Here is a 226,161-nt window from a genome sequence, read left to right on the forward strand (position 1 = left end):
CTCAAGGCGTTTCTGGCGACCGACCAGGGCAAGGAATGCTGTGAATACAAGGGCGACGTTGCCGAAGACGTCGCCGTGATCGGCCCGGGTGTCGGCGTCGGCCTGCGCAAGGGCGAAACCGAGCTCAAGGACAAGATCAACGCCGCCATCAAGGCGATCCGCGACAACGGCACCTACGATACGTTCTCGAAGAAGTACTTCGACTTCGACATCTACGGCGGATAAGGCGCGATCGGCCGGCGATCGAACCGTCGCAGCGCTTGTCGCGTCTGACAAAGACCGCAGCGCTGCAGCGATCGCCGGCCGGCGCCATCGGAGCTCGACGACGCATGGCTGCGGATTCCCTCATCAATTGGGGCCTGCTCTCGCTTTCAGCACCCGGCTGGGGCGGCGTATTGCTGCAAGGCTTTTTCAATTCCATCCAGATCGCCGTCGGCGGCTTCACGCTCGGCCTGGCGCTCGGCATCGGCGGTGCATTCGGCAAGCTCTATGGCGGCCCGGTCCTGCGCGATCTGCTCGAATGCTACACCACGGTCGTGCGTGCAGTGCCCGAGTTGGTGCTGATCCTCTTGCTCTATTATGCCGGCACCGACCTGCTCAATCAGGTTCTGGCGTTGTTCTCGGTTGGCCCGGTCGACATCAGCGGCCTGATGGCCGGCATCTTCGTCATCGGCGTCGTCCAGGGTGCCTATTCGACCGAAGTGTTGCGCGGCGCGATCAAGGCGGTGCCCGCCGGGCAGATCGAGGCGGCGCGCGCCTATGGCATGTCGCCGGCCATGGTTCTGCGCCGCATCACCCTGCCGGCGATGTTGCCCTATGCCATTCCCGGCCTCTCCAATCTCTGGCTGATCGCCACCAAGGACACGGCCCTTCTCGCGGTCGTCGGCTTCAGCGAGTTGACGCTGGTCACCCGCCAGGCGGCCGGCACGACCAAGGCCTATCTCCTGTTCTTCCTGGCGGCTGGCGCGCTCTACCTGGCGCTGACGCTCATCTCCAACGTCTTCATCGGCATGCTCGAACGCCATGCCCGACGCGGTTTTGCGGAGAGCCGATGACCGACGAAACCACCCACGCCGTTGCGTTTACGCCCGAAGACCTGCCGACGGCGAAGAGCTTCTTCCTGCCGCACCGCATCCTCATGATGCTGGTCTTTGCCGCCTTCGTCGTCGCCGTCGCCGTCTTCATGCGCTGGGACTGGCTGCCGCGCTACCTGCCACGGCTTGGCTGGGGCATCCTCGTCAGCCTGATGATGCTGTTCAGCACCGCCATCCTCGGCTTCCTGCTGGCGGTGCCGATCGGCCTCGTGCAGGTCACCGGCCCCTGGTTCCTGAAACTGCCGGCCAAGGTGTTTTGTACCGTGATCCGCGGCACGCCGCTGCTGTTGCAGCTCTGGCTGCTCTATTACGGTCTCGGCTCGCTGTTCCCGCAGTTTCCGGCGATCCGCCAGTCCTTCCTCTGGCCTTACCTGCGCGAAGCGTGGCCCTATGGCGTGGCGGCGTTGACCATTTCGTTTGCGGCCTATGAGGGCGAAGTCATGCGCGGCGCTTTTGCCGGCGTTCCGAACGGCGAGCTTGAGGCGGCGAAGGCCTATGGCATGGGCCGCTGGACGATGTTCCGCCGCATCTGGCTGCCGCGCGCCATCCATCGGGCTCTGCCGACGCTCAATGGCGAAACGGTGCTGCAGCTGAAATCGACGCCACTTGTCGCGACCGTGACTGTCGTCGACGTCTATGCGGTCATCTCCAAGGTGCGGCAGGAAACCTTCCTCACCTACGAGCCGCTGCTTTTGCTCGCGCTCATCTACATGTGCCTCACCGGTATTCTGGTGGTGGCTTTCCGCACCTTCGAAAATCGCATACCAACCCGCGGTGCCTGACATGAAGCTTTCCCCCTCGATCACCAACGCCATGCCGGAACTCGTCGCCATTCGCCACGACCTGCATGCGCATCCGGAACTCGGACTGGAGGAGACGCGTACTTCCGCCTTCATTGCGAAACACCTGGAGAGTCTCGGCTACGAGGTGACGACGGGGCTTGCGAAAACCGGTGTCGTCGGCACGCTCAGGAACGGCAACGGCAAGCGCTCGATCGGCATCCGCGCCGACATCGATGCGCTGCCGATCCTGGAAGAAACCGGGCTGGACTATGCCAGCAAGACCTCGGGCCTCATGCATGCCTGCGGCCACGATGGCCACACGACGATGCTGCTGGGTGCTGCCCGCGCGCTTGCCGAGCGGCGCAATTTCGACGGCACGATCCACCTGATCTTCCAGCCGGCCGAGGAGAATTTCGGCGGCGCCAAGATCATGATGGACGAGGGCCTGTTCGATCAGTTTCCCTGCGACGCCGTCTTCGCGCTTCACAACGAGCCGGGTCTGCCTTTCGGCCAGTTCGCCCTTAGAGAAGGCCCGATCATGGCCGCCGTCGACGAGGCGCGCATCACCGTGCATGGACGCGGCGGGCATGGCGCGGAGCCGCAGGAAACAGCAGATCCCATCGTCTGCGGCGCCTCGATCGTCATGGCGCTGCAATCGATCGTCTCGCGCAACATCCATCCGATGGATCCGACTGTGGTCACCGTCGGCGCCTTCCATGCGGGCTCGGCCAGCAACATCATTCCCGAACGCGCCGAGATCGTCGTCGGTATCCGCTCATTCGAGCCCGATGTGCGCGACGAACTCGAACGCCGCATCCGCATGATCGCCGAGGCGCAGGCGACGAGCTTCGGCATGCGCGCGACCGTCGACTACCAGCGCAGCTACGATGCGACGATCAACCACAAGGCCGAGACGGACTTCGCCCGCGATCTCGCGGTCCGCTTCGCCGGCGCCGACAAGGTGGTCGATCTCGCCCGCCCCTTCATGGGCAGCGAGGATTTCGCCTATATGCTGAAGGAGCGGCCGGGGACCTACTTCTTCCTCGGCTCGAAGGTCAGCGACGACGACAGGCCGCTGCATCACCCCGGCTACAACTTCAACGACGACCTGCTGCCGATCGGCGCGGCTTTCTGGACGGAGTTGGCCGAGGCCTATCTCGCGCGCCGCTGATATCCCGCTCACCTTTCGCCAATATGCCGCAGCGCAACATTGCCGCAGTGTGACAACGTGGCGGACGCGCTGTCATTGACGTTTGGCAAATTTGGCGCAGATTCAAGTGCATGCTGAAAAGCCGGTGCAACCCCAGGATTTGCCTCGGCCAGAGGCCAAGACAGGTTCCCTGATCGACGATCGGTCACCGGACAAATGATGCAGCAGCCAGAGCATTGCGGCCTACGCTTCCGTGAGGCGTCGCATCCGCGTGTCTGAAAGGATTGCGCCCGTGTTTGAGAGTTTCGATGCGACCCTGCTCGCTCGCTTCCAGTTCGCCTTCACCGTTTCCTTCCACATCATCTTCCCCGCCTTTTCCATCGGGCTTGCGAGTTACCTCGCGGTGCTCGAAGGGTTGTGGCTGTGGAAGAAGGACGAGGTCTATCTCGAACTCTTCAATTTCTGGAAGACGATCTTTGCCGTCGCCTTCGGCATGGGCGTCGTTTCCGGCATCGTCATGTCCTATCAGTTCGGCACCAACTGGAGCGTCTTTTCCGACAAGGCCGGGCCGATCATCGGGCCGCTGATGGGCTACGAGGTGCTGACCGCCTTCTTCCTCGAAGCGGGCTTCCTCGGTGTCATGCTGTTCGGCCTCAACCGCGTCGGGCCGAAGCTGCATTTCTTGGCAACCGTCATGGTCGCCGTCGGCACGCTGATCTCGGCCACTTGGATCCTTTCGGCGAACTCGTGGATGCAGACGCCGGCCGGTTTCGCAATGAACGAGGCGGGCCAGTTCGTCCCGGTCGACTGGTGGGCGATCGTCTTCAACCCCTCCTTCCCCTATCGCCTCACCCACATGGTGCTGGCGGCCTATCTCACGACCGCCTTCGTCGTCGGCGCCTGCGGCGCCTGGCACCTCATCCGCAAGACGGCGCCGCGGCGGGCGCGAAAGATGTTTTCGATGGCAATGTGGATGGCGGCGATTGTCGCGCCGATCCAGATCTTCGCCGGCGACATGCATGGTCTCAACACGCTGGAGCACCAGCCGGCCAAGGTGATGGCGATGGAGGGGCACTACCAGAGCCATCCGGACGGCGCTCCGCTCATCCTCTTCGGCATTCCGAACTCGCCTGAAAAGCGCGTCGATTACGCGATCGAGATCCCGAAGCTTTCGAGCCTCATCCTGAAGCATGATCTGAACGCGCCGCTTGCCGGTCTCGATACGATCCCGGAAGAACTTCACCCGCCTGTCGGTATCGTGTTCTGGTCATTCCGGGTGATGGTCGGCCTCGGCTTCGCCATGCTCGGCATCGGGCTCTGGTCGCTCTGGTGTCGCTATCGCGGCACGCTCGACAGCAATGTCTGGCTGCACCGTGCCGCGATCGCCATGGGGCCCGCCGGCTTCGTCGCCGTGCTCGCGGGCTGGGTCACGACCGAAGTCGGCCGTCAGCCCTATACCGTCTACGGCCATCTGCTGACGGCAAACTCAGTGGCACCGATCGCGGCACCCGCGGTCGCCGCCTCGCTGATCGCCTTCATCATCGTCTATTTCTTCGTCTTCGGCGCCGGCACCTTCTACATCCTCCGGCTGATGGCGCGATTGCCGCGCGATCCGATGCCGGAGCTCGGCGAAGGACCATTGCGCAGTTCCGGCATCATGCCGGGCCCCGCCATCCACAGCAGCCATGCGAACACCAAGGGAGGCCATCATGGAGTTTGATCTGCCGTTCATCTGGGCCGGCATCATCGCCTTTGCGGTGCTCGCCTATGTCATTCTCGACGGCTTCGACCTCGGTGTCGGCATCCTCTTCCCGTTCTTCCCCGAAAAGCACGACCGTGACGTGATGATGAATTCCGTCGCCCCGGTCTGGGACGGCAACGAGACCTGGCTGGTTCTTGGCGGCGGCGGCCTGATGGCGGTGTTTCCGCTGGCCTACGCGACCATCCTGCCCGCACTTTACGCGCCCATCATCGCCATGGTGATCGGCCTCATCTTCCGCGGCGTCGCCTTCGAATATCGCTGGCGCACGCGGCGGGCCGAATATCTCTGGAACTGGGCCTTCTCCGGCGGCTCGATGCTGGCCGCCTTCGCGCAAGGGATCACGCTCGGCGCGCTCGTCCAGGGCATCCCGGTCGAAAACCGTGCCTATGTCGGCGGCTGGTGGGATTGGCTGACGCCGTTCTCGATCATGACCGGCATCGCCGTCGTCGTCGGCTATGCTCTGCTCGGCGCCACCTGGCTTGTGATGAAGACCCACGGCGACCTTGCCGACCGGGCCCGCGACCTCGCGCTCAAATGCTCCTTCGCCACCGTCGCCGCCATGGGCATCGTCAGCCTGTGGACGCCGTTCCTGGAGCCGCAGTATCTTGACCGCTGGTTCGGCTATCCGACGGCGATCTTCAGCGTCGTCGTGCCGGCGCTCGTTCTCGGCTGCCTTTATGCGCTGATCACGGGTATCCGCAAGCGCCACGACAGCCGGCCGTTCATCGCCGCACTGGGCCTCTTCGTGCTCGGCTATGCCGGCATCGGCATCAGTTTCTACCCCTATATGGTGCCGCCTTCGCTGACGATCTGGGACGCGGCCGCGCCTGAGGAAAGCCTCTCCTTCCTGCTTGCCGGCGCTTTGGTGCTGGTGCCGATCATTCTCGCCTACACCGCCTATTCCTACTGGGTGTTCCGCGGCAAGGTCGATCCGGAGGAGGGCTACCATTGACCAGCGAAACAGGAACCGGCCGCAAGCTTCTCTGGTTCGTCGGCCTCTGGTGCGCGGGGGTGGCGGCCGTCACCCTCGTCGGCCTTGCGATCAAGCTGATGATCGGAACGTAGTCGATCCATTGGAGCGGGATGCGGGCGGAAAACCGCAGACACTTTTCCTCATCCCGTTCTAAAAAGCCTCGCTCAAGCTTGGCCAGCTAACTTCCCTTAACACGTCAGCAGGCGATCGCCGCAGACGGAGACAGGACCGCACCCTCCTCCCCTGCAAAGCGATCGCCTGCTGAGGTGACCACCTCAAGGGTCGCCGGCTGCGACCCTGTTGCCCCTTCCAAGATAGCTCGCCGTTTGTTAGCAGTGCGCCGCAGAAGCGCCCCGCTTGCTGAGAGCCGAGGGACGCTCGAACATCCTGGGCCCGCGCTTGGCCGCATCCAGGCAATTGGACGAGACAGATGCAGAAAACCCCCGCGCAATGCGAAACCATGGCCGACGTGCGTGCCGAGATCGACCGTCTCGACCAGGCGCTGATGGCGCTGTTTGCCGAGCGCTGGGGCTATATTGACCGCGCGGCCGAGATCAAGGCGCCGCTGAAACTGAAGGCCGACATTCCGGCGCGGGTGATGGAAGTGCGCGAGAATGCCCGCAAGAACGCTGCGCGCGTCAACCTCGATCCTGATTTTTACGAAGACATCTGGGCGCGGCTGATCGGCCACGCGATCGCTCATGAGCAGAAGCTGCTTGGCGAAACCGGCGACGAATAACGTCGCCGCCTCGCTCTTTCAATCTACGGCCGTCAGCGCCCGAGAATGTAACCCTGGAGACGGTCCGCCGCTTCCCTCACATGGTCCGGATCGCGCAGGAAGCAGGCGCGCATGAACAGCGAGCCGCCGTCGCCGAACGCCGTTCCCGGCGCCAGGCCAACGCCGGTCTTGTCGACGATGTCGATCGCCGCCGCGCGCGAATCGGTGACGCCGTCGATCTTCAGGAACGCATAGAGCGCGCCGTCGGGTTTGAGCGTTTCCACCCGGTTGGTGGCGATCAACGCGTCGCAGAAGACGTCCCGGTTCTTCGCCGCCTTGGCGACATTGGCATCGACGAAGGCGTCGCCCTCGTCGAGCGCCACGACGGCACCGCGCTGCATGAACTGGGCGACACCCGAGGTCGAATACTGCACCAGATTTTCGAGAACCTGGCCGATCGCGGGTGGAGCCACGATCCAGCCGACACGCCACCCGGTCATCGACCAGTTCTTCGAGAAGGAATTGACGAAAAGGATGCGGTCGCCTTCCTCCATCACGTCGAGGAAGGACGGCGCGCGGGCGCCGCCATAATAATAGAGCGCGTAGATCTCATCGGCGATGATCCAGAGCCCGTGCCTGCGCGCCAGCGTTAGGATCGCGGCCAGTTCGTCGCGGGTCGCGGTCCAGCCGGTCGGGTTCGACGGCGTGTTGATGAACAGCGCCTTGGTCTTCGGACCGATCGCCGCCTGCAGCCGATCGAGATCGAGTTGCCATTTGCCGTGTTCGAAACGAAGCTCCACCGAGACCGGGCGAACGCCGGAGAGATCGGCGGCGGCGGCAAAGTTCGGCCACGCCGGCGTCAGAAGCACCATCTCGTCGCCGGGCGAGGCGATCGCCTCGATCGAGAGCTTGATCGCCTGCATGCCGGAGCCGACGACGTAGAAATTCTCGGGCGAAAGCGACTTCTGAAAGCGCCTTTGATAGTAGCGCGACAGCGCCTCGCGCAGCGGCGGGATACCGCGCTGCCAGGTGTAGAAGGTCTCGCCGCCGGCAAGCGCATCGCGCGCAACGTCGCTGATGAAGGCAGGCGTCGGCAGGTCGCCTTCTCCGACCCACAGCGGGATCAGGCCATCGCGCCCGCGGGCATAGTTCACCACCTCGACGATGCCGCTTTCGGGTGCCGAAAGCGCACGGGGACTGATGGTGCTGAGGATGGTCATCGGCGGGCTCCGGATGCACGACGTTAAAGGCCGCGGCCTTTAGATCATCGTGAAAGATTCCAATGGACTAGAGCGCGTATCGACCGCTCCAGTTTGCCCGTTGCTTCTAGCCGCTTTCGCCAAGGCGATCACGCGACTTTATCTGACCGGTTTATCGATTTTTGTGATGTTTCGCGGCCCCGGCGAAGCCAGGGCCGCGAGGAAAGTCACGCGCGCTGCTTCAGCAGGTCGCGGATTTCACCGAGAAGCAGAATGTCTTCCGGCGGGGGCGCGGCCGGTGCTTCGTCCTTCTTCTTCTCCATCGAAGCGCGCATGCGATTCACCGCCTTGATCATCAGGAAGATGATCCAGGCAAGGATCAGGAAGTTGATGAGCACGGTGATGAAGTTGCCATAGGCAAAGACGGCACCCTGTTGACGGGCGGCAGCGAGAGACGTCGCCGTCACGTTCGCCGAGAGCGGCAGGAAATAATTGGAGAAATCGAAACCGCCGCCGGTCAGCGCACCGACGATTGGCATCACCAGGTCCTCGACGACCGACGTTACGATCTTGTTGAAGGCGGCGCCGATGATGACACCGACCGCGAGATCCATCACGTTCCCGCGGGCAATAAACTCCTTGAACTCATTCAGCATAAATCTCTCCGTATTATCCCCGTTTGAAAACGGCCGGCGGCGCTGTCCCGCGCTGCAAGCGTTTACGGAAACTAAACCAAAGCGGGCAGCGAGAAAACCTTTCTTTGCCTTTGGTCAATTGGCAGCGGATGGAGCAGGAACGGGAAGGCAGCCTGTGCTGTACACCGATTTCTCGTGTCGAGCCTTGAACTTAAGACTCATGCGGCAGGCAATTCTCAACCCGGCGGACTTGTCCTATGCTCCGCCCTGGAGGAATGAGGCATGCTTTCGGGTTCGGTCATCTTTGCCTCGGCCTTCGCCTATCTGCTGCTGCTGTTTGCAGTGGCTAGCTATGGCGACCGGCGGGCCAGGAGGAACAGCGCTGCGCTGAAGGGCAGACCGCTCGTCTATGCGCTGAGCCTTGCCATCTATTGCACCTCCTGGACCTATTTCGGCGGCATCGGCCTTGCTGCCGAACGCGGACTCGAGTTCACCGGCATCTATATCGGCCCGATCCTGATGTTCACGCTCGGCATGCCGCTGATCCGCAAGATCATCCGGCTGGCCAAAACCGAGAAGCTGACCTCCGTCGCCGACTTCATCGCCGCCCGCTACGGCAAGAACCCGGCGGTGGCAGCCATCGTCGCGCTGATCTCGCTCGTCGGCGCCATTCCCTATATCGCGCTGCAGCTGAAGGCGATTTCGAGCTCGGTCGCAGCGATGATCAACACCAGCGACTACGGCATCGGCGCAGGGCAGAGCTACGTCGATCTTCCCCTGCTCGTCACATTGTTTCTCGCCTGCTTCGCCATCGTCTTCGGCACGCGCCATACGGACGCAACGGAGCACCAGGACGGCCTGATCCTTGCGATCGCGATGGAATCGCTGGTCAAGTTGGTGGCGCTCGTCACCGCCGGCTTCTACATCGTCTTCGTCATCTTCAACGGACCGGCTCACCTGTGGTCGCTGGCTGCAGAGAGCCCCGCCGTGCAGTCGGCGCTCTCCTACGAGACCCCTATCGCCCGTTGGGTGCTGTTGATCGTCACGTCGGCTTTCGCGATCATCATGCTGCCCAGGCAGTTCCACGTGACGGTCGTCGAAAACCGCACCGAAGGCGAGCTTCGCACCGCCGGCATCCTCTTTCCGCTCTACCTGATCGGCATCAATCTCTTCGTGCTGCCGATCGCGATAGCCGGCATCCTCACCTTTTCTGGTTCCGGCGACGCGGATCTCTACCTGCTGACCTTGCCGCTCGCCAACGGCCTGCCGGTGCTGACGCTGATCACCTTCATCGGCGGTTTTTCGGCAGCGACCGCGATGGTGATCGTCGCATCCGTGGCGCTGTCGATCATGATCTCCAACGATATCGTCATGCCGGTGTTCCTGCGCCGCAACCTCAGCCAGCGCGGCGGCTTGCAGGAAAACCTCGCGGGAACGCTGCTCAACATTCGCCGTTCGGCGATCTTCGTGGTGTTGTTGCTCGGCTATGGCTACTACCGCTCCGCCGATATCAGCGCCGGCCTCGCCTCGCTCGGCCTTCTGTCTTTCGTCGCCATCTCGCAGATGGCGCCGGCGCTGCTCGGCGGCCTCATCTGGCGACAGGCCAATGCCCGCGGCGCGATCACCGGCATGGTCTCGGGCTTCCTCGTCTGGGCCTATCTGCTCTTCCTGCCGAGCCTTGGCGGACCCGACAATTCCCATGTGGCGACGACGATCTTAAGCTTCCTGTTGCCGTTCACCGACCTCTTCTCCGGCCCCAACGCCGATCCGCTGGTCAACGCGACGGCGCTCAGCCTGCTCGTCAACTGCGCCACCTATGTTCTCGGATCGCTGACCCGCACACCGAAGCCGATCGAACGCTTCCAGGCCGGCGTGTTCATCACCCGGCGGTCGCGAACCGAAGGCGCCTTTCGCGGCCGCAAGACCAAGGTCACGGTGCGCGACCTCAAGGCGACGATCGCCCGTTACATGGGTGCTGAGCGCATGCAGCGCTCGTTCCATACGTACGAGCGCCAGACCGGCCGCTGGCTGGACGACAATGCGCCAGCCGACATGGCCGTGGTGCATTTCTCCGAGCAACTGCTCGGAAGTGCCATCGGCTCCTCCTCGGCGCGGCTGGTGCTGTCGCTGGCGCTGCAGCGCGGCGACGACACATCGTCCGAGACGGCCTGGCTGCTCGACCAGGCGAGTGAGGCGCTGCAATACAATCAGGATATGCTGCAGACTGCGCTCTCGCAGATGGACCAGGGCATCGCCGTCTTCGACAACGCCAACAACCTGATCATCTGGAACCGGCGCTTCCGCCAGCTTCTCGACCTGCCGGAGGCAGCCGGCCAGGTCGGCTTCCCGCTTGCCGATATCGTCTCGATCCTCACCAAGCGCGGCGATATTCGCAAGGATCAGGAAAAGGGGCTGGTCGCCAACTTCCTGACGCTCGACAAACCCTTCCTGCTCGAACTGGGCAACGGCGAGCGCATCATCGAAGTGCGCACCAACGCCATGCCCGACAAAGGCATCGTCACTACCTATACCGACATCACCCAGCGCGTCGCCGCCGACATGGCGCTGAAGCAGGCGAACGAGACACTGGAACTGCGCGTGGCCGAGCGCACCGGCGAATTGACCCGGGTGAACCGGGAGCTCGCCGAGGCGCGCGCGGCCGCGGAAGAGGCCAATATCGGCAAGACCCGGTTCTTCGCCGCCGCCGGCCACGATATCCTGCAGCCGCTGAACGCCGCCCGCCTCTATTCCTCGTCGCTCGTCGAGCGGCTCGGCGAGTCCGACAACAGCACGCTGGTCGAAAACATCGATTCCTCGCTGGAATCGGTCGAGGCCATCCTCGGTGCCGTGCTCGACATATCGCGCCTCGACACCGGCGCCATGAAGGCGCGGATACAGTCCGTTCCGCTCAACGAGCTGCTCAGAAGGATCGAGACCGATTTCGCCCCGATGGCGCGGGCCAAGGATCTCGAACTCATTATCATGCCGACATCGCTCGTCGTGCGCAGCGATCCGAACCTGCTGCGCCGCGTCGTCCAGAACCTGGTCTCCAACGCGATCAAATACACCCTGGCCGGCAAGGTGCTCGTCGGGGTGCGCAGACATGGCGCCATGGCGACGATCGAAGTGCTCGATTCCGGCATCGGCATTCCCCAGTCGAAGTTCCGCACCGTCTTCAAGGAATTCGCCCGGCTCGACGAAGGCGCCCGCACGGCGTCCGGTCTTGGGCTCGGCCTTTCGATCGTCGACCGCATCTCGCGCGTGCTCAACCATCCCGTCAGCCTGCAATCGACTCCCGGCAAGGGCACGGGCTTCAAGGTGACCCTGCCGCTTGATGCCAGCGCCGGCGAACGGGTCGCTGTCCGTCCGGTGCCGCAGAGCAAGGCAAGCGAGGCGCTGAACGGCCTGCGGGTGCTCTGCATCGACAACGAACCGCGGATCCTCGAGGGTATGCGGGTGCTGCTGTCAGGTTGGGGCTGTATCGTCAGTACGGCGGAATCGCTTTCTGCCTGTTCCGAATTCGGCGTGGAGCCCGGCGAGAAGCCACACGCCGTCATCGCCGATTATCACCTCGACGACGGGACCGGCATCGAGGCGGTCGCCCGCATTCGGGCATCGACCGGCGAAGCGACGCCGGCGCTGCTCGTGACGGCTGACCGCTCGCCGGAAGTGCGCGCCGCGGCCGAACGCGACGGCATCGCGATCCAGAACAAGCCGGTGCGCCCGGCGGCGATGCGCGCCTGGCTGACGCAACTTTCGACGGCGGCACGAACGGCTGCGGAATGAACGGCTCCCACGTCGTGGGGCCGCCTGGGACGAGCAAAAATCACAAAGCCAAGGCTGGCCGCATCAGGCGGCGGCGACGGTGCCGATCTTCGAAAGCTGGATGACCGCCTGGGTGCGGCTGTCGACATTGAGCTTTAGCAGGATCGCCGAGACATGCGCCTTGATCGTCGCCTCGGAGACGCCGAGTTCGTAGGCGATCTGCTTGTTGAGCAGGCCCTCGCCGAGCATGCTGAGGACGCGGGACTGTTGCGGCGTCAAGGTCTGCAGGCGCTGGAGCAGATCGGCGACCTCGGGTTCGTATTCCTGGGCCTGGTCGTAGCCCGCGGGAACGAAGACCTCGCCGGCCATCACCTTCTCGATCCCCTCGCGGATTTCCTCGATGCCGGCCGATTTCGAAAGAAAGCCGGACGCGCCGAGATCGAGCGCGCGATGGATCGTCGCCGGGTCGTCATGGGCGGAAACCACCATGACCGGCAGGCTCGGAAATTCGGCGCGAAGTGCGATCAGACCGGAAAGCCCGCTGACGCCGGGCATGGTCAGGTCGAGCAGCATGAGATCGGCGTCAGGGTTGTCGGCCGCCGCCTTGCGCGCGGCTGCGAAATCGCCGGCTTCGACGATGGCGGGCGCGCCGTCCACGCCGCTCAGTGCCTGGCGCATTGCGCCCCGAAACAGCGGATGGTCGTCCGCGATGATGATGGTCATGTCCGGTGTCATGCTGCTCCCTCCCAAGAGCCCGGGCTGAAATCTGCACGCCCCCACGCGCCGATCCGCATCCCGCATGGCCGATCCGGAAACTCAGGTCTTCTGCGGCTCCTGAGCGGGGTCGCTGCCTTCGAGATCCTTCACGATATCCATGAACCTACGCATCATTCTTTCCATGATGCCCATTGCCCGGTCAATCTCTTCCTCAGCCGGAAGGTCCTGTTTTGCGACACTTTCACCGGCTTTGGCCGCCTTTTCCAAAGCATCGACCCGCTTCGTCAGGAGGTCCAACTCCTGTTCAAAAGCGGCCCGCTCGTCGGCGGCCATGCGGCACACCAACTGGCCGTCCTTCTCCTGGCAGAGCGATACCTCGCCGGTCTGGGTATCGAGCCGGGCGATACCGGTGTCGGACTTCTGCATGCTGTAGCGTCCGGGGGACGGATCCTGCGCGCTGGCGCCGCCGGCCAGAGCTAATCCGGTACCGAACAGAAGTATGGCAGCAGCGTTTTTCATGACATCTTCTCCGTTACGATCCTTGTCGGAACATCACATGTGCGCGAACGAGAAGAGCGTAATCGGTCTTCACCGCCGATTATGCGCGAATCGTCGTCCTTCTGCGATGGACAATCGCCGATATTTACGGCAAGGCCACGACAGAAGATTACGGGGACAGACGGGCACCATGAGTTCCATCATCTACAAAATCGTTCCGGCATTGCTGTGGCAGGAAGCCAAGCGCAGCGGGCGCTTCGACGGCGCGCCGGTCGATCTCGCCGACGGTTACGTCCATTTTTCGACCGGTGAACAGGTGGTCGAGACGGCAGCGCGCTACTTCGAGGGACAGGAAGGCCTGCTTCTGGTCGCCGTCGACGGCGACGCACTTGGCGAAGAGCTGGTCTATGAACCCTCGCGCGGCGGCGCCCTCTTCCCACATCTCTATGCCCCCCTCTTCCTGTCGGCCGTTCTCTGGGAAAAGCCCCTGCCGCTCGGCGCTGACGGCGCGCATATCTTCCCGGAACTTGATGCATGAATCCGCTGACCAGCCTTGCCCGCCGCGGCCTTTTCCTCTTCGATCCGGAGGCCGCGCACGGCCTTTCGATCAAGGCGCTGAAGACCGGGCTCGTGCCGAACTGTCCCGCCAAGGCCGACAAGCGGCTTGCGCAGACAGTCGCTGGCATCGTTTTTCCGAACCCGATCGGCATGGCGGCCGGCTACGACAAGAATGCAGAGGTGCCGGAAGCACTTCTGAAGATCGGCTTCGGTTTCACCGAGATCGGCACCGTCACGCCGAAGCCGCAGGCAGGCAACGACAAGCCGCGCATTTTCCGCCTGGTCGAGGACGAAGCGGTGATCAATCGCCTCGGCTTCAACAATGAAGGCCATGGCGCAGCGCTGGCGCGGCTGAAGGCCTGTTCGCGCGATGCGCTGATCGGCGTCAATATCGGCGCCAACAAGGACAGCGCCGACCGCATCGCCGACTATGTCAGCGGCATCCATACGTTCTACTCGGTCGCCCGCTATTTCACCGCCAACATCTCCTCGCCGAACACGCCGGGTCTGCGCGACCTGCAGGCGCGCGAAAGCCTCGCCGCCCTGTTGTCGGCGGTGCTTGCCGCGCGCGACGAAGAGGCGCTGCGCAGCAATCGCCGTGTTCCCGTCTTCCTGAAGATTGCGCCCGATCTCACCGAAGAAGGCATGGACGATATCGCTGCCGAAGTGCTGGCACACAATCTCGACGGCCTGATCGTCTCCAACACGACGCTTTCGCGCGACGGCCTCAAGGATCAGGCCCAAGCGAAGGAGTCCGGTGGCCTCTCGGGCAAGCCACTGTTTGAAAAGTCCACGGCGGTGCTTGCCCGCATGCGCAAGCGTGTCGGCCCGAAGCTGCCGATCATCGGCGTTGGCGGCGTCAGCTCGGCCGAAACCGCGGCCGAAAAGATCCGCGCCGGCGCCGATCTGGTTCAGCTCTATTCCTGCATGGTCTATGAGGGCCCTGCCCTGCCGGGCCGCATCGTACGTGGCCTCTCGGATCTCTGTGAGCGCGAGCGTCTCACCTCGATCCGCGATATCCGCGACAGCCGTCTCGACTACTGGGCCGGCAGGAACGTCTGACGCGCCTTCATCGGGATCCGCGACAAGAGGAACAGCCCGCGCATCAACAGGAACAGGTTGAGCCCCGCCCACAGGCCATGATTGCCGAAGGCGGGGACCAGCACGGCGAGCGCTGCGGCATAACCGACAAAGGCCGCCAGCATCATGTTGCGCATCTCGCGCGACCAGGTGGCGCCGATGAAGACGCCGTCCATCAGGAAGGCGAGCGCGCCGGTCATCGCCGTCACTGCCGCCCAGGGCAGATATTCGTAAGCCGCCGCGCGAACATCCGGGGCCGTCGTCAGAAGATCGATGAGCCTGCCGCCGAACAGCAGGAAGGCAACGGTCGTCACCAGTGCAAGCCCCAGCGACCAGGCCGCCGTCAGCCGCAGCGCACGGTCGAAGGCCGGGCGGTAACGGGCGCCGATCGAGCGGCCGATGAGCTGTTCCGCCGCATTGGCAAGGCCGTCGAGATAGTAGCCGGCAACGAGGAAGATCGTCATCAGCACCGCATTGGCGGCAAGCGTCACAGGCCCGAAGGCGGCGCCGATGCGGGTCATCAGCGTGAAGGCGGCCAGAAGCAGGAACGAGCGGATCATGATGTCGCGGTTGAGGCCGAAAAGCGGCTTCAGCCGCTCGCGATCGAAGATCTCGGCCCAGCTTGGCGCATCCTTTCTGTCGAAACGGCCATAGACGATGGCAAATCCGGCGAGAGACCCGATCACCTCGCCGGTAACGGTCGCCAGCGCCACCCCCATAACACCCCAGCCGAACACCAGGCCGAGCAGGATCGACAGCACGATGTTGATGCCGTTGATCAGCGTCTGCAGCATCAACCCGATGGTGCCTTCGCCGCGGCCGAGCACGAAGCCAAGGATGGCGTAGTTGGCAAGCGCCGCCGGTGCCGAAAGGATGCGACAGAGAAAGTAGGTGCTGGTGACATCAGCCACTTCAGGCTCCGGTCCCATCAGCCAGAGGCCGCCGGACAAAAGCACCGGCGAAACGAGCAGGCTGATCGTGCCGCAAACGAGCGCGATGATCAGCGATCGCCAGAACACCGCCTGCTGCTCGCGCCGGTCGCCGCGGCCATAGGCCTGAGCAACCAGGCCCGTGGTCGCTGCCCGCAGGAAGTTGAAGCTGGTGAAGATCAGGTCGAACAGGATGGCGCCGACGGCAAGGCCCGCCAGCAAGGTTGCCTGCCCCATGCGGCCGACAACGGCGGTATCGACGAGGCCTAGCAAGGGCGTGGTCAGGAAGCCGAGCGTCATCGGCAACGCGATCGCCAGGATCAGCCGATGGGTGACATGGAACGGGCCGGCAGCGTCGCTCGGCGAGGCGGAAGAGGCGGTCATCGAACGGTCCGGGCGTGGTAGGTGAGAGATGACCGTTTTAGGGAATGAGCATGGGGGGATGCAAGCGCGTCGTGCAGCTCGGCGAAAACGTCCCAATGCGGCAAGAGCCCCTCACCCTAGCCCTCTCCCCCGCAAGCGGGGAGAGAGGACGTGGCGAACGCAACGTCACCCCCGGCATCGATCGAAGGAAAGTCCGGATATCAGTCACAGTGAATTGGAAGGGCGCGGCAAGCCTCCTTCTCCCCGCCTGCGGGGAGATTGTCCGGGCAGGGGATGAGGGGCGCAGTTCCATACGAATGCGGACGCTATCAGCCCGAAAGTACCATCGCCCAGAACGGACGGTTGCCGGAGGCTGCGTTCTGCGCGACGGCAACGCCCAGGCCACGGTAATTGCCGAGCATGTTTTCGAGATGCTTGGGCGACCTGTACCAAGCGTCATAGGCGCGTGCGGCATCGTCCTGGCCCACGGCGATGTTTTCGGCGGCCGGAAGCGTCACGCCCTGGCCCTTCATGCGGTCGTAGAAACTGTCGTTCCAGCCGATCAGGTGCTGCATCTTGCCGGCCTTGGCCATGCGCGCCGCCTGGTTCATCGCAGCGACGGACGCCGCATGGTCGGCGACGAGCTCGGTCAGGCCCTTGCCCTTGCGCAGCTTGTTGACATAACCGAGGCTCGCTGCGGTCTGGTCGCTGCCGGTGCCGCTTTCGGGCATCAGCACCTTGGACGTCGTGCAGCCGGCAAGTGCGCCGAGCGAGAGGATGGCGGTCGCACGCAGCAGGCCGCGGCGTTCGATCAGAAGAAGGCGGTCCTGCATCGTCAACGCCGAAAGTTCAGGACGCGCAGGATGACGAAGGCCGGCACGACGATCACGGCGCCGAGCAGCAGATAGTCGCCCACCCGACCAAGCGCTGCAAAGCCGGTGTACCAGAGGTCGAGCAGGAAGTTGCGGACGGCGAAGTAGATATCGGTCGGATACCAGCCGAACATCCTCATCACGAAGCCGACGAGGATCGACACCACGATGAGCTTGACCAGCACACGCAGCGGCGAGTCACCCAAGAATCTGTTCATTCCGTCCGACATCAGCGAACTTCTCCTGTTTGTCTTCACATAAGCCGCGATCGGCAGCGTCGCAAGTCACCGGCCCCGGTGGGCACGGCCCGCGCTTCCGATCGCGCCAGATTCCGCTTGTATTTTGCGGCATCCGGCGTCAGAAGCGCTAATCGCAACCAACATCTCACATTGATGACGCTCAACCAGCTCTCCTCCGGCGACCTGATCGCCGACCGCCGCGCCGACTACGCAAAAATGCTTGCCGAGGGCGGCGAGCCCGCAAGTGCGGCCGAACTCATGGCGCAAGCGCTGGAACAGGCACCCAACTGGGCAGCCGGCTGGTTTCGGCTCGCGGACTATGAAGAAAAATCTGGCCGGAAAGAGGCGGCGATCGAAGCGCTGAGGAAAACGCTGGCGCTCAGCCCCCAGGATATCTTCGGCGCCGGCCTCAAACTGGCTCTGCTTGGCGCTGCGGCCATGCCCGAACAGCCCCCGAGCCTCTATGTCGAGCGCCTCTTCGACGACTATGCCGATCGCTTCGACAAGGCCCTGGTGGAAAAGCTCGGCTACACCGTGCCGCAGAAACTCGCAGCCCTCATTCAAAGTCATATCGGGCAAAGCCACACGGGAGGCCTCATCTTCGAGCATGTGACGGATCTCGGCTGCGGCACCGGCCTCTTCGGCGAGCGCATCCGGGATCAGGCACAGTTCCTCGAAGGTTTCGACATCTCCATCAATATGCTCGCCAAGGCCGAGGCGAAATCCACCTACGATCGGCTGGCCCGCGCCGATCTCTCTCTTTCGCCGGAGGTTTCCGGCATCTTCGGCAACTTCGCCACCGCCCGAGCCGATCTCGTCAGCGCCGCCGACGTGCTCATGTATCTCGGCAATCTCGACAGTGTCTTCGACATCACCACGCGCCTGCTCACCCCTCAGGGCCATTTTGCGTTCTCGGTAGAGGACGCCGGCGAGGGGGAGGAATTCCTGCTGCGGCCGTCGCTGCGCTACGCTCACAGCGAGACCTATGTCCGCGGCCTCTGCGCAACGCATGGACTGGAGCTTGTGGCCATGGAGCACACGGTCATCCGCATGGATGCGGGAGAGCCAGTCTTCGGCATCCTGTTCCTGGCGCGCAAGCCTGCATAAAACGCAAGGCAGAGTCGCAAAAATAGGTCAGCATAACTGACATATTTTTCTTGATTGTTGTTGTGCATTGCAGCATTGCTCAAGCCATCGCAATCGAGGATTTGCCATGGCCCAGATCAGCAGCGTTTTCGGTCTCTGGAACACCAGCCCGACGCGGCACTCCGCCGTCGAGGACCTGCAGGGCATCTTTACCGGCAGCCTGATTGCGGCGCTCGGCCTCTATTTCCTCGCAAGCGCCGGCCTTTTGACCGGCAGCACGGCGGGCGTCGCCTTCCTCTTGCACTATGCTTTCGGCATCAATTTCGGCCTCGCCTTCTTCCTGCTCAACCTGCCGTTCTTCTATCTTTCGCTGAAGCGGCTGGGCCCGGCCTTCACGGTCAAAACCTTCATCGCCATCGGCGTGACCTCGTTCCTGACAGACATCCAGTCGCGCCTCTTCCAGATCGGCACGATCCAGCCAGCCTGGGCGGCCCTGCTCGGCGGACTTCTGCTCGGCTACGGCCTGCTTGCGCTCTACCGCCACCGCGCCAGCCTCGGCGGCGTCGGTATTCTCGGCATCTATCTGCAGGAGCGCTTCGGCATTCGCGCCGGCCTCGTACAGCTTGCGATCGACATGGTCGTGCTCGTCTTCGCCTTCGGCGTGACCTCGCCCACAGTCGTTGCCTGGTCGGTACTCGGTGCCGTCGTCTTGAACCTGTTCGTGGCCATCAACCACCGCGCCGATCGTTACATCGCGCTCTAGAACGCCGTGCGTTCATCTGAACGCGGATGCTCTAGGATGCAGAGCAGCTAGCCCCGAAGCGGACCTCGGGGCTAGCTGGAAGTTCCTCACGCGAAATCAGGCGGCCTTGACCGGCTGATCGACCGGATGCTGCGAGCGCAGGCCGACAGCGACACGGTTCCAGACATTGATGACGCCGATCGCCATGGTGATCTTGGTGATTTCAGCCTCGCTGAAGTGCGCGCGCAGCGGCTCGAAATCCGCCTCGGGTGCGCCGGTCTGGGCAAGGTTGGTCAGCGATTCCGTCCACGCGAGCACGGCGCGCTCACGCGCGTCATAGATCGGCGATTCCCGCCAGGCGCAGATCAGGTGAATCCACTGCTCGCTCATACCGGTGTGGCGCGCCTCTTTCACATGCATGTCGATGCAATAGGCGCAGCCGTTGATCTGCGAGGCGCGCAGCTTGATCAGGTGGATCAGGCGCGGCTCCAGGCCGGATTCCTTGACGATGTAGCTGTCGAAGGCGGCCGCGGCCTTGTAGGCATCGGGAGCGGCTTGAACGAAGTTGAAACGCGGCTGCATGGACTCTCCTTGGGCTTAACGGGTTGATGGGGGTCAGGCGCTGGCGGACGATTTGCGCTCGTTGATCGCCAGAAAGGCTTCGGTTCGCGCCCATACGCTGCCGTCATCCTTGGCGTTGAGGTCATCCAGGATGCTGGCGATGGTCACGCGCCTGAGTTCGGTGCGGTAGGCCTGCTCGGCTCTCAGCATCGCAACATTGATGGTGCAGGGCGCGGTCGGCTTGCAGGCATAGGGATTGGGACCGCGCAGCCGGATCTCGTTGCACCGGAACGCCGGCTCCGGGCCTTCGACCGCAAGCACGATATCGAGCAAGGTAATCTTCTCCGGCGTCTTCGCGAGCCGGTAACCGCCCTTAGGACCCGGAACCGCCTCCAGCAGTCCGGCACCGGACATCGCCTGCAGGTGCTTCAAGAGATAGCTCGTAGAGACGCCATGGAACTCGGCAAGAGCGGCCGCCGACAGGGTGCTGCCGGGCTGAAGACAGCTCAGCATCGTCACGCTGTGAATGGCCTGCTCGACCCCGTCACCGAGTTTCATGGGCACCTCCTTAATCGTGGATAATTTTTATCTATGATTAAGCCGAGAGTCAATGCCTGTGATTGCACCCATCGGACAGGCTTCTCTTTTGGCGGATTTGATCTACCTTTGTTCTCCGTGAACAGGATCGATTCCAGAGAGCCGCAGGGCGATGCCCTGACCCTGCCCGCTCCCTTTCTGCGCTGGTTCGGCGAGAAGGGCTGGCGGCCGCGTGCGCACCAGCTGGAGCTGCTCGCCCGCGCCGAGGCCGGGGAAAGCACGCTGCTGATCGCTCCGACCGGCGCCGGCAAGACGCTCGCCGGCTTCCTGCCTTCGCTGGTCGATCTCACCCGGCGCGGCAAGATCCCGCCGGGCGCAGCCTTCGTCGGCATCCACACGCTCTACATCTCGCCTCTGAAGGCGCTCGCCGTCGATATCGAGCGCAACCTGATGAAACCGGTCGGCGAAATGGGACTGCCTGTGCGCGTCGAAAACCGTACCGGCGATACGCCGACCGCCAAGCGTCAGCGACAAAAACTCAATCCGCCCGACATCCTGCTGACGACGCCGGAGCAACTCGCGCTGCTGCTCGCCAACAGCGAGGCGCAACGCTTCTTCAAGGACCTGCGCTACGTCGTCTTTGACGAGCTGCATTCGCTCGTCACCTCCAAACGCGGCCATCTTCTCTCCCTCGGTCTGGCGCGGCTGCGCCGGCTGGCGCCCGGCCTGCAGACGATCGGCCTTTCGGCAACGGTCGCTGACCCGATGGATCTGCAGCGTTGGCTGGCGCCGCAAGAGCCGGACGCGCACAACCATGCCGGTCTCGTCCAGGTCCAGGGCGGGGCCAAGCCGCAGATCTCCATTCTGAAGACCGAGGAGCATGTGCCCTGGGCCGGGCACTCGGCACGCTACGCCATCGCCGATGTCTACGAAGCGATCAAGGAGCACGGCACCACCCTGCTCTTCGTCAACACCCGCAGCCAGGCGGAGCTGCTCTTCCAGGAGCTCTGGACGATCAACGACGACAACCTGCCGATCGCGCTGCATCACGGTTCGCTCGACGTCGCCCAGCGCCGCAAAGTCGAGGCGGCGATGGCGGAGAACCGCCTTCGGGCGGTCGTTGCGACCTCGACGCTCGACCTCGGCATCGACTGGGGCGATGTCGATCTCGTCGTGCATGTGGGCGCACCGAAGGGCACGAGTCGCCTTGCCCAGCGCATCGGCCGCGCCAACCACCGCATGGACGAACCGTCGAAGGCGATCCTGGTGCCGGCCAACCGCTTCGAGGTGATGGAATGCCAAGCCGCACTCGACGCCAACTATATCGGCGCGCAGGACACGCCACCCGTCGGCAAGGGCGCTCTCGACGTGCTCGCCCAGCACGTGCTCGGCATGGCTTGCGCCGCGCCTTTCGATCCGCTCGCATTGTTCGATGAAATCACCACCGCCTCGCCTTATGCGACGCTCGCCTGGGAGACCTTCGAGCGCGTCATCGATTTCGTTGCGACCGGCGGCTATGCGCTGAAGACCTACGAGCGCTATGCCCGCATCCGCAAGACCAAGGACGGGCTCTATCGCGTCTCCAATCCGCTGGTGGCGCAACAGTACCGGCTGAACGTCGGCACCATCGTCGAATCGCCGATGCTCAACGTGCGTTTGGTCAAGCGCAACGCGCGCGGCTCGCTTGGCCGCGGCGGCATGCCGCTCGGCAAGGTCGAGGAATATTTTCTCGAAATGCTCTCCCAGGGCGACACCTTCATGTTCTCCGGCAAGGTGCTGCGTTTCGAGGGCATCCGCGAAAACGAGTGCCTGGTCAGCCAGGCCTTTACCTTCGATCCCAAGGTGCCGAGCTATGCCGGCGGCAAGTTCCCACTCTCGACTTACCTCGCCGAGCAGGTCCGCAGGATGCTTGCCGATCCGGCGCGCCGGGCAGCGCTGCCGGAACAGGTGCGCGACTGGCTGTCCTTGCAGAAGGACGTCTCGATGCTGCCGCGCGAGGACGAGCTTCTGATCGAGACCTTTCCGCGCGGCAGCCGCCATTACATGGTCATCTATGCCTTCGAAGGGCGGTTGGCGCACCAGACGCTCGGCATGCTGCTTACCCGCCGGCTCGATCGCGCCGGGCTGAAACCGCTCGGTTTCGTCGCCACCGATTACTCGCTAGCGGTCTGGGCGCTCGACGACCTCGGGGCCACCTTCGAGCTCAGGCGCGGCGCGCTTGCCGATCTCTTCGACGAGGACATGCTCGGCGACGACCTCGAAGCCTGGCTCAACGAATCCTTCCTGCTCAAACGGACCTTCCGCAACTGCGCCGTCATCGCCGGCCTCATCGACCAGCGCCATCCCGGCAAGGAAAAGACCGGCCGGCAGGTGACGGTCTCGGCCGACCTCATTTACGACGTATTGCACGCGCACGAGCCGGATCACCTCCTGCTCGAAGCGACCCGCAACGATGCGGCGACGGGGCTTTTGGACATCGCCCGCCTCGGGGATATGCTGAAGCGAATCAAGGGCCACATCACGCATCGACGGCTCGACCGGATCTCGCCGCTGGCGGTGCCCGTCATGTTGGAGATCGGCAAGGAAATGGTCCAGGGCGAAGCGCAGGACTTCCTGCTTTCGGAAGCCGCCGACGACCTGATCCACGAGGCGATGGGCGGTCTGGATGTGGATTGATAGGAAAATGGTTTCGAGAATGAGCAGTCTGTCGATGTCGGCGGGTTCCCCCCCTCTGGCCCGCCGGCCAGAGGGGGGTATTATCCTCGCAACACAATGTGCGAGACCGTGACCATGCACCGCCTCGCCCACGCCCTCTCGGCTCAGACGACTGCCCCCCTCCTCCATGCCCAGACAATCGTCAACGGCGTCATCGCGATCTGCGATCCGCTCGGTAGCCTCTACTTGCCGGAGACGGGCACGCTGGTCGTCTCCGACCTGCATCTGGAGAAAGGCTCCGCCTTTGCCCGCCGCGGCATGCTTTTGCCGCCTTACGATACGCTGGCGACGCTGCGTGTGCTTGAAGCGGCGATCGCGCGGCACGACCCGAAGTTCGTCATCAGCCTCGGCGACAACTTCCATGACCGCGTCGGTTCGGCGGCAATGCCCGATGATTTCCGGCACATGATTGCCGCCATGGCGCACGGGCGCGAATGGGTCTGGATCAACGGCAACCACGACCCGGACGGCGCTTTCGGGCTGCCGGGCGCCTCGATGGACGAACTTGGCCATGCGGGCCTGACCTTCCGGCACGAGCCGAAGCGCGGCGATGCCGTCGGCGAGATCGCCGGGCACCTGCATCCGGCTGCAACGGTGGTAAGACGGGAAAGAGCGGTGCGCCGCGCTTGCTTTGCGACCGATGGCACGCGCATGCTGATGCCGGCTTTCGGGGTCACCACTGGCGGGCTCGATCTCAGGCACCGGGCGATGACCGGCCTCTTCGACCGCAGCAAGCTTGTCGCCCATATGCTCGGGCGCGACCGGATCTATTCGGTTCGCTTCGCCAATCTCATCGCCTGAAGAGGGCGGGGAAAACGGCGCGGCTCTCCCGCGCCGGGGATCCGCCGGTAATCAGAAGGCGTTGAAGGTCAGCGTCGTCAGCGAGCGCGAGATGCCCGGCACCGTGGCAATGTTGTCGTTGATGAACTTGCCGATGTCCTGGCCTTCTTCGATATAGACCTTGATGATCAGGTCGTAATCGCCGCTCGTCGAATACATCTCCGAAACGATCTCCTTGCGGTAGATCTCGTCGGCAACCTCGTAGGTCTTGCCGGGAGCGCACTGCAACTGGACAAAAATCGGTTTCATCGAGCTTCCTCTGTTTTTTATTTGCCACGGCATGCGCTGATGAAACGCATGCGGCATGCCTTTCCATAGCGCTCCGGCGCGCAAAAGGAAACGTCGGCGAAGATCGCCCGTCACTATTCCTTGCGGAAGATCACGCTGGCGCCCCAGCCGGTGATGACGGCGAGCAGCACAGCCATCAGACCATAGAGCAGCGGCTGCTGGTGTGCCGCCTGGGTGATGAACTGTTCCAGGCCGGTCTTGACGACACGCAGCGGCAGCGCCTTGGCGGCGACGAAGACGCCGTCACGGAAGAGATAGGCGCGAACCACATGCACGCCGTTCGGCACGTTGGCCGGCAAGCGCACCGAGGCCTTGAAGAGGCTGGAGCTGATGAACTGCACGCCGCCGGGATCGCGCTCGTAGACGCCGCTGGTCTCGCGGATGCGGCGGAAGGCGTTGCGGAATTCGCCGAGATTGCTGCCGTCACCCACGAAGCCGAGCGGCACCAGCCGCATGTGGTCGACGCCGATGCCCATGTTGCCCATCTCGCCGGGCGGCGCGATCGTCTCGATATCGCGCGTCGACGACAGCGAATAGGATTCAGGCACCAGCTCGAAGGTCATGGAGCTGGTGTTCACCCAGATGCCGAAGACGCGCTCCTTCTTACGCACCGTCGCGTTGTCCTTGGGCCCTTCGAGGCTGACGACGATGTTGTAGCGCCCCTGGGCCAGCAGGCCCTGATCGAAGCCGTCGACGGCGCCGAAGATCGTCAGGTCGGCGCCGCGGAAATCGGAAGTGATGGCGATCTCGTCGGTGGAGATGCCGATCTCCAGCTTCTCGGTGAAGTCGGCATTCTCGTCCTGGATGGCTGCCTGCGCCGGGGCGGCGAAAGCCAGAACAAGGAGAGCGAGAGCTGTGCGGGCGAGGCGGATCATCAGAAACCGAACCCCGCGGATACGACCGAATAGACGTCCTTCGGCGGAATGATGAGCTCGATTGCCAGACGGATGCCGACGGCAAGAACAAGCAAGGCCAGCAATGCGCGCAGCTGTTCGCCGCGCAGCTTCTGGCCGACGCGTACGCCGTATTGGGCACCGATGACACCGGCGATCATCAGTACGAAGGCGAGCACGATATCGACGGTGTAGTTGGTCGAAGCCTGGACGATGACCGTGTAGGCCGAAACGAAGATGATCTGGAACAGCGACGTGCCGACGACGACGTTGGTCGGGATGCGCAGGAGATAGATCATCGCCGGCACCATGATGAAGCCGCCGCCGACACCCATGACCGAGGTCAGGATGCCGATGCAGAAGCCGAGGGCGACAACCGGGATGACGCTCAGGTAGATCTTCGATTTCTTGAAGCGCATCTTCAAGGGCAGGCCATGCACCCAGTTGTGCTGGCCAGGGCGACGCAAGGTCGTCTGCTGGTTCTTGGCCGCCTTGCGCATGGCGACGACGCTCTCCCAAAGCATCAGGCCGCCAACGGTGCCGAGCAGCACGACGTAAAGCAGCGAGATCACCAGGTCGAGCTGGCCGAGGCGACGCAGCAGCGAGAACAGCCAGACGCCGACGGTAGCGCCGGCAAGACCACCGCATAAGAGCACCGTGCCGAGCTTGATGTCGATCGTGCCACGCCGGAAATGCGTGATCGCCCCCGAAATCGACGAGGCCACCACCTGGTTGGCACCGGTCGCTACCGCTACGACGGGAGGAATATTGTAGAAGATCAGGAGCGGGGTGATCAGGAACCCGCCACCGACGCCGAACATGCCGGATAGAAAGCCGACTGCGGCGCCCATACCGAGAATGATGAGTATGTTCACCGACAACTCTGCGATGGGCAGATAAATCGACACGCCGGGACCTCGATATGCCAACGGCCCGCGATGCGGGCGAACCAGTCAGTGTGGCAATCAAATCACCACGATTGAGGGAATATTCGAAGGGCCGGCACCTCTCCCGAGGGCGAGGCGGCCTCCGTCATGCACTCCTGCAGCGTTGCGCTTCCGCCAGGACGTGCCAAGGCCACGAATCGGACCTTGATTGCTGCATCGGCTCTTCCTTAGCCCGATTCCGATTAAGGAATTATGCAGCAGCCCGAGATTTCAACCTTTTCAGCCACATGGCGGATGGCTGCGCCACCCGCAACTCGTGTCGCCCGGCTCTGCGGCTTTATTACGGCGCAAGGCCCAGGGGTCAGGAATTGCGTTTCAGCAATTCCTTGACCAGCTGCTCGGTGATTTCGCCCGTCGGCTCCTGGCCGACCGACTTCTGGAAGGCCTTGATGGCGGCGACGGTCTTCTTGCCCATCTGGCCATCCGGCTTGCCAGCGTCAAAGCCGTTGTTGTTGAGGATCGCCTGGATGTTGCGGACCGCCTTGCTCATGTCGACGCTGGCGGTCTTGTTGGCCGGGCCAACCCAGGCATCCGGAACGTCGACGCTGTTTGCCTTGGCGTCGACCGGTTCAGCCTTCCAGGCTTCCGCCTTGGCCTTGGCGCTTTCGAGCTGCTCCGGCTTCATCGCCTTGGCAACTTCGTCGCGCTTGGCGCCGGCATCGAGATCGCCTTCGCGGGCAGCCGCCGAGAACCACTTGTAGGATTCCGTCAGGTCCTGCGGCACGCCGTTGCCACGGGCATAGAGAACCGCAAGGTTGAACTGGCTGTCGCGGATGCCGAGCTCGGCCGCCTTCGCAAACCACTTCGTTGCCTCGTTGAAGTCAGGCGCGCCATCGCGGCCGCTTGCCAGCATCACCGCGAGGTTGTGCATGGCGCTGGCGTTGCCCTGGCCAGCGGAAGCGATATAGAGCGCCTTCGCCTTCGCCGCGTCGCGCGTCACGCCGGTGCCCTTCTCGTAAAGGGTCGCGAGGCGGTACTGTGCCGGCACGACACCGGCATCGGCGGCGCGCTGATACCATTTGGCGGCTTCAGCCATGTTTTCCTGAACACCACGGCCCTCGGTGAAGCGCACGGCGATTTCGTAGAAGGCGAGCGGGTCGCCGCCCTTGGCCGCGGTCACCAGCGCGACCGGACCGAAACCTTCCGGCAACACGACGTCGGTGGGCACAGCGGCAGCAGCTGTCGTCGCCGGCGTCATCGCGGCGCCATCGGCCGGCGCGCTGGCAAGCGAAGCGTTCGCCACCGGCGTCGCTGCGGCCGGAGCCGGCTGGAACTCGGTGACCGGCGTCTTCGTTTCGGCGACCGGCGCAAGCATCGGCGCCTTGTCTTCGGGCGTTGCAAAGGTGGTCGTCGGCACGGTCGTTGCCGTCACCGCGATCGAGGCCTCGGCAGGCTTCACGGGCGTTTCGACGGAATCGAGCGGCGTCGCAACGGCCGTCTCAGACGCGGTAACCGGTGCTTCCTGCGCCGCGACGGTCGTGCCCTGCACCAGATGGTCGTCGGCGGCCTTGAACTCGGCTACCTGCGGAGTGACCGTCTGCTCGATGACCGCGACCGGTTCGACGGGCATCTCGTCCTTGTTCAGCATCGAGCTGACCAGCGGGTAGGACATGATCGCCAAAAGGACGGCGCCGACGGCCATGAGGATCGGCCGGCGATGGCGGGCGAAGGCGCCGCCGATGCCGGACGTCGCGGCCCTGTCGCCGGTCTTGTTGAGGGTGTCGGCCTCTTCGACGGCAAGCTGGGCGGCGCGGCGGGCGGCAGCGATGAAATCCGACTTGTCGCCATCGGCCGGCTGGATGCCCGCCTTGTTCATCTGCCCGGCGCGCACGCGTTCCAGGATCTTCTTCACGTCAGGAACGCCGGAGCCCGGCTCGAGCAGCTGGTTTGCTTCTTCCGGAGCGAGCATTTCGGAGGGATCGATCGACGGGGTCGGCTCGACGAGCTTGCGTGCCTGTTCCGGTGCCGGTTCCGAGCGCTTGCCGGAAAAGCGCCGGGTGAGGCCGGCGAGCAGGCCGGTGCGGGCGGCGGCAGCCGGCTCGCGCTCTTCTTCGAGTTCGACGGTCGAAATCTGCGCATCGTCGGCAAGGGCTGTTGCCGGTTCGGCGGGTTGAACCGCGACGGCCTGGTCCTCTGCCTGGAGGGCACGGACATTGCGCTGCAGGTCGTCGTAGCGATCATCAAGATCGCCGCCACCGAAGGGGTCGTGGAACTCCGGCTGTGCGGCGCGCGGCATCTGAGCCGCTTCGCGCACCACCGCCATGGCAGGCTGCGCCGCCATTGCCGGCTCGCGGTTTTCGATGCGCTCCAGCTTGTCGGCAATGTGGACGAGCGTTTCGTGCAGCGCCTCGAAGGTGCGCGCGGTCCGCTCCTCGCTGGAACGGCTCAAGTCCTCAAGCGTCCTTAAGTCTTCGGCGAGTGCCGAGATCGCTGCCAGATCGCCACCGGCGGAGGCCTGCGAAGGGCCGTTCTTGGAATAGGCTTCCATCACAGCTTCGGCGGCCTGGCGCGCGGCTTCCACGATGTACTCGTCGCTGGTCGAGAAATAGTCCTCGAGCGCGGTCATGCGGCTTTCGTAGTCGACGGGCATGGCGCTTTGGGCGACGTCCGCCCGCGGCTGGCTGACCAGCGTCGACAGGTTGGCAATCTGGGCTTCAAGGTTCTGAAGTGCTGCGCGGTCGTCGAACGGCGCGGCGTAGGTCTCTTCCAGACGCTGCGCGATACCGACCAGGCGATCTTCCAGCCGGTCGAAACGCGGATCGGACGCGGGCTGGGCGCCATGGGCGTCAAGCTCGTCGATCCGGCGGGCGAGATAGTCCAACCGTTCGGCGAGCGCGTCGTTGACGCTGCCCTGGTCGAGAGCTTCGATCTTGCGGGAAATGTCCGACAGGTAATCGTTGAGGTCTGACTGCGCGGTCCTGCTGCTGCGCTCCATCATCAGCGACAGCTGGTCCAGCCGCTCTTCCAAGCGGGCAGCCGCCTTTTCACCGGCGAGATCCTCGACCCGGACGGTCAAGGCTTCGAGGCGCGCACCGAGCCCACCGTCGTTCGGGCGCGACAGGCTGTCGATCTGGCGGGAGAGATCGCCAAGCCGGCTTTCCAGGCGATTGACAAAGCCGGAATCCAGCCCGGACGTCGTGCGAGTGTTGGCCGCGATGGCGCGGCTGATTTCGTCGAGACGGCTGTCGAGATCGGCAAACTGCGAGACGAGGCGGCGATCGTCCGGCTGGATCTGGCGACCGAGCATTTCGATCGCCTGGGCGACGGCGATCAGCTTGTCTTCCAGCGCGTCGACGGCGGAGCTTCCCTGGAGCGAGCCGATCTGCGACTTGATTTCGTCCAGGCGATAGGCGAGCGCGACCAGTTCGTCGTCGCGGTTCTGATCAAAGGCGATCAACCGGTCTTCGACACCGCTCCAGCGGTTTTCCATCCGGCGCATGCTGTCTTCGCGCGCGAGACCGTCGATCATCGCGCGCAGGTCGTCAAAATCGCCGCGCAGCGCATCGGCCTGGGCGGGCGATGCCTGGCGGCCGAGATGCTGGATGCTTTCGGCAAGGCGCTGCATGTCGCCGCGCACGTCTTCGGCAAAGCTGTGATCCTGCGCCTGCGCCTTGATGCCGCGAATTTCGGAGCGCAGCGAATTCATCTCGCGCGTCAGGCCGTCAGTGATGTCGCGCTTCAGGTCCTGGCGCAAACCGACAAGCGCTTCGGCGATATCGTTGACCGCGGAGGCGGGCCGCGGAGGTTGGCTGTGAAGCGGTTGCTGGCGCGGCTCTTCGACGAAGCGCTCGGAGACGGGGCGTTCGGGGGCATAACGTTCCGGCTCGCGCTGCGGCATCCGGTCGCGAAGCGTCGGGCGCTCGCGCGAGGTGCTGAGGCTGCGCTGGCGCTGCATGATTTCGGCGACGGCATCGCGGGGCGAGGCCGTTTCCCGCACGGGTTCGCGGGCGGGCTGGCGCTCGGGCGGCCTTGGCGCCGGGTCGCGGGCCGTGCCGCTCATCAGGCCTTCGATCCGCGCCTCCAGTCCTTCGATGGTGCGGTTCAAGGCGTCGAGCGACGGCCGCTCGCTATAGGACTGGCTGCCTGCGCGCTGAGGATTTGATCGCAATCCGCTCATGTTGTTCTTCGCCCCTGTCGTCGGCCATCTCGAAAGTCGTCACGGAAGAAAACTGCTTTCTTCACCCCTGTGGCGCTTCCGACGCGGGCAAAACTACAACGATGCGACGCCAGGACAGGTTGCAGCTTTGACCATCTCAACACGCACCTTTCACGAAACGTGGTAAACAAGCGGTTAACCTGCGGATGATTTTTTAACGATTTGGCAGGATCGTGCGAAGTTGAGGCGCCGCGGTGCCGCCGACCTCCCCCACACGCCACCAAACTGCACGACACGCAATTTTTGACGTTTACGCAAACGTCAAAATTTTGTAGCATCCGGCCAACGATGCGAGACCGCCCCGGAGCATCCCGCTGTCCCGTGGAAGCACGGGAGGGAGACGATGCCCTGGAATCAATGAGGATGGCGGCGCATCCGGCATCCTGCAACCGGGCGTCGACGACGAGAGACGGCAGCCCGAAGCACCAAAGGCGAGGAAAGAATGCCCATCTACAAGGCTCCGGTCGACGATACCCTCTTCATCCTGAACGACGTGCTCGGCATCGAGCGCTACAACAACCTGCCCGGATTTGCCGATGCGACGCCCGACATGATCGAAGCGATCGTCGGCGAAGCTGCCAAGCTTGCCGAAGAAGCTCTGTTTCCGGTCAACCTTTCCGGCGACCAGGAAGGCTGCAAGCGTCGCGACGACGGTTCGGTCAGCGTGCCGAAGGGCTTCAAGGAAGCCTTCGACCTCTACCGCGAAGGCGGCTGGCTTGGCCTTGCCGTGCCCGAAGAATTCGGTGGCCAGGGCCTGCCCTATACGCTGCACACCGCCGTCGGCGAATACATGTCGTCGGCCAACATGGCACTGACCATGTATCCGGGCCTCACCCAGGGCGCGATCGCCGCGATCCTCGTGCATGGCACGGACGAGCAGAAGCAGGCCTACCTGCCGAAGATGGTTGCCGGCACCTGGACCGGAACGATGAATCTCACCGAGCCGCATTGCGGGACGGACCTCGGCCTCCTGCGCACGAAGGCAGTGCCCACCGGCAACGGCGCTTACAAGATCTCCGGCCAGAAGATCTTCATCTCTGCCGGCGAACACGACATGTCGGACAACATCATCCATCTGGTGCTCGCCCGCATTGAGGGCGCGCCCGAGGGTGTGAAGGGCATTTCACTGTTCATCGTACCGAAGTTCAAGCTTGATGCCGCCGGCGAGCCGGGCGAACGCAACGGCGTTTCTTGCGGCGCGATCGAACACAAGATGGGCATCCACGGCAACTCGACCTGCGTCATGAACTATGACGAGGCCGAAGGCTATCTCATCGGCACGGAGAACAAGGGCCTCAACGCCATGTTCGTGATGATGAACGAGGCGCGCCTCGGCGTCGGCCTGCAGGGCCTTTCGATTGCCGAAATCGCCTACCAGAATGCCGCCAACTATGCGCGCGACCGCATCCAGGGCCGTTCGCTCTCCGGCCCGAAGGCGCCGGACAAGAAGGCCGACCCGATCATCGTGCATCCGGACGTGCGCCGCACCCTGATGACGATCAAGGCCTTCAACGAAGCCGGCCGCGCCTTCACGCTCTGGACCGCGCTCAAGTCCGACATCGCCCACCGCTCCGACAATGATGCCGACCGCCAGACGGCCGACGACGTCCTCGGCCTGATGACGCCGATCCTGAAGGGCGTACTTACCGACAAGGGCTTCGACCATGCCGTCATGGCGCAGCAGATGTTCGGCGGTCACGGCTACATCGAAGAACACGGCATGAGCCAGTATGTCCGCGATGCCCGCATAGCGATGATCTATGAAGGCGCCAACGGCATCCAGGCGCTCGACCTCGTTGGCCGCAAGCTAGGCCTCAACGGCGGCCGCGCCGTCATGGCGCTGTTCAAGGAGATCGGCGATTTCTGCGAGGAAAACCGCAGCAACGAAAAGCTCGCCGCCTATACCAAGGCGCTGAAGAAGGGCCTCAACGACCTGCAGGCGGCCACCATGTGGTTCATGCAGAACGCGATGGCCAAGCCCGACAATGCCGGCGCCGGCTCGACCGACTACATGCACCTCTTCGGTCTCGTCGTCCTTGGTTACATGTGGGCGAAGATCGCCAAGACCGCCGAGGAAAAGCTTGCCTCTGGCGAAACGGCGCGCGCAGACTATCTGAAGAACAAGCTGATCACCGCGACCTTCTTCATGGAAAGGATCCTGCCGGAAACGGCCCTGCGCAAGGCCCGCATCGAAACCGGCGCCGACACGCTGATGGCGCTTGATGCGGCCGCTTTCTAATCCCGCCGCGGGTTCGATCTAAAATGTTTTGACGGGCAGCACCTGACGGTGCTGCCGAAAGGGAGATGAGACATGACGAAAGTCTTCGTTTACGACCACGTGCGCACACCGCGCGGCCGTGGCAAGAAGGACGGATCGCTGCACGAAGTGCCGTCCGTTCGCCTGGCAGCCAAGATGCTGGAAGCGGTGCGTGACCGCAACGACCTCGACACCTCGACCGTGGACGACATCATCATGGGTTGCGTCGATCCTGTGATGGACGCAGGCGCGGTGATCCCGAAGGCTGCCGCCTTCGAAGCCGGTTATTCGACCCGTGCGCCTGGCATGCAGATTTCACGCTTCTGCGCCTCCGGCCTCGACGCCGTCAACTTTGGCGCAGCCAAGATCGCCCAAGGCGCCGACGACATCGTGATTGCCGGCGGCGTTGAATCGATGTCGCGCGTCGGCCTCGGCATGTCGGGCGGCGCCTGGTTCATGGACCCCTCGGTCAACCTGCCGGCCTTCTTCATGCCGCAGGGCGTTTCGGCCGACCTGATCGCCACCAAGTACGGTTTTAGCCGCGACGACGTCGACGCCTATGCGGTCGAAAGCCAGAAGCGTGCGGCGCACGCCTGGGAACAGGGCTACTTCAAGAAGTCCGTCGTGCCCTTCAAGGACCAGAACGGCCTGACCATCCTCGACCGCGACGAGCACATGCGTCCGGGCACCGACATGCAGGCGCTCGCCTCGCTCAACCCGTCGTTCCAGATGCCGGGCGAAATGGGCGGCTTCGAAGCCGTCGGCATCCAGGCGCATCCTGAAATTGAAAAGATCAACTACGTGCACCACGCCGGCAACTCCTCGGGCATCGTCGATGGCGCTGCTGCCGTGTTGCTCGGCTCCAAGGCCGGCGGCGAAAGCATGGGCCTGAAGCCGCGCGCCCGCATCCGCGCCTTCGCCAACATCGGCTCCGATCCGGCGCTGATGCTGACCGGCCCGGTCGACGTCACCGAGAAGCTTCTGAAGCGCGCCGACATGAAGCTGTCGGACATCGACCTCTTCGAGCTCAACGAAGCCTTCGCGGCCGTCGTGCTGCGCTACATGCAGGCCTTCGACATCCCGCACGACAAGATCAACGTCAACGGCGGCGCGATCGCCATGGGCCATCCGCTCGGCGCAACCGGCGCGATGATCCTCGGCACCGTGCTCGACGAACTGGAGCGCCGCGATCTCAACACCGCGCTCGTCACGCTCTGCATCGGCGCCGGCATGGGCACGGCCACGATCATCGAAAGGGTCTGACGATGGACGTGATGCGCCGCACCCTTCTCGGAGTGATGGGCCTGGGGCTGCTTGCAGCCGCGGGCTGCGTCTCCGACGAGGAGGAAGGCGGCGACAGCTTCACGCTCACCGGTGCGATCTCCAATGTCGCGAGCGGCCCGGTTCCGGCCGGCACCGTCACGATCCGGCTCGAAGAGCAGGGCGTGATGGACGTCGCCGCCAAGCTGATCGCCGAGACTTCGGTTGTCAGCGACGGCAAGGCCACCCGCGTGCCCTTCGTGCTGCAGGTGCCGAAGCCCGAACTCGACAAGGCTGTCGACGCGGGCTTCACCATCCGCGTCGAGCGCGACGGCCGGCTGATCGCCACCAACACCAGCAAGCAACGTTACAGCGGCGGATCGAACGTCTCGCTGCAGATCGAACCCATTCTCTACTGAGGGGGAGAACCATGACGAATTACACCAATTTCAAGATCGAGACCGACGCTGACGGCATCGCGCTCGTCACCTGGGACATGCCTGAGAAGTCGATGAACGTCTTCACTCAGGAGGTGATGGAAGAGCTCAACGCCATCGTCGACCAGACCACGGCCGACGCAGCGGTCAAGGGCGTCGTCTTTACGTCCGGCAAGTCGAGCTTCTCCGGCGGCGCCGACCTTTCGATGATCAAGTCGATGTTCACCTTCCAGCAGGAAGAAAAGAAGAAGGATCCGGATAACGCCGCCCAGAAGCTCTTCGACCTCGTTGGCCGCATGACCGGGCTCTTCCGCAAGCTCGAAACCTCGGGCAAGCCATGGGTATCGGCGATCAACGGCACCTGCATGGGCGGCGCCTTCGAGCTTTCGCTCGCCTGCCACGGCCGTGTCGCGTCGAATTCCAAGTCGGTCAAGATCGCGCTGCCGGAAGTCAAGGTCGGCATTTTCCCGGGCGCCGGCGGCACCCAGCGCGTGCCGCGCCTGACCAATGCGCAGGACGCGCTGCAGATGATGACGACAGGCTCGTCGCTGACGGCAGCCCGCGCCAAGGCGCTTGGCCTGGTGCATGAAGTCGTCGATGCCGACAAGCTGGTCGACGCGGCCAAGGCGATGATCAAGAACGGCCTGAAGCCGGTCCAGCCGTGGGACGAAAAGGGCTACAAGGTTCCGGGCGGCGGCATCTGGACGCCGGCTTCGGCCCAGCTCTGGCCGGCCGCTTCCGGCATCCTGCGCCGCGAGACCTACGGCAACTATCCGGGCGCCGTCGCGATCCTGAAGTGCGTCTATGAAGGCCTGCAGGTACCGTTCGACACGGCGCTCAAGATCGAGCAGCGCTACTTCACCGAGATCCTTCAAACGACCGAAGCCTTCTCGATGATCCGCTCGCTGTTCGTCTCGATGCAGGAACTCGGCAAGGGCGCCCGTCGTCCGGCCGGCGTGCCGAAGTCCGAATTCAAGCATGTCGGCGTCGTCGGCGCCGGCTTCATGGGCGCCTCGATCGCCTATGTGACGGCTGCTGCCGGCATTGCGGTGACGCTGATCGACCGCGACATGGAAGCGGCCGAAAAGGGCAAGGCGCATTCGGAAGGCCTGGTCAAGGATTCGATCGGCAAGGGCCGCCTGACCAAGGAAGAGGGCGAGGCGCTGCTTGCCCGTATCACCCCTTCGGCCGACTACAATGACCTGAAGACCGCCGGCCTCGTCGTCGAAGCGGTGTTCGAGGATCGCCAGGTCAAGAAGGACGTGATCGAGAAGGTGGAAGCGGTGATTGCCGAAGACGCGATCTTTGCCTCCAACACCTCGACGCTGCCGATCACCGGTCTTGCCAAGAACTCCAAGCGCCCGGGCCAGTTCATCGGCGTCCACTTCTTCTCACCGGTCGAGAAGATGATGCTGACGGAAGTGATCCTCGGCAAGGAGAGCGGCGACAGGGCGCTCGCCGTGGCACTCGACTATGTCGCGGCGATCAAGAAGACGCCGATCGTCGTCAACGACACCCGCGGCTTCTACGTCAACCGTTGCGTCTTCCGCTACATCCACGAAGCCTATGACATGCTGATCGAAGGCGTGCCGCCGGCGATGATCGAAAATGCCGCCAAGATGGCCGGCATGCCGGTCGGCCCGCTGTCGCTCAACGACGAAGTGGCGATCGACCTCAGCCAGAAGATCCTCAAGGCCACCGTCGCCGACCTCGGCGAAAAGGCTGTCGATCCCAAGCACCTGGCGCTGATCAACAAGATGGTCGACGATCTCGACCGTCGCGGTCGCAAGAACGGCAAGGGCTTCTACGAGTATCCGGCCAAGCCCGCCAAGAAGTATCTGTGGCCGGAGCTGAAAACCCTCTATCCGCAGAAGAACGCAGACAAGATCGATGTCGAGGTGCTGAAGCAGCGGCTTCTCGCGACGATCGCGCTCGAAGCGGCCCGCACCATGGAAGAAGGCATCGTCACCGATCCGCGCGAAGCAGACGTCGGCTCGATCCTCGGTTTCGGCTTTGCTCCCTACACCGGCGGCACGCTCTCCTACATCGACGGCATGGGCGTGAAGGCCTTCGTCGAGATGTGCGAGACGCTCGCCAAGGATTATGGCAACCACTTCAAGCCGACGGCACTCCTCAAGGAAATGGCCGAACGCGGCGAGACCTTCTACGGCCGCTTCGACCCCTATGGCGAGAAGAAGCAGGCGGCGTAAGGTTCGCTGAATAGCATTGGAAGCAGGCCCCTTGAGGGCCTGTTTTCGTTTGAGCACGGCCTGCTCGAGGCCCTTGCCGGCTTAGCGCCCACCCGGCCGCCATCACTCTGTTACGGTTGTGGTGCTAGGCCTGCGCGGATTGAACCACACTCCATGACGAAGCCATGACCAAAGCCGCCCTCCGCCCCGCCGTCCCCGGCGACGAACCCTATCTGCACTGGCTGGAAGAAGCCTGCATGCGCAACTATGCGATCGCGCTTTGGGGCAGCTGGCAGCCTCGGCTGGCGGATGCACTCATCCTCGGCGAGCATCGCATCATCGCCGTGGGGCACGAGGATGTCGGCTGCGTATCGGTCACGCGGCGCGAGGACCATTTCTGGGTGAACAAGCTTTACGTCGCGCCCGGTCACCAGAAGTGCGGCTACGGTGCGATCGCGCTTCGCCAAGTGTTCGTTGAAGCAAGGGCGATCGGCCTGCCCGTGCAGCTCAGCGTGCTGACGACCAATCCGGCGGTGGCGTTCTACCGCCGCGAAGGTCTTGTGATCTATGAAGAAACCGCCGAGCGGCGCTTCATGACGTCCGGCGTGCGTTAAGCTTATCAGCATCTTCTGATTGACGCTCTTCGCGCGCAGGCGCATCCTCCGCGAGGTCAGAGGGGGACACGCCATGAGCGAGCCTGATCTCTATCTTCTTGGGCGCGCCGGGCCCGAAGAAGAACGCCTGAAACGACAGATTGCCAATCTCGCCCCTGATTCCGACCAGCAGCTCGAACGGGTCGGAATCCGGCCGGGCGAACGCGTCGTCGATCTTGGCTGCGGCCCCGGTGGGGTTCTGCACCTACTTGGCAAACGCGTCGGGCCAAACGGATCGGTGCTCGGCATCGAACGCGATCCGAATTTTGTCGAACTCGCCCGCCGTTTCGTTGCCGGCCATGCGCTCCCCCAGGTGGATGTGCGCGAGGGCGATGCCTATGCGACAGGCCTGCCGCGCCGTTCCTTCGACGGCGCTCATATGCGGCTGGTGCTCGTCAACGTGCCGCGGCCAGAGCTGATCGTGCTCGAAATGGTGTCATTGGTACGGCCGGGTGGCTGGATTGCGAGCTTCGAGGCCGATTTCCTCGGACATATCTGCGATCCGCCGCTTGCCGCCTGGGACCGGCTGCTTGCCGCCTATGTCGCCTATTCCGCCGCCAGAGGCATCGACCTCAATATCGGTCGCCGGCTGCATCGTCTGTTCCGGAACGCCGGTATCGAGGCGATATCCGTCGACGCTGTCGAGCATGTCTATCCGCCGGGTCACGACCGCCGGCCGATCCTTCGGGATTTCATCGACAATGTCCGCGGCGGGCTTGTCGCCGAAGGCTTCATCGGCCAGGCCGAGCTCGATGCCGATCTGGAAGCACTCGACCAGCATCTTGCCGACCCAAACGTGCTCGTGACCTCACACATGTTCTTCAGGCTGACCGGCCGTGTTCCCGAGGCGCTCGTCATCAAAGCATGACGACGATTTCCGTCCGTCCCGTATCTCTAAGCGGCGGCACCGGCGCTCCGATGCGCCAGTCGTTCGCCGACGATGATCAGCAGGCCGGCCGCAAAGATCAGCCCGGCGCCGGCAAAGACGTTCATGGCCGGAACGTCGCCCCAGATCAGGAAGCCGAGTCCGAAGGCCCAGACGAGCGAGGTATATTCGAACGGCGCGATCACTGAGATCGGTGCCCGGCGCATACCCTCGAACAACGCGTACTGGGCGATGCCGGCGATGACGCCGGTTCCGGCCATCAGCGCGACGTCGAAGAGCGCAGGCGGCGTCCAGAAAAAGCCGACGGCAAGCCCGGTCATGCCGATGAAAAAGACGTTGGAGATCGTCATCTGCACCAGGGTCGTTTCCTGAAGTGCCGTCTTGCGCAGCATGACAGTGCCGATCGCCCAGAAGACGGCGGCGATAAGCGCCAGGAAAACCGGCAGCGACAGTTTCATGCCGGTGCCGAGCGGATCGCAGGCGATGAGCACGCCAACGAAGCCGATGAACACAGCGAACCAGCGGATCGGCGGCACGTCCTCCTTCAGGATCGGTACAGCAAGCAGCGTCACGATGATTGGCGCGGCGTAGTAAAGGGTGGTCATCTCCGCCAGGCCGAGGTCGCGCGCCGCGTTGAAATAGGAAAGCCAGGCAGCGAGCAGCAAAAGATTGCGCACGAAGAGCGGTTTGATCACCGGCGACGAGATGGCGCTGCGCACCAGCTTGCCGCGACCGATCACAAGGCAGAGCAAGAGAATGGTGATGCTGCGGGTAAACAGGATCTGCCAGACCGAGTAGCCGACGACCAGCCATTTGACCGACGCATCCTGCAGCGAAAACAGGAAATAGGAAAACGTCGTCATGACGATGCCTGACAGGACGGTCTTGTTCATGGGAGCCTCGATCACGCCGGCGGGAGGAGAAGCGGCGGAGCCCGTCTGATAGCGCGGCCGCGACGGGCGCGGAAGGGGCATGTCGGGGCGGCGCTGTGGCGATTTCTTGGGGTGGCTTGCACCACAGATCGGACAGCAAGCTTGATGGAGATCAAGAACCGGCGCTTGCGCCGCTGCTAGAAGGCAGCGATAACGACCATGAAACTCGGGTCCCAACGACATGCAGCCGCTCGCCTTTGCCCTTGCCGCCCTCGTCCTGCTCGCGACGCCCGGTCCGACGAATACGCTGCTTTGGCTCTCCGGCGCATCGGCCGGGTTTCGCCGGTCGCTGCCGCTTTTGACCGGCGAGCTCGGCGGCTATCTCGCGGTGATCATTCCCGCCGTCGCGTTGCTCGCACCGTTCCTTGCCGCCCATCCGAACCTCGGCCTGGCGCTGAGGCTCATTGCCGCCTGCTGGGTTCTCTATCTCGCCTATGCGCTCTGGACGACCGATGCCGAGCGCAGCGAAGGTGTCGTCATCTCCATCCGACAAGTCTTCGTCACGACGCTGCTCAATCCGAAAGCCCTGATCGTCGCCCTGGTGCTGTTGCCGCAGACAGGACTGGCAGCCGTCTGGCCCTGGATCGCCGGCTTCTCCCTGCTGGTCATCGCCGCCGGGTCGACCTGGATCGGGGCCGGCGCCCTGCTGGTGCAGATGTCCAAGGGTCTTTCGGCTTCGCACCTGCCGCGCCGGATCGCCGCCGTCTGCCTCTCGCTCTTCTCCGTCGGCATCGCCGGCAGCGCGATCGCCGCCATGCACTAGAAAAAATCCCGGAGGACCAGCACGTGTCCTCCGGGAAATCGATCGCTATGCGCGGCCAAACGTTGTGCCTCAGGCAGCAACCGCCTCGCCGAGCTCCTTGGCCAATGCCCCCATCAACTCTTCCCAGCCTCCGCGACGGTACTCGAGCTTGTCGAGCCCGTCGAGGAAGGCCACCTGTTCGGTAAAGACGAGGCGCGTGCCGGTGCCCGCAGGCTGGATATCGACCGTGGCGACGGAGGCCGAAATCCGCCTGTCGTTCTGCGTCATCGTATAGGCAAAGATGATCCGGCGGTTCTCGACGATATCGAGATAGACGGTATCGTCGTAATAGGTCGTCCCGTCGTCCACGCTGAAGCGACCGCTTTCGCGGCCGCCGACGCGGAAGTCGTGGGTGATCTGCGCCCCGGCTTCGACGTTGACGAACCAGCGCTCCTTTGCGGCTGGCTCCGAGAACGCCCTGAACACCTCAACCGGTGTCGCCTTGAAGCTGCGTTCAATGGTGAAGCTCGAATGTTCCACGGATCTGTCGATCATGTCCTGCCTCCTCTGGGTCGGAAACCGATGGTTTATACGAAACTGGTTTCGATTGTGAACTGCTATAATTTTGAAATCAGTTGAACGTTAACGTCAGTGATGCGATAATGCAAGCGGTTTTAAAGAGGTGCCAATGAAGGACGACATGCGCTCGGGTTGCCCGATCAATCTTTCGCTCGAAGTGTTCGGCGACAAATGGAGCCTGCTGATCATTCGCGATATGATCTTCGGCGGCAAACGGCACTTCCGGGAGCTGCTGCGATCGCAGGAGGGCATCTCCTCGAACATCCTGGCGGACCGGCTGAAGATGCTGGTCGAACAGGGAATGCTGACGAAGCGTGACGACCCCACGCACAAGCAGAAGGCGATCTACAGCCTGACGGAAATGACGATTGCGCTCGTGCCGATCATGGCCCAGCTCGGTGCCTGGGGACGGCGCTACCTGCCGGTCAGCGAAGAGCTCAGCATTCGCGCCGAACTCATGGAGAACGGCGGCCCGGCGCTCTGGGATCGCTTCATGGACGAACTGCGGCACGACCATCTGGGGATGCCGCTCGATGGCCCGCCGCGGGTGCGCGCCACGCTCCAGGCCGCCTATGAAGAGGTGGTCGCCAGGAAGGCGCAGGAAAAGGCGACGGCCTGACCTTCGCCCGGCGGCCCGTTCAGAGCCCGATCGCCGAGAGCATGACGAAGGTGGCAAACAGCACGAAATGCGTCATGCCCTCGATGGCGTTGGTCTGGCCGTCATTGAGGTTGATCGCGGCAACGATCAGCGTGATCGTCACCATCACCGTCTGCACCGGCGACATCGCCATCAGGAACGGCTGGCCGGTATAGAGCGCGATCGCCTCCATCACCGGCACCGTCAGGATGACGGTCGAAAGCGAAGCGCCGAGCGCGATATTGACGACCGCCTGCATGCGATTTGCGAGAGCGGCGCGCATGGCGGTCATGATCTCCGGAGAGGCGGAAATCGCCGCGACGACGATGGCCGTGACAGCGGGCGGTGCACCGCTCCCTTTCAAGCCCGATGTCAGCAGCGACGACATCACTTCCGCCAGCACACCGATCAGCACGATGCCGAGGATCAGGATCACGATCGACGGCAACACCGGCTGGTCGGGGCCGCCCTCTCTCGCGCTCCCCTCGCCCTTCGCCTTCGGATAGCTGTAGCTGAAGAAGTAGCTGTGCACGCCCACCTGCATGCGCAGGAACAGGGCGTAGAGCGTGATCATCGCGCCGATGGTGAAGGCCGAGTAGAGATGCCATTTCGCCGCCGGCACGAATTCCGGCACGATCATAGAAATCCCCATCGCCGTCAGGATCATCACGCTGTAGGTGCGGGCGGAATCGTCATTATAGGGCTGTTCGCCGTGCTTCAGACCTCCGAGAAGGGCTGCGAGGCCCAGGATGCCGTTGATGTCGAGCATGACGGCCGCATAGATCGTGTCGCGCACCAGCGTCGGCGAGGTCTCGCTGGTCATCATGATCGCCAGCACGACGACTTCGACGAGCACCGCCGAGAGCGTGAGGATCATCGTGCCATAGGGATCGCCGACCTTGGATGCCAGAACCTCGGCGTGATGCGACACCCGCAGCGATGCAAGCACGATCGCAACCACCAGACCGGCGGCACCGAGAAGCGTTGCGAGGCGCCCCATCTCAAGCAGGCGATCTTCGAGCGCAAGCCCGGCGACCGCGGCAAGCATGGCGACGATCAGCAGGCGTTCCGCTTTCATGCGCATCAACAAAACGCCCTCCACCGAAAGCCTGTCCTGCCCATCACCGGAACTATAGGGGCCGCGTCCCGCAAATCAAATGACGGAAAGAGGACTATTTTCCTCCCGATTCTTTACCGCCCTGCAGCGTTTCGGTAGTGTGGCCGGGAACCAAAGCAGCAAGTGGCCGCCTGCCCGGCCTGGATCTCTCGTCATGTTGTCTCACGGCACGATCTGGCACGCTATCGACACCCTGGCCGAGCGCCACCAGCTCTCGCCGTCCGGCCTCGCGCGCCGTGCCGGCCTCGACCCGACCTCCTTCAACAAATCCAAACGTCGCTCCGCCGACGGGCGCGAGCGCTGGCCCTCGACAGAATCGATCGCCAAGGTGCTGGGGGCGACGGGCGCCACCATGGACCAGTTCACCAGCCTACTGCAGCCGGAGGGGGTCCCAGCGCCTTCCGAGCCGGTGGCCGCTGCCACGATCCCGCTGATCGGTTTTGCCCAGGCGGGTGCCGGCGGCTACTTCGACGATGGCGGCTTTCCCGCCGGTCAGGGCTGGGACGTCATCGACTTTCCGACGGATGCGGAAAAGCGCAGCGGCACCTATGCGCTCGGGGTCCAGGGAGACAGCATGCTGCCGCTCTACCGCGACGGCGACATCCTGATCGTCGACCCCGGCGCGCCGATCAGGCGTGGCGATCGGGTTGTGGTGAAGACGCAGGAGGGCGAGGTCATGGCAAAGGTGCTCACGCGCCAGACGCCGCGTGTGATCGAACTTCTATCGCTCAATCCCGAGCATCCGAACCGGAGCTTCGAGACCAGCCAGATCGAATGGATCGCCCGAATTATCTGGGCCAGCCAATAGGACGTCCTTCCTGATGCGGCAGCATTTCTACACCCTTGCCGGCGGCATCGCCGCAATCGCCCTTTTCACCGGCATCCTCTATGCGGGCGCTATTGCCATCCGCGACCGTGAGACCGCCGCCACACCGGAACTCGTTCTCGAAACGCCCGACATGACAGATTTCGAGGCGACGCCGGATCAGGCCGACGACGAGGTCCCGCTCGATCCCGGCGGCGCGGCGACGACCAGCGAACAATCGCCCACGACGGAAAATGCGGCACGCGCCATCGAGCCACAGCAGTTCGGCCTGCCCGATACGGTCACCAGTGCGCCGCTCGAACGGGTGGAACCGCGTGCGCCGTTGTCGGAACCGAAGAAGGAAGCGAAGGCCGCCGGGCCGACCGTACTCTATCGCCCGGTCGCGGTCGCCGCCGGTGTGATCCAGTTCGACAAGCTGACGCTGCAGATCGACGGCATCGAGCCGGAACAAGCGGAGCGGACCTGCGAAAGCGCCGGCAAGAGCTGGCCCTGCGGCATCGTCGCGCGAACCGCCTTCAGAAACTTCCTGCGCGCACGTGCGGTCAGCTGCGATCTGCCCGAAGGAGATTCCGGCCCTTCGGCCACCGCCTCCTGCACGCTTGGCGGACAGGATCTTGCCACCTGGCTCGTCGACAATGGCTGGGCAACGCCGGTTCCCGGCTCGACCCTCGAAAAACGCGCCGACGCAGCACGCGAGGCGAAGCTCGGTTTTTACGGTGACGATCCGCGCGACCTCAGCCACACGCCGATGACATTCGACGATCCGACCCTCGGCATCGGAGTGGACGCTTCGCAGCCGGACTTGTAAATAGCCGCGACAATTCCCAGCTCTCGACCGGCTGCCGAAAGCGGCAGACGGCTCAACTCTTTGAAACGACGCAATTCCGGATCAGGAACCGTCCCATCCCTGGAATCGCTCTACCGCCGGAAAGCCCATGCAACCAAGCCTCAGCCACCACGAAGCTCTCATCTATGTCATGGTGATGATGTCGGCGGTCGACCGCGAGATGAGCGACGACGAGTTTGCCCGCATCGGCCGGCTGGTTCAGTTCCTGCCCGTGTTCGACGGCTTCGACGAGGACAGCCTCGTCCATATCGGCCATGAATGCTCGGCGCAGCTGGCGGCGCCCGAGGGGCTCGACATCATGCTCGAGATCGTGCGCGAAGCGCTGCCGGAGAAGTTCCACGAGACGGCCTATGCGCTCGCCGTCGAGATCGCGGCCGCCGACCAGCGCATCCGCAACGAAGAAATCCGCCTGCTGCAGTTGCTGCGCGACCGGCTTGGCCTCGACAAGCTGACCTGCGCCGCTATCGAGCGCGGCGCGCTCGCCCGCTTCCGCCGATAGGCCGGCCGGTGATCACGCCTAAAAGTTCTGGCGCCTAATAGATTCCGTTCGGGAAGTAGCGCAGGTAGATTTCCTCCAAGCGGCCGCTGCGCGACAGCGCCAGCAGCGCGTGATCGATCGCCTGGGTCAGGGCAGGCTCGGACTTGCGGTTCATGATCGTCAGGCCTTCACCGAGGAAGCGCTGCGAGAAGTAGGCGCCATCGACAAGCGTGCAGCAGCCGCCAGCAGCGCTACCCGAGATCCAGAAGGACAGCTGCATGCCGTCGGAAAACACCGCCGGCACATCGCCCTTCTGCAGAGCCGTCAGCATGGCCTCGCGGTCGGGATAGACCTTGGCCTCGATCTTTGGGAAAAACGCCTTGAACATCGCCTCATGCGTGGTTCCGGCGACGACACCGACCGGCTTCCCCTTGAGATCGCTCGGTGCCGAGACTGCGCCGGCCGCCTTGGTATTGACGGCGAAGCGCGCTGGAAGCCGCATGAAGGCGCGGGAAAAGCCGAAGCGTTGGCGCAGTTCCGGACCGACGGCGATACCGGCGGCCACCGCCTCGCCCTGCCCCTCTTCCAGTGCCGGCAGCAGCTCCGCATAGGTCACGGCCTGGATCTGGCATTTGGCCTCGATGTCAAGCTCGCGGCAGATCTCGCGCACGAGATCGACATGAAATCCCGAAAGCTTGCCGGACTGGTCGATGAAGTTGAACGGCGGAAAATCCACCGTCGTCAAGAAACGCAGGCGCGCCAGGCCCGTGAGATCGGGCTTGGCGATGCGTTCGCGCGCGTCGAACAGCAGCGGCAGATCCTTGGCCTCGGCCGCAAGCGGCGTCGCGATCAAGGATGCGCAAAGGGCGAAAAGGGGAAGAACTTTCATGGGCAGCGGCCGGCACGTCTCATGTGGCAGGGGCGGCCCTTGGAACCGCAGTGATTCATCGAGCGGTAAAGTAACCGGCCGCAGCGCAGCTGACCATAGGCCGCCACGAGAACGCGGTTACACAAGGAACGGGACGAGAAAGAATGGAGCGGGTGATCGGGATCGAACCGACGACATCCAGCTTGGGAAGCTGGCGTTCTACCGCTGAACTACACCCGCGGCGCCTGCGAAACTTCCCGAACCGGGGCGATCTGTCAAGCACCCTTGCGCGGGATCGCGTAAGGGGCGCTTCGAAATCCCCTACTCGGCGCGGAAATGCTTCGAGAGCTTCAGGCCCTGCGCCTGGTAGTTGGAGCCGACGCCGAGGCCATAGAGACCATCCGGCCGTTCCAGCATGTGTTCGTAGATCAGGCGGCCGACGATCTGGCCGTGTTCGAGGATGAACGGCACCTCGTGGCTGCGCACTTCCAGCACGGCACGGCTGCCCGTGCCGCCGGCCGAGGCATGGCCGAAGCCCGGATCGAAGAAGCCGGCATAATGCACGCGAAACTCGCCGACCAGCGGATCAAACGGCGTCATCTCGGCCGCATAAAGCGGCGGAACATGCACCGCCTCGCGCGAGACGAGAATGTAGAACTCATCCGGATCGAGGATCAGTTCATCGCGGCCGCGGCTGTAAAGTGGCTCCCAGAAATCGAAGATCGCATGCTGCGCTTTCTTGTCGACGTCGATGACGGCGGTGTGATGCTTGCCGCGATAGCCGATCAGGCCTTCGGGCCCGGTGCCCTTCAGATCGATCGACAGCGCGATGCCGCCGCCGCTGACGTTCGGCTTGTCGCTCGCCACCAGCACGTCGCTCTCGTGCAGCGCCTGCAGTTCCTGCTCCGACAGGATAGACTGGCCCATGCGGAAGCGGATCTGCGACAGGCGCGAGCCTCGGCGCACGACGATCGGGAAGGTGCGCGGGCTGATTTCGAGATAGAGCGGACCGCTGTAGCCGGCCGGGATCTTGTCGAATTCCTGGGCGCGATCGGTGATGACGCGGGTGAAGATGTCGAGGCGACCGGTCGAGCTTTTCGGGTTGGCCGAGGCCGACATGCCCTCAGGCAGTTCCAGGCTTTCCATCAGCGGCACGATGTAGACGCAGCCCGTTTCCAGCACCGCGCCATCGGTCAGATCGACGACGTGCAGCTTCAGCCGGTCGAGCTTGTCGGCAACGAGGTGAGACGGACCCGGCATGAAGCTTGCGCGGACGCGGAAAGCCTTCGAGCCTAGGCGCAGGTCGAGGCTTGCCGGCTGGATCTGATCGTCATCCAGCGGCTTCTCGCTTTTGAGGCGTCCCGATTCTAACAGCGCGGCGATCGCGCGATCGGCCAAAATCCCAGTGTCGCGGCCCATTGCAGTCCTCTTTTCAGTTGCGAGACAAAACCAAACTCCGGGAATTGACGCAAGCGTACCCTGGCAGTATTGAAGCTTTATCCCGTGGTGATTTGGCCGGTCGGCTTGCAGCCACGTTAAACAAGTAGCTAAAAAGGCCGGGTGTCAAACCGGCCCTTCACGCGGCCGGTTTTTTTGTTTTTGAAAGTGACCGTCACATGAGCAAAAACTGGCGCCCCGCAACGCAACTGGTCCATGGCGGGACCACCCGTTCCCAGCACGGAGAGACCTCCGAGGCGATCTTCCTTACCCAGGGCTTTGTCTACGAGACGTCGGAAGCTGCGGAAGCTCGTTTCAAGGGCGAGACCGAAGGCTTCATCTACGCCCGCTACGGTAGCCCGACCAACGACATGTTTGAAAAGCGCATGTGCATGCTGGAAGGCGCCGAGGATGCGCGCGCCACGGCATCGGGCATGGCTGCCGTCACCGCCGCCATTCTCTGCCAGCTGAAGGCCGGCGACCACATCGTCGCCGCCCGCGCCCTCTTCGGCTCCTGCCGCTGGGTGGTCGAGACGCTGGCGCCGAAATACGGCATCGAGTGCACGCTGGTCGACGGACGCGACCTCGCCAACTGGGAAAAGGCGATCCAGAAGAACACCAAGGTCTTCTTCCTCGAAAGCCCGACCAACCCGACGCTCGAAGTCATCGACATTGCCGGCGTTGCCAAGCTCGCCAACCAGATCGGCGCCAAGGTCGTCGTCGATAACGTCTTTGCGACGCCGCTCTTCCAGAAGCCGCTGGAACTCGGCGCCCATATCGTCGTCTATTCCGCCACCAAGCATATCGACGGCCAGGGCCGTTGCCTCGGCGGTGTCGTGCTTTCCGACAAGGAATGGATCAACGAGCACCTGCACGACTACTTCCGCCACACCGGCCCGGCGATGTCGCCGTTCAACGCCTGGACGCTGCTGAAAGGTATCGAGACGCTGCCGTTGCGCGTGCGTCAGCAGACGGAAACGGCCCGCCGCGTGGCCGACTTCCTGGCAGAACAGCCGCAGGTCGCCAAGGTCATCTATCCGGGCCGCAAGGATCATCCGCAGGCCGACATCATCGCCAAGCAGATGACCGGCGGATCGACGCTCGTCGCCTTCGAACTGAAGGGCGGCAAGGACGCTGCCTTCGCGCTGCAGAACGCGCTGGAGATCGTGCGCATCTCCAACAACCTCGGCGACAGCAAGAGCCTGATCACCCATCCGGGAACGACCACGCACAAGAACCTGACCGACGAGGCCCGCGAAGAACTCGGCATTTCTGCTGGAACCGTGCGCTTCTCGGCCGGTATCGAGGACAGCGACGATGTGGTGGAAGATTTCGCCCGCGCGCTGAAGGCCGTGAAGGCCTGATTTTACGAAGACACGGCCGCCGTGATCAACGGCGGCCGAACGCCGCTTGCCGGCCATCACGAGATGGTTTCCGGCGGCGGGGCGCCAATGCGCCAGGCACGTTTCACCCGCTCGATCGCGTCAGCACGGCCATCCGTCCCATCATGGGATCGCACAATCTTGCCGTTATTCTTGACGAAACCATCTTGCTGTAGAATACCCTGAAAGACCTGAAGCAAGGTGATGCCCATGTATCGCGCTTTGACCCGCGACATAGAAGTTACGGTGGAGCCGTACTATCTCGAAGAGCAGTCGGATCCCGATGACGGCCGCTATGTCTGGGGCTATCGCATCGTCATCTCAAACCACTCGGACGCGTCCGTGCGGTTGATGACGCGCTACTGGCACATTACCGATGAGAACGGGCAAGTCGACGAGGTCAGCGGTCCGGGCGTCATCGGCGAGCAGCCGCTGCTCAATCCCGGCGATACCTATGAGTATTCGTCCGGATGCCCTCTGGATACGCCCTCAGGCGTCATGTTCGGCCACTACAGCATGGAATCGGAAGGCGGAGAGACCTTCAACGTTGCCATCCCCGCCTTCTCGCTCGATTCACCCGGGCTCGTGCGCACCCTGAACTGAAGCCAATCCGGAACAGCGCGTCCTTCGGACTAGCGTCGCTCTAAATCGCGGCCAGTCGGCCGGAGGCGCCCGCTACTGCGGGCGCACCTCGCTTGCTTCGAAGCGATAGGTCGTCGAGCAAAACTCGCAGGTCACCTTGACTTCGCCATCGTCGATGGTGCTTTCGAGGTCGTCCGTGCTCAGGTTGGACAACACCGACTGAAGCTTCTCGCGCGAGCAGCTGCAACGGTCGTAGACCGCCTGCGGTTCGTAGACGCGGACGCCGCGCTCGTGGAACAGGCGATAGAGCAGCCGCTCGGTTCCGACCATCGGATCGGTCAACTCGTCCATGTCGATCGTTTCGACCATCACCTTGGCTTCGGCCCAGAGATCGTCGTCCCCGAACGCGCTTTCACCATCATCGCCATCACCGCCGGAAAGGTCGGGCTGGCGCATGCGCTCCGGCGCTTCCGGCAGGAACTGGGCGACCATGCCGCCGGCGCGCCAGCGATGGCGCGGCTTGCCGTTTTCGTCGCGATCGAGAAGCTCGGCCACGCCAAGGCGCACCTTGGTCGGGATCTGCTCCGACTGCCGGAAATAGACGCCGGCGATTTCTTCCAGCGTCGCTCCGTCGAGCGCAACGATCCCCTGGTAACGCTGGGTATGGGCGCCCTGGTCGATGGTGAAGGCGAGCACGCCCTTTCCGAGCAGCTCGTGCGAAAGGGTCCGGCCGTCCTTTTCGGCAGCGGCAAGCGCTTCCTGATCGTAGCGGGCATAGGCGCGCACGCGATCCGGCGTCGAGAAATCAGCGACCACCAGATCGACAGGGCCATCGCCCTGAGTCTGGACGATCAGCTTGCCTTCAAACTTCAGCGAGGTCCCGAGCAACACGGTGAGTACAACGGTTTCAGCAACCAGACGCGCGACCGGAAGCGGATAGTTGTGGCGCTCGAGGATTGCGTCCAGCATGGGGCCGAGCTGCACGGCGCGGCCGCGCACGTCGAGGCCTTCCACCTGGAAAGGCACGACGTGATCGTCACCGGCAAAGTCGAACTCACCAAGCCCCGGCGTCATGTCAGTCATGTCTTGCTCCTTGCCTTCAGCCACCAAGCTGCACCAGAGATATTGCTATCCCCGCGCAACGTGCTCGCTGTCTCAGTTGATCCCGCGATAAACGGATTGTCCACCAGGTATGTGCCGCCGCCATAGCAACGCACCACCTCGACGGTTGCGCGCTCACTACTTTCAGGAGCGCCCGTATGCCGCCTAAATCGTGTCGCACGTGGACAATGTCAAGTGCGGTGAACACGCCCCTATATGGCGCACGCTCGGCGGAGCGCACCGAAGCCTCTTCGCCGCCGTCGCGCGCGACCGGGCAGCCGGCTCAGACGAGCCCCATGCACCAGGCAATGACCGACTTCTGTGCGTGCAGCCGGTTCTCCGCCTCGTCGAAGACCACCGACTGCGGGCCGTCGATGACCTCGTCGGTGACCTCTTCGCCGCGGTGCGCCGGCAGGCAGTGCATGAACAGCGCATCGGAGGCCGCACGCTTCATCAGCGCTTCATTGACCTGGTAGGGCTGGAAGACGTTGTGCCCGCGGGCGCGATGTTCCTGGTTCATCGAGATCCAGGTGTCGGTCACGACGCAATTGGCGTCGGCGACGGCCTGTTCGGCGTCATGACACAAAAGGACCTCGCCGCCATTGTTGCGCGCCCAGTTCAGGAACTTGTCCTGCGGCTCGGAACCGAGCGGCACGGCCATGTTCATGCGGTATCCGAAGCGGGCAGAACCTTCGATCAGCGAATGCAGCACGTTGTTGCCGTCGCCGGTCCAGGCAATCGTCTTGCCCTTTACCGGACCGCGATGCTCCTCGAAGGTCAGGATATCGGCCATGATCTGGCAGGGGTGCGTATCGTCGGTCAGGCCGTTGATGACCGGGACCGTCGCATGCTCGGCCAGCTCCAGAAGGCGGCGATGGTCGGTGGTGCGGATCATGATGGCGTCGACGTAACGCGAGAGCACCTTGGCCGTGTCGCCGATCGTCTCGGCGCGGCCGAGCTGCATTTCGGTGCCCGACAGAAACAGGGTTTCGCCGCCGAGCTGGCGCATGCCGACATCGAAGGAAACGCGGGTGCGGGTGGAGGGCTTTTCGAAGATCATCGCCAGCATCTTGCCGGCGAGCGGCTTCTCGGCAGTTCCGGCCTTGGTCGCCGCCTTTCGGACGCGCGCATCGTCGATGATCGTCCGAAGGTCGGCGGCCGTCATGGCCGAAAGATCGAGAAAATGTCTGGTGCCTGCCATCGTACTCGGTTCCTGTCTGAAAAATCGGTCCCTGGTGCGGCACGCTATCGACGTGCCCGCACGAAGGTCATTCTAACGCCTTAGTCGTCCCTGGGTCGCTACCTTCAGGCCGCGGCGTTGCCGCTTGCCTTGCGAACCGCCTCGGCGGCGCGTTCGATACGTGCGAGCCCCTCGCGCGCCTCTTCCGCCGTCACGGTCAGCGGCGGCAGCAGACGCAGCACATTTTCGCCCGCCGGCACGGCCAGGAGCTTTTCGGCGCGGATTTCCTTCAGCAGATCGGCCGAAGGGCCCTTCACCTTGATGCCCAGCATCAAACCGTCGCCGCGGATGTCCTCGATGACATCAGGGAAGCAGTCCTTGAGCGACGCAAGGCCCTGGCGGAAGACCAGCGCGACATCGCGCACATGCGTCAGGAATCCGTCGGCCAGAACGACGTCGAGCACGGCGTTGCCGACGGCCATGGCCAGCGGGTTGCCGCCATATGTGGAGCCATGCGTGCCCGCCACCATACCAGATGCGGCTTCCTCAGTCGCGAGGCAGGCGCCGAACGGGAAGCCACCGCCGATACCCTTGGCGACCGCCATGATATCCGGACGGATATCCGCCCATTCATAGGCAAACAGCTTGCCGGTACGGCCGACGCCGGTCTGGACCTCGTCGAGGATCAAGAGCAGGCCGAACTCGTCGCAGAGCGCGCGCAGTTCCTGCATGAACTCCTTGGTCGCCGGACGGATGCCGCCCTCGCCCTGGATCGGCTCGATCAGGATCGCTGCGGTTTCCTCGGTAATCGCATTCTTGACCGCGGCGATGTCGCCGAACGGAACCTGGTAGAAGCCCGGCGCCTTCGGCCCGAAACCTTCGATGTATTTCTGCTGACCACCGGCGGCGATCGTCGCGATCGTGCGGCCGTGGAAGGCGCCTTCGAAGGTGATGACGTGGAACTTCTCCGGGTGGCCCTTGGAGAAGTGGTAACGCCGTGCCGTCTTGATGGCGCATTCCAGCGCTTCCGCGCCCGAATTGGTGAAGAAGACCTTGTCGGCAAAGGTCACCGCCGTCAGCCGGCGGCCGAGGCTTTCCTGGCCCGCAATTTCATAAAGGTTGGACAGGTGCCAGACCTTGTCGGCCTGCGCCTTCAGCGCTTCGACCAGGTGCGGGTGCGCGTGGCCGAGCGAGTTCACGGCAACGCCGGCACCGAAATCGAGATAACGCGTGCCGTCTTCAGCGATCAGCCAGGCGCCCTCTCCTCGCTCGAAACGCAACGGCGCACGCATGTAGGTATCGTAAAGCGGCGTGGTTGCAGTCATGCGAGGCTCTCCTTCACTCCAGATCGACATCGATCCCGCGCCTCACGCGGGCCGATAAAAATCAAAAATGCCGCCTTTCGGCGGCGCAGGCACTATTCCCATTTCGCGCTGCAATGTCAACAAAACCAAGCCTTGCAGCGCAACATGAAGGGTCGATTCCTGGCAGCAGAAAAATCGTCCGGGAGGGCTTGCAAAAATGCAACGCTGGCCGAGCAAGTTGGGGAAAACTACGAAATCGATTCGGCCTGATTCCCGGGACTCTTGCCACAGAGTCCAGCGGTCAGTACGTTAACATTCAATTACTAGACGCATGCGGCGGACCTAGTCACCAAAAGAGTTATCGCGTTTGCAACCCCGGGGTTTAACCGGGGTGCGGTGAGGGATTCTGCCATCCCCAACGCTGAGAACGGAGAGTGCAGAAATGAACTGGACTGACGAGCGGGTGGAGAAACTGAAGAAGCTTTGGTCCGAGGGCCTGAGCGCAAGCCAGATCGCGGCGCAGCTCGGCGGCGTCAGCCGTAACGCTGTCATCGGCAAGGTTCACCGCCTGAGCCTGCCAGGTCGCGCCAAGGCCGGCGGCAGCACCACGACGGCAGCCCGTCCGAAGCGCCCGACTTCGGCACCGCGCGCACCGAACTACGCTTCGCGCGTTTCGACCCGCCCGGTTGCACGCGCGGCCGGCGCTGTCGTTCTCAAGGAAGAAATCGAAGTCGATCTCGTTGCCGAGCAGGATTTCAGCACCCGGACCGACGTAGTCGTGCCGATGTCGCGCCGCCTCGAGCTGACCCAGCTCACCGAGCGCACCTGCAAGTGGCCGATCGGCGACCCGCTGAAGGAAGAGTTTCACTTCTGCGGCAACGATTCCCCGGAAGCCTCGCCTTACTGCACCTTCCATGCGCGGCTGGCCTACCAGCCGTCGGGCGAGCGCCGCAGGGCCCGCTGAGAAGCCGGACCGCATCAATAAAAAGGGGCCGATCGGCCCCTTTTTTTGTTGGCGACTTTCAGACCGCTCAGCTTTCGAGCGAATAGCCGGCGCCGCGAACGGTGCGGATGACGTCGGGCATGTTCGAGAAGTTCAGAGCCTTGCGCAGACGACCGACATGCACGTCGACGGTGCGCTCGTCGACATAGATGTCATGCCCCCAGACGCCATCCAGAAGCTGCGAGCGAGAGAAGACGCGGCCCGGCGAGGACATGAGGAACTCCAGAAGACGGAACTCGGTCGGGCCGAGGCGCACTTCGCGGCTGCGGCGATGAACGCGGTGGGTCTCGCGGTCGAGTTCGATGTCGCCGCAGCGAAGCAGCGTCGAGAGCACCTCGGGCTTTGCCCGGCGCAGCATCGCCTTGACGCGCGCCATCAGCTCCGGCGTCGAGAAGGGCTTGACCACGTAGTCGTCGGCACCCGTCGCCAGACCCCGGACGCGCTCGCTTTCCTCGCCGCGCGCCGTCAGCATGATGATCGGCAGACGTTCGGTCTCCGGACGCTGGCGCAGCCGACGGCAAAGTTCAATGCCGGAAACACCGGGCAGCATCCAGTCGAGGATAAGCAGGTCGGGCAGCCGCTCCTGAAGCCGGATCTCCGCCTCGTCGCCCCGCAGGATCGTATCGACGTCGAAGCCCTCGGCTTCCAGATTGTAACGCAGCAGAACGCTCAGCGCCTCTTCGTCTTCGACTACGGCGATTTTTGGCAACATCAGGTAACGTCTCCTTACCGCGGGCGGCCTTTGGGCTCATCGGCCCGGCCGGCGCTCAGACACTCTAAATCTGGAGCACATCCGCCGTTTTCAAAGGCGGGGCGAAAACCGCATGCTTCAGATACAGGAATTCGGGGCCGCGACCGAAGCCGCGACCGGATCAGATTTCAAGGGGCATGCATGCTTACGGCGCGCTTGGCGCTCAGTCGTTGACCGAGCCCAGCGTCGACGTGGTGTCATCCTTCGGACGCTCGCCTTCCGGCTGAGCACCCGTCGCCATGTAATAGATCGTCTCAGCGATATTGGTCGCGTGGTCGCCGATGCGCTCGATGTTCTTGGCGCAGAACAGAAGATGCGTGCAGGGCGTGATGTTGCGCGGATCTTCCATCATGTAGGTCAAGAGCTCGCGGAACAGCGAGGTGTAGATCGCGTCGATCTCCTCGTCACGCTCGCGGATGCTGTTGGCCTTTTCCGGCGAGCGCGAGGCGTAGACGTCGAGCACTTCCTTGAGCTGGACGAGAGCGAGCTCTGCCAGATGCTCGAGGCCACGGGCGAGCTTGCGCGGAATGCCGGAGCCGGCGACCGCGATCACGCGCTTGGCGGTGTTCTTGCCGAGGTCGCCGACGCGCTCCAGATCGGAGGCGATGCGGATCGACCCCATGATCTCACGCAGGTCGGCGGCGACCGGCTGACGCTTGGCGATCGTGACGATCGCCTTCTCACCGATCTGGCGCTCGGCGTCGTCGAGGACGGTGTCGTCCGAGATCACCTTCTGTGCGAGAGCCAGGTCGGAGTTGACCAGCGCGCGAACGGACTCGGCGACCATCTGTTCGGCGAGGCCGCCCATCTCCGAGATGCGGCGCGTCAGGTACTTCAGTTCTTCGTCATAGGCGGACATGATATGCATGGACATGATCGTCGATCCTTACGGGCGCTTTGCAGTTACTGTTGCAGCCTTATGCGGCCTCAGCCGAAGCGGCCCATGATGTAATCCTGGGTGCGCTGGTCATCCGGATTGGTGAACATCTTGTCGGTGTCGTTCTCCTCGACGAGATTGCCGAGGTGGAACATGGCGGTGCGCTGCGAAACGCGGGCGGCCTGCTGCATCGAGTGGGTCACGATGACGATCGTGAAGTTCGTGCGCAGCTCGTGGATGAGCTCTTCGACCTTGGCGGTCGCGATCGGATCGAGAGCCGAGCACGGCTCGTCCATGAGGATGACTTCCGGGCTGACGGCGACGGCACGCGCGATGCAGAGACGCTGCTGCTGACCACCGGAAAGGCCGGTGCCGGGCTCCTGCAGACGATCCTTTACCTCGTTCCACAGACCGGCCTTCTGCAGGCTGGTCTCGACCACCTCGTCAAAGTCGGCCTTGGTGCGGGCAAGTCCGTGAATCCGCGGGCCGTAGGCGACGTTGTCGTAGATCGACTTCGGGAACGGGTTCGGCTTCTGGAAGACCATGCCGACGCGGGCGCGAAGCTCGACGACGTCGATCGTCGGGTCGTAGATGTCGTCCTCGTCGAGCGTGATCTTGCCGGTGACGCGGCAGTTCTCGATCGTGTCGTTCATGCGGTTCAGCGTGCGCAGGAAGGTCGACTTGCCGCAACCCGAAGGTCCGATCAGCGCCGTGACCGTGTTCTCGCGGATGTTGAGGTTGACGTCGAAAAGCGCACGCTTCTCGCCGTAATAGACCGACACATCCTTGCCGATCATCTTGTAGGGCACGGTGTTCATTTTCTGATCCAGAGCCTTCTCGACTGCTGCTTCTGACATGATGTTCATAGTAATTACCTCACTACCAGCGGCGCTCAAAGCGACGTCGCAACAGAATGGCTCCAAGGTTCATGACGACCAGGAAGATGAGAAGAATGATGATTGCGCCGGAGGTGCGCTCGACGAAGGCGCGTTCCGCCTCGTTGGCCCACATGTAGATCTGCACCGGCAGTGCCGTCGACGGTTCCATCGGCGAACCGGGAAAATCGACGACGAAGGCGACCATGCCGATCAGGAGCAGCGGCGCGGTTTCACCAAGCGCGTGGGCAAGACCGATGATGGTGCCGGTCAGGATGCCCGGCATTGCCAGCGGCAGCACGTGGTGGAAGATGGTCTGCATCTTCGACGCACCGAGACCGAGGGCCGCCGAGCGGATCGACGGCGGGACCGCCTTCAACGCCGCACGGGTGGCGATGATGATCGTCGGCAGGGTCATCAACGTCAGCACGAAGCCGCCGACGACGGCTGCCGAGCGCGGCATGCCGGCGAAGTTGATGAAGACGGCGAGACCCAGGAGGCCGTAGACGATCGACGGAACGGCCGCGAGGTTGTTGATGTTGACCTCGATCAGGTCGGTCAGCCGGTTCTTCGGCGCAAACTCCTCGAGGTAGATCGAGGCGGCGACGCCGATCGGAAGCGACAGCACCAGCACGATCAGCATCATGTAGAGCGAGCCGAGGGCAGCGACGCCGACGCCTGCCGCTTCGGGACGGCTGGAGGCGCCGAAGGTGAAGATGCCGGTGTTGAAGCTCTTCTTCAGGATGCCGGCGCTCGCCAGCTCGTTCATCCAGGTGACCTGCTGGTCCTTGACCTTGCGCTTGCCCTCATCGACCGAGAGATCGATCTGGCCCTTGAAGGCGGAGTCGATGTTGGCCTCGGCCAGCAGCGTGACAGGAACCGTCTTGCCGATGATCGACGGGTCGGCGGCGACCATGTCGCGCAATAGCGTGCGGGAGCTCGCGGAAACCATGTCGGTCGCCTGCTTGACCTGCGGCCGCTTGGTGGCGTCGATGCCGAGCTGCTTGACGAGCGCGTCGCGCACCAACAGCGGATAGTTGGCGGTCATCAGCACCTTGCCGTCGGTCGCGCGTTCGCCTTTGGGGTCGATGACCTTTTCGGTGAATTCGATCGGCAGCGTAATCGTCGTCTGCTGGAATGCGGTGTAGCCGTTGGAAAAGACGGTCCACAGCAGCAATGCCAGGAAGAAGAGACCGGTGCTGATCGCGGCCATGCCGTAGAAGCGGAACCGGCGTTCGGCAGCATAGCGACGCTTGATGCCGATATCGCGCTTGGCGGATGCGGGACGGGCGGAGATCCGGACGGTCGGGGAAGCGATGTCGGTCATTCGTACTGTTCCCGGTATTTGCGCACGATGTAGAGCGCGTAAATGTTGAGGCCGAGCGTGATGACGAAGAGCGTGATGCCCAGTGCGAAGGCCACCAACGTCTGCGGCGAGGTGAACTCGAGGTCACCTGTCAGCTGGTTGACGATCTTAACGGTCACCGTCGTCATCGGCTCGAAGGGATTGATCTGCATGCGGGCCGCCACACCAGCTGCCAGCACCACGATCATGGTCTCGCCGACGGCGCGCGAGGCGGTGAGCAGCAGCGCGCCGACGATGCCCGGGAGGGCTGCCGGAAGGATGACCTTCTTGACCGTCTCCGAGCGGGTGGCGCCAAGGCCGAGCGAGCCGTCACGAAGTGCCCGCGGCACCTGGGTGATGATGTCGTCCGACAGCGACGACACGAATGGGATCAGCATGATGCCCATGACGATGCCCGCCGTCAGAACGCTCTGTGCCTGGATGAAGTTCTGGTAGTTGCCGGTCATGAGACCGTTCATCTGGGCGGAGATGTCACGCAGGAACGGGCCAACGGTCACCAGCGCAAAGAAACCGTAGACGATGGTCGGGATGCCGGCGAGCACTTCGAGCAGCGGCTTTGCGGTCGAACGCAGGCGCGGGCTTGCATATTCCGCCATGTAGATCGCCGCGAAGAGGCCGATCGGCACCGCAAACAGCATGGCGACGAAGGCGATGTAGAGCGTGCCGGCAAGAAGCGGGATGAGGCCGAACTGGCCCGAAGCGCCGCCGCTGCCAGCAGCGGCAAACCGCGGATCCCAGACCGTGCCGAAGAAGAACTCGAACGGCGAGACCATGGTGAAGAAGCGTCCGGCTTCCGACAGCATCGAGGCGACGATGCCGACCGTCGTCAGGATGGCGATGGAGGACGCGACGATCAGTGAGCCGAGAATGACCCGCTCGACCTGGTTGCGGGCGCGGAAGCGGGTCGCGACGTTGCGGATGGCGTAGAGGCCGCCGGCAATCGCGATCAGCAGAACGGCGACCGTCATCAGCCAGCGGTTGGTCGCGGTCATCGCGTTGAAGTGCTTGGCGACGGTGACCATGTAGGGATCGCCTTCGCCAGCAAGGGCAACGCCCTTGGACGCGAGCGTCGCGCGAAGATTGGCGGAGCCGCTCTCAAGGGCTGCGAGTTCCTCGCCGCTCAGGCGCAGAAGGCCACCGGCAACGGATTTGACCTGACCGAGCGCGAGCTGCACGGCGGCAGGGCCCTGGCTCTGGACGGTATCCGGCAAGGCCGCGCGCGTGCTTCCGTCGATATACACGGGAGCGGCGAACAGCCAGGTGCCGAGAACGAGTGCGGCCGGAAGCATCGCCCAGATGGCGACGTAGCTACCGTGATAGCCCGGCAGTGAATGCAGGTTGGAGAGCTTGCCGCCGGACTGCGCCAGCGAACGGGCGCGGCCTGCAAAATAAGCAATGAAACCAATAACAATAATGAGCAAAAGAAGGAGCGAAGTACTCATCCGCACGTCTCCCCGGCATCGCCCGTCATGGGTGCCGGCAAATCGAATGAAGGCATGCCCCGGCGCGAAGACATCGCGCCGGGGCTTGTCATTATCAGAGCATGTTGCCGGCAGAGAAAGCCTTGCGGATTTCTTCGCGCTCAGCGTCCGGAGCGGCAACGAGGCCGTATTCGGCGAGCGGGCTTTCCGGGCCGATCATCTGGTCGTCGAGGAAGAACTCAACATATTCCTTGAGGCCCGGGATAACGCCGAGATGTGCCTTCTTGACGTAGAAGTACAGCGGGCGAGAAACCGGGTACTCGCCGGAAGCGATCGTTTCGGTCGACGGTACGATGCCGTTGACGGTCGCGACCTTCAGCTTGTCGGCGTTGTTTTCGTAGAAGGACAGGCCGAACACGCCGATGCCGTTCTTGTTGGCAGCGATACGGGCGAGCGTTTCGGTGTAGTCGCCGTCGATGTCGACAGCCAGGCCGTCCTTGCGGACTGCGACGCACTTGCTGTGCTGCTGCTTTTCATCGGCAACGGCAGCCTTGATCACGTCAACGGCGCCAGCGTTCTTGCAGCCTGCAGCGAGGATCTTCTCTTCGAAGACTTCGCGGGTGCCGTGCTTTTCGCCCGGGATGTAAGCGGCGATTTCGACGGCCGGCAGGGCGGCGTTGACTTCGGACCACTTCTTGTAGGGGTTGGCGACGATCTTGCCGTCGACGACGACTTCAGCAGCGAGCGCCTTGTAGAGGTCTTCCGGCTTCAGGGCGAGGTCGGCATTGCCGGCGTCGGTCGCAAAGACGATGCCGTCATAACCGATCTTCACTTCCTGGATTTCGGTGACGCCAGCGGCCTTGCAGGCCTCGACTTCGCTGTCCTTGATCTTGCGCGAGGAGTTGGCGATGTCGATGGTATCAGGGCCGACGCCCTTGCAGAATTCCTTCAGGCCAGCGGAGGAGCCGCCGGATTCGACCACCGGGGTCTTGAAGTCGGGGAACGTCTCGCCGAACGTCTCGGCGACGATTTTGGCGTAGGGAAGAACGGTCGAGGAGCCAGCGACCTGAACCTGATCGCGAGCGGCGGCTGCGCCGGCAAATGCGGCCGAAGCGACCAGCGCCGCGACAGTGAGTTTAAGAGCTTTCATAAAAGTTCTCCCGGAATGGGCTTGTGTTGGTGTGCGCCAAGCGTTGCAGCGCTCTTCGCCGTCTTATCGGCTGCCCCTAACTAGCTGCCGATGGCCACACCTTTTATGTCAGTTCGACGAAACATTTATGACAGCTCATGTTATTGAAAATGCTAATGAAAAATGAACACCCCCGGGTTTTCCCGCGCCAATATGTCAGAAGCGGACCGTAAAGGTCGTGCCTTTGCCGACCTCTGAATGGATGAGGAGCCGGGCACGATGCCGCGTGAGAATGTGCTTGGCGATGGCAAGGCCCAGGCCGGTGCCCTTCTTCGAGCGGCTGGCCTCGACATTGACCCGGTAAAACCGCTCGGTGATGCGCGGCACATGCTCGGCCGGAATGCCCGGGCCATAGTCCTTCACGACGACTTCGGCCTCGCCTCCCTCGCCGCCATGCAGGATTACGTCCACCTTCTTGCCTTCCTGGCCGTACTTGCACGCATTCTCGATCAGGTTCTCGAAGACCTCGATGAGTTCGTCGCGTTCGCCGCGGACGACCACGGGCTTGTCCGGCACCACGAGCGAGACGGTGACATCCAGATCCTTCGCCAGCGGCAGCAGGCTGTCGCGGACATGCCCGAGCAGCGGCGCCAGATCGACGGGGTCATCGGGGGCGATATGCGAGCGCAACTCCAGCCGCGACAGCGACAGCAGATCGTCGACAAGCCGGCTCATGCGCGTCGCCTGCTCGTGCATGATGCCGAAGAACTTTTCCTGCGCCTTCAGATCGTTGCGCGCCGGACCCTGGAGCGTCTCGATGAAGCCGCGCAAGGAGGCTAGCGGCGTGCGCAGCTCGTGGCTGGCATTGGCGACGAAGTCCGAGCGCATGCGGTCGATGCGGCGCGCCTGAGAGATGTCGCGATAGGTCAACAGGAAGATCCGCTTGACCGGCCCGTCGCCCGGAATTTCAGCCGGAGCGACCCGCACCACATAAACGGCGTCGGACGGCAACTGCTCGTTATGCTCGATCTGGTTCGCCTTGCCGGTCGCCATCGTCTCGCGGACCATGTCGAGGATGCCGGGCGAACGCACCCTTGCTGCAAGATAGGTGTTTGGCGGGATGGTGCCAAAGGCCTTCTCGGCAGCGATGTTCTGGAACACCACCGTCTCGTCGGCGGCAATCACCAGAACCGGCATGTCGAGCGCGTTCAGCGCGGGCACCAGCGGGTCGCTCGCCGGGCCGGCAGCGACCACCGCCTTGGCCGGGCTCAGAATAACCGAGGTTGGCGCGCTACGGTTGAGCAACGCGGCGACGAGAACGATCCAGAAGGGCAGGACAATGAGGAAATGAATACCCGCGACGGTCGCAAGGATCGCCAGGAGCACGGTGAGCCCCAGCAGCCAGCGCTCTGCTTTCAGCCGCGGAACCAGGTTCCGCCAGAACGCCTTCGAACCGTCCACCTCGACATCCTCATGAATCACTTTCTTTTCCTCCCGGACCAAAATGGTCGAGGAATAGCGATCCTTCATGACATGATTTTCACGACCGGCTTGAATCCGCAACGCAATTATGGCCTCCTCCAACGAAATCGGGTCGCGAGCGCCTTGTATATCCGATGACAGGCGCAGGCCCGAAAGTTTGAAAACGCGCATGATCCTTCCGATGATCGAAGCCGGTTTTCGGGCCCGTGCGCCAAGCCGAAAGGGCGAACCGATGGCAGCGACGGATACGGCGGACAAGGCGGAGAACCGCGCGGTGGAACTCGAAATCGGCGGCAAGAGTCGCGTTTTCGACATCGACAATCCCGAGTTGCCGAAGTGGATCGACGACGCGGCATTTTCCTCCGACGACTACCCCTACAAGAAGAAGCTCGACGACGACGAATATCTCGAAACGCTGGAAAAGCTGCAGGTCGAACTGGTCAAGGTTCAGCTCTGGCAGCAGAAGACCGGCAAGCGCATGATGGCGTTGTTCGAGGGCCGGGACGCCGCCGGCAAGGGCGGTGCGATCCATGCGACTATGGACAACCTCAACCCTCGCTGGGCGCGTGTCGTCGCTCTGACCAAACCGACCGAAACCGAACGCGGGCAATGGTATTTCCAACGTTATGTCGCGACCATGCCGACGGCCGGCGAATTCGTGCTGTTCGACCGCTCCTGGTACAACCGCGCCGGCGTCGAACCGGTCATGGGCTTCTGCACGCCCGAAGAGCACAAGCAGTTCCTGAAGCAGGCTCCCCGCTTCGAGAAGATGATCGTGCATGAGGGCATCCAGTTCTTCAAATTCTGGATCAACATCGGCCGCGAGATGCAGCTGAAACGCTTCCACGATCGCCGCCACGACCCACTGAAGATCTGGAAGCTGTCGCCGATGGACATCGCGGCGCTCAACAAATGGGACGATTATACCGCCAAGCGCGACGAGATGCTGAAGGAGACCCACACGGATCATGCACCCTGGACGGTGGTACGCGGCAACGACAAGCGGCGAGCCCGCCTCAACCTGATCCGCCACATCCTTTCCTCGCTCGATTACGAGGGCAAGGATAAGGGCGCGATCGGCGAGGTCGATGACAAGATCATCGGATCCGGCCCCGGTTTCCTGAAATAGACGCCGGCCCTGTCAAAACCGATGACGCCGATGGGGGCGGCAGGTTTTCCCGCCGCCCCACCTCGGAAAGCCTTGGCGACCGGGCTTATTGCCCCGGCAGGACGCGGATGGCGTAGAGGCTGAGGCTCTTGCCCTCACCGCTGATATCGCTGTTGATCACGATCTGGCCCGGCGAGCTCGGCGCCAGGCTACGGTCGAAGGTGATCTTGAAAAGCATGTCGAGCCGCTCGTCATGCACGGTAAAGCGATGGCGCCCACATTCGCCGAGCGAGGAGAAATTGCACTCGACCGCGAACTCCGTGGTCTTGCCGGGCTCGGCCTGCACGGTCAACGCCAGCGTCGACGTCTTGCCGGAGAGTTCCGCCAGGACCGAGGCCGGGATTTCGATGGTGATATCCCCTTCCGCGTCGGCGACCGCCGATGTCAGCTGCACGCGTCGCCCGCCTTCGTCGTCCACCGGCTCGACCTTTGCCTGCGCTCCGGGCGCGATCGCGCCGGTTTCCTTGGGCGTGAAGACCTCGACCCAATCGCCGGTAAAGCCCTGCTGCGCGCCGAGCGTCCGCAATCCCGCCGCGCCATCGAAGTCTTCCGACGCAACCGATGCCGGGGGATTGGCAACATTCGTGTCGCGCTCGGCGGCAGATTTCAGCAGGTCATTGGTCTGCACCCACCAGGCCGCGGCCCCTGCTGCGGCGGCAAGCGTGACGACGACCATGGTGAAGGACAGAAAGCGGCTGCGCTTGCGCCGGCGTTTGCGCGTATCTCCGCGGACCGTGGGCGCGATGCTCGCAGTTTCGCCAGCATCTCCCGCGCTCTCGGCGGCTGCACGCGTCGATACCACCGGACCGTCGCGATCGGCACGCAGACCACCGAGACCGCCATCGCTCGCCGCCTGGCGCGGCGCGTCGCCGGCAAAACCGGGTTCCCGACGACCGGCCGCCGGGGCCTGTGGCTGGCTCTGGGGCGGAGTCTGGGCTTGAGGTTGGGGTTGGGCCTGCGTCGGTGACCGGACTTGCGGCTCGACCCGTGGCTGTGCCGGCCCGCGCGCCCGCGCGGCATCGTCGAGGCTGACCACCGGAGGTGCCGGTTGTCGCGTCCTCAGTGCCGCTCTCTCTTCCGTTTCGATCGCATGGATGACGGCTTCGAGCCGATGGCGCTGCTGGGCGATGACGTTGCCGTCCTCGATCCCCTGTTTCTGCAACCCGGTTTCGAGCGCCTGACGGGCAGATTGATAAATGCGCGCCCGCGTTTCCGCATTGGCGCGATCGGAGCGCTCAAGGGCATTTCTGATTGCAGTCTCAAGTCCGCTCACATCAAGTCCTTCTGTGTAGGCAGGGCTTTGGACCTGCCGGCGCGCCGCGGTTGACCACCGCTCTCGATCCAACCGCAAGGGCATAAGGGTTAAATCTGGAGGCACGCCGTTGGTTTTGTTAACAATTGCGTAACCGCTGCTGCCAGAATCCGCAAGTCCGGCGACGGGCGCGACCGGCCAAGGCCGGGGAAAACGCTTTCCTTCACGGCGCCTGTGCGAAAAAAGAGGCGGCGACATCGCGGCCAAACCGCCCTTTGCAAGCGGCAAACTTGCTGCTATCTATTTTGACGTTTACGCAAACGTCAAAAATTTGGCGCGCCTTACCGAGGGATGGAGAAACCGATGCCGCTTCCGCCAATTCTTTCCGGAACGACGAGACTGCCGGTTGTCGGCGCCCCCCTGTTCATCATCTCCAACCCGAAGCTGACGATCGCGCAGTGCAAGGCTGGCGTGATCGGCGCCTTCCCGGCGCTGAACGCTCGCCCGCAATCGCAGCTCGACGAATGGCTGGCCGAGATCACCGAGACGCTTGCCGACCACGACGCCAAGAATCCCGGCCGGCGGGCCGCCCCCTTTGCCGTCAACCAGATCGTGCACAAATCCAATGCGCGGCTTGAGCAGGACCTGATGCTCTGCATCAAATATAAGGTGCCGGTCGTCATCTCCTCGCTCGGCGCCGTGCCCGAGGTTAATGCCGCCATCCATTCCTATGGCGGCATCGTGCTTCACGACGTCATCAACAACCGTCACGCCAATTCGGCGATCCGCAAGGGCGCCGACGGCCTGATCGCGGTGGCCGCCGGCGCCGGCGGCCATGCTGGCACGCTTTCCCCGTTTGCGCTTGTCCAGGAAATCCGCTCCTGGTTCGACGGGCCGCTGCTTCTCTCGGGCGCGATCGCCACCGGCGGGGCCATTCTGGCGGCCCAGGCGATGGGCGCCGACATGGCCTATATCGGCTCGCCCTTCATCGCGACGGAAGAGGCGCGCGCCAGCGACGCCTACAAGCAGATGATCGTCGACAGCAACGCCGCAGACATCGTCTACTCCAATTATTTCACCGGCATCCACGGCAACTACCTGAAGCCCTCGATCTCGGCCGCCGGCATGGATCCGGACAATCTGCCCGAAGCCGACCCGTCGAAAATGGATTTCGGCGCTGCGACCGACGGCGCCAAGGCCTGGAAGGACATCTGGGGATGCGGCCAAGGCATCGGCGCGGTCAAGGAAGTGACATCCGTCGCCCGCATGGTCGACCGGCTCGAGCGCGAATACGATGCAGCGCGCACCCGCCTCGGCCTGCACTCCGCAGCCGCAGCGACAGCCAACAAGGAATTTTCAAGTTCTCGCAACTGATGGCTTGAAATCTCGGCGCTTTGCGTTTATCAGCGCCTCACATTCGTTCCGCGGGCTTCCGCGGAACTGCCTCCGGGCCGCTTTAGCTCAGTCGGTAGAGCACATCATTCGTAATGATGGGGTCACGTGTTCGAGTCACGTAAGCGGCACCATTCCTCCTTGAAAAGAAAAGCACGATCGCCAACGGCGAAAGTACCACTCTGTCGTCGGACAAACGATCGCCGAGATTGCCCTATCTCGCTCGGACTTTCCAGCCGTGCTTGGCATCAGACACGGTTCCAGGTGACTTCACGTCGGTCACCCAAATCTCCAGTCCATTGGCACCCGGTCGTTGACGCTTTTGCGGAAACCACGGCCGGTTCGGGTCGACGGCAATTAGCATGCCTTCATCATTGCCGATCGCGGCAAAGCTGGACGAGGCTGGCCCGACCGTTCCGACACCGAACGTCCAGGCCGCCTCGGCCACCATGCCCTCGACATCATCGGAGGGAACGCCGACCTCGCTCAGGCAGGACAGGTCAGCGCCGCTGAACGGTCGCTTGTCCGCGGGATGGATCAGCCTGCGGCGGCCGATCAATTCGAGCACGGCATTGTCGGGGCCGTCGAAGTAGATCGACCTTGATTGCCAATCTCCTTCAAGGGCAAAGCACGCTTCTCCACCCGGCTCCTTTTGGAGCAATGTCCGCCCCTCCAACCAAGCGACGGCCATGTCAAAACGCGCAAAGGGGATGTTGAAGGCCAGGTGCACGCCGTGCGGCGCTCCCTCAGCCGCCGGGATCAGCTGAATTTCGCTCCGCCCCACCTGGATGGAGTTCCCGGCCGTCGGCAGTTCGAGGACGTCGCGAAAGAAGGCAGCACTTTTGGCGACGTCCGATGCCGGCAGAATTAGTCTGGAGATGTGCATGAAGTCCGATCCGTCACATGGCAATTGGCTCTATCGGACAAGTTCATAAGACCTCAACTTAAGTTGAGGTCAAGACGCTGTTTCGAACCTCACCACAACGAGCCCAAACAGACAGGCCGAGCCTGATCAGGGCACGGCCTCCCCGACGAAGCGACGCGCGTCACAGCAGCAACAGCTTCTTCAGCACCGAAAACACTTCCTTGTAAGGCAGCCTTGTCGCGCCGGCGACGGCGAAGGGAATAAGAGCGGCGGCAGCGACCGGCACGACGGCGTCGCGGCTGATGAGCATGGTCGAAAGCTTCTTGGTCGCGTCGAACAGTTTGCCGGGGTCGGCCACGTCGTCGTCGGGTTCCTCGGTCGCGTCGGCTGCCACGTTGCGGCCGAGCACCTTGCGCTCTGCTGCGCGCTGGAAGCGGGTCGCCTGCACGCCGAACATCAGCAGCCCGGTTTCCTTCAGCCGTGCCAGCGGCTTGGAAAAGGCCGACAACGGATAGGCGAAGAAGGCGATCACGATCGCCAGCCACCCGCTCATGATCATGCTGAACGTCGTCATCGACAGCGTCTCCTGCAGCAGGTGCTTCATGACCGCTGCCGCGATCGCCGCGCTCATGCCGAAGACGAAGAACATGTAGGCGTTCGGATATTGCGACAGAAAGCCGAGGCCACCCTTGCCATCGGGATGGGCGGCGACGAGACGAAGCTCCAGTTGAGCGATCTTGCGCAAAAGTCGCGCCCAGACGAGGTGCCGCCATACGCCGCGCAGGAACAGGAAGACGAAGAGCGGTAGGCTGACGCAGATCGACCACCATCCGGCAGCGGTAATCCTGTTGCCCTCGGCCGAGTGCTCGACGGCCCAGAACGAGACGTCTGTCGTATGGAAGTTCAGGAAGGAAAGCAGCGCCGCGACCGCGGCGAGTGCCAGGCAGACGGTTTCCGCCAGCCCGGAATCGCGTTGTTTCAGCGCGTTGGAAATCGCGCGCGCGGCTGATGGCATCGAGGTCGGAGCGATGAGCGGCGCGCGCGAAAACTGTCCGAGCTTGATGCGAAGGCCCCGCTCGACCTGCTGTTCGGCCAGCACAAAAGCGGCAATCGCGACGAAGAACTTTGCCCACACGCCCGGATCGGTCAGATAGGCGCCCTGGCTATGGTCGAGCGACAGGCTGCCGGGCAGGCCGAGCAGAAAGGGAACGCCCCAGGCAAGCGCGACGAAAAGCAAAGCCCGCTTTCCCGACTGCAGCGCGTTCGCACGCAACAGCTTCAGCCTTGCCTGCAGCTCGAAGAACGGGCCGCCATGGGACGCGAGGTACTCGGCGATCCTTCCCTGCCGAGCTGCCGGCGCGGCATCCGCCGCGTCGTCGCCGGATGCCTTGGCGCCTGGGTCCGCTCCGCTCATGGCGCTCAATCCTCCACGACCTGCCAGTTGTCGTTGGGATTGAACTGCCGGATCCCTTCAGCAACGCTCTCGGTCTTGTCGCCCAGATCGGCCTGGTAGACGGTGCCGTTGCGGTTGACGACGAAGGTGTGGACGCCCGTTGCGCCATATTTCACCGGCCAGGCGACCAGAGCGAAGCCCGCAATCATGTTGCCGTTGATGATGTAGTCGAACTTGCCGCCGGCGATGTTGTCGCCCTGGCTCGTCAGCACGCGGTAGCGATAGCCGAAATAGCCCTTGCCGGCCTGGGCCCTGGCAAGCACTGCGCCATCGGCGAGCGCTTCACCCGCAGGGCTCTGTGGCTGGCCCTCGCCCGCGGGCCAGTAGAGCCCGTCGGTCTTGCCCTCGCTGCTGATCAGCTTCTGCGCGTATTCGAGCACGCCGTCGCCGTCATGATCTTCCTGCGCATATTCCTCCTGCGCCTCGACATAGGCGCGGACCGTCGCGATCGTGTCGAGTTCGTTGCGGCCGACCAGGCGATTGGCGATCTCCTCGAGACCGGTATAGGTGTCGAAGGCCCATTTTCCGTCGTCGCCCTTGGCAATCGGGAACGGGAAGGGCCAGAGCACCTCGCCGATCTCCAGTACCTTTCGGTTTTCGATGTCCTGTACGGCCACCTTCTTCTTTACGCCCGCCTGGATATCGGCGTAGGCGTCCATCACCCCGTCGCTGGTCTTGGCCTTGGCGGCATCCAGCCCCACCAGGTTCGCGAGCTTGTCGAAATCGCCCGAACCAACGGCGGCCTTGAACGCATCGACTGCCTGTTCCGGTGTGTCGAACGTCGGCGGGTCGCTTGCGGCCGCATAGTCGGAGAGCGGCGTGTGCGCCGCGGGATCCTGCGCAGAAGCGACTGTCGCCGAGCCGCTGGCGAGCACGGCGGCTGCAAAGGAAGACAGGAGCAGATTATGTACGCGCTTGGTCATTTTCGTTCTCCTCCCTTGAGTTACCGGTGCCGTCCGCCGCCGCCACCACCACGCCTGATCTCACGGTGCGGCTGGCCACCGCCGCGCTGGCCGCCACCAAGCGCCTGGCGGCCGCGGTCCGACTGCATCTTGGTCACCCGTCCGCTCTGGACCTGACCAAGGGCGGATGGTTTTCCGCCACCGCCACGATCGATCTTGCCGCCCGGCTTCGGCTTGGCGACCTGGCGATCGGCCCGGGCCGCCGGCTTGGCATTGCCGATCTTGTCGCCCTGAGGCCTCTGCTTGACCTGGTTGCCCGGTTTGCGGTCGCCAGGAGCTGCGTTGGTTCGCCCGAGATTTTCCCGCTGGCGCGCCTCGACCTTGCTCTTGCGGACATCGTCGACCGAGATCCGGCTACCGGATCTATTTGCCGCCGCGCCGATCTCGTTGGTGCGGGCCACCTTCGCCCGGTTGGCGATGTTGTTGCCTTTCGCGGACTTGAAGTCCCGCTCCATGGAGGTGCGATCGATCTTGGCGAACTGGTTCTTGTCGAAGCTGATCTTGCTGCGGTCGACATTTTTCCAGTCGACGTCGTTGAATTTCACCTTGCCGTTGATGTTGTTGAAGCAATTGTTGCAGTCGATATCGACATCGCCGCCGTTCCAGCGCCCGCCCCAGACGCCCCAGTCGTCCCAGTCGACGACCGCGGCAAAGGCAGCACCCGTGACCACGCCGGCAAAGAAGGTCGCCGTCGGATAGTAATAGTTCGGATAGGGCTCGGGATAATAGGCGATCGGGGCCGGCTGATAGCCCGGATCATAGAGCATCTGCGGCTCGTATTGGGGGACGTAGATTTTCTCCGGATTGGCGGCCTGGATCACGACGTTGTCGTTTTCCTGCTTCACCACCACCTTGTCGTCCGACTTGATGACGCCGTCGGCGACGGCCTTGTCGCGCAATTGCTGGATGGCGACGAGCACGTCCTTCTGCTGATAGGCGAGCGCGTCGCTGAGCGACTGGGTCCAGTCGAGGTCGTCGCTCATCATCTTTACGATCTGAGGATAGTTCAGAAGCGAGACGATGCTGCCGTCCCAGCTGTCCTTCGGCTTCATGTCCTTCTTGGTCTGCGAAACCTCGAGGAAGCGCTCGGCCTCGACGATCTGCAGCGGGTAGAGCGAGGCAGAGGTCACGAGTGCGACGAGTTCGTCGGGGTAGAGCGCAATGCGCGCGACGAGGACCTCGAGCTCGTCTTCGCTGAGCGGTTGCGGCGCCTCTTCGGTCGCCGCCTGGGCGGCGGCCTGCTCCTGCGCCAGCGCAGTGCCCACCGCAAACGAACCCGTCAGCAAGGCAAGCAACGCCACCGTTGGCGCACGCAAAGAACGAGGTCGGTCGAACATGGTCTCTCCTATCCAGGCACAACGATCAACAAACGAGCCCGGGAGATCCCCCGGCTTGGACGTCACGGCGCCGGCCATACGCGGCCGGCGGGGCAATCGCGAGAATTTCCATTCGCTGTCATCGACGTCCCCTTCCGCACGCTTGCGTGGAGAACCTGGTCGCTTGTCAGAAAGCCGAATGGGACAATCAGGAAGAGCGGCATGAGCACCGGCAGCCAGCTGGCCAGCTGCCGGTGAATTTTAGACATGAGAAACAGAACGCCCGGCAATTGCAACCGGAAAATGAGGACGTGCGTGCGCGCACGCCGTCTTTGCTTGCGCGAGAGCCGGGCCGAAGCCCGTGCCCGCCAGCCGCGAACGACCGGGATCAAGGGCGGTCGGCATCGGCTCCGAGCATCATTTCAGGCTGCCGTCGCCGCTTCGATCCGCGGTCTTGAAATCCGCCATCACCCGATCAAGAAACTCGTTCCGGCTGATCTTACCGTCACTGTTGGTATCCGTGGCGGCAAACTGCTGAGCGTTCAGCGCCTGCTTCGTCTCGTCGGACGTAAGATTTCCGTCCTTGTTCTTGTCGAGATTGTCGAAGGCGCTCGCCATGAAGGCCTCGTACTCGGACCGCTCGACCGCGCCGTCCTTGTCGCTGTCGAGCGCGCTCATCTGTCCCTGGTTCATCGTCGCAGCTTGCTGCGCGATCGCCGGTGTGATCTGGCCGAGCGCAAGCACGCTCATGAGAACGATTTTCTTCATTCTGCTCTGTTCCTCGATCAATAATAGCGGCATGTCAGCGCGTTGCCGGCAGCAGCGCCGAGTGTCGCTCCACCACCAACGGCCCATAGCTGACCGGTGCCTGAACCAATGGTCGAGCCGATCAGGCCGCCGACAATGGCCCCACCAACGGTTCCGGCAATGCAGCCGAATTCGTTGCCGGTCGAACCGCTCTTGGACATATAGGCCGATTGGCACCCCGATAAGGCTAGGGCGCCGGCAAGAACGATAGTTATGGTCTGCTTGCTCATCTTATCCTCCAATATGGCCGTCTGATTGCAATAGAGATCGGCGGAGGCGCCATTGAGTGGCGTCGGATGTAAATAAGCTTCCGAATATTCTCCCGGAATCGGGGGAGACTCTTCTGTTGGATCAGAAGCAGCTCGCGGATTAGACATATTAGACATGCAGTCTGGCAACAACAGGGCTTTGAACTGCCGGCGAATACTACGCCCGAGAACCCCCGATGACAACGGACAGCGTGATTTTGTAGAGCGCACGGCGCCGGCGCCCCTCCCCGCCGCCCTTTCGGCCTCTGGAATCGTCTCCCGCGCGGCGACATCTCACCTTAGATTTTCTAGGGTCTCCCTCGAAATATCGTCATTTGTGCCGTCGGGCCGGGCGGTCTAGCTCTTTGCCGTCCCGTTGGGCACTTCTTGCAGGGTCTCCATGGCCTGGCGGGACATGGGCCGGCAAAGCGCCAGCTCGGACCCGACACAGCATCTCCGACCGTGGCCGGCGACCCTCCCACACCGCGCCACCGACAGCATACCTATCGAGAGAGAACACATCGAATGGATAGAATGGCGACAATTAAATTAGGTCTTTCTACTGCAATCCTTGCGACCCTGGCGTCCAGCGCCTTCGCCGAAGGCGGCGAGCGGGCGCAGATTGCCGCTGCCGTGGACAAGGCGATCCGCCCTATCATGCGCGAACACAAGGTGCCGGGCATGGCCGTCGCCGTCACCGTTGAAGGCCGGCACTACTTCCTGAACTACGGCGTCGCTTCCAAGGAAACGAACGCACCGGTTACCGAGAATACGCTGTTTGAACTGGGCTCGATCAGCAAGGCCTTCGCCGCGACACTGGCGTCCTATGCGCAGGTCACCGGCAAGCTCTCCTTCGACGATCATCCCGGCAAGTACATCCCGGCCTTTGCGGGCACGCCGATCGACAAGGCGACCCTCCTGCATCTTGCCACCTATACGGCTGGCGGGCTGCCGTTGCAGTTTCCCGATGCGGTCAAGAGCGACGCCGACATGGTCGGCTATTTCAGCACATGGAAACCGGAGGCCAAGCCCGGCAAGACGCGTCGCTATTCCAACCCGAGCATCGGCCTCTTCGGCCACACCGCGGCATTGGCGATGGGCGGCAGCTTCAGCGCGGTTCTCGAAAGCGAGATCTTTCCCAAGCTCGGCCTGAAGCACAGCTATGTCCGCGTTCCCGATAGCCAGATGGGCAGCTACGCCTGGGGCTACGGCAAGGCCGACAAGCCAATTCGCGTCACCGCCGGTACGTTCGACGCGGAGGCCTATGGCGTAAAGTCATCGGCGATAGACATGATCCGCTTCGTCGAAACCAACATCCAGCCTGAACTTCTCGACGGCGCGATCCGCAAGGCGGTCGAAGGCACCCATGTCGGATATTTCGACAGCGGCAAGATGGTGCAGGGGCTGGGCTGGGAACAATACCCCTACCCCGTTTCGCTGGAGCGGCTGCTCGACGGCAATTCGCGCGACATGGCCCTGAAAAGCAACCCGGTCAAGGCATTGGATCCCCCGAAGCGCCCCGATGGCTCGACGCTCTACAACAAGACCGGCTCCACCAACGGCTTCGGCGGCTATGTCGCCTTCGTACCGGAGAAGAAGATCGGAATCGTGCTGCTTGCCAACCGCAACTACCCGAACCCCGAGAGGATCAAGGCTGCCCACGCGATCCTGAAGTCGCTGGAAGCGGCGGCGAAGTAAAGGCAGATCGCCCGCGTCGGTTTCGTGTCGCGGCAAGCCCGCGACACGGGAAACGACATCCATCAACAACTCTGTAGCGAATCTTCAATCAGCGCCTGCTTGCATATTGACGCCGAGTATTGTCATCTGCATTTCGCGAAAGCGCGATCAGATGCAGTCGAGTTCAGGCGTATGTGGGGATGCCGATGTTCGAATGGGTGGGAGTTCAGGGTTCGTTACATCGGGGAGGCGCAGGCAGGGGGCGGACAATGTTCGTGCTTGCGGCGCTGACGCTGCTTGCCGGCTGCGGCGGCCATGCCAAGGGTGTGATGGCGCCCGTCGCACTCACCACTCCGGTCCCGGGCGCATCCACCGTCGACATGCTTGTCGCAACCACGCGCGAACCCTCCGGCGATCCGGCAACGCTCTTTTCCGGCGAGCGCGACGCCAATACTTTCCTTACCGACGTCGCGGTTTCGATCCCGCCGGAAACGGCACGCAAGTCAGGCACGGTGCAATGGCCGCGCAAGCTGCCGCCGGATCCGGCCAAGGAATTCGCCGTCACGCGGGTGAACGAGCTCAAGTCGCTCGATGAAGCCAAGTCCTGGTTCCTGCAGCACGATGTCGGCGGCAATGCCTTCGTCTTCGTGCACGGCTTCAACAATCGCTACGAGGATTCGGTCTACCGGCTGGCGCAGATCGTGCATGACTCGGAGGTCCAGGCAACGCCGGTTCTCTTCACCTGGCCTTCGCGCGCCAACGTGTTCGACTACAACTACGACAAGGAAAGCACGAACTATTCGCGCACGGCGCTCGAAGACATTCTGAAAAAGCTATCCGACGCGCCGAAGGTCAAAAGCATAACCATCCTCGCCCATTCCATGGGTACCTGGCTGACGATGGAATCGCTCCGGCAGATGGGCATCCGCGACGGCAACGTGCCGTCCAAGATCGAGAACGTCATCCTCGCCTCGCCCGATATCGATCTCGATGTCTTCGCCAAGCAGTTTGTCGAGATGGGCAAGAAACGGCCGAAGTTCACCATCTTCGTTTCGCAGGACGACCGCGCCTTGGCGCTTTCGAGCTTCATCTCGGGCGACGTTTCACGCCTTGGCGCAATCGACCCGTCGGCAGAGCCTTATCGCACTCAGCTTGAAAGGGCCGGCATCACTGCCATCGATCTGACAAAGGTTAAGTCTGAGGACGGCCTGCACCACGGAAAGTTTGCGGAAAGCCCCGAGATCGTCCAGCTCATCGGCACGCGGCTCGCCACGGGGCAGACGCTCACAGATTCCGATATCTCGGTTGGAACCGGCATTGCCGCGGTCGTCGCCGGCACGGCGAGAAACGTCGGCAACGTCGCGGCCGTGACGGTCTCGGCGCCTGTGTCGATCCTCGAAAACCCGCAGCCGGCGAAGAAGAAGAAGGTGGTCGTCGGAGACACGCTCGCAACCGACATGCCGACGCCGGTGAAGATAAAGTAAGGGCTTGGCGGCAGCCCGCCGTCAGCCCTCGTCGCCGACGAAGCGATAGCCGACGCCCGGCTCCGTACGGATGATCTTCGGATCGGCCGGATCGCGCTCGATCTTGCCGCGCAGTTGGCCGATGAAGACGCGCAGATAATGCAGGTCTTCGCCGTGCGCGACGCCCCAGACCGAGGTAAGCAGCGTCTTGTGGGTGACGACACGGCCGGCGTGATGCGCCAGCATCACCAGGAGGTCGTATTCCTTTGGCGTCAGCCGGACGGGCTCGCCGTCCTTCGTCACCACCCGCTTGATCGTGTCGATCGCCACGCCATCAGCGGAAAGCTGCGTGTGGCCACCTTCCATCTGCACGCGGTGGCGAAGGGCCGCACGGATGCGGGCCGTCAGTTCGCCGATACCGAAGGGCTTTTCGATGTAGTCGTCGGCGCCGAGATCGAGTGCTGCGATCTTTTCGCTTTCCCGGTCGCGGGCCGACAGGATGATGATCGGCACCTGCGACCAGCCGCGCAGGTTGGCGATGACCTCCTTGCCATCCATATCGGGCAGGCCGAGATCGAGGATGACGACATCCGGCGCCATCGTCGCCGCCGCCTTCAGCGCCTCGGCGCCGGTCATCGCCTCACGAACGTCATAGCCGGCAGCACTCAGCGCGGGTTTCAGGAAACGCTGGATCTGGGGTTCGTCGTCGACGACGAGGATACGCTCCACGCTCATGCACGGTCCTTTTCGGAGATTTCAGCCTTGGCGGCGGGAAAGCGCATGGAAATGCGCGTGCCGCGGCGGCGAAGCGCCGGGCTCTCCGCCTTGATCTGCCCGCCCATCGCCTCGACGAAGCCCTTGGCGATCGACAGTCCCAGCCCCGTTCCCGGAGTGCGGCCATCCGCCTTGCCGCGGCGGAAGAATTTCTCGAAGACCTGCTCGAGGTCCCGCGGCGGAATACCCTTGCCGAGGTCAGTCACCGACAGCACGATCTCGTTGCCGTCGGTACGGGCATAGATGCTGATCGGCTCTTCGCCGCCATATTTGTTGGCATTGTCCAGCAGGTTGAAGAGCACCTGGCCAAGCAGCACGCTGTCGCCCCGCATCAGGGGCAAGTCAGGGGCGATGCTGGTTTCGATCTCGCGCTCGGGAAAATATTTGCGAGCGCGATCGACCGCCGCCCGCACCACGTCGGCGACATCGACCCAATCGCGCTTGGCATTGACGGTACCGGCCTCGATGCGCGTCATGTCGAGCAGGTTGGCGACAAAGCGCGTCAGCCGACCGCCCTCCTCCTCGATCGACTGCAACAGGTCGTCGCGGCTTTCCGGCGGCATGCGATCACCGAGCTGGCGCAAGCTGGTGACGGCGCCGGTGATGGTCGCAAGTGGTGTTCTTAGATCGTGCGAAATGGATGAAAGAAGGGCAGCGCGGAAGCGCTCGCCTTCGAGCTTTGCGGCCTGGTCGAGGCTTTCGCGTGACAGGCGGGCGCGGTCGACGGCGATCGCCGTCTGGTCGAGGATCGCGGCGAGCGCCCGCTCCTCGTTGATCTCCAGTGGCTTGTCGGCCTGGACGAAGCCGCAGACGCCAACGACGCCGTGCGGGCTCGTCAGCGGCCGGAAATGGAAAGGGCTGTTCGGCAGGGTTCCCGTGCCGTTGCCGGCTGGCTCGCGTTTGTCCATCGCCCAACGCGCCGCCATGATGTCGGTGACGTCGAGCTCGGTGTCCGGCGGCCAGGCGGCTTTCAGCTGCAGGTCTCCGTCCTCAGGCAGAAGCAGCGCTGAACTGCGTTTCAGCGTCGACTGCATCTGCGTCACCGCCGCCCAGAGCACGTCGTCGGCCTTGGCGGTGCCTGAAAGCTTGCGCGAAAAATCATAGAGCGCCTGAGTCGCGGCGGCGCGCTGGCGGGCGGTCTTTGCCTGCTCCCGTACCCGCGATGCCAGGCTGCCGGCAAGGGCTGCGGCAGCGAGGAAGACGACGAGCGCAAAAACCTCGTGCGGCTCGGCGATGGTGAAGGTGCCGGTCGGTTTGATGAAAAAGAAGTTATAGGCGAGCACCGAAAAAAGTGCTGCCGCGATTGCCGCGATGTGACCGGCATAGGTCGCCGAGGCCAGCACTGCGAGCAGATAAAGCAACGAGATGTTGGGCAGGACGACGAAACGGCCAAGCAGCAGGCCGACGGCGGTCGAGACGACCACCGATCCGGCGGCGATGCCGATTGCGCGCCCACTTCCCGGCGGCAGCGTCCGTTTCATCTTCGTTCGCCGTTTGACGGGCACCGTCTCGCGATCGGTCACAAGGTGAATGCCGATGCCGGACACGCGCTCGGCCAAGGCGTCGGGAAGCGACTGGCGAAACAGCCGCATCGGGAACGGCTGGCGGCGCGCGCCGATGACGATCTGCGTCGCGTGTTCCCGGCGCGCGAGCTTCAGGATTTCCTCGACGAAGTCGTTGCCGATAATACGGCGCGTCTCGGCGCCGAGCTGTTCGGCAAGACGGAAGGTTTCGTCGAGCCGGCGCACGTCTTCGCCGTCGCCGCTCTCGCGGTCGGCGCGCTCGATGAAGACGACGATCCAGGGGGCATTCAATCCTTCGGCGAGCCGGCTTGCCGTGCGCACGACCTTTTCGGACAACGGGTCCGAACCAATGCAGACGAGCAGCCGCTCGCCGCTTGCCCAGATGCCTTCGATGGCGTTCTGCTTGAGATAGTCGACCATCTGGTCGTCGACCCGGTCGGCTGTCCGCCTGAGCGCCAGTTCGCGCAGTGCCGTCAGGTTACCAAGGCGGAAGAAGCGGTCGACGGCGCGCTGTGCGCTGTCGGGCAGATAAACCTTGCCCTCCTTCAGCCGCTCGATCAGCTCGGCCGGCGACAGATCCACAAGTAGTACGTCGTCAGCGCGCTTCAATACGGTATCCGGCACCCGTTCGCGCACGGGTACACCGGTGATCTGGGCGACGATATCCGAGAGGCTTTCGAGATGCTGGATGTTGAGCGCCGTCCAGACATCGATGCCGGCGGCGATCAGTTCCTCAACATCCTGATAGCGCTTGGGGTGCCGGCTTTCGGCCGGATTGCTGTGGGCCAGTTCGTCGACGACGATGATCCGGGGACGCCGCGCGAGGGCCGCATCCAGGTCGAACTCGGAAAGCATTCGGCCGCGATGGTTCACATCGCGGCGCGGCAGTATCTCCAATCCGTCAATGAGCGCAGCGGTCTCGCTGCGCCCGTGTGTCTCGACCAGCCCGACGACGATATCGACACCGTCGTCCTTCAGCCGGCGGGCCCGCGACAACATCGCATAGGTCTTGCCGACGCCGGGAGCGGCGCCGAGGAATACGGTCAGTTTTCCCCGGCGGTCCTGCGCGGCAAGCGCCAGCAGTGCGTCTGGGTCCGGGCGACCTTTGGCGTCGCGTTCACTGTCGGGCATGCATTGTCTCAGGCGTGATCGATTCTAATAGCTTAGAGCGGGATGCGGGCGGAATACCGCAAGCACTTTTCCTCATCCCGCTCTAGGTTCGAGGCGCATCAAGGGCCAGGTTGAGTTCTAGCACATTGACGCGCGGCTCGCCTACGACCCCGAACAGCCGATCCTCCGTCGCCTTGGCGACCAGAGCGGCGACATCCGCTTGGCTCAAGCCCCGCGCCTTGGCGACGCGGGCGACCTGGGCTTCGGCGAAGGCCGGCGTGATATGCGGGTCGAGCCCGGAACCTGACGTGGTTGCCGCGTCCGCAGGAATTTCTCCCGCAAGGCCGGCAGCTTTCAGGCGCTCGACATCGGCTGCGACACGGTCCCTGAGCTTGACCGAGGTGGTACCGAGGTTGGAGCCGCTCGAAGCCCCCGCGTTATAGGCGTCCGGACCGGTCGCGGAGGGCCGCGGCCAGAAGTATTTGTCGGAAGTAAAGTTCTGGCCGATGAGGGCGGAACCGATGAGGGTACCGTCCTTCTCGATGAGGCTGCCATTTGCCTGCGCGGGCATCAGCACCTGCGACGCGCCGGTGATCGCAAAGGGATAGGCAAGGCCGGTGATCGCGGTCAGTAGCACGATCATGACGATGGCGGGGCGAAGTTGGTTCAGCATGGTTACACCAGATTGAGTGCGTTGACGGCGAGGTCGACGAGCTTGATGCCGGCAAAAGGCAGGACAATGCCGCCGAGGCCGTAGACAGCCAAGTTGCGGCGCAGAAGGGCAGCCGCACCGACCGGCCGGTACTTGACGCCCTTCAGCGCCAGCGGGATCAAGGCGACGATGATGAGCGCGTTAAAGATCACCGCCGAGAGGATCGCCGATTGCGGCGAGGCGAGGCCCATGACGTTGAGCGCGGCAAGGGCCGGATAGGTGGTGATGAACAGCGCCGGGATGATGGCGAAGTACTTGGCCACGTCGTTGGCGATCGAAAACGTCGTCAGCGACCCGCGGGTCATCAGCAGCTGCTTGCCGATCTCGACGATCTCGATGAGCTTCGTCGGACTGGAATCGAGGTCCACCATGTTGGCGGCCTCGCGGGCGGCCTGGGTCCCCGTCTGCATGGCGACGCCGACATCGGCCTGGGCGAGTGCCGGCGCGTCGTTGGTGCCGTCGCCGCACATCGCGATCAGGCGGCCGCCCTGCTGCTCCTTGCGGATATAGCCAAGCTTGTCCTCCGGGGTCGCTTCGGCAAGGAAGTCGTCGACGCCGGCTTCGGACGCGATGGCGGCCGCGGTCACCGGGTTGTCGCCGGTGACCATCACCGTGCGGATGCCCATGGCGCGAAGAGCGGCGAAGCGCTCCTTGATGCCGGGCTTCACCACATCCTTCAAATGGATGACGCCGAGCAGGCGCGGACCATCGGCAACGGCGAGCGGCGTGCCGCCGGTGCGGGCCACCTGGTCGACGGCGCGGCGAAACTCGTTCGGCACGTTCTCGTCGCGGATACCGGTGAACTTCAGGATCGAGTCGACGGCGCCCTTGCGCAGCCGGCGGCCGCCGAAGTCCACGCCCGAAAGCCTCGTTTCCGCAGCGAAGGGAATGACCGCGTCGATCCGGGTCGCGCCGGCCCGGCTTGCGCCGCCGCCGACGGCGAGCGCCAGGACCTCGCCCTTGTCGGACGCGGGCAGCGACACATCTGGCGTCTGGCGGCCAAATTCACCGGTGGCAAGCGCCGCGATCGAGCGGCCCTCAGGCGTTTCGTCGGCAAGGCTTGCAAGCAGTGCGGCATCGGCAAGCTCGGCCTCGGTAACGCCGGGCACCGGCATGAAGTCGGCCGCCATGCGGTTGCCGAAGGTGATGGTGCCTGTCTTGTCGAGCAGCAGCGTATCGACGTCGCCAGCAGCCTCGACAGCGCGGCCGGAGGTGGCGATGACATTGAAGCGCACCAGACGGTCCATGCCGGCGATGCCGATGGCTGAAAGCAGGCCACCGATCGTGGTCGGAATCAGGGTGACGAGCAGGGCTGCGAGCACGGTAACCGAGAGCACGGTACCGGAATAGCCGGCGAGCCCCCAGAGCGTGGCGACGGCCACCAGGAAGATCAGCGTCAGGCCCGAAAGCAGGATCGACAGGGCGATCTCGTTCGGGGTCTTCTGGCGCTGCGCGCCCTCGATCAGCGCGATCATGCGGTCGACGAAAGTGTCGCCGGGTGCCACGCCGATGCGGATCTTGATCCAGTCGGACAGCACCTGCGTGCCGCCTGTGACAGCCGAGCGGTCGCCACCGGATTCACGGATGACGGGCGCCGATTCACCGGTGATGGCGCTCTCGTTGACAGAGGCGACACCCTCGACGACTTCGCCATCGCCGGGGATCAGTTCGCCAGCCTCGACGAGCACGAGGTCGCCGACCTTCAGCGATGTCGCCGGGATCGTCTGGGTCTCGCGGCCTTCGTCGGCAACGAGCTTGCGCGCCGTCAGTTCGGACTTGGTGCGGCGCAGGCTGTCGGCCTGGGCCTTGCCGCGGCCTTCGGCGACGGCTTCGGCAAAGGTGGCAAAAAGCACCGTGAACCACAGCCAGGCGGCGATCTGGCCGGAGAACAGCGGGCTGCCTGTGCCGGTGGCGATGTCGCGCACGAAGAGACCGGTGACCACGGCTGCGACCACTTCGGTGACGAAGATCACCGGATTGCGCACGAGCTGGCGCGGGTCGAGCTTGATGAACGCCGCCTTGATCGCCGGCAGCAGGATCGCCGGGTCCAGAAGACTGGGTGCGATAGGTTTGGAAGACATGTGTCGAATTCCTTTAGAAGGTCTGACCGGCAAGCATCGAGAGATGCTCGACGATGGGACCGAGCGCGAGCGCCGGGAAGAATTGCAGCCCGCCGAGAATGAGGATGATGCCGACAAGCAGGCCGACGAAGAGCGGCGTGTCGGTCGGGAAGGTACCCTTGGACGCCGGCACGCGGGTCTTCACCGCGATCGAACCGGCGATCGCCATGACCGGAACCGCGTAGGCGAAGCGGCCGAGCAGCATCGCGAACCCGAGCGTCGTGTTGTACCAGGGTGTGTTGCCGGTGAGCCCGCCGAAAGCCGAGCCGTTGTTGCCGGCCGCCGACGTGAAGGCATAGAGGATTTCGGACAGGCCGTGCGGGCCCGCCGTGCCGATGCTTGCGACGGCAAAAGGCAGCATCGCGGAGACGGCGGCAAAGCCGAGGATCGTCACCGGCAGAATGAGGACGGCGAACATCGCGTATTTCATCTCGCGGGATTCGATCTTCTTGCCGAGCAGTTCCGGCGTGCGGCCGACCATCAGGCCGGCAACGAAGACGGCGAGGATCGCAAAGACCACCATGCCGTAGAGACCGGACCCGACGCCACCCGGCAGGACTTCGCCAAGCTGCATCAGGAACATCGGCACGAGACCGCCGAGGCCCGTCAGCGAGCCGTGCATGCCGTTGACGCCGCCATCCGACAGACCGGTGGTGACAGCCGCATAGAGCGCCGTCATCGCCTGGCCGAAGCGGACTTCCTTGCCTTCCATGTTGCCCTGGGCGGCATCGAGACCAAGGGCGGTCAGGATCGGGTTGCCGTGGGCTTCCGCCCAGTAGACGACCGCAACGCCTGAGATCAGCAGGATCGCGGTGACGGCGATGAAGGCCCAACCCTGGCGGCGGTTACCGACCATCTGGCCAAACGTGTAGACGAGCGCCGCCGAGATCGACAGCATGGCGAAAATGTTGAGATAGTTGGAGAAGGCCGTCGGGTTCTCGAAGGGATGGGCGGCATTGACGTTGAAGAAGCCGCCGCCATTGGTGCCGAGCTGCTTGATCGCTTCCTGACTGGCGACAGGGCCGAGCGAGATCGTCTGCTTGGCGCCTTCGAGCGTGGTTGCCGACAGATCGGCGTGGAAGGTCTGCGGCAAGCCGGTCCAGACCATGGCAAGGGCCATGACGACGGCGATCGGCAACAGCACGTAGAGCGTCGAACGGGTGAGATCGACCCAGAAGTTGCCGACGGTCGAGGCGTTCGAGCGGGCGAAGGCGCGGGTGACGGCAAGCGCCATGGCGATGCCGGTCGCGGCGGAGACGAAGTTATGCACCGTCAGGCCGGCCATCTGGCTGAAATGGCTGAGCGTGGTTTCGCCACCGTAGTTCTGCCAGTTGGTGTTGGTGACGAAGCTGACCGCCGTGTTGAAGGCGAGATCGGACGGCATGCCCGAGAAGCCCTGCGGGTTCATCGGCAGGTAGGCCTGCAGCCGGAGGATCGCATAGAGCGAGACAAAGCCGGCGAGGCTGAAGGCGAGCATCGACATCGTGTAGGCGAGCCAGCCCTGTTCCTTCTTCGGATCGACACCGGCGGCAAGATAAAGGCCGCTTTCGACGGGACCGAGGACGGGTGAAAAAACGTTGCGTTCACCGGAGAAGACCCGCGCCATATAAAGCCCCAGCGGCTTGATGACGATCAGGACGGCGATGAAGAGGAGGCTGATCTGCAGCCACCCGATGATAGACATGAGATTACTCCGCTAAGGGCGGCCGGACGGCGCAAAGGCGCCCGGCTGATGCGAACGGCCAACGGGTTCGATCCCCGTCAACCGGGTCAGAACCGTTCCGGGCGAACGAGGGTGACGACGAGGTAGGCCGCAAGACCGATGGCGACGGCAAGACCGAGCAGGGCTTCGAACATGACGCCCTCCTAAAGCCGGCTCAGCGCGCGCGCATAAAGCGCGAACACGACAAAGCCGCCGATTCCGGCGGCAAGAAAAAGAACATCGGACATGCAAATTCTCCGGACTGTTGAAGTCCGGATCTTGCGCCCGCAGCGGGTCAATTATCGATTGCGATGGTCGGAAGGAGGCATAAGGAAAAGATAAAGACGCCCGCAAAGATCCGTTCGGGAGCGCGGGAGGCGACCTTCATAGGCGCAGGACCAGTCCGGTATCGGCCTATCTGCCACAAGCTGAAGAGATCCCGAGGCCGCCCGTATGCGACCGCCGGTTCGGCAAAAGAGCACCTAGCCCTTGATAATCTCGTTCACGCTCGTTTCGGTGGGCGTGGTGGCTTCGCGCATCCATTCGCGCCAGATCGCAACGAGCAGCGCCATCAGCACCGGACCGACGAAGAGGCCGAGGAAACCCATGGTCTTCACGCCGCCCACGAGGCCGAAGAAGGTCGGCAGGAAGGGAAGCTTGATCGGGCCGCCGACGAGGCGCGGACGCAGCGTCTTGTCGACGATGAAGAGTTCGGTCGTGCCCCAGGTGAACAGCGCCAGGCCGTGAATGGGCGAACCGCTGGCGACGAGATAGACCGAGACCAGCGTGAAGCAGAGCGGCGCGCCACCGGGGATCAGCGCCATCAGGCCGGTGATGATGCCGAGCGTGACCGGCGACGGCACGCCGGCAAGCCAATAGGCGACGCCAAGCACGATGCCTTCGCCGATGGCGATGATGCCCATGCCGGTGACCGTCGAGCTGATCGTCAGCGGCACGACGCGCGACAGCCGTTCCCAGCGCATCGGGAAGATACGCTCGCCGAGCTTGTCGAGTTGGCCGGAGAAGGACTGCCCATCGCGATAGACGAAGAACAGCGTGATCAGCATGAACAGCAGCGTCAGGAAGGCATGGAACGTCGAGGCACCGACGACCAGAACGCCGCGGTAGATATTGCCGATGTTGGAGCCGCTGACGAGCTGGACCAGTTCGCCGAGCGCGCCCGGATGGCCGATATGCTTGACCCATTGCTCGCCAAGCCAGACACCGGCGATCGGAATGCTCGACAGCCATGCGGGCACGACGGCACCGTTGGCATTGGTCTCGACGGCCCAGACGACCCAGTCGCGCACTTCGTCGACCGCATAGACGGCGGCAATCGAGATCGGCACGACGATGAAGGAGATGACGCAGACGATCGCGATGGTGGCGGCAAGCGTCCGGTTGCCGTTCACACCGGCGAGCAGCCGGCGATAGATCGGCCAGCTGGCAAACCCGATGACGACAGCGGCCAGAACCGGAACGACGAAACCATGGAAGAAATAGACGCCGGCGAGCAGAACGAAGACCAGCATCCAGCGGGCAGCGGTCATGGGGCCGACAAGGGCATGGCGCGAAATGGCAGTGTGCCCGAGGAGCCGTGGCTCCACGGCGAAATTCTCTCGTTCGCGATTACCCAATTGCACCAATGATCCTCCGTCTTCCGACGAGCTTACAGCAAACCCGCGGCCTTGCCAGCCACTCTGACACCGCGCGCCGCCCCTTTGCCCCTGCTTTACGGTAGTTTCAGGGCCGTGGCCGACGCTAGCGGCGGGACATGACAGAAAAATTTAGGAGGGTTCAAGAGCCCCCGGCTTTCTTTCGATAAAGCCGGTCATTCCGCCGCAGGTTTTGCAGCCATACGCGCAGGCTGTGCGCGATCGACGAAGACTGAGGCGAGAAAGATACCGAAGCCGGCAACGCCGAGAACGGCACCGACGAGACCGGTGGAGGTCCAGCCATAACCCGCAGCGATCGAAACGCCGCCGAGCCAGGCGCCTAGCGCATTGGCGAGATTGAAGGCGGAGTGGCTAAGGGCAGCAGCCAGCGTCTGGGCCTCGCCGGCGACATCCATCAGCCGGGTCTGCACGCCCGGGACGACGGCAAAGCCACCGCCGATGAAGAGCACGTTGACGATGGCGATCCACGGATTGCCCATGGTGAAATAGAAAAGCACATAGGCAAAGATGTTGAAGACGATGGCGATACCGATCGCCGGCATCAGCGCCCAGTCGGCAAGCCGCGCCCCGACGATGTTGCCGAGGATCATGCCGGCACCGAAGACCGAAAGCATGATCGGCACATTACCAAGCGAAACACCTGCGACTTCGGTCAGCGCCGGTGTGATGTAGCTGAAGACGGCGAACATGCCGCCACAGCCGATGGCGCAGATGCCGAGCATCAGCCAGACCTGCAGCTTGCCGAGCGCACCCAGCTCGCGAAGCGGCGTCGCCTTCGGGTTGCCCTTGTCCCGCGGTACGTGGGCGAAGGTGAGCGCCATGGTCAGGAGGCTGATGGCGCCGACGATGGCAAACGCGGAGCGCCAGCCGAGCGCCTGGCCGAACCAGGCGACGAGCGGCGTGCCGAAGAGAGTGGCGATGGTCAGTCCCATCATCACCCGGCCGACGGCGCGGGCCCGCTGGTTCGGCGCGGCAAGGCCGGCCGCCACCAGGGCAGCCACGCCGAAATAGGCGCCATGCGGCAGACCGGCGAAGAAGCGCGCGGCAATCAGCGTGTAGAAATCCGGAGCGACGGCGCTCGCGAAGTTGCCGACGGCAAAAACCAGCATCAGGACCAAAAGCACCCGGAAGCGCGAGAAGCGGGCGGCAAGCACCGCGATCAGCGGCGCACCGACGACGACGCCGAGCGCATAGGCGCTGATGACCGCACCAGCCTGGGGCACCGATACCGATACGTCTTCGGCGACTTGCGGCAGGAGACCCATGATCGCAAACTCGCCGGTACCGATCCCGAAGCCGCCGACGGCGAGCGCCACTTCGGCGGCAGAAACACGGGCGCGGCGCGGATCGACGGCAGAGGAGAAGGCTTCGTCACACATGGGCTCACTCATGGGCAATGGCCAGTGTCGCCGTGCCTTGCGGCCGGAGAAAAATCTGGGGGATATGTCGGCGGATGTTGGATTGGACCAACAGGGATATGCTGCAATGCAATACAGGCTTTTCCTGCGGCAGGCAAAGCTTTTGCGGTTCTCGTCATACTTTTTCGCAAAGCTCGCAGAAGCCTGTTAACCGTAAGCTCAGTTGACGTTTACGTCAAAGTTATATAATTCCGAATCTCAGCTTGAAGAGGTGTCGCAAAAGCATCATCCTCATCGGCGTGAGAGGATCGGGAGGGATTTTCTCAGGCCGCATCAGGCCAGCCTGTGGCGACCAGAGGGAGAGAGGTCATGGCGGAAGTCAGCGCACAACAGACGGGTATCAGCCCAGGCAAGATCTGGCTGAAATCCTATCCACCCGGAATAGCCGCCGAAATTGGCCCCCTGCCCTACAAGTCGATCGGCGAATTCTTCGACCACGCCGTTGCCCGCTATTCGAGCCGTCCGGCCTTCACCTGCATGGGCAAGACGTTGACCTTTGCCGACCTCAACGCCCAGTCCGCCAGGATCGGCGCCTGGCTGCAATCGATCGGCCTTGCCAAGGGCGACCGCGTCGCGGTGATGATGCCGAACATCCTCCAGAACCCCGTGATCGTCTACGGCATCCTCAGGGCCGGCTTTACCGTCGTCAACGTCAACCCGCTCTACACGCCGCGCGAACTGCAGCACCAGCTCACCGATTCCGGCGCCAAGGCGATCTTCGTTCTGGAAAACTTCGCGCACACCGTGCAGCAGGTGGTCGACAAGACCGCGGTCAAGCACGTCGTTGTCGCGACCATGGGCGACATGCTGGGCCTGAAGGGTGCGATCGTCAATCTGGTGGTCCGCCGCGTCAAGAAGCTCGTTCCCGCCTGGTCGATCCCCGGCCATCTTTCGTTCAAGGACGTTCTTTCCAAGGGCGGGCGAGCCAAGCTGACGAAGCCGAACGTCGCCGCGAGCGACGTCGCCTTCCTGCAATATACCGGCGGGACGACGGGCGTCTCGAAGGGCGCGACGCTCACCCATTCCAACCTCTTGTCGAACATGGCGCAGATGGAAATCTGGTTCCAGACGGCGTTCCGCTCGCGCACCCGGCCGGACAATCTCGTCTTCATGTGCGCGCTGCCGCTCTACCATATCTTCGCGCTGACCGTGAATTCGCTGATGGGCCTTGCCACCGGCGGCAACAACATCCTGATCCCCAATCCCCGCGACATCCCGGGCTTCGTCAAGGAACTCGGCAAGCACAACACCAATATCTTCCCGGGCCTCAATACGCTGTTCAACGCGCTGATGAACAATGCGGAGTTCCAGAAGCTCGATTTCTCGTCGCTGATGTTGACCTTCGGCGGCGGCATGGCGATCCAGCGCCCGGTCGCCGAACGCTGGAAGCAGATGACCGGCTGCTCGATCGCCGAAGGTTACGGCCTGTCGGAGACCTCGCCGGTGGCAACAGCCAACATCCTCGATGCGACCGAGTTCACCGGCACGATCGGCATGCCCATCCCATCCACCGATGTCGAGATCCGCGACGACCAGGGCAATACGCTGGCGATCGGCGAAGTCGGCGAGATCTGCATCCGCGGGCCGCAGGTGATGGCCGGCTACTGGCAGCGGCCGGACGAGACCGCCAAGGCGATCTCGCCGGATGGCTTCTTCCGCTCGGGCGACATCGGTTTCATGAACGCCGACGGCCTCGTCAAGATCGTCGACCGCAAGAAGGACATGATCCTGGTCTCCGGTTTCAACGTTTTCCCGAACGAGATCGAGGAAGTGGCGATGACCCATCCGGGCATCCTCGAATGCGCGGCGATCGGCATTCCGGACGAGCATTCCGGCGAAGCGGTCAAGCTCTTCGTCGTCAAGAGGGATGCAGCACTGACGGAGGAAGAGGTCAAGCGCCACTGCGCCGCCAACCTCACCAACTACAAGCGTCCGCGTTTCGTCGAATTCCGCACCGAACTGCCGAAGACCAATGTGGGCAAGATCCTGCGCAAGGACCTGCGCGGGTAAACTACTCCAAAATTCAAACGATTTAAAAAATCCTGAAAACCGCCACTTCGGCGGTTTTCCAGTCTTGATTTGGTCCACTTAAAGCGAATAGCTACGCAGGCGATTGTCCGACACCCCTGTCCGACCAAGGAGCCCCGCGATGAAAGCGCTTGTCGACCAACTCAAAGCCACCGCCGCTCAAACCAACGCAACCGATATCCGCGCGGCCTTCGCCGCCGACGCAGAACGTTTCGCGCGTTTCAGCACCACGCTCGGCGACCTGCTGCTCGACTATTCGAAATGCGCCGTCAACGACAAGGTGCTGGACGGACTGGAGGCGCTCGCCAAGACCGCCAAGGTCGAGGAGAAGCGGGACGCCATGTTCCGCGGCGACATCATCAACATCACCGAGGAGCGCGCCGTGCTGCACACGGCGCTGCGCAACCGCGGCAACCGCCCGATCCTCGTCGACGGCAAGGACGTGATGCCCGACGTCAACGGTGTGCTTGCCGCCATGGGCGCCTTTGCCGACGGCATCCGCTCGGGCGCGCTGAAAGGTGCGACCGGCAAGAAGATCACCGACGTCGTCAACATCGGCATCGGCGGCTCGGACCTCGGTCCTGTCATGGCGACGTTGGCGCTTGCGCCCTTCCACGACGGCCCGCGCCTGCACTTCGTTTCCAACATCGATAGCGCCCATATCGCCGATACGCTGAAGCTGATCGATCCGGAAACCTCGCTCTTCATCATCGCCTCGAAGACCTTCACCACCATCGAGACGATGACCAACGCGGCGACCGCCCGCGCCTTCATCGCCGGCAAGCTCGGCGAGGCCGCCGTCGGCCATCACTTCGCAGCCGTTTCGACCGCGCTCGACAAGGTCGCCGCCTTCGGCATCGACCAGGCCCGCGTCTTCGGCTTCTGGGATTGGGTCGGCGGGCGTTACTCGATCTGGTCGGCGATCGGCCTGCCGCTGATGATCGCCGTCGGCAAGGAGAATTTCGGCCGCTTCCTCGATGGCGGCCACGCCATAGACGAACACTTCCGCACCGCGCCGATCCGTCAGAACATACCGGTCCTGCTCGGCCTTCTCGGCTTCTACCATCGCAACGTGCTCGGCTACCCGTCGCGGGCGATCCTGCCCTATGACCAGCGCCTGTCGCGCTTCCCCGCCTATCTGCAGCAGCTCGATATGGAATCGAACGGCAAGGCGGTGACGCTTGAGAGCACGCCGGTCGAATACTCGACCGGCCCGGTCGTCTGGGGCGAGCCCGGCACCAACGGCCAGCACGCCTTCTACCAGCTGATCCACCAGGGCACGGACGTCATTCCCGCCGAGTTCATGATCGCCGCCAACGGCCACGAGAAGGACCTGCGTCACCAGCACGAGCTGCTGATCGCCAATTGCCTGGCCCAGTCGGAAGCGCTGATGAAGGGCCGCACGCTCGCGGAAGCCAAGGCGCAGCTGACCGCCAAGGGTATGGCCGATTCCAAGGCCGACAAGATTGCGCCGCACCGCGTCTTCACCGGCAATCGCCCGTCGCTGACGATCGTCTATGACCAGCTCGATCCCTTCGCGCTCGGCCGCCTGATCGCGCTTTACGAGCACCGCGTCTTCGTCGAGGGCGCGCTCTTCAACATCAATTCCTTCGACCAGTGGGGCGTCGAGCTCGGCAAGGAGCTGGCGACCGGCCTGCTTCCCGTCGTCGAAGGTAAGGAAAGCGCCGAAGGTCACGATTCGTCGACGGCGGGTCTGGTGGCAGCCTTGCTGAAAGCCGCCCATTAAACAAATCCGCTCGGTTCTCCCCGGAACCGCACCGCTCCAGACGATAGAGGCCTGAGGCGCTTGTCGCGCCTCGGGCCTCGTGATTTTGCACAACCCGGCAACGTCGTGGCGCCGGGTTTCAGCACCTCCATCAGATCGAGCTTCAACAGCAGCGGAAAATAGTCCGTGTCCGACCCCATCTGCATCCAGGCATTGGCCATGACCTTTTGGCCTGACGGGAAGGCGCCACGCCAGCAACGTCCGGAGAACCGGCCGACAGGCTGCCGCGGTTAGGCTCGCCCCGTTTCGAGCGTGCGATCTTTTCCTGCAACAGCCGCAAACGCGCGGCATCCGCTTCGCCGGGAGCCAGGAGACAGAGTGTTTCTCCCGGCGGCTCGCGAGCGCCGCAGCCGGCACACTGCCCGCGTGGACGTCGAGCGCATAGCTCTGGCTTTCCGCAGGCGCGCTCCCCTCCTGCCAGGAAAGCTCCAGGGTCGCATCCAACATCACAATTGACGGCAATTATTTATTGTTTTACGATAAAAATACAAGTGAAACGATAAGGGACTTTGTATGACGAACTCCGCCGAGAGGCTGCGCAAGCTCAGCCGCTTCATGAAGCTCATGATCATATTGTGCGGAGCGTTGTTCTGTTCGGCGGTCGTCTACACGCATTGGCAGATCTTCTTCGACCGGCAAGGCTTCGAACAGGGCGTTCGCGACATCGTCTTCCCTCGGGTCGAGATCATCACTCTGTCCTATCGAGCCATCGGGACAGTCGCCTTTCTGACTGCGATCAACAACGCGCTCGTCATTGCCGGCCTCGCATTCGCCTGGCAGCTTTTCGACAGCTTCCAGCGCGGCGAGATCCTGTCCGGCCGCAATGGCGTGCTGTTGCGGCGGGTGGGACTGACCGCCCTTTTCGGCTCGCTGTGCATGACCGTCAGCAATGGGATCGGCATCCTCGCTGTCACCTATGACAACCCGGGCACCACGGGACATGCGGTGATGTTCGACATCAATGGCGGCACGATGATCGTGCTTCTAATGGCCGGGCTCGTCGTCGGCCTCGGCCATGTCATGGTCATCGCATCGGGGGTCGAGGCGGAGAACAGGAGCTTCGTCTAGCGCATGCCGATTGTCGTCAATCTCGATGTGATGCTGGCGAAACGCAAGGTTCGTTCACGCGATCTTGCCGAACAAGTGGGGATCACCGAGCAGAACATCTCGCTGCTGAAATCCGGAAAAGTGAAGGGCGTGCGCTTCGACACGCTGGAAAAGATCTGCGCAGCACTCGACTGCCAACCGGGCGATATCCTGGAATACCGCCCGGACCCGGACTAACGATCAAAGACCGATTTCATGCTTCCACGGCGGGTTGGCGCCTGCGCGCGAGACCGTGACGGCCGCCGCCTTGGCGCCGAGCGCCAGCGCGTTGCGAACGGCGGTTTCAGTGAGGCCGGCGACATCGGCCTTGCTCAGGAGACCGGCGAGCTTCAGCGATGCCAGCACGCCGGCATCGAAAGTGTCGCCGGCACCGACCGTATCGACCACGGTCACGCGCTCACCGGCAACCTCGACCTTGTGGCGGGCGGTATAACCGACGGCGCCATCGGCGCCCTTGGTAATCAGCACCAGCTTCGGGCCGCGCCTCAGCCATTCGGCCGCGAGATCGTCGTGACTTCCCTCCATGCCGAACCAGGCGAGATCCTCGTCGGAGAACTTGATGATATCGGACATCGCCGCCATGCGGTTCATGCGGGCGAGATGCGCCTCTCGGTCCTTGATGAAACCGGGGCGGATATTCGGATCGAAAGAAATGACCCGCTTTTCATGCTCGCGCGTCATCAATGCTTCGTAGGTCGAGCCGCAGGGCTCGGGGATCAGGCTGATCGCGCCAAAATGCAGTGCCTCACAGAAATCGCCGAGCGTTGGCAGGTGCTCGCGGGTGATCATGCGGCCGGCAGTGTTTTCATCGAAGAAGGCGTAGCTGGCATGGCCGTTGACCAGCTTGACGAAGGCAAGCGTCGTGTGCAGCGACAGCGTCGCGCAGGGACCGAAATCGACATTCGCTGCCTTCAGCGTGTCGCGCAGGATATCGCCGAACATGTCGTCGGAGAGACCCGTGAAAAAGCCGGTCTGGATGCCGAGGCGGCCAAGGGCGATCGCCGTGTTGAAAATCGCGCCGCCGGCATAGGGCGCAAAGGCACTCTCGCCCGCGGTCGTGTCCCGCGGCAGCATGTCGATCAGCGCTTCTCCGCAGCATACGATCATCGGCTTATCCTCCTCGACAGATTTTCAATCGATTTAAAAATTATGACTGAAGACGCTACGAGGCCCCGGCAGAACCGGGGCCTCGCCAGAGATTACGCCAAGGCGCTGACGCCGCCGTTGCGGCCCGACCAGGCGAGCGGCGCGTTGAGGAAGGCCTCGACCTCACCGAGCGTCTTTTCGTCGAACAGCTTCTGCTCGCGGGCGACCGCAAGCACGTTGCGCCATGTGGCGATCCAGTGCAGGTCGACGCCCTTGCCTTTCATCTCGCCGACCGCTTCCGGGAAGATGTCGTAGTAGAAGAGCGCAATGCCGTGGTCGACGATGCCACCGGCTGCGCGGATCGCGTCGATGAACTTGAACATCGAGCCACCAGCCGTCGTCAGGTCCTCGATGACGAGAACGCGGGCGCCTTCCGGCATATGGCCTTCGATCTGGGCGTTGCGGCCGTGGCCCTTGGGCGCCTTGCGCACATAGATCATCGGCAGACCGAGACGTTCGGCAAGCATGGCGGCGAAGGGAATGCCGGCGGTTTCGCCGCCTGCAACCACGTCGAACTTCTCAAAACCGGCTTCGCGCAGGATCGACGCTGCAGCAAAATCCATCACCGCCGAACGGATGCGCGGATAGGAAATCAGCTTGCGGCAGTCGATATAGACGGGGCTCGCCATGCCGGACGACAGCTTGTAGGGCTTGTCGGCGCTGAAATGCACGGCCTTGATCTCCCAGAGCATCTTGGCGACCAGCTCGGCCATGACGGCCTTGTCGGTGAACGCGTTGGAAAACATCAAACTCTCCTTCAAAACTTCAAGCGATCAAACGACGGCCCAGTGCAGCGGGAACATCGGATCGAAAACGGTGACCGGACCGGCACCGGTCTCGATCTTCTTGGGATAGGTGACAGCCTCTGCCTGTTTCCTGAGCGTGATCGTTTCCTCGTTCACCGGCAGCCCGTACCAGGCGGGACCGTTCAGCGAGGCGAAAGTTTCGAGCTTGTCGAGCGCGCCCTCCTCTTCGAACACATGCGCCAGGCAGCTCATGGTGTTGATCGAGGTGTAGATGCCGGCGCAGCCGCAGGCGCATTCCTTCAGCGGATCGACGTGCGGTGCGGAGTCCGTGCCGAGGAAGAAGCGCTTGTCGCCGGAGACGGCAGCCGCGCGCAATGCCAGGCGGTGGTTCTCGCGCTTGGCGACCGGCAGGCAGTAATAGTGTGGCTTGATCCCACCGACGAGAATGGCGTTGCGGTTGATGATCAGGTGATGGGTGGTGATCGAACCTGCAAGGTTCGCCTTCGACGCCTTGATGTAGTCGATGCCGTCCTTGGTGGTGACGTGCTCCATCGTCACCTTCAGTTCCGGCAGGCGCTTGCGCAAGGGATCGAGCACGGTCTCGATGAACACGGCCTCGCGGTCGAAGATGTCGACATCAGAGCTGGTGACTTCGCCATGCACGCAGAGCGGCAGGCCGATCTTTGCCATGCGCTCCAGCACCGGCATCGCCTCGTCGATGTTGCGCACGCCGCTGTGCGAGTTGGTCGTCGCACCTGCCGGGTAGAGCTTGACCGCCTTGACGAGACCGCTCTTGTGGCCGGCTTCGACGTCGTCGGGATTGGTGCCTGCGGTCAGGTAGAGCGTCATCAGCGGCTCGAACCGGTCCCCGGCCGGAATCGCCGAGACGATACGTTCGCGATAGGCGGAGGCGTCTGCGGTCGTGACGACAGGCGGCACCAGGTTGGGCATGATGATCGCGCGGGCGAAATGGCGGCTGGTATCGGCGATAACGCCCTTCAGCATGTCGCCGTCGCGCAAATGAAGGTGCCAATCATCCGGGCGGCGGATAACGAGGTCTTGCATGGTCAGCGTTCTCCTAGGTCAGAGCAGGCGCAGACGGAAAACCGCAGCCCCGGGCTCGCGCCCGATCCGCGCGCGCAGCTTTGCGAGCCGGCGGGTACGCGGGTGGCGGGCGGTTTCTCATGTGGTGGAACCGCGTCTCGATATCACCAATGCGCCCGCAAACACAATCCGCAATCCGACCATCGCTCAGAAATCCGCAAGTACCAGATCCGCCGCCCGCTGATGGTCGACCACACGATGCGCGTTCGGGATGTCGTTATCGAGAGCCTTGCGCTTCGCCGCCTCCTCGTCATAGCCGTGATCGGACCAGCGCTGCAAAAGCCGCCGCTCCAGTTCTGCCACGCCGGGATTGATGAAGATCGAGAAATCGAAGGCGCCTTCGAGCCTGTCCCACGGCGCCTCGTCGAGCAGCAGGTAGTTGCCCTCGACCAGGATGATGCGGGTCTCGGGCGCAACGATCCTGGCAGAGGCGATCGCGATCTCGCGCGAGCGGTCGAAGACCGGAACCAGCACCTCGCCGTCATTGGCGCGCACCGCGGCGACCGTCGAAAGAAAAGCCCTGACGTCGAACGTCTCCGGCGACCCCTTCCGTGGGAGGAGACCTTTTTCCTCAAGAACGGCATTGTCCATGTGGAAGCCGTCCATCGGCAGAACCGCCGCCCTTTCGCCGCCGGCAACCAGGGTTTCGGCCAGCGCCTCGGCCAGCGTCGACTTCCCGGCACCGGGCGGCCCGGCGATGGCGACGACGAAGCGGGCGGCACCAGCCGCCCGTTTCAGGATTTCGTTTGCAATCGGCTCGACATTCATGCCGCAAGCGCCTCGCGCGGCGGCTCCTTCGCCCCGGTCATGAAGGCAACCGCATCCGACATCGTATGCTCCTTCGGATTGATGACGCAGAGCCGCTTGCCGAGACGGTGAACGTGGATGCGGTCGGCCACCTCGAACACATGCGGCATGTTGTGCGAGATCAAGACGATCGGCAGGCCGCGCGAGCGCACGTCGAGGATCAGCTCCAGCACCCGCCGGCTTTCCTTGACGCCGAGTGCCGCCGTCGGCTCGTCCATGATCACCACCTTGGAGCCGAAGGCCGCGGCCCGCGCCACGGCCACGCCCTGGCGCTGGCCGCCCGAGAGCGTTTCCACCGCCTGGTTGATGTTCTGGATCGTCATCAGCCCGAGCTCGGACAGTTTCGCCCGCGCCCGCTTTTCCATTTCCGCGCGATCGAGGGTGCGGAAGAGCTTGCCCATGATGCCAGGTTTGCGGATTTCGCGGCCGAGGAACATGTTGTCGGCGATCGACAGCGCCGGCGACAGCGCCAGGTTCTGATATACCGTTTCGATGCCGGCCGTTCGCGCTTCCATCGGCGAACGGAAGTTGATCAGTTGGCCCTCAAGCCGGATCTCGCCCTCGTCCGGCGTGATGGCGCCGGAGATCGCCTTGATCATCGAGGACTTGCCGGCACCGTTGTCGCCGATCACGGCGAGGATCTCGCCGGGATAGAGATCGAAATCGGCATGATCGAGGGCGGTGACGCGACCGTAACGCTTGACCAGGCCGCGCGCGGTGAGAATGGGTTCCTGAGCCATCAGCCTGCTACCTTTCTGATCCATTGGTCGATTGCGACGGCGGTGATGATCAAGACGCCGGTGAGGAAGACTTTCCACTGCGGGTCGGCGCCGAGCATGTTGAGCCCCATGGAGACGACGCCGACAATCATCGCGCCGATCAGTGTGCCGAGGATCGAGCCGCGGCCGCCGAAGAGCGAGATGCCGCCGATGACAGCTGCGGTGATGGCCTGCAGATTGTAGTCGGTGACGGCGGCGGACGGCGAGATCGAGCCGTTGCGGCCGATCGAAACCCAGGCGGCAAGCGCCGCGATCAGACCCGCCAGCGTGTAGGCGCTCAAGAGCACGCGGCTGGTGCGGATACCCGAGAGTTTCGCCGCTTCCGGATCGTCGCCGACGGCATAGAGGTGGCGGCCCCAGGCGGTGTGATTGAGCGCGTACCAGAGGCCGACGACCAGCACGACCATCATCACCACGCCGAGCGTGAAGACGGCGGAGCCCACCTTGAAGCTGACGCCGAAGAGGTGGAGCATCTGGGTGACGGCCGTCACGTCGGCCTCGCGGATCGTCGCGTTGGCCGAATAGATGAAGTTCGTCGACATGATGACATACCAGGTGCCGAGCGTGACGATGAACGGCGGAAGCTTGACCCTGGAGACGAGGAAGCCGTTGAGGAAGCCACAGGCGCCGCCGACGACGAAGCCGATGAAGATCGCGATCGGTGCCGGAAGGCCGTAGGTGACGGCGCAATTGCCCATGATCACAGCCGACAGCACCATGATGACACCGATCGAAAGGTCGATGCCGGCGGTCAGGATCACCAGCGTCTGTGCGGCACCAAGAATGCCGACGATGGCGATCTGCTGAAGGATCAGGGTCAGGGTGTAGGACGAGAAGAACTTACCCCCGATGGCGATGCCGAAGATCAGGATCGCTGCAATCAGCACGATGAACGGCACGGCGGCCGGCGTCGAATGCAGGAAATGCTGGATCTTCTGGACCGCTGTCTTGTCATGCGTATCGAACGACGCGACCTGCGTCGAACTGTTGACCAGGACTTTTTCGAATTCCTGGGATGGCTGCGCGGCTGTGTTGGGCTCGCCCATGGACCTTCCTCCCGTGAACCCCACTCCCAAGGGGTTGCGATGGTGTCGTGCACAGCCCGCCCACAATGACGCGGGCAATAGCACTCTTTAAAAGCTGCGCGGTTTTCGTCGCCTTGTCAAAGACATCGGCGCTTACGCGAAGGGCGGCCGGGGCCGCCCTTCCGTTGCCTTTACATGGTGACGGTAGAAGGCGGGCAATCAGCCCCAGCACTTCTCCGTGCCGACCTTGGTATCGATCGATTCGACGCCGGCTGCCGGCTTGTCGGTGACGAGCGAGACGCCGGTATCGAAGAAGTCCTTGCCTTCCGTCGGCTTCGGCTTCTCACCGGTATCGGCGAACTTCTTGATCGCCTCGATGCCGAGAGCCGCCATCATCAGCGGGTACTGCTGCGAGGTTGCGCCGATGACACCTTCGGCGACCGACTTGACGCCCGGGCAACCGCCGTCGACCGAAACGATCAGCACGTCCTTTTCCTTGCCGACGGCCTTCAGCGCCTGATAGGCGCCGACGGCGGCCGGCTCGTTGATGGTGTGGATGACGTTGATATCAGGATCCTTCTGCAGAAGGTTCTCCATCGCCTTGCGGCCGCCTTCCTCGTTGCCGTTGGTGACGTCGTGGCCGACGATGCGCGGATCGTCCTCGTCGCCGATCTTGTTCGGATCCTTCGTGTCGATGCCGAAGCCCATCATGAAGCCCTGGTCGCGCAGAACGTCGACTGTCGGCTGCGACGGCGTCAGGTCGAGGAAGCCGATCTTGGCGGTCTTGGCACCATCACCCATGGTGGCGGCGGCCCATTGGCCGATCAGCTTGCCGGCGAGCAGGTTGTCGGTGGCAAAGGTCGCATCGGCGGCGGTTGCCGGATCGAGCGGCGTGTCGAGCGCGATCACGAGCAGACCGGCTTCCTGCGCCTTCTTGACCTGGTCGACGATCGCCTTGGTGTCGGAGGCGGCGATCAGGATGCCTTTGGCACCGTCTGCAATGCAGGATTCGACCGCAGCCACCTGGCTGTCATGGTCGCCGTCGATCTTGCCGGCATAGGACTTCAGCGTCACGCCGAGTTCCTTGGCCTTGGCAGTCGCGCCCTCCTTCATCTTGACGAAGAAGGGATTGGTGTCGGTCTTGGTAATCAGGCAGGCGCCGACATCGGCGGCTTGCGCGGGCATGGCGAAGACAACGCCAAGCGACAGCGCGCCAAAAGCAGCGGAAAGAACAGTCTTCTTCATGAAATCCTCCCAAGGATTGAAAATCGTGCCGGCGGACCGGCCCTGGCTACACCACCGCAGCATTCTCCTCCGCTGCAACTGGCGCTTCCGAGACAAAAACAAACACTAAATTTCCGGGGTGTCAATAAATAAATCAAATTGAATTATTATTTCGATGTGGCATTGTTGGGATGACAGCGCTCCACCGGAGGATTGGCGCGCCAACCAAATTGACAGAGCCGCGACAAGTGGAAACAAGAGACCTGCGCCAAGCGGGCGGCAGAACGGGATGAGGAACTATGCAGGCGGTTTGCGCCCGCATCCCGCTCACATAATCCAATGCCAACGGGAGGAGACGGTGGCATGTCACTGACAGACGGCCCTGACCGGGGACCGACGCAACCTGAAGTCATCGACCCGAGCGGCGGCGCCAACCAGACGCGCGTGCGCGCCTATAACGAACGGCTGGTCATGTCGCTGGTCCGGCGCCACGGCGGCCTCTCCAAGGCCGACATCGCCCGGCGCTCCGGCCTGTCGGCGCAGACCGTTTCGGTGATCATGCGGGCGCTCGAAAGCGACGGCCTTCTGGTCAAAGGCGATCCCGTCAGAGGCAAGGTCGGCCAGCCCTCGACGCCGATGCGGCTCAATCCGGATGCGGTCTATTCCTTTGGCGTCAAGATCGGCCGGCGCAGCGCCGATCTGGTGCTGATGGATTTCGTCGGCAACATCCGGCTGCATCTGCACCACGTGCATCCCTATCCGTTGCCCGGCGATCTCGTCGATTTCATCATTTCCGGCATGGCGAAGCTCGAACAGCAGCTTGGCCCCGACCAGCGCAAGCGCATCGCCGGCATCGGCATCGCCACCCCTTTCGAGCTCTGGAACTGGGCCGAAGAAGTGGGCGCGCCGCGCGAAGAGATGAACAGGTGGCGCGACGTCGACCTGCAGGCGGCGATCGCTGCCCGTACCACCTATCCGGTGTTTCTGCAGAACGATGGCACCAGCGCCTGCGGTGCCGAGCTCGCCTTCGGCGTCGGCGCCAGCTATCCGGATTTCGTCTATTTCTATATCGGCTCGTTCATCGGCGGCGGTGTTGTGCTGAACTCCGCACTCTTCTCCGGGCGAACAGGAACGGCTGGCGCCGTCGGTCCGCTGCCGGTCTCGGGCAAGGACGGCAAGACCATCCAGCTGCTCAAGATCGCCTCGGTCTTCGTGCTCGAAAACCTCTTGCGCGAGCGCGGCATCGATCCGCGGCCGCTCTGGTACTCGGCCGACGACTGGATCGACTTCGGCGAACCGCTCGACATCTGGATCGACGACTGCGGCGCAGCCCTCGCCCAGGCCGTCGTCTCCGCCGTTTCGATCGTCGACTTCTCGGCCGTCGTCATCGACGGCGGCTTCCCGCCCTGGGTGCGAGCGCGGTTGCTTTCCGCCACGCGCAAGGCGCTCTACGACCTCGACCTTCAGGGTGTAACCATTCCCGAACTGGTGGAAGGCATGGTCGGCAGCCATGCGCGCGCCATCGGCGGCGCGAGCCTGCCGCTCTTTTCCCGCTACCTGCTCGACACCAATGTCCTCTTCAAGGAGCTCGGCTGATGCTGAAAGGCCTAAACCCGATCCTCAGTCCCGAACTGCTCGCAACGCTGCGAGCGATGGGCCACGGCGACGAGATCGCGCTGGTGGATGGCAACTACCCCGGCCAGGAACATGCGCGCCGTCTCATCCGGCTCGACGGGCACCCGCTGATCCCCGTGCTCGACGCTATCTTGAGCGTCTTGCCGATCGACGATTTTGTGCCCGAGGCGATCTTCCGGGCCACTGTCAAACAGGACAAGGACACGCTCGACCCGGTCCACCAAGAGATCGTCGCGTGCTGCGGCAAGCACGAACCGAACCGCCGCGTTGTGCCTCTGCTCGGCGCCGATTTCTATCCGCGCGTCAGGGCCGCCCACACGGTGGTCCAGACGAGCGAGCCACGGCTTTACGGCAACGTCATCCTGCGCAAGGGCGTGATTTATCCCTGAGACTTCGCACACAACGAAAAAAGCCCGCCGGCGAACCGGCGGGCCTTGCATTTCATCAAGTGAAATCCGTGCCTCAGGCGCCGCGCTTGTCGATCGACAGCGCGCCCGGGCCAAAGGCGGCGAGCACGAGGAAGCCACCGGCGACCGAGATGTTCTTCATCATCATCAGGCTGTTGAAGACGCTCAGCAGGCCGTTGGCTTCCGGCGGGAAGGTCGGAATGTTGATCGCACCGCTATGGAAGACGAAGGCGGTCACGAGCGTGAAGGCCGCCAGCAGGTAGGCCGCAATCTTCGTCTGGAAACCGACGAGAACGGCAAGACCGGCAACCAGTTCGAAGGCGCCGGCGAGATAGGCAAGCAGCGTCGGCGCGGGCCAGCCGGCACCGGTGATCATTCCGGCGGTCGCCGACGGATCGGTGAGCTTGCCGAAACCGGCCGTGATAAACATGATCGAAAGCAGGATGCGTCCGACGAGGACGACAACATTCTGAGACATGGAAGACTCCTGTGAGAAACGGTTCGTTGGCAACAGAAGTATCAGTATTTTCAAAATCATCTAGCCGTTGCGCGGGCGACAGATCGTTCACAAAAATGAAACGCCGACGACCCATCGTCAACCTTCTATCGGCCACTTCTCGACGCAGGACTGCAAGGCAATGCGGAACTACAACGACGACGCCTCGTTCTTTTATGTTGCAACGACGGAGCGGCTGGGCGAAGAATTTCGGCGCGGCAGGGGACGCCGCGCGGGGGAATGTCATGAACGAAATCAACAGGAGCCCGGCATTCTGGCGCTCGTTTCCGATCTTTGAAGAATTCGACAAGGACGCTATCGCCGAACTTGCCAATATCGCGACCTATCGGAAATGGCCGGCCGGCACCGTGATCTTCCAGCGCGGCGACGAAGGCAACTACATGATTGTCGTCATCTCCGGGCGCATCAAGCTGTCGCTAATCACGCCGCAGGGCCGCGAACTGATGCTGCGCCAGCACGAAGCCGGCGCGATCTTCGGCGAGATGGCGGTGCTGGACGGTCAGACCCGTTCGGCCGATGCGACCGCCACGACCGCCTCCGAGGGCTATGTAATCGGCAAGAAGGCCTTTCTCGACATCGTCACCAATCGACGGGAGGCGGCCGAAGCGGTCATCCGCTTTCTCTGCGCCCAGCTTCGCGACACGACGGAGCGGCTGGAAACCATCGCGCTTTACGACCTCAACGCCCGGGTGGCGCGCTTCTTCCTCGCGACCCTCCGGCAGATCCACGGCAACGAGTTGCCGGAAAGTGCCAATCTCAGGCTGACCATGAGCCAGACGGACATCGCCGGCGTGCTCGGCGCCAGCCGACCCAAGGTCAACCGCGCCATCCAGTGGCTTGAGGAGAGCGGCGCGATCAAGCGCAACGAAGGCATCATCGCCTGCAAGGTCGGTCGCCTGCAGAGCATCGCTGACCCCGAGGAGGACTAGACCGCATGGTCGTTGAGCCGCGCCGGCGTTTGCGTTTCACGCCGCTCGCCGGCGGTTGCCTCACGAGCCTGCTTGCGGCCATAGCACTCTATCTCTACGCCGGACCGCTGTTCGAAACCCAGCGCGAGTTGTTCTTCGACAGTCTGACGCAATGGGTTCCTGCCCCCCAGTCGCCCGACCTCGTCGTCGTCGACATCGACCGGCAGGCCCACCAGTCGCGCCCTTCGGGTGAATGGGACCGGACAGCGACCGCCGAGCTTCTGTCGCGACTCGCGACCGCGGGCGCCAAGGTGATTGCAGTCGATTTCGTCTTCAGCGCCGATTGCGACCCCAGCTCCGACGGCAACCCGGCGCTTGCCGCAGCACTTTCGAAGACCGCCGTCGTTCTCGGTTTTCTCGTCGCCGATACGGTGCAGGAGCGGCCGCGTCCCGTGCCGCCGCTGGCGCTCAGCCGACCCTTCACCGCACCCGAACTGTGGTTTCTCGACGGCGCGGAAACGTCATGCCGGGCCTTCATGGATCAGGCGGGTGCGGCGGCGGCCTCGTTTCTCGTCGGCGACGAGGATGCGCGCATACGCCGGGTTCAGGCCTATGCCATCCTCGGCAACGACGCCTATCCGACGCTGGCGATCGAAGCGGCCCGGCAGATGCGGGGCGGCGGCACGCCCATCCTCGGCGGCCAGCCGGCCTGGATGCGCATCGACGGGCAAACGATCTTGCTCGACGACACCGGAAGCCTGCGTTTCGTCGCAAGTCCCCAAGAACGGCTCAGCGAACGTACGGTTTCGGCGGCCGACGTCTTGTCCGGCAAGGCTTTGCCCGAGCGCTTCGCCGGCAAACTCGTGCTGATCGGCAGCAGCCTGCCAAGCCTCGGAGGCCTCAGACCGAGCGCCTCGATGCCGCTCGAACCCTCGGTGCAGATCCACGCCGACATCGCCAACGCAATCATGACCGGCTTCCTGCCGCAGCGCGACGGCCGATTGCCGCTTGCCGAAGCCGTGGCCGCACTTGTCGCCGGCCTCGGCATCGCCTTTGCCGCCACCCGCCTGCGGCCGCTGACATCGGCGGCGCTCGGCCTCTGCACCGTCGCCGTCACGGTCGCTGCAGCTGCCGTCGTCTACGATGGCAGTGGCTGGCTCATCGATGCCGTCAGCGTCTCGGTCGCGCTTATTGCCGTCCTCGCGGTGACCAGCGTCCTGCAATTTGCCCAGGTGCGGCGCGCGGAAGCGACGGCCCGGCAGAAGTTTTCGCAATATCTGCCGCAGTCGGTGGTCGCCCGCTACATCGACAATCCCGGACTTGCCCGCATGGCTGGCGAGGAGCGCCAGGTGACCGCGCTCTTTACCGACATCGAGAGCTTTTCCACTCTGTCGCAGAGGCTCAAGCCGCGGGAGCTCATCGCCTTGCTCGACATCTATTTTGCCGAAGTCAACGCGCTGGTAGCCGACCATGGCGGCATGGTCGACAAGGTGGTGGGCGATGCGGTGCACGCGTTCTTCAACGCCCCGGAGGATCTGGCTGATCATGTCGACAGGGCCATCGATTGCGCCAAGGCGATCCATGCGCTGACGGAAGAGATGCGCAGGCGTCCGCAGTTCGCCTCCAACGGTTTCGGCCGTACGCGGATCGGGATCGAGACCGGACCGGCCGTCGTCGGCGAGGTCGGCGCCGGCGGCAAGCTCGACTACACGGCCCACGGCGATGCGATCAATCTGGCGGCACGCCTTCAGGAGGCAAACAAGTTTCTCGGCACGGCGATCTGCGTCGGGCCCGCTGCCGCTCAGGAAAGCAAAAGGCCGCTTCGCCCGCTTGGCAGCCACGAGATCCGCGGGTTCTCGACGATGGAACTGTTCACGGTCGCCGACTGAGGCGGCGCGCCGTCTGCACCCGCCGCTTCGGATAATGTCGGCGTCAGCTCAGCGCGTCAGGCCGACGCTGGCATAGGCCTCCTTGATGCGCGCCTCGCCCCAGTTGGCGGGCTCGCTCGGGGCGTCCCCGCGATGATGAAACTCCACCCCCTGCCCCGCAGCGACGATCTTGGTTACGCCGCCGCGCGCGACCGAAACGCTTCCATGTTCGACGAAGACGGCAAAGGCGGCCCGGCTCGGACCACAGAAGAACTTGGTGCCGCGCACGCCGATCATGCCGAAGGCCGTGCGGACGGCGACATCGACCTTCGGCAGCCCCTCAGGCCGGTCGAAGACCATGCGACCCGTTCCAAGCTCGAGCGTGCCGCCCTGCCCGGCAATGAAGCTATCGACGAGCAGTTCGGTTTCGGCGCCCAGAAGCACGCGCGTATCCGTGCCCAGGTTCAAGGTTGCAAAACTCTCGGCGTTCGTGTGCACGCGGTCGTTCTCGAACAGCTGACCGCCGACGGCGAGTGGCTTATCCTTTTTTGCCTGCCTCAGCCGGACATCGCCGCGGATCTCCGTTGCCTCGCCAAGGGCTGAGCCTGCCCAGGTGGGCGTAGCACCACCGCCGACCGCCGTCAGCAACAGACCGCCGACGACGACGCGCCGGCTCACCAGCATCTTGCGCATCGACGCTGCCAGATCTTCCATCGCTTATCTCCCGTATCGCTGCCGCCTTGCGAGGATAGCCCCGACGCTCCCGGATGCAAGCGGGCGCAGGGCCGGCCCGCAGCAGTCCCTCGCCACTTCGCCCGAGCTTTCGTTGCCGGGCTGTTCCCGCCGGAACAGCCGTCTCTAACGAGCAGGGATAAGTTCACCGTCAAGAGAAGGGAGAGCTTCATGGAAAATCGCAGCGCATCCGGCACCCGCATCATCAACGCCGTGTTCCTGGCTGTCGTCAGCTTGCTGGCGGTTGCTGCGATCGCACTTCCTTCAGCCCGCGCCGCCGAGCTTTCCGCAGCCGACGTCTGCGACCGCGAGGCAGGCAGCATTTTCGACCTGCAACGCAATATGGCCTTCCCGGCCGTTGCCACTGAAGACATCAATATCGGCGTCGCGCTGTCGGCCTGCCGCGAGGCCTATAACCAGAAGAGTGGCGCCCGCACCGAGTTTCAGTTGGCCCGCGTTCTCGACAAGGCCGGCCAGAAGATCCAGTCGCAACGCATTCTCGGCGAAGCCGCCGAACATGGCCACGCGCTGGCCATGACCAACTATGCCGTTCTCGTCGGCGAGGAAGGCGATACCGCCACCGAATTCGCGCTGAACCAGAAGGCGGCCGCCGCCGGCAATATTCTCGCCGCCTACAATCTCGGCGTCTCCTATCGCGACGGCATGGGAACCTCGGTCAACGGCGAACTCGCGATCGCATGGTTCGAGCGGGCATCCCTCGCCGGCGACGACGTCGCCGCCTTCAATCTCGCGGTCATCCTGGACGAAGGAAAGCTGGTCGCTGAGGACAACGCGAAGGCCGCCAAGTTCTACCGGCTGGCCGCCGACAGGGGCAATGTCGATGCTATGGTCAATCTCGGCCTGATGCTCGAGAACGGCGAAGGCATCAACAAGGACATCCCCGCGGCACGGGAAATCTTCCGCAAGGCCGCCAATGAAGGCGATGCGTTTGCCGGCCAGAAGCTCGCCGCACTCAGCGTAAGCGATGGGTTTGAGACAGCCATGCTCCCCAAGGCAAGCCGCATCAAGTAATCGAACACGCCTCCCAAGGGCCACGCGGGTCGGAGATCCCATGATCTTCGGCCCGCGTTTTCGTTTAGAACACCCCCTAAGAACGCGGCCGACTAGCGGATTTCGCCTGCCTGCGGCCCCCAGGTATCGGTGAGCGCGAAGCCATCAGCCAGCGGATCGAACGGGTCGAGCGCCACCTGGTGCAGACCGAAGGTCCAACCGCGACCGGCAATGGTCGGGATGATCGCCTCGCGACCGGCAACAGTCGTGACCCCTTCGAGGCCCACTTCGAATTCCGAACCGATGATCGAGCGGGACTTCAGGACGTCACCGACCTTGACCTTGCCGCGCGCATGCAGCGTCGCAAGGTTGGCGGAGCTGCCCGTGCCGCAAGGCGAGCGGTCGACGCGGCCCGGCCACATCGTGGTGCAGGTGCGGATCGTGCCGTCAGCCTCGACATCGCGGAACATCACATAGGCGACGCCCTTGATCTCCGGGATTTCCGGATGAACGACGGGGATGGTGCGGTTGACGATATCCTTCAGGATCATGCCGGCTTCGACGATCTCGCGGGCGTTCGCCTTGTCGATCGTGGTACCGATCTGGCCGACATCGACCAGGGCGTAGAAGATGCCGCCATAGCAGAGATCGAGCTTGATCTTGCCCCACTTCGGCGTCTCGACCTCGACGTCGAGCTCATGCACGAAGGACGGCACCATCGTCAGCTTCACCTTTTCGCAGCGGCCGTCGCGGCAGGTGGCGGTCGCCTTGACGAGGCCGGAGGCAGTGTCGAGCATGACGACGGTCTCGGGTTCCTTCATCTCTATGATGCCGGATTCCAAGAGCGCGGTCGTGACGCAGATCGAGTTCGAGCCGGACATGGCATGGGCCTGGTCGGCCTGCAGGATGATGAAGCCGGCATCAGCTTCCGGCCGCTTCGGCGGCACCAAAAGGTTGACCGATCCGATCGAGCCGGAGCGCGGCTCCAGGCACAGGAACCGGCGCAGGCTGTCATCGACCGTGTTGATATGGTTGAGCTGCTCGGCGATCGAGTTGCCCGGGATCTTCGGCACGCCGCCGATCGCGACCTTGCCGATTTCACCCTCGCAATGAACGTCCAGCAACTGGATCGTGCGCTTCCACCGCATGCCGTTTCTCCAACGCGTTTGCCATAGCCTTAGCGGCGACCATGGCTGATATATCAGATGCGCCTGCATTACCGCTTTCCGCGGGCGCCCGCAAGAAAAACCGCGGGCCGCAGCTCGTCTGTCGAGCCCAAAGATGCGGCTTGACGCACGCCCGTCGGCGCGACAGCTTGGGCCAATCGGACGCAACCCTCTGGAACTCCATGACAAAGCTGATCATCTTCACCGACCTGCATATGGTGCCCGAGGGTACAACAATCATCGGCCTTGACCCCCATCAGCGGCTGGCCAACGGCATCGCGCATGTCAACCGCTACCATGCGGACGCAGACCGGGTGGTCTTCATGGGCGACCTCACCCACTACGCGGACCGCGCGTCCTACGAGCGCCTGAAGCGGCTCATCGATCAGCTTACGCCGCCGGTCGCCATCACCATCGGCAATCATGACCGGCGCGAGGTGTTCCGCGACGTCTTTGCCGATGCCGAGACCGACGAGAACGGCTTCGTGCAGCAGGCGATCGATTTTGCAGACTGCCGCGTCCTCCTGCTCGATACGCTGTTTGCCCCGCCCTATGATTATCCGACCAGCCATGCCGGCGTACTTTGCGCCAAGCGGCTCGCCTGGCTCGACCGGCAATTGGCCGATGCCGGCGACCGGCCGGTGCTCATCTTCATGCATCACCCGCCGCACAGGACCGGCTTTAGCGGCATGGACATGATCCGGCTCGCCAACGAGGCGGAGTTTTATGATCTCGTCAAACGGCACGGCAATGTCCGGCACATCTTCGCCGGCCATGTGCACCGCACGATCAGTGGTTCTTCCCGCGGCATTCCCTTCTTGGTCTTCAAGAGCCCGGTGCACCAGCAGCCGATGCCCTTCGACGCACCGGACGCGTCGCTGTCGGTCGACGAGCCGGCGGCCTATGGCATCGCTGTCGTGACCGCCGATGGCGTGCTGGTGCATACGGAGGACTACGAGATCGCTCGCCGGGATGCCGCCATCGCGTAAGGCCATTTCGAACGCACGCCCTTCATGCTAGTTTGACGGCATGACCGAACCCGTATCCCTCGACGAAAGCTTCGATTGCCAGAGCTGCGGCGCCTGCTGCGCCTATTCGGCCGACTGGCCGCGTTTCTCGCTGGAGACGGACGAGGACCTCGACCTGATCCCGGCGGAGTATGTGTCCGCCGATCTCGGTGGCATGCGTTGCGAGGACGATCGCTGCTTGGCGCTCAACGGCAAGCTCGGCGACCATGTCGGCTGCAGGATCTACGCGATCCGACCGATCGTCTGTCGCACCTGCATGCCGGGCGATGACGAGTGCCTGATGGCCCGCGAGAAGCATTTCGGCAAGGCCGCATAACACCGGATCATCCGGCGATATTGCGAACATTCCGCATCCTCTGCGGCGCCGTGCGCGTGGGACGGTGAAACATTCCGCTAAAGATCAAATTTGCCGGATGGATGTACGGCGAAAGGAAGCGTATTTTCCGCCCACGATCGAGGGCGCGCCGCGCCTTCAAAACCGCTTCCCGGAGGATAGCGCTCGATGAGCCAGACACCGCTTCACAAGACCACTGCAGAGACCGGCGCGCCTCAGGCTCCCTTTGCCGAGTTCGCCCCGCCAGTCCGACCGCAGAGCACGCTGCGCCAGGCGATCACCGCCGCCTACCGCCGGCCGGAAACGGAAGCGCTGCCGGCGCTGGTCGAAGCCGCAACGCTCGACGCCACCACCCGCGCGGCCGCCGCCAAGACGGCGCGCAAGCTGATCGAAGCGCTACGCGCCAAGCACAAGGGTTCGGGCGTCGAAGGCCTCGTGCAGGAATATTCGCTCTCCAGCCAGGAAGGCGTGGCGCTGATGTGCCTGGCCGAAGCGCTGCTGCGCATTCCGGACACCGCGACGCGTGACGCGCTGATCCGCGACAAGATCGCCGACGGCGACTGGAAGTCGCATATCGGCGGTGGCCGCTCGCTGTTCGTCAACGCCGCCACCTGGGGTCTCGTCGTCACCGGCAAGCTGACCTCAACCGTCAACGACCGCAGCCTTTCCGCCGCGCTCACCCGCCTGATCGCCCGCTGCGGCGAGCCGGTCATCCGCCGCGGCGTCGACATGGCAATGCGCATGATGGGCGAACAGTTCGTCACCGGCGAAACCATCGACGAGGCGCTGCGCCGTTCGCGCGCACTCGAGCAGAAGGGCTTCCGCTATTCCTACGACATGCTCGGCGAAGCGGCGACGACGGCTGCCGACGCGGAGCGTTACTACCGCGACTACGAGCAGGCGATCCATGCCATCGGCAAGGCATCGGCCGGCCGCGGCATTTATGAAGGCCCCGGCATCTCGATCAAGCTTTCGGCGCTGCACCCGCGCTACGCCCGTTCGCAGGCGTCGCGTGTCATGGATGAGCTTCTGCCGAAGGTGAAGGCGCTCGCCGTTATCGCCAAGAAATACGACATCGGCCTCAACATCGACGCCGAGGAAGCCGACCGTCTCGAACTTTCGCTCGACTTGCTCGAAGAACTCTGCCTCGACAAGGATCTCGCCGGCTGGGCCGGCATGGGCTTCGTCGTCCAGGCCTATGGCAAGCGCTGCCCCTACGTGCTCGACTTCATCATCGACCTTGCGCGCCGCGCCGGCCGCCGCGTCATGGTGCGCCTCGTCAAGGGCGCGTACTGGGACGCCGAGATCAAGCGCGCGCAGCTCGACGGTCTCGAAGACTTCCCGGTCTATACCCGCAAGATCTACACCGACGTCTCCTACATCGCCTGCGCCAAGAAGCTGCTGGCTGCAACCGACGTGATCTTCCCGCAGTTCGCGACCCACAACGCCCAGTCGCTGGCGACCATCTACGAAATGGCCGGCAAGGACTTCAAGGTCGGCAAGTACGAGTTCCAGTGCCTGCACGGCATGGGCGAGCCGCTCTATGACGAAGTGGTCGGCAAGGGCAATCTCGACCGTCCCTGCCGGATCTACGCGCCGGTCGGCACCCATGAGACGCTGCTGGCTTACCTCGTTCGCCGCCTGCTCGAAAACGGTGCGAACTCCTCCTTCGTCAACCGCATCGCCGACCCGAAGGTCTCGGTCGACGAACTGATTGCCGATCCGGTCGAGATCGTGCGCGCGATGCCGATCGTCGGCGCACCGCACGACCAGATCGCGCTGCCCGACAACCTCTTCGGCGACACGCGCCGCAACTCCGCCGGTCTCGACCTTTCGAACGAAGCCGGCCTGACCTCGCTGACCGCAGCGCTCCAGGCAAGTGCGACGGTTAACTGGAAGGCCGTTCCGCAGCTGGCAACGGGGCCCGCCTCCGGCGAAACCCGCGCCGTCGTCAACCCCGGCGACCACCGCGACGTGGTCGGCTCGGTCACCGAGGCGTCGGAAGCCGACGCCCGTCAGGCAGCGACGCTTGCCGCCAAGGCCGCCGCGAGCTGGGCCGCCGTCTCGCCCGCCGAGCGCGCCGCCTGCCTTACCCGCGCTGCCGACCTGATGCAGGCGCGCATGCCGACCCTGCTCGGCCTCATCGCCCGCGAAGCCGGCAAGTCGCTGCCGAACGCCATTGCCGAAGTGCGCGAAGCGATCGACTTCCTGCGCTACTACGCCGAACAGACGCGTCGCACGCTCGGCCCGGCTCACAAGGCGCTTGGTCCCATCGTCTGCATCAGCCCATGGAACTTCCCGCTGGCGATCTTCGCCGGCCAGATTGCCGCCGCGCTCGTCGCCGGCAACCCGGTGCTGGCGAAGCCTGCTGAAGAAACCCCGCTGATCGCCGCCGAAGGCGTGCGCATTCTGCACGAGGCCGGCATTCCCGCCGACGCGCTGCAGCTGCTCCCCGGCGACGGCCGCATCGGTGCGGCGCTCGTTGCCGCGCCTGAGATCGCCGGCGTGATGTTCACCGGCTCGACCGAAGTCGCCCGCCTGATCCAGGCGCAGCTTGCCGATCGACTGTCGCCGGCCGGCCGGCCGATCCCGCTGATTGCCGAAACCGGCGGCCAGAACGCCATGATCGTCGACAGCTCGGCACTTGCCGAACAGGTCGTCGGCGACGTCATCGCCTCGGCCTTCGACAGCGCCGGCCAGCGCTGCTCGGCGCTGCGTGTTCTCTGCCTGCAGGAAGACGTTGCCGATCGCACGCTTTCGATGCTGAAGGGTGCTTTGCATGAGCTCAAGATCGGCCGCACCGACCGGCTCTCGGTCGATGTCGGCCCTGTTATCACCGCTGAGGCCAAGGGCATCATCGAGAAGCACATCGATGCCATGCGCGGCCTCGGCCGCAAAGTCGAGCAGATCGGCCTTGCTTCCGGCACCGAACAGGGCACCTTCGTGCCGCCGACGATCATCGAGCTCGACAAGCTCTCGGACCTCAAGCGCGAAGTCTTCGGTCCGGTTCTGCACGTCATCCGCTACCGCCGCGACGATCTCGACCGGTTGATCGACGACATCAACGCCACCGGCTACGGCCTCACCTTCGGTCTGCACACGCGCCTCGACGAGACCATCGCCCACGTCACCTCGCGGGTGAAGGCGGGCAACCTCTACGTCAACCGCAACGTCATCGGCGCCGTCGTCGGCGTTCAGCCCTTCGGCGGACGTGGCCTCTCCGGCACCGGCCCGAAGGCTGGCGGCCCGCTCTATCTCGGCCGCCTCGTCGCCACCGCCCCGGTCCCGCCGCAGCACAGCTCGGTTCACACCGATCCTGTTCTGCTCGACTTTGCCAAGTGGCTCGACGGCAAGGGTAAAAAGGCGGAAGCCGAAGCCGCCCGCACCGCCGGCAGCAACTCGGCCCTCGGGCTCCACTCCGAGCTTCCGGGCCCGGTCGGCGAGCGCAACCTCTATGCGCTGCATCCGCGTGGCCGCGTGCTGCTGGTTCCGACCACCGAAACCGGCCTCTACCACCAGCTGGGTGCCGCCCTTGCGACCGGCAATACCGTCGTCGTCGACGCGGCTTCCGGTCTGCAGGCTTCGCTGAAGGATCTGCCGGCGAGCATCGCCGCACGCCTTTCCTGGTCGAAGGATTGGGCCGCCGACGGTCCGTTCGCAGGCGCGCTCGTCGAAGGTGACGGCGCCCGCGTGCGCGAAGTCAGCAAGACGATCGCCGGCCTTCCCGGCCCGCTCGTTCTCGTCCAGGCGGCTTCGAGCGAAGAGATCGTCAAGAACCCCGACGCCTATTGCCTGAACTGGCTGCTCGAGGAGGTCTCGACCTCGATCAACACGGCAGCGGCCGGCGGCAATGCCAGCCTGATGGCGATCGGCTGATCGGCTCCATATCTTGTGAAGCGCCCTCTCCCCGTCGTGGGAGAGGGCTAAACTGACTGACATTCCACCAATAGGGCGTCCTCGCCCCTGCACTCGTTCCGGGACAATGGCGAAGTGTGTGCGGTCTCCATCGTGACCGCATCTACCAGAGCACAAGCTGCATCCACCGTGGCGCCGCCCCCAACAATCCGTTATCAGCGTCTGAGAAACGGAAGCAGCAATGTTCACCCTCAAGCGCATCGAAACGGCAAACCAGGACGTCAAGAAGAGCCGGTTTCTGGCCTTTGCCGCGCCCATTACCGATGAACAGGCGGCAAAAGACTTCCTCGCCGCCCATTCCGATCCTACCGCCAACCACAATTGCTGGGCTTGGCGCATCGGCCAGGCCTATCGCTTCAGTGACGACGGCGAGCCGAGCGGCACGGCCGGAAAACCGATCCTCGCGGCCATAGACGGCCAGGAGCTCGACCGCGTCGCGGTCGTGGTCACCCGCTGGTTCGGCGGCATCCTGCTCGGGAGCGGCGGCCTGGTGCGCGCCTATGGCGGCACGGCGGCGCTGTGCCTCAGGGCGGCGGAAAAGATCGAGATGATCGAGACCGTGCGCGCCACCGTCGCCCTCGACTTTTCCGACATGGCGCTGATCAAGGCGCGGCTTCTCGCGCGCGATGTGGCGATCATCAAGGAGAGCTTCACCGACAAGGGGCCCGTGCTGACGGTGGAGGTTCGCAAGGACGAGGCGGAGGCGATCCTCGCCATGGTCGTTGACCTCAGCCGCGGCAAGTCCGTGGTTTCGCTGGACGACTAGCCTCTGCCTCTTAGGTCCGAGAAACCCCATGACGCAGCACCGACCGTAACGAGCGGGTCACTGCCGAAAAATGTGCGCGGTATCCTGCGCCACGTCCCGCGCTAATTTACTCGATCCGAACAGTCATATTAGAAGCGCCCCAGCCAGCGTATGATCCGCGACGCACAAACAGGAGACAGCACGATGAAGACGAGAGTTCTTGGCAAGACCGGCGCAACCATATCCGAAATCGGCTTCGGCGCCTGGCAAATTGGCGGCTCCTGGGGCGATGTCAGCGAGGCAGACGGCAAGCGCGCGCTCAATGCCGCGCTCGATGCTGGCGTCACCTTCGTTGACACCGCCGATGTCTATGGCGACGGCCGCTCTGAAAAGATCATTGCAGCGGTGTTGAAGGAGCGCGGGGGCGACAAGCCCTTCGTCGCAACCAAAGCCGGCCGCCGGCTGAGCCCGCATGTGACCGAAGGCTATACCGGCGAAAACATCGAGGCCTTCATTGACCGCAGCCTTTCAAATCTCGGCGTCGAGACGCTCGATCTGGTGCAGCTGCATTGCCCGCCGACCGAGGTCTACTATCGGCCGGAACTGTTCGGCGCGCTCGACCGGCTCGTTGCCAAGGGCAAGATCCGCCACTATGGCGTCTCGGTCGAAAAGGTAGAGGAAGCGCTGAAAGCGATCGAATATCCCGGCGTTGCGACCGTGCAGATCATCTACAACATCTTCCGCCAGCGTCCGCACGAGCTGTTCTTCGCGGAAGCGCAGAAAAAGAATGTTGGCGTCATCGTGCGCGTGCCGCTCGCCTCGGGGCTGCTTTCCGGCAAGATCAGCAAGGATACCGCCTTCGCAGCCGACGACCACCGCAACTTCAACCGCCATGGCGAAGCCTTCGATGTCGGCGAGACTTTTGCCGGTGTGCCGTTCGAGGCGGCGCTGGAAGCCGTCGAGCAGCTTCGCCCGCTGGTGCCCGAGGGGGTGCCGATGGCGCAGTTTGCGCTCCGCTGGATCCTCGAGCAGCAGGCGGTCTCCGTGGTGATCCCGGGCGCCCGTAATGAGGCTCAGGCGCAATCCAACGCCGCTGCCAGCGCGCTTGCCGCCATCGACGACGAGGCCAAGGCGGCGATTGCCGCGGTTTACGAGCGGCTGGTGAAGGTTCATGTTCATCATCGCTGGTAACTGACGCCTCATCGACGGGGCGACCAAGGGGGCAGCGACATGAGCGATCCCTTCGATCTGCAGCGGTTCGTCACCGCACAGGACCGCGTCTATGCCGCGGTCCTCGATGAACTCGCACACGGCCAAAAGCGAACGCACTGGATGTGGTTCGTCTTTCCGCAGCTTGCTGGCCTTGGCCATTCGGCAATGGCAGAGCGCTACGCGATATCCGGGCTTGGCGAAGCGTCGGCCTATCTCGCCCATCCGGTGCTCGGCCCCAGGCTGCGCGAATGCACCGAACGGACCAATGCGGTTACGGGCAGATCGGCCCACGACATTTTCTCCAGCCCCGATGACATGAAGTTCCGGTCATCGATGACCCTGTTTGCCGAGGTCGAGAAAGACGGGGGGACGTTCGGAGCGGCGCTTGCGCGCTATTTCGCGGGAGAGAGGGATCGGCGCACTATGGAAATCCTGGCGCAACGGCATTGATGCCGGCGTTCAAGCGCTCAAGATGCGCGTTTCGGCGACCGTCAGAGGTTGGGCGTCGAATGGATCAGGAAGAACAGGATCGTGAAGGCACAAACCGAAAGGCCAGCAACAATCACCAGCAGTTCTTTCATCATATAGCGATACATCGGCACCTCCTTTCTTCAGCGGCCCCTTCCTCCTTCATATAGGAAGCCGAGGGACCGATTTTCACACTTCGGCGTCAAAAGATCGTGAACCCGCCCGCGCTTTCGTGATCGGATTCTTGATCGTTGCAGCCCGGCCCATTGCCGCCGCGACACCGCGCGCGCGCAGTGTAAATCATTATATACTAACATATATTATTGTCTCCTAATCCTTTCGAGGGTCAGCGTTGCCGGAGCTCCCGCTGACGCGCGCGAAACAAGCGGCACGACAACCATTGACGAATGGCAGATTGCCTTCTAAATCTACACCCAACGTCAGGTTTAGATAGGTGCTGGATTGTCGTCGCTCATGCAAATTGGGGAACTGTCGGAACGGGCCGGCGTCAGCCACCGCACGATCCATTACTACGAGCGGCTGGGCCTGGTGAAGCCGGCCGAGCGCGAAGGGGCCGGCTACCGATACTATGACGAGACCGCCGCGAAACGACTGGAGAAGATCGCGGCGCTGAAACGTCTCGGTCTCAGCCTCGACGAGATCGCCGCTGTCATCGACCTCTATTTCGAGGGTGCAAGCGGCATCCGGGGCAAGGAGCGCGTGCTGGAAATCCTGCAAGCCCAACTCGACAAGACGAACGCCCAACTCGACGAACTCTCTGCATTCAAACGGGACCTCGAAAACAACATCGCCCGCATGCACGGGCTGATCTCCGAGGCGCGGCAAAAGTAAGCGCGGCACCAATTGGATTTGGCATATGCTTAATCTACACTTGACGTCAGGTTACGCTAATAGGTTCACTTGCCCTACTGGCTCGGCCCGCGCCGACTCCGCTTCCGTTGTCGGCAGCGTCAGCTTCTTGAGCGCTCTCCTTGGCGATCCGCGATCGCAGGGCTCGATCTCATGACCACCTTCCGCCCCCCCAAACCAGACAAAAGGAGCTCTGGACATGCCGCATAGATGCCCTCTCGCGGTCCTTGCCGCCCTCGGCCTTGTCGCCGTCACGGCAACCGCAAACATGGCCCTGGCAGAGACTAAGGCAACGCCAGCCGCGACCGGCAGCGCCCACCCCACAGCCGCCACCATCGGCGCCTTCATGCCCGCCGGTTACCGCGAGGCGGGCCGCCGAACCGCCGTCGTCGATGGTGAAGCTGCGGAACTCGTCCGCTACGAGCGCGCCGACGGACGCAACGCCGCCCTCGGCGGCGAGCACTTCAGCACCGTCATCGCCGACGACGGCCGCCTCAAGGGTTTTGCCCGGATCGATCTGGACCTAGTCCGCCACCCGTTGCCGACACGCGAGGAAGCGCAGGCAATCGCCATGGACTTCCTGCGTAAAGCGGCGCCGGACCTTCTGCCGGGAATGAGGATCAGCTGGATCGACCCGCATGACGAGCCGCTACGGGTTGCCCGCAAGGGACGCACCGAGGACCTGACCCTCACGGGCATGAAGGTCAAGATGCGCAACCAGGCCGACGGCCTCTGGATGTGGGTCATCGTCGGCGCGGACCGCAAGGTCATGGTCTTCGAGCGCGACATTCACTGGATCAGCTTTCCCGGACGCCGCGGAACGGAAAAGTGGCTTCACGATGCCTGGCTCGTCGAGAAGGGCTACAGCCTAGGCCAGTCCTGATCGGCCTACCGGATTGAGGGAACGCGAGCCCTCAGGGCCGCTGACTGCTCGATTCGGATCCAGTGAAGGAGCGGCACCGCGATTTACCAGCCGCAAGCCTGGCCCGCGGAACGCTGCAAACGAAGACACTTGAAGGATGTGAGAGGCGCGTCGCGAAACGCAAGGTCGCGACGCGCGACCCAAGTGGCGATCCGGAAGAACCGGATCTAGACATCATCTATGTCTTTGAAAAGAATGGCGCACCCGAAGAGATTCGAACTCCTGACCCCCAGATTCGTAGTCTGGTGCTCTATCCAGCTGAGCTACGGGTGCTTTTGCCTGAAGCGGTCGAACCGCTTGCGTGAGCGGTTCTCTAAAGGGTCCTTTCGGGGATTGCAAGCGCCGTTCTGTAAAAAATTTCATTTTTACGACGGCACGCCCGCTTTGCTGTGGACCGAGGCAACCGCGCCGGCGCTGAACCCGCTGGAAAGCAAGGGGTGCCGCCGCAGGACCTGGCTGCGAAAAATAATTGAAGGGTGCCACCTCCGCCGCCCATGCGCCAGACGAGCCGCGCGCGGTGGTCGGTCAGACCCCGCCCAAATATGGAATCACCAACGGCTCCGGCTCGACACTCAAGAGGGTGAATGTGCGGCGCTAATGGCGGAACTTCGAACGGAAGGCGTCGAGCGGCACCGGCCGGTCGGGCAGCTCGATGCGAAACAGCGTGCCCGGCGTCGGCTTTTCGACGAGCGCGATCGTGCCGCCATGGGCCAACACCAGTTCGCGCGCGATCGCCAGCCCAAGCCCCGTGCCTCCGGAGCGCGCCGAGCCGCGGAAAGCGGCGAACAGGTTTTCCCGCGCCTTGGGCGGCATGCCGGGCCCGGTATCATCCACGGAAATGGTGACGACGCTGCCGATGCGCATGGCGGAAACGGCAACGGTGCGTGGGCGGCCATCCTCCGGCTCGTGATTGGTCAGCGCCTGCACGGCGTTGCGGCAGATGTTGTGCACCACCCGGAAGAGCTGCTCGCTGTCGGCGTCGACCTCGAGGTCGTCCTGCATCTGGATCTGGAAATCGATGCCGGATTGCGGATCGATCGCCAGCAATTCGGCGACATCGGAGACCAGCGGTTTCAGCGCAACGAAGCGCCGATGCGGCTCGGCCTCGGTCGTGCGACCGTAGGACAGGACCTCGCGGGTGTAGCCGACGGCGCGGTCGATGGTGCGCAGCAGGGTCGGCGCGAAGCGCTTGACCACCGGGTCGTCCACGTCGGCCAGGCGGTCGGAAATCAACTGCGCCGAGGACAGGATGTTGCGCATGTCGTGGTTGATCTTCGACACGGCGAGCCCGAGTTCGGCCAGGCTCTTCTGCTGCTTCAGCGTCTTTTGCAGCTCGCGCTGCATGCTGGCGAGATGCTGCCCGGCGACGGCGAGTTCGTCGTGCCCCTGCGGCGGCACGAGCACGCGGGCCGGATCGGCCGGATCGTTGGAAAACTCCTGCATGTTAGCCGTCATGCGCCGGATCGGCGCAATCAGCATGCGGTTGATGGCCAGGAAGATCAGCGCCGCGGTGATCAGCGAAATGATCAGCGACAGGACAAAGACGTTGCGCGAGTAGACGAGCATGGCCTTGCGCAGGCTCGCATCCTTCATCAGGAGCTCGATCGTCGCATCGCTTTCGCCGAGCGGCCCATAGACGCGGATCACGCGGTCGCCGCCGAAGAGCAGCGTATCGAAAGCATCGCGGATGGCTGCGACGGCTGTGGAATTGGCGACGTCGTACTCGCCCTGGATCTCAAGCGGCATGTCGGTGAGCGCGATCATGCGCGAGGCGTCTTTGCGCCGGATGACGATCGCCTTCGTGCCGGTCGCCATCAGCGTGTCCTTCTGGACGCTGCGCGGCAGTTCGACATTCTGCAGACCATCGACGACGACGGCAGCAGCGGCTGCCGTATTCAGCCGATCCTCGAGCCAGCGAATGCGCATGGTGGCAACCGACGGCGCGAAGATCAGCACTTCCGCCAGCATGACGAAGACAATGGTCAAGAGCAGCAGCTTGCCGGATAGGCCGCGGAAAAACCCGGCACTGGTTCTCAATGCCTCGCCTGCCATCGCCGGACGTGTTTCTTCCGCCATGCCTTACAAACTTTCCTGCCCGTCAACCAAAACGCCTGGGACCCCGTATGAACATCCGGGCCATGGGGCATCGCGCCTGGGGCGCATAATAGGAGATGGCCACCGTTTTTCCAATCGCAGACGGACCTTAGAGGGTGCGGCATAGGCGCGGCTGTCTCTTCGTCTCGTGCCGCCGATCATGACAAAGGATCGCGTCCCGCCCATTTTTCTCCCCTTGCATCGCCGAAGCAAATTTCGGCGCGCCGCCGCCTCGGCTCGACCTACCTGCACAGAATTGGCATCGGTGTAAGTCACCCAGGGAACAGTTCGAGTGGCGGTCCTTGCCGACGACAAGGACAGCCGTGCGGCCTGATCGAGGGCAAGCCTGGAAGGCTCACGAAACAGAAAGCCCGCGGCACCTTATGGCACCGCGGGCTCCAATCACTTGGCGAGGCAATTCGCCGATCAGAACTCTTCCCAATCGTCCTTGGCAACCGCCGCAGCGGAGCCGCCGCCGCCAAACGCGCGGGCGACGTTGCCCATCATGCGGCGGGCGGGCGATGCGACCGGCTGGGCCGTCTCCCGAGCCACGGCGATCGGCCGGGCGGCAACATTGTCGACCTTGAAGTAGGCGATCAGGCTCGCGAGATTGTTGGCTTCGCCGGAGAGCTTGTGGGTTGCGGCATTCGCCTCTTCCACCATGGCGGCGTTCTGCTGGGTCACCTGGTCCATCTGGTTGACGGCAGTGCTGACTTCGCTGAGGCCCGTCGACTGTTCGCGCGCGGCCGTCGCGATCGAGTGGATGTGGTCGTTGATTTTCAGGACCCGTTCCTCGATCTCGCCAAGTGCCGAACCGGTCTCCTGTACCAGGCGGACGCCGGTTGCCACTTCGCTGCCCGACTTCGAGATCAGCGACTTGATGTCCTTGGCGGCACTTGCGGCACGCTGGGCGAGCTCACGCACTTCCTGTGCGACGACCGCGAAGCCCTTGCCCGCATCGCCGGCACGGGCTGCCTCGACGCCGGCGTTCAGCGCCAGCAGGTTGGTCTGGAAGGCGATTTCGTCGATCACGTTGGTGATCTGACCGATTTCGCTCGAGGCCTGCTCGATGCGGCCCATGGCGTCGACGGCGTTGCGCACGACGGCCGCCGACTGCGCGGCACTGTGCTTGGCTTCGTTGACCATGACGGTCGCTTCCTGCGCCCGCTCGGTGGAGCTCTTGACCGCAACCGTGATCTGGTCGAGCGCTGCAGACGTTTCCTCAAGGGCTGCGGCCTGCTGCTCCGTCCGCTTTGACAGATCGTCGGCGGCCGAACGCAGCTCGGACGAATTGCCGTTGATCGAGTCGGTGGTCACACGGACCTCGCGCAGCGTCTTTTGCAGCGTGGAAAGGGTTTCGTTGACGTTCTTCTGCAGCTCGGCGAAGGCACCCTGATAATGGCCGTTCATGCTCTGGGTCAGGTCGCCGGCCGCAAGGCTCGCAATCACCCGGCGGGTTTCGGCGATACCGGCATCGACGCTGCCGACCAGCTCGTTGACGCTGCCAGCAAAGCGGTTGAGGTCGTCGTTCTCGTAGTCCTTGCCTATGCGCTTGGTGAAATCACCGGCGGCAGCGGCCGCAACAACGACGCCGATGCTCGACTGCAGGTCGGCGCTCTTTTCACGCAGTACCGCTTCCTGCGCGTTGAGGTCGCGTACGGCCAGGCCGTTCTGCTTGAAGACCTGAACGGCTTCTGCCATTTCGCCGATCTCGTCCTTGCGGCCCACGAAGGGCACTTCCGCGGTGAGATCGCCGCCAGCCAGTTGCTTCATCTTGCCGGTCAACTCGAGGATCGGACGGCTCAAATGGTTCGTGGCGATGTAGAAGGCCGCTCCAATGCCGGCGATGAGGCCAAGGCCGGCGATAGCAAGAATCGTGATGATCACGCTGCGCTCGAAGGTGGCAACGTCAGCCGTCACGACTTCAAGCGTCTTCAGGTTGATGTCGACGACGCCGTCGATCTGCTCCTGGAACGCCTTGCGGTTGGCGCGATTGGCGTCGGTATTGCCCTGCTCGTTGCCAGCCTGCGGTGAAACTTCTTCGCCAAGCCGCGCCGTCTCGACGCGGAAGGTCCTGAATTCCGCGGCGCGGGCGACCAGCGTGTCGAAGGACGCTTTGGTGTCGGCGGGGATCAGCGGGCGCCAATCGGCGAGCAGCGTGTCGATCTTGTCGAGATTCTTGCGAATGCCCTCGGCAAAGGGCTTGGCCTTCTCGATGGTCGGGGCGGCATAGATGCCACGCGATTCCATGACGACCGCGGTCACCAGACGATTGAGGCGTTCCGCGTAGAAGGCGCGCTTCGCCACGTTCTCGTACTGGTGAAACTTTTCGTTGTATTTACTGACAGCAACCAGCGACATGCCGGTCACCGCAACCGCCAGCACGCTCATGATGCCGACGATTAGATTGATCTTACCGCGTATTTTCATCCCGACCTCCACGGAGTGACGAGAGCTTCCGATTATCGGACATGCCGCCGCCCCATATGCACCGGAGAGACCCTAAAATAGGCGTGGTTAATAAAGCTCGTCGCCCTCGACCGGCATTCTGGGGAGATCCAGTTAGGGCTCCATTTACCAATCTCGGCTAGTTGGCTTTCCTTTTCGCGGCCCGACGGATCGCCTTTGGCGTGTTCGCCGGCGGTTTTTGCGGTGCTGTCGCCACTGAATCGCCGCCCGCAATTGACTTTCCGGGAAAATTCCCCTTATAAGCCGCGCACGTCCGGTCAAGCCCTCCTGCCCGAAATGGCGGAGCCATGTCCGATAACGTAAACGCTCCTTGCTACACGCAAACCCAAGAAGGGCCGCACACCGCGGTATTAAATAAATGAAGCGTACCTACCAACCGTCCAAGCTTGTCCGCAAGCGTCGCCACGGCTTCCGTTCGCGTATGGCTACCAAGGGTGGCCAGAAGGTCCTCTCGGCCCGCCGGGCCCGTGGCCGCAAGCGTCTTTCGGCTTAAGCCGAAGTTGCCCGAAACCAGTGTCCGGGCACATGACGTCAGATAAAGACAAAACGACTGTCGGGCGGCTGAAAAGCCGTCCGCAGTTTTTGGCCGTTCGGGCAGGAGAAGGCCGCAGAGGCCCCTTGTTTCTCCTCGAAGTGCTCGACCGCAACGATCCGGAAGGCGAAGCCCGCGTCGGCTTCACCGTCACCAAGAAACACGGCAATGCCGTCGAGCGAAACCGGATGCGCCGACGCCTGAAAGAGGCGGTGCGGCTTTCCGCCGGGTTTGCAATGAAACCCGGACACGACTATGTGATTGTCGCCCGACGCGAACTCCTGAATGCTCCCTTCGACGCCTTGACCCGGGGCCTTCACGAGCGCATCGAAAACAAGCCGAAACAGAAGCGGCCGCCGGCCGGTTCCAGGAAACTATGATGGAAAAAAACCGCAACTATTTCGTGGCGATTGGCCTGTCCGTGCTGATCCTCATTGCCTGGCAGTTCCTTTACGTCAATCCGAAGATGGAAAAGGAACGCATCGCTGCGGAAGCGCTGCAGGCCCAGCAGGCGCAATCGCAGTCGGCAACGCCGACTCAAGCGACGCCGGGCCAGGCTCTGCCGGGCGGCGGCGCGATCCCGGGCGCCGGTGAAAACCGCGACCAGGCGATTGCCAAATCGGCCCGCGTTGCGATCGACACGCCGGCGCTTTCCGGCTCCATCAACCTGACCGGTGCCCGCTTCGACGACCTGAAGCTCAAGGAATACCGCGAGACGGTCGATCCGAAGAGCCCGGTCATCACCCTCTTCAGCCCGGCCGAAACGGTCGACGGCTACTTTGCCGAAATCGGCTATGTCGGCAGCGACGCAACCGGCACCGTGCCCGGCCCGCAGACCGTCTGGACGCTTTCGGGCGGCGACAAGCTGACCGCGGCGACCCCGGTGACGCTGACCTTCACCAACGAGAAGGGCATCACCTTCAACCGCACCATCTCGGTTGACGAACATTACATGTTCCAGGTGGTCGACAGCATCAAGAACGGTGGAGCCGAGCCGCTCAGCCTTTCCTCCTACGGCCGCGTGACCCGCTTCAACAAGCCGACGACGCCGAGCGTCTACGTGCTTCATGAAGGCTTCATCGGCGTGCTCGGCGAGCATGGCCTGCAGGAACTGAAGTACGGCAAGATCGAGGACGAAAAGTCGGTTGAGCCGGGCAAGGCAACCGGCGGCTGGCTCGGCATTACTGACAAGTACTGGGCAGCGGCAATCGTTCCGCCGCAGGCAACCCCCTACGACACGCGCTTCACGCACTTCACCGACGGTCGCGCCCGCTACCAGAGCGACTACAAGAGCGACGCGATCACGGTCGCGCCCGGTCAGTCCTCGGAAATCAAGAACCTCGTCTTTGCCGGCGCCAAGGAAGTTCCTGTCGTCGACAACTATGAAGTGGCCTACTCGATCCCCAACTTCGACAAGCTGATCGACTGGGGCTGGTTCTACTTCATCACCAAGCCGATGTTCAAAATGATGGATTTCTTCTTCCGTCTGTTCGGCAACTTCGGCATCGCGATCCTGATCACCACGATCGTCGTCAAGGGTCTGTTCTTCCCGCTTGCCAACAAGCAGTACGCATCGATGGCGAACATGAAGAAGGTTCAGCCGAAGATGGAGGAACTGAAGAAGAAGTTCGGCGACGACCGCATGGGGCTGCAGCAGGCGATGATGCAGCTCTACAAGGAAGAGAAGATCAACCCGCTGGCCGGCTGCTGGCCGATCCTCATCCAGATCCCGGTGTTCTTCGCGCTCTACAAGGTGATCTACATCACCATCGAGATGCGCCACGCGCCGTTCTTCGGCTGGATCCACGACCTGTCGGCGCCGGATCCGACGACGATCGTCAACCTCTTCGGCCTCCTGCCGTTCGACGGTCCGGCCTTCCTGCACCTCGGCGTCTGGCCGCTGATCATGGGCGTTACCATGTTCGTGCAGATGCGCATGAACCCGACGCCGCCGGATCCGACCCAGGCGATGCTGTTCACCTGGATGCCCGTGGTCTTCACCTTCATGCTGGCCTCCTTCCCGGCCGGTCTCGTGATCTACTGGGCCTGGAACAACACGCTTTCGGTGCTGCAGCAGTCGATCATCATGAAGCGCCAGGGCGTGAAGATCGAGCTCTTCGACAATCTCAAGGGCCTGTTCTCGAAGAAGCCCAAACCGGCGGAATGACGCCAGCCGGTACCACAATCGCAGAGCCCCGGACTTCGGTCCGGGGCTTTTTTTGTTTCCACGCCGCGGCGCGACACGCGGATGGCGTTGACGCGGACGTGCGGTCCGGGCATCTGGCGTTATTGAAATCAGCGCGCCCCTGCTCCAGGACAATTTGTCATGACCGACCCGCCGGCCACCTCCGCCCCGTTCGCCGCCAACGAGAAGCTTGGCGCCCTGCTCGTCTTCGGCTCGGCCTTCTTCTGGAGCTTTGGCGGCGCGATTGCGCGGTTCCTGCACATTTCCGACAGCTGGACGATCGTCTTCTGGCGCTGCCTGTTTGCCGGCCTGTTCCTGCTCGCCTTCATGCTGGTGCGTGACGGACCGCGCGGCACGGTGGCCCTGTTCAAGGGCATGGGTTGGCCGGGCATCGCCGTCGGGCTCTGTTTCACCATCGCCTCGACCTCCTTCATCATTGCGATCTCCTACACGACGATCGCCAATGTCGTTCTGCTCGGCGCCGGGGTGCCGCTGTTTGCGGCGCTGATGAGCTGGGTGCTGTTTCGCGAGCGGGTATCGCGCTTCACCTGGGGCGCGATCACCGCCGTCATTTTCGGCGTCGGGATCATGGTCTCGGAAAGCCTGACGGGAACAATGTCACCGGTCGGCGATGCGCTGGCGCTGCTGATCCCCGTCGTCTTCGCGCTGGCAACCGTCATTACCCGCCGATACCCGCATGTGCGCATGACGCCGGCGACCTGCTTCGGCTGCTTTGCCGCAAGCGGCATTGCCGCCAGTCAGTCCTCGGGCCTGGCAGTGACTGGAGGCGAGCTCGCGCTGCTCTTCGTCTTCGGCGCCTTCAACCTCGGGCTTGGCATGGCGCTCTTCGTGACCGGTGCCCGGCTGGTGCCCTCGGCGCTGGCCGCGCTGCTCGGGACGGCGGAAACCGTGCTGGGGCCGCTCTGGGTCGCGATCATCCATGGCGAGGTGCCGAGCAGCCGGACGATCGTCGGCGGCACCTTCATTCTTCTGGCGCTGCTGGCCTACCTGCTCAACGAATTCCGGCGGACGCAAACCATCCCCACACGGCCGGTCCGCACGCCGACGCCTTGACATCCACGGCCAAAACCTTGAAGCCAAGGACTTTCTCGATGAAGGACCGACCGCCGATGGCCGATACCAGACCCAAAGACGACAAGCCGTTGTTCGGCCGGCCGTGGATTTTCATTCGCGGCGTCCCCGCCATGAAATTCCTGCCGCCGGAAGGACCGGCCGAGATTGCCTTTGCCGGTCGCTCGAACGTCGGCAAGTCGTCGTTGATCAACGCGCTGGTCGGCCACAAGGGTCTGGCAAGAACCTCCAACACCCCCGGCCGCACGCAGGAACTCAACTACTTCGTACCGGATGGATTTTCCGGCGAGGCCGACGACCTGCCGCCGATGGCGCTCGTCGACATGCCCGGCTACGGCTATGCCCAGGCGCCGAAGGAACAGGTCGATGCCTGGACAAACCTGGTCTTCGACTACCTGCGCGGCCGCTCGACTCTGAAGCGCGTCTACGTGCTGATCGACAGCCGCCACGGCATCAAGAAGAACGACGACGAGGTGCTCGACCTGCTCGACAAGGCAGCCGTCTCCTATCAGCTCGTGCTGACCAAGACCGACAAGATCAAGGCCGCCGGCGTGCCGCGGCTGATCGCCGAGACGCTCGAAAAGATCAAGAAGCATCCCGCCGCCTTCCCGGAAGTCCTTGCGACTTCCTCGGAGAAGGGCGAAGGGCTCGACGAGCTGCGGGCGGCAATCGGCATCGCGATCGCGCGCTAAGGGGGGCTTCAGGGCGTCCGGCATCGCGCTGCAAGCACCCGCCCATGCGAAATCGATGTCTTTGATCTCTGTCACTACCCCGACATGCAATCCGCTCTATCTCTGCGTTGCGTCCAGAACGGTGGCGCGGCCAGAGATAGGAGTGAGACATGTCCGATTTGATCGTTGTCGGGTTCGATTCCCCCGAGGAGGCTGACAGGGTTCTGGTCCGGCTCGCCGGGCTGAAGAAGGAATATCTGATCGACCTCGAGGATGCGGTGGTCGTCGTGCGCGACACCGAAGGCAAGGTCCACCTCAAGCAGAGCCTCAACCTGACCGCCGTCGGCGCCACCTCGGGCCTGCTCTCCGGCTCGCTCTGGGGCGGCCTGGTCGGCCTCCTGTTCCTCAATCCGCTGGCAGGCTTTGCAATCGGCGGTGCGCTCGGCGCGGGTGCCGGCGCCCTCTCGGGCTCGCTCAGCGACTACGGTATCGACGACGAATTCATCAAGTCGCTCGGCAACACCATCCCGAACAATTCCTCCGCTCTGTTCATCCTGGTGCGCAAGGTTCAGCCGGAAAAGGTTCTCGCCGAATTCCCCGACCTGCGCGGCCGCGTGCTGAAAACGTCGCTTTCGCCCGAACAGGAGCAGAAGCTGCAGGCAGCGCTCTCCGGCACAACAGCGGCCGCACCGCCCGCCGGCGCCTAATCGTCCGGCTGGCTTATCGAGACAGCACGAAGGCGAGCGCCAGGCCATTGATGCAATGGCGCTTGCCGGTCGGTGGCGGGCCATCGTCGAAGATGTGACCGAGGTGGCCGCCGCAACGGCGGCAATGGCATTCCGTACGGGTCATGAGCAGCGAATTGTCTTCCCGTGTCGCCACGGAATTGGGGAGCGATTGCCAGAAGCTCGGCCAGCCCGTGCCACTGTCGTACTTCGCCTCGGACGAATAGAGCGGCAGTGCACAACCGGCGCATTGGAAGGTGCCCTTGCGCTTCTCGTGGTTAAGCGCGCTTGTAAAGGGACGCTCCGTGTCCTCGTGCCGAAGGATCCGGTACTGGTCGTCGGTGAGGGCTGCCCGCCATTCGGCATCAGATTTGACGACCTCGAAGGGCTCCATTCCCGCTGCCCATGCAAGCGGCGTGAGCCCGCGCAACGCGAATGCTGCGGCCAATCCCGTGCCTGCCATCAGGAAGACGCGCCGGCTGATCATGCTAACCTCCCACTTGGCCTAACGCGCGTCACGATCATTCGCGCGGTGCGCTGTAAGTTGTCGATTTGTCGGATGTCGCGATAGACGATACCGCCCGGACCCACCCGCTGCAAAACAATGCCGTTCAAAGCATCGTGACGCGGTGAAAGGCCATCGGTGATACGACCGATGGCAAGCGCCAGGCCGCCGGCAGCGGCCAGGCGCCGCCGAACTCAGCCTTTCGGCAGGAGCACCTTGTCGACCACATGGATGACGCCGTTCGACTGCTTGACGTCGGCGATTGTTACCGTCGCCGTACCGCCAGTTTCATCGGTCAGCATCAGCTTGCCGCCGCCTTCCCTGGCTTTCAGCACACAGCCGCCGACCGTTTTGACGTCATGCTCGCCGCCATCCTTCTTGATCATCTCGGCAATCGCCGCCGACATCGCGTCGGCGGCAACGACATGGCAGGTCAGGACCTTGGCGAGCTTGTCCTTGTTCTCCGGCTTCAGAAGCGTGTCGACGGTACCGGCCGGCAGTGCGTCAAAGGCGGCATTCGTCGGCGTAAACACCGTGAACGGCCCCTTGCCCTCCAGCGTCTCCACCAGCCCGGCTGCCTTGACCGCGGCGACCAGTGTGGTGTGATCCTTGGAATTAACGGCGTTCTCGACGATGTTTTTCTCCGCATACATCGGCGCGCCGCCGACCATCGGATTTTCGGCATGGGCGACGAAGGCACTTGCTGCGAGGACGGACGCTGTTGCGACCAAGCGGATGGCAGACGTGAACATCTTCTCTTCCTTCCTGTTGAGGGAGGCGGCGCATGGGCCGCCTGCCGAAGCTGCCGTTCCCTGCGGGGGAACAAGACAAGCAACGGAAGGACGAGAGAAAGAGTTTCAGGAATTTTCAAGGAAGTTAGTCGATTGATAAATAAGGATATTTATCGATATCACGCGCTCAGAGGTTTCGCGCCTTGCCGAGCGCGATGATCGGTCCGGTGGCCACGCCGGTCGGCGAACCGCCGAGCGGCTCGACGCTGACGGCAAGAACCGAGCCGGCGGAGATCCGCGAGCGGAAGGTCGACGGCACGGCGATTTCGCCCTCCCCGGTCTGCGGCAGGACACCGAGCGAGATTGCCGGATTGCTGCCGTTGATCAGCCAAAGTTCGAGGGATTTCTGTTCCGCCTGGCTGGCGGCCACCGGCGTTACCTGCAAGCGGCCCGATGCCCGGTCGAAGCGGGCGACGAGATCGATGGCGCTGCCCTTCCCCGAAAGCTCGGCAACAAGCGAGGCACCGGTCGACCGCGTCTCGAACAGGCCGGCCATGGAGGCGCCCATCACCAGCAGCGCGGCGAACGAGGCAAGCGCCAATCCTCGCCAGAGTGCCAGCGAGTGCCAGAGCCCGCGGGACCGTACAGGTTCCGACCGCAACGTATCGAAAAGCTGCCGTTCAATCGCGGAGAACGTCCTGGGTGGGGGCACCACCGGATCATAGGCGTCGTCGAAGGAGGAAAGGTTGCTCTGCCAGCGGTCGACCATGGCGGCAAAGTTGCGATCGGAAGCAAGCCGGGCCTCGACCTTGCGGCGATCGTCGGCAGACAACACGCCGAGCACATACTCGCCCGCGATCACCTCGTCGCGGCGAAAGTCCCGGCCCTCTGGGGTTGGTGTCGTCATCGCTCCATACACTCTCGCAACTTCAGGAGACTGCGCCTCAACCAAGTCCGCATAGTGTTCAGCGGCACCGCGAAGACGTCAGCCAGTTCCTGGTAGCTCAGGCCTTCGACGTAGGCGCGCCGCACCGCTTCCGCGCGGTCTTCTTCAAGCTCCTCCATGCAGGCGTCGATCCGCCTGCCTTCTGCTCTCACGACTGCCAACTTTTCCGGATCGGCAGCAGGATCAGCCAAATCGTAGGCTTCGTCAATCACATTGGCAGCCGGTTTGCGCGCCCGGATGAAGTCGATGGCCTGATTACGTGCTATTGCCGCCAGCCAGGAACCCGCAGCCGCCTGTCCTTGCGAAAACCGGCCAGCCCGCTGCCAAATCTTGACGTAGATTTCCTGCAGCGCTTCTTCCGCCTCGCCCCGATTGCCAAGAATACGCAGGCAGATGCCGAAGAGTTTCGGACTGGTCTGCCGATACAGTTCGGCGAAGGCGTCGCGATCGCCGAGCGAAACGCGGCCAAGCAGGCCGGCTATATCCTCATCGATCATAGAACGCGCCCCGAAGCCTCATCTCTCCAGAGATAGGGCGCAGTTCACTTTGAACCAGCCGTATCGTCATTCGGCCTTTATGTTGCTCTCCGATCATTCCATCCATCCGGAACTTGCGCTAAACAGCAGCCGGTATTTTTCGAGGGTCCGCCATGTCCGCCAATGAAAGTGAAATCCAGGCACGCCTGCTCACCCAGGCCCTGCCCTACATGCAGCGCTACGAGAACAAGACGATCGTCGTCAAATATGGCGGCCACGCCATGGGTAACAGCGAGCTCGGTCGCGCTTTTGCAAGCGACATCGCGCTTTTGAAGCAGTCGGGCGTCAACCCGATCGTCGTGCATGGCGGCGGCCCGCAGATCGGCGCCATGCTGACGAAGATGGGCATCGAATCGAAGTTCGAAGGCGGCCTGCGCGTCACCGACGAAAAGACGGTCGAGATCGTCGAGATGGTGCTCGCCGGCTCGATCAACAAGGAGATCGTCGCGCTCATCAACCAGACGGGTGAATGGGCGATCGGCCTTTGCGGCAAGGACGGTAACATGGTCTTCGCCGAAAAGGCACGCAAGACCGTCAAGGATCCGGATAGCAATATCGAGCGCGTCCTCGATCTCGGTTTCGTCGGCGAAGTGGTCGAAGTCGACCGCACGCTGATCGACCTGCTCGCCCGCTCGGAAATGATCCCGGTGATCGCGCCGGTCGCGCCCGGCCGTGACGGCCACACCTACAACATCAACGCCGACACCTTCGCCGGCGCCATCGCCGGTGCGCTGAACGCCACGCGCCTGCTGTTCCTGACGGACGTTCCCGGCGTGCTCGACAAGCAGGGCAACCTGATCAAGGAACTCTCAGTATCCCAGGCCCGCGCGCTGATCGCCGACGGCACGATTTCCGGCGGGATGATCCCGAAGGTCGAGACCTGCATCGACGCAATCAAGGCGGGCGTTCAGGGCGTCGTCATCCTCAACGGCAAGACGGCCCATTCGGTGCTGCTCGAAATCTTCACCGAGCGCGGCGCCGGCACGCTGATCGTGCCCTGACGCAACCCGATCGGCAATGACATGACGAGGATCCGGAAGCCGTCTCACACAGCTTCCGGATTTTTTATGCGGCCGCGCTGTCCGATGGATGGCGCCTGCGGGGCGGTAACATCGATTCCTCCTCGGCCTCCTGCGGCGCTCCCCAGAACGCCTCAAGCGACGGCCCGGCGGCGAAATGGCGGCGGCGGAAGGCGAATTCGTAGAGCTCGTGAAACCAGACCCTGCGCCCCATGCGGGTGTACCACCGCATCGAATGGCGCTGCTGCGGGTCGCGGTGCAGGAGGACGCGCGCAAGGGCCTTTGGCCGCGCCTGGATCGCGACCTCGATCAATTTCACGCTCAGAAAAAGCACGACCGGGTGAAGGTGCTTCATCTTCAGCACCTGATGCTTGTAATCCCACTTGCGCATGTCCGGCTCGATGACGGTGCGATCCCTGGCGAGGCCAAAGAACGGGGTCCACCGGTGCGGCGTGACGTAGAGCGCCTGGATCTGGTCCGGGTCGTAGGAAAGAAGTTGCCTGAAACCACGCCAAAGATCGCTCAGGCGTTCCTCCTCGAAGCCGACCACCCAGGTGGCCATTGAAAGAATGTCGTGCTGGCGCAGGAGCGCGATTGCCTGCCGGTCGCTCGTGGTCGTCCCGCCCTTTTTGATCAGCTTCAGCGTCGCGTCATCAGTGTTTTCCATTCCGAGCAGCCAACGCACGACACCGGCCTTGCGATAGAGGTGCAATATGTCGGCACCGCGCACGATATCGTCTGCCCGCGTCGAGCCGACGATCTGCACCGGCACGTTCTCGGCGATCATGGCGTTCAGGAAGGCGAGCCAGCCCTTGCGCGACGAGGTCGGGTTTTCGTCGGCGAGATTGATCAGTTCCACGCCCTCTTCACGGTGGAGGCGGGCGATCTCCTTAGCGAACGCGACCGGATCCCGGTGCCGCCATCGCGTCCAGAAACCGCGCTGGCCGCAATAGTTGCACAAATGCGGGCACCCTCTCGAAAACTGCAGCACGACAGCGCGTTTTCCGCCCCAATAACTGTAGTGCCGATGCTCGATCAACTCCCAGCCGATGCGGTAGGCATCGAGATTGGCGATCGCCTCGGTCGGACGGATGGCGAGCGCAACCCCGTCATCATCGCGATAGGCGATGCCCGGAACCTCGCTCAAGGGTTCTAAGGATGACAGGGCGCGCACGAGCCGTCGCACTGTCTCTTCGCCCTCTCCCCTGACGACGTAATCGAAGGCGCCGCTCTCGCTTAGAACCTCGCGCCAATGATAGGTCGGGAACACACCGCCATAGATCACCCGGACGGACGGTGCGGTCATTCTGACATCGCTGGCAATACGCTTGGCCGTCGGGTGGGCCGACGTCGACCCCGAATGACCGATCAGCAGAAGATCCGGGCAGTCGTCGAGCACGCGTGCGACAATCTCTTCGAAGCCCAAAGGGCCGAATTCGCAATCGATGAGCCGCACGGCGTGGCCATCATCGATGAGCGGCCCGCCAACGGCGAGCAGGCCGAGCGGCGGAAGATGATCGTCGGGAATACGGCTGCCGATGGCCGTATGCGGCGGATTGAGCAGAACAATCTTCATACGGTGCCTCGTGGGTCGCAAAGAATTGCCAGAGACACGATAAAGCTGAAGATTGCGGAAATAACAGCTCCAGGCTGCGGCCGAAAACGTACGTTTTCGCGGTGAAATCGCGCCACTTGCGCAGCGCGATTTCATCGAGCCCCGAGCTCAGCGCGGAGCGTAGACCTCGGTCGCCGCCGCCTTCAATTCTTCCATCATCACGCGGTATGGGCCCGGGCCGTAGCTGACGCGTGACACGCCGGCGCGGGCGAGCGTCTTCAGGTCGGGTGCGGCCGGGCGCATCATGATGTTGACGGGCAGGATCGAGGCGGCACAGACCTTGGCGATCAGCGCCTCGTCCACCAGCCACGGTACGAAGAAGCCGCTGGCGCCCGCTTCGGCATAGGCCTTGCCGCGGGCGATCGCCTCGTCGACGAGGCCGGCATGCCGGCTCTCGTCACCCTCCTGCAGGAAGAGATCGGTGCGGGCATTGATGAACAGGGGGATGCCGCGCCGGTCAGCCATCTCGCGGATGGCGCGGATGCGCGCCGCCTGCTTTTCGACCGGGTGCACGCCGCCCTTGCCGACCACCTGGTCCTCGAAGTTGATGCCGATGGCGCCGACGTCGAGGATGCGCGAGACATTGGCGGCACCGGTCGCCGCGTCGTCGGAGTAGGCGCCTTCGAAATCGATGCTGACGGGCAGGTCGGTGCTCGCCACGATCAGGCGTGCGATATCGGCAAGCCAGGCCAGAGGCACCTTCTCGCCGTCGCCGAAGCCGTGGGCGGCCGCCACCGACCAGCTTCCGGTCGCAAGCGCCTTGGCACCGGCCTCTGCCACGGCCTTGGCGCTGCCGGCATCCCAGATGTTGTAGAGCACCACCGGGTCACCCTTCTTATGCAGGGCGGCGAAGGCGAGCGCCTTTTCCTTCTGGTTCATTGTGTTTCCTCCACCAACAGGCTGACTGGTTTCATTTTCGCCTCGTGCCGAAGCAGCCACTGTTTCCGCCAGAGCCCGCCACCGTAACCGGTCAATGAGCCATCCGCGCCGATGCAACGGTGGCACGGAATGACGATGGCGATCCGGTTGGAACCGTTGGCCTTGGCGACCGCACGTGCGGACTGGATCGTAGCGACCTCGCGGGCAATGTCACCATAAGAACGCGTCCCGCCGGCGGGAATCTTCACGAGCTTCGCCCACACGTTGCGCTCGAAGGGCGTTCCCCCGGGCGCAAGCGGAGTTTGAAATCCGCCCGCCTCGCCGGCGAAATAGCTCTTCAACTCGCCTTCGATCTGATCGATCGGCGCCGTCCGGCCGGGGACGATGGCCGAGCGCGTCGCGCGCTTCAGCGCCTCCAGTTCCGTCGGCAGCGCCTTGCGTTCGTGGAACTCCAGCAAATGGAGGTGCGTCGCATCGGCAACCGCGACCATCGGCCCGATCGGCGTTTCGATCCAATCGGACGAGAGCAGCGCCCTCCCCTGGGCTGCCGCCGGCGCATCGCCGAGCAGGCGCTGGAAGGCTGCGCGAAACCCGCTCGGCGACTCGTAGCCGGCCTCGAGCTGGGCGTCGATCACCCGACCACCGTCGGCGAGCTGGCGGGCGGCGAGCCCCAGGCGACGATGGCGCGCGAGATCGAGGAAGGTGATGCCGAGCGCGCGCTTGAAGGCACGCCGGACGGTCGAGGGATCAAGCCTGCGGCGCACGATGTCGTCCTCGCTCCAACGGCGCTCCGGTGCTGCTTCCAGCGCCTGCAGAAGCTCCTGGACGAGCGGATCCTTGGCGCCGAACGTGGCAAGCGGCCGGCAGCGCTGGCAGGGACGGAAACCCGTCTCCAGGCAGGTGCCGATCGAGCCGACGAAGATCGTGTTTTCCCGCTTCGGCTTGCGGGCCGGGCAGGACAGGCGGCAGAAGACGCCTGTTGTCTTGACGCAGACGAAGGCCGAACCTTCGTATTCGCTGCTGCGCGCCATCAAGGCGTCGTAGAGCGTTTCATCGGAGGGAAGATCGAACAACATGCCGCGGTTCTAGCATGACCACAGCTCGGGAGACGCCGGTTTTCGGGCGTCTATTTTTCAGATCAGCACCAGCATGACGACACCGAGCACGATCAGCAGGCAACCCAATAGCTCCAGTCTGTTGATCCATTCGCGGAAGATGAAAAAGGACGAGGCGAAGGTGAAGAGCATTTCCACCTGGGCGACGACCTTGACGACGGCCGCCTGCTGCAGGGTCATCGCCATGAACCAGCCGAAGGAGGCAGACGCGCCGACGAAACCGACGACAAAGGCCGGCTTCCAGGCAGCCGCGATGCGCGGCAGCTCGTCGCGTTCGCGCAGCACGATCCAGATCAGCATGACCACGGTCTGCAAGAGGATGACGAAGCCGAGCGTGAAGCTTGCCTGCATCATGTAGTCGGGTGCCGGCAGGCTCGGCGCCAGTGCCAGCGACGCAGAACGGTAGGCGACGGCCGAAAGGCCGAAGAAGGTGCCGGACAGCAAGCCGATGCCGGCCGTGCGCGAGAATACCGAGGTCACCAGCGTGCGCGCACTCAGGGTCGTGCGCGCCACCGAAATCAGCATCACGCCGACGACCGAGATGGCGATCGCCACCAGCGTGCCCTCGCTCGCCTTTTCGCCGAGGAAAATCAGGCCGAAAAGCGCTGCCTGCGCCGGTTCCGTGCGCGAATAGGCGGTGCCGACGGCGAAGTTGCGGAAGGAGAAGAGATGGACGAGCAGGAAGGTTGCGGCGATCTGCGCCAGCCCCCCGATCACCGCCCAGAGGAAGAAAGTGCCGTTCGGCACCGGAAGCGGACGGCCCACCACCTGCCAGAGCACAACGAGATAGAGGAAGGCGAACGGCAGGCCGAAGCCGAAGCGCACGAAGGTCGCGCCCGTCGTGCCCATGACGCCTTTCAAGTGTTTCTGCATTGCGGAGCGGACGTTCTGAAGGAAGGCCGCGGCGATGGTGATGAGGACCCAGGTTTCCATCGTTTCGAGCTAGCATGCAGGCCGGCTCGTTGCCAAGGACCACCTAACGGACCGGTTGCTAATCCGCCCTTTCCCGCGCCTCTGCGAGCTCCGTGCCCTCGCTGATCGTGATCCGGGGCGCCTCGTCCTCGAAGGTCTTTACCCGCTGATCGTAGTTCGGCGCGAGCGTTCCCAGCACACGGTCCCAGAAGGAGAAATAGTTGGCGTAATTGTACCTGAAGCCCGAATGGTGCTGATCATGGAACGTCGTGCACAGCAGCGGAGACGGGTAGCGCGCGGTGGAGGCGGCAAAATACTCGAAGCCGCAATGGCCGATCATGCCGTTGAAATGTTCGAACAGCCGATGGGCGATGAGCACCAGCGGCGGAAACGGCACGACGAAAACGACGACGGCCGAAAAGCTCTGAAGCAGGAAGTTGTCGAAGACGTCCTCGGAATAGGTGCTCCAGATCGTCGGCGCGACGCTTTTATGATGCAGGGCATGCAGCGGGTAGAGCCACTTGGTGTGCAGCAGCCGGTGCATGAAATAGAACCAGGCATCGTAGAGGATCATGCTGAGCACGAAGAGCGGCAGGGCGTTCCACCAGGTGAGCGTCCAGGGCGCCGGCGCCCAGCCCTTCTGCTGGGCGTAAAGTCCGATCGTCAGCGGCAGGCAGGCGCTGAACATCGATTTGAGGCTCTGGCGGATCTCGGCGCTGCGGCGCTTGTCGGAACCGCGTCCCTTCTGGATCTTTCGCTCGGGATTGCGCTCGTTGAGCCATGTGATGCCATAGCCAAGCGCGAAATAGGTAACGACGGTGAACGTGTAAAATCCGAACAGAAAGAGCAGATAGAATACTTCGTTCGACATTGGCATCCGCATCCCCGAGCCAAAAACCGCGCGAGCCGGAAGATGCCACGCACAACCGCCAATTCAAAGCGCTAATCTATGCGACAGCATTACGCCCGGCCCCGCATCGCCATTTTCCCGTTTGCCGCCACGGTCGGTCGTGTCATAAGGCGGTCATGAAAAAGCTCGCCCGCCTGCCGACCCGCTCCGAGTTCGCCCATGTCACCGACTGGGTCTTCGACCTCGACAACACGCTCTATCCCCACCACGTCAACCTGTTTGCGCAGATCGACCGCAACATGACGGCCTATGTGGCGAAGCTTTTGTCGCTCGATCCGGCCGACGCCAAGAAGCTGCAGAAGGACTATTACCGCGACCATGGCACGACGCTCAAAGGCCTGATGGTCCATCACGGCATCGACCCGAACGAGTTCCTCGAGCAGGCCCATGCGATCGACTATTCGATCGTTCCGGCCGACCCGGCGCTCGGCGAAGCGATCAAGTCGCTTCCCGGCCGCAAGTTCATCTTCACCAATGGCAGCGTTGCCCATGCGCAGATGACGGCCCGGGCGCTCGGGATCCTCGACCATTTCGACGACATCTTCGATATCGTCGCCGCCGACTTCGTGCCGAAGCCCGCGGGCGAGACCTATGACAAGTTCATGAGCCTGCACCGGGTCGATACCCGCAATGCCGTGATGTTCGAGGACCTGCCGCGCAATCTCCTCGTGCCGAAGGCGCTGGGCATGAAGACGGTGCTGCTGGTGCCGCAGAACCTCGAATACACCTTTGCGGAATCGTGGGAAAAGTCGAACGACACCGACGAGCAGATCGACTACGTGACGGAAGACCTCACCGGCTTCCTGCGGAGCCTCCTCACAGATCTCTAGAGTGGCGCTGGCGGACGCCGCAAAGACGGCGTCCCGCCCGCTGCGACACAATTTTGCCGCCGAAAAACCCCTTTTCGGCCAATGACTTAAATTACCAAAGTTTAACTGGCGTCGGCTGCACCCGCGTCTATCCTTGCGATCAGAAACAACCGATCGAAAGGACGCATGATGCCGAACAAGACCCTGATCCTCGGCGTGGCTGCACTCTCCGTCGCCGTCACCGGAATGGCCTCCCCCTCCTTTGCTGCCCGCGAAAAGATGACGCCCGAGCAGCGCGGCCAGCGCATGATAGAGCGCCTCGACACCAACAAGGACCAGAAGGTTTCGCTCACCGAGTTCCAGGCACGGATCTCCGACAACTTCAAAACCTTCGATACCAATGGCGACGGGCAGATCAGCGCCGAAGAAATGAAGGTCAAGCGCGAGGCCTTTCGTGAGGCGCGCAAGACCTGGAAGGAAGCCAAGGCCAAGACAGGCACGGAGCGCGAGACCGCCATTGCCAAGCTGAGGGAAGCCCGCCCGGCCATGCTGCCTGGGCTGCGCCCGAAGGCCTTCAAGCGTGTCGATGCCGACGGCAACGGTTCCTTGAGCGCCAGCGAAGTTTCAAGCGCCGCGGAAGCCATGTTCAAGCGGCGCGACAAGAATGGCGACGGCGTCATAGACGCGGCCGACTTCACCAAAAAGATCTGACGGGAGCTCTTCTCTCTCCCCACCGCCCGGTGGAGAGGCTCCTGCCTAGCCCATAGCCCCTTGCTCCCCCAGCGAGGGGCTATGCGCTTTTTTTTGGACCGCTACGATCAGCGGCGGCCGTTTGCCATCGGAACGGACTTCGGGTCGACCGTTTCATAGAAGCGGGAAATGATATCCCAGGCTTCATCGGCCGTTTCGACGAACTGGACCAGATCGACGTCGTTCGGCGCGATCGTGCCGAATTCGGCAAGCGCCTCGAAATTGACGATCGAGCGCCAGAATTTTTCCCCGAAGAGAATGAGCGGAACCAGCGCAAGACGCCCGGTCTGCATCAGCGTCATCGTCTCGAAGAGCTCGTCCAGCGTACCGAAGCCGCCCGGGAAAACGGTGACGGCCTTGGCGCGCAACAGGAAGTGCATCTTGCGGATGGCGAAATAGTGGAAGTTGAACGACAGTTCGGGCGTCACGTAGCGATTGGGCGCCTGCTCGTGCGGCAGCACGATGTTGAGGCCGATCGACGGCGCGCCGACATCATCGGCGCCGCGATTGCCGGCTTCCATCACGCCCGGCCCACCGCCGGTGACGACGACATATTCCTTGTAGTGCAGCTTGGCCGAATGCTCGGAGCAGAGCCGCGCGAACTTGCGTGCTTCCTCGTAATAGACCGAGGCGGCTTCGAGGTTCTTGCGCTGCGTCTCGTTCTTCGCCGCCCAGGCGTCGCCGCCGGGCTCAGGAATGCGAGCGCCGCCGAACATGACGACGGTGGAGTTGATGCCGCGCTCTTCCAGCATCATTTCGGTCTTCAGGAGTTCGAGCTGCAGCCGGATCGGGCGCAGTTCCTCGCGGCAGAGAAAATCGTCGTCGATATAGGCGAGGCGATAGGAAGGCGAAGCCGATTGCGGCGTGACCGGAACGGTCTGTGCGCGTTGCCGGCTCTGCGAGCTGTCGGCCAGCGGATCCCAGACCCCATCTTTGCGGCGCAGAGCGCGCTTCTTCATGCGTGCCATATTCTCGTCTTTCCCGTCGCGTTCCGGACAATCGGCATCTCGTCCAGACGCGTCCTATCCTCAATCCTCGGTCATGAAGGTCGCAAGCGCATCAGCGCGCTGCGGCGGCCTTTGCGCATCCCGAACGGGTACGCGGCGCTGTAGTGCCGTGTTCGCCTCAGTTTGCCAAGCCCCGGCCACTCCAGGGACCTGAAAAGCCCTTCAACTTTTCAGGATCACGTCGTGCAGCCACCGCCGCTCAGGACGTGTCAAGGTCGCTGCAGCAGCTAGATCTGCTGCATAATTTTGTCCTTAAATCGATTCCGATTTTCGGATTTATGCAGTAGAGCTTTCGCAGGATAACCGCCGAACTTTAAGGAATTCCGATGACGAACCACGACCTCGCCTCCCTGTCGCAGACGATCGAAGCCGCCTTTGAAGACCGCGACTCCGTCAACACCGGAACGCGCGGCGCGGTGCGCGATGCCGTCGAGACGGCGCTGAACCTGCTCGACAGCGGCAAGGTCCGCGTCGCACAGCGCGGCGAAGACGGTAACTGGACGGTCAATCAGTGGCTGAAGAAGGCCGTACTGCTCTCCTTCCGCCTCAACCCGATGGAAATCGTCAAGGGCGGCCCGGGCCAGTCGGTCTGGTGGGACAAGGTGCCCTCGAAGTTCGACGGCTGGAGCGTCAACGAGTTCGAGAAGGCCGGTTTCCGCGCCGTTCCGAACTGCGTCGTGCGCCGTTCGGCCTACATCGCCCCCAACGCCATCCTGATGCCCTCCTTCGTCAATCTCGGCGCCTATGTCGGCGAAGGCACGATGGTCGATACCTGGGCAACGGTCGGCTCCTGCGCCCAGATCGGCAAGAACGTGCACCTTTCGGGCGGCGTCGGCATCGGCGGCGTGCTGGAGCCGATGCAGGCCGGCCCGACGATCATTGAAGACAACTGCTTCATCGGCGCCCGCTCGGAAGTCGTCGAAGGCTGCATCGTGCGCGAAGGCTCCGTCCTCGGCATGGGCGTCTTCATCGGCAAGTCGACCAAGATCGTCGACCGCGCCACCGGCGAAGTGACCTATGGCGAAGTGCCGCCCTACTCGGTCGTCGTCGCAGGTTCGATGCCGTCGGGCTCGACCATGGGCAACGGCCAGCCGGCGCCGAACCTCTACTGCGCCGTCATCGTCAAGCGCGTCGACGAGAAGACCCGCTCGAAGACCGGCATCAACGAACTGCTTCGGGACTGATCGCGATGACACCGGAGGGGCCGCAGCCGAGCATGACCTGGCTGTTCTTCAGCCCCTCCGGTCGCATCGGCCGCCTGCCCTTCTTTCTCTCCTGGTTGTTCTGGTTCCTGATCGGCGGCTTCATGGTCGCCCGGATGGTTGCCAACGAGGGCAATGAGACGGTGCTGGCGCTCTGGACGCTGGCATTCGTCGTCTCGAGCCTCGTCTCGCTGCCCTCCATCGCCATGCTGGCGATCAAGCGCCTGCACGATATCGGCTATCCCGGCCCGCTTTCCCTCACTCTGTTTATCCCGGTCTTGAGCCCGGTCGTCTTCATCGCCCTTTGCCTCTGGCCGGGCGATCAGGGGCCCAACGAGTTCGGCGCGCGCAGCGACGAACCCGGCCCTTGAACCCTTCGCCCCTGTACAAGAACCGCGTGAGCGCGTATGTAGCGCGCCATGACAGGCCCGCGACGTGTTGGCCGCGGCAATTGGCGCCGAGACGATCCGTTCGTCCTGGGCTCTACGACCGATATCCGAAAGACAAGATATGACTGAATTCGAAGGGATCGCGCCTGCGATCGCCGAGGCGTTGGCAAAACGCGGTTACAACGAATTGACGCCGGTTCAACAGGCGATGCGCGATCCGGAACTCGCCGGGCGCGACGCCCTGGTTTCGGCGCAGACCGGTTCCGGCAAGACGGTCGCCTTCGGCTTGGCGCTGGCGCCGACGCTGCTTGGCGACGAACGCCGCTTCGGGCCTGCCGGTGCCCCCCTGGCGCTCGCCATCGCACCGACGCGCGAACTGGCGCTTCAGGTCAAGCGCGAGCTTGAGTGGCTCTACGGTGAGACCGGCGCGACGATCGCCTCGTGTGTCGGCGGCATGGACATGCGCACCGAGAAGCGCACGCTGGAACGCGGCGCCCACATCGTCGTCGGCACGCCCGGTCGCCTTTGTGACCATATTCGCCGCAACTCGCTCGACATTTCTTCGCTGCGCGCCATCGTTCTCGACGAAGCCGACGAAATGCTCGACCTCGGCTTCCGCGAAGACCTCGAATTCATTCTCGAAGAGTCCCCGGACGATCGCCGCACCCTGATGTTCTCGGCGACCGTGCCGAAGTCGATCGCAACGCTTGCCAAGAACTACCAGCGCGACGCCGTACGCATCAGCACCGCTTCCGAACAGAAGCAGCATGTCGATATCGAATACCGCGCGCTCACCGTTGCGCCGAACGATCGCGAAAACGCGATCATCAACGTGCTGCGCTTTTACGAAGCGCGCAACGCCATCGTGTTCTGCTCGACCCGCGCCGCGGTCAACCATCTGACCGCCCGCTTCAACAACCGCGGCTTCTCGGTGGTGGCGCTTTCGGGCGAGCTCAGCCAGAACGAACGCACCCACGCCCTTCAGGCCATGCGCGACGGCCGCGCCCGCGTCTGCATTGCGACCGACGTTGCCGCCCGCGGCATCGACCTACCGGGCCTGGAACTGGTCATTCACGCCGATCTGCCAACCAACTCCGAGACGCTGCTTCACCGCAGCGGCCGCACCGGACGCGCCGGTCAGAAGGGCGTCAGCGCCCTTATCGTGCCGGTCAACCAGCGCCGCAAGGCTGAGCGCCTGCTCGACGGCGGCCGGATTACCGCGACCTGGGCACGCCCGCCGTCGGCCGACGAGGTCAGCCAACGTGACGACGAGCGCCTGCTTGCCGATACGAGCTTTGCCGAGCCGATCCGCGAGGACGAACAGGCGATCGTGGCAGCACTTATCGAGCGCCACGGTGCCGAGCAGATGGCCGCCGCCTTCGTACGCCAGTTCCGTTCCGGACGGTCCGCTCCGGAAGACCTGATCGAAGTCGCTGTCGGCGCCAAGCCGCGCCGCGACGAACGCGCACCGCGCGATGATCGTGCACCGCGCGAGGACTTCGGCGCCGAGCGCGCCGACTTCAGCGACGGCAGCTGGTTCTCGCTGTCCGTCGGCCGCAAGCAGAGTGCGGAGCCGCGTTGGCTTATCCCGATGCTCTGCCGTCACGGCAAGCTGACCAAGCGCGACATCGGCGCGATCCGCATGCAGCAGGAAGAGACCTTCGTCGAGATGACCGCCGAAGGCGCCGAACGCTTCCTGTCGGCGATCGGCAAAGACAAGATGCTGGAGAAGGGCATCCGCGTGAAGCCGCTCGCCGGTGCGCCGGATCTGTCGCAGCAGCGCCAGGAAAAACCGAGTTTCTCGAGGGACAAGCCGAACTTCTCCAAGGATAAGCCGGGCTTTGCCAAGAAGCGCCCCTATTCCGACGACGCCGCTCGCAATGACGACCGCGGCGACTTCAAGCCGAAGCGCAAGTTCGAAAAGAAGGCCGCCTATAGCGATGGGCCCGCCCATACCGAGGACAGGCCGCCGGCGAAGGGCGCCGAAAAGCCCTGGGGCAACAAGAAGAAGGGCAAGACGGACGCTGGCAAGGACGGCGGCTTCAAGCCCAAAACCAAGCCGAAGGGCAACGCCAAGAACCGCCAGGGCTGAGCCCGGCGACGGCAACCCAAAAGCCAATCAACAAGGCGCTGCGATCCGATCGCGGCGCCTTTTTTTGTTATTCCGAGGACCGGGGAGCGAGCGGTCCCGGCACTCCGCCCGGACGCTCAGCGCAACGTGGATCATGCATGGCACCGAGCCAGCGCGCGTGACGGTCAGGCAGCGTCGAGCTGCGACTGGGCGACAATCTTGACCACCCAGTCGGCAAAGACGCGCAGCCGGCTGCTCAGGTGCCGGTTCGGCGGATAGACGAGATAGATCGGCATGGGCTCGACTTCCCAATCCTCCAGCACCGGCCGCATGGCGCCGGTCTCGAGGTCCTCGCGCACCATGAAACGCGGCGCCTGAATGACGCCGAGGCCGGCTCGCGCCGCCGCGAGATAGGTGGTGGCTTCATTCGCCGCCACGGCATAGCGGCCGTTTACCTCGATCTCCTCGTTGCCGCGCTTGAAGTAGAACGGCAACTGCTGCCCGGTCTGCGGCCGGAAGTAGCCGACGACGTAGCAGTTCTTCGAGAGATCCGACGGATGCTGCGGGATCGCGTGGCGCGAGAGGTAATCGGGCGCTGCGCAGGCGACGAAGCTCATCTCGGTGATGCGGCGCGCGATCAGGGACTGGTCGGTGAGCGCACCGACGCGAATGGCGCAATCGACATTCTCGGCCACGTAGTCCACCGTCCTGTCCGAGACCCCGAGGTCTATCTGGATGTCGGGATAACGCTTGTGAAACTCCGGTAGCGCGGGGATCACGATCAGGTTGGCAATCGCGCTTGCCATCTCCACCCTGAGCCGTCCCTTCGGCAAGGTCTGGGCGCTCGAAAGACTGCCGTCGAGTTCGTCGAGGTCGGTCAAAAGGCGTGCCGCGCGTTCGTAATAGAGCGCGCCATCGGGCGTTACCAGCACCCGGCGGGTGGTGCGGTTCAGAAGTTTTGTGCGCAGGTGCGCCTCCAATCCCTGGATGAGATTGGTCAATGTCGCCTTGGGCATATTCAGCGAAGCGGAAGCGCGGGTGAAATTTCCGGTTTCGACGACCCGGAGAAAGGCGCGCATGGCCGTGAGCTGGTCCATTTTCAAGAGCCGTAATTGTTCGAGAATACGAATAGTGTAATCAGATTGAAAAGACTATTCCAGACAGAAGACAATGCTATTCTCCTATCATGGCGTGTTGTCGCCACATGTGGGTTTGGCTCGGGCCGAAGGCAAGAGAGATGGGCGAACAGTTCAAAGTGGAGACGATGCAGACGGGCCAAGGCTCGTGCACCGCACGCGTCTACCGCGGCGAGACCCTGCTCAATCCGCCGCCGATCGTACTGCACCTGCATGGCGGCTCCTTCGTCGGCGGAACGATCGCTGCCGGCGAGCGCGTTGCTGAGGCACTCGCGGCAGCCGGAGCGGTGGTGATATCTCCGGAATATTCCGCGGCCTGCCTCAATCCCTTTCCTGCGGCCCTCGATGTCGCCTATGCCATGCTGTCGTCGATGCGCGCGCGCTGCCCGCAGTTCGCACACAAGAAGTCGTCGCTGTTCGTGGCCGGCGAAGAGGCTGGCGGCAATGTCGCCGCCGGGGCCGCGCTGATGGCGCGAGACCAGTATCTGACCGATCTCAAGGGCCAGATCCTGCTGTCGCCGATGCTGGATCCGTGCCTGGCTACGGCATCGTTCCGTCAATACTGTCCCCAGTCCTCGGCGCAATCGATCGCCGACGGCTGGCAGCGCTATCTCGGCCAGAACGGTGGCTTCACCCACCCTTACGCCGCGCCGGCCCACTGTACGCGGCTCGCCGGCCTCGTGCCTTCGCTGATCGTGACCAGCGAAGAGTGTCCGATGCGCGACGAGGCTGAAGCCTATGCCGAGCGCCTGCGCAAGGCGGGCGTGGCGGTCGAATCCCACGTGCTGCCCGGACGCGCCGGATGGTTGCCGCAGAACGCAGGCACCGGCGAAAGCTGGTCGGCACAGCAGAAGGAAATTACCGGCATCTTCGCCCGCTTCTTCCAGAAGGCGGGGGCAAAGCCGGCGGAAATGACGGTGCGTTAGGCGGGGCCGCTCAGAGACTCATTCCCCGATCTGGCATCGAACGCAAAGCGCCGGCTCCCAACCGGCAAGGAGAGAAAAGATGACATCGACAGTGACCCGCCGGGCCCTCTGGGGCGCCGGCCTGAGTATCCTTTTGTCTGTCGGCGGCGGCGCCGCCGTCATGTTCGGCCTGCCGCAGCATTTCGAGGCCGATGCCGCGACCGATGCGTCCGCCGCTCCTCCGCCGGCCGTGCCGGTCTCGGTGGCGCGGGCGCAGTCCAAGCGCATCACCACCTGGGAGGAATTCTCCGGACGCCTTGAAGCGATCGAGCGTGTCGAGGTGCGCCCGCGCGTCGGCGGCGCCATCCTGAAAGCCCACTTCCGCGAAGGTGCGCTGGTCAAGCAAGGTGACCTCCTGGTGACGATCGATCCCGAGCCCTATGCCGCAGCCGTCGAGCGGGCAAAGGCCCAGGTCGAGGCTGCCGAAGCGCGTGTTTCGCTCGCCAAGATCGAGCTCGAGCGCGGCCGCAAGCTGGTGACCACCAGCGCCGTGCCGCAGAGCAGCGTCGACCAGCGCGCCAGCGCCTATGACGAAGCTCAGGCGGAGGTGCGTTCGGCCAAGGCGGCGCTGCGCACGGCCGAACTCGATCTGCAATACACCGAGGTCCGTGCGCCGATCTCCGGCCGCGTCGGCCGGCTCGACGTCACCGCCGGCAACCTCGTTGCTGCCGGTTCCGCCTCGCCTGTGCTGACAACGCTCGTCTCGGTCGATCCAATCTATGCGAGCTTCAACGCCAGCGAAGAAGTGGTCACCACCGCTCTCGCCCGGCTCGCAGCATCGGCCGGCGGCAACGCGATCGAGCGCCTGCCGGTCCAGGTCGGCACCGCCGCTGACGAGGGCACGCCGATCTTGGGCCATATCCAGCTCATCAACAACGAGGTGGATGCGGCAACCGGCACGATCCGGGTACGCGCGGCGCTTGAAAACGCCGACGGCAGACTGATCCCCGGACAGTTCGTCCGCATCCGCATCGGCGAGCCGGACCCTGAGGAAAAGCTTGTGATCAGCGACCGCGCCATCGGCTCCGACCAGGACAAGAAATTCGTCTTCGTCGTCGGCACCGACAACAAGGTCGAGTATCGCCAGGTGAAGCTGGGGCCGAATTCCGACGGTCTGCGCATCGTCGAAAGCGGCCTGAAGTCCGGCGAGAACATCGTCGTCAACGGCCTGCAGCGGGTTCGCCCCGGCGTCGTCGTGGCGCCGCAGCAGGTCGAGGAAACGACCGCCTCTATCGCCAAGTAATCCCGGCGCCTCTTCGCCCGGTGTGAAGAGGCTCCAGCCAAGGCATCACTCTGCAGACATGGCCGCGCGGCGCGTTTTTTCGCCGCGCCCGCCGGAGGTCTGCCCGAACGCATCCCAAGGGGGATACCATGAACTTCTCACGCTTCTTCGTCGACCGCCCGGTCTTCGCGGGCGTATTGTCGGTCCTGATCTTCGTGGCCGGCCTGATCGGCATGACCGGTCTGCCGATCTCCGAATATCCCGAAGTCGTCCCGCCGCAGATCGTCGTGCGCGCGCAATATCCGGGCGCAAACCCGGCCGTCATCGCCGAAACGGTGGCGACACCGCTTGAAGAACAGATCAACGGCGTCGAAGACATGCTCTACATGCAGAGCCAGGCGACCGCCGATGGCCTCATGACGCTGACCGTCACCTTCGCGCTCGGCACCGATCCGGACCAGGCGCAGCAGCTCGTGCAAAACCGCGTCTCGCAGGCCGAGCCGCGGCTGCCCGAGGAGGTGCGCCGCCTCGGCGTCACCACCGTCAAGAGCTCGCCCGACCTGACCATGGTCGTGCACCTGCTTTCGCCCAACGGCCAGTACGACATCAACTATCTGCGCAACTACGGTGTGCTCAACGTCAAGGACCGGCTGGCCCGCATCGAAGGTGTCGGCCAGGTGCAGATCTTCGGCGGCGGCGACTATTCGATGCGCATCTGGATCGACCCGCAGAAGGCAGCCGAGCGCGGCCTTGCCGCAGGCGATATCGCCAACGCGGTGCGCGGCCAGAACGTCCAGGCGGCGGCCGGCGTCATCGGCGCCTCGCCTTCCGTCCCGGGTCTCGACCTGCAGCTTTCCGTCAACGCGCAGGGCCGTCTGCAGACGCCTGAGGATTTCGAGAACATCGTCGTCAAATCCGGCGCCCAGGGTGAAGTGACTCGGCTCGGCGATGTCGCCCGCGTCGAAATGGGCGCGTCCGAGTACTCGTTGCGCTCGTTGCTCGACAACAAGCCGGCCGTCGGCATGGCGGTCTTCCAGGCACCTGGATCGAACGCGATCCAGATTTCGGACGACGTCCGCAAGGCCATGGCCGAGATGAAGCTCACCATGCCTGAAGGCGTCGACTACGGCATCGTCTACGACACGACACAGTTCGTGCGCGCCTCGATCGAATCCGTGGTCGACACGCTGCTCGAGGCGATCGCGCTGGTCGTGCTCGTCGTCATCATCTTCCTGCAGACCTGGCGCGCCTCGATCATTCCGCTCGTCGCCGTTCCGGTCTCGATCGTCGGCACCTTCGCCGTCATGTATGTCTTCGGCTTCTCGATCAACGCGCTCAGCCTCTTCGGCCTCGTGCTTGCCATCGGCATCGTCGTCGACGACGCGATCGTCGTGGTGGAAAACGTCGAACGCAACATCGAGCAGGGACTGTCGCCCGTCCAGGCGACCTACCGCGCCATGCAGGAAGTCTCGGGTCCGATCATCGCGATCGCGCTGGTGCTCGTCGCGGTGTTCGTGCCGCTCGCCTTCATCACCGGCCTCACCGGCCAGTTCTATCGCCAGTTCGCGCTGACGATCGCCATCTCGACCGTGATCTCGGCGCTCAACTCGCTGACGCTCTCCCCGGCGCTGGCTGCCCTTCTCTTGAAGGACCACCACGCGCCGAAGGACTGGCTGACGCGGGTGATGGACAGGCTTTTCGGCTGGTTCTTCCGCGGCTTCAACCGCTTCTTCGGGGCAAGCTCGGAAGCCTATGGCCGCGGTGTGGGTCGCATCCTGACGCGCAAGTCGCTGATCATGGTGGTCTATGTCGTGCTTCTCGGCGTCACCTTCACGCTGTTTCGCGCGGTCCCCGGCGGCTTCGTGCCGGCGCAGGACAAGCAGTACCTGATCGGCTTTGCCCAGCTTCCGGACGCAGCCACGCTCGACCGCTCGGAAGATGTGATCAAGCGGATGAGCGAAATTGCGCTCAAGCACCCGGGCGTCGAGAACGCCATCGCCTTCCCGGGCCTGTCGATCAACGGCTTCACCAACTCGTCGAACTCCGGCATCGTCTTCGTCGCGCTCAAGCCCTTCGAGGAACGCAAGACGCCTGAACTGTCCGGCGGCGCGATCGCCATGCAGCTCAACCAGGAATTCGGCGTCATCCAGGATGCTTTCATCGCCATGTTCCCGCCGCCGCCCGTCCAGGGTCTCGGAACGACCGGCGGCTTCAAGCTGCAGCTCGAGGACAAGAACGGCCTCGGATACCAGGCGCTCGACGAGGCGACCAAGGCCTTCCTCGCCAAGGCCTACCAGGCACCGGAGCTGGCCGGTCTCTATTCGAGCTACCAGATCAACGTGCCGCAGCTCTACGCCGACCTTGACCGCGTGAAGGCACGCCAGCTCGGCGTGGCCGTCACCGACGTCTTCGAGACGCTGCAGATCTACCTCGGCTCGCTCTACGTCAACGACTTCAACGCCTTCGGCCGCACCTACAGCGTGCGCGTCCAGGCGGATGCGAACTACCGCAGCCATGCCGACGACATCGGCAAGCTGAAGGTGCGTTCGCAATCCGGCGAGATGATCCCGCTGTCGGCGCTTCTCAAGGTCGAGCAGACGGTCGGCGCCGAACGGGCGATCCGCTACAACGGCTTCCTGTCGGCCGACATCAACGGCGGCCCGGCACCGGGTTTCTCGTCCGGCCAGGCGCAGGAAGCCATCGAACGCATCGCCGCTGAAACCCTGCCTCCGGGCATCGGCTACGAATGGACGGACCTGACCTACCAGCAGATCCTGGCTGGCAACTCCGGCATCCTGGTCTTCCCGCTGGCGCTGTTGCTCGTCTATCTCGTGCTTGCGGCCCAGTATGAGAGCCTGACGCTGCCGATCGCCATCATCCTGATCGTGCCGATGGGCATCATGGCGGCACTCGTCGGTGTCTGGCTGACCGGAGGCGACAACAACGTCTTCACCCAGATCGGTCTGATCGTCTTGGTCGGGCTATCGGCGAAGAATGCCATCCTCATCGTCGAGTTCGCCCGCGAACTGGAACTGTCGGGCAGCACGCCGGTCAAGGCGGCGATCGAAGCGAGCCGGCTGCGTCTGCGCCCGATCCTGATGACCTCGATGGCCTTCATCATGGGCGTGGTGCCGCTTGTCATGTCGACCGGCGCCGGTGCGGAAATGCGCTCGGCCATGGGTATCGCGGTCTTTGCCGGCATGATCGGCGTCACCGCCTTCGGCATCTTCATGACGCCGGTGTTCTACGTGCTGATCCGCAAACTCGCTGGCGAGCGGCCTCTGAAGCATGCGGGAGCCCATATCGAAGCGCCGCATCTCGCACCCGGAGAATAAGCCCTTCTCCATTCCCTTCGCGATCTTCAGGCGGGCCGGACCCTTCCGGCCCGTTGAAGCTGCGGCGCTGCGCCTCCGCCCAGGCGCGGCGCCGTTCTGCGTTCGACGTCACAGTTCCCGTCTCGCGTGCCCCATCCTGCGTGACAGTTCGCTGGCGATCGGATAAACCAGCAGCCTCCATTCCCAAGGCCCTTCGTGGCCATGCAGACGGCATAACGTTAGATGACCTCCACCGATCCGATCGCCAATCTCGCCACCCTCATTCGTTGCCCCTCAGTCACCCCGGCCGAAGGCGGCGCGCTTGCAGCCCTTGAAGCCATGCTGAAGCCGCTCGGCTTCGCGGTCGACCGCGTGATGGCCAAGGAGGCTGGCACGCCCGACATCGAGAATCTTTATGCGCGGCTTGGAACCGAAGGCCCGCATCTGATGTTTGCCGGGCATACGGACGTCGTTCCCGTCGGCGACGAGGCCGCCTGGAGCCACGGTCCGTTTTCGGCCGACATTGCCGGCGGCGAGATGTATGGCCGCGGCGCCGTCGACATGAAGGGCGGCATCGCCTGCTTCGTCGCGGCAATCGCCCGCCATGTCGAAAAGCATGGCGCCCCGAAGGGCTCGGTCTCCTTCCTCATCACCGGCGACGAAGAGGGACCGGCGATCAACGGCACCACCAAGCTCTTGCAATGGGCGGCCGACAAGGGCGAGCGCTGGGATGCGTGCCTGGTCGGCGAACCGACCAACCCGGAGAGCCTTGGCGACATGATCAAGATCGGCCGGCGCGGCTCGCTGTCCGGCCGCATCACCGTTCATGGCGTGCAGGGGCACGCGGCCTATCCGCACCTTGCCGACAGCCCTGTGCGCGGCATCCTGCAACTGACGCAGGCGCTGATGGACCCGCCCTTCGACAACGGCACCGAGAGCTTCCAGCCGTCCAATCTCGAAGTGACGACGATCGATGTCGGCAACAGTGCCGTCAACGTCATTCCGGCCAAGGCGACGGCCGCCTTCAACATCCGCTTCAACGACACATGGACGGCGGATAGCCTGATGGCCGAGATCATCGCCCGGCTCGACCGTGCCGCGGCAAGCGGTAGCCTGCGTCCGGACCGCGCCCCCGTTCGCTACGAAATCGTCTGGGCCGAGCGCCCGAGCCACGTGTTTCTCACACGCAACAACGCGCTGATCGATTCGCTCTCCGGCGCGGTCGAAGCCGTCACGGGGCGCCAGCCGAAGCTGTCGACGACCGGCGGAACCTCGGATGCGCGCTTCATCAAGGACTATTGCCCGGTGGTCGAGTTCGGCCTCGTCGGCCAGACGATGCACATGGTCGACGAACGGGTCGCCGTCGCCGACCTCGAGACCCTGACCAATATCTATGAAAACTTCATCGCCCGCTGGTTCGGCCATGCCGCTGCTTGATGAGGTGCTTGCCTATATCCGGGGGCTCTGGCTCCTGGCGCAGGGTAACGAAGAAGGCTTCCGCTGGCTCGATTTCAGCGAGAGTGGCCTCTGGCGCTCGTTCACGTCCATGCTCTGGTGCCTGCCGGCGATCGCCGTCACCTGGGCGTCCTGGCGGCTCTACTACCTCTCGGTCATGCCTGATGGCACCACGATCGGCATCGGCTTCATCTTCAAGCTGCTCGTCGTCGATCTCGTCAGCTGGCTCTTGCCGCTGGTGCTGATCGCCATTCTCTCGCGCCCACTCGGATTTGCCGGAGCGGTGGTACCGATCGTCGTTACCACAAACTGGCTCTCGGTTCCGCTCTCCTACGCCATGGCGGTGCCGGCGGCGATCCGTGTCGTCATTCCCGGGAGCCAGGGGCTGACGAGCTTCATCTGGTTGACGCTGCTCGTCATCAGCGTTGCGGTGCTCTTCCGGCTCTTGCGCATCGTGACCGGCAACCAGACGCTGCTTGCCTCGGCGCTGACGGCGCTGTTCCTGTTGCCGTCGATGATGATCGGCGATCTCTTGCAGCGCTTCTTCGGTCTGATCCCGACAAGCTAGGACTTCGGGATCAGTAGTCCACCTGAAGGAAATAAAGCCCATCGGGCGGCGCCACGGGGCCGCAGGCCTTGCGGTTGCGGGCCTCGAGCGCTGCCTGCAGATCATCCGGCGTCCACTTGCCTTCGCCCACCAGCTTCAGCGAGCCGGCGAAGGAGCGGATCTGGTTGTGCAGGAAGCTCTGCGCCGTTGCGCGGATCTCGATGACGCCGGCGACAAGCGCGACGTCCAGCCGATCGAGCGTGCGCACCGGGCTCGCCGCCTGGCAATGGGCGGAGCGGAAGGTGGTGAAGTCATGATGGCCGACGAGGCGCTGGGCGCCTGCATGCATGGCTTCATGGTCGAGCGGCTTCGGCACCCACCAGGCGCGCCGGGCTTCAAGCGCCAGCGGCGCGGGCCGCGAGATAATGCGGTAGAGATAGTGGCGGCGCAGCGCCGAGAAGCGCGCGTCGAATTCCTCGGACACCTCCTCGGCCTCGAGGATCGCCACCCGCTCGCCCGCAAGCCCCAGATGGGCATTTAGCGCGTTGCGCAGCGTGTAGGGCTTCCACGGACGCGTGAGATCCGCATGCATCACCTGGCCACTGGCGTGCACACCGGAATCAGTGCGGCCGGCGCCGCGGATCGACACGGTCTCCCCGGTCAGAGACAGGATCGCTTTTTCGATCGCGCCTTGCACGGACTCGCCGTTGTCCTGCCGTTGCCAGCCGACATAATCCGAGCCGTCATATTCGACGGTCAGCTTGAACCGCGGCATCAGCCGACCCTCGTGCCGGGCGCAACCGGCGTTCCGCGCAGGAAGTCGGCCGCCCCCAACGCCTTGCCGCCGGCGCGCTGCAGGCGGGTGAGCCGAACGGCGCCCTCGGCGCAGGCAATCGTCAGATTATCGTCGAGCACCGTGGCGGCCTCGCCCTTGCCGGAAGCGGGCTCCGAGTTCAGAACCTTGATGCGTTCCGGCTTACCAGCGATCTCAAGTTCGAACCAGGCGCCCGGGAATGGCGACAGGCCGCGGATATGGTCGTGCACCTCGCGGGCGGGACGGGTGAAATCGATGCGGGTTTCCGTTTTGCTGATCTTCTGGGCGTAGACAACGCCGTCCTCGGCCTGGACCGTCAGCGGCAGATCGTCGGCCTCGAGTTTTGCCATCGCTTCCCGCATCAGACTGGCGCCGACCTGCATCAGGCGATCGTGCAATTCGCCCCCGGTCATCGTCTCGCCGATCTGAACCGTCTTGGTGAGGGCGACCGGGCCGGTATCGAGCCCCTTTTCCATCTTCATCACCATCATGCCGGTCTCGTGGTCGCCGGCCATGATCGCGCGCTGGATGGGCGCTGCACCGCGCCAGCGCGGCAGCAGCGAGGCGTGGCCGTTGTAGCAGCCGAGCTTGGTGCCTGTGAGGATGGCCTCGGGCAGAAGCAGGCCATAGGCGACGACGACGGCGACGTCGGCGTCGAAATCACGGAAGGTCTGGCGGTCCGCCTCGTCCTTGAAGTTGACCGGCGTTAGCACCGGAATACCCAGCAGTTCGGCCGCCTGGTGCACCGGCGATTTCTGCAGATCGAGCCCGCGGCGGCCACCCGGCCGCGGTGGCTGGGTGTAGACGGCGACGATCTGATGACCTGCCTCGGCAAGTGCCGCCAGTGTCGGCACCGAAAATTCCGGTGTGCCCATGAAGATGATGCGAAGCGACAAGGCGGTAACTCCGTCCTTTCAGATCACTTCATGCGGGGAAACGGCGAAATGATCTCATTCTCTAAAAACAGGACAATTCCAGGAAAGCCGTTTCACGCTCTTCCTGGAATATTCAATGGGTTCCCGCCTTCAAAATTTCGCGTGATCTTCCGCGATCGAAGGCTCAGATCGCCTTTGCGCCGCGCGTCTTGGCAGCCTTGGTGAACTTGCGGATCACCATGTCGCGCTTGAGCTTGGAGATGTGGTCGATGAACAAAACGCCGTTCAGGTGGTCGATCTCGTGCTGCAGGCAGGTGGCGAGCAGGCCTTCGGCCTCGATCGTCTGTTCCTTGCCGTCGCGGTCGAGGTGCTTGACGGTGATGACGGCGGGGCGCTCGACCTCGGCGTAGTAGTCCGGAATCGACAGGCAGCCTTCCTCGTAAACCGAATAGGTGTCGGACGAAGCGACGATCTCGGGGTTGATGAAGACAAGCGGCGTCTTCTCGTCGCCCTCTTTCGAAACGTCGAGCACCAGCATGCGCCTGGCGACGCCGACCTGGATCGCGGCAAGGCCGATGCCGGGGGCATCGTACATGGTTTCGAGCATGTCATCGGCCAGACGGCGGACGTCCGCGTCGACGGTTTCGATCGGCGTTGAAACCTGGCGAAGCACAGGATCGGGAAGGATGATAAGCGGCTTGATGGTCATGATGCTCCCATAGCCGATCTTTCCATCGACGCGCAAGGAAATTGCCTTGCCACCTGCGGCACCCGCTCGTCCCTCGTCGGGCGTTAACCGCCGCGCACATATGTTCTTGTTTTGATCTACACTTCGCGAGAGAATCTGTTAGGTTTGGCGCATGGAACCCGCGCCCCTTCCCTTCGCCCAACCGTTGTTTTTCATCGGCACCCTGCCGATTACCCTGGGCCATCTGGCGATTGCCGCCGGCCTTGTGCTGGCTGTTGCCGGCCTGACGGCGCTCTCGCGCCGGCGCAATCCCCGCGACGACGAGCGGCAGGAACAGATGGCAATGCTGCTGGCAGCACAGACGGAGATGCAAGGGCGGGTCGCGGCCATGGCCGAGGTGTTCGGCGCCCGGCAGGCGGAGCTCAACCAGACACTCAGCCAGCGCATCGACGGCATGACCCATCGCATCGGCGCCTCGATCAGCGAGCAGACCAAGGCGACACACGAGAACCTGCGCCGGCTGCAGGAGCGCCTCGCGGTCATCGACACGGCCCAGAACAACATCCAGTCGCTCGCCAAGGACATGGCCGGACTTCAGGCGATTCTATCGAACAAGCAGACGCGCGGCGCCTTCGGCCAGTCGCGCATGGAAGCGATTATCGCCGACGGGCTGCCGATGGGTGCCTTCGAATTCCAGGCGACGCTGTCGAACGGGGTGCGGCCCGACTGCACCATCCGCATGCCGAACGGCCAGCCGCCGCTGGTCATCGACGCCAAATTTCCGCTCGAAGCCTGGAACGCGATGCGGGATGCTCCGACTCCGGAGCGGCGCCTGCAGATCGCCCAACTCTTTCGCCGCGACATGGAAACGCACGTGCGCGACATCGCCGGCAAGTATCTGATCCCAGGTGAAACGCAGGACACCGCCTTCCTCTTCGTACCCTCGGAATCGATCTTTGCGGAGATCCACGAGCATTTCGAAGCGATCGTGCAGAAGGCGCATCGCCAGCGGATCGTCATCGTCTCGCCCTCCCTGCTGCTGCTGTCGATCCAGGTGATCCAGGCAATCCTCAAGGATGCGCGCATGCGCGAACAGGCGCACCTGATCCAGGGCGAAGTCGCGCGGCTGATGGAGGATCTCGGCCGTCTCGACCAGCGCGTGCGCAAGCTGCAGGGCCATTTCGCGATGAGCCAGAAGGATGTCGAGGACATCCTCGTTTCCTCCAGCAAGCTCACCCGCCGCGGGGCCAAGATCGAGGCCCTAGAGCTGCAAGCGGAAGGCGGCACACGGGACGCGGACGAACCACGTGCCGCGGTCGACAATCGGGTCGGGCAATTGCGCCTGCGGGTGGTTGACGAGGACTGAGGCTGTCGGGCACTCTCCGGCCCAATTCGCAAAGCCGACAGGATAGTTTCACATGATTACTGTTTTTGGGTCCATCAACATGGATCTGATCGCCACCACCGCACGCCTTCCGAAGCCCGGCGAAACCGTCGCCGGCACCAGCTTCTCGACCGCCGCCGGCGGCAAGGGCGCAAACCAGGCGCTGGCCGCACGGCGTGCCGGCGCGACGGTGCAGATGGCAGGCGCGGTAGGAAAGGACAGCTTTGCCGACGGCGCGCTCGAACTGTTGAAGGGTGCGGGCGCCGACCTGTCGTTGACCAAGACGGTCAGCGAGCCGACCGGCACCGCCCATATCCTCGTCGGCGGTGACGGCGAAAATGTCATCGTCGTCGTCGCCAGCGCCAATGCGACGGTCGATGAAGCCGATGCGGTGAAGGCCGTCGACGGCATGAAGCCCAGCGATACCTTGATGCTGCAGCTCGAAATTCCGGCCGCTTCGGTCGAGAAGGCGCTCACCGCCGCCAAACAGAAGGGCGTGCGTTCGGTCATCAACATCGCGCCGCTGACACCGGACGCAGCCCGCCTCGGCCGCATGGCCGATATCGTCATTGCCAACGAAACCGAATTCGAGCTGCTGGCCGGCAAGAGCGGTATCGGGAGCACTGAGCGCGAAGAAGCGATGAAGGCGCTGCACGCGGAGACCGGCCAGACGGTCATCGTCACGCTTGGCGCCGAAGGCGTGGTGGCCGTACATGAGGGCGAGATCCAGCGCGCCAAGGGCCTGAAGATCGAGCCGGTCGATACCGTCGGCGCCGGCGACACCTTCTGCGGTTATCTCGCAGCCAGCCTCGATGCCGGCATCGCCTTCCCCGACGCTCTGCGCCGCGCAGCAGTCGCCGGCTCTCTCGCCTGCCTGAAGAGCGGCGCCCAGCCCTCGATCCCGCTCGCTGCGGACGTGGCGTCGCGTCTCTAAATCCTGCGCGAAAAAGCACGCACTTGAGACGGGCGAAGTCGCCCGTCTCATTTTTCCCAGGCCCTGGCCCGCATAGATTTCACCCTCCCGACGGCCGCTTGCGCAATCCGGACAGCCGATGTCGCGGACATAAAACTTTGCGTGCAATTTTATGCAAGCGATGCGTAAAACAGCGTCCGTGTTGGCCCTATCTTAAGAATCTCCAGTCTATTCAGGACCGTGAGAAAACCGGCCAAAGCGCCTGGTCGTCTCCAACATGCCGGTCGGCATCTGACGCTCCATGATGGAGTTCACCCCCATTGCGAAATGCGTCCACCGCAGGTGAAAACCTGCGAACCTCCCAGCACGTGAGGATTTCATGTTCAAGTTCCAAGCCAAATCGCTGGCGACCAAACTGATCGCGGTGACAGGCGGCACGATCGCACTTGTCCTGCTTGCCTCGAATTTCGTTCTCATATCCCAGACCCAGGACCGCGTCGAAACGCTGGTCCTCGAACAGGCAGGCGGCGAAGCCCGCGCGATTGCCTCCGACATTGCCGGCGACATCGGCGAGCTTGCAAGTGCTGCCCGCTCGATGGCGGGCATCCTCGGCCGCGCACATGCCGAAAAGTCGCTGGAGCGCACCGGGGTGATCAACATCCTCAGGGCAAACCTCGAGCAGAACCCGTTTGCCTTCGGCAGCTGGTTCGCGGAAGAACCCAAGGCTTTCGATGGTCGCCAGGAAGACCTCGTCAACAACAAGGAACTGGGCGGTAACGACAAGGGCATCTTCACGCCCTACTGGTCGAAGAGCCGCACCAACGAAATCCAGTACTCCACTTTCGGCGCTGACTATGCGGCCGAGTGGTACAAACTCGCTGCAAAAAGCGGCAAGGGTGCAATCACCCAGCCCTACACCGCGCAGGACACCGACGTTCCGACCGCGATGAGTTCGATCGCCTACCCGGTCATGTCCGGCGGCAAGCTTCTCGGCGTCACCGGCGTCGACATTTCGCTCGCCTCGCTCGGCGATGGCCTCTCGAAGCTGAAGCCCTTCGACACCGGCCGCGTCTACCTGCTGTCGCAGACCGGCAAATGGCTGGTCGCGCCGATCCCGGACCTTCTGCTCAAGGAGTATGACGGCGAAGGCAACGAGGTCGTCAAGAACGCGCTCGCCTCCGGCAAGCCGGGCATCATCTCCAACCTCTCCTATGACGGCAACGAGCCCTTCGACCGTCTCGTCTATCCGTTCACTCTCTCGGGCGTGAACACCAGCTGGGTCGTGCTCGTCGACGTGCCGCGTACCGCGATCAATGCGCCGGTCAAGGATCAGACCTACATGATGATCGTCGGCGGCCTCGTCGTGCTCGGCGCTGTGTTGCTCGGTCTCTATCTCGCGGTTCGTGGTTTCGTGCAGAAGCCGCTGGCAAGCCTCGTCAAGGACGTGAACGACCTCAGCCACGGTGACTACACCAAGGCGATCGCCGGCCAGGATCGTTCCGACGAAACCGGTGAAGTCGCCAAGGCGCTCGAAGGCTTCCGCCATCAGCTTGCCGACACCAAGCGCCTCGAAGGCGAAGCCCGCCATGAGCGCGAACAGGCCGAGCGCGAACGCGGCCGCTCGGAAACCGAGCGTGCAGAATCGAGCGCGCTTCAGCGCGACATCGTCGCCCGCCTCGGCAAGGGTCTCTCGCATCTGTCGTCCGGCGATCTCGCATTCCGCATCACCGACGATTTCCCGGGCGAATACGCGCAGCTCAAGCGTGACTTCAACGCGGCGATGGAAAGCCTCGAAGAGACGATCCGCACCGTCAACCATTCGGTCGTCAACATCGGCAACGGCACCAGCGAAATCAGCAGCGCCGCCAACGACCTGTCGCACCGGACCGAACAGCAGGCTGCAAGCCTGGAAGAGACAGCAGCGGCTCTTGACGAGCTGACCTCGCAGGTCAACGCCAGCGCCGAAAACGCCAAGGTCGCCGCCAAATCGGTGGATGTGGCCAGCAGCGATGCCGGACAGTCGGGCGAAGTGGTGCAGAAGGCGATTGCCGCGATGAAGGGCATCGAGCAGTCCTCGCACGAAGTCAGCCGCATCATCGGCGTCATCGACGAAATCGCCTTCCAGACCAACCTTCTGGCGCTGAACGCCGGTGTCGAAGCAGCGCGTGCAGGTGAGGCCGGCAAGGGTTTTGCCGTCGTCGCCCAGGAAGTGCGCGAACTCGCCCAGCGCTCTGCCAATGCCGCCAAGGAGATCAAGACATTGATCAACACCTCGGCCGGCCAGGTGCGCGAAGGTGTTGATCTCGTCGGCAAGGCCGGTGGCGCGCTCGAAAAGATCGCCGAGCAGGTCGTGCAGATCAACGGCCTCATCCGCCAGATCTCCAGCTCCGCTTCGGAACAGGCCGTCGGCCTGAAGGAGATCAACTCCGCCGTCAACCAGATGGACCAGGTAACCCAGCAGAACGCCGCCATGGTCGAGGAAACGACCGCGGCCGGCATGGCGCTCAACGAAGAAGCCCGAACGCTCAACACGCTCGTGGCCCGCTTCCGGGTCGCGCAGGCGACCGCATCGGCCCAACCGTCCTCGGCGGCTATGCTGCGTGGCACGGCCGAGCGCATGCGCGCGGCCGAACGCCCCGCTCCGGTCCCGGCCCCCGCCCGCGAGGCGCGGCCCGCTCCGGCGGCGAACCCAGCGCGAAGCAACTACTCGGCTTCGACGCAGCGGGTGCTGACCCAGACCTCCGGCGCCAACGCGCTTGCCCAGGACAACTGGGAAGAGTTCTGATCAACGGAACGACAAAAGAAAACGGCGCCTCTCGGGGCGCCGTTTTTGTTTGGACTACGATGATTGAGCCGAGGCTCAGATGCGAGCCAGCCGCTCGGTCAAAAGGTCGAAGAAGCCCTGGTCGTCGACGAAGCGCATGACCTTGGCGTTGTGCGGCCGGCCGGTGACCTGCCACCAGTCGACGACGGTCATGCCGGCCGTCAGCTCCGACTTGGTCTCGATCTCGACGTTGCAATCGCGGCCGGTGAAAAGCTCGGGGCGCAACAGATAGGCAATGACCGTCGGATCGTGCAGCGGGCCGCCATCGGTGCCGTACTTCTCGATATCGAAGCGCTCGAAGAATTCGAGCATCTCGGCCATGGCGATCGCCGGGCGGCTGCCGATGTCGCGGATCTTCTGGACGCGCGCCTTGTGGGTCAGCACCCGGTGGGTGACATCGAGCGGCATCATCACGATCGGAATGCCCGAACGGAAGACGATGTCGGCTGCCTCGGGATCGACGTAGACGTTGAATTCGGCGGCGGGCGTGATGTTGCCGCCTTCGAAGAAGCCGCCACCCATCATCACCAGTTCCTTGACCCGCTGCGCAATGTCAGGCGCCTTCTGCAGGGCCAGCGCGATGTTGGTGAGCGGGCCGAGCGTGCAGAGCGTCACGGTGCCCTCTGGCTCCTTTCGCAACGTCTCGACGATGAAGTCGACCGCATGCTGCTCCTCGAGCTTCATTGTCGGCTCGGTAAGCTCTGGGCCGTCGAGGCCGGTCTTGCCGTGCACGTGCTCGGCGGTCACCAGCGGGCGAGCAATCGGCTTGTCGGCGCCCGAGAACACCCGAACCTTCGGCCGGTCGCAGAGCTCGCACAGGATGCGCGCATTGCGGGCCGTCAGTGCCAGCGGCACGTTGCCGGCGACCGCGGTGATGCCGAGCAGGTCGATCTCTTCCGGACTGCCGAAGGCGAGCATGATGGCGGCGGCATCGTCCTGCCCGGGGTCGGTGTCTATGATTATCTTTCTCGGCACGGGCACTTTCTCGTCCTCCCTGGACCACGTTGTTCGGCGCGATCGATACGTTGCATTGGGCCGGACGGGAGTAAACGCCCTGGCGTTCCTTTGTCCCATTCCCGGATTCTGCGAGAGCGGACTATGATTTGCGTGCACGCCGGAGGCAAGCGGCTTGCACTCATTGCGCACAGCTACCATATTGCGGAAAGGATGCTGCAAGGCAGGTCCGAACAACGGTCGCTTGATCTCGCAAGGACTTGAAGAATGAGCCGTATTACCCCTTTTACGAGCCCGCTTCTGCTGGGTTTCGATACGATGGAAAAGACCCTTGAGCGGATCGCCAAGGGCAACGACGGATACCCGCCCTACAACATAGAACGCGTTCGCGGCGATGCCTCGACCGACGAACCGGAACGGTTGCGCATCACGCTCGCCGTGGCAGGCTTTTCCGAAGAAGACCTCGAAGTCACCACCGAAGAGAACCAGCTCGTCATCCGCGGCCGGCAGATCGACAACGGCGACCGCGATTACCTGCACCGCGGCATTGCGGCACGCCAGTTTCAACGCACTTTCGTGCTCGCCGACGGCATGAAGGTTCTGGGCGCGGAACTGCGCAACGGCCTGCTCTCCGTCGACCTCGTTCGTCCCGAACCGGTTCGTATGGTAAAGAAAATTAACATTTCAGTCCCAGAGTAGGATAACCGGCGGGATTCTCCCCTCACCGGCGACCACGGAGTGTCACCATGGGACTGAAAGACATCAGCTCGTCGCTGTCGAAGAACGACCTCGCACATCTCGGCGAAGGCGAAATCGGCTACATCCGGAAAATGCGCTCGGAAGAAGTCTCGCGCTGCTTCCCGGAAGCGCCGGAGATGGGACCGGGTATCGATCTCTGGGCGCTCTTCGGCGCCGACGGCACGCCGATCCTTCTGACAGACAACCGTTCCAGCACCTTCTTCAAGGCGGCCGAGGACGATCTGAAGACGGTCACCCTGCACTGACAGGCTGCCGTCGGTGGAGACGGCAATCGGACGTTTGAATGGAAGCCGTCGCTCTCGAGAGCGACGCAAGCGCGAGCGGAAAACCGCTTCGCACCTTTCCTGGAATTGATCTGCTAGTCCGCAAGTCCGGACAGAAAACCGCTTCGCACTTTTCCTGGAATTGATCCTCCAGTCCGCAATTCCGGACGGAAAACCGCTTCGCACTTTTCCTGGAATTGCTTTAGACGCGCCGGAAGGTGAGATAGGCGGAGCTTCGCCCTTCCCTGCGTGCCTTGGCCTCGTAGCGCGTGCTCGGCCATCCCTCATAGGGCGTCAGCCAATCGGAAGCCGCCTCTGCCGTCCACTCGAAGGCTGCGTGATCGCGGCAGTGCAACAGCGTCCAGTTGACATAGGTATCGATATCCGAGGCGAAGCAGAACACGCCGCCGGGCTTCAGTACGCGGGCGAAGCGATCGAGATTGACCTTGGAGACGAAACGGCGCTTCCAGTGTTTGCGCTTCGGCCACGGGTCCGGATAGAGCAGGTCGATCTGGTCGATCGACGCGGCCGGCAGCCAATCGAGGACCTGGGTGGCGTCGTCGTCATAGAGCCTGACGTTGCTGGCGCCGCGCTCCTCGATATGACCGACGAGCTTGGCCATGGAATTGACGAAGGGTTCGACGCCGATGAAGCCGGTCGACGGCGCTTCGGCCGCACGGTGGATCAGGTGCTCGCCGCCGCCGAAACCGATTTCGAGGCGCATGCGATCCACGCCCTGCGGATAGAGGGTCTTCAGGTCCGCCGGAGGCGGGCTCGAAAGGTCGAGCTTCAGTGTCGGCAACACGGTTTCCAGATGCGCCGCCTGCCGCTCGCGCAACGGCTTGCCCTTGCGGCGGCCGAAAAAGGCCTCGGTTGCTCTGGCGCGGCGCGGTTCGGTCATGTCGTCTTTCCCTTGGTCATACCGATCTGGATCAGGCCAACCCAAAATCAAAATGAACGAAGCGGGCGCTCCTTGTCGGAGCGCCCGCCTTGATTTTTGCAAACGCCTGATAGCAGGACGTTTCGCTATCTTCAATGCGCGGCGTGACGCCGCGCCCCATCGCCTGTTAGGCGGCAGCGCGGCCGTTGACGGCGCCGCTCTGCTCGATCGCAGCCTTCAGCGGCTTCACGAGGTCGAGCTTCTCCCAGGAGAAGGAACCGTCGCGGCCAGCCTTGCGGCCGAAGTGGCCATAGGCCGACGTCTTGGCATAGATCGGCTTGTTGAGGTCGAGATGACGGCGGATGCCGGTCGGCGACAGGTCCATCGTCTTGCGGATCGCATCCTCGACCTGGTCTTCCGAAACCTTGCCGGTGCCGTGTAGGTCGACATAGATCGACAGCGGCTGGGCGACGCCGATGGCGTAGGACAGCTGGATCGTGCAACGGTCGGACAGGCCGGCGGCAACGACGTTCTTTGCCAGGTAACGGGCAGCATAGGCGGCCGAACGGTCGACCTTGGTCGTGTCCTTGCCCGAGAAGGCGCCGCCGCCGTGCGGTGCGGCACCGCCATAGGTGTCGACGATGATCTTGCGGCCGGTGAGGCCAGCATCGCCATCCGGGCCGCCGATGACGAACTTGCCGGTCGGGTTGATGTACCAGGTGCAGTCGTCGGCGATCTTCAGATCGTCGAGGGCTTCGCGGATATAGGGCTCGACAACCGAGCGAACCTTGACCGAATCCCAGGTGTCATCGAGGTGCTGCGTCGACAGAACGATCGAGGTGACTTCCGCCGGCTTGCCGTCGACGTAGCGTACGGTGACCTGGCTCTTGGCGTCAGGGCCGAGCTTGGCGACTTCGCCCTCGCCCTTCTTGCGGGCAGCGGCGAGTAGGTTGAGGATGCGGTGCGAATAGTAGATCGGCGCCGGCATCAGCTCGGCGGTCTCGCGGCAGGCGTAGCCGAACATGATGCCCTGGTCGCCGGCACCTTCTTCGCCCTGCTTGTCGGCAGCGCTGTCGACGCCCTGAGCGATGTGAGCAGACTGGAAGTGCAGGAGCACGTCGATCTTCGCCGTCTTCCAGTGGAAGCCGTCCTGCTCATAGCCGATCTCGCGGATCGCCTTGCGGGCGGCGGACTTGAACTTCGAGGGGTTGATGACGTCGTTGCCGTCCTTGTCCTTCTTCAGAAGGCTCGGCGGCAGGCGCACTTCGCCGGCAATCACGACACGGTTGGTGGTCGCCAGCGTCTCGCAGGCGATACGCACTCCCCAGGGATCGACACCGGTCTTGGCCGCTTCGCGGTAGACCAGGTCCACGATCTCGTCGGAGATACGGTCACACACCTTGTCCGGATGACCTTCGGCTACGGATTCACTCGTGAACAGGTAGTTTGCACGCATGCGGGAAGTCCCCTCAATGAAGAAAAAGCGCTGGCACGGTGTTAGTGGTTTTGCGACCGAAAAACAAGCACACAACGACATAAATATATCTTTATATCGCCATTGCGGCCAATCACTTTGGTGCACCGGAGGGAAAGGTGCGCAAGAAAAAAGCGGCACAAATGGCCGCTTTGTTTTTCAAGTCCCGACGGGGAACGTTGGAACTATTCGCTTTCTGCTTCCGCAGCGAGTGCCTTGACGAGATCGACGAGCCGACGGCGAACCTTCGGGTCGGTGATCTTGACGAAAGCGCGGTTGAGCTGCAGCCCCTCGGAGGACGACAGGAAATCGACGACGTAGTTCGAGCTGGAAGCTTCTGCCATGCCGGACTGACCGGCAGCGTTATCGCCCGGGGCATCTTCGAAGAAGAAGGAAACCGGAACGTTCAGGATGCCTGAAATGTTCTGCAACCGGCTGGCGCCGACGCGGTTCGTGCCCTTCTCGTACTTCTGGATCTGCTGGAAAGTGATCCCCAGACTTTCGCCGAGCTTCTCTTGGCTCATGCCAAGCATCGTACGGCGAAGACGAATCCGACTTCCGACATGAATGTCGATCGGGTTCGGCTTCTTCTTGTTTTCGATCATATCTGCGTTCCCAAACACGCTGTTTCGTTTATCCATCGCCCAGCATGAGACCTACGCTCACCGAAGCGACCGCCAGGGTGATAAGGACAGAGCCAGCACAACAAGGACGATGGTGCGGACCACTATGCAATTTTAGGGGTTTTAGGTCAATTCTTCCTAATATTAAAACCAACACGCGAAAACACTGCAACCAGAAGGAGGAAGATCGCACCCAGCCAGAAAACGCGGCTTCGCATAGCGTCGTCCAACGGGGTAGGCATCCTTCCCGGCAGAAGTGTGTCGACCACTCCCCTATAATTGTAGGATAATCCTACCATTAAAACCCCACGTGCATCAACAATTGCTGATATACCGCTGTTTGCCGCTCGGACAAGGGGGGTGCCGGTTTCAACGGCCCTTAATTGTGCCTGATGGAAATGCTGGCGCGGGCCTGGCGTATCTCCGAACCAGGCGTCGTTGGTAACATTGAGAAGCACATCGGCCCGGCGCGCGGCCCCATCGATCTCGTCCGGGAAGATCGCCTCGTAGCAAACGAGCGGATACAGCGTGCGGCCGCTGGGCAGCGTCAGCAGCGAACGGTTCTTGGCCGCTGTGAAGCCACCGGGCATCGACGCGGCGACCGAACTCAGGCCCCAGGAAGACAACAGATCCTCGAAGGGAAGATATTCGCCGAAAGGCACCAGATGCACCTTGTCGGCAGCGCCGATGATCTGGCCCCGACCGTCGATCATGTAGATCGAGTTGTAGTAGCGGGGCGGCAGACCGGCGCCGGCATCCTCTACGCGCACCGCGCCGGCAATCAGGATCTGGTCGTCATCAAGCACCTCGGCGATACGCGCCAGTGCGTCCGGATTGTCGGTGAGGATGAAAGGGATCGACGTCTCGGGCCAGACGACGATATCCGGCCGCTTGCCGTCTTTCTCCGGAGCCACGGCGGTCAAAGCCAGATGCTCCTCGAACACCGCGGCACGCTCGCCGTCATCGAGCTTCTTTGCCTGGTCGATCACCGGCTGGACGAGGCGCACGGTCAGCGGCGGCTCGGGCGAGGCCGGCGCCGGCTGCGCCAGGCGGTAGAAGCCGAAGCCCACATGGCCGGCAAAAAGCACGACGGCGACCGTGAGCCCGATCCGGCTCCCCCGGCCCGTCGCGATCAGGGCGGGAGCGGCAAAGACGAAGACGGCGAGCATGTTGACGGTCGCGAGATTGATGACGCTTGCCGACTGCATCATCAGCGGCATCGGCATGGCCGCATAGCCGATCGCATTCCAGGGAAAGCCGGTAAAGAGGAAGCTGCGCAGCCATTCGGCAAGCCCGAAGCCCAGGGCGAGTGCGGCGATGCGCCCGACGCCGTCGGACCAGAAAAGGCGGGCGATCAGCGTCGCCAGCGCATAGAACAGCGCGAGAAAGGCCGGCAGGCCCACGACGGCGAGCGGCAGCGCCCAGGCGAACTCGTCGGCCTCGACGAGCAGCGCATTGCCGAGCCACCAGAGACCACCGAGGAAGTAACCGAAGCCGAACCACCAGCCGACAACCGCAGCCGGCCAGAGCCGGCGGATGAAGCCACCGTCCAGACTTCCGGTCGCACCGTCGAGCAGCCAGACGAGAATCGGGAAAGCGACGAAAGCAAAGGCGAAGATGCCGAAGGGCGGCTGGGCCAGAACCGCGAGCAGCCCCGCGAAGAAAGCAAGCAAAGCCCGGGGGAACCCGGAAAGTAGCATCACCCTGCCAGCCAATCTTGCCATACAGCCTCCAGTCGATCCCGCAGCCTGCCACGGCGAAGGAGCGAAACAACACCCGAATCAATCGGGGCCAGTCTTCCAAAAAACCGGCTGCTTGTCCCCTTTCGGGGCTGGATTAGGGGCGAGACGACGGTTCCGGCCCTTGGTCGGTGTTTACGACACAGCCTCGGGAGACGTCAAAGGTGGGGGGAGGACTTCCCGCGCGCGCAGAAACGCGCGGGAACCGGACAATTACTGTTCGTCGGCCGCTGCCTCGGGGGCGGCTGCACCGTTGGCGCGATTGAGCGCACCGGCCTCCGCAATCGTCTCGCCTTCCGGTCGCAGGACGCGGCGGCGGGCGGGCGGGCGCTTGCGCATGATGCGGACGCGCTTCACGCGGCGCGGGTCGGCGTCGAGGATCTGGAACTCGAAGCCCGGGATCGCCTGAACGACCTCGCCGCGTACGGGAATGCGGCCCAGTGAAGCGAAGATCAGGCCGCCGAGGGTGTCGACGTCTTCGAGCTGTTCGCGCACGTCGAAGTCGGGACCGATCGCCGCGGCGATCTCTTCCAGCTCGACACGAGCGTCGGCGATAAAGACATCGTCCGAAGTGCGCGCGAACATGACTTCGTCATCGTCGTGCTCATCCTCGATGTCGCCGACGACCATCTCGACGATGTCTTCGAGCGAGACGAGGCCATCGGTTCCGCCATATTCGTCGATGACAAGCGCCATCTGGATACGGGCCGCCTGCATGCGCTGCATCAAGTCGGAGGCCAGCATAGAGGGCGGCACGAAGAGAAGCTGGCGGACGATGCCCGCCTCTTCCAACGACTTGCCGAGATCGACACGCGAAAGGTCGAAACTTGCCTTGGGCGAGCGCGGCGTCTTTTCGGACGCAGCCGTCGTCGACGCCTGGGCCTTGCCGTTACGCCGGCGATTGCGGGCCTGTTTGGTGACGTAGGACAGCAGGTCGCGAATGTGGACCATGCCGCGAGGGTCATCGAGCCCGTCGCTATAGACCGGCATGCGCGAGCGGCCGGATTCCTCGAAGATCACCATCAGCTCGCCGATGGTGATGCTCTGATCGACCGCCTCGATGTCGGCGCGCGGGACCATGACGTCCTCGACCCGGACCTCGCGGAAACGCAGGATGTTGTTGAGCATCGCCCGTTCGCCGGGCGAAAAGACCGTGTTGCTGTCGGCATCGGTCTGCAGCGCGTCAGCAAGATCCTCGCGCAGGCTCGATGGACTTGCGCCGCGCAAAAGGCGCGCGGCCCGGCTCCAGAAGGTGGAAGTGGATTTCGTGCCCTCGTGTCGAGTGGCGGTGCTACTACTGCCCGCCTCCGCCTCTCCGGAGGCATCTGCCTCCTCGGTCGCCAGCGCGACAGGCTGTGTTTTATAATCGCTCATCGGTCCAAACTGTTAATCCGGGGTACGATCCCCGTAGGGGTCAGATAAGCCAAGACGCGCCAAAATGCGAGTCTCCAGGCTTTCCATTCTTTCGGCTTCATCATCTTCCATATGATCATAGCCGAAAAGATGCAGGAATCCATGCACGAGAAGATGCGTCAGATGCTGATCGAAGGACTTCTCGAGCTCCACCGCCTCGCGCTCGAGGGTTTCGCGGGCAACGATGATGTCGCCGAGCATCGGTCCGGGCATCGATCCGGGCGTCACGGGAAAGGCCGGGAAGGACAGAACGTTGGTCGGCTTGTCCTGGTTGCGCCACTCGGCGTTGATCGCGCGCATGGAGGCATCGTCGGTGAAGACGAGCGAAAGCTCCGGCGGCATCTTCGGCAACGGCTGCTTTTCTTCGCTTGCGAGAAAGGCTGCCGCCGCTTCGAGCACGGGCGACGAGAAGGCGAGCAACACCTCTTCGTCCGGCCAGTTGCCCTCTTCCACGCTGATCTGGATATCCAAAGCCGTCATGATCGCAGCGACCGCCTGTCAGCGGTCGCCCTGCTCGCTTTCGTCGTGCACGGCCGTATGGGATTCGTAGGCCTTGACGATGCGCGCCACCATCGGATGGCGAACGACATCGACATCCTTGAAGCGGACGACCGAAACGCCCTCGACCCCTCTCAGGATCTGCAGGGCCTCGACCAGGCCCGATTTAACGCCGCGCGGCAGGTCCACCTGGCTCGGATCGCCGGTGACGATCATCCGGCCGTTTTCGCCAAGACGGGTCAGGAACATCTTCATCTGCATCGATGTGGTGTTCTGTGCCTCGTCGAGGATGACGGCAGCATTGGCGAGCGTACGGCCGCGCATGAAGGCGAGCGGCGCGATTTCGATGACCCCGGCGGTGATCGCGCGTTCGACCTTGTCGCCCGGCATCATGTCATAGAGCGCGTCGTAGAGCGGCCGAAGATAGGGATCGACCTTCTCCTTCATGTCGCCCGGCAGGAAGCCCAGGCGCTCGCCCGCCTCGACGGCAGGGCGAGAGAGCACGATACGGTCGACGGCGCCGCGCTCAAGCAGCTGTGCGGCGTGGGCGACGGCAAGATAGGTCTTGCCGGTACCGGCGGGGCCTACGCCGAAGACGAGCTCGGACCGCTCGAGCGCTCGGATATAGGCATCCTGCGTTGGCGTGCGCGCGGCGATCGTCTTCTTGCGCGTCGAAATCTGCGCCATTGTCAATTTGGCTTTACGCTCCATGGTCGGCAATTGTAGCTGATCGTCGGCGGCAACCGCCATACGGATCGCACCCTCGACATCAGACGTATCGATCGACGCGCCGCCCTGCAACCGCCCGTAGAGATAATCGAGAGCACGGCGGGCCTGGTTGGTGGCGACGACGTCACCCGAGATCGCGACGGAATTGCCGCGCGGCCGAGCGTCGATGCGCAGGCGCTCTTCGAGAAGCTTCAAGTTCTGATCGAACTGGCCGAAGAGCTCGCTGGCGAACCGATTGTTCTCGAAGGTCAGCACGAAGTGATTGGCGTCTGTCGCAGTTGTTTTCGACTGGCGCGTGGATGAAGAGATCAATTCGTGTCCGTTCAAGCGGTTCAGGCTCCTTGTTTTCGGTCCTTACCCGATCATCTCCGCAAACAGGCTGTTCGGCCCGGCCTTGATGATTCGCACCTTGATAATGTCACCGATTTGCGATGCTTTTGCATCAACATTCACCGGCTGCAGCCACGGCGAACGCCCGACGAGCTGGCCGGGCATGCGCCCTTCCTTCTCCAAAAGCAGGTCGATTTCGCGGCCGACGCAGGACTCGGCAAAGGCGCGCTGCTGGGAAAACAGCAAAGCCTGCAATTTTTCCAAGCGCTTGGCTTTCACGTCCTCGGGAACCTGGTCGCCGAGCTCGGCGCCCGGCGTGCCGGGACGGGTCGAATATTTGAATGAAAATGCCTGTGCATAACCCACGGCTTCGACGAGGCGCATGGTGTCCTCGAAGTCTTCATCGGTCTCGCCGGGGAAGCCGACGATGAAATCGCCCGACAGTGCGAGGTCCGGCTGGATCGCGCGGATGCGCGCGATCAGCGCCAGATATTCCGCCGCCGTATGCCTGCGGTTCATCGCCTTCAGAATACGGTCGGAGCCGGACTGCACCGGCAAGTGCAGGTAGGGCATCAGCTTTACCATCGAGCGATGCGCCTCGATCAGGCTGTCGTCCATGTCGCGCGGGTGGCTGGTGGTGTAACGCAGCCGGGCAAGACCCTCGATCTCGCCAAGACGCGAAAGCAGGTCGCCAAGGCCCCATTCGCGGCCATCGGGCCCGACGCCGTGCCAGGCGTTGACGTTCTGACCGAGCAGGGTGATCTCGCGCACGCCGCCCTCGACCAGCTTTTCCGCCTCCGAGACGATCTGGGCGACGGGGCGGGAAACCTCGGAGCCGCGCGTGTAGGGCACGACACAGAAGGTGCAGAACTTGTCGCAGCCTTCCTGAACCGTCAGGAACGCGGTGACGCCGCGCATGCGGGTCTTTGCCTTGTCGGGCGCCGGCAGGTGCTCGAACTTGTCTTCGACGGCATACTCCGTCTGCACGACACGCTCGCCGCTGCGGGCGCGCTTCAGCGCCTCAGGCAGCCGGTGATAGGTGGTCGGACCGATCACCAGGTCGACGGCCGGTGCGCGCCGCAGGATCTCGTTGCCTTCGGCTTGCGCGACGCAGCCGGCGACGCCGATCACCATCTCGCGGCCTTCCTTGGCCCTTTCCTTCTTCAGATCGCGCAGGCGGCCGAGTTCGGAATACACCTTCTCTGCCGCCTTCTCGCGAATGTGACAGGTGTTGAGCAGGACGAAGTCTGCGTCTTCCAGCACATCGGTCGAGACGTAGCCGTCGCGCGACAGGGCGTCTGTCATGCGGTCGGAATCGTAGACGTTCATCTGGCAGCCGTAGGTCTTGACGAAGACCTTGCGGGCCGGGGCGCGCTCGTCGCCCGTGGCGGGCGTCGTCGACAGAAGGGCGGTTTCCTGGGTCATGCCGGGTTCTTTAGTGCAAAGCGGTCGGAAGTTGAAGTATTTTCGGCGCAGCGTCCTTGCCCGGGGCGTTTCAAGCCCGCCCGCGCAGACGATCCGACAGCATGCTGCGGATGCGCTGCTCGACCGTACGGCTCACCTCCTTGCGATTGGTATGGCGGTCGTAATCGATGGCCTCACCGAAATCGACGTCCACTTCGATCGCGCCCTCACGCAGGATGCCGAGCAAATGCGGCACCAGTTCGGTGTCGCCCGGCCAGGCGGCGATCGGCCGGTTGAAGCGGCCCATCGGCATGCCGTGGATACCGGTGTAGGAGATCGCGACCGGCTGCACATGCACGAGACCGGTCGGCGAATGCGGCACGGCGGAAGCGGCAGCCCCGAAAAGCGAGGTCTTGATCTCCAGCAGGCGGTTGCCGTCGGAGGTCGTTCCCTCGGGAAAGAGCACGACGATTTCACCGGCAGCCATGCGCTCGCCGATTTCGCTCACCTGCTTGCCGGTCGAGCGCTTCTGCTCGCGCTCGACGAAGATCGACGCCTGCAGCCGGGCAAGCACGCCGAAGACCGGCCAGCCCTTCACCTCGGACTTGGCGACGAAGACGACGTCGGCAACCGAGGAGAGCACCAGAATGTCCTTCCAGGAGGCGTGGTTGGCGCAGATCAAAAGCGGTCGACGGCGATCCGCCATGCCATGAACGCGCACCTTTATGCCGAGAAGGTAACAGGCGAGCCGGTGCCAATATCGCGGCAGACGGCGCCGGGGTTTCAGATCGAGCCAGAGGCAGACGACCTGAATCGGCATCAGCACGAGCGAGACCAGCGCCAGAAGCGCTGCGAAGATCGCGATCCGTAGCCAATTGACCATCCGGGAAGAGTTTTCCTGCGCGAGACCTTGAGAATCGCGATGATCTGGAGCCGAACCGCGGCGCGATCATCGTGACCTGTTCCGATAGGGTAATGCGGGATGCGGGCGGAAGACCGCCTTGGCCTTCTTCATCCTGCTGTTCCCCGTGTCGGGACTAGCGAAGATCGAGCCGCATGACAAGCGCGGCGGTCCGCTGGCCGGCCTTGTCCTGGTAATAGGCGCGGCGTTCGCCGACCTTGTTGAAGCCGAGCTTACGGTAAAGCCCGATTGCGGGCTGGTTGGTCTCGTCGACTTCGAGGAACAGGGCCTCGGAGCCTTTGACCAGCGCCTCGCGCATCGCCGCCTGCATCAACCGCCAGCCGAGACCGGAGCGCGCATAACGCGGCTCGACGCCGATCGTCAGGATTTCCGCCTCGCCGGCAACGGCACGCGACAGGACAAACCCACCGAAGGCCGGGCGAAAGCTGCCATTGGTCTGCCGGGCGACAAAGCCGAACACCGTCTCCTGCACCAGAAGCGCATGGATTTCGCCATCGCTCCACGGGGACGCGAAACGCTGACGGTGCAGCGCCGCCGCGGCAATCAGATCCGCTTCTTCCAAGGGGAAGATGTCGAACTCGGTGCGGCGGGTGAAGTAATCGGTGAAGCTCATCTCGGTCTATGCTCGGGCAATCGCGAAGCCCGCCTGCGGCTTGGCGTCGGGGCCTCGGAGATATAACGGACGCGGCTTGGCCGAGGCTGGATCGGCAGCGGCACCAAGTTTGGCGACGGCGGCGACATCGATGAGTTCTGAAGGCTTGAGCGGTAAATCGGCAGCGACGAGATGCGCTCCGGAGCCGCCGATGACGCCGTCGAAACCGGCAAATCGTTCGCGCGCACTTTCGACGGAGAGTGCTTCGGGCTCGCCCGTGGCGCTACCGGTCGCATCGAAAGCCTGGAGATAGACCTCGTCCCGCTTGGCGTCGATGGCGACAAGGACGGGCTTTCCGGCGGCCGTCCGGCGCAGCCCCTCGGCGACGACCGCAAGTGTCGAAACGCCGACGGCGGGTTTGCCGAGCGCAAGCGCCAAGCCGCGAGCGGCCGCTACGCCGACGCGAATGCCGGTGAAGGATCCCGGGCCGACAGTGACGGCGATGCGGTCGATAGCGTCAAGCGACCGGCCGGACGCAGCCAATGCCTCGTCGACGAATTCCATCAGCCGTTCGGCGTGTCCCTTGCCGAGATCGGCCCCGGAACGCCCGAGCACGGCTTCCGTTTCGCTGTCATAGACGGCAACGGAGCAACCGGAACCGGACGTGTCGAGCGCAAGTACAATCATTTCAACGCAGGATCTTTCAGACGCCACAAGCCGCAAAGCCGATCGGGCTTTGCGGCAAAATCGATACGCGAAACCGGCGCGCCGGACAGGCGCGCGCTATATTAGACGGCCTCGACGGCCTCCACCTCGGGAACGAAGTGACGCAGCAGGTTCTGCACGCCATGCTTCAGCGTCGCGGTGGACGACGGGCAACCGGAGCAGGCGCCCTTCATGTTGAGGAACACAGTCCCATCCTTGAAGCCGCGGAAGGTGATGTCACCGCCATCCTGGGCGACGGCCGGACGCACGCGGGTTTCCAACAGTTCCTTGATCGTGGCGACGATCGTTTCGTCACCCTCGTCGAAGAACTCGTCTTCCTCGTCGGACTGCTCGGCGCGGCCGCTGCCAGCCATGATCGCCTGGCCCGACATGAAGTGCTCCATGATCGAACCGAGGATCGCCGGCTTCAGGTGCTGCCATTCCTGGCCTTCCTTGCTGACGGTAATGAAATCGTAGCCGAAATAGACGCCGGTGACGCCGGGGATCGAAAACAGCCGTGCCGCGAGCGGCGAGCCGGCGCGTGCTTCTTCCTCGTCGCGGAACTCGGCCGTGCCGTTTTCCAGGACGACCTTGCCCGGCAAAAACTTCAGCGTCGCCGGATTCGGCGTGGCTTCGGTCTGAATGAACATGTCTGTCTCCGTTTCGCCGGAGCGGCATCCGCCCAGCTTTTTAGAATAATTCAAAAGAATATAGGAGCATGGCCGCCTAGTCGCAAGAGCACATAGCGACGCAGGTCAGCTGAGCGCGTCGATCTCCTCATCCGTCAGGGCATCCGGGATGACCGTGACGGGGATCGGAAAGGCCGCGGCCTTGCCGGCAATGGACGACACCAGCGGACCGGGGCCTTCTTTCGCCGAGCCGGCCGCGAGAACCAGAATGGCGATGTCGCGATCCTCTTCGATCGCCGCGTGGATCTGCTCCGTGGCCGTGCCCTCGCGGATGACGACCTCGGGCTCGATGCCGATCCGCTCGCGGACCGATTGGGACACCTTGGCGAGCGTCGCCTCGGCCTCCTCGCGTGCTTCCGCACGCATGATTTCCTCGACCCCCAGCCATTGCTGGAAGTCGCCGTCGGCGATCACATAGAGCAGGACGAGGCCACCATTGGAATTCTTGGCGCGCATGCCCGCATAGTGCACGGCGCGCCCGCATTCCGGGGTATCGTCTATCACCGCCATGAATTTGCGGCGGTGTCCTTCAAGTCGAGAGAGTCGGGTCGAGACCATAGGGTGAACAATACATCCCGCGCGAGCCGCCGCAAGGTCTGATTTTTGCGTTTCGGACGAGGGCACGGAAAAGTGCCCGAGGCTTTCCGGTCGAGGTTCACTTCGGCTAGCGAAGTCCGACCATCAAAATGAAACTGGGTCCGGGAGTTCCCCGGACCCAATCAATTTACTGCAGGAAGCCGATGATTTCGCGCACTTCGCGCATCGTCTTTTCTGCCCGCGCCCGCGCCCGCTCGCCGCCATCCCTAAGGATTGCGTCGATATGGGCGGTGTCGCCCATCAGGCGGCGCATCTCGGCCGTGATCGGCGAGAGAACCTCGACCGCAAGGTCGACCAGCGCCGGCTTGAAGACCGAGAACTGCTGCCCACCGAATTCGGCGAGCACCTGCTCCTTGGTCTTGTCCGACAGCGCCGCGTAGATACCGACGAGGTTGTCCGCCTCGGGACGACCCTTCAGACCGTCCACTTCGCTCGGAAGCGCGTCCGGATCGGTCTTGGCCTTGCGGATCTTCTTCGAGATCGTCTCTGCGTCGTCCATCAGGTTGACGCGCGAGAGATCGGAGGGATCCGACTTCGACATCTTCTTGGTGCCGTCACGCAGCGACATGACGCGCGGCGTAGCGCCACCGATCAGCGGCTCGACCGGCGGGAAGTAGGCATGGATCGGCTCTTCGCCGACAACCATGTCGACACCGTAACCAGCGCTGCGAATATGCTCCATGAAGTCGATGTTGAACTTCTGGGCGATATCACGCGTCAGCTCCAGGTGCTGCTTCTGGTCGTCGCCGACGGGAACATGGGTGGCGCGATAGACGAGGATGTCAGCCGCCATCAGACTCGGATAGGCCAGCAGGCCGAGCGACGCATTCTCGCGGTCCTTGCCGGCCTTGTCCTTGAACTGCGTCATGCGGTTCATCCAGCCGATGCGGGCGACGCAATTGAAGATCCAGGCGAGTTCCGCGTGCTGCGGCACGGCCGACTGGTTGAAGACAATATGCTTGTTCGGATCGATGCCCGAAGCGATGAAGGCGGCGGCGATCGAGCGGATCTGCCCCTTCAGGTCCTCATGCACGAGCTGCGCGGTGATCGAGTGCAGGTCGACGACGCAATAGATGCAATCGTTGTTTTCCTGCAGCGCCACGAACTTGCGGATCGCGCCGAGATAATTGCCGAGATGGAGATTGCCCGTCGGCTGAACGCCGGAGAATACGAGCGGCTTGAATTCGTTCATGTCGTCCTCAATAGGCTGGTGGAGGGCCCCAGGGCCGGCTGGCCCATGTTGCTAACGGCATGGCTTATGCACGGGTGGCGGGAGGCAATCAAGAGGTCGAGACCTGTAGGTTCACGCCGCCGGTTGCAAGAGATCCCAATGGTTGCCGAACGGGTCGCTGAAGACCGCCACGGTGCCGTAGGGCTCGTGGCGCGGCGCCTCCAGGAAGACGACGCCTGCGGCCAGCATCGCCGCATGGTCTCGGGCAAAATCGTCGGTGAACAGGAAGAACCCGACCCGGCCGCCGGTCTGGTTGCCGATCGCCGCCTGCTGGCGCTCGCCGTCAGCCTTGGCAAGCAGCAGCGCCGTTTCGACGGCCCCCTTGGGACGGACGACGACCCAGCGCTTGGTGGCGTCGAGAACGGTGTCCTCCAAGAGATCAAAACCGAGCTTGCCGCAATAGAAGGCGATGCCGGCGTCATAATCCGGCACGACCAGGGCAATGCGTGCGATCGTCTGGCGCATCAGTCACCCGCCTCCGGCGTTGCTGCAGGCTCCGCAGGCGCTTTCGCGCCCCGCTTGATGTTGCGGCGGATCATGCCGAGGCTCGCGCCGCCGAGGCCGAAGGCGAGCCCGAAGTAGATCACCATGGCGACTGCGACCAGGCCCGTCAGCGTCGTTGCCCGCGTCAGGAGGGACGCGGCAGAGGAAAGTTCGAAAGCGAACCAGCCGACAGCGTAATACAGCGCCGCCGCCATACCCGCCGCCGCGAGGACGAGACGCGGGATACGGGTCAGAAGCGGGATGTCCCTGCCCCAATGGCCGCGCCAGACAAGCGTTGCGAAAAGCAGCACGGCATTCACCCAGCCGGCAACGATCTCGGCGGTGGCGATGCCGCTCGCGCCAAGCCGTGGAAACAGGGTGAGCGCCAGGGACACGTTCACGACGACGGAAATCGCGGCGAAGATCATCGGCGTGCGCGTGTCTTCGCGTGCGAAAAAGCCGGGAATGAAGGCCTTGATCAGCACGAAAGCCGGCAGGCCGAGGCCGTAAATTGCCAGGATATGACCGACGATGATGGTCGATTCCGGCGAGAACTTGCCGCGCTCGAACAGCAACCGGACGATCGGCTCGGACATGACGAGCAAAGCGGCGGCGGCCGGCAGCGTCAGGAACAGCGTGAACTCGACCGAGCGGTTCTGCAGGTTCGAGGCCTCGTTGACATTGCCCGAACGCAGCGCGCGGGCGAGTTCCGGCAGAAGCACGGTTGCGACCGCGATGCCGACGACGCCGAGCGGAAGCTGATAGATGCGGTCGGCATAGACGAGCGACGACACCGCACCTTCCCGGGCAGACGCAATGTTGGTGTTGATCAGCAGGTTGATCTGGGTGATGCCGCCGGTGATCGCCGCCGGCAGCGCCAGTACGAGCAGGCGCTTCACGTTGGCGGTCATCTTCGGGCGACGAAGGCCGATCTTGATGCCGGCATCGCGCACGGCGATCCAGACGATTGCGAGCTGGACGAGGCCGGCGGCCATGACGCCCCAGGAAAGGCCGTAGCCGACCGCGATCGGATCCTGGCCCGCATACCAGGCATAGCCGAGCACGCCGATGAGGATGAAATTGAGGAAGACCGGCGCGATCGCCGCCGCGAAATAGCGGTGCAGCGAATTCAGCATGCCCGCCATCATCGCCGCCAGCGACATACAGGCGAGATAAGGGAACATGATCGCCGCAAAGACGATGGTGCTTCCGAGTTTTTCCGGGTCGTCGGCAAAGCCGGGCGCGATCAGGTTGCTGACGATGAAGGGCATCGTCAGTTCCATCGCGATCGTCAGGAACAGCAGCACGGTGAAGAGGACGCCAAAGACCTCCTCGGAGAAACGCCGCGCCCCATCCATGCCGTTCGCCTCGATTTCCCGGGCAAAGAGCGGCACGAAAGCGGAATTGAAGGCGCCCTCGGCAAACAGCCGGCGGAAGGTGTTGGGCAGACGGAAGGCGGTGTTGAAGGCGTCGGCAACCGGGCCGGTGCCAAGCGCTGCCGCCATGAAGGTTTCGCGGATGAAGCCGAACAGGCGGCTTCCGAGTGTCGCGCCGCCGACGGTTGCAAATTTCTTGACCAGACTCATGTTTCGGCTTTTGTCGTTCTTTGAGCGGAGGAAACGCCCGGGGGCGGCGCGATGATGCCCGAGGGCATGCGGTCGCGCGCCTCGTCCCCCTCCCCGGCCATGACGGCCTTGAGGCGGGCGGCAATGTTCATCTGACGGTTTTCACTCGTCACCTTCTGGCCGACGAGATCGGTGACGTAGAAGGTGTCGATCACCTTTTCACCGAAGGTGGTGATGTGGGCCGAGGCGATGTCGAGCGAAAGATCGGATAGCACCGCGGTGATCTCGGACAAGAGGCCTGGACGGTCGAGGCCTTCGACTTCGATCACGGTGAACTTGTTCGACAGCGTGTTGCTGATCGTCACTTCCGGCGTGACGGTAAACGCCTTGGTGCGCTTCTTCACCTTGGTGCGGCTGGCAATGACTTCCGGCAGCCGCTTGCGGCCCGAAAGCACGTCCTCGATCAGCTTGCCGATGCTCGCTGCCCGGCGCATCTCGTCCTCGTCGACGGCGAACTCGCGGTTGACGAGGATGGTATCGAGCGCACGGCCGTCCGAGGTCGTGAAGATCTGCGCGTCGACGATGTTTGCGCCGGCGGCCGCACAGGCACCGGCAATCACGGTCAAAAGCCGCGGATGGTCGGGCGAAAGCACGGTGATTTCGGTGATCGCGTGGAACTGGTGGGTACGCACCATCGTCGCCAGCGCCTTGCCGGCGGCATCCGCCTCGCGGATGAAGCGCGCATGCCGGATCTGGTCTTCCAGCGCCACCGTCAGGAGATAGGGCTGGTAGTGCAGGCGCACGTAATCCTCGCGCTCCTTCTCGGACCAGTCCGTCAAGGCCTCGCCGAGCATGACGGCGGCATGGGCCGCACGCTCCTTGCGCGACAGCTCGGAGAAGCCGCCCGACAGCAACAGCTCGGTCTCATAATAGAGCGTGCGCAGCAGCTGCCCTTTCCAGCCGTTCCACACACCCGGGCCGACCGCACGAATGTCGCAGACGGTGAGGACCAAAAGCATCTTCAACCGGTCGAGTGACTGTACCCGCTCGGCAAAGTCGACGATCGTCTTGCGGTCGTTGAGGTCGCGCGTCTGGGCGACCATCGACATCAGCAGATGCTCCTCGATCAGCCAGGCGACCAGCTCCGTCTGCTTCGGCGACAGCCCGAAGCGCGGGCAGAGTTTGCGTGCCACCTTGGCGCCGGCGGTCGAGTGATCCTCCGGCCGGCCCTTGGCGATGTCGTGCAGCAGCACGGCGACATAGAGCGCCTCGCGCTCCTCGATCCCCGGCATCAGCTTGGCGACGAGCGGATGGGCCTCCTCCTCGATGCCGCCTTCGATGCGCGACAGCACGTCGACGGTGCGCAGCAGATGCTCGTCGACCGTATAGTGATGATACATGTTGAACTGCATCATCGAGACGATCTTGCCGAAATCCGGAATGAAGCGGCCGAGCACGCCGGCTTCGTTCATGCGCCGGAGGATCAGCTCCGGCTTGCGGCGGGACGTGAGGATCGACAGGAAGAGGCGGTTCGCCTCCTCGTTTTCGCGCAGCGCCGGCTTGATCAGGCTCAGCGACCGCGTGACCTGGCGCAGTGCCGCCGGGTGGAATTCCAGCCCGTTGATATCGGCGATGTGGAAGAAGCGCAGCAGATTGACCGGATCGCGCTTAAAGACGTCGGGGCTTGCAAGCGCGATGCGACCGCCGTCGTCGACGAAATCGAGCGTTCCGGCAATCTTGCGGCTACGATGGGTGAAGCGGCCGATGAGCCCGGAAATGCCGGGCGCGTCCTTGGCCTGCTGATCTTCGAGTGCTGCGCAGAAGATACGGGTGAGATCGCCGACGTCCTTTGCCACCAGGAAGAAGTGCTTCATGAAGCGTTCGACGGCCGAAAGGCCCGGATGGTCGTGATAGCCGAGTGCCTCGGCGATCTCGCGCTGGATGTCGAAAGAGAGCCGTTCCTCGGATTTTCCGGTGAGGAAATGCATGTGGCAGCGCACCGCCCAGAGGAAGTCCTCGGCCTTCTGGAAAAGCTGGTACTCCTGCCGCGAAAGCACGCCGAGCTTGACGAGGTCGGCGGTGTCCTTCAGCCGGTAGAAGTACTTGGCGATCCAGAACAGCGTGTGCAGGTCGCGAAGCCCGCCCTTGCCTTCCTTGACGTTGGGCTCGACGAGGTAGCGCGTGTCGCCGGCCTTGCGGTGGCGCTCGTCGCGTTCGGCAAGCTTGGCGGCGATGAAATCCGGGCCGGTGTTGCGCACGATCTCATGATCGAAGCGCGTTTCAAGCTCGGCGCACAATGTCTCGGAGCCACAGATATAGCGCGTCTCGAGGATGGCCGTGCGGATCGTCATGTCGGCGCGCGATAGCCGGATGCACTCGTCGATGGTGCGGGTGGCGTGGCCGACCTTGAAGCCCAGATCCCAGAGGATATAGAGCATGAACTCGATCGCCGGCTCGGCCCAGACCGCCTTCTTGACCGGCAGCAGGAAAAGAAGATCGATGTCTGAACCCGGCGCCAGCGTGCCGCGGCCATAGCCGCCGACCGCCGTCACGGCGATCCGGGACGCGGGCGGTGCATTGGCTGCGTCGAAGATCTCGTTCAGCACGAAATCATGCAGCACTGTGATCAGTTGATCCTGCAGCCAGGAAATACGTTCGGCGCAGAGAATGCCGGCACCATCGGCGTTGAACAGCTCGCGGGCCTTCGCCCGGCCGGCGACATTTGCCTGCTTGAAAGCCGCCAGCAACGCCTGACGCATCGGGTCGCGCTGTTCGGCGTGGGCCGAGGCGATGAAGTCGCATTTTGCCCGGAGCGCTGCGACGTCGAGGATTTCGGGAAAGAAGGTTTCGTGTCTGCCCATGAAGTGCCGAGGGGCGTCCTGTCCGACTGGTTGCGTGGTCGTTCGCTGTCAAGCGCTCCTGCATGATCCTTGCGACCGAGGCCGAATAAAGACCACACAACAATTCGAGCGCCGCGCCCGCAAAAGCGTGCGGCGCTGTATAGCCTTTTTACAGACGGCTTGCACAGGAAAAAGGCGCAGCGCCGCTTAGGCAACGGTTGGCGGGATGCGGGCGGAAAACCGCACGCATTTTCTTCATCCCGCCTTGGCGGCGCTCAGTTCCTTCTTCAGCGCATAGAGCGCATCGAGCGCCTCGCGCGGCGTCATGTCGTCGGGGTTCAGCGCCTTCAGCGCCTCGTCGATCTTGGAGTTTCCGGCGGGCTTCACCTCTTCACGACGGATCGCCACCTGGAACAGCGGCAGATCGTCGATCAGTTGGCTCGCCGGGTTCTTGCGATCGGCGTCCTCGAGCTTGGCGAGCACGTCCTTGGCGCGAGCCACGACCGAGGCCGGCAGGCCAGCGAGACGCGCGACCTGAATGCCATAGGAGCGGTCGGCGGCGCCCGGACCGACCTCATGCAGGAAGATCACATCGCCGTGCCATTCCTTGACGCGCATCGTCGCGTTCGAGAGACGGCCGAGTTTTTCCGAGAGCACGGTCAGTTCATGGAAGTGGGTGGCAAAGAGGCCGCGGCAGCGGTTCGCCTCATGCAGGTGCTCGACTGCCGCCCAGGCGATTGACAGGCCGTCGAAGGTGGCGGTGCCACGACCGATCTCGTCGAGGATCACCAGCGAGCGGTCGGTCGCCTGGTTGAGGATCGCCGCGGTCTCGACCATCTCGACCATGAAGGTCGAGCGACCGCGCGCCAGGTCGTCGGAGGCGCCGACGCGAGAGAAGAGCCGGTCGACGATGCCGATATGGGCGCTCGCGGCAGGCACGAAGGTGCCCATCTGCGCCATGATCGCGATCAGCGCGTTCTGGCGCAGGAAGGTCGACTTACCGCCCATGTTGGGACCGGTGAGCAGCCAGATCGCACCGCCCTCCTCGCCCTCAGGCGGAGAGAGATCGCAGCCATTGGCGACGAAGGCATTCGATGCCTGGCGCTTCAGCGCCTGCTCGACCACCGGATGGCGGCCGCCGTCGATGGCAAACATGCGCGAGCGGTCAACGGTGGGGCGGGCATAGGCCTGCTCCTCGGCAAGGACCGCAAGCCCGACCGAGACGTCGAGGGTCGCAAGCGCCAGTGCCGCCGCCTTCAACGTCTCGGCAGCAGCGACGACTTCTGCCGTCATCTGGTCGAAGGCTGCGAGCTCGATCGACAGCGCCCGGTCGGCGGCATTGGCGATCTTGCTTTCCAGCTCGGCAAGGGCCGTGGTGGTGAAGCGCATCGCGTTCGCCATCGTTTGGCGATGGATGAAACGGGCGCGGCCCTCGTCCGTGTCGGTCATCGAGCCGGCATTGCCGGCCGTCACCTCGATGAAGTAGCCAAGCACGTTGTTGTGCTTGATCTTCAGCGACTTGATGCCGGTCTCTTCGGAATATTGCAGTTGCAGCCCGGCGATCACCCGGCGCGACTGGTCGCGCAGGCCCCGGACCTCATCGAGCTCGGCATTGGCGCCTTCGCAGACGAAACCGCCGTCGCGCTTCAGAAGCGGCAGCTCGTCGCCAAGCGTCGCATCGAGCAGGCCGAGCAGGCCTGCGGGAAGCGCATCGATTGCGGCGCGCGCCTCCTTCAGTTCGTCCGAGAGCGTTCCCGCGGCCATCAGCCGTGAAATGGACGCGGATGCATGCAAGCCGGCCTGAATTGCGCCGAGATCGCGAGGGCCACCACGGCCGAGCGCCAGCCGCGACAGGGCGCGCGGCATATCCGGCGCGCGACGTAGCGCATCGCGCAGGTCGCCGGCAAAGGACGGCTGGTCCGCCAAAATCTCGATCGAGTCGAGCCTCTGGTTGATACGGTCCGGATCGGTCAGCGGCGACATCAGCCGCTCGGCAAGTAGGCGGGCGCCGCCGCTTGTCACCGTGCGGTCGAGCGCCTTCAGCAGCGTGCCCTCGCGCGCGCCGGACAGCGTCTTCACCAGTTCGAGATTGCCGCGGGTCGCCGGATCGATGAACAAGGTTGAGGCGGCACTTTCGCGCTCCGGCGTGCCGAGTGCCGGGCGTTCGGCAAGCTGGGTCTTCTCGACATAGGAGATCGCCGCGGAAGCGGCTGCGAGTTCCGCACGGGAAAACGTGCCGAAGCCATCAAGCGTCTTGACGCCGAAGTAGCGGCTGATGCGCCCTTCCGCCGTGGCGCTGTCGAACAAGACCGCCGGCTGCGGCACGGCAACGCGGCCGAGCACGTCGAAGACGGGTCTTAGTTCCGGGTCGTGAAACACGGTGTCTGCAAGGATCATTTCGCGCGGCTCGATACGCAGGATGTCCGCAAGCAGCCGGCTCTCGGCTGTCTCGGCGAGGCGGAAGATGCCGGTCGAAATGTCGATCCAGGCGAGCGCGTAGGCAGGCTCGGACCCGCTCTTTATGCGCGCCAGCGCCATCAGATAGTTGGTCTCGGACGGCGAAAGCAGTTTCTCTTCGGTGATCGTGCCCGGAGTGACCAAGCGCACGACGTCGCGGCGCACCACCGACTTGCTGCCGCGCTTCTTCGCTTCCGCCGGGTCTTCCACCTGCTCGCAGACAGCGACGCGGAAGCCGAGACCGATCAGCTTCTGCAGGTAATCGTCGGCCGCATGTACCGGCACGCCGCACATCGGGATTTCCTGACCCATGTGCTGGCCGCGCTTGGTGAGCGTGATGCCGAGCGCGCGCGAGGCTTCGACCGCGTCCTGGAAGAACAGCTCATAGAAGTCGCCCATGCGGTAGAACAGCAGCGAATCCGGGTTGTTCGCCTTGATCTCGATGAACTGTTCCATCATCGGCGTCGCCGTGGAACGGCTTTCCTCGCTCGCCAATTCGGCTGCGGATAAAACCTCCCCCGCGCGGGTCGAATAGTCTGTCACGAAATTCATGATTGTCCCGAAAAAAGAGATGGCACACTATCGCAAAGGAATTATAGACGACAACCATAAAGAGGCGCGCCGCAAGGCTCGCCCACAGGAGGATTGAGGAAACATGCCGGCCACCGACAAGACCGATCGCACCATGACGAGCGTCACCGCGCAGGAAGCGCTCGATTTTCACTCGCAGGGTCGTCCCGGAAAGCTGGAGATTTCTCCCACCAAGGCGATGGCCACCCAGCGCGACCTGTCGCTTGCCTATTCTCCGGGCGTCGCAGTCCCCGTGAAGGCGATCGCCGAGGACCCTAACACCGCCTATGACTACACGACGCGCGGCAACATGGTGGCCGTGATCTCGAACGGCACGGCCATTCTCGGCCTCGGCAATCTCGGCGCGCTTGCGTCAAAGCCTGTCATGGAAGGCAAGGCCGTGCTGTTCAAGCGCTTTGCCGACGTCGATTCCATCGACCTTGAAGTCGATACCGAAAACGTCGACGAGTTCATCAACTGCGTGCGTTTCCTCGGGCCCTCTTTCGGCGGCATCAATCTTGAAGACATCAAGGCGCCGGACTGTTTCATCATCGAGCAGAAGCTTCGCGAGGTCATGGACATCCCGGTGTTCCACGACGACCAGCACGGCACGGCGATCATCGCCGCAGCAGGCCTCATCAACGCGCTGGCCTTGACCGGCCGCGACTTCAAGACGACGAAGCTCGTCTGCAACGGTGCGGGTGCGGCGGCCATCGCCTGCATCGAGCTCATCAAGTCGATGGGTTTTGCCTCTGACAACATCATCCTCTGCGACACCAAGGGCGTGATCTTCGAGGGCCGCACCGAGGGCATGAACCAGTGGAAGTCGGCGCATGCGGTCAAGACCGACCGCCGCACGCTCGCCGAAGCGCTCGACGGCGCCGACGTGGTCTTCGGCCTCTCGGCAAAGGGCGCCCTTTCGGAAGACATGGTGCGCTCGATGGCGCCGCGGCCGATCATCTTCGCCATGGCCAACCCGGATCCGGAAATCACGCCGGAAGAAGTCGCCCGCATCCGCGACGACGCGATCGTCGCCACCGGCCGTTCTGACTATCCGAACCAGGTCAACAACGTGCTCGGCTTCCCCTATATCTTCCGTGGCGCACTCGACGTGCGCGCGACGACCATCAACGACGAGATGAAGATCGCAGCGGCTGAAGCGCTGGCGAGCCTTGCCAAGGAAGACGTTCCCGACGATGTCGCCGCAGCCTACCAGGGCAACCGTCCGCGTTTCGGTCCGCAATACATCATCCCGGTCCCCTTCGATCCGCGGCTGATTTCGGCGATCCCGATGGCGGTCGCGAAGGCGGCAATGGAAAGCGGCGTCGCCCGCAAACCGATCACCGACCTCGAAGCCTATGGCCGCCAGCTTTCCGCCCGCCGCGACCCGATCGCCTCGACGCTGCAGCGCATCTACGAGCGCGTCCGGCGCCAGCCGAAGCGCATCGTCTTTGCAGAGGGCGAAGAGGTGCAGGTCATGCGTTCTGCAATCGCCTATGCCAACCAGCAGCTTGGCACCGCCATCCTGCTCGGCCGCGAGGAGCGCATGCGCGAGACGGCAGAGCGCGAGGGCATCGACCTCGACCGCCCCGGCATCCAGATCGTCAATGCGCGGCTTTCCAAGCGCGTCGGCGCCTATACGGACTATCTCTATGCCCGCCTGCAGCGGAAGGGCTTCCTCTTCCGCGACGCTCAGCGCCTGATCAACAACGACCGCAACCACTTCGCCGCCTGCATGGTGGCGCTCGGTGATGCCGACGGCATGGTGACGGGCCTGACCCGCAACTATTCGACGGCACTCGAAGACGTGCGTCGCTGCATCGACCCGAAGCCCGGCCACCGCGTCATCGGCGTCTCGATCGCGCTCTGCCGCGGCCGCACGGTGCTCGTCGCCGACACGGCGGTTCACGACATGCCCTCTTCGGAGGAGCTTGCCGATATCGCCGAGGAAGCAGCCGGCCTCGCCAAGCGGCTTGGCTACGTGCCGCGCGTGGCAATGCTTGCCTATTCCACCTTCGGCCATCCCCAGGGCGAACGCTCTGAGCGGGTGCGCGAAGCGGTCAATATCCTCGACAAGCGCCGCGTCGATTTCGAATATGACGGCGAGATGGCCGCCGACGTGGCGCTCAATGCTCGCGTCATGGAGCAATACCCGTTCTGCCGCCTCTCGGGCACGGCGAACGTGCTCGTGATGCCGGCGTTCCACTCGGCATCGATTTCGACCAAGATGCTGCAGGAACTCGGCGGCTCGACGGTGATCGGCCCGCTGCTCGTCGGCTTTGACAAGTCGATCCAGATCGTCTCGATGTCGGCCAAGGATTCCGACATCGTCAACATGGCGGCGATCGCGGCCTACAACGCCGGCATGTAGGACCGGCATTGCCGGTCCGGCGGCTGCTTCATTTTGGTGCAGCCGCCTTCATTCGGGTCAACGCGCGACCCCGATTGGTAGCAATTCGATACAACTATAAAGAAGAAAAGCCCGCTTTCCGAAAAGGAGGCGGGCTTAATAACAGGCAATGCATTTATGTTTAAGGTAATGAAAGACGGAGTCTTGGGAACCCTATACCTGTCGACCCCCGGAAGATCGGCAGTTTCTCCATTTATTTTCTCTATTCGTTCGTCATGAAATTAGAGAAGAACATGACAATACATGTCTCTCTTTCGACCTTGAAAGTCAAATCCATCATTAATAATTGGTTAACCTCACCGGGACCCGGTCAGGAGGCGGCGCCACCGAAACGTCCGGCATCTGCGCCGTAGTAGTTGAGGTAGCGGCCCGAGATATTGCTGATCGGCAAAACGATCAGAACGTCGGTGGTGCGGAACGCATGATCGACCACGGCGCCATCGCCGACCATCGCGCCGAGGCGCATATAGCCCTTGATCAACGGCGGCAGAGCGGCGAGCGCCTTCTTGGCATTGATCGCCTCGGCCGGCATCAAATCCATCGTCCGGTGCAGCTCGGGCCGTGCGCTGACGGCCCAGTCGTCGCGGGCGCGGATGTTGTGGTGCAGGAAGGACAGCGCCAGCGCATGCTCGGCCGGAACGACACCCGGGAACGAACCGCAGCCGAACATCGCGTCCATGCCGTATTTGAGCGCATAGGCCCAATTGCCCTGCCACAGGAGTTCGACCGTGCGCTTGGTCCGGTAGTCCGGCAGGACGCAGGAGCGGCCGAGCTCCATGAAGCGCTTGGTCGGATGACGGGCGAGAAGCGCGTCGATCGCGAATTCGGAAGACGAGTAAAAGCCGCCGGAGCGCTCAGCCACATCCTGGCGCAGCAACCGGTATGTCCCGACGATCTGATCTTCGGCGTCGCCTTCGATCGAGGTGTCGAGAACCAGCAGGTGGTCGCAGATCGCGTCCCAGCTGTCGACGTCGCGCTTGCGCCGATCGGCCTCGGGGCCGACCTGCGCCTTCATCTCCTCGACGAAAACCTTGTAGCGCACGGCCTGGGCAGCATCGATTTCCGATGCCGTGCGGGCAAGGCGCGTCTCAAGATTGGCGATCCGGCCAAGCACGTCGGTCGTCGGGACGGCAGCTTTCGTGCCGATGCAAGCCTGAGAAGTGTCAACCACGTTCGCTGAATCCAGTAGCTCGATGGCCATCCGCGTTATCCCGAATCAAATCTGTCTGCGGGGGCTTAGACCACGTTTCTGCAACAACATAGTGACATGAAAGTTGCGTACAACCCCCGCCGCCCGATCAATACCGTAACCATCGCAAGAGTTACCGTTTGCGCAGCAGACGCGCGATCTCCGAGGTCAGCACCTGAGGGTCGGCCGGCTTCGCCAACACCACATCGGCGCCGGCGGCAAGCAGGCGGTCGCGCATATCCTCGCGGATATCGGAAGTCAGCACGATGACCGGCAACCTTGGCAAGGAGCGTATTGCCTCGTCATTACGGATGTGCCGCATCATGGAAAGCCCGTCGCCACCCGGCATATTGAGGTCGGTGACGAGAAGCTCCGGCAAGGCGTTTCCGGCAGGGGCTCGCAGCGTCTCGGCGACCCCCGCGAAGTCGCTGACAAGCTGCACCGCGTGTCCCGAACGCTGCAACAGCGTGCGGATGATCAACGCATTGATCGGATCGTCCTCGGCCAGCAGGATGCCGTGTCCCGGTCGGCGGACGGGTTCAACGACGGGCTCCTCGCGCAGGACCGGCCTGTTGTCGTTGATCGCGTCGCGTTTTTCGATGCCCTTCAGGCGTCCGAGCAGCACTTCAATCAGCGACTTTTCGCGCAAGGGCCGGATCAGCCAGGCCTCGTAGCCATCCATCTGGTTGACGGGGTGGCTGTTGCGCTCCTCCGGATTGATCAGATAGGTGCGGCGAACCTCCAGCCGGCCGATGGCCGGCTGGAGTGCGAGGAGCTGCTCGTACTGCTGCGCATGCCGGTGGTCGACGATCACGTCGGTGAGTGGCGCGCCACCTGCCTGCACATCGGCAAGAACATGCTGAGCTGCGGCAAGCGTCGTTGCGCGATGACAGCGCCCGCCAAGCGTCGCGATGGTTGCCGCCAGCGCCGCCGAGGCCGGTCCATCGGGAGCCATGACCAGCACATGCGACCCGGCGAGGGTGGAGCGGCGCTCCGACGCAATCGCCTCGACTTCGGCAAGCGGCAGGCGGATTTCAAAGCGGCTGCCGCGGCCGGGCGCGCTTGCGGCCGTAAGACTGCCGCCGCAGGCCTGCATGATGCGCCTGGAGATCGCGAGGCCGAGCCCTGTGCCCTTGGCGCGTTGCTCGTCGTTGCCGGCCTGCTCGAATTCCTCGAAGATGCGCTTCAGGTCGTCGGGCGACATGCCCGGCCCCGTATCGTCGATACGGATCCGCACGCAGTCCTCGATCGTGTCGGCGCTGACGAAGACGCCACCGACTTCCGTGAATTTGACCGCGTTGCCGATGACGTTGAAAAGCACCTGGCGCAGGCGCGCCGCGTCGAAAGCCATCAGCGCGGGCACGTCGACGGAAACGGTGGCGCCGATCTCGATGCCCTTCTCGTGGGCGCGATTGGAGAGCATTTCCACGACGCTCTCGATCACGCCGCGCGGATCCTGGCGGCTGGGGCGAAACTGGAAGCGGCCGGCTGAAAGCGACGAGAAGTCGATCAGGTCTTCGACGAGCTGGACCAGCGCGTGGCCGGATTGCTGCATGCCGGCGAGATAGTTCTGCTGCTCGCTCGACAGGCGGGTCTGGCCGAGCAGATGGCTCATGCCGAGAATGCCCGAAAGCGGCGTGCGGATCTCGTGGCTGACGGTGGCGAGCAGCCGCGACTTTGCCTGGCTCGCCTCCTCGGCCCGCCGGCGCGCCGCCTCACGCTCGCGCGCGGCGCGCGCTTCCTCGGTGACATCGCGCGCAATGCTGTGGCGCATGAGTTTGCCGCTCGCCGGATCGCGGGCGATCACGTCATGCCAATCGAAAAGGCGGATGCCTTCGGCCGCGGCGATGCGCACGAGGTAATGATTGGGCGCAGCCTTCGGCTCGAAGCTCAGCCCAAGGGCGCCGCAGGCCATGCCCCGGACATCCGATCGGCCGCAGACCTGATGGAAGACAGCATTGGCGTGGACGATCTTTCCGTCCATGCCGCGCATGATCGCAAGGTCACCCAGCGCATCGTGAATGGTCGAAAGCAGCGCCGAGGTTTCGGAGCGGTGCCAATCCTGGTCCCGCTCCACCTCATCGGAAACCGGCACGCTATCAAACGCGCGGATGGCTTCGACGGCGAGCAAAAGCGCACCGACCACGCCGGCCGCGGCAATCGCCGCGGCGAACAGGTGGAAGCCGGCAGTCATGCCGACGACGAGGACAAGGCCGGAAGCGACCAGGCCGAGCAGCGCCAGGGATACGTAACTAAGCGCAGAGCGCGCGCCGGAAGCCGGCTGCGCCGACACCTGACGGGACGCCGGCCCATCGAGCGGAAGCGCCGAAACCGACGCAGCCTTACCCGCCCGGGCGTCTCTCCCGAAGCCGGTTTCGATCCGCTCTAGCAGTCGTGACGGTTCGCTCATGCGTTCCGGCTAACACGACAGGCGTTCCGAATGGCTTCAAGGCTTCGATAAAATCTTAGCGATCCGCTTTTTTCGCGTGCAGTAGTTCGTCAAGAATGATCGCGCCGGCGCCGATGGTGATGAAGGTATCGGCCAGATTGAAGACGGCGAAAGACCACGTCTCCGTATAGAACAGGATGTAGTCGATGACGTAGCCGAAGAGCAGCCGGTCGACGAGGTTTCCGAGCGCGCCGGCGATGATCAGCGCATAGCCGAAATGGGCGAAGAACCGATCCTTCGGCGTGCGCTTCCACAGCCAGAGCACAAAGGCGCAGACGGTGAGCCGCATGCCGACGATGAACCAGCCCTCCATGCCTGACAGCATCGAGAAGGCGACGCCGTAGTTGTAGGTGCGGTAGAGCGCCAGCATCGGCACGACATGGACCGCCTGATTGAAGGGCAGGTAAAGCTCGACCAGATACTTGATCACTTGGTCGGCGATGAGCGCGAAGACGATGAAGACCGCGATCGGCAGCGGCCGCGAAAACAGCACCTGCTTCTCGCTCATGCGCGGGCATCCAGGGTCAGAAGGTGGCGACGCGCCTCGAACAGCATGATGCCGGTGGCAATCGCCAGATTGAGCGAGTCGGCGCGGCCGGCCTGCGGGATGCGGGCAAGCGCACCGGCTTCTCGAGCGAGTTCCTCCGGCAGACCCGACTGCTCGTTGCCCATCAGAAGCACGACCGGCTTGGTCTTGTAGTCAATGGTGCGATAGTCGACAGCGCCGGCGAGATGGGTCGCGACGACCTTCACGCCGGCGGATTTCTGCCAGCGGATGAAGTCCTCGACGCTGGCGCGCGCCACCGGCATGGCAAAGACCGAGCCCATGGTCGCACGCACGGTTTCGAGCGAAAACGGATCGGTGGTCTCGCCGACGAGAATGACGCCGGAAGCGCCGGCGGCATCGGCGGTGCGGATGACGGTGCCGAGGTTGCCGGGATCGCGGACGCGGTCGAGCGCCACATAGGTTTCGCCCAGTTGCGGCTTCAGGTCCTTCAGCGACTGGTAACGCTGCTCGAAGATGCCGACGACCATCTGCGGATTGTCGCGCCGGGTGATCGTCGACAGCACTTTCTCGCTGACCTCCAGCACCAGGCCGCCCTTGGCGAAGGTCTTTGCCGCCACCTGCTCCACGTGCGGCTTGCCCTTGGCCGCCTTGGCATAGATCAGCGTCTTGATCTTCCAGCCAAGGTCGAGCGCGTCGATCACCAGCTTCAGGCCCTCGGCCATGAAGGAGCGCGTCTCGTCGCGGTGCTTCTTCTGCGTCAGCGCGCGGATGTCCTTGATGATCGGGTTGGTGAGGCTCGTGACCTCCTTCACCTGACCGACACGACCGGTGCCGTGTTCGCTTCTGTCGTTCGTCATTGCGGTACCCAGCGGCTGAAGAGTGAGGTCGAAAGCGCCCTGCCCGGCTCGCGGCCGTCAAGCCCGCCCTCGCGGATGATGAGCTCGCCCGACTCCACCCGGCCGCCGTGGCCGCGCATCGTCTCGCGCATCAGTTCATGGATCGAGTAGAAGCTCGCCCGGATCGAATAGGCCGTCAGCACCAGGCCGCGTGCCTCCGGCGACAGGATCTCGCGGCAGATGTCGAGCATCGCCGCCAGATGGTCGAAAAGCTGCCAGACCTCGCCGTTCGGCCCGCGGCCGAACTTCGGCGGGTCGGTCAGGATGATGTCGTAGCGGCTGCCGCGGCGTTCCTCGCGTTGGATGAACTTCATCGCATCGTCGCAGATCCAGCGGATCGGCAGGTTTTCGGCCCGCGCCAGCTGCTGGTTTTCGCGCGCCCAGCCGATTGCCTTCTTGGAGGCGTCGACATGGGTGACCTCGGCTCCGGCCCTGGCGGCGATCAGCGAGGCGACGCCGGTGTAGCCGAAGAGGTTCAGTACCTTCAGCGGCCGCCCTGCCCTTTCCACCTGATCCTTCACCCAGCTCCAGTGCGCGAGCTGTTCCGGGAAGACACCGACATGGCGGAACGAGGTGAAGCGTCCGTGGAAATCGGTGCCGAGAAGCTGCATCGGCCAGGTCTCGCCGAGCACGGCGCCAGGAAAGCGCCAGCGCCCCATGCCGTCTTCGTCGGTGTCGCCGGTGAAGATCGCGTCGGCTTTTTCCCAGACGCTATCGGGCAGGCTGCGCGGCCAGAGCGCCTGCGCCTCGGGGCGCACGATGCGGTAGGGACCGTATTGCTCAAGTTTTTCGCCGGCGCCGCTATCGATCAGGTGATAGCCGGATGCGTCCGACGTTTCGAGAATGAGCGGTATGCGCTCGGCCGGCTTTTCGCCCGTTCGCCGCGCGATCACCCGCGCCGGCGTTTCCTGTGCAGGCGCATACTTTGCTGGCTTCTCGCGCGTCTCCGCCGTCTGTGCTGCCGCCGGTCGCGCCGGCCGTTCCTTGAAGCCGCCGCCCTTCGGCGGTGCCGGACGCTTCTGATCGTGGCGGCCACCGCCACGCGCTTCGGCACCGCGGCCCTTGGCCGTCGTCACGGAGGCATTCTTCGACCGCCGGTCCTTTTCCTTCACGCTGAAATCCCTGGGCTTTGTTAGTGCATGGGCCGCCTGCCTGCGCAGTATCCGGGACGGGCCGGCGGACGCCATGAGGTTTGTCGCCGCAGCCTGAAGCCGCGGCATCTCTTGAAGCTGCAAATAGCATCGCTGATGCTCTTGGCAAAGCCGTTTCCGTTTTGCGAAGATAACGCGCAAGAACCCGCTGCGAATTTTCTTGGGCTGGAACCGGCTTCGCGACAAAATTCCGCGGCAGGTCTAGTGTGTCGAAGCGACATTTGCGCGTCGATATCGGGCGCGCGGCGCCGCATGGGGGAGGAAAACGCATGGACATGACCGGCGAAGAGCGGATTGCGGCTGGGCGCGACGCGGTGTGGCGCGGCCTCAACGACCCGGAAATCCTCAAGCGATGCATTCCCGGGTGCCAGTCGCTGGAGATGACGTCGCCAACCGAGCTTGCGGCCGTGGTGAAGATCAAGATCGGCCCGGTCTCGGCCTCCTTCACCGGCAATGTCGTGCTCTCCAATCTCAATCCGCCGCAGAGCTATACGATCTCGGGCGAAGGAAAGGGCGGCATCGCCGGCTTTGCCAAGGGCGGCGCCGACGTCGCCTTAACAGCGGACGGGGACGAAACGGTGCTGCGTTACGACGTCAAGGCGGAGATCGGCGGCAAGCTCGCGCAACTCGGCTCGCGCCTGATCGACTCAACCGCCAAGAAACTGGCGCAGCAATTCTTCGCCGATTTTAGCGCCGCCGTCGGCGGTACGGCGGAAGCTGCGAGCTAAAGAGGCGACGCGGACCGAACGGGCGCCCGTCTCGGTCTTCGCAGGCTTGTGAACTTCTAATCAGTTCTGCGGCGCTGCGAGCGTCGCCTGGGTTGCGAGCTTTTCCGCCTGGCTGCGGTGTTTCTCCGCCTCGCGGTGCCACTTCACTGCTTCGTTCGCCTCGTTGCGCGCGCGCCGCCGGTACTTGCCCTGGCTGAACCAGGTCGCGGCGGCACCGAGGATGACGCCGACGATGACCGCAAGGAACAGGAAGACGAAGAACGGCGCGCTCACGGAAAGCACGCTGTCTTCCGGCCGGAAGGGGTTCAGCGCCAGCGTTACGCTCTGGCGGTTGGCCACGCTCAGCACAATCAGGATGATAGCGACCGGCACGAGAACAACGATGTTGATCAGTTTCTTGAACATTCAATCGCTCCATCTCGCCGACGCCCGTGCGCTTTGCCGGACGCTTGCCGGCAACGGGCCTCGTATAAAAGGGGTCGTTAGGGGTCTCTGGCGACCGCCAAGGATGATCAATCCTCGTCTTCGCCGTTCATGCCCGGGTTGAGCCGCTCGCGCAGTTCCTTGCCGGTCTTGAAAAACGGTACCCATTTTTCCTCGACAAAAACGGAATCGCCGGTGCGCGGGTTGCGCCCCGACCGCGACGGCCGGTTCTTGACCGAGAAGGCGCCGAAGCCACGCAGTTCGACCCGGTTGCCTGCAGCGAGCGCGTCGGTGATCTCATCGAGGACCGCGTTGACGATATTTTCGACGTCGCGGTGGTAGAGATGCGGATTGCGAGCCGCAACAATCTGCACCAGTTCTGACTTGATCACTGTCGCCCCCTCAAATTCTTGTTTGTTTTGCTTTTTCGGTCTGCATTGTGATTTCCGCAAGGCGGTGCGCGGCATTTGCAAAATCACCGACATCGCTCGACGGCTCAGGCTGGGTATATGTCGCCTTGCTCATTGGCCATCAACCTGCCAAACCGAAACAAGACCGTCAAGAAACAACTTGTCGCCTGCAATTTTTTCGAGCCCGCTCATTGCCGGAAAAGCGTCATATCCCAACATCTTGATCCAGTTGCCGACCAGCGCGCCGAGGCCAAAAGGCAGGGTCTTGCGGGGGGCTTCCCAATCGACGATCGGCAGGTCCTTCGACACCTTTTTCTCCGTGAGGAAGGCGCGAATTTCGTCCTCGCCGCCGAGCTTGTCGACGAGCTTGGCCTTTAGCGCCTGGCGGCCGGTGAAAATGCGTCCGTCGGCGAGCAGCAACGCATCCGGACGCGGCAACTTGCGGCGGTCGGCAACCAGGTCGACGAACCAGGCGTAGCTGTCGTCAATCATCGACTGGATCATGGCCTTCGCCTCGTCGCTCGCCGGATGGAAGGGCGAAGGTTCCGCCTTCAGCGGCCGCGACTTGATCGATTCCAGGGAGACGCCGAGCTTGTCCATCAACTCCTTGACCTGCGGATACTGGAAGATGACGCCGATGGAGCCGGTGATCGAACTCTCACCGGCAACGATCGTATCGCCGCCGAGCGCGATCATGTAGCCCGCCGAGGCGGCAAGCGTGCGCACGTCGGAAACGACCGGCTTCTTGGCCGCCACCTTGCGGATCGCCTTATAGATAACCTCGCCGCCATAGGTGGTGCCGCCCGGCGATGAAATGGTCACGACCAGCGCCTTGACGCTATCGTTGTCGGCAATCTTCTGCAGGCGCTCGAGCAGTTCGCGGTCATCCTGGATCAGGCCGGTGATGGCAACGCGCGCCACATGCTGCCTGTTGTGGCCGACGTCGTCGGCAGCCCCGGACCAGGCAAAGATCGCGAGCGCGACGAGGAGAAGCAGGCCCGCGACCACAAAGCGCCAGAAGCTCAACTTCCGGCGCAGGCTGCGGCGATCGGCGATGGCGAGTTCGTCCATGTGGGTTTCTCCCGATTTGTTGGCGCTGCTTCTGTCAGTTTCCGCGGGAACGTGCTATCTGCGCGCGAAGAGGCATATTCCATAGACGCGCTTGACCACGGTTGAAAGCCGCGGCTGGCGTTTTTGCGCTTCACCCGAGTTTTTTTGCGGCGCCATTGTGCGTCAGCAAAAAATATCCATATTTGCGACGACTTACACCAATGTATGTAAATGACCCCCACGTTGGGTCAGCGACAAAAGCAGTAGAACCGACAGGCCCTTCCATGTTGAACCACGCGCCAGCCCCGGGCATCTTTGCCGATACGGGTGCGAGCTCCGCCGACGCCTATGCGCTCGCCGCACGGCATTCCGCGCGCGTGCGCCGCCTGAAGATCATCCTGCCGATCATCGCCGGCGTCATCGCCGTCATTTTTGCCGCCGTGTCCTTCGTGCGCGCTTTCATGCCCGTCGACCTGCAGATCGAGACCGCGACGATCGAGGACGGCAAGATCGTCATGAAGAATCCGGCGATCTCCGGTCGCAACAAGCAGGGCATCAGCTACTCGATGAAGGCCCAGCGGGCGCTTCAGGATATCGCCAACCCCGACATCATTACGCTGCAGACGATCCACGCAGAAATGCCGATGAAGGATTCGATGATAGCGACCGTCGACGCCACCAACGGCATCTATGATCGCGGCGCCAATACGCTCGACATGAACGCCCCGTTCACCATTTCCGTCAATAATGGCATCAACGCCGACTTCCAGTCGGCCTATCTGGACATCAATGCCGGCGAGATGGAAACGAAGCAGCCCGTTGCGATCAGCATGAAGGGTGGTTCGATCATTGCGCAGACGCTGCGAATGACGGATAAGGGACGTATTGTAATTTTCGAGGGTATGGTGAGGGTGAACGTCGAGCCCGCCGCCATCCGCAAAAACGCGAAATAGGACCCGGTGCACTCCATGTCGGTCACAACCGCATCATTTTTCAAGATTTCCGCCAGTCTGGCCATTGCCGGAGCGGGCGCTTTGATTATTGCCTCCGGCGCTTTTGCGCAGGCCACGTCGAGCAAGATGAAGGGCCTTGAGCTGTCCAACGACAAGCCGATCCAGATCGAGAGCGACAAGCTCGAAATCAAGGACCCGGAAAGCAAGGCGATTTTTACCGGCAACGTCAAGGTCGTGCAGGGCACGACGACGCTGCAGGCCGGCAATATGGTCGTCTTCTACAAGTCCGGCGGCGGCTCGGTTTCGAGCGGCGACGCCGACATCGACCGTATTGAGGTCAGCGAAAAGGTGTTCCTGAGCTCCGGCACGCAGCAGGCGACGGCCGATACCGGCTCGTTCGACATGACCAAGCAGGTCTTCGTTCTCAAGGGCGACAAGGTCGTTCTCTCCGAAGGCAAGAACGTCTTCGTCGGCTGCCAGCTTAACGTCCAGATGGAAACCGGTGAGGCCCAGCTCGAAGCCTGCGGCGGCCGCGTGCAGATCCAGCTCGACCCGAAGTCCCGCAAGACGAACTGACGTAGACCGCTCGTGCAACTTCCCTTCCTCCACAAGCGCAAACGGGTCCGCAAGCCGTCGGCGACCACTGCGGTCGCTTCCGGCCATGCGGTCGACAAGGCGCGCTATGACGGCACCCTGATTGCCCGCGGACTGACCAAGGCCTATCGCGAGCGTCGGGTCGTCAACGGCGTGTCGCTGGTGGTGCGGCGCGGCGAGGCCGTGGGCCTGCTCGGGCCGAACGGCGCCGGCAAGACCACCTGCTTCTACATGATCACCGGCCTCGTCCCCGTCGACGAGGGCTCGATCGAGATCAACGGCAATGACGTGACAACCATGCCGATGTACCGGCGTGCACGCCTCGGCGTCGGCTACCTGCCGCAGGAAGCGTCAATCTTCCGCGGGCTGACGGTCGAGGAGAACATCCGCGCCGTGCTCGAGGTTCACGACAAGAACCTGGAGCGGCGCGAAAGCAAGCTCAACGACCTGCTCGGCGAGTTCAACATCACGCATCTGCGCAAGTCGCCGGCGATCGCGCTTTCCGGTGGCGAACGCCGCCGTCTGGAAATCGCCCGTGCGCTTGCGACCGACCCGACCTTCATGCTGCTCGACGAGCCCTTTGCCGGCGTCGACCCGATCTCGGTCGCCGACATCCAGGCGCTTGTCCGGCACCTGACCTCGCGCGGCATCGGCGTGCTGATCACCGACCACAATGTCCGCGAGACGCTCGGCCTCATCGATCGCGCCTACATTATCCATGCTGGCGAAGTGCTGACGCATGGTCGCGCCAACGACATTGTCACCAATCCTGACGTGCGTCGGCTCTATCTCGGCGACAATTTCAGCCTCTGAAACCGCCTCGCGGGCGATTCCGCCCGCGAACGCGCTTGACCAAACCTTTTCGATAAGCAATTTTTGGGCCAATTAAGAAAAGGGCCCGACCGGCGACCGGAGAAGCACCGCGGCCCCTGGAGATTTCTCGGGAGTTTCGCGTCAGCATGGCCCTGTCCGCCAGCCTTCATCTGCGCCAGTCCCAGTCCCTGGTGATGACGCCACAGCTCATGCAGTCGATCCAGCTGCTGCAGATGACGCATCTTGAGCTCAACCAGTTCATCGCCCAGGAAGTCGAAAAGAACCCGCTGCTCGAATTTCAGGCAAATGACGATCAGGTCGCCCCGGAGCAGGGCGAGATGGCCGGCGGAGACGAGAGAGGCGGAAGCGACGACGGCGGCGGCCAGGCGGATCTCTATGACAGCGCCACATCGCAAAGCGGCGAGCGGCTCGACGACCAGCTCGATGCCAATTTCGCCAATGTCTTCCAGGACGACACCACGCCGCAACGCGCCGATGCGCCGGAACTGCTTGGCCAGTGGAAATCGATGCCCGGCAGCGGCGAGGGCGAAGATTACGACCTCGACGATTTCGTCGCCGGCCGCAAGAGCCTGCGCGAAACGCTCCTGGAGCAATTGCCCTTCGCGCTGCCGGCTCCTTCCGATCGACTGATCGCGCAGCATCTCATCGACCAACTCGACGACGCCGGCTACCTGCAGGCGGACCTCGGCGAGGTTGGCGAACGGCTGGGTGCCGCCCATGCCGATGTCCTCAGGGTGCTGCTGACGCTGCAGCAGTTCGATCCGCCCGGTGTATTTGCCCGCTCGCTCGGCGAGTGTCTCGCCATCCAGCTGCGCGCCCGCGACCGGCTCGATCCGGCAATGGAGGCGCTGCTTGCCAATCTCGAACTCCTGGCGCGGCGTGATTTCGCGACGCTGAAGAAGATCTGCGGCGTCGACGAGGAAGACCTGATCGACATGCTGGCGGAAATCCGCAAGCTCGACCCGAAGCCCGGCACCAGCTTCGAGACCAGCGTCAGCGAGGCGATCGTGCCCGATATCGTCGTGCGGGCAGCGCCCGACGGCTCATGGATGGTCGAACTCAATCCGGATGCGCTGCCGCGCGTTCTGGTCAATCAGGACTACTTCGCTTCGGTGTCACGCGGCACGCAGAAAAACAGCGCCGACCAGGCCTTCCTCAACGAATGCCTGCAAAATGCCAACTGGCTGACGCGCAGCCTCGACCAGCGCGCCCGCACGATCATGAAGGTCGCCACCGAGATCGTGCGCCAGCAGGACGCATTCCTCGTCAACGGCATCGGGCACCTCAGGCCGCTGAACCTCAAGACCGTCGCCGACGCCATCAAGATGCATGAATCGACCGTCAGCCGCGTCACCTCGAACAAGTACATGCTGACGCCGCGCGGGCTGTTTGAGCTCAAGTATTTCTTCACCGTCTCGATCGGCTCGGCCGAGGGTGGCGACAGCCATTCGGCGGAATCCGTGCGCCACAAGATCCGCACGCTGATCCACGAGGAGAGCACCGAGGCGGTGCTTTCTGACGACGACATCGTCGACGTCCTCAAGAAGGCCGGCATCGATATCGCGCGGCGCACGGTCGCCAAATACCGGGAAGCGATGAACATCCCCTCCTCCGTGCAGCGCCGGCGGGAGAAGCGCGCGCTCGCCAAGGCCGCCGGTTTCTGAGCACCGGAAGTTAAGGCGCATTAACTTTTTTGCGACCTTCGATTGACTCTCTCCGACACAGACGATATGAGCCCGCCGCAATTGCCGGGGACTGCTCACCCCGGAGGCCTCCGGTGCGACCGGTGGCTGCGACAGAGGCGCGCTCGCAAGTCTGAAAGGCTTGGATGACGGGACCGCTTGGAATAGACTGGCTGCGCAAATCACGAACGAGAGAGGAAACTCCATGAGTGTGCGTGTATCCGGTAAACAGATGGAAATCGGCGATTCGTTCCGCGCCCGCATTGGCGAGCAGATCGAGCAGGCCGTTACCAAATATTTCGACGGAGGATATTCAAGCCAGGTCACTGTGGAAAAATCCGGGCCGCGCTTCAGCGCCGACTGCAAGCTTCATCTCGATACGGGCGTGGTAATGCAGGCGAACGGCCAGGCGAACGATCCACAGGCTGCGTTTGACGCGGCGTCGGATCGCATCGAAAAGCGTCTGCGTCGCTACAAGCGCAAGCTGAAGGATCACCACAACGGCAACGGACAGAACGCTGCCGAGGTGGCTTACACAGTGATGGATTCGGTGCCGTTCGAGGACGACGAAGTTCCCGAGGATTATGCGCCGACCATCGTGGCTGAGAGCTCGAAACAATTAAGGACGATGTCTGTCGCAAGCGCCGTGATGGCGCTCGACATGACGGACGAACCCGTCCTGATGTTCCGCACTCCCGGCAAGGCCGAACTGAATATCGTCTACAGGCGCAACGATGGAAATATTGGCTGGATCGATGCTGCCAATATCAAAGCATGAGCGAAAAAAGAGGGATGCCGGCGTGCCGGCGTCCCTCTCCCGCAACTCAGCGGCCAGGCCGGAAATGTGACTTTTCTGTGCATGGGATCCGCCATGACAAAGATGGTTAGAGCCATTGCGACGCATTTGTGATGATGTTGTCCGGCTCTAACCGGCGAACGAGGACAAAAGAATGGCATTGGCAGGTCTACTGCATCAAAATGCGATCATCCCGGCCATGAGGGCCAACTCGAAAAAACAGCTCCTTCAGGAATTGGCGGCAAAAGCTTCTAAGATCACCGGGGTTCCCGAGCGTGAAATCTTCGACGTGATCCTGCAGCGCGAGCGCCTTGGTTCCACCGGCGTCGGCAACGGCATCGCCATTCCGCACGGCAAGCTCAACAATCTCCCCTCGATCATCGGCATTTTCGCGCGTCTCGACACGCCCGTCGATTTCGAGGCGCTCGACGACCAGCCGGTCGATCTCGTATTCCTGCTGCTCGCTCCGGAAGGCGCCGGCGCGGACCACCTCAAAGCCCTGTCGCGCATCGCCCGCGTGCTTCGCGACCAGGACATGGTCGCCAAGATCCGCTCGAGCGATTCCGCCAGCGCGATCTACACGCTGCTCGACGACGACGCGACCTCGCACGCGGCCTGAGCTTGAACAACGGGGCGCATCCTGCAGGATGCGCACAGTCGCCCGAAGCCTGCATCAGTAGAGCTGACGCCCGTTCAAATGATCAATGAAAATCCGGAACAGGGCACCCTGGCTCGAAATGCCGAGCCGGCGATAGATGTTCTTGCGGTGGATGCGAACCGTGCCCTCGGCGATGTTTATCACCTTGCCGATCGACAGGTTGCTGTGGCCCCTAAGGATGAGGCGCACGATGTTGCGCTGCTGCTTGGTCAGCCGATCTGAACACAGGCTTTCGAACGCCGCCTCCATCGCATCGTCGCCCTCCTCGGAGGGCGACGGCGCAATCGCCTGGCCCTGCTGGCGCCAGTTCGACCTGATGGCCTCGCGCACGATCGGCTCGTAGACGCGCAGCCTGGCCAGCTCCGTCTCGCTGAAAGGCTCGCCGCCGCGGCCGCGCATCAACGAGTAGGTCGCCTGCAGGCCGCCATCGAGCGGGATGACGAAGCCCACCTCCTCGACGAGAACGCCGGATTCCATCGACACGCAGGGATGCACTTCCGCCGACGACGAGAAGTCGGACAGGAAGAACTGGTCCGGCGCTAGCTCGCGCATTCGCCAGAGCCCTGCCGGCTGGCCGGCACAACAGGCGACGTAAAAGGGATCGAGCAGGTAGGCGCCGCCGAGATAGGCGGAAAGCGCACTTGCCGACACCTTGGCCGTATAGCCGTCATGCAGGACGATCGGCCTTGCATCGTAAGGATAGGCAAACGCGACCGAGAGATCGAAGCCGGTGACCGATCGGAGCATCCGATCGAGCGCTCGGCCGAAATCCTCCGTGCCGATCAGGCCAATCATCGCCGAGATATCGGCGGACTCGCTTGCGAGCATTCCCTTGTCATCCCCCAACCCTACGTATCCTCCATGGGATATCGACAGCCCCTCACTCGTCAACAATAATTCCAGGGGAGTGAGAAACCGGATCCGTCGCGGGTCGTCATCGGCGACCGCTGCGAAGGATGCGCCAAGGGGAGGATTAAGATGGCAGGCAGGCTTTCAGGCAAGGTGGCGCTGATCAGCGGTGGCGCGGGAGGCTGCGGTCTTGCCGCATCCGAACTGTTCGCGCGCGAAGGCGCCAAGGTCGGCATCGTCGATCTGCCGCGCAGCAAAGGCGAAGAGGTGGCCGCCTCGATCCGCGCCAACGGCGGCGAGGCGATTTTTGCCCCGGCCGACGTCTCGGTGTCGGCCGAGGTGACGTCCGCCGTCAAGGCGGTTGAAGCGGCCTTCGGCGCCATCACCGTGCTCTTCAACCACGCCGGCATCCTCGCCGTCGGTCCCTTCCTCGAAACGGAGGAGGACGAGTGGGACCGGCTGATGGCGGTCAATGTGCGCAGCATGTTCCTGATGACCAAAGCGGTACTGCCAGGCATGCTTGCGGCCGGCGGCGGCAGCATTGTCTGCACCTCGTCGATTTCGGCCGTGGCCGCAACGCCGATGGAGGTGCTCTATGACACCACCAAGGGCGCCTGCCACATGTTCGCCCGCGCCATCGCCGTGGAATTCCGCGACCGCGGAATCCGCTGCAACGCCGTCTGCCCGGGCTTCATCGCCACCGACCACGGCAAGCGCGAGCTCGTCGGGCTCAGCAAATACGGCGTCGACGTTTCGGAAGCGGCGATCGCCGCGCAACAGGGCCGCATGTGCGATCCGAAGGAAGTGGCGAACGCGGCATTGTTTCTGGCGAGTGACGAGGCGAGCTTCATCAACGGCACGCATCTGTTCGTCGACAATTGCTTCACCGCGGTTTGAGGGAGGGGAAAATGCTTCAGGCAGGTGGCCACTGGCGCAACTGGGTCGGAAACCAATCATGCATCGTGCGCCATCGCGGCGCGCCGGAGAGTGAGGCGGCACTTGCCGAAATGGTGCGCGATGCAACCGCGCAAGGGCTGAACGTTCGCTGCGCCGGTTCCGGACATTCCTTCACGCCAGTGGCGCTTACCAGCGGGCTACAGCTGACACTCTCGAGCATGCAGGGCGTCGTCAACATCGACAGCACCCGCAAGCGCGTGGCGGTCAAGGCCGGCACCACCATCAACCAGCTCGGCAAGGTGCTGAAGGAGAACGGCCTGTCGCTGATCAACCAGGGCGATATCGACAGCCAGTCGCTAGCCGGCGCGCTGACGACCGGCACACATGGCACCGGCGCCAGGCTCGGCAACATGGCCTCGCAGATCGTCGGCATGCGGCTGGTGCAGCCCGACGGCAGCATCCTCGTGGTCGACGAGACCACGCCGGATCTGCTGGAGGCGGCGCGCGTCTCGGTCGGCATGCTCGGCGTGATCTCGGAGATCACATTACAGGCGATGGAAAGCTACAATCTCCATGAAAAGCTCTGGCGCTGCACCTTCGACGAAATGATCGAACAGCACGACGATCTTGCCGCCAAGCACCGCCATTTCGGTTTCTTCTGGTGCCCGGTTCCGGAGAGCCGCCACTGCTACTGCCTGCCGGACACGGCCTCGGTGTCGACCACGGACAGGACCTCCGACGTCTGCGAGATGAAGGTGATCGACATCACCGCGGAAGCGCCGATGGAGCGCGGGTTCGAGAAGATCGCCTATTCCTCGGAGATCTACCCGATCGAATACGTGCCGAACTTCCACGAGCTCGAATATGCGGTGCCTGTCGCCCACGGCAAGGAAGCGGTAAAGGCGGTGCGTAAGCTGATGCTGGAAAAGCACCCGACCTGCATCTACCCGATCGAGTATCGCTTCACCGCCGGCGATACGGGCTGGATCAGCCCCTTCTTCGAGCAGGATTCGATCACGCTTTCGGTCTCGGGCGAACCGGGCACCGACTATTGGGAATATCTGAAGGACGTGGACACGATCCTCAGGCAGTACGGTTCGCGGCCGCACTGGGGCAAGCTGCATTTCCTCGGCGCCGAGGATGTGACGGCGCTCTACCCCCGAGCGGGCGATTTCCGGGCACTGAGGGCAAAGGTCGATCCCGAGGGACGTTTCCTCAACGATCACCTGCAGCAACTGTTCGGATAGCGCCGGCGAACGAACGCACACCGCTACGCTCAGCCCAAACAAGAACGCCGCGCGAAGTTCGCGCGGCGTTCTTGTTGAATTCTGATCGGCAGGATCAGGCGGTCGGCGCGTCGCCGTTTTCGCCAGCGACGACCTTGGGGCCGCCCTTGGAAACGCCGACCATGGCCGGGCGCAGGACGCGGTCGCCGATGGTGTAGCCGGCCTGGACGACCTGCAGCACCGTGTTGTTCGGCACATCCGCATTCGGGATTTCGAACATCGCCTGGTGGAAGTTCGGGTCGAACTTCTGGCCTTCCGGCTCCAGCTTCTTGACGCCGTGGCGCTCAAGCGCCGAGAGCATCGAGCGCTCGGTCATCTCCACGCCTTCGATCAGCGTGTTGAGACCGGCCTCACCGGCTTCCTTGGCTTCCGCCGGAATGGCATCGAGCGCGCGGCGCAGGTTGTCGGATACCGCCAGCATGTCGCGGGCAAAGCCAGCAACGGAATAGGACTTGGCATCCTTGACGTCGCGTTCGGTGCGACGGCGCAGGTTGTCCATTTCGGCGGCAAGCCGAAGGTACTTGTCGCGCAGCTCGGCGCTTTCGGCCCGGGCGAGTTCCAACGGATCGGGCTCGGCAACGGCTGCTGCCTCGGCAGCGTCCGGTGCGGCGTCGAATACCTCGTCGGTGGCCTCGGGTCCGTGCTTGTTCGTATCGTCGGTCATGACGTTCTCCGCAGTGTCGTCTCTATTGTCCTTCGCATTTCCACGCCGCAAGCGCGAGCCTGCGTTTCAGCAAAAATGCTTAGGGACTGGATTTGAAGCCGATATCGAGGTTTGGGGCCGAAAAATCAAGGGTTCAATCGCGCTCCTACAGCGCCGCGCGTCTTATCAGACGCGCAAAGGTCGCTGTAGCACTTTGATTTGCTGCATGTCCTTGTCCTTCATCGAGATCGATCAATGAGACATGCAGCAACGAAAAGCGCCCTTAGCGCGAAAGCCGCGACATCAGCTGCGCGGTATAATCGACCATCGGAACGATGCGCGAGTAGTTGAGCCGCGTCGGCCCGATGACGCCGACGGCGCCGACGATGCGGTCCTCGCCATCGCGATAGGGCGCGACGATCAACGACGAGCCGGAAAGCGAAAACAGCTTGTTTTCCGAGCCTATGAATATCCGCACACCAGGGCCGCTTTCGGCGAGATCGAGCAGCTCGATCATGCTGTCCTTCTTTTCGAGATCGTCGAACAGCATTCTGAGCCGGTCGATGTCCTCGGCACCCTCGAGGCCTTCGAGCAGGTTGGCGCGGCCGCGCACGATCAGGCGCGCCGGCTTCTCGTCGCCCTCGTTGCCCGACCAGATGGCGAGACCGCGCTCGACAAGATCCTGCGACAGCGCGTCGAGCTCGCCGCGCACCGTCAATTTCACCTTTTCGAGCTGCGCCCGCACCTCGGCGATCGTCTGTCCGGCGAGATGGGCGTTGAGGAAGTTCGCCGCTTCCGTGAGCTGCGAACTGGTGACGCCGGCCGGGAGCTCGATGATGCGGTTTTCCACCTGGTCATGTTCGCCGACGAGCACGGCCAACGCCTTGGTCGGCGCCAGGCGGATGAACTCGACATGCTTCAGCACCGGATCGGCCTTGGCGGTGATGACGAGACCCGCGCCGCGCGACATGCCCGACAGCATCTGGCTCGCTTCGGTCAAAAGCGTATCGACCGGCTGGGTATGGTCGTCGCGCCGGACATGGCGGTCGATCGAGGCGCGATCTTCGGGCGATAGATTTCCGACTTGCATGAAGGCGTCGACGAAGAAGCGCAGGCCCGTCTGGGTCGGCAGGCGACCGGCGCTGACATGCGGCGAATAGATGAGGCCGAGATCTTCGAGATCGCTCATCACGTTGCGCACGGAGGCAGGCGACAGCGCCATTGGCAAAAGCCGCGACAGGTTGCGCGAGCCAAGCGGCTCGCCGCTCGTCAGATAGGTCTCCACGATGCGACGGAAGATTTCGCCCGAGCGCTCGTCGAGCGCCGCGGCGATTTCCTTTGCTCCGGGATTGCGCAGTACCATGTCACTCCACATATGCAGGCACATCCTGCCGTGGCCGGAATATAGTGTCCCTGCGGTCCGTTGGCAAAAGGGAAAAAACGGTCGAATGTCCGGCTTTCCACCGGATCCCTTTACCTCTGCCATGCTCTGCAGCGCCGCGCATCCTTGGACGCGCTAAAGGTCGCTGCAGCACCTTAAACTGCTGCATAATTTTGTCCCTAAATCGATTTCGATTTAGGGAATTATGCAGTAGAAGGCTCACGAGATACGATAGGAGTTGACGATGCGGCCATCCGGCAGAAAAACCGATCAAATGCGCAAGGTTTCTTTCGAGCGCAATTTTTCCAAGCATGCGGAAGGCTCCTGTCTGGTGCGGTTCGGCGACACGCATGTGCTGTGCACCGCAAGCCTTGAGGAAAAGGTTCCGGCCTGGCTGCGCAATGGCGGCAAGGGCTGGGTGACGGCGGAATACGGCATGCTGCCGCGCGCCACCGGCGAGCGCATGCGGCGCGAGGCAGCCAGCGGCAAGCAGAGCGGTCGCACCCAGGAAATCCAGCGGCTGATCGGCCGGTCGCTGCGCGCCGTGGTCGATCTGCCGGCGCTCGGCGAACGCCAGATCTCGATCGACTGCGACGTCATCCAGGCCGATGGCGGCACGCGCACTGCCTCGATCACCGGCGCCTGGATCGCGCTCCACGACTGCCTGAAGTGGATGGAAGCCCGCAACATGGTCAAGGTCGAGAAGGTCCTGAAGGATCATGTCGCGGCCATTTCCTGCGGCATCTTCGCCAACCAATCGGTGATCGATCTCGATTACCTCGAAGATTCCGCTGCCGAGACCGACGCCAACTTCGTTATGACCGGCTCCGGCGGCATCGTCGAGATCCAGGGCACGGCCGAAGGCAAGCCGTTCTCGGAAGAGGAATTCGCGAGCCTGATGGGCCTTGCCAAGACGGGCATTGCCGAACTGGTCGCGCTGCAGAAGCAGGCGATCGCCGGCTGAGGAAGGAACGTCAAGATGGCCCCGGCGCTGGAAGGCATTCTCGAGACCGCCCTTTACGTGGGTGATCTCGATGCCGCCGAGGCCTTCTACGGTGGCATTCTCGGGCTCGCAAAGATCACGCGTGCCGGCAACCGCCACGTCTTCTATCGCTGCGGACCGGGCGTGCTTTTGATTTTCAATCCGGCCGAAACGCTGAAGCCGCCGATCCCGCACGGCACGAGCGGCCAGGGCCACATGTGCTTCCGGGTTTCCGCCGCAGCGCTGGACGCCTGGAAGGCGAAACTGGAAGCGGCGGGCATCGCGATCGAAGCGGACACCCGCTGGCCGAACGGGGCGCGGTCCTTCTATTTCCGCGACCCGGCCGGCAACAGCCTTGAATGTGCGGAACCGGGCCTCTGGTCCATCGAATGAACACGAAACGAGACACCATGCGCAAACTGGACAACAAGACGCTGATCGTCGCCAGCCACAACGCCGGCAAGATCCGCGAAATCCGCGATCTCATCGGCCCGCTCGGCTTCGAGGCGAAGTCGGCCGCAGACCTCAACTTCATCGAGCCCGACGAGACCGGCACCACTTTCGAGGAGAACGCCGCGATCAAGGCGCTCGCCTCGGCCAAGGCCTCCGGCCTGCCGGCACTTTCGGACGATTCTGGTCTCGCAATCGACGCGCTCGATGGAGCGCCCGGCGTCTATACGGCCAACTGGGCCGAGCGCGAAGATGGCAGCCGCGACTTCGCCATGGCCATGCAGAAGGTCGAAGATGCGCTGCAGGAGAAAGGCGCCAAAACGCCTTCCGAGCGCACCGCCCGTTTCGTCTCGGTTCTTTGCCTTGCCTGGCCGGACGGTCATGTCGAGCTCTTCCGCGGCGAGGTCGAAGGTTTCGTCGTCTGGCCGCCGCGTGGCGGCCAGGGCTTCGGCTATGATCCGGTGTTCCAGCCCAAGGGCTACGAGACCACCTTCGGCGAGATGAGCGCCGACGAGAAACACGGCTGGAAACCGGGTGACGAAGAGGCTCTGTCGCACCGCGCCCGCGCCTTCAAGATCTTTGCCGAGACCTGCCTCGGAGCCTGATCTGAGCGGGATGAGGAAAAGTGCGTGCGGTTTTCCGCCCGCATCCCGCTCTCTACTGAAAGTGACCATGAGAGACGCAATAATGCAAACTGCCACGCTATCGGCGATCGGTGACGGCATGGACCCCGGTTTCGGGGTCTACGTGCATTGGCCGTTCTGCGCGGCCAAGTGCCCCTATTGCGACTTCAACAGCCATGTGCGCCACCAGCCGGTGGACCAGCCGCGTTTCGTTGCAGCTTTCCTTAAGGAAATGGAAGAGGTGCGCGAACTCTCCGGCCCGCGCACGGTCACCAGCGTCTTCATGGGCGGCGGCACGCCGTCCTTGATGGAGCCGTCGACGGTCGATGCCATCCTCCAAGGCATCGCTCGCCATTGGCATGTGCCAGACGGCATCGAAATCACCATGGAGGCGAACCCGTCGAGCGTCGAAGCGACGCGTTTCCACGGCTACCGCGCTGCCGGTGTCAATCGCGTCTCGCTCGGCGTCCAGGCGCTGAACGACCGCGATCTGAAGTTCCTCGGACGGCTGCACAATGTCGAGGACGCGCTGAAGGCGATCCGGCTGGCGCGCGAGATCTTCCCGCGCATGTCCTTCGACCTGATCTATGCCCGTCCGAACCAGACGGTCGAAGAATGGGAGCGTGAGCTGAAGGAAGCCGTCTCCTATGCGGTCGACCATCTGTCGCTCTACCAGCTGACGATCGAGGAAGGCACGCCCTTTTACGGCCTGCACAAGGCCGGCAAGCTGATCGTGCCTGATGGCGAGCAGTCGGCAGTGCTTTACGAGGCGACGCAGGACATTACCGCCGCCATCGGCATGCCGGCCTACGAAGTTTCAAACCACGCCCGCCCGGGTGCCGAGAGCCGGCACAACCTCACCTATTGGCGCTACGGCGACTATGCCGGCATCGGCCCGGGCGCCCACGGGCGCCTGGGCATCGGCAATGGCAAGATCGCTACCTCTACGGAGCGCAAGCCGGAGGAATGGCTGCGGCTCGTCGAGACCCATGGTCACGGCATGATCGAGCGGGAATCCCTCGATCTCGAAGCACAGTCCGACGAGTTGTTGCTGATGGGTCTGCGCCTCAAGGAAGGCGTCGACTTGGCGCGATGGCAGACGCTGTCCGGCCGCGACCCGGACCCGGAGCGCGAGCAGTTCCTGATCGATCACGGCTTCATCGAGCGGCTGGGCAATTCGCGCCTGCGCTGCACGCCGGCCGGCATGCTGATCCTCGACGCCGTGGTCGCGGATCTCGCCTGCCCCTGAGGGCAGGCGGTCTTCGCCGGCTACAGACTCAATCGAACGTTTCACCTGACAGCGGCGTGGCCTGCATCGACGGCCGGCCTTCGAATGCATCGAACCAGCGGGTCAGCCTCGGACGGTTGCGAAACGACGGCAGGTTGCGAAACGCCATCCAGGACAGTGCCGTCGCCAGCGCGATCTGCCCGATATCCACGTCTTCCTCGGGCGATAACGTCTGCTCCAGCCAATCGTAGGTCGCCTCGATCTTTTCTTCGTAGCCCTTGGCGAGTTCCGGATAGCGCAGATGTTCGGGGCGCCTCTCCCACTCCCAGCGCAAGCCGATCCCGGTCTGGGCAAGAACCTGCGCCACCGACTGCATGCGCAGCGCCCGCCATCGAGGTTCGCCGACCTCGGGGATCCGCTTGCGTCCCTCGTGCAGCGTATCGAGATAGGCGCAGATGACATCGCTGTCGAAGATCGGCTCTTCGCCCTCACGCAACAGCACCGGAACCTTGCCGAGCGGGTTTTCGGCATAGACCTCGTCGTTGCGCCGCGTTGGGCTCGTCTCGTGGTGGATGACTTTCAGCCGGTCGGCAAGGCCGATCTCGTGAGCAAAGACAAGCGCCTTGCGGGCGAAGGGAGAGTGGGTTTGATAGTAGAGGATCATGGCTGCCTCGCGGGATCTGGCGTGAATTCCTGTTCCCGTGAAGAGATATTGCATCGCAGCCGATAAAGGCGCTCTGTTTCTTCGGCCACGATGCAAGTTTGTTTCGTCTAGGCGGCTTTCATCGGATCGCCCTTCAGCCGGTTGAGCTCGATGCCCCTAGCCACCAGCCGGGCGACCTGAGCGTCGTCCACGTCATCGGTGGTGCGCAGGCGAATATAGGCCATGTCGCCCTTGCCGCCGCCCTTCTCCAGGCGTGCGTCGAGATCAAGCATCTCGGCGCCGCGCCAGAAACCGAAGGTCACGTAATCCTTTGCCCCCTTGAGCAGACAGACCGCGCCGCCGGCCTCATAGATGGGATGGCCCCATTTGACGGCGTCATTGAGCGCGCCTGTGGCCAGGAGGGCACCATGCAGGCGCTTCGCCACGTCGGCCGGGACACCGGAGAGGCCGGCAATGTAGTCGTTGACTGTTTTGGTCAGGGTCGTCTTTCGAGCGCTCCGTTTCTGTCAGTTGCTGAAGGGAATGAGGGCGCGCAGCCGCGGATCCCGAAGCCAGAGGCCGCCCCAGGCGATCACGCCGAGATAGAAGCCGAAAAGCAGATGGGTGAAGAGCGGGCTGCCGGCCCGCAGATGCGTCGCCATCGCCCCGCCGAGATAGCCGGTGAGCAGAATGGCGCCGAGGATCGAGGTGCGCGGGATCACATAGAGCACCGTGCACAACAATGTGAGAATGCCGAGCAGCCGCGCCAGACCCTGGTCGGCGGAATAGCCGAGCGCGACCATGGTTTCGGTGACGACAGCAAGCGGCACAAGCTTGATGACGGCATCGAAAATCAGGAAGGCGACTAGCACGCCGCTGAGGAAGCGGCCGAGGATGATCGACTTTGCCGTTGGGGCGGGCATAACGAGGCTGGTGGTCACTGATTTCTCTCCTTGGATTTCGTTCTCGGTCCAAGGACGAAAGCGCATGAGGGATCCCGACAGGCACCGTCAGATTTTTCTTTCGGAGATCTCGATACCAGGCGTTTCATCGAGCTTGTCGAGCTGCATGCGGATGTAAGCGCATTCGGCCGCGTTGGTCGCAAGCGCAATCGCATGGTCGAAGGCCACACGCGCCTCGCGGACCTTGCCGAGCTGCTTCAGGAGATGGCCGCTCAAGCCATGGAAATAGAAATAGCCGGAGAGCTTTTCCGCCAAGGGCGCGATCATCGCCAGCGCGACTTCCGGCCCCTGACGCTTCGAAACCGCCACTGCGCGATTGAGCGTGATCACCGGAGAGGGCTGCAGCCGCTCGAGCGCCTGGTAGAGCAGGTCGATCTGCGCCCAGTCGGTCTCATCCGCACGCTCGGCGCGGGCATGCAGCGCCGCGATCGCCGCCTGGATCTGGTAGGCGCCCGGTTGGCGGTACTGCATCGCCCTGTCGATCAGCGCCAAGGCCTCGTCGATCAGCGAGCGGTCCCACAGGCTGCGGTCCTGGTCATCAAGCAGGATGACGGCGCCATCGGCGTCGAAGCGGGCGCGCGCCCGCGAATGCTGGATCATCATGAGCGCCGTCAGCCCCTTGATCTCCGGCTCGGCCGGGAAAAGCTGAAGCAGCAGGCGTCCGAGCCGGATCGCCTCCTGGCACAGGTCGGCCGAGACGCTTTCCGGGCCGTTCATCGCCGAATAGCCCTCGTTGAAGACGAGGTAGATCATCGTGGCGACGGCGGCGAGCCGATCTGACCGGTCGGCCGCATCCGGGGTCTCGAAGGCAAGGCCGGCGGCCGCGACACGCGACTTGGCCCGCGTGATCCGCTGTTCCATCGCCGCCTCGCTGACGAGGAAGGCGCGGGCGATCTGCTTGACCGAAAGGCCCGAGACGATGCGCAGCGCCAGCGCGATCTGCTGCGTTGCCGGCAGCGCCGGATTGCTGCAGACGAACAGCAGGCGAAGAATGTCGTCGCGATAGTGGGAGCCGTCGAGCTGGTCGGCGAGCGCGCCCTCCTGATCCTCGAGGTCGGAAAGAATTTCCTCCGGCGGCAGCGCCGTCTCGCGGGACTGGCGGCGCACCTTGTCGATGCCGCTGTTGCGGCCGACGAAGATCAGCCAGGCGGCGGGGTCGCGCGGCGGGCCGCTCTTCGGCCAGGTCTTCAAAGCCCGGATACAGGCCTCCTGAAACGCTTCTTCGGCAGTGTCGAGGTTGCGGAAATAGCGCAACAGCGCGCCCACGGCCTGCGGCCGGGCCGAAACGAGAGCGAGGTCTATCCAGGCTGTGTCTGTCATGAAGCAAGCTCACTGGGTTTGTAGATGGCAAGAGGACGGATTTCATAGGAGCCGGCGGCCGGATTGGCAGAACTCAGATCACGGGCGAACTCGAGCGCATCATCGAGAGACGCACAGTCGATGACATAGAAACCGAGCAGTTGCTCTTTCGTCTCGGCAAACGGGCCATCGATTACGATCGTCTCGCTGTGACTGTGCCGGAGCGTCGTCGCCGCCGTCGTCGGCATCAAGCGCGCCACCGGCCCAAGCCGGCCTGCCTCCGCATATTTGCTCTGTACGGCCAACAGATCATGCATGACTTTTTCGTCCTGCTCCTTGGTCCAGGCGTTCGTGACATCTTCTTGATTGTAGCAAAACACGGCGTAAAGCATCGGAACTCCAGCTCCTGAAACAAAGACGGTGGCGGCAAGCAATAGCCGACAACCCGGATGAAAAAAACAGGGCCGGTGGTGCTTTCGCCCACCGGCCCGCAATGCGTGCAAATCAGAAATGCTCAAGCGTTGTCGCGGCACTCTAACTTGGTGTCGATGGCCGGCCGGGAAAAGAGGCGCAGAAGCCGCCCGTCGATCGCCGCCAGACCGGCCGCGATCAAGGTCATGCCCAGGAAGTGCTTGAGTTCCAGCGTTTCGCCGAGGAACAAAGCGCCAAGCAGGATGGCGCTGACCGGGATCAGGAAGGTCACCAGCATCAGGTTTGTGACACCGGCCGTTTCCAGGATGCGGAAGAACAGGACGTAAGCGAGCGCCGTGGAAATCAGCGCGATGCCGACGATCGCCGCCCAGACGTCGAAGCCGGGTATGGGAAGCGTCCAGGGATGATCGATCAGCAGCGACAGCGGGACCAGCATGATGCTTGCGGCCGAGACCTGACCGGTCGCCGTCACGATCGGCACCACGCCCATGCGCTTGAAGCGGCGGGCAAAGACACCGGCGAGCGCATAGGAGAGCGCTGCGCCGAGCACGGCGACCTGGGCAAGCAGGTTCGAACCGAGCCCACCGAGCGCTGCCGGGCCAATCATCATCGCGACCCCGAGGAAGCCGACGACGACGCCTGCAAACCGGTTGGCTGTCAGCTTCTCGTCATCGGTCAGGAGATGCGCGACGATCACGCCGAACAGCGGCGTGGTGGCGTTGAGGATCGAGGCAAGGCCGCTTGCGATATGCGTCTGCCCCCAGACGATCAGCGAGAAAGGGATGAGATTGTTGAGCAGCCCCATCCCGAAGAAGGCGAGCCAAACGCGCGGGTCGCGCGGCATCGACAGTCCCATCAACCGAACGAAGGCGAGCAGCGCGAGCGCCGCGAGACTGACGCGGAGCGCCACGATCGTGACCGGAGGCAACGCCTTGACGGCGACGCCGATGAAGAAGAAGGAACCGCCCCACAGAATGGAGAGCAGGATCAACATGCCCCATTCCCGGGAGCCCATGACCTTGGCCTGCGTTGCTTGTGTCATTGCCTTAACCCTCGTTTGTTTGTCAGGCTAAACCGTGATGGCATCGACCATCTTGACTTTGTGCCATTATTCTCAGGATATTGGGCTTCGAACAAACGATCATTTCTCGCCGCATGATTGAGTTTGTCTAAACCATGTCGACATACCTTCCTTCGCTTGCCTCGCTTCGCGCCTTCGAGGCCACCGCGCGACATCTAAGCGTTACCAAGGCCGCGCAAGAACTGAACGTGACGCCTGGCGCCGTCAGCCTGCAGGTGCGCGAACTGGAGCAGGCGTTAGCAGTGACGCTGTTTGAGCGCCGGCCGAGACAGTTGGCGCTGACGGAGGACGGTAGCACCTATTTCGCAACGCTCAGACGCGCGTTCCGAATGATGCGCGAGGCGACCGAGGAACTGACGGCGCGCAAGCGTGCGCCGGTGCTGACGGTCAGCTGCACGCCCACCTTTGCCGCGCAATGGCTGGTGCCGCGCATCGGCGCCTTCGAGTTACAGGTGCCCGGCATCGACGTGCGCATCAGCACCACCAATCGGCTGACCGACTTCAACAGCGATGGGGTCGACATCGCCATCCGTCATGGGCTTGGCCGCTATGACGGTCTTGTGAGCGAACGATTGATCGATGACGACCCGGTGCCGGTCCTTCACCCGGCCCTACGGGCCAGGAACCCACTCGACATGCCGGGTGACCTTGCCGCGCATGTGCTCTTGCACGACGTCCATCGTCAGGATTGGAGGCTGTGGCTGGATGCGGCGCGCGCCGACGGGGTGGACGCCGGGCGAGGGCCGGTCTTCGTCAACAGCAACGGCGCGATCGAGGCGGCCAAGGCCGGCGACGGCGTTGCATTGGTGCGCCTGTCGCTGGTCACGCGCGAGCTTGCGGAGGGTGTGCTGGAAGCCCCCTTCCCTGAGGGCGTGATGACCGGGCTTGCCTACCATCTCGTCTACCCGCCGGCCGCACTCGACCGCCCGCCGGTCACGGCCTTTCGCGCCTGGATCATCGAACAGGCACGAGCCGAGCAGGGTGTGGGGAATGCGGCGACCAAGCGTCCGCCGCGGCCGGCACTGAAAGCGGTCCGGTAACATAAAAGAGCCCGGGCGAACCCGGGCTTTTTTTGCGGCAATGCGCCTCGACTATTCGTTGATCAGGCGCTTCAGCAGCTCGATCTCATGGCTGAGCTTGGTGTCGCCCGAAATCAGCTCCTCGATCTTGCGCACGGCGTGCAGCACGGTCGTGTGGTCGCGTCCGCCGAAGCGACGGCCGATCTCCGGGAAGGAGCGCGGCGTCAGCGTCTTCGACAGATACATCGCGATCTGGCGCGGCTTGACGATGACACGGGTGCGGCGGTTGGAGACGAGCTCCTGGCGCGAGACGTTGTAGTGCTTGGCGACGACGCGCTGGATGTCCTCGATGCGCACGCGGCGGGGTTCGCCGGCGTTGACGAGGTGGCCGAGCAATTCATCGACGCGCTCGAGCGAGAGCTGCGGCTCGAAGGAGCGGCGGAACAGGAGCTGGTTGAAGGCACCTTCCAGTTCGCGGCCGCTGGCGGTCACGTTGCGTGCCACATGGCTCAGGATTTCGCCGGGAATGTCGAGCGAACCGTCGTCCTGACGGGCCGTGTCCAGACGGCGCTTCAGCATTTCCAGGCGCATGTCGTAGTCCGGGCCGTCCATCTCGATGGCGACGCCGCCCTGGAGACGCGAACGAACGCGGCTGTCGAGCGATTCCAGTTCCCACGGTGCGCGGTCGGCTGCGACGACGACCTGCTTGGCGGAATCGAGCAGCATATTCAGCAGGTGGCAAAACTCATGCTGGATCGACTTGCCCTGCAGGAACTGCATGTCGTCGATGATCAGGAGATCGATGTTGCGCAGCGACTCCTTCAAGGACAGCGCGTCGTTGTCGCGGATCGCGGTGGCGAAACGCCACATGAAGTATTCGGCCGTCAGGTAGACGACGCGCGGCGCACGCGCGCTCTGCAGCGCCTGGATGGCAATCGCCTGCAGAAGGTGCGTCTTGCCGAGACCGACGCTCGAATGGATGAAGAGCGGGTTGAACCGCACCGCACCGGCGCCGGCTTCCGCAATCGTCCGGGCGGCGGCAAGCGCCACGCGGTTCGAGGAACCCTCGACGAAGTTTTCGAAATTGTAGCGCTGGTCGAGCGGCGAGCCGAAGAGCGGCGCCTGGGTCGGCCTCTGCATGCTTGCGACAGTCGCCGCGGCAACGGTTGCCACCGGCTGGGCTGCGGCCGGACGGCGCGCGGGCTGAGCCGGAGCTGCTTCTGCCGCCTGCGGCAGCGCTTCTTCCTGGGTGGTCGGACGGGCGCCACGGGTTGCCGTGCGCACCAGGATCTCGATCTTCATGATCTCGCCGTCTTCCTGCTGGAAGATCGAGGTGATGAGGTCAAGATAACGGTTGTTGATCCAGGACTTCAGGAACGTGGTCGGCACCGAAAGGCGCACAACGCTCTTGGATACGGAATGGAGCTTCAGACGCCCAAACCAGCTTGCAAAGACATCCGGACCGACTTGAGCTTTGAGACGCGCACTTACCCGCTCGAACAGTGCGTCGTGCCTCATGTCGGTTTTTTCCCCCGCCGCCTGAGATAGATTGCTTCCGGCTTGAAATGCGTCTCCTTCTTTCTGAAGTGCGCCCGCCGTCACCAAATTCATCTGCATTTTGCCGCCTTCCAATTCATGTTCAGATGCCGTCATCGCTGCCGGCCTCATCTCTTATGTCCGTCGACCGCGGCGCCCGTATGGGCCATGCCGCTTTCGCCGAACGTCACAGTCGCAGACGACGCCGGGCTCCTCATCTCCCGCCTCGCTGCGCGCTACGCGCACCCACCTGCCCTGCTGGGCCGGAGGATGTCCCCTCGCGCCTCTCGTCAACAATCCCTTCGACGCGCTCCCGCGCCGTACCGGATCCTCCTCCTCGTCAACAGCTCGTCGCACCCTCGTACGAAGCGATGAGCCGCGCGTTGGACCTTGGCCTCGCGTCGGGCGCCGCTTGCACCCTCCATCGAGGCCTCCTGCATCTCTCCTTTGTCGTAGCCGATCAAAGGGCAAGACAGGCAGCCGTCAAAGCGCCGCAGCGACCTCTAGGCGTCCGACCGGACGCAGGTGCTGCAGATGGCCGCCTCACAATCACAGGACGAAAGTTTCCCGTCCGGAGTGGTATGAACCATCCGGTTTTTTCACCTTCGACTTGTCTGATTGAACGACGCGGAGCCGCCCTGATACAAAGGACAGAAACATCGAAACCATTTCTTCGAAATGGCCTCTTTTGCTTCTTTTTACAGATGTGGTCCGTGTCCCCTGTGGAGGGCATTTAGGCAGGATCGATGGGCAAGATCAATCGCGATTTTTACGCAACCTTAAGCGCTGGCCGTTGACTCTCCGGCCGCCATTTGCTTGCCGCATTCCGAGTCCGAGAAGAATCCCTGTTGAATCAAGGGTTTTGATTTTTCGCTCTTTGCTTAGCTGGCGAAAAAGAAAAAAAATAAAAATTCGCTTGACTCAGAATGGGCCGAACGGAGCCCCAGTCAGAGACATCCTTTTGATAAGGACCTCTCACAAGCCATTGAAATAATTATATAAATCTTGTCATCGCACTGACATAAGCCCAAGCCGCCAGATTAACCATCGCGATGACAGAAGTATGAATCCGAAAAGCCCGGCGCAAGGGCCGGGCTCTCGATTAACAGATTTTTCTTAGCCGGATTAGGCCGAAAGCGACTTTACGCGCTGTGCAAGACGCGAAACCTTGCGCGATGCAGTGTTGGCGTGCAGGACGCCCTTGGTGGCTGCGCGCATCAGCTCGGGCTGAGCTGCCTTGAGCGCTGCGGCTGCAACTGCCTGGTCGCCGGTTGCAATCGCTTCTTCGACCTTGCGGATGAAGTTGCGAACGCGCGAACGACGGGCCTTGTTCACTGCGGTGCGGCGTGCGATCTTGCGGGTCGCCTTTTTCGCCGAAGTTGTATTGGCCATTTGTGCCTCTCTTCGAAAACTGACATGAACTCCGCCCCTCGCCGTGCCGGGTCACTGCGACCTGTCATCAAAGCAATTCGGGAGTATTTCCGGAAAGCCCAGAATGGCGTTCCAAACTGAGGGCGGCGTATAGCGGGAAACCGCCGCCCCGTCAACGCGCAATTTCCAGAATCTGCGCGCCGTGCTCTGGGCTAGCGATGTTTGAACTCCGGTTTGCGCTTGGCGACGAAGGCGGCCATGCCTTCCTTCTGGTCTTCGGTCGCAAACAGCGAGTGGAAGAGCCGACGCTCGAAACGCAGGCCTTCGGCAAGCGTCAGCTCCAGCGAGCGGCTTACGGCCTCCTTGGCCATCATCACCGCGGGCAGCGAGAAGGAGGCGATCTTCTCGGCAGCGGTGAGCACTTCCTCCATCAATTTCTCCGGCGCCACCACACGCGAAACGAGTCCCGCGCGTTCGGCCTCGGCCGCATCCATCATCCGGCCGGTCAGCACCAGGTCCATGGCCTTCGCCTTGCCGACGGCGCGCGTCAGGCGCTGGGAGCCGCCCATGCCGGGAATGACGCCGAGGGTGATTTCCGGCTGGCCGAACTTCGCGGTCTCGGACGCAATGATGAAGTCGCACATCATCGCCAGCTCGCAGCCGCCGCCAAGCGCGTAGCCGGAAACGGCAGCGATCAAAGGCTTGCGAGCTGCCGCCACCTGGTCCCAGCCGCCGATGAAGTCGCCGAGATAGCTGTCGACGAAATCGAGCGCCTGCATCTCCTTGATGTCGGCGCCGGCGGCAAACGCCTTCTCCGAGCCGGCGAGGACCACGGCGCCGATCTCCTTGTCGGCGTCGAAGGCCTTCAGCGCCGCGGCAAGCTCGCGCATCACGGTCGAGTTCAGCGCATTCAGCGCCTGCGGACGATTGAGCGTCACCAGGCCGACGCGGCCGCGTGTTTCGACCAGCAGCGTTTCGTAGGTCATTTCTGTTTCCTCCGGTTCATGCACCAGACCGCTCACGGACTGGCGTTCATTTCTGGCAGTGCGGGCAATAGAAGGTTGAGCGTCCCGCCTGCACGATGCGGGCGACCGTACCGTCGCAGCCGGGCGTGCGGCAAGCCTGTCCTTCGCGGTCATAGACGGAGAAGGAGTGCTGGAAGTAACCGAGCGAGCCGTCGGCCTGGATATGGTCCTTCAGCGACGATCCTCCGGCGGCTATGGCATCGGCGATGACCTCGCGGATCGCATCCGTCAGGCGCACGAGCCCTTCCTTCGGCTTGCCGCGCTTGTCGACGAGCGCGCCGGCCGGTTTCAGCGGCGACAGGTGCGAGCGCCAGAGCGCCTCGCAGACATAGATATTGCCGAGACCGGCGATGTTCTTCTGGTCAAGCAACGCCGCCTTCAGCGGTTGCGCCTTGCCGGAAAAGCGTGCGGCGAGATAGGCGGCATCGAGCACGTTTCCGGTCGGCTCCTCGCCGAGCGCGCGGAAATAGGCGTGGCTCGCCACCGTGTCGCGGCGAGCAAGGTCCATGAAGCCGAAGCGGCGCGGGTCGTTGTAGATCACCCGCACCGGGCCTTGCGCACCGTCGAGATGGAAGATGACGTGATCGTGCTTTTCATCCTTGCCGCGCGGATGGTGGAATTCGCCGGGCGTTGTTGCCGCCGGCCCCGCCTCGATGCGGAAGGAACCGGACATGCCCAGATGGGCGATGATCACGTCGCCGGCTTCCAGATCGATCATCAGATACTTGGCGCGGCGCGACAGCGAGACGATGCGCTGGCCGGCAACGGTCGAGGAGAAATTCTCCGGGAACGGAAACCTGAGATCCGGACGGCGCAATTCCGCATTCACGAGCAGCGCGCCTTCCATGGTCGGCGCCAGGCCGCGCTTGACGGTTTCGACCTCGGGCAACTCCGGCATGAATGCACTCCTTCGATCTCAGCCACCGGATGCGGTGGTTGGCATTTCCTTGGCGGCCTTCTTATCCTATAGGGGTGCGCTATGCCGCAGCCGCAGTCCCGCCCACGAGATAGCGTGTGACGGGCCTTTTCGCTATGGTGCCGGAAAAATTGGTTCAGGTGGAGTTCTTCGTATGACGGATCAGCGCGTATCGGCCGATGGCGGCATGGAAACATCTTTCGGTTTCCGCAACGTCGGCACGGGCGAGAAGCAGCCGCTTGTCAACGACGTCTTCCACAAGGTGGCCAAGCGTTACGACATCATGAACGACGTGATGTCGGCCGGCCTGCACCGCGCCTGGAAGGATGCGATGATCGCGGCCCTCAACCCGCCACGCCGCGAGGGCTACAGGACGCTCGACGTTGCCGGCGGCACCGGCGATATCGCCTTCCGCATCATCGAAGCCTCCGACCGCAAGGCGCATTCGACGGTGCTCGACATCAACGGCTCGATGCTGGCCGTCGGCGCCGAGCGCGCCGAGAAGAAGAAGCTCTCCGCCAATCTCGATTTCGTCGAAGCCAATGCCGAGGACCTGCCTTTCGAGGCCAATACCTTCGACGCCTATACGATTGCCTTCGGCATCCGCAACGTGCCGCGCATCGACGTGGCGCTGAGGGAGGCATACCGGGTGCTGAAGCGCGGCGGCCGGTTGCTGGTGCTGGAGTTCTCCGAAGTGGAAATGCCGCTGCTCGACCGCTTCTATGATGCCTGGTCGTTCAACGCGATCCCGAAGTTCGGCAAGCTGATCACCGGCGATGAAGCGCCCTACCAGTATCTGGTGGAATCGATCCGCAAGTTTCCGAACCAGAAGGACTTCGCGACGATGATCAAGGAAGCGGGCTTCTCGCGCGTCTCCTTCACCAATTACACCGGCGGCATCGCAGCGCTGCATTCCGGCTGGAAAATCTGATCCCGATGAGCACGCCTGGAGCATATATCCGCCTCGCGCGGATCGGCTGGGTTCTCGTGCGCGAAGGCGTCGTCTCGGCCGTCCCGACGGAGCACCTGCCACCCTTTGCCCGTTTCGCCCAGAAGGCGGCCGGACTTTTGGCGCGGCGCAGAGTACCGGGAGAGGAGCGTAGCGACCGGCTGTCGCGCGCCGTCGCCCGGCTCGGCCCCTCCTATGTGAAGATCGGCCAGTTCCTCGCAACCCGCCCCGACGTCGTTGGCGCGGAGTTTGCCGCAGACCTGTCGCTGTTGCAGGACCGCATGGCGACCTTCCCGCAGAACGAGGCGAAGGCCGCGATCGAGGGATCACTCGGCCGGACGGTCGATGATCTCTATGCCGAGTTTTCCGAGCCGATGGCCGCGGCCTCGATCGCTCAGGTGCACCCGGCGATCGTGATGCGCGACAGCGGCCCTGAGAAGGTCGCGGTCAAGGTCATCCGTCCCGGCGTGCGGCAGCGCTTCGCCTCCGACATCGAGGCGATGTATCTCGTCAGCCACATGCAGGAGCGTTTCCTGCCCTACACCCGCCGGCTGAAGCCGGTCGAGGTGACCAAGACGCTGGAACAGACGACGAAGATCGAGATGGATCTTCGTCTGGAGGCGGCCGCCCTTTCCGAGCTTGGCGAGAACACCAAGGACGATTCCGGCTTCCGCGTGCCGAAGGTCGACTGGGAGCGGACCGGGCGCGACGTCGTCACCATGGAGTGGATCGACGGCGTCAAGATGTCGGACATCGAGGGCTTGAAGGCCGCAGGCCACGACCTCAACCTTCTAGCCGAAGTGCTGATCCAGTCCTTCCTGCGCCACACCCTGCGCGACGGCTTCTTTCATGCCGACATGCATCAGGGCAATCTCTTCGTCGACGATGCCGGCCATATCGTCGCCGTCGACATGGGCATCGTCGGCCGCCTCGGCAAGAAGGAACGCCGGTTCCTGGCCGAGATCCTCTTCGGCTTCATCACCCGCGACTACCAGCGCGTGGCCGACGTGCATTTCGAGGCGGGCTATGTGCCTTCGCACCACGATGCTGCGAGTTTCGCCCAGGCGATCCGCGCGATCGGCGAGCCGATCCACGGCCAGCCGGCCGAAACCATTTCGATGGCGAAGCTGCTGACGTTGCTCTTCGAGGTCACTGAGCTCTTCGACATGCAGACGCGCCCCGAGCTCGTCATGCTGCAGAAGACCATGGTGGTCGTCGAAGGGGTCGCACGCACGCTCAATCCGCGCTTCAACATGTGGAAGGCCTCCGAGCCGGTCGTCGGAAAATGGATCCGCGACAATCTCGGACCGAAGCGCATCGTCACCGATTTGCGCGACGGCCTGCATGCCGCACTCAGGCTGGCTGAAGCCGCGCCCGAAATCGCCGCCCGCACGGAGAAGTTTTCGAGCGAGATCATGGCGATGAGCGAAAACGGTCTGCGCTTCGACGCCGAGACCGCGCATGCGATCGGCAAGGCGGAAGCGAAACACACGCGCTCCGGCCGCATCGCGCTGTGGCTCATCGCCGCCACGCTCGCCTATATCGCCTGGCAGGTGACCTGATCCCGCCCGCGCCCGAACCGGCGCGGCGGGCTTGTCTTTCTACCCACGCTTGCTATCCTTCCCGCATGGATAATCGCTCTATTCTCACCATGGTGCTTTGCACGCATACCCCAGGGGTGTGCGGGAGACCTGTTGCGCTGACTTAAGCGAAATGTCCCCCACCAACCCTGCCGAGCCGAGCAGGGTTGGGACCTGTTTCCTCGGAACCAAAGAGAGGAAACAATGACTGACGCAACCGACCCTTCAGATATCAACATCCGCGCGGCCCGCGTCGTCGATTTCGAAGCGATCGCGGCGCTGATGAGCCAGCCGGGCATCCGCTCGGGCACGCTGCGCCAGCCGTTCGCCACCCCGGAACAGACACGCAAGTGGTTGGAGAGCCTCTCGGACGACAGCGTCGTCATCGTCGCCGAGCGCGCCGACCGGATCCTCGGCATGGCCGGACTGCATCGCAGCAAGGGGCGCCGGCATCATTCCGCGGCCCTTGGGATCAGCGTCGACGACGACCATCGCGGCGAGGGCATCGGTAAGGCGCTGCTGACCGCTCTGATCGACGCCGCCGATAACTGGCTCGGCATCAGCCGCATCGAGCTTACGGTCTTTATCGACAACGAGCCCGCGATCGCACTCTACCGCAAGGCCGGCTTCGAGATGGAGGGTACGCACCGGGCCTATGCGCTGAGGAACGGTGTGCTGGCCGACGTGTTCGCGATGGCCCGCATTCGTGAACCTGCGGCGCCGAAGGCCGCTTGAAGGCCGCAACGGCCGGCAACCGGCACGGACTGTGGCCGGCCGATCGCGGTTCAGCGCAACCGCCGGCAGCATCCTGTTCCATCCGGAACTGCGAATATCTCGGCTTCATGCGACTTTCGTCTCATGGATGACGAAGGCTCATCCCAACCCATCCGGAGGAGAGATCATCATGCGCAAGTTCATCGTCGCAGCCGCTGTCGCCATTACCGCTGCCATCTCCTTTGCAGCACCGTCGCAGGCCGGTGGTATTTCGATCGGCTTCGGCAACGGCTACTACGGTCATGGCTGGAGCGGCCGTGTCGGCTACGTCGGCAGCTATTATGGCGGACCCTACTACTACGAGGACGAACCCTATTGCTTCCTGAAGACGGTGAAGCGCTACGACAGCTACGGCAACCGCTACTACAAGAAAATCCGCATCTGCCGCTAAGCGACAGAATGAGGGAGGGCGCTTGAGAGCCCGGCCGCGGTGCGGCCGGGCTTTTGCATTCCGACATCCACTGACGTCAAAACGATTCCGCTGCGAGAAAATCTGGTGTAGCTCGGATGCCAAGCCATTCTGAATTCCGCAATCGAGGAGGGTCGGTCATGGATCTTGGTATCGCTGGAAAACGCGCGCTGGTGCTCGGCGGCAGCAAGGGGCTGGGGCGTGGCATTGCCGAGGCTCTCGCCGGCGAAGGCGTCATCGTGGCGCTGACCGGCCGCGACGCGACATCGGCGGCCAAGGTGGCAGGCGACATCAGCCCTTCGGCGCGCGGCTACGCCCTCGACCTCTCGAAGCCCGAAAGCCTCGATGGCCTGCTGGACCAGCTCGAAGCCGATTTCGGCGCGATCGACATTCTGGTGCTGAATGGCGGCGGGCCGCCGCCCTCACCTGCCTCGGTCATCGAACCGGACTTCTGGCGGGCGCAATTCGAGACCATGGTGCTGGCCGGCATGCGCATCGCCGGCCGGCTGCTGCCCGGCATGCGGGAACGCCAGTTCGGGCGCATCATCGCCGTCGCCTCCACCAGTATCCGCGAACCGATCGTCGGGCTCACCGCGTCGAATGCGCTCAGAAGTGCGGTTGCCGGCTGGCTGAAGACGCTCGCCGGCGAGGTCGCTGCCGACGGCGTGACCGTGAACCTGCTTCTGCCCGGAAGGCTTGCCACAGACCGCACGCTCAGCTTCGACCGGATGGACGCCGAAAGCGAAGGGCTCGATATCGAGACGGTCGCAGCCCGCAGCCAACGCGACATCCCGATCGGCCGCTACGGCACGCCGGCGGAATTCGGGGCGGCCGCAGCCTTCCTCGCGGGCCGTCAGGCAAGCTACATCACCGGCGTGGCGCTGCCCATCGATGGCGGCCTCAGCCGCTCGATGCTCTGATACCGTTCTGGACATTTCCGCCGACGGATTGGGGTGAGCTACGAAGGCGAGGTCATACCTCGTCCCGACTGTCATCGCCGATGAGCGCCGAGAGGTCTTCGGCAAGCTGCGTGACCAGCGCGCCGGCCTCGGGCCGGTAATAGAGGGCGATCTCCATCGTCTCGATCATCGGCAGTCCTTGCTGCGGCCCCACCGTCCGGTGCCGGTCGTGGACGACGCGGGCCGGCAGCAGGCTGATGCCCAGCCCATCGGCGACCGCCGACTGAATGCTGGCGAGGCTGGAACTGGTATAACTCACGCGCCAGCGTCGCCCTGAGGCATCCAGTGCCGCCACCATGTCGTCGCGATAGAGGCCGCGCGGCGGAAAGACGACGAGCGGCAGAGGATCGAGCGCCAGAACAGGATGGGCGGCGCTGTCGATCCAGCACAGGCTTTCCTGCCACTGTTTCACGGCATCGCCCGTGCCGCGGCGCTGCTTGACGACGACGATATCGAGCTCGCCGCGATCATAGAGCGACCGCAGCTCGCGGCTGAGCCCGCTCGTCACTTCGAGTCTGACGTTCTCGTGGCGGCGGGCAAAGGCCGCGAGTGTGCTGGTCGTGCGGCCGGCGGCAAAGTCTTCGGGCAGGCCGAGGCGCAGCGTCGCGGCAACCGATGCGCCCGAGAGAAGCTGCCGCACTTCCGCGTCCAGCGCCAGCATGCGCCGCGCGTAGCCGATCAACTGCTCGCCCGCTTCCGTCAGGCGGACCTGGCGATGGCTGCGCTCGAGCAGCCGATGGCCGGCCTGCTCTTCCAGCCGCAGGACTTTCTGGCTGACGGTCGACTGGGTGGAATTGAGCCGGCCGGCCGCAGCGGTGAAACCGCCGCAATCGGCCACCGCCGCGAAGGCTTTCAGCAGATCCAGATCGAAAGGTTGAGCATTCATATTTCCACTTGATAGCATTCATACATTTAATTTCCAAATGAATGCGGCACTGCCTATGGTCGCACACGGGAGGGCCACGCCGGGCGCGGGAGAGGTTCGGCGACGACGCGTGTCTTGCGCCCTTGAAAAGGTCACGGATCGGCTCAAGTAAGCACGAGATTGCGATGAGCAAGAGCGGCACGGATGGAGCCCTTTCGAGGTTTCCTCGTCCGCTCTTAACCGGAACCATTGCGATCGACCGACCCATTCGGCCGGCCCGCATGATCGGAAAGAACAAATGCGACCAAGACTTTTCGGCTCGCTGATCGGCGCATCCATTGCCGCCTTCAGCCTTGCACCTCAAACCGTGGGGGCCTCGATGCTTGAAAACCAGCTGATCTCCGCCGCCGAGACCGGCGATCCAGACAAGGTCAAGGCGCTGCTCAAGGAAGGCGCGAGCATCGAAGCGCGCGACGCCAGCGGTGCGACGGCGCTGCTCGCCGCCACCCATGAAAATCGCGTCGATGCGGCGCGTGCCCTGATCGAGGCCGGCGCCGACGTCAACGCCAAGGACAAGATCCAGGACAGCCCCTATCTCTATGCCGGCGCGCGTGGGCATCTCGACATCCTGAAGTTGACGCTTGCCAATGGCGCCGACCTTAAGAGCACCAACCGCTATGGCGGAACGGCGCTGATCCCGGCCGCCGAGCGCGGCCATGTCGAGACCGTCAAGACCTTGATCGAAGCCGGCATCGACGTCGATCACGTCAACCGCCTCGGCTGGACCGCGCTGCTCGAAGCCATCATCCTCGGCAGTGGCGGTGAAAAGCACACCGAGATCGTACGCCTGCTGATCAAGGCCGGCGCCGACGTGAACCTTGCCGATGGCGAGGGTGTCAGCCCGCTGACCCATGCCCGCCAGCGCGGCTATGGCAAGATCGAGAGGCTGCTGGCCGACGCCGGCGCACGCTAGAAAGAACTCTCATGACCCAGGAACAGACCTATCTGGCCGAGGCAGTAACGCTTGCCCGCCGCAACATCGAGAAAGGCGGACGCCCCTTCGGCGCCGTCGTCGTCAAGGATGGCGAGATCGTCGGTCGCGGCGTCAACGAGATGCTGTCATCCGGCGACCCCACCTCGCATGCGGAACTGAACGCGTTGCGTTCCGCCGCCCAAAACCTTCGTTCCCCGCGGCTCGAAGGCGCCGCCGTCTATGCCAGCGGCCAGCCCTGCCCGATGTGCCTGGCGGCCATGCGCATGGCCGGGATCACCGAGATCGCCTATGCGAACTCGAATGCCGACGCCGAACCCTTTGGCCTCTCGACCGCAGCGATCTATGCGGAACTGGCAAAACCGCTCGCCGAGCAGGCGATGCGCTTCCGCCATGTGCCGATCGACGATGCCGAAACGACACCGCTTTACGCCGCCTGGCAAGAGCGCCAGGCCAAGGCTTGAGTCGTCGGGCCAACGCCCGGCCATCACGTTGCGAATAGCCCCGAGGCGGCCGACGGCCGCCTCGGGGCTATTCTGTTCATGCCGGGCCCCATTGGGAATCGACGCCCCCTTGCCGAACACACGTGCCGGCTGTAATCGCATAGGCGTTTCTTCCTTTTGCGCCGCCCCATCCCTTAAGGAGACCGGGCGGTTTCCAGCCAGCAGGTGCCTGTGATGACTGCCTATTCCGAAAAAGCCGGCCGCTTCGTCGCGCTGCTTCTCATCGCGGGCTCCGGTGTGGTGACGATCGCCAAGGGCATGAGCCTGACCTTCCTTGCAATCCGCCTCCAGCGTGACTTCGGCCTCAACCCTGCCAGCATCGGCGCGTTGATCGGCGTGGGGCCGCTGCTCGGCGCGATCGTCAGCCCCTTCGCCGGCACGCTCTCCGATCGGATTGGCCGAAAAGGCGTGTTGACCGTCGCACTCTTCATGGCCGGACTGGCGCTGGCCGGGCTCGGACTGGCACAATCGATCGCCGCCTTCGCGCTGGCCCACATCGTTTCCGCCGTTGCCGCCGCCGTTTTTGAACCGGTCGCGCGCGCCTTGATGAGCGATGCGGCGCCTGAACATCTGCGCCTCAAGGTTTTCTCCTGGCGTTATCTCGCCATCAATGCCGGCTGGGCGATCGGGCCATTGATCGGCGTATGGGTCGGCGCTGCCTATGTGACGCTTTTCGTCATCGCGGGCGTCATCCACGCAGCCTTCGGTCTCGTACTCTTGCTCACGGTACCGGAGGCCAGCAGCAGGCAGGCTATCGAAACCGAACGAACGTCAGGGAGTGCCGGTGGCTGGCGCGGACTTGTCGCCGCCTTGCGTGACCGGCGCCTGGTCTTCTTCGTCGTCGGCGGCACGCTGCTTCTCGCCGTTCACGGTCAGTGGTCCGTGACCCTGTCGCAGTATCTCAATACCGGCTTTGAGGACGGCGTCACGCTTTTTGCGCTGCTGGTTTCGACCAACGCGGTAACGGTGCTGGTCGCCAGCACGCCGGCCCGCTTCGTCATCGAACGGATCGGCGCCCTGCACGCGCTGTCGCTTGGCAGCCTGCTGTTCCTGATCGGCGAAATCGGCTTTGCCGCCTCGTCCGGAATGGAAATGCTCGTCGCCTCGATGATCCTTTTCACCATAGGCGAGGTGCTGGTCGTGCCGTCGGAATATGTGCTGGTCGACGGAATTTCGAACGCCGGCAACCGCGGCACCTATTTCGGTGCCCATTCGCTCTCGACGTTTGGAAACTTCCTCGGGCCGCTCACCGGCGGCCTTGCGCTTGGCGCCGTCGGCGGCGCCGGCATGTTCCTGCTGTTCGGGGCATTTGCGGCGGCAGGTGCGCTTCTGTTTGCGATCGGCCATTCCATGCCGCCGCCGCGTCCTGAGGCTGCGCGCACCACAGCGCTCGACGATGGCGCCGCCACGGGAGACCTGCTGCGGCTGGGGCAGTTCGCTTGAGACCGGTTATCCGCCGGTCGCGGGCGACGCGTTGATCTGCTCCTGTACCCGTTCGAGTGGCCCCGGCGCCAGTGCTGCCGGCGGCTGATACGGATTGGAGAAGGCGTAGATCAGGAACAGGATGATGCCGGTATAGGCGCCGAAGAGGCAGAGCAGCAGCAGGTTCCGTCGCCTCGGCGGATAGGCATAGTAGGCGAGCGCGATGAAGATCACGCCGGAGAGTGCCGCGAACCAGAAGATGCTGTCGATCGAGTCCGCGACGTTGCTTTCCCGCTTGGTTCGGCTCTGCGAAACGTCGTGCAGCCGCTCCAGCATCTGGCTGCGCAGGCTCTCCTGACGCTTGTCGGCCGGCACGAGGTTCAGCACATGCTGGTAGGCCTTGTCCCAGAACGCCCAGGCCTCATTTGAAAGACGGCCCTTGTCGGCCAATGATTGCCACTCGCCGTCGATCACCTGGGACACGTAGGCGGAGATCGCCTGCTGGATCGGTGCCTTGAAGCCTTCGCCGTAGCGTGCGGCATCATAGTAGATGTCGGCGATAGCGCCGGCTTCGGTCGCCATTTCGTATTTGAGCTGCTGGTACTCGACCATCTCCTGCGCGAACACGAGCGCAAGGATCAGGCCATGCAGTGCCGAGATCCGGAAGATGACCGAACTGGCCAGCTCCTTTTCATGGCCCTCGGCCTCGCCGCCCATGATCAGCCGCATCAGGAAGTACGCAGCAAGCGTCAGGGCGACCGTGCCGCACACGAAGAGAGCACCGAGCAGCATCTCGACGATCATGTCCCCTCCATAGCCCATTCTCCTGCCGCGGGCTTTCGTCAATTCTGAGCCCACGACCGGCGAAAGACAACTGCACGCCCCGGACCAGGCCCTGGGCGGCTGTCTTGCGGCTGGCCGAAACGCTATGCTTGCAGCGCCATCCGCCCGTCTTGCCACCATTTCGACACTGCCAACGCCTACGCACCCCACCAAAACCGGAGTAATAACAAGATCATGAGTGCGCCAACCGAACAGACAGTCCTCAAACAATCGATCGCGGCCACCGTGGTCGTCGGGGTGACGGGCGTTATCTTCGGTCTGCTATCGGGCTCGGTTTCCATCGTGTTCGACGGCGTCTTCTCGGCCGTCGACGCCTCTATGACCCTGCTTGCGCTTGGCGTGACGCAACTGATCCCGAAACCGAGCAAGCGCTTCCAGATGGGCTTCTGGCACATCGAACCGATGGTGCTGCTCTTCAATGCCGGCCTTCTGACCCTGCTTTCCTTCTACGCGATGGTGAACGCCGTCGGCTCCATTCTGTCGGGCGGCAATCACCTCGCCTTCGACTGGGCGATCGCCTATGCCGCCGTCGTCGTGGTGATCTGCGCCTTCATGTTCTTCTATGTACGCCGGGCGAACCGGCCGATCGGCTCGGAGTTCCTGGTGCTCGACGTGCGCGCCTGGGCGATGTCCGGCGCGATTACCTCCGCCCTGCTCGTCGCCTTTGCGATCGCCGCCGCCTTGAAGGGAACGGCCTACGAGTACGTCACGCCCTATGTCGACCCGGCGATCCTGATCGTGCTGACGCTCTGCCTGATCCCGCTGCCGATCCGCACGGTCTTCCAGGCGCTTAAGGAGATCTTCCTCGTCGCACCCGCCGAGCTTGACGAGCGCGTGCGGCAGGCGGCGGCGAACGCCGTCACACGCCACGGCTTTGCCGATTACCGCACCTATGTCGCCAAGGTCGGGCGCTCCAAGACGATCGAGGTCTATATGATCGGAACGCCCGAAACCAAGGTCGGCACGCTCGCCGAACTCGACCGGATCCGCGCCGAGATCGGCGAGGAGATCGGTGATCCCGGCCATGACCGTTGGCTGACGATCGCCTTTACCGGCGACGCGCGCTGGGCGGAATAGTCCCGTCAGGAAAGTTCGATCCGCCTGGTGATGCCGATCGCCTCCAGGAAGGCCCGGTCGTGGCTGACGACGAGCAGCGCGCCGTCATAAGCCCTGAGCCCCGCCTCGACCGCCTCGATGGAATCGATATCCAGATGGTTGGTCGGCTCGTCGAGGATCAGGAGCTGCGGCGGATTGCGACCACCGAGCACGCAGGCCAGACCGGCGCGCAGTATCTGTCCCCCGCTGAGGCTCGAGACCATCTGAAGCGTAGCGTCGGCCCGGAACATGAAACGCGCGAGCGCTGCCCGGCAATCGTTCTCGCTGGCATCAGCGTTGAGGGCCCGAAAATTGTCGCGGATAGAGAGCGCGGGATCGAGCAGGCTTACCTTTTGGTCGAGCATGGCGTGATCGACGAGCAGGCGCACGCTGCCGGACCATGGCTGCAGATCACCCGTCAGCAGCGACAGCAGGGTCGTCTTGCCCGAACCGTTGCGGCCGGTAAGCGCAACGCGCTCCGGCCCGACGATCGAGAGCGACAGCCGGTCGACGACCGGCTTCCTCCGCTCATAGCCAACGCCGACGTTATCGACCTGCAGGACGCTGCGACCGGCAGGCAGTCCGGTCGGCGGCAGGCGAACAGTCAGCGGCTGCAGGATTTCGATGCGCTCGCGCGCTTCGACGAGATCGCCGACCGCCTGGTCCCGTCGCCGGTCCGCAAGGCGGGCATTGTCGCCGCCGGTCTTTTCGCTCCGCTCCTTCCTGGCGTCGAGCAAGAGCAACGGTTCGTCGCCCTTCGCGCGCTTGCGGCGGCCGGCGGCATCCTTGCGCGCCTTGCGTTCGGCCGTCTCCTGGGTCTTGCGCTCGACCTCAGCCAGACGCCGCTCGGCATCGGCGAGATCGTGGCGAGCAGACGCCAGCTCGATCGCCTTGCGTTCACGATAGTGGCTCCAATTGCCGCCGTAGGTGGTGGCGCCGAGCGTTGTCAGTTCGACGATTGCGTCCATCTCTTCCAGGAGTTCGCGATCATGGCTGACGACGATGGCGCCGCCGCGCCAGCCCGCCATCAGCGCAGCGACGGCCGCCCGCCCCTCGCGGTCGAGATTGTTGGTGGGTTCGTCGAGCAGGATGAAGTCCGGCTCCTTGAAGACGAGCGCGGCAAGCTTCACGCGGGTCATCTGCCCGCCGGACAAGGCGGCAAGGCGCGTTTCCGCCGAAGCGTCCAGACCGACGCGCGCCAGCGCTTCCTCCATGCGGGCCTCCAACGTCCAGTCGGCGGAAGCCAGCTCGTCCATGGTGGCGCCCCCCTCTTCTGCTTTCTGCAGAACCGCAAGCGCGTCGGTGACGCCGAAGAGATTGGCGACGGTCTCGTCGGCCGCGACCTGAACGGTCTGGCTGAGCACGCCGAGGCTACCGACGACGCTGACCTTGCCGGCCTGCGGCGCCAGCGTTCCCTCGACCAGTCGCAGCAGGGTGGATTTTCCCACGCCATTGCGACCGACAAGGCCGGTGCGAACAGGACCAAAGCTCAGGTCGAGATCGGAAAGGAGGCTTCGGCCCTCAGGCGTGGACCACGAAATACGGGAGAGTGAAATCGAAGCAGGCATGGATAC

General features: G+C 63.4%; 207 protein-coding genes, 3 tRNA genes, 1 pseudogene and 1 riboswitch (1 of these 212 only partly in view). Of the genes and pseudogenes, 97 read left to right on the forward strand and 114 right to left on the reverse strand.

Annotated elements, in window-relative coordinates; translation table 11 throughout:
* The 7 genes from IB272_RS02940 to IB272_RS02970 all read left to right on the forward strand — a co-directional run.
* On the forward strand, positions 1 to 225 hold the 3' end of the coding sequence (locus IB272_RS02940; protein ID WP_034797062.1) for a transporter substrate-binding domain-containing protein. 558 nt of this gene lie to the left of the window's left edge; 225 of the gene's 783 nt are visible here — the last part of the coding sequence; its start codon lies beyond the left edge, outside the window; it ends in the stop codon at positions 223 to 225.
* 104 nt (positions 226 to 329) lie between these two features.
* Positions 330 to 1,055, forward strand: a complete 726-nt coding sequence (locus IB272_RS02945) for an ABC transporter permease (RefSeq protein ID WP_034797065.1) — start codon at positions 330 to 332, stop codon at positions 1,053 to 1,055.
* Positions 1,052 to 1,876, forward strand: a complete 825-nt coding sequence (locus tag IB272_RS02950; RefSeq protein WP_034797068.1) for an ABC transporter permease — start codon at positions 1,052 to 1,054, stop codon at positions 1,874 to 1,876. Before IB272_RS02945 ends, IB272_RS02950 begins: the two co-directional genes overlap by 4 nt.
* 1 nt (position 1,877) lies before the next feature.
* Positions 1,878 to 3,047 (forward strand): M20 aminoacylase family protein, encoded by a 1,170-nt coding sequence (locus IB272_RS02955; RefSeq protein ID WP_060581877.1) that lies wholly within the window; start codon positions 1,878 to 1,880, stop codon positions 3,045 to 3,047.
* Between the two features lie 271 nt (positions 3,048 to 3,318).
* Positions 3,319 to 4,746 carry a cytochrome ubiquinol oxidase subunit I gene (locus IB272_RS02960; protein WP_060581876.1) on the forward strand — a complete coding sequence of 476 codons (1,428 nt, stop codon included), beginning with the start codon at positions 3,319 to 3,321 and terminating at the stop codon, positions 4,744 to 4,746.
* Positions 4,736 to 5,740, forward strand: a complete 1,005-nt coding sequence (gene cydB / locus IB272_RS02965; RefSeq protein ID WP_034797073.1) for a cytochrome d ubiquinol oxidase subunit II — start codon at positions 4,736 to 4,738, stop codon at positions 5,738 to 5,740. Before IB272_RS02960 ends, cydB begins: the two co-directional genes overlap by 11 nt.
* A 451-nt stretch (positions 5,741 to 6,191) precedes the next feature.
* A complete protein-coding gene (locus tag IB272_RS02970) occupies positions 6,192 to 6,500 on the forward strand; it encodes a chorismate mutase family protein (RefSeq protein WP_034797078.1) in 309 nt (102 codons plus the stop codon).
* 32 nt (positions 6,501 to 6,532) lie between these two features.
* On the opposite strand, the gene IB272_RS02975 is transcribed toward IB272_RS02970, so the two are convergent.
* Both IB272_RS02975 and mscL read right to left on the reverse strand, forming a co-directional pair.
* Positions 6,533 to 7,699, reverse strand: coding sequence for a pyridoxal phosphate-dependent aminotransferase (locus tag IB272_RS02975; protein WP_060581875.1), 1,167 nt, complete (start codon positions 7,697 to 7,699; stop codon positions 6,533 to 6,535).
* 206 nt (positions 7,700 to 7,905) lie between these two features.
* Positions 7,906 to 8,334 carry a large conductance mechanosensitive channel protein MscL gene (gene mscL, locus IB272_RS02980; RefSeq protein WP_034797082.1) on the reverse strand — a complete coding sequence of 143 codons (429 nt, stop codon included), beginning with the start codon at positions 8,332 to 8,334 and terminating at the stop codon, positions 7,906 to 7,908.
* A 261-nt stretch (positions 8,335 to 8,595) separates the two neighbouring features.
* On the opposite strand from mscL, the gene IB272_RS02985 reads away from it, so the two are divergent.
* The gene (locus tag IB272_RS02985) at positions 8,596 to 12,099 is read left to right on the forward strand and encodes a PAS domain-containing hybrid sensor histidine kinase/response regulator (protein ID WP_060581874.1); all 3,504 of its coding nucleotides are present in this window, start codon (positions 8,596 to 8,598) and stop codon (positions 12,097 to 12,099) included.
* Between the two features lie 63 nt (positions 12,100 to 12,162).
* On the opposite strand, the gene IB272_RS02990 is transcribed toward IB272_RS02985, so the two are convergent.
* Both IB272_RS02990 and IB272_RS02995 read right to left on the reverse strand, forming a co-directional pair.
* On the reverse strand, positions 12,163 to 12,813 hold the full coding sequence (locus IB272_RS02990; protein ID WP_034797087.1) for a response regulator transcription factor: 651 nt from the start codon (positions 12,811 to 12,813) through the stop codon (positions 12,163 to 12,165).
* 81 nt (positions 12,814 to 12,894) lie between these two features.
* Complete coding sequence (locus IB272_RS02995; RefSeq protein ID WP_034797089.1) at positions 12,895 to 13,314, reverse strand: hypothetical protein; 420 nt, start codon at positions 13,312 to 13,314, stop codon at positions 12,895 to 12,897.
* A gap of 169 nt (positions 13,315 to 13,483) precedes the next feature.
* On the opposite strand from IB272_RS02995, the gene IB272_RS03000 reads away from it, so the two are divergent.
* Complete coding sequence (locus tag IB272_RS03000; protein ID WP_034797103.1) at positions 13,484 to 13,831, forward strand: DUF952 domain-containing protein; 348 nt, start codon at positions 13,484 to 13,486, stop codon at positions 13,829 to 13,831.
* Positions 13,828 to 14,913 carry a quinone-dependent dihydroorotate dehydrogenase gene (locus tag IB272_RS03005; RefSeq protein ID WP_060581873.1) on the forward strand — a complete coding sequence of 362 codons (1,086 nt, stop codon included), beginning with the start codon at positions 13,828 to 13,830 and terminating at the stop codon, positions 14,911 to 14,913. The genes IB272_RS03000 and IB272_RS03005 overlap by 4 nt, the downstream gene beginning before the upstream one ends.
* Here the strand turns inward: IB272_RS03005 and IB272_RS03010 are convergent.
* The 3 genes from IB272_RS03010 to IB272_RS03020 form a co-directional block, all read right to left on the reverse strand.
* A complete protein-coding gene (locus tag IB272_RS03010) occupies positions 14,889 to 16,244 on the reverse strand; it encodes an MATE family efflux transporter (protein WP_060581872.1) in 1,356 nt (451 codons plus the stop codon). The genes IB272_RS03005 and IB272_RS03010 overlap by 25 nt on opposite strands.
* A gap of 308 nt (positions 16,245 to 16,552) precedes the next feature.
* Positions 16,553 to 17,056 (reverse strand): CAP domain-containing protein, encoded by a 504-nt coding sequence (locus tag IB272_RS03015; RefSeq protein WP_060581871.1) that lies wholly within the window; start codon positions 17,054 to 17,056, stop codon positions 16,553 to 16,555.
* 2 nt (positions 17,057 to 17,058) lie between these two features.
* Positions 17,059 to 17,325 (reverse strand): DUF6460 domain-containing protein, encoded by a 267-nt coding sequence (locus IB272_RS03020; protein WP_034797119.1) that lies wholly within the window; start codon positions 17,323 to 17,325, stop codon positions 17,059 to 17,061.
* Between the two features lie 162 nt (positions 17,326 to 17,487).
* Between IB272_RS03020 and IB272_RS03025 the strand changes: the two genes are divergently transcribed.
* Together IB272_RS03025 and IB272_RS03030 are read left to right on the forward strand one after the other, a co-directional pair.
* The gene (locus IB272_RS03025; protein WP_060581870.1) at positions 17,488 to 18,441 is read left to right on the forward strand and encodes a methyltransferase; all 954 of its coding nucleotides are present in this window, start codon (positions 17,488 to 17,490) and stop codon (positions 18,439 to 18,441) included.
* A gap of 106 nt (positions 18,442 to 18,547) precedes the next feature.
* Positions 18,548 to 19,183 (forward strand): YitT family protein, encoded by a 636-nt coding sequence (locus tag IB272_RS03030; RefSeq protein WP_034797123.1) that lies wholly within the window; start codon positions 18,548 to 18,550, stop codon positions 19,181 to 19,183.
* Between the two features lie 96 nt (positions 19,184 to 19,279).
* On the opposite strand, the gene IB272_RS03035 is transcribed toward IB272_RS03030, so the two are convergent.
* Both IB272_RS03035 and IB272_RS03040 read right to left on the reverse strand, forming a co-directional pair.
* A complete protein-coding gene (locus IB272_RS03035) occupies positions 19,280 to 19,744 on the reverse strand; it encodes a carboxymuconolactone decarboxylase family protein (RefSeq protein ID WP_089043243.1) in 465 nt (154 codons plus the stop codon).
* A 33-nt stretch (positions 19,745 to 19,777) separates the two neighbouring features.
* Positions 19,778 to 20,281: an Rrf2 family transcriptional regulator gene (locus tag IB272_RS03040; RefSeq protein ID WP_060522333.1), complete on the reverse strand. Its 504-nt coding sequence runs from the start codon at positions 20,279 to 20,281 to the stop codon at positions 19,778 to 19,780.
* A 108-nt stretch (positions 20,282 to 20,389) separates the two neighbouring features.
* On the opposite strand from IB272_RS03040, the gene IB272_RS03045 reads away from it, so the two are divergent.
* On the forward strand, positions 20,390 to 22,936 hold the full coding sequence (locus IB272_RS03045) for a ligase-associated DNA damage response DEXH box helicase (RefSeq protein ID WP_060581867.1): 2,547 nt from the start codon (positions 20,390 to 20,392) through the stop codon (positions 22,934 to 22,936).
* 114 nt (positions 22,937 to 23,050) lie between these two features.
* Positions 23,051 to 23,776, forward strand: coding sequence for a ligase-associated DNA damage response endonuclease PdeM (gene pdeM / locus IB272_RS03050; RefSeq protein WP_060581904.1), 726 nt, complete (start codon positions 23,051 to 23,053; stop codon positions 23,774 to 23,776).
* A gap of 51 nt (positions 23,777 to 23,827) precedes the next feature.
* Here pdeM and IB272_RS03055 read toward each other — a convergent pair whose 3' ends face one another.
* The 4 genes from IB272_RS03055 to IB272_RS03070 all read right to left on the reverse strand — a co-directional run bounded on the left by IB272_RS03055 (position 23,828) and on the right by IB272_RS03070 (position 30,060).
* The gene (locus tag IB272_RS03055) at positions 23,828 to 24,064 is read right to left on the reverse strand and encodes an Lrp/AsnC ligand binding domain-containing protein (RefSeq protein ID WP_034797129.1); all 237 of its coding nucleotides are present in this window, start codon (positions 24,062 to 24,064) and stop codon (positions 23,828 to 23,830) included.
* A gap of 113 nt (positions 24,065 to 24,177) precedes the next feature.
* The gene (locus IB272_RS03060) at positions 24,178 to 24,978 is read right to left on the reverse strand and encodes a TIGR02186 family protein (RefSeq protein ID WP_060522335.1); all 801 of its coding nucleotides are present in this window, start codon (positions 24,976 to 24,978) and stop codon (positions 24,178 to 24,180) included.
* A complete protein-coding gene (locus IB272_RS03065) occupies positions 24,978 to 25,904 on the reverse strand; it encodes a sulfite exporter TauE/SafE family protein (RefSeq protein ID WP_034797131.1) in 927 nt (308 codons plus the stop codon). Before IB272_RS03065 ends, IB272_RS03060 begins: the two co-directional genes overlap by 1 nt.
* 340 nt (positions 25,905 to 26,244) lie before the next feature.
* Entirely contained in the window at positions 26,245 to 30,060 is a 3,816-nt protein-coding gene (locus IB272_RS03070) for a peptidoglycan-binding protein (protein ID WP_113135398.1), read from the reverse strand.
* A gap of 481 nt (positions 30,061 to 30,541) precedes the next feature.
* Here IB272_RS03070 and IB272_RS03075 point away from each other — a divergent pair, with 481 nt between their 5' ends.
* From IB272_RS03075 to IB272_RS03100, 6 genes are all read left to right on the forward strand, one after another.
* On the forward strand, positions 30,542 to 32,338 hold the full coding sequence (locus IB272_RS03075) for an acyl-CoA dehydrogenase C-terminal domain-containing protein (protein WP_034797133.1): 1,797 nt from the start codon (positions 30,542 to 30,544) through the stop codon (positions 32,336 to 32,338).
* A gap of 72 nt (positions 32,339 to 32,410) precedes the next feature.
* Positions 32,411 to 33,619, forward strand: a complete 1,209-nt coding sequence (locus tag IB272_RS03080; RefSeq protein ID WP_034797134.1) for an acetyl-CoA C-acetyltransferase — start codon at positions 32,411 to 32,413, stop codon at positions 33,617 to 33,619.
* 11 nt (positions 33,620 to 33,630) lie between these two features.
* Complete coding sequence (locus tag IB272_RS03085; protein WP_162727257.1) at positions 33,631 to 34,035, forward strand: YbaY family lipoprotein; 405 nt, start codon at positions 33,631 to 33,633, stop codon at positions 34,033 to 34,035.
* 11 nt (positions 34,036 to 34,046) lie between these two features.
* Entirely contained in the window at positions 34,047 to 36,263 is a 2,217-nt protein-coding gene (locus tag IB272_RS03090) for an FAD-dependent oxidoreductase (protein ID WP_060581865.1), read from the forward strand.
* A 164-nt stretch (positions 36,264 to 36,427) separates the two neighbouring features.
* Positions 36,428 to 36,856 (forward strand): GNAT family N-acetyltransferase, encoded by a 429-nt coding sequence (locus IB272_RS03095; protein WP_060581864.1) that lies wholly within the window; start codon positions 36,428 to 36,430, stop codon positions 36,854 to 36,856.
* Between the two features lie 73 nt (positions 36,857 to 36,929).
* Positions 36,930 to 37,763, forward strand: a complete 834-nt coding sequence (locus tag IB272_RS03100; protein WP_034797138.1) for a methyltransferase domain-containing protein — start codon at positions 36,930 to 36,932, stop codon at positions 37,761 to 37,763.
* A gap of 26 nt (positions 37,764 to 37,789) precedes the next feature.
* Here IB272_RS03100 and IB272_RS03105 read toward each other — a convergent pair whose 3' ends face one another.
* A complete protein-coding gene (locus IB272_RS03105; RefSeq protein WP_060581863.1) occupies positions 37,790 to 38,674 on the reverse strand; it encodes a DMT family transporter in 885 nt (294 codons plus the stop codon).
* 220 nt (positions 38,675 to 38,894) lie between these two features.
* On the opposite strand from IB272_RS03105, the gene IB272_RS03110 reads away from it, so the two are divergent.
* Positions 38,895 to 39,476 (forward strand): hypothetical protein, encoded by a 582-nt coding sequence (locus IB272_RS03110; RefSeq protein WP_060581862.1) that lies wholly within the window; start codon positions 38,895 to 38,897, stop codon positions 39,474 to 39,476.
* Between the two features lie 69 nt (positions 39,477 to 39,545).
* Here the strand turns inward: IB272_RS03110 and IB272_RS03115 are convergent, their stop codons facing one another.
* Complete coding sequence (locus IB272_RS03115; RefSeq protein WP_060581861.1) at positions 39,546 to 40,010, reverse strand: SRPBCC family protein; 465 nt, start codon at positions 40,008 to 40,010, stop codon at positions 39,546 to 39,548.
* A gap of 133 nt (positions 40,011 to 40,143) precedes the next feature.
* On the opposite strand from IB272_RS03115, the gene IB272_RS03120 reads away from it, so the two are divergent.
* The gene (locus tag IB272_RS03120; RefSeq protein ID WP_060581860.1) at positions 40,144 to 40,653 is read left to right on the forward strand and encodes a helix-turn-helix domain-containing protein; all 510 of its coding nucleotides are present in this window, start codon (positions 40,144 to 40,146) and stop codon (positions 40,651 to 40,653) included.
* 19 nt (positions 40,654 to 40,672) lie between these two features.
* On the opposite strand, the gene IB272_RS03125 is transcribed toward IB272_RS03120, so the two are convergent.
* Positions 40,673 to 41,755, reverse strand: a complete 1,083-nt coding sequence (locus tag IB272_RS03125) for a calcium:proton antiporter (protein ID WP_034797145.1) — start codon at positions 41,753 to 41,755, stop codon at positions 40,673 to 40,675.
* Between the two features lie 187 nt (positions 41,756 to 41,942).
* On the opposite strand from IB272_RS03125, the gene IB272_RS03130 reads away from it, so the two are divergent.
* From IB272_RS03130 to IB272_RS03140, 3 genes are all read left to right on the forward strand, one after another.
* Positions 41,943 to 42,596: a helix-turn-helix transcriptional regulator gene (locus tag IB272_RS03130; protein WP_060581859.1), complete on the forward strand. Its 654-nt coding sequence runs from the start codon at positions 41,943 to 41,945 to the stop codon at positions 42,594 to 42,596.
* A gap of 13 nt (positions 42,597 to 42,609) precedes the next feature.
* On the forward strand, positions 42,610 to 43,422 hold the full coding sequence (locus tag IB272_RS03135) for a thermonuclease family protein (RefSeq protein ID WP_060581858.1): 813 nt from the start codon (positions 42,610 to 42,612) through the stop codon (positions 43,420 to 43,422).
* Positions 43,423 to 43,549: 127 nt separating this feature from the next.
* On the forward strand, positions 43,550 to 43,960 hold the full coding sequence (locus tag IB272_RS03140) for a tellurite resistance TerB family protein (protein ID WP_034797150.1): 411 nt from the start codon (positions 43,550 to 43,552) through the stop codon (positions 43,958 to 43,960).
* Between the two features lie 34 nt (positions 43,961 to 43,994).
* Here IB272_RS03140 and IB272_RS03145 read toward each other — a convergent pair whose 3' ends face one another.
* The 3 genes from IB272_RS03145 to IB272_RS03155 form a co-directional block, all read right to left on the reverse strand.
* Positions 43,995 to 44,828 (reverse strand): transporter substrate-binding domain-containing protein, encoded by an 834-nt coding sequence (locus IB272_RS03145; RefSeq protein WP_060581857.1) that lies wholly within the window; start codon positions 44,826 to 44,828, stop codon positions 43,995 to 43,997.
* Positions 44,829 to 44,972: 144 nt separating this feature from the next.
* Positions 44,973 to 45,047, reverse strand: a tRNA-Gly gene (locus IB272_RS03150).
* A gap of 81 nt (positions 45,048 to 45,128) precedes the next feature.
* On the reverse strand, positions 45,129 to 46,226 hold the full coding sequence (locus tag IB272_RS03155) for a 2'-deoxycytidine 5'-triphosphate deaminase (protein WP_060522346.1): 1,098 nt from the start codon (positions 46,224 to 46,226) through the stop codon (positions 45,129 to 45,131).
* 74 nt (positions 46,227 to 46,300) lie between these two features.
* Positions 46,301 to 46,379, forward strand: a riboswitch (SAM riboswitch).
* A 44-nt stretch (positions 46,380 to 46,423) separates the two neighbouring features.
* On the opposite strand from IB272_RS03155, the gene IB272_RS03160 reads away from it, so the two are divergent.
* Positions 46,424 to 47,608 carry an O-succinylhomoserine sulfhydrylase gene (locus IB272_RS03160; protein WP_034797156.1) on the forward strand — a complete coding sequence of 395 codons (1,185 nt, stop codon included), beginning with the start codon at positions 46,424 to 46,426 and terminating at the stop codon, positions 47,606 to 47,608.
* Between the two features lie 56 nt (positions 47,609 to 47,664).
* On the opposite strand, the gene IB272_RS03165 is transcribed toward IB272_RS03160, so the two are convergent.
* Complete coding sequence (locus IB272_RS03165) at positions 47,665 to 47,838, reverse strand: hypothetical protein (protein WP_156400780.1); 174 nt, start codon at positions 47,836 to 47,838, stop codon at positions 47,665 to 47,667.
* On the opposite strand from IB272_RS03165, the gene apaG reads away from it, so the two are divergent.
* Positions 47,837 to 48,229: a Co2+/Mg2+ efflux protein ApaG gene (gene apaG / locus IB272_RS03170; RefSeq protein WP_034797159.1), complete on the forward strand. Its 393-nt coding sequence runs from the start codon at positions 47,837 to 47,839 to the stop codon at positions 48,227 to 48,229. The two genes, IB272_RS03165 and apaG, sit on opposite strands and share 2 nt — an antisense overlap.
* 72 nt (positions 48,230 to 48,301) lie before the next feature.
* Here the strand turns inward: apaG and IB272_RS03175 are convergent, their stop codons facing one another.
* The 3 genes from IB272_RS03175 to IB272_RS03185 form a co-directional block, all read right to left on the reverse strand.
* On the reverse strand, positions 48,302 to 49,291 hold the full coding sequence (locus IB272_RS03175) for an Hsp33 family molecular chaperone (RefSeq protein ID WP_034797161.1): 990 nt from the start codon (positions 49,289 to 49,291) through the stop codon (positions 48,302 to 48,304).
* Between the two features lie 301 nt (positions 49,292 to 49,592).
* Positions 49,593 to 50,510: an ornithine carbamoyltransferase gene (gene argF / locus IB272_RS03180; RefSeq protein WP_034797163.1), complete on the reverse strand. Its 918-nt coding sequence runs from the start codon at positions 50,508 to 50,510 to the stop codon at positions 49,593 to 49,595.
* A 104-nt stretch (positions 50,511 to 50,614) separates the two neighbouring features.
* On the reverse strand, positions 50,615 to 51,814 hold the full coding sequence (locus IB272_RS03185; RefSeq protein ID WP_060581856.1) for an aspartate aminotransferase family protein: 1,200 nt from the start codon (positions 51,812 to 51,814) through the stop codon (positions 50,615 to 50,617).
* Between the two features lie 421 nt (positions 51,815 to 52,235).
* On the opposite strand from IB272_RS03185, the gene IB272_RS03190 reads away from it, so the two are divergent.
* The gene (locus IB272_RS03190) at positions 52,236 to 52,757 is read left to right on the forward strand and encodes a GcrA family cell cycle regulator (RefSeq protein WP_034797167.1); all 522 of its coding nucleotides are present in this window, start codon (positions 52,236 to 52,238) and stop codon (positions 52,755 to 52,757) included.
* A 67-nt stretch (positions 52,758 to 52,824) separates the two neighbouring features.
* Here the strand turns inward: IB272_RS03190 and phoB are convergent, their stop codons facing one another.
* The 7 genes from phoB to phoR all read right to left on the reverse strand — a co-directional run bounded on the left by phoB (position 52,825) and on the right by phoR (position 60,697).
* Positions 52,825 to 53,508, reverse strand: coding sequence for a phosphate regulon transcriptional regulator PhoB (phoB, locus tag IB272_RS03195; protein WP_034797168.1), 684 nt, complete (start codon positions 53,506 to 53,508; stop codon positions 52,825 to 52,827).
* 202 nt (positions 53,509 to 53,710) lie between these two features.
* On the reverse strand, positions 53,711 to 54,424 hold the full coding sequence (gene phoU / locus IB272_RS03200) for a phosphate signaling complex protein PhoU (protein ID WP_089043230.1): 714 nt from the start codon (positions 54,422 to 54,424) through the stop codon (positions 53,711 to 53,713).
* A gap of 50 nt (positions 54,425 to 54,474) precedes the next feature.
* Complete coding sequence (gene pstB, locus IB272_RS03205) at positions 54,475 to 55,290, reverse strand: phosphate ABC transporter ATP-binding protein PstB (protein WP_034797173.1); 816 nt, start codon at positions 55,288 to 55,290, stop codon at positions 54,475 to 54,477.
* Positions 55,291 to 55,303: 13 nt separating this feature from the next.
* Positions 55,304 to 56,626 carry a phosphate ABC transporter permease PstA gene (gene pstA, locus IB272_RS03210; protein ID WP_034797174.1) on the reverse strand — a complete coding sequence of 441 codons (1,323 nt, stop codon included), beginning with the start codon at positions 56,624 to 56,626 and terminating at the stop codon, positions 55,304 to 55,306.
* Complete coding sequence (pstC, locus tag IB272_RS03215; RefSeq protein WP_060581855.1) at positions 56,623 to 58,107, reverse strand: phosphate ABC transporter permease subunit PstC; 1,485 nt, start codon at positions 58,105 to 58,107, stop codon at positions 56,623 to 56,625. The genes pstA and pstC overlap by 4 nt, the downstream gene beginning before the upstream one ends.
* A 94-nt stretch (positions 58,108 to 58,201) precedes the next feature.
* Complete coding sequence (locus IB272_RS03220) at positions 58,202 to 59,236, reverse strand: substrate-binding domain-containing protein (RefSeq protein ID WP_034797176.1); 1,035 nt, start codon at positions 59,234 to 59,236, stop codon at positions 58,202 to 58,204.
* Positions 59,237 to 59,431: 195 nt separating this feature from the next.
* The gene (gene phoR, locus IB272_RS03225) at positions 59,432 to 60,697 is read right to left on the reverse strand and encodes a phosphate regulon sensor histidine kinase PhoR (RefSeq protein WP_034797603.1); all 1,266 of its coding nucleotides are present in this window, start codon (positions 60,695 to 60,697) and stop codon (positions 59,432 to 59,434) included.
* Positions 60,698 to 60,929: 232 nt separating this feature from the next.
* Between phoR and ppk2 the strand changes: the two genes are divergently transcribed.
* Positions 60,930 to 61,826, forward strand: coding sequence for a polyphosphate kinase 2 (gene ppk2, locus IB272_RS03230; protein ID WP_034797604.1), 897 nt, complete (start codon positions 60,930 to 60,932; stop codon positions 61,824 to 61,826).
* An 85-nt stretch (positions 61,827 to 61,911) separates the two neighbouring features.
* Here the strand turns inward: ppk2 and IB272_RS03235 are convergent, their stop codons facing one another.
* Positions 61,912 to 63,138: a hypothetical protein gene (locus IB272_RS03235; protein WP_060581854.1), complete on the reverse strand. Its 1,227-nt coding sequence runs from the start codon at positions 63,136 to 63,138 to the stop codon at positions 61,912 to 61,914.
* A gap of 342 nt (positions 63,139 to 63,480) precedes the next feature.
* Here IB272_RS03235 and IB272_RS03240 point away from each other — a divergent pair, with 342 nt between their 5' ends.
* The gene (locus IB272_RS03240) at positions 63,481 to 64,491 is read left to right on the forward strand and encodes a nitronate monooxygenase family protein (protein ID WP_060581853.1); all 1,011 of its coding nucleotides are present in this window, start codon (positions 63,481 to 63,483) and stop codon (positions 64,489 to 64,491) included.
* A 76-nt stretch (positions 64,492 to 64,567) separates the two neighbouring features.
* Positions 64,568 to 64,643: transfer RNA gene (locus IB272_RS03245), tRNA-Thr, on the forward strand.
* Positions 64,644 to 64,723: 80 nt separating this feature from the next.
* Here IB272_RS03245 and IB272_RS03250 read toward each other — a convergent pair.
* The 6 genes from IB272_RS03250 to IB272_RS03275 all read right to left on the reverse strand — a co-directional run bounded on the left by IB272_RS03250 (position 64,724) and on the right by IB272_RS03275 (position 70,142).
* Positions 64,724 to 65,395, reverse strand: coding sequence for a hypothetical protein (locus tag IB272_RS03250; RefSeq protein WP_060581852.1), 672 nt, complete (start codon positions 65,393 to 65,395; stop codon positions 64,724 to 64,726).
* Positions 65,396 to 65,555: 160 nt separating this feature from the next.
* Positions 65,556 to 66,788, reverse strand: a complete 1,233-nt coding sequence (locus IB272_RS03255; RefSeq protein WP_060581851.1) for a hypothetical protein — start codon at positions 66,786 to 66,788, stop codon at positions 65,556 to 65,558.
* A gap of 5 nt (positions 66,789 to 66,793) precedes the next feature.
* On the reverse strand, positions 66,794 to 67,750 hold the full coding sequence (locus tag IB272_RS03260; protein ID WP_113135397.1) for a DUF2950 domain-containing protein: 957 nt from the start codon (positions 67,748 to 67,750) through the stop codon (positions 66,794 to 66,796).
* 20 nt (positions 67,751 to 67,770) lie between these two features.
* A complete protein-coding gene (locus IB272_RS03265; protein ID WP_060581849.1) occupies positions 67,771 to 69,126 on the reverse strand; it encodes a DUF3300 domain-containing protein in 1,356 nt (451 codons plus the stop codon).
* 396 nt (positions 69,127 to 69,522) lie between these two features.
* On the reverse strand, positions 69,523 to 69,873 hold the full coding sequence (locus IB272_RS03270) for an EF-hand domain-containing protein (protein WP_060581847.1): 351 nt from the start codon (positions 69,871 to 69,873) through the stop codon (positions 69,523 to 69,525).
* Between the two features lie 17 nt (positions 69,874 to 69,890).
* Positions 69,891 to 70,142, reverse strand: coding sequence for a glycine zipper 2TM domain-containing protein (locus tag IB272_RS03275; RefSeq protein ID WP_034797201.1), 252 nt, complete (start codon positions 70,140 to 70,142; stop codon positions 69,891 to 69,893).
* A 552-nt stretch (positions 70,143 to 70,694) separates the two neighbouring features.
* On the opposite strand from IB272_RS03275, the gene ampC reads away from it, so the two are divergent.
* Together ampC and IB272_RS03285 are read left to right on the forward strand one after the other, a co-directional pair.
* Positions 70,695 to 71,858, forward strand: coding sequence for a class C beta-lactamase (gene ampC / locus IB272_RS03280; protein ID WP_090295036.1), 1,164 nt, complete (start codon positions 70,695 to 70,697; stop codon positions 71,856 to 71,858).
* Between the two features lie 248 nt (positions 71,859 to 72,106).
* A complete protein-coding gene (locus IB272_RS03285; RefSeq protein ID WP_051659371.1) occupies positions 72,107 to 73,321 on the forward strand; it encodes an alpha/beta hydrolase in 1,215 nt (404 codons plus the stop codon).
* 21 nt (positions 73,322 to 73,342) lie between these two features.
* On the opposite strand, the gene IB272_RS03290 is transcribed toward IB272_RS03285, so the two are convergent.
* The 7 genes from IB272_RS03290 to IB272_RS03325 form a co-directional block, all read right to left on the reverse strand.
* Positions 73,343 to 74,035, reverse strand: a complete 693-nt coding sequence (locus IB272_RS03290; RefSeq protein WP_060581845.1) for a response regulator transcription factor — start codon at positions 74,033 to 74,035, stop codon at positions 73,343 to 73,345.
* Complete coding sequence (locus IB272_RS03295) at positions 74,032 to 76,728, reverse strand: sensor histidine kinase KdpD (protein WP_060607157.1); 2,697 nt, start codon at positions 76,726 to 76,728, stop codon at positions 74,032 to 74,034. Before IB272_RS03295 ends, IB272_RS03290 begins: the two co-directional genes overlap by 4 nt.
* Positions 76,729 to 76,810: 82 nt before the next feature.
* The gene (gene kdpC / locus IB272_RS03300; RefSeq protein WP_060581843.1) at positions 76,811 to 77,380 is read right to left on the reverse strand and encodes a potassium-transporting ATPase subunit KdpC; all 570 of its coding nucleotides are present in this window, start codon (positions 77,378 to 77,380) and stop codon (positions 76,811 to 76,813) included.
* Between the two features lie 2 nt (positions 77,381 to 77,382).
* Positions 77,383 to 79,500, reverse strand: coding sequence for a potassium-transporting ATPase subunit KdpB (gene kdpB, locus IB272_RS03305; RefSeq protein WP_060581842.1), 2,118 nt, complete (start codon positions 79,498 to 79,500; stop codon positions 77,383 to 77,385).
* A gap of 13 nt (positions 79,501 to 79,513) precedes the next feature.
* A complete protein-coding gene (gene kdpA, locus IB272_RS03310; protein ID WP_060522356.1) occupies positions 79,514 to 81,223 on the reverse strand; it encodes a potassium-transporting ATPase subunit KdpA in 1,710 nt (569 codons plus the stop codon).
* 500 nt (positions 81,224 to 81,723) lie between these two features.
* Positions 81,724 to 82,884: an AI-2E family transporter gene (locus IB272_RS03320; RefSeq protein ID WP_034797607.1), complete on the reverse strand. Its 1,161-nt coding sequence runs from the start codon at positions 82,882 to 82,884 to the stop codon at positions 81,724 to 81,726.
* Positions 82,885 to 83,072: 188 nt separating this feature from the next.
* Positions 83,073 to 84,308: an MFS transporter gene (locus IB272_RS03325; RefSeq protein WP_060581841.1), complete on the reverse strand. Its 1,236-nt coding sequence runs from the start codon at positions 84,306 to 84,308 to the stop codon at positions 83,073 to 83,075.
* Between the two features lie 336 nt (positions 84,309 to 84,644).
* Between IB272_RS03325 and IB272_RS03330 the strand changes: the two genes are divergently transcribed.
* From IB272_RS03330 to IB272_RS03345, 4 genes are all read left to right on the forward strand, one after another.
* The gene (locus IB272_RS03330) at positions 84,645 to 86,345 is read left to right on the forward strand and encodes a long-chain fatty acid--CoA ligase (RefSeq protein ID WP_034797224.1); all 1,701 of its coding nucleotides are present in this window, start codon (positions 84,645 to 84,647) and stop codon (positions 86,343 to 86,345) included.
* Between the two features lie 139 nt (positions 86,346 to 86,484).
* A complete protein-coding gene (gene pgi / locus IB272_RS03335) occupies positions 86,485 to 88,110 on the forward strand; it encodes a glucose-6-phosphate isomerase (protein ID WP_060581839.1) in 1,626 nt (541 codons plus the stop codon).
* A gap of 552 nt (positions 88,111 to 88,662) precedes the next feature.
* Positions 88,663 to 89,217, forward strand: coding sequence for a DUF2975 domain-containing protein (locus tag IB272_RS03340; RefSeq protein WP_060581837.1), 555 nt, complete (start codon positions 88,663 to 88,665; stop codon positions 89,215 to 89,217).
* A 3-nt stretch (positions 89,218 to 89,220) separates the two neighbouring features.
* The gene (locus IB272_RS03345) at positions 89,221 to 89,433 is read left to right on the forward strand and encodes a helix-turn-helix transcriptional regulator (protein ID WP_034797229.1); all 213 of its coding nucleotides are present in this window, start codon (positions 89,221 to 89,223) and stop codon (positions 89,431 to 89,433) included.
* 3 nt (positions 89,434 to 89,436) lie between these two features.
* On the opposite strand, the gene IB272_RS03350 is transcribed toward IB272_RS03345, so the two are convergent.
* The 7 genes from IB272_RS03350 to IB272_RS03380 form a co-directional block, all read right to left on the reverse strand.
* Positions 89,437 to 90,363, reverse strand: coding sequence for a carbohydrate kinase (locus IB272_RS03350; RefSeq protein WP_060581836.1), 927 nt, complete (start codon positions 90,361 to 90,363; stop codon positions 89,437 to 89,439).
* 92 nt (positions 90,364 to 90,455) lie between these two features.
* Positions 90,456 to 91,148: an orotate phosphoribosyltransferase gene (locus tag IB272_RS03355; RefSeq protein ID WP_043618867.1), complete on the reverse strand. Its 693-nt coding sequence runs from the start codon at positions 91,146 to 91,148 to the stop codon at positions 90,456 to 90,458.
* Positions 91,149 to 91,175: 27 nt separating this feature from the next.
* Positions 91,176 to 92,213 (reverse strand): dihydroorotase, encoded by a 1,038-nt coding sequence (pyrC, locus tag IB272_RS03360; protein WP_034797236.1) that lies wholly within the window; start codon positions 92,211 to 92,213, stop codon positions 91,176 to 91,178.
* Between the two features lie 186 nt (positions 92,214 to 92,399).
* Positions 92,400 to 93,020: a nucleoside triphosphate hydrolase gene (locus IB272_RS03365; RefSeq protein WP_192444211.1), complete on the reverse strand. Its 621-nt coding sequence runs from the start codon at positions 93,018 to 93,020 to the stop codon at positions 92,400 to 92,402.
* Positions 93,017 to 93,799 carry an ATP-binding cassette domain-containing protein gene (locus IB272_RS03370; RefSeq protein WP_034797240.1) on the reverse strand — a complete coding sequence of 261 codons (783 nt, stop codon included), beginning with the start codon at positions 93,797 to 93,799 and terminating at the stop codon, positions 93,017 to 93,019. The genes IB272_RS03365 and IB272_RS03370 overlap by 4 nt, the downstream gene beginning before the upstream one ends.
* On the reverse strand, positions 93,799 to 94,884 hold the full coding sequence (locus IB272_RS03375) for an ABC transporter permease (RefSeq protein WP_060581835.1): 1,086 nt from the start codon (positions 94,882 to 94,884) through the stop codon (positions 93,799 to 93,801). Before IB272_RS03375 ends, IB272_RS03370 begins: the two co-directional genes overlap by 1 nt.
* 198 nt (positions 94,885 to 95,082) lie before the next feature.
* Entirely contained in the window at positions 95,083 to 96,108 is a 1,026-nt protein-coding gene (locus IB272_RS03380; RefSeq protein WP_034797243.1) for a sugar ABC transporter substrate-binding protein, read from the reverse strand.
* A gap of 342 nt (positions 96,109 to 96,450) precedes the next feature.
* Here IB272_RS03380 and IB272_RS03385 point away from each other — a divergent pair, with 342 nt between their 5' ends.
* On the forward strand, positions 96,451 to 97,683 hold the full coding sequence (locus IB272_RS03385; protein ID WP_060581834.1) for an ROK family transcriptional regulator: 1,233 nt from the start codon (positions 96,451 to 96,453) through the stop codon (positions 97,681 to 97,683).
* A complete protein-coding gene (locus IB272_RS03390) occupies positions 97,683 to 98,111 on the forward strand; it encodes an RbsD/FucU family protein (RefSeq protein WP_060519841.1) in 429 nt (142 codons plus the stop codon). The genes IB272_RS03385 and IB272_RS03390 overlap by 1 nt, the downstream gene beginning before the upstream one ends.
* Before the next feature lie 73 nt (positions 98,112 to 98,184).
* Here IB272_RS03390 and IB272_RS03395 read toward each other — a convergent pair whose 3' ends face one another.
* Entirely contained in the window at positions 98,185 to 98,607 is a 423-nt protein-coding gene (locus IB272_RS03395) for a DoxX family protein (protein WP_034797251.1), read from the reverse strand.
* Between the two features lie 263 nt (positions 98,608 to 98,870).
* Between IB272_RS03395 and IB272_RS03400 the strand changes: the two genes are divergently transcribed.
* Both IB272_RS03400 and IB272_RS03405 read left to right on the forward strand, forming a co-directional pair.
* A complete protein-coding gene (locus tag IB272_RS03400) occupies positions 98,871 to 99,575 on the forward strand; it encodes a Crp/Fnr family transcriptional regulator (protein ID WP_034797255.1) in 705 nt (234 codons plus the stop codon).
* 5 nt (positions 99,576 to 99,580) lie between these two features.
* Complete coding sequence (locus IB272_RS03405) at positions 99,581 to 101,443, forward strand: CHASE2 domain-containing protein (protein ID WP_060581833.1); 1,863 nt, start codon at positions 99,581 to 99,583, stop codon at positions 101,441 to 101,443.
* Positions 101,444 to 101,491: 48 nt separating this feature from the next.
* Here IB272_RS03405 and IB272_RS03410 read toward each other — a convergent pair whose 3' ends face one another.
* A complete protein-coding gene (locus tag IB272_RS03410) occupies positions 101,492 to 102,115 on the reverse strand; it encodes a FecR family protein (RefSeq protein WP_060581903.1) in 624 nt (207 codons plus the stop codon).
* Between the two features lie 210 nt (positions 102,116 to 102,325).
* Here IB272_RS03410 and IB272_RS35555 point away from each other — a divergent pair.
* Both IB272_RS35555 and IB272_RS35560 read left to right on the forward strand, forming a co-directional pair.
* Positions 102,326 to 102,871: pseudogene (locus tag IB272_RS35555) on the forward strand (sel1 repeat family protein); the annotation flags it as partial.
* A complete protein-coding gene (locus IB272_RS35560) occupies positions 102,848 to 103,186 on the forward strand; it encodes a tetratricopeptide repeat protein (RefSeq protein ID WP_309139233.1) in 339 nt (112 codons plus the stop codon). The pseudogene IB272_RS35555 and the gene IB272_RS35560, both read left to right, overlap by 24 nt.
* A gap of 92 nt (positions 103,187 to 103,278) precedes the next feature.
* Here IB272_RS35560 and IB272_RS03420 read toward each other — a convergent pair whose 3' ends face one another.
* A complete protein-coding gene (locus tag IB272_RS03420; RefSeq protein ID WP_060581832.1) occupies positions 103,279 to 104,313 on the reverse strand; it encodes a proline racemase family protein in 1,035 nt (344 codons plus the stop codon).
* Positions 104,314 to 104,513: 200 nt separating this feature from the next.
* Here IB272_RS03420 and IB272_RS03425 point away from each other — a divergent pair, with 200 nt between their 5' ends.
* The 8 genes from IB272_RS03425 to IB272_RS03460 all read left to right on the forward strand — a co-directional run bounded on the left by IB272_RS03425 (position 104,514) and on the right by IB272_RS03460 (position 113,786).
* Positions 104,514 to 105,320, forward strand: a complete 807-nt coding sequence (locus tag IB272_RS03425) for a phosphodiesterase (RefSeq protein ID WP_192444212.1) — start codon at positions 104,514 to 104,516, stop codon at positions 105,318 to 105,320.
* Positions 105,321 to 105,360: 40 nt separating this feature from the next.
* Positions 105,361 to 105,675 (forward strand): YkgJ family cysteine cluster protein, encoded by a 315-nt coding sequence (locus tag IB272_RS03430; RefSeq protein WP_060581831.1) that lies wholly within the window; start codon positions 105,361 to 105,363, stop codon positions 105,673 to 105,675.
* 186 nt (positions 105,676 to 105,861) lie between these two features.
* Positions 105,862 to 109,569, forward strand: coding sequence for a trifunctional transcriptional regulator/proline dehydrogenase/L-glutamate gamma-semialdehyde dehydrogenase (putA, locus tag IB272_RS03435; protein WP_060581830.1), 3,708 nt, complete (start codon positions 105,862 to 105,864; stop codon positions 109,567 to 109,569).
* 220 nt (positions 109,570 to 109,789) lie between these two features.
* A complete protein-coding gene (locus IB272_RS03440) occupies positions 109,790 to 110,374 on the forward strand; it encodes a YigZ family protein (protein WP_060581829.1) in 585 nt (194 codons plus the stop codon).
* Positions 110,375 to 110,557: 183 nt separating this feature from the next.
* Positions 110,558 to 111,544 carry an aldo/keto reductase gene (locus IB272_RS03445; protein ID WP_060581828.1) on the forward strand — a complete coding sequence of 329 codons (987 nt, stop codon included), beginning with the start codon at positions 110,558 to 110,560 and terminating at the stop codon, positions 111,542 to 111,544.
* A gap of 39 nt (positions 111,545 to 111,583) precedes the next feature.
* Positions 111,584 to 112,015 (forward strand): DUF1810 domain-containing protein, encoded by a 432-nt coding sequence (locus IB272_RS03450; RefSeq protein WP_060581827.1) that lies wholly within the window; start codon positions 111,584 to 111,586, stop codon positions 112,013 to 112,015.
* Positions 112,016 to 112,507: 492 nt separating this feature from the next.
* Positions 112,508 to 112,885, forward strand: coding sequence for a MerR family transcriptional regulator (locus IB272_RS03455; RefSeq protein WP_060581826.1), 378 nt, complete (start codon positions 112,508 to 112,510; stop codon positions 112,883 to 112,885).
* A gap of 217 nt (positions 112,886 to 113,102) precedes the next feature.
* The gene (locus IB272_RS03460; protein WP_113135395.1) at positions 113,103 to 113,786 is read left to right on the forward strand and encodes a hypothetical protein; all 684 of its coding nucleotides are present in this window, start codon (positions 113,103 to 113,105) and stop codon (positions 113,784 to 113,786) included.
* 235 nt (positions 113,787 to 114,021) lie between these two features.
* On the opposite strand, the gene IB272_RS03465 is transcribed toward IB272_RS03460, so the two are convergent.
* The 3 genes from IB272_RS03465 to IB272_RS03475 all read right to left on the reverse strand — a co-directional run bounded on the left by IB272_RS03465 (position 114,022) and on the right by IB272_RS03475 (position 118,349).
* Positions 114,022 to 114,098: transfer RNA gene (locus IB272_RS03465), tRNA-Arg, on the reverse strand.
* A 321-nt stretch (positions 114,099 to 114,419) separates the two neighbouring features.
* Complete coding sequence (locus tag IB272_RS03470) at positions 114,420 to 115,901, reverse strand: HAMP domain-containing sensor histidine kinase (protein WP_034797295.1); 1,482 nt, start codon at positions 115,899 to 115,901, stop codon at positions 114,420 to 114,422.
* Between the two features lie 444 nt (positions 115,902 to 116,345).
* Positions 116,346 to 118,349, reverse strand: coding sequence for a methyl-accepting chemotaxis protein (locus IB272_RS03475; protein ID WP_060519826.1), 2,004 nt, complete (start codon positions 118,347 to 118,349; stop codon positions 116,346 to 116,348).
* A 397-nt stretch (positions 118,350 to 118,746) separates the two neighbouring features.
* On the opposite strand from IB272_RS03475, the gene rpmH reads away from it, so the two are divergent.
* From rpmH to IB272_RS03505, 6 genes are all read left to right on the forward strand, one after another.
* On the forward strand, positions 118,747 to 118,881 hold the full coding sequence (gene rpmH / locus IB272_RS03480; RefSeq protein WP_060519824.1) for a 50S ribosomal protein L34: 135 nt from the start codon (positions 118,747 to 118,749) through the stop codon (positions 118,879 to 118,881).
* 20 nt (positions 118,882 to 118,901) lie between these two features.
* A complete protein-coding gene (gene rnpA, locus IB272_RS03485) occupies positions 118,902 to 119,300 on the forward strand; it encodes a ribonuclease P protein component (RefSeq protein WP_034797300.1) in 399 nt (132 codons plus the stop codon).
* Positions 119,300 to 121,087: a membrane protein insertase YidC gene (gene yidC / locus IB272_RS03490; RefSeq protein ID WP_162732973.1), complete on the forward strand. Its 1,788-nt coding sequence runs from the start codon at positions 119,300 to 119,302 to the stop codon at positions 121,085 to 121,087. The genes rnpA and yidC overlap by 1 nt, the downstream gene beginning before the upstream one ends.
* A gap of 159 nt (positions 121,088 to 121,246) precedes the next feature.
* On the forward strand, positions 121,247 to 122,179 hold the full coding sequence (locus IB272_RS03495) for a DMT family transporter (RefSeq protein WP_060581823.1): 933 nt from the start codon (positions 121,247 to 121,249) through the stop codon (positions 122,177 to 122,179).
* A 56-nt stretch (positions 122,180 to 122,235) separates the two neighbouring features.
* The gene (gene yihA / locus IB272_RS03500) at positions 122,236 to 122,889 is read left to right on the forward strand and encodes a ribosome biogenesis GTP-binding protein YihA/YsxC (protein ID WP_060581902.1); all 654 of its coding nucleotides are present in this window, start codon (positions 122,236 to 122,238) and stop codon (positions 122,887 to 122,889) included.
* A 149-nt stretch (positions 122,890 to 123,038) separates the two neighbouring features.
* A complete protein-coding gene (locus IB272_RS03505) occupies positions 123,039 to 123,575 on the forward strand; it encodes a DUF1269 domain-containing protein (RefSeq protein ID WP_034797308.1) in 537 nt (178 codons plus the stop codon).
* Between the two features lie 13 nt (positions 123,576 to 123,588).
* Here IB272_RS03505 and msrB read toward each other — a convergent pair whose 3' ends face one another.
* The 4 genes from msrB to IB272_RS03525 form a co-directional block, all read right to left on the reverse strand.
* Positions 123,589 to 124,080, reverse strand: coding sequence for a peptide-methionine (R)-S-oxide reductase MsrB (msrB, locus tag IB272_RS03510; RefSeq protein WP_060519818.1), 492 nt, complete (start codon positions 124,078 to 124,080; stop codon positions 123,589 to 123,591).
* 212 nt (positions 124,081 to 124,292) lie between these two features.
* A complete protein-coding gene (locus tag IB272_RS03515; protein ID WP_060581822.1) occupies positions 124,293 to 124,850 on the reverse strand; it encodes a fasciclin domain-containing protein in 558 nt (185 codons plus the stop codon).
* Between the two features lie 166 nt (positions 124,851 to 125,016).
* On the reverse strand, positions 125,017 to 125,736 hold the full coding sequence (locus IB272_RS03520) for an anti-sigma factor (protein ID WP_060607221.1): 720 nt from the start codon (positions 125,734 to 125,736) through the stop codon (positions 125,017 to 125,019).
* Positions 125,733 to 126,272 carry a sigma-70 family RNA polymerase sigma factor gene (locus IB272_RS03525; RefSeq protein WP_034797319.1) on the reverse strand — a complete coding sequence of 180 codons (540 nt, stop codon included), beginning with the start codon at positions 126,270 to 126,272 and terminating at the stop codon, positions 125,733 to 125,735. Before IB272_RS03525 ends, IB272_RS03520 begins: the two co-directional genes overlap by 4 nt.
* A gap of 152 nt (positions 126,273 to 126,424) precedes the next feature.
* Between IB272_RS03525 and argB the strand changes: the two genes are divergently transcribed.
* Positions 126,425 to 127,312, forward strand: a complete 888-nt coding sequence (gene argB, locus IB272_RS03530) for an acetylglutamate kinase (RefSeq protein WP_034797321.1) — start codon at positions 126,425 to 126,427, stop codon at positions 127,310 to 127,312.
* A 64-nt stretch (positions 127,313 to 127,376) separates the two neighbouring features.
* Here argB and bchE read toward each other — a convergent pair whose 3' ends face one another.
* The 5 genes from bchE to IB272_RS03555 all read right to left on the reverse strand — a co-directional run bounded on the left by bchE (position 127,377) and on the right by IB272_RS03555 (position 132,722).
* On the reverse strand, positions 127,377 to 128,906 hold the full coding sequence (bchE, locus tag IB272_RS03535) for a magnesium-protoporphyrin IX monomethyl ester anaerobic oxidative cyclase (RefSeq protein WP_060581821.1): 1,530 nt from the start codon (positions 128,904 to 128,906) through the stop codon (positions 127,377 to 127,379).
* A gap of 147 nt (positions 128,907 to 129,053) precedes the next feature.
* On the reverse strand, positions 129,054 to 129,824 hold the full coding sequence (locus tag IB272_RS03540; RefSeq protein ID WP_060581820.1) for an isocitrate lyase/phosphoenolpyruvate mutase family protein: 771 nt from the start codon (positions 129,822 to 129,824) through the stop codon (positions 129,054 to 129,056).
* A complete protein-coding gene (locus IB272_RS03545) occupies positions 129,821 to 130,900 on the reverse strand; it encodes a trifunctional transcriptional activator/DNA repair protein Ada/methylated-DNA--[protein]-cysteine S-methyltransferase (protein ID WP_192444213.1) in 1,080 nt (359 codons plus the stop codon). Before IB272_RS03545 ends, IB272_RS03540 begins: the two co-directional genes overlap by 4 nt.
* A 57-nt stretch (positions 130,901 to 130,957) precedes the next feature.
* The gene (locus tag IB272_RS03550) at positions 130,958 to 131,872 is read right to left on the reverse strand and encodes a DMT family transporter (RefSeq protein ID WP_034797329.1); all 915 of its coding nucleotides are present in this window, start codon (positions 131,870 to 131,872) and stop codon (positions 130,958 to 130,960) included.
* Between the two features lie 58 nt (positions 131,873 to 131,930).
* Positions 131,931 to 132,722 (reverse strand): sterol desaturase family protein, encoded by a 792-nt coding sequence (locus IB272_RS03555; protein ID WP_060581818.1) that lies wholly within the window; start codon positions 132,720 to 132,722, stop codon positions 131,931 to 131,933.
* Positions 132,723 to 132,877: 155 nt separating this feature from the next.
* Here IB272_RS03555 and IB272_RS03560 point away from each other — a divergent pair, with 155 nt between their 5' ends.
* Together IB272_RS03560 and IB272_RS03565 are read left to right on the forward strand one after the other, a co-directional pair.
* On the forward strand, positions 132,878 to 133,591 hold the full coding sequence (locus IB272_RS03560) for a pyrimidine 5'-nucleotidase (RefSeq protein ID WP_060519808.1): 714 nt from the start codon (positions 132,878 to 132,880) through the stop codon (positions 133,589 to 133,591).
* Between the two features lie 168 nt (positions 133,592 to 133,759).
* Positions 133,760 to 134,281 carry an EF-hand domain-containing protein gene (locus tag IB272_RS03565; protein WP_192444214.1) on the forward strand — a complete coding sequence of 174 codons (522 nt, stop codon included), beginning with the start codon at positions 133,760 to 133,762 and terminating at the stop codon, positions 134,279 to 134,281.
* A 107-nt stretch (positions 134,282 to 134,388) separates the two neighbouring features.
* Here IB272_RS03565 and IB272_RS03570 read toward each other — a convergent pair whose 3' ends face one another.
* Positions 134,389 to 135,288, reverse strand: a complete 900-nt coding sequence (locus tag IB272_RS03570; RefSeq protein WP_034797342.1) for an LOG family protein — start codon at positions 135,286 to 135,288, stop codon at positions 134,389 to 134,391.
* 365 nt (positions 135,289 to 135,653) lie between these two features.
* On the opposite strand from IB272_RS03570, the gene dapD reads away from it, so the two are divergent.
* From dapD to IB272_RS03585, 3 genes are all read left to right on the forward strand, one after another.
* A complete protein-coding gene (gene dapD, locus IB272_RS03575; protein WP_034797345.1) occupies positions 135,654 to 136,511 on the forward strand; it encodes a 2,3,4,5-tetrahydropyridine-2,6-dicarboxylate N-succinyltransferase in 858 nt (285 codons plus the stop codon).
* Between the two features lie 5 nt (positions 136,512 to 136,516).
* Positions 136,517 to 136,900, forward strand: a complete 384-nt coding sequence (locus IB272_RS03580) for a DUF805 domain-containing protein (RefSeq protein ID WP_034797357.1) — start codon at positions 136,517 to 136,519, stop codon at positions 136,898 to 136,900.
* A gap of 139 nt (positions 136,901 to 137,039) precedes the next feature.
* Positions 137,040 to 139,010, forward strand: a complete 1,971-nt coding sequence (locus tag IB272_RS03585) for a DEAD/DEAH box helicase (protein ID WP_060581816.1) — start codon at positions 137,040 to 137,042, stop codon at positions 139,008 to 139,010.
* Positions 139,011 to 139,174: 164 nt separating this feature from the next.
* On the opposite strand, the gene IB272_RS03590 is transcribed toward IB272_RS03585, so the two are convergent.
* Complete coding sequence (locus IB272_RS03590; RefSeq protein ID WP_034797362.1) at positions 139,175 to 140,086, reverse strand: LysR family transcriptional regulator; 912 nt, start codon at positions 140,084 to 140,086, stop codon at positions 139,175 to 139,177.
* 140 nt (positions 140,087 to 140,226) lie between these two features.
* Between IB272_RS03590 and IB272_RS03595 the strand changes: the two genes are divergently transcribed.
* The 5 genes from IB272_RS03595 (at position 140,227) to IB272_RS03615 (ending at position 147,649) form a co-directional block, all read left to right on the forward strand.
* On the forward strand, positions 140,227 to 141,051 hold the full coding sequence (locus tag IB272_RS03595) for an alpha/beta hydrolase fold domain-containing protein (RefSeq protein WP_034797364.1): 825 nt from the start codon (positions 140,227 to 140,229) through the stop codon (positions 141,049 to 141,051).
* Between the two features lie 79 nt (positions 141,052 to 141,130).
* On the forward strand, positions 141,131 to 142,333 hold the full coding sequence (locus IB272_RS03600; protein WP_034797366.1) for an efflux RND transporter periplasmic adaptor subunit: 1,203 nt from the start codon (positions 141,131 to 141,133) through the stop codon (positions 142,331 to 142,333).
* 128 nt (positions 142,334 to 142,461) lie between these two features.
* Complete coding sequence (locus tag IB272_RS03605; protein WP_060519801.1) at positions 142,462 to 145,647, forward strand: efflux RND transporter permease subunit; 3,186 nt, start codon at positions 142,462 to 142,464, stop codon at positions 145,645 to 145,647.
* A gap of 222 nt (positions 145,648 to 145,869) precedes the next feature.
* Entirely contained in the window at positions 145,870 to 147,063 is a 1,194-nt protein-coding gene (gene dapE / locus IB272_RS03610) for a succinyl-diaminopimelate desuccinylase (RefSeq protein ID WP_060581815.1), read from the forward strand.
* On the forward strand, positions 147,050 to 147,649 hold the full coding sequence (locus IB272_RS03615; protein WP_060581814.1) for a hypothetical protein: 600 nt from the start codon (positions 147,050 to 147,052) through the stop codon (positions 147,647 to 147,649). The genes dapE and IB272_RS03615 overlap by 14 nt, the downstream gene beginning before the upstream one ends.
* A 10-nt stretch (positions 147,650 to 147,659) precedes the next feature.
* Here the strand turns inward: IB272_RS03615 and truA are convergent, their stop codons facing one another.
* The 3 genes from truA to def all read right to left on the reverse strand — a co-directional run bounded on the left by truA (position 147,660) and on the right by def (position 150,026).
* Complete coding sequence (gene truA, locus IB272_RS03620; protein WP_034797373.1) at positions 147,660 to 148,403, reverse strand: tRNA pseudouridine(38-40) synthase TruA; 744 nt, start codon at positions 148,401 to 148,403, stop codon at positions 147,660 to 147,662.
* On the reverse strand, positions 148,403 to 149,338 hold the full coding sequence (fmt, locus tag IB272_RS03625) for a methionyl-tRNA formyltransferase (RefSeq protein ID WP_060581813.1): 936 nt from the start codon (positions 149,336 to 149,338) through the stop codon (positions 148,403 to 148,405). Before fmt ends, truA begins: the two co-directional genes overlap by 1 nt.
* A gap of 163 nt (positions 149,339 to 149,501) precedes the next feature.
* On the reverse strand, positions 149,502 to 150,026 hold the full coding sequence (gene def, locus IB272_RS03630) for a peptide deformylase (RefSeq protein WP_060581900.1): 525 nt from the start codon (positions 150,024 to 150,026) through the stop codon (positions 149,502 to 149,504).
* Positions 150,027 to 150,177: 151 nt separating this feature from the next.
* Between def and IB272_RS03635 the strand changes: the two genes are divergently transcribed.
* The 3 genes from IB272_RS03635 (at position 150,178) to IB272_RS03645 (ending at position 155,087) form a co-directional block, all read left to right on the forward strand.
* Positions 150,178 to 151,371 (forward strand): DNA recombination protein RmuC, encoded by a 1,194-nt coding sequence (locus IB272_RS03635; protein WP_192444215.1) that lies wholly within the window; start codon positions 150,178 to 150,180, stop codon positions 151,369 to 151,371.
* A 52-nt stretch (positions 151,372 to 151,423) separates the two neighbouring features.
* Positions 151,424 to 152,323, forward strand: coding sequence for a ribokinase (locus IB272_RS03640; protein WP_060581811.1), 900 nt, complete (start codon positions 151,424 to 151,426; stop codon positions 152,321 to 152,323).
* 358 nt (positions 152,324 to 152,681) lie between these two features.
* Entirely contained in the window at positions 152,682 to 155,087 is a 2,406-nt protein-coding gene (locus IB272_RS03645) for a methyl-accepting chemotaxis protein (protein WP_060581810.1), read from the forward strand.
* A 75-nt stretch (positions 155,088 to 155,162) separates the two neighbouring features.
* Here the strand turns inward: IB272_RS03645 and IB272_RS03650 are convergent, their stop codons facing one another.
* Positions 155,163 to 156,107, reverse strand: coding sequence for a nucleoside hydrolase (locus IB272_RS03650; protein ID WP_060519791.1), 945 nt, complete (start codon positions 156,105 to 156,107; stop codon positions 155,163 to 155,165).
* 240 nt (positions 156,108 to 156,347) lie between these two features.
* Between IB272_RS03650 and IB272_RS03655 the strand changes: the two genes are divergently transcribed.
* The gene (locus IB272_RS03655; protein WP_034797386.1) at positions 156,348 to 156,779 is read left to right on the forward strand and encodes an Hsp20 family protein; all 432 of its coding nucleotides are present in this window, start codon (positions 156,348 to 156,350) and stop codon (positions 156,777 to 156,779) included.
* A 47-nt stretch (positions 156,780 to 156,826) separates the two neighbouring features.
* The gene (locus IB272_RS03660) at positions 156,827 to 157,084 is read left to right on the forward strand and encodes a DUF1150 family protein (RefSeq protein WP_034797387.1); all 258 of its coding nucleotides are present in this window, start codon (positions 156,827 to 156,829) and stop codon (positions 157,082 to 157,084) included.
* Between the two features lie 220 nt (positions 157,085 to 157,304).
* Here the strand turns inward: IB272_RS03660 and IB272_RS03665 are convergent, their stop codons facing one another.
* The 18 genes from IB272_RS03665 to mutS all read right to left on the reverse strand — a co-directional run bounded on the left by IB272_RS03665 (position 157,305) and on the right by mutS (position 178,825).
* Complete coding sequence (locus IB272_RS03665) at positions 157,305 to 158,003, reverse strand: tRNA (guanosine(46)-N(7))-methyltransferase TrmB (RefSeq protein WP_113135394.1); 699 nt, start codon at positions 158,001 to 158,003, stop codon at positions 157,305 to 157,307.
* Between the two features lie 166 nt (positions 158,004 to 158,169).
* A complete protein-coding gene (metK, locus tag IB272_RS03670) occupies positions 158,170 to 159,438 on the reverse strand; it encodes a methionine adenosyltransferase (protein WP_034797391.1) in 1,269 nt (422 codons plus the stop codon).
* Between the two features lie 203 nt (positions 159,439 to 159,641).
* On the reverse strand, positions 159,642 to 160,061 hold the full coding sequence (locus tag IB272_RS03675; protein WP_034797393.1) for a helix-turn-helix domain-containing protein: 420 nt from the start codon (positions 160,059 to 160,061) through the stop codon (positions 159,642 to 159,644).
* Between the two features lie 146 nt (positions 160,062 to 160,207).
* Positions 160,208 to 161,803 carry an apolipoprotein N-acyltransferase gene (gene lnt, locus IB272_RS03680; protein WP_060580666.1) on the reverse strand — a complete coding sequence of 532 codons (1,596 nt, stop codon included), beginning with the start codon at positions 161,801 to 161,803 and terminating at the stop codon, positions 160,208 to 160,210.
* A gap of 228 nt (positions 161,804 to 162,031) precedes the next feature.
* On the reverse strand, positions 162,032 to 163,192 hold the full coding sequence (locus IB272_RS03685) for a hemolysin family protein (RefSeq protein ID WP_090295101.1): 1,161 nt from the start codon (positions 163,190 to 163,192) through the stop codon (positions 162,032 to 162,034).
* Positions 163,193 to 163,204: 12 nt separating this feature from the next.
* On the reverse strand, positions 163,205 to 163,711 hold the full coding sequence (gene ybeY / locus IB272_RS03690; protein WP_060580664.1) for an rRNA maturation RNase YbeY: 507 nt from the start codon (positions 163,709 to 163,711) through the stop codon (positions 163,205 to 163,207).
* 18 nt (positions 163,712 to 163,729) lie between these two features.
* Complete coding sequence (locus IB272_RS03695) at positions 163,730 to 164,785, reverse strand: PhoH family protein (protein WP_034797402.1); 1,056 nt, start codon at positions 164,783 to 164,785, stop codon at positions 163,730 to 163,732.
* A 27-nt stretch (positions 164,786 to 164,812) separates the two neighbouring features.
* On the reverse strand, positions 164,813 to 166,213 hold the full coding sequence (gene miaB / locus IB272_RS03700) for a tRNA (N6-isopentenyl adenosine(37)-C2)-methylthiotransferase MiaB (protein ID WP_060580663.1): 1,401 nt from the start codon (positions 166,211 to 166,213) through the stop codon (positions 164,813 to 164,815).
* Between the two features lie 70 nt (positions 166,214 to 166,283).
* Positions 166,284 to 167,075: a lysophospholipid acyltransferase family protein gene (locus IB272_RS03705; protein WP_060519777.1), complete on the reverse strand. Its 792-nt coding sequence runs from the start codon at positions 167,073 to 167,075 to the stop codon at positions 166,284 to 166,286.
* Positions 167,076 to 167,229: 154 nt separating this feature from the next.
* Positions 167,230 to 167,727 carry an N-acetyltransferase gene (locus IB272_RS03710; RefSeq protein WP_043615664.1) on the reverse strand — a complete coding sequence of 166 codons (498 nt, stop codon included), beginning with the start codon at positions 167,725 to 167,727 and terminating at the stop codon, positions 167,230 to 167,232.
* Between the two features lie 6 nt (positions 167,728 to 167,733).
* Positions 167,734 to 168,393: a tRNA (adenosine(37)-N6)-threonylcarbamoyltransferase complex dimerization subunit type 1 TsaB gene (gene tsaB, locus IB272_RS03715; protein WP_060580662.1), complete on the reverse strand. Its 660-nt coding sequence runs from the start codon at positions 168,391 to 168,393 to the stop codon at positions 167,734 to 167,736.
* A 101-nt stretch (positions 168,394 to 168,494) separates the two neighbouring features.
* Positions 168,495 to 169,061 (reverse strand): NifU family protein, encoded by a 567-nt coding sequence (locus tag IB272_RS03720; RefSeq protein WP_034797411.1) that lies wholly within the window; start codon positions 169,059 to 169,061, stop codon positions 168,495 to 168,497.
* A 105-nt stretch (positions 169,062 to 169,166) separates the two neighbouring features.
* On the reverse strand, positions 169,167 to 169,658 hold the full coding sequence (locus tag IB272_RS03725; protein WP_034797413.1) for a universal stress protein: 492 nt from the start codon (positions 169,656 to 169,658) through the stop codon (positions 169,167 to 169,169).
* A gap of 166 nt (positions 169,659 to 169,824) precedes the next feature.
* Positions 169,825 to 170,889, reverse strand: coding sequence for a tryptophan--tRNA ligase (gene trpS, locus IB272_RS03730; protein WP_034797415.1), 1,065 nt, complete (start codon positions 170,887 to 170,889; stop codon positions 169,825 to 169,827).
* Positions 170,890 to 171,000: 111 nt separating this feature from the next.
* The gene (locus IB272_RS03735) at positions 171,001 to 171,393 is read right to left on the reverse strand and encodes a VOC family protein (protein ID WP_060580661.1); all 393 of its coding nucleotides are present in this window, start codon (positions 171,391 to 171,393) and stop codon (positions 171,001 to 171,003) included.
* Positions 171,393 to 172,997 (reverse strand): murein biosynthesis integral membrane protein MurJ, encoded by a 1,605-nt coding sequence (gene murJ / locus IB272_RS03740; RefSeq protein ID WP_060580660.1) that lies wholly within the window; start codon positions 172,995 to 172,997, stop codon positions 171,393 to 171,395. Before murJ ends, IB272_RS03735 begins: the two co-directional genes overlap by 1 nt.
* Positions 172,994 to 175,837: a [protein-PII] uridylyltransferase gene (locus tag IB272_RS03745; RefSeq protein ID WP_034797421.1), complete on the reverse strand. Its 2,844-nt coding sequence runs from the start codon at positions 175,835 to 175,837 to the stop codon at positions 172,994 to 172,996. Before IB272_RS03745 ends, murJ begins: the two co-directional genes overlap by 4 nt.
* Positions 175,838 to 176,071: 234 nt before the next feature.
* Positions 176,072 to 178,825, reverse strand: coding sequence for a DNA mismatch repair protein MutS (mutS, locus tag IB272_RS03750; RefSeq protein ID WP_060580659.1), 2,754 nt, complete (start codon positions 178,823 to 178,825; stop codon positions 176,072 to 176,074).
* A gap of 103 nt (positions 178,826 to 178,928) precedes the next feature.
* Here mutS and IB272_RS03755 point away from each other — a divergent pair, with 103 nt between their 5' ends.
* Complete coding sequence (locus IB272_RS03755; protein ID WP_060519765.1) at positions 178,929 to 181,214, forward strand: NADP-dependent malic enzyme; 2,286 nt, start codon at positions 178,929 to 178,931, stop codon at positions 181,212 to 181,214.
* Between the two features lie 349 nt (positions 181,215 to 181,563).
* On the opposite strand, the gene IB272_RS03760 is transcribed toward IB272_RS03755, so the two are convergent.
* The 5 genes from IB272_RS03760 to IB272_RS03780 all read right to left on the reverse strand — a co-directional run bounded on the left by IB272_RS03760 (position 181,564) and on the right by IB272_RS03780 (position 187,407).
* Positions 181,564 to 182,454 carry a GNAT family N-acetyltransferase gene (locus IB272_RS03760; RefSeq protein ID WP_034797430.1) on the reverse strand — a complete coding sequence of 297 codons (891 nt, stop codon included), beginning with the start codon at positions 182,452 to 182,454 and terminating at the stop codon, positions 181,564 to 181,566.
* Between the two features lie 121 nt (positions 182,455 to 182,575).
* Positions 182,576 to 184,636 carry an ATP-binding protein gene (locus IB272_RS03765; RefSeq protein ID WP_246810310.1) on the reverse strand — a complete coding sequence of 687 codons (2,061 nt, stop codon included), beginning with the start codon at positions 184,634 to 184,636 and terminating at the stop codon, positions 182,576 to 182,578.
* A 271-nt stretch (positions 184,637 to 184,907) separates the two neighbouring features.
* The gene (gene lspA / locus IB272_RS03770; RefSeq protein WP_060519760.1) at positions 184,908 to 185,399 is read right to left on the reverse strand and encodes a signal peptidase II; all 492 of its coding nucleotides are present in this window, start codon (positions 185,397 to 185,399) and stop codon (positions 184,908 to 184,910) included.
* Positions 185,396 to 186,256, reverse strand: coding sequence for an RNA methyltransferase (locus IB272_RS03775; RefSeq protein WP_043615629.1), 861 nt, complete (start codon positions 186,254 to 186,256; stop codon positions 185,396 to 185,398). The genes lspA and IB272_RS03775 overlap by 4 nt, the downstream gene beginning before the upstream one ends.
* The gene (locus IB272_RS03780; protein WP_060580692.1) at positions 186,253 to 187,407 is read right to left on the reverse strand and encodes a class I SAM-dependent rRNA methyltransferase; all 1,155 of its coding nucleotides are present in this window, start codon (positions 187,405 to 187,407) and stop codon (positions 186,253 to 186,255) included. The genes IB272_RS03775 and IB272_RS03780 overlap by 4 nt, the downstream gene beginning before the upstream one ends.
* Positions 187,408 to 187,715: 308 nt before the next feature.
* Between IB272_RS03780 and IB272_RS03785 the strand changes: the two genes are divergently transcribed.
* Positions 187,716 to 188,174, forward strand: coding sequence for a carbon monoxide dehydrogenase subunit G (locus tag IB272_RS03785; protein WP_060580658.1), 459 nt, complete (start codon positions 187,716 to 187,718; stop codon positions 188,172 to 188,174).
* Between the two features lie 60 nt (positions 188,175 to 188,234).
* Here IB272_RS03785 and IB272_RS03790 read toward each other — a convergent pair whose 3' ends face one another.
* The 3 genes from IB272_RS03790 to sppA form a co-directional block, all read right to left on the reverse strand.
* Entirely contained in the window at positions 188,235 to 188,579 is a 345-nt protein-coding gene (locus tag IB272_RS03790) for a lipopolysaccharide assembly protein LapA domain-containing protein (RefSeq protein WP_034797442.1), read from the reverse strand.
* Between the two features lie 107 nt (positions 188,580 to 188,686).
* Entirely contained in the window at positions 188,687 to 189,064 is a 378-nt protein-coding gene (locus tag IB272_RS03795; protein ID WP_226020731.1) for an integration host factor subunit beta, read from the reverse strand.
* A gap of 54 nt (positions 189,065 to 189,118) precedes the next feature.
* Positions 189,119 to 190,078 (reverse strand): signal peptide peptidase SppA, encoded by a 960-nt coding sequence (gene sppA, locus IB272_RS03800; protein ID WP_034797445.1) that lies wholly within the window; start codon positions 190,076 to 190,078, stop codon positions 189,119 to 189,121.
* Positions 190,079 to 190,341: 263 nt separating this feature from the next.
* Between sppA and lptC the strand changes: the two genes are divergently transcribed.
* The 6 genes from lptC (at position 190,342) to ptsN (ending at position 195,535) form a co-directional block, all read left to right on the forward strand.
* Positions 190,342 to 191,010: an LPS export ABC transporter periplasmic protein LptC gene (gene lptC, locus IB272_RS03805; RefSeq protein ID WP_034797447.1), complete on the forward strand. Its 669-nt coding sequence runs from the start codon at positions 190,342 to 190,344 to the stop codon at positions 191,008 to 191,010.
* 15 nt (positions 191,011 to 191,025) lie between these two features.
* The gene (locus IB272_RS03810; protein ID WP_034797449.1) at positions 191,026 to 191,586 is read left to right on the forward strand and encodes an LptA/OstA family protein; all 561 of its coding nucleotides are present in this window, start codon (positions 191,026 to 191,028) and stop codon (positions 191,584 to 191,586) included.
* Between the two features lie 12 nt (positions 191,587 to 191,598).
* Positions 191,599 to 192,417 (forward strand): LPS export ABC transporter ATP-binding protein, encoded by an 819-nt coding sequence (gene lptB, locus IB272_RS03815; protein WP_034797451.1) that lies wholly within the window; start codon positions 191,599 to 191,601, stop codon positions 192,415 to 192,417.
* A 146-nt stretch (positions 192,418 to 192,563) separates the two neighbouring features.
* The gene (gene rpoN / locus IB272_RS03820; RefSeq protein ID WP_060580657.1) at positions 192,564 to 194,102 is read left to right on the forward strand and encodes an RNA polymerase factor sigma-54; all 1,539 of its coding nucleotides are present in this window, start codon (positions 192,564 to 192,566) and stop codon (positions 194,100 to 194,102) included.
* A 223-nt stretch (positions 194,103 to 194,325) separates the two neighbouring features.
* Positions 194,326 to 194,898, forward strand: a complete 573-nt coding sequence (gene raiA / locus IB272_RS03825) for a ribosome-associated translation inhibitor RaiA (RefSeq protein ID WP_034797455.1) — start codon at positions 194,326 to 194,328, stop codon at positions 194,896 to 194,898.
* Between the two features lie 172 nt (positions 194,899 to 195,070).
* Positions 195,071 to 195,535, forward strand: a complete 465-nt coding sequence (ptsN, locus tag IB272_RS03830; RefSeq protein ID WP_034797457.1) for a PTS IIA-like nitrogen regulatory protein PtsN — start codon at positions 195,071 to 195,073, stop codon at positions 195,533 to 195,535.
* A 54-nt stretch (positions 195,536 to 195,589) separates the two neighbouring features.
* On the opposite strand, the gene IB272_RS03835 is transcribed toward ptsN, so the two are convergent.
* Positions 195,590 to 196,402: a helix-turn-helix transcriptional regulator gene (locus IB272_RS03835; protein ID WP_060580656.1), complete on the reverse strand. Its 813-nt coding sequence runs from the start codon at positions 196,400 to 196,402 to the stop codon at positions 195,590 to 195,592.
* A gap of 150 nt (positions 196,403 to 196,552) precedes the next feature.
* Between IB272_RS03835 and IB272_RS03840 the strand changes: the two genes are divergently transcribed.
* Positions 196,553 to 197,320 carry an SDR family NAD(P)-dependent oxidoreductase gene (locus IB272_RS03840; RefSeq protein WP_060519753.1) on the forward strand — a complete coding sequence of 256 codons (768 nt, stop codon included), beginning with the start codon at positions 196,553 to 196,555 and terminating at the stop codon, positions 197,318 to 197,320.
* 11 nt (positions 197,321 to 197,331) lie between these two features.
* Positions 197,332 to 198,567 carry a D-arabinono-1,4-lactone oxidase gene (locus tag IB272_RS03845; RefSeq protein WP_192444216.1) on the forward strand — a complete coding sequence of 412 codons (1,236 nt, stop codon included), beginning with the start codon at positions 197,332 to 197,334 and terminating at the stop codon, positions 198,565 to 198,567.
* A 94-nt stretch (positions 198,568 to 198,661) separates the two neighbouring features.
* Here the strand turns inward: IB272_RS03845 and grpE are convergent, their stop codons facing one another.
* Both grpE and hrcA read right to left on the reverse strand, forming a co-directional pair.
* Entirely contained in the window at positions 198,662 to 199,270 is a 609-nt protein-coding gene (grpE, locus tag IB272_RS03850; RefSeq protein ID WP_034797465.1) for a nucleotide exchange factor GrpE, read from the reverse strand.
* A 262-nt stretch (positions 199,271 to 199,532) separates the two neighbouring features.
* Positions 199,533 to 200,612, reverse strand: a complete 1,080-nt coding sequence (hrcA, locus tag IB272_RS03855; RefSeq protein WP_034797467.1) for a heat-inducible transcriptional repressor HrcA — start codon at positions 200,610 to 200,612, stop codon at positions 199,533 to 199,535.
* Positions 200,613 to 200,874: 262 nt separating this feature from the next.
* Here hrcA and rph point away from each other — a divergent pair, with 262 nt between their 5' ends.
* The 4 genes from rph to hemW all read left to right on the forward strand — a co-directional run bounded on the left by rph (position 200,875) and on the right by hemW (position 203,934).
* Complete coding sequence (gene rph / locus IB272_RS03860) at positions 200,875 to 201,594, forward strand: ribonuclease PH (protein WP_034797469.1); 720 nt, start codon at positions 200,875 to 200,877, stop codon at positions 201,592 to 201,594.
* A 15-nt stretch (positions 201,595 to 201,609) separates the two neighbouring features.
* Positions 201,610 to 202,005, forward strand: a complete 396-nt coding sequence (locus IB272_RS03865) for a VOC family protein (RefSeq protein ID WP_034797471.1) — start codon at positions 201,610 to 201,612, stop codon at positions 202,003 to 202,005.
* Between the two features lie 17 nt (positions 202,006 to 202,022).
* Positions 202,023 to 202,667 (forward strand): RdgB/HAM1 family non-canonical purine NTP pyrophosphatase, encoded by a 645-nt coding sequence (gene rdgB / locus IB272_RS03870; RefSeq protein ID WP_034797474.1) that lies wholly within the window; start codon positions 202,023 to 202,025, stop codon positions 202,665 to 202,667.
* 82 nt (positions 202,668 to 202,749) lie between these two features.
* Positions 202,750 to 203,934 carry a radical SAM family heme chaperone HemW gene (hemW, locus tag IB272_RS03875; RefSeq protein WP_060580654.1) on the forward strand — a complete coding sequence of 395 codons (1,185 nt, stop codon included), beginning with the start codon at positions 202,750 to 202,752 and terminating at the stop codon, positions 203,932 to 203,934.
* Positions 203,935 to 203,962: 28 nt separating this feature from the next.
* Here the strand turns inward: hemW and IB272_RS03880 are convergent, their stop codons facing one another.
* The 6 genes from IB272_RS03880 to IB272_RS03905 form a co-directional block, all read right to left on the reverse strand.
* Entirely contained in the window at positions 203,963 to 204,577 is a 615-nt protein-coding gene (locus tag IB272_RS03880; RefSeq protein ID WP_060580653.1) for a glutathione S-transferase family protein, read from the reverse strand.
* Between the two features lie 107 nt (positions 204,578 to 204,684).
* Positions 204,685 to 205,002, reverse strand: coding sequence for a DUF1801 domain-containing protein (locus IB272_RS03885; RefSeq protein ID WP_060580652.1), 318 nt, complete (start codon positions 205,000 to 205,002; stop codon positions 204,685 to 204,687).
* An 81-nt stretch (positions 205,003 to 205,083) separates the two neighbouring features.
* The gene (locus IB272_RS03890; RefSeq protein WP_034797480.1) at positions 205,084 to 205,479 is read right to left on the reverse strand and encodes a DoxX family protein; all 396 of its coding nucleotides are present in this window, start codon (positions 205,477 to 205,479) and stop codon (positions 205,084 to 205,086) included.
* Between the two features lie 87 nt (positions 205,480 to 205,566).
* Entirely contained in the window at positions 205,567 to 206,838 is a 1,272-nt protein-coding gene (locus tag IB272_RS03895; protein ID WP_034797482.1) for an RNA polymerase sigma factor, read from the reverse strand.
* Positions 206,835 to 207,209, reverse strand: a complete 375-nt coding sequence (locus IB272_RS03900) for a YciI family protein (protein ID WP_034797485.1) — start codon at positions 207,207 to 207,209, stop codon at positions 206,835 to 206,837. The genes IB272_RS03895 and IB272_RS03900 overlap by 4 nt, the downstream gene beginning before the upstream one ends.
* Positions 207,210 to 207,331: 122 nt before the next feature.
* Positions 207,332 to 208,291 carry a DMT family transporter gene (locus tag IB272_RS03905; protein WP_246810295.1) on the reverse strand — a complete coding sequence of 320 codons (960 nt, stop codon included), beginning with the start codon at positions 208,289 to 208,291 and terminating at the stop codon, positions 207,332 to 207,334.
* A 134-nt stretch (positions 208,292 to 208,425) separates the two neighbouring features.
* Between IB272_RS03905 and gcvA the strand changes: the two genes are divergently transcribed.
* A complete protein-coding gene (gcvA, locus tag IB272_RS03910) occupies positions 208,426 to 209,370 on the forward strand; it encodes a transcriptional regulator GcvA (RefSeq protein ID WP_060580651.1) in 945 nt (314 codons plus the stop codon).
* 51 nt (positions 209,371 to 209,421) lie between these two features.
* On the opposite strand, the gene dnaA is transcribed toward gcvA, so the two are convergent.
* From dnaA to mutM, 4 genes are all read right to left on the reverse strand, one after another.
* Positions 209,422 to 210,867 (reverse strand): chromosomal replication initiator protein DnaA, encoded by a 1,446-nt coding sequence (gene dnaA, locus IB272_RS03915; protein WP_060519887.1) that lies wholly within the window; start codon positions 210,865 to 210,867, stop codon positions 209,422 to 209,424.
* 1,143 nt (positions 210,868 to 212,010) lie between these two features.
* Complete coding sequence (gene rpsT / locus IB272_RS03920) at positions 212,011 to 212,277, reverse strand: 30S ribosomal protein S20 (protein WP_034797494.1); 267 nt, start codon at positions 212,275 to 212,277, stop codon at positions 212,011 to 212,013.
* A gap of 191 nt (positions 212,278 to 212,468) precedes the next feature.
* Positions 212,469 to 213,242, reverse strand: a complete 774-nt coding sequence (locus IB272_RS03925) for an enoyl-CoA hydratase (protein WP_060580650.1) — start codon at positions 213,240 to 213,242, stop codon at positions 212,469 to 212,471.
* Positions 213,243 to 213,288: 46 nt separating this feature from the next.
* Entirely contained in the window at positions 213,289 to 214,179 is an 891-nt protein-coding gene (gene mutM, locus IB272_RS03930) for a bifunctional DNA-formamidopyrimidine glycosylase/DNA-(apurinic or apyrimidinic site) lyase (RefSeq protein WP_060519735.1), read from the reverse strand.
* A gap of 172 nt (positions 214,180 to 214,351) precedes the next feature.
* On the opposite strand from mutM, the gene ubiE reads away from it, so the two are divergent.
* From ubiE to IB272_RS03955, 5 genes are all read left to right on the forward strand, one after another.
* Complete coding sequence (gene ubiE / locus IB272_RS03935) at positions 214,352 to 215,128, forward strand: bifunctional demethylmenaquinone methyltransferase/2-methoxy-6-polyprenyl-1,4-benzoquinol methylase UbiE (RefSeq protein ID WP_060580649.1); 777 nt, start codon at positions 214,352 to 214,354, stop codon at positions 215,126 to 215,128.
* Positions 215,129 to 215,133: 5 nt separating this feature from the next.
* Positions 215,134 to 216,708 carry a 2-polyprenylphenol 6-hydroxylase gene (gene ubiB / locus IB272_RS03940; protein WP_090300967.1) on the forward strand — a complete coding sequence of 525 codons (1,575 nt, stop codon included), beginning with the start codon at positions 215,134 to 215,136 and terminating at the stop codon, positions 216,706 to 216,708.
* Between the two features lie 222 nt (positions 216,709 to 216,930).
* Entirely contained in the window at positions 216,931 to 217,461 is a 531-nt protein-coding gene (locus tag IB272_RS03945; RefSeq protein ID WP_060580648.1) for a GNAT family N-acetyltransferase, read from the forward strand.
* A 169-nt stretch (positions 217,462 to 217,630) separates the two neighbouring features.
* Entirely contained in the window at positions 217,631 to 217,891 is a 261-nt protein-coding gene (locus IB272_RS03950) for a hypothetical protein (RefSeq protein ID WP_034797516.1), read from the forward strand.
* Between the two features lie 158 nt (positions 217,892 to 218,049).
* A complete protein-coding gene (locus IB272_RS03955; RefSeq protein ID WP_060580647.1) occupies positions 218,050 to 218,829 on the forward strand; it encodes an SDR family oxidoreductase in 780 nt (259 codons plus the stop codon).
* Positions 218,830 to 218,881: 52 nt separating this feature from the next.
* Here IB272_RS03955 and IB272_RS03960 read toward each other — a convergent pair whose 3' ends face one another.
* Complete coding sequence (locus IB272_RS03960) at positions 218,882 to 219,754, reverse strand: LysR family transcriptional regulator (RefSeq protein ID WP_060580646.1); 873 nt, start codon at positions 219,752 to 219,754, stop codon at positions 218,882 to 218,884.
* Positions 219,755 to 220,112: 358 nt separating this feature from the next.
* Here IB272_RS03960 and IB272_RS03965 point away from each other — a divergent pair, with 358 nt between their 5' ends.
* The 3 genes from IB272_RS03965 (at position 220,113) to IB272_RS03975 (ending at position 222,670) form a co-directional block, all read left to right on the forward strand.
* Positions 220,113 to 220,706: an ankyrin repeat domain-containing protein gene (locus IB272_RS03965; protein ID WP_060608558.1), complete on the forward strand. Its 594-nt coding sequence runs from the start codon at positions 220,113 to 220,115 to the stop codon at positions 220,704 to 220,706.
* A gap of 11 nt (positions 220,707 to 220,717) precedes the next feature.
* Positions 220,718 to 221,188 (forward strand): nucleoside deaminase, encoded by a 471-nt coding sequence (locus IB272_RS03970; RefSeq protein WP_112974799.1) that lies wholly within the window; start codon positions 220,718 to 220,720, stop codon positions 221,186 to 221,188.
* Between the two features lie 213 nt (positions 221,189 to 221,401).
* Positions 221,402 to 222,670 carry an MFS transporter gene (locus IB272_RS03975; RefSeq protein ID WP_060608338.1) on the forward strand — a complete coding sequence of 423 codons (1,269 nt, stop codon included), beginning with the start codon at positions 221,402 to 221,404 and terminating at the stop codon, positions 222,668 to 222,670.
* A 6-nt stretch (positions 222,671 to 222,676) separates the two neighbouring features.
* Here IB272_RS03975 and IB272_RS03980 read toward each other — a convergent pair whose 3' ends face one another.
* Positions 222,677 to 223,453 carry a DUF4239 domain-containing protein gene (locus tag IB272_RS03980; protein ID WP_060519720.1) on the reverse strand — a complete coding sequence of 259 codons (777 nt, stop codon included), beginning with the start codon at positions 223,451 to 223,453 and terminating at the stop codon, positions 222,677 to 222,679.
* 213 nt (positions 223,454 to 223,666) lie between these two features.
* On the opposite strand from IB272_RS03980, the gene IB272_RS03985 reads away from it, so the two are divergent.
* Complete coding sequence (locus IB272_RS03985) at positions 223,667 to 224,569, forward strand: cation transporter (protein ID WP_113135391.1); 903 nt, start codon at positions 223,667 to 223,669, stop codon at positions 224,567 to 224,569.
* A 5-nt stretch (positions 224,570 to 224,574) separates the two neighbouring features.
* Here IB272_RS03985 and IB272_RS03990 read toward each other — a convergent pair whose 3' ends face one another.
* Positions 224,575 to 226,155 (reverse strand): ABC-F family ATP-binding cassette domain-containing protein, encoded by a 1,581-nt coding sequence (locus tag IB272_RS03990; RefSeq protein ID WP_060580644.1) that lies wholly within the window; start codon positions 226,153 to 226,155, stop codon positions 224,575 to 224,577.
* Between the last annotated feature and the right edge of the window lie 6 nt (positions 226,156 to 226,161).

The organism is Ensifer sp. ENS08, from assembly GCF_014852195.1.
GTDB lineage: Bacteria > Pseudomonadota > Alphaproteobacteria > Rhizobiales > Rhizobiaceae > Ensifer > Ensifer adhaerens.

Excerpts from the sequence above, each read along its gene's own strand:
- IB272_RS02945 (WP_034797065.1), top strand. The coding sequence starts at position 330 with ATGGCTGCGGATTCCCTCATCAATTGGGGCCTGCTCTCGCTTTCAGCA.
- IB272_RS02950 (WP_034797068.1), top strand. The coding sequence starts at position 1,052 with ATGACCGACGAAACCACCCACGCCGTTGCGTTTACGCCCGAAGACCTG.
- IB272_RS02955 (WP_060581877.1), top strand. The coding sequence starts at position 1,878 with ATGAAGCTTTCCCCCTCGATCACCAACGCCATGCCGGAACTCGTCGCC.
- cydB (WP_034797073.1), top strand. The coding sequence starts at position 4,736 with ATGGAGTTTGATCTGCCGTTCATCTGGGCCGGCATCATCGCCTTTGCG.
- IB272_RS02970 (WP_034797078.1), top strand. The coding sequence starts at position 6,192 with ATGCAGAAAACCCCCGCGCAATGCGAAACCATGGCCGACGTGCGTGCC.
- IB272_RS02975 (WP_060581875.1), bottom strand. The coding sequence starts at position 7,699 with ATGACCATCCTCAGCACCATCAGTCCCCGTGCGCTTTCGGCACCCGAA.
- mscL (WP_034797082.1), bottom strand. The coding sequence starts at position 8,334 with ATGCTGAATGAGTTCAAGGAGTTTATTGCCCGCGGGAACGTGATGGAT.
- IB272_RS02985 (WP_060581874.1), top strand. The coding sequence starts at position 8,596 with ATGCTTTCGGGTTCGGTCATCTTTGCCTCGGCCTTCGCCTATCTGCTG.
- IB272_RS02990 (WP_034797087.1), bottom strand. The coding sequence starts at position 12,813 with ATGACACCGGACATGACCATCATCATCGCGGACGACCATCCGCTGTTT.
- IB272_RS02995 (WP_034797089.1), bottom strand. The coding sequence starts at position 13,314 with ATGAAAAACGCTGCTGCCATACTTCTGTTCGGTACCGGATTAGCTCTG.
- IB272_RS03000 (WP_034797103.1), top strand. The coding sequence starts at position 13,484 with ATGAGTTCCATCATCTACAAAATCGTTCCGGCATTGCTGTGGCAGGAA.
- IB272_RS03005 (WP_060581873.1), top strand. The coding sequence starts at position 13,828 with ATGAATCCGCTGACCAGCCTTGCCCGCCGCGGCCTTTTCCTCTTCGAT.
- IB272_RS03010 (WP_060581872.1), bottom strand. The coding sequence starts at position 16,244 with ATGACCGCCTCTTCCGCCTCGCCGAGCGACGCTGCCGGCCCGTTCCAT.
- IB272_RS03015 (WP_060581871.1), bottom strand. The coding sequence starts at position 17,056 with ATGCAGGACCGCCTTCTTCTGATCGAACGCCGCGGCCTGCTGCGTGCG.
- IB272_RS03020 (WP_034797119.1), bottom strand. The coding sequence starts at position 17,325 with ATGTCGGACGGAATGAACAGATTCTTGGGTGACTCGCCGCTGCGTGTG.
- IB272_RS03025 (WP_060581870.1), top strand. The coding sequence starts at position 17,488 with ATGACGCTCAACCAGCTCTCCTCCGGCGACCTGATCGCCGACCGCCGC.
- IB272_RS03030 (WP_034797123.1), top strand. The coding sequence starts at position 18,548 with ATGGCCCAGATCAGCAGCGTTTTCGGTCTCTGGAACACCAGCCCGACG.
- IB272_RS03035 (WP_089043243.1), bottom strand. The coding sequence starts at position 19,744 with ATGCAGCCGCGTTTCAACTTCGTTCAAGCCGCTCCCGATGCCTACAAG.
- IB272_RS03040 (WP_060522333.1), bottom strand. The coding sequence starts at position 20,281 with ATGAAACTCGGTGACGGGGTCGAGCAGGCCATTCACAGCGTGACGATG.
- pdeM (WP_060581904.1), top strand. The coding sequence starts at position 23,051 with ATGCACCGCCTCGCCCACGCCCTCTCGGCTCAGACGACTGCCCCCCTC.
- IB272_RS03055 (WP_034797129.1), bottom strand. The coding sequence starts at position 24,064 with ATGAAACCGATTTTTGTCCAGTTGCAGTGCGCTCCCGGCAAGACCTAC.
- IB272_RS03060 (WP_060522335.1), bottom strand. The coding sequence starts at position 24,978 with ATGATCCGCCTCGCCCGCACAGCTCTCGCTCTCCTTGTTCTGGCTTTC.
- IB272_RS03070 (WP_113135398.1), bottom strand. The coding sequence starts at position 30,060 with ATGAGCGGATTGCGATCAAATCCTCAGCGCGCAGGCAGCCAGTCCTAT.
- IB272_RS03075 (WP_034797133.1), top strand. The coding sequence starts at position 30,542 with ATGCCCATCTACAAGGCTCCGGTCGACGATACCCTCTTCATCCTGAAC.
- IB272_RS03080 (WP_034797134.1), top strand. The coding sequence starts at position 32,411 with ATGACGAAAGTCTTCGTTTACGACCACGTGCGCACACCGCGCGGCCGT.
- IB272_RS03085 (WP_162727257.1), top strand. The coding sequence starts at position 33,631 with ATGCGCCGCACCCTTCTCGGAGTGATGGGCCTGGGGCTGCTTGCAGCC.
- IB272_RS03090 (WP_060581865.1), top strand. The coding sequence starts at position 34,047 with ATGACGAATTACACCAATTTCAAGATCGAGACCGACGCTGACGGCATC.
- IB272_RS03095 (WP_060581864.1), top strand. The coding sequence starts at position 36,428 with ATGACCAAAGCCGCCCTCCGCCCCGCCGTCCCCGGCGACGAACCCTAT.
- IB272_RS03100 (WP_034797138.1), top strand. The coding sequence starts at position 36,930 with ATGAGCGAGCCTGATCTCTATCTTCTTGGGCGCGCCGGGCCCGAAGAA.
- IB272_RS03105 (WP_060581863.1), bottom strand. The coding sequence starts at position 38,674 with ATGAACAAGACCGTCCTGTCAGGCATCGTCATGACGACGTTTTCCTAT.
- IB272_RS03110 (WP_060581862.1), top strand. The coding sequence starts at position 38,895 with ATGCAGCCGCTCGCCTTTGCCCTTGCCGCCCTCGTCCTGCTCGCGACG.
- IB272_RS03115 (WP_060581861.1), bottom strand. The coding sequence starts at position 40,010 with ATGATCGACAGATCCGTGGAACATTCGAGCTTCACCATTGAACGCAGC.
- IB272_RS03120 (WP_060581860.1), top strand. The coding sequence starts at position 40,144 with ATGAAGGACGACATGCGCTCGGGTTGCCCGATCAATCTTTCGCTCGAA.
- IB272_RS03125 (WP_034797145.1), bottom strand. The coding sequence starts at position 41,755 with ATGCGCATGAAAGCGGAACGCCTGCTGATCGTCGCCATGCTTGCCGCG.
- IB272_RS03130 (WP_060581859.1), top strand. The coding sequence starts at position 41,943 with ATGTTGTCTCACGGCACGATCTGGCACGCTATCGACACCCTGGCCGAG.
- IB272_RS03135 (WP_060581858.1), top strand. The coding sequence starts at position 42,610 with ATGCGGCAGCATTTCTACACCCTTGCCGGCGGCATCGCCGCAATCGCC.
- IB272_RS03140 (WP_034797150.1), top strand. The coding sequence starts at position 43,550 with ATGCAACCAAGCCTCAGCCACCACGAAGCTCTCATCTATGTCATGGTG.
- IB272_RS03145 (WP_060581857.1), bottom strand. The coding sequence starts at position 44,828 with ATGAAAGTTCTTCCCCTTTTCGCCCTTTGCGCATCCTTGATCGCGACG.
- IB272_RS03155 (WP_060522346.1), bottom strand. The coding sequence starts at position 46,226 with ATGGGCCGCGACACTGGGATTTTGGCCGATCGCGCGATCGCCGCGCTG.
- IB272_RS03160 (WP_034797156.1), top strand. The coding sequence starts at position 46,424 with ATGAGCAAAAACTGGCGCCCCGCAACGCAACTGGTCCATGGCGGGACC.
- apaG (WP_034797159.1), top strand. The coding sequence starts at position 47,837 with ATGTATCGCGCTTTGACCCGCGACATAGAAGTTACGGTGGAGCCGTAC.
- IB272_RS03165 (WP_156400780.1), bottom strand. The coding sequence starts at position 47,838 with ATGGGCATCACCTTGCTTCAGGTCTTTCAGGGTATTCTACAGCAAGAT.
- IB272_RS03175 (WP_034797161.1), bottom strand. The coding sequence starts at position 49,291 with ATGACTGACATGACGCCGGGGCTTGGTGAGTTCGACTTTGCCGGTGAC.
- argF (WP_034797163.1), bottom strand. The coding sequence starts at position 50,510 with ATGGCAGGCACCAGACATTTTCTCGATCTTTCGGCCATGACGGCCGCC.
- IB272_RS03185 (WP_060581856.1), bottom strand. The coding sequence starts at position 51,814 with ATGACTGCAACCACGCCGCTTTACGATACCTACATGCGTGCGCCGTTG.
- IB272_RS03190 (WP_034797167.1), top strand. The coding sequence starts at position 52,236 with ATGAACTGGACTGACGAGCGGGTGGAGAAACTGAAGAAGCTTTGGTCC.
- phoB (WP_034797168.1), bottom strand. The coding sequence starts at position 53,508 with ATGTTGCCAAAAATCGCCGTAGTCGAAGACGAAGAGGCGCTGAGCGTT.
- pstB (WP_034797173.1), bottom strand. The coding sequence starts at position 55,290 with ATGAACATCATGTCAGAAGCAGCAGTCGAGAAGGCTCTGGATCAGAAA.
- pstA (WP_034797174.1), bottom strand. The coding sequence starts at position 56,626 with ATGACCGACATCGCTTCCCCGACCGTCCGGATCTCCGCCCGTCCCGCA.
- pstC (WP_060581855.1), bottom strand. The coding sequence starts at position 58,107 with ATGAGTACTTCGCTCCTTCTTTTGCTCATTATTGTTATTGGTTTCATT.
- IB272_RS03220 (WP_034797176.1), bottom strand. The coding sequence starts at position 59,236 with ATGAAAGCTCTTAAACTCACTGTCGCGGCGCTGGTCGCTTCGGCCGCA.
- ppk2 (WP_034797604.1), top strand. The coding sequence starts at position 60,930 with ATGGCAGCGACGGATACGGCGGACAAGGCGGAGAACCGCGCGGTGGAA.
- IB272_RS03240 (WP_060581853.1), top strand. The coding sequence starts at position 63,481 with ATGCCGCTTCCGCCAATTCTTTCCGGAACGACGAGACTGCCGGTTGTC.
- IB272_RS03250 (WP_060581852.1), bottom strand. The coding sequence starts at position 65,395 with ATGCACATCTCCAGACTAATTCTGCCGGCATCGGACGTCGCCAAAAGT.
- IB272_RS03255 (WP_060581851.1), bottom strand. The coding sequence starts at position 66,788 with ATGAGCGGAGCGGACCCAGGCGCCAAGGCATCCGGCGACGACGCGGCG.
- IB272_RS03260 (WP_113135397.1), bottom strand. The coding sequence starts at position 67,750 with ATGACCAAGCGCGTACATAATCTGCTCCTGTCTTCCTTTGCAGCCGCC.
- IB272_RS03265 (WP_060581849.1), bottom strand. The coding sequence starts at position 69,126 with ATGTTCGACCGACCTCGTTCTTTGCGTGCGCCAACGGTGGCGTTGCTT.
- IB272_RS03270 (WP_060581847.1), bottom strand. The coding sequence starts at position 69,873 with ATGAAGAAAATCGTTCTCATGAGCGTGCTTGCGCTCGGCCAGATCACA.
- IB272_RS03275 (WP_034797201.1), bottom strand. The coding sequence starts at position 70,142 with ATGAGCAAGCAGACCATAACTATCGTTCTTGCCGGCGCCCTAGCCTTA.
- ampC (WP_090295036.1), top strand. The coding sequence starts at position 70,695 with ATGGCGACAATTAAATTAGGTCTTTCTACTGCAATCCTTGCGACCCTG.
- IB272_RS03285 (WP_051659371.1), top strand. The coding sequence starts at position 72,107 with ATGTTCGTGCTTGCGGCGCTGACGCTGCTTGCCGGCTGCGGCGGCCAT.
- IB272_RS03290 (WP_060581845.1), bottom strand. The coding sequence starts at position 74,035 with ATGAGCGTGGAGCGTATCCTCGTCGTCGACGACGAACCCCAGATCCAG.
- IB272_RS03295 (WP_060607157.1), bottom strand. The coding sequence starts at position 76,728 with ATGCCCGACAGTGAACGCGACGCCAAAGGTCGCCCGGACCCAGACGCA.
- kdpC (WP_060581843.1), bottom strand. The coding sequence starts at position 77,380 with ATGCTGAACCAACTTCGCCCCGCCATCGTCATGATCGTGCTACTGACC.
- kdpB (WP_060581842.1), bottom strand. The coding sequence starts at position 79,500 with ATGTCTTCCAAACCTATCGCACCCAGTCTTCTGGACCCGGCGATCCTG.
- kdpA (WP_060522356.1), bottom strand. The coding sequence starts at position 81,223 with ATGTCTATCATCGGGTGGCTGCAGATCAGCCTCCTCTTCATCGCCGTC.
- IB272_RS03325 (WP_060581841.1), bottom strand. The coding sequence starts at position 84,308 with ATGAGTGAGCCCATGTGTGACGAAGCCTTCTCCTCTGCCGTCGATCCG.
- IB272_RS03330 (WP_034797224.1), top strand. The coding sequence starts at position 84,645 with ATGGCGGAAGTCAGCGCACAACAGACGGGTATCAGCCCAGGCAAGATC.
- pgi (WP_060581839.1), top strand. The coding sequence starts at position 86,485 with ATGAAAGCGCTTGTCGACCAACTCAAAGCCACCGCCGCTCAAACCAAC.
- IB272_RS03340 (WP_060581837.1), top strand. The coding sequence starts at position 88,663 with ATGACGAACTCCGCCGAGAGGCTGCGCAAGCTCAGCCGCTTCATGAAG.
- IB272_RS03345 (WP_034797229.1), top strand. The coding sequence starts at position 89,221 with ATGCCGATTGTCGTCAATCTCGATGTGATGCTGGCGAAACGCAAGGTT.
- IB272_RS03350 (WP_060581836.1), bottom strand. The coding sequence starts at position 90,363 with ATGATCGTATGCTGCGGAGAAGCGCTGATCGACATGCTGCCGCGGGAC.
- IB272_RS03355 (WP_043618867.1), bottom strand. The coding sequence starts at position 91,148 with ATGTTTTCCAACGCGTTCACCGACAAGGCCGTCATGGCCGAGCTGGTC.
- pyrC (WP_034797236.1), bottom strand. The coding sequence starts at position 92,213 with ATGCAAGACCTCGTTATCCGCCGCCCGGATGATTGGCACCTTCATTTG.
- IB272_RS03365 (WP_192444211.1), bottom strand. The coding sequence starts at position 93,020 with ATGAATGTCGAGCCGATTGCAAACGAAATCCTGAAACGGGCGGCTGGT.
- IB272_RS03370 (WP_034797240.1), bottom strand. The coding sequence starts at position 93,799 with ATGGCTCAGGAACCCATTCTCACCGCGCGCGGCCTGGTCAAGCGTTAC.
- IB272_RS03375 (WP_060581835.1), bottom strand. The coding sequence starts at position 94,884 with ATGGGCGAGCCCAACACAGCCGCGCAGCCATCCCAGGAATTCGAAAAA.
- IB272_RS03380 (WP_034797243.1), bottom strand. The coding sequence starts at position 96,108 with ATGAAGAAGACTGTTCTTTCCGCTGCTTTTGGCGCGCTGTCGCTTGGC.
- IB272_RS03385 (WP_060581834.1), top strand. The coding sequence starts at position 96,451 with ATGTCACTGACAGACGGCCCTGACCGGGGACCGACGCAACCTGAAGTC.
- IB272_RS03390 (WP_060519841.1), top strand. The coding sequence starts at position 97,683 with ATGCTGAAAGGCCTAAACCCGATCCTCAGTCCCGAACTGCTCGCAACG.
- IB272_RS03395 (WP_034797251.1), bottom strand. The coding sequence starts at position 98,607 with ATGTCTCAGAATGTTGTCGTCCTCGTCGGACGCATCCTGCTTTCGATC.
- IB272_RS03400 (WP_034797255.1), top strand. The coding sequence starts at position 98,871 with ATGAACGAAATCAACAGGAGCCCGGCATTCTGGCGCTCGTTTCCGATC.
- IB272_RS03405 (WP_060581833.1), top strand. The coding sequence starts at position 99,581 with ATGGTCGTTGAGCCGCGCCGGCGTTTGCGTTTCACGCCGCTCGCCGGC.
- IB272_RS03410 (WP_060581903.1), bottom strand. The coding sequence starts at position 102,115 with ATGCGCAAGATGCTGGTGAGCCGGCGCGTCGTCGTCGGCGGTCTGTTG.
- IB272_RS03420 (WP_060581832.1), bottom strand. The coding sequence starts at position 104,313 with ATGCGGTGGAAGCGCACGATCCAGTTGCTGGACGTTCATTGCGAGGGT.
- IB272_RS03425 (WP_192444212.1), top strand. The coding sequence starts at position 104,514 with ATGACAAAGCTGATCATCTTCACCGACCTGCATATGGTGCCCGAGGGT.
- IB272_RS03430 (WP_060581831.1), top strand. The coding sequence starts at position 105,361 with ATGACCGAACCCGTATCCCTCGACGAAAGCTTCGATTGCCAGAGCTGC.
- putA (WP_060581830.1), top strand. The coding sequence starts at position 105,862 with ATGAGCCAGACACCGCTTCACAAGACCACTGCAGAGACCGGCGCGCCT.
- IB272_RS03440 (WP_060581829.1), top strand. The coding sequence starts at position 109,790 with ATGTTCACCCTCAAGCGCATCGAAACGGCAAACCAGGACGTCAAGAAG.
- IB272_RS03445 (WP_060581828.1), top strand. The coding sequence starts at position 110,558 with ATGAAGACGAGAGTTCTTGGCAAGACCGGCGCAACCATATCCGAAATC.
- IB272_RS03450 (WP_060581827.1), top strand. The coding sequence starts at position 111,584 with ATGAGCGATCCCTTCGATCTGCAGCGGTTCGTCACCGCACAGGACCGC.
- IB272_RS03455 (WP_060581826.1), top strand. The coding sequence starts at position 112,508 with ATGCAAATTGGGGAACTGTCGGAACGGGCCGGCGTCAGCCACCGCACG.
- IB272_RS03460 (WP_113135395.1), top strand. The coding sequence starts at position 113,103 with ATGCCGCATAGATGCCCTCTCGCGGTCCTTGCCGCCCTCGGCCTTGTC.
- IB272_RS03470 (WP_034797295.1), bottom strand. The coding sequence starts at position 115,901 with ATGGCGGAAGAAACACGTCCGGCGATGGCAGGCGAGGCATTGAGAACC.
- IB272_RS03475 (WP_060519826.1), bottom strand. The coding sequence starts at position 118,349 with ATGAAAATACGCGGTAAGATCAATCTAATCGTCGGCATCATGAGCGTG.
- rpmH (WP_060519824.1), top strand. The coding sequence starts at position 118,747 with ATGAAGCGTACCTACCAACCGTCCAAGCTTGTCCGCAAGCGTCGCCAC.
- yidC (WP_162732973.1), top strand. The coding sequence starts at position 119,300 with ATGGAAAAAAACCGCAACTATTTCGTGGCGATTGGCCTGTCCGTGCTG.
- IB272_RS03495 (WP_060581823.1), top strand. The coding sequence starts at position 121,247 with ATGACCGACCCGCCGGCCACCTCCGCCCCGTTCGCCGCCAACGAGAAG.
- yihA (WP_060581902.1), top strand. The coding sequence starts at position 122,236 with ATGGCCGATACCAGACCCAAAGACGACAAGCCGTTGTTCGGCCGGCCG.
- IB272_RS03505 (WP_034797308.1), top strand. The coding sequence starts at position 123,039 with ATGTCCGATTTGATCGTTGTCGGGTTCGATTCCCCCGAGGAGGCTGAC.
- msrB (WP_060519818.1), bottom strand. The coding sequence starts at position 124,080 with ATGATCAGCCGGCGCGTCTTCCTGATGGCAGGCACGGGATTGGCCGCA.
- IB272_RS03515 (WP_060581822.1), bottom strand. The coding sequence starts at position 124,850 with ATGTTCACGTCTGCCATCCGCTTGGTCGCAACAGCGTCCGTCCTCGCA.
- IB272_RS03520 (WP_060607221.1), bottom strand. The coding sequence starts at position 125,736 with ATGACGACACCAACCCCAGAGGGCCGGGACTTTCGCCGCGACGAGGTG.
- IB272_RS03525 (WP_034797319.1), bottom strand. The coding sequence starts at position 126,272 with ATGATCGATGAGGATATAGCCGGCCTGCTTGGCCGCGTTTCGCTCGGC.
- argB (WP_034797321.1), top strand. The coding sequence starts at position 126,425 with ATGTCCGCCAATGAAAGTGAAATCCAGGCACGCCTGCTCACCCAGGCC.
- bchE (WP_060581821.1), bottom strand. The coding sequence starts at position 128,906 with ATGAAGATTGTTCTGCTCAATCCGCCGCATACGGCCATCGGCAGCCGT.
- IB272_RS03540 (WP_060581820.1), bottom strand. The coding sequence starts at position 129,824 with ATGAACCAGAAGGAAAAGGCGCTCGCCTTCGCCGCCCTGCATAAGAAG.
- IB272_RS03545 (WP_192444213.1), bottom strand. The coding sequence starts at position 130,900 with ATGTTGTTCGATCTTCCCTCCGATGAAACGCTCTACGACGCCTTGATG.
- IB272_RS03550 (WP_034797329.1), bottom strand. The coding sequence starts at position 131,872 with ATGGAAACCTGGGTCCTCATCACCATCGCCGCGGCCTTCCTTCAGAAC.
- IB272_RS03555 (WP_060581818.1), bottom strand. The coding sequence starts at position 132,722 with ATGTCGAACGAAGTATTCTATCTGCTCTTTCTGTTCGGATTTTACACG.
- IB272_RS03560 (WP_060519808.1), top strand. The coding sequence starts at position 132,878 with ATGAAAAAGCTCGCCCGCCTGCCGACCCGCTCCGAGTTCGCCCATGTC.
- IB272_RS03565 (WP_192444214.1), top strand. The coding sequence starts at position 133,760 with ATGCCGAACAAGACCCTGATCCTCGGCGTGGCTGCACTCTCCGTCGCC.
- IB272_RS03570 (WP_034797342.1), bottom strand. The coding sequence starts at position 135,288 with ATGGCACGCATGAAGAAGCGCGCTCTGCGCCGCAAAGATGGGGTCTGG.
- dapD (WP_034797345.1), top strand. The coding sequence starts at position 135,654 with ATGACGAACCACGACCTCGCCTCCCTGTCGCAGACGATCGAAGCCGCC.
- IB272_RS03580 (WP_034797357.1), top strand. The coding sequence starts at position 136,517 with ATGACACCGGAGGGGCCGCAGCCGAGCATGACCTGGCTGTTCTTCAGC.
- IB272_RS03585 (WP_060581816.1), top strand. The coding sequence starts at position 137,040 with ATGACTGAATTCGAAGGGATCGCGCCTGCGATCGCCGAGGCGTTGGCA.
- IB272_RS03590 (WP_034797362.1), bottom strand. The coding sequence starts at position 140,086 with ATGGACCAGCTCACGGCCATGCGCGCCTTTCTCCGGGTCGTCGAAACC.
- IB272_RS03595 (WP_034797364.1), top strand. The coding sequence starts at position 140,227 with ATGGGCGAACAGTTCAAAGTGGAGACGATGCAGACGGGCCAAGGCTCG.
- IB272_RS03600 (WP_034797366.1), top strand. The coding sequence starts at position 141,131 with ATGACATCGACAGTGACCCGCCGGGCCCTCTGGGGCGCCGGCCTGAGT.
- IB272_RS03605 (WP_060519801.1), top strand. The coding sequence starts at position 142,462 with ATGAACTTCTCACGCTTCTTCGTCGACCGCCCGGTCTTCGCGGGCGTA.
- dapE (WP_060581815.1), top strand. The coding sequence starts at position 145,870 with ATGACCTCCACCGATCCGATCGCCAATCTCGCCACCCTCATTCGTTGC.
- IB272_RS03615 (WP_060581814.1), top strand. The coding sequence starts at position 147,050 with ATGCCGCTGCTTGATGAGGTGCTTGCCTATATCCGGGGGCTCTGGCTC.
- truA (WP_034797373.1), bottom strand. The coding sequence starts at position 148,403 with ATGCCGCGGTTCAAGCTGACCGTCGAATATGACGGCTCGGATTATGTC.
- def (WP_060581900.1), bottom strand. The coding sequence starts at position 150,026 with ATGACCATCAAGCCGCTTATCATCCTTCCCGATCCTGTGCTTCGCCAG.
- IB272_RS03635 (WP_192444215.1), top strand. The coding sequence starts at position 150,178 with ATGGAACCCGCGCCCCTTCCCTTCGCCCAACCGTTGTTTTTCATCGGC.
- IB272_RS03640 (WP_060581811.1), top strand. The coding sequence starts at position 151,424 with ATGATTACTGTTTTTGGGTCCATCAACATGGATCTGATCGCCACCACC.
- IB272_RS03645 (WP_060581810.1), top strand. The coding sequence starts at position 152,682 with ATGTTCAAGTTCCAAGCCAAATCGCTGGCGACCAAACTGATCGCGGTG.
- IB272_RS03655 (WP_034797386.1), top strand. The coding sequence starts at position 156,348 with ATGAGCCGTATTACCCCTTTTACGAGCCCGCTTCTGCTGGGTTTCGAT.
- IB272_RS03660 (WP_034797387.1), top strand. The coding sequence starts at position 156,827 with ATGGGACTGAAAGACATCAGCTCGTCGCTGTCGAAGAACGACCTCGCA.
- IB272_RS03665 (WP_113135394.1), bottom strand. The coding sequence starts at position 158,003 with ATGACCGAACCGCGCCGCGCCAGAGCAACCGAGGCCTTTTTCGGCCGC.
- metK (WP_034797391.1), bottom strand. The coding sequence starts at position 159,438 with ATGCGTGCAAACTACCTGTTCACGAGTGAATCCGTAGCCGAAGGTCAT.
- IB272_RS03675 (WP_034797393.1), bottom strand. The coding sequence starts at position 160,061 with ATGATCGAAAACAAGAAGAAGCCGAACCCGATCGACATTCATGTCGGA.
- lnt (WP_060580666.1), bottom strand. The coding sequence starts at position 161,803 with ATGGCAAGATTGGCTGGCAGGGTGATGCTACTTTCCGGGTTCCCCCGG.
- IB272_RS03685 (WP_090295101.1), bottom strand. The coding sequence starts at position 163,192 with ATGAGCGATTATAAAACACAGCCTGTCGCGCTGGCGACCGAGGAGGCA.
- ybeY (WP_060580664.1), bottom strand. The coding sequence starts at position 163,711 with ATGACGGCTTTGGATATCCAGATCAGCGTGGAAGAGGGCAACTGGCCG.
- miaB (WP_060580663.1), bottom strand. The coding sequence starts at position 166,213 with ATGACCCAGGAAACCGCCCTTCTGTCGACGACGCCCGCCACGGGCGAC.
- IB272_RS03705 (WP_060519777.1), bottom strand. The coding sequence starts at position 167,075 with ATGGTCAATTGGCTACGGATCGCGATCTTCGCAGCGCTTCTGGCGCTG.
- IB272_RS03710 (WP_043615664.1), bottom strand. The coding sequence starts at position 167,727 with ATGAGCTTCACCGATTACTTCACCCGCCGCACCGAGTTCGACATCTTC.
- tsaB (WP_060580662.1), bottom strand. The coding sequence starts at position 168,393 with ATGATTGTACTTGCGCTCGACACGTCCGGTTCCGGTTGCTCCGTTGCC.
- IB272_RS03720 (WP_034797411.1), bottom strand. The coding sequence starts at position 169,061 with ATGTTCATTCAGACCGAAGCCACGCCGAATCCGGCGACGCTGAAGTTT.
- IB272_RS03725 (WP_034797413.1), bottom strand. The coding sequence starts at position 169,658 with ATGGTCTCGACCCGACTCTCTCGACTTGAAGGACACCGCCGCAAATTC.
- trpS (WP_034797415.1), bottom strand. The coding sequence starts at position 170,889 with ATGAACGAATTCAAGCCGCTCGTATTCTCCGGCGTTCAGCCGACGGGC.
- IB272_RS03735 (WP_060580661.1), bottom strand. The coding sequence starts at position 171,393 with ATGCGCCAGACGATCGCACGCATTGCCCTGGTCGTGCCGGATTATGAC.
- murJ (WP_060580660.1), bottom strand. The coding sequence starts at position 172,997 with ATGAGTCTGGTCAAGAAATTTGCAACCGTCGGCGGCGCGACACTCGGA.
- IB272_RS03745 (WP_034797421.1), bottom strand. The coding sequence starts at position 175,837 with ATGGGCAGACACGAAACCTTCTTTCCCGAAATCCTCGACGTCGCAGCG.
- mutS (WP_060580659.1), bottom strand. The coding sequence starts at position 178,825 with ATGAATTTCGTGACAGACTATTCGACCCGCGCGGGGGAGGTTTTATCC.
- IB272_RS03755 (WP_060519765.1), top strand. The coding sequence starts at position 178,929 with ATGCCGGCCACCGACAAGACCGATCGCACCATGACGAGCGTCACCGCG.
- IB272_RS03760 (WP_034797430.1), bottom strand. The coding sequence starts at position 182,454 with ATGGCCATCGAGCTACTGGATTCAGCGAACGTGGTTGACACTTCTCAG.
- IB272_RS03765 (WP_246810310.1), bottom strand. The coding sequence starts at position 184,636 with ATGACTGCCGGCTTCCACCTGTTCGCCGCGGCGATTGCCGCGGCCGGC.
- lspA (WP_060519760.1), bottom strand. The coding sequence starts at position 185,399 with ATGAGCGAGAAGCAGGTGCTGTTTTCGCGGCCGCTGCCGATCGCGGTC.
- IB272_RS03775 (WP_043615629.1), bottom strand. The coding sequence starts at position 186,256 with ATGACGAACGACAGAAGCGAACACGGCACCGGTCGTGTCGGTCAGGTG.
- IB272_RS03785 (WP_060580658.1), top strand. The coding sequence starts at position 187,716 with ATGGACATGACCGGCGAAGAGCGGATTGCGGCTGGGCGCGACGCGGTG.
- IB272_RS03790 (WP_034797442.1), bottom strand. The coding sequence starts at position 188,579 with ATGTTCAAGAAACTGATCAACATCGTTGTTCTCGTGCCGGTCGCTATC.
- IB272_RS03795 (WP_226020731.1), bottom strand. The coding sequence starts at position 189,064 with ATGCCGCGCACCGCCTTGCGGAAATCACAATGCAGACCGAAAAAGCAA.
- sppA (WP_034797445.1), bottom strand. The coding sequence starts at position 190,078 with ATGGACGAACTCGCCATCGCCGATCGCCGCAGCCTGCGCCGGAAGTTG.
- lptC (WP_034797447.1), top strand. The coding sequence starts at position 190,342 with ATGTTGAACCACGCGCCAGCCCCGGGCATCTTTGCCGATACGGGTGCG.
- IB272_RS03810 (WP_034797449.1), top strand. The coding sequence starts at position 191,026 with ATGTCGGTCACAACCGCATCATTTTTCAAGATTTCCGCCAGTCTGGCC.
- rpoN (WP_060580657.1), top strand. The coding sequence starts at position 192,564 with ATGGCCCTGTCCGCCAGCCTTCATCTGCGCCAGTCCCAGTCCCTGGTG.
- raiA (WP_034797455.1), top strand. The coding sequence starts at position 194,326 with ATGAGTGTGCGTGTATCCGGTAAACAGATGGAAATCGGCGATTCGTTC.
- ptsN (WP_034797457.1), top strand. The coding sequence starts at position 195,071 with ATGGCATTGGCAGGTCTACTGCATCAAAATGCGATCATCCCGGCCATG.
- IB272_RS03835 (WP_060580656.1), bottom strand. The coding sequence starts at position 196,402 with ATGCTCGCAAGCGAGTCCGCCGATATCTCGGCGATGATTGGCCTGATC.
- IB272_RS03840 (WP_060519753.1), top strand. The coding sequence starts at position 196,553 with ATGGCAGGCAGGCTTTCAGGCAAGGTGGCGCTGATCAGCGGTGGCGCG.
- IB272_RS03845 (WP_192444216.1), top strand. The coding sequence starts at position 197,332 with ATGCTTCAGGCAGGTGGCCACTGGCGCAACTGGGTCGGAAACCAATCA.
- grpE (WP_034797465.1), bottom strand. The coding sequence starts at position 199,270 with ATGACCGACGATACGAACAAGCACGGACCCGAGGCCACCGACGAGGTA.
- hrcA (WP_034797467.1), bottom strand. The coding sequence starts at position 200,612 with ATGGTACTGCGCAATCCCGGAGCAAAGGAAATCGCCGCGGCGCTCGAC.
- rph (WP_034797469.1), top strand. The coding sequence starts at position 200,875 with ATGCGGCCATCCGGCAGAAAAACCGATCAAATGCGCAAGGTTTCTTTC.
- IB272_RS03865 (WP_034797471.1), top strand. The coding sequence starts at position 201,610 with ATGGCCCCGGCGCTGGAAGGCATTCTCGAGACCGCCCTTTACGTGGGT.
- rdgB (WP_034797474.1), top strand. The coding sequence starts at position 202,023 with ATGCGCAAACTGGACAACAAGACGCTGATCGTCGCCAGCCACAACGCC.
- hemW (WP_060580654.1), top strand. The coding sequence starts at position 202,750 with ATGCAAACTGCCACGCTATCGGCGATCGGTGACGGCATGGACCCCGGT.
- IB272_RS03880 (WP_060580653.1), bottom strand. The coding sequence starts at position 204,577 with ATGATCCTCTACTATCAAACCCACTCTCCCTTCGCCCGCAAGGCGCTT.
- IB272_RS03890 (WP_034797480.1), bottom strand. The coding sequence starts at position 205,479 with ATGCCCGCCCCAACGGCAAAGTCGATCATCCTCGGCCGCTTCCTCAGC.
- IB272_RS03895 (WP_034797482.1), bottom strand. The coding sequence starts at position 206,838 with ATGACAGACACAGCCTGGATAGACCTCGCTCTCGTTTCGGCCCGGCCG.
- IB272_RS03900 (WP_034797485.1), bottom strand. The coding sequence starts at position 207,209 with ATGCTTTACGCCGTGTTTTGCTACAATCAAGAAGATGTCACGAACGCC.
- IB272_RS03905 (WP_246810295.1), bottom strand. The coding sequence starts at position 208,291 with ATGACACAAGCAACGCAGGCCAAGGTCATGGGCTCCCGGGAATGGGGC.
- gcvA (WP_060580651.1), top strand. The coding sequence starts at position 208,426 with ATGTCGACATACCTTCCTTCGCTTGCCTCGCTTCGCGCCTTCGAGGCC.
- dnaA (WP_060519887.1), bottom strand. The coding sequence starts at position 210,867 with ATGAGGCACGACGCACTGTTCGAGCGGGTAAGTGCGCGTCTCAAAGCT.
- rpsT (WP_034797494.1), bottom strand. The coding sequence starts at position 212,277 with ATGGCCAATACAACTTCGGCGAAAAAGGCGACCCGCAAGATCGCACGC.
- IB272_RS03925 (WP_060580650.1), bottom strand. The coding sequence starts at position 213,242 with ATGACCTACGAAACGCTGCTGGTCGAAACACGCGGCCGCGTCGGCCTG.
- mutM (WP_060519735.1), bottom strand. The coding sequence starts at position 214,179 with ATGCCGGAGTTGCCCGAGGTCGAAACCGTCAAGCGCGGCCTGGCGCCG.
- ubiE (WP_060580649.1), top strand. The coding sequence starts at position 214,352 with ATGACGGATCAGCGCGTATCGGCCGATGGCGGCATGGAAACATCTTTC.
- ubiB (WP_090300967.1), top strand. The coding sequence starts at position 215,134 with ATGAGCACGCCTGGAGCATATATCCGCCTCGCGCGGATCGGCTGGGTT.
- IB272_RS03945 (WP_060580648.1), top strand. The coding sequence starts at position 216,931 with ATGACTGACGCAACCGACCCTTCAGATATCAACATCCGCGCGGCCCGC.
- IB272_RS03950 (WP_034797516.1), top strand. The coding sequence starts at position 217,631 with ATGCGCAAGTTCATCGTCGCAGCCGCTGTCGCCATTACCGCTGCCATC.
- IB272_RS03955 (WP_060580647.1), top strand. The coding sequence starts at position 218,050 with ATGGATCTTGGTATCGCTGGAAAACGCGCGCTGGTGCTCGGCGGCAGC.
- IB272_RS03960 (WP_060580646.1), bottom strand. The coding sequence starts at position 219,754 with ATGAATGCTCAACCTTTCGATCTGGATCTGCTGAAAGCCTTCGCGGCG.
- IB272_RS03965 (WP_060608558.1), top strand. The coding sequence starts at position 220,113 with ATGCTTGAAAACCAGCTGATCTCCGCCGCCGAGACCGGCGATCCAGAC.
- IB272_RS03970 (WP_112974799.1), top strand. The coding sequence starts at position 220,718 with ATGACCCAGGAACAGACCTATCTGGCCGAGGCAGTAACGCTTGCCCGC.
- IB272_RS03975 (WP_060608338.1), top strand. The coding sequence starts at position 221,402 with ATGACTGCCTATTCCGAAAAAGCCGGCCGCTTCGTCGCGCTGCTTCTC.
- IB272_RS03980 (WP_060519720.1), bottom strand. The coding sequence starts at position 223,453 with ATGATCGTCGAGATGCTGCTCGGTGCTCTCTTCGTGTGCGGCACGGTC.
- IB272_RS03985 (WP_113135391.1), top strand. The coding sequence starts at position 223,667 with ATGAGTGCGCCAACCGAACAGACAGTCCTCAAACAATCGATCGCGGCC.
- IB272_RS03990 (WP_060580644.1), bottom strand. The coding sequence starts at position 226,155 with ATGCCTGCTTCGATTTCACTCTCCCGTATTTCGTGGTCCACGCCTGAG.